The 225,534-nt window shown below is 71.5% G+C and carries 205 protein-coding genes, 3 tRNA genes, 5 pseudogenes and 1 riboswitch (2 of these 214 only partly in view); of the genes and pseudogenes, 102 read left to right on the top strand and 111 right to left on the bottom strand.

The window, feature by feature from the left end; all coding sequences use genetic code 11:
- From ctaD to ACFPZJ_RS09970, 4 genes are all read right to left on the bottom strand, one after another.
- Positions 1–1,470: the 5' portion of an aa3-type cytochrome oxidase subunit I gene (gene ctaD, locus ACFPZJ_RS09985; protein WP_381019667.1), read on the bottom strand. The gene continues 243 nt to the left of window position 1, outside the view; the window shows 1,470 of its 1,713 coding nt (coding positions 1–1,470); its start codon is at positions 1,468–1,470; the stop codon falls past the left edge of the window.
- A 421-nt stretch (positions 1,471–1,891) separates the two neighbouring features.
- Positions 1,892–2,284, bottom strand: a complete 393-nt coding sequence (locus ACFPZJ_RS09980; RefSeq protein WP_381019665.1) for a hypothetical protein — start codon at positions 2,282–2,284, stop codon at positions 1,892–1,894.
- Positions 2,281–3,030: a hypothetical protein gene (locus tag ACFPZJ_RS09975; RefSeq protein WP_381019663.1), complete on the bottom strand. Its 750-nt coding sequence runs from the start codon at positions 3,028–3,030 to the stop codon at positions 2,281–2,283. Before ACFPZJ_RS09975 ends, ACFPZJ_RS09980 begins: the two co-directional genes overlap by 4 nt.
- Positions 2,978–3,703, bottom strand: coding sequence for a YqjF family protein (locus ACFPZJ_RS09970; RefSeq protein ID WP_381019661.1), 726 nt, complete (start codon positions 3,701–3,703; stop codon positions 2,978–2,980). Before ACFPZJ_RS09970 ends, ACFPZJ_RS09975 begins: the two co-directional genes overlap by 53 nt.
- Before the next feature lie 68 nt (positions 3,704–3,771).
- On the opposite strand from ACFPZJ_RS09970, the gene ACFPZJ_RS09965 reads away from it, so the two are divergent.
- The 6 genes from ACFPZJ_RS09965 (at position 3,772) to ACFPZJ_RS09940 (ending at position 7,545) form a co-directional block, all read left to right on the top strand.
- The gene (locus tag ACFPZJ_RS09965) at positions 3,772–4,173 is read left to right on the top strand and encodes a MerR family transcriptional regulator (protein ID WP_381019659.1); all 402 of its coding nucleotides are present in this window, start codon (positions 3,772–3,774) and stop codon (positions 4,171–4,173) included.
- A gap of 283 nt (positions 4,174–4,456) precedes the next feature.
- Positions 4,457–4,660 (top strand): cold-shock protein, encoded by a 204-nt coding sequence (locus tag ACFPZJ_RS09960; protein WP_007383480.1) that lies wholly within the window; start codon positions 4,457–4,459, stop codon positions 4,658–4,660.
- 210 nt (positions 4,661–4,870) lie between these two features.
- Positions 4,871–6,328, top strand: coding sequence for a DEAD/DEAH box helicase (locus ACFPZJ_RS09955; protein WP_381019657.1), 1,458 nt, complete (start codon positions 4,871–4,873; stop codon positions 6,326–6,328).
- A gap of 138 nt (positions 6,329–6,466) precedes the next feature.
- Positions 6,467–6,802 (top strand): CBS domain-containing protein, encoded by a 336-nt coding sequence (locus ACFPZJ_RS09950; protein WP_381020166.1) that lies wholly within the window; start codon positions 6,467–6,469, stop codon positions 6,800–6,802.
- 57 nt (positions 6,803–6,859) lie between these two features.
- Positions 6,860–7,156: an SCO5918 family protein gene (locus tag ACFPZJ_RS09945; protein ID WP_381019655.1), complete on the top strand. Its 297-nt coding sequence runs from the start codon at positions 6,860–6,862 to the stop codon at positions 7,154–7,156.
- Positions 7,157–7,167: 11 nt separating this feature from the next.
- Positions 7,168–7,545, top strand: coding sequence for a hypothetical protein (locus ACFPZJ_RS09940; RefSeq protein ID WP_381019653.1), 378 nt, complete (start codon positions 7,168–7,170; stop codon positions 7,543–7,545).
- Here the strand turns inward: ACFPZJ_RS09940 and ACFPZJ_RS09935 are convergent.
- The 3 genes from ACFPZJ_RS09935 to ACFPZJ_RS09925 all read right to left on the bottom strand — a co-directional run bounded on the left by ACFPZJ_RS09935 (position 7,502) and on the right by ACFPZJ_RS09925 (position 10,301).
- Positions 7,502–7,858, bottom strand: a complete 357-nt coding sequence (locus ACFPZJ_RS09935; protein ID WP_381019651.1) for a hypothetical protein — start codon at positions 7,856–7,858, stop codon at positions 7,502–7,504. The genes ACFPZJ_RS09940 and ACFPZJ_RS09935 overlap by 44 nt on opposite strands.
- An 83-nt stretch (positions 7,859–7,941) precedes the next feature.
- Positions 7,942–8,964: a hemolysin family protein gene (locus ACFPZJ_RS09930; RefSeq protein WP_381019649.1), complete on the bottom strand. Its 1,023-nt coding sequence runs from the start codon at positions 8,962–8,964 to the stop codon at positions 7,942–7,944.
- Positions 8,961–10,301 (bottom strand): hemolysin family protein, encoded by a 1,341-nt coding sequence (locus ACFPZJ_RS09925; protein ID WP_381019647.1) that lies wholly within the window; start codon positions 10,299–10,301, stop codon positions 8,961–8,963. Before ACFPZJ_RS09925 ends, ACFPZJ_RS09930 begins: the two co-directional genes overlap by 4 nt.
- 280 nt (positions 10,302–10,581) lie before the next feature.
- On the opposite strand from ACFPZJ_RS09925, the gene ACFPZJ_RS09920 reads away from it, so the two are divergent.
- Both ACFPZJ_RS09920 and ACFPZJ_RS09915 read left to right on the top strand, forming a co-directional pair.
- Positions 10,582–11,451 (top strand): sporulation protein, encoded by an 870-nt coding sequence (locus ACFPZJ_RS09920; protein WP_381019645.1) that lies wholly within the window; start codon positions 10,582–10,584, stop codon positions 11,449–11,451.
- A gap of 94 nt (positions 11,452–11,545) precedes the next feature.
- Positions 11,546–12,058, top strand: coding sequence for a DUF4396 domain-containing protein (locus ACFPZJ_RS09915; protein ID WP_381020164.1), 513 nt, complete (start codon positions 11,546–11,548; stop codon positions 12,056–12,058).
- Between the two features lie 120 nt (positions 12,059–12,178).
- On the opposite strand, the gene ACFPZJ_RS09910 is transcribed toward ACFPZJ_RS09915, so the two are convergent.
- On the bottom strand, positions 12,179–12,760 hold the full coding sequence (locus tag ACFPZJ_RS09910; RefSeq protein ID WP_381019643.1) for a TetR/AcrR family transcriptional regulator: 582 nt from the start codon (positions 12,758–12,760) through the stop codon (positions 12,179–12,181).
- Positions 12,761–12,879: 119 nt separating this feature from the next.
- On the opposite strand from ACFPZJ_RS09910, the gene ACFPZJ_RS09905 reads away from it, so the two are divergent.
- The 3 genes from ACFPZJ_RS09905 to ACFPZJ_RS09895 all read left to right on the top strand — a co-directional run bounded on the left by ACFPZJ_RS09905 (position 12,880) and on the right by ACFPZJ_RS09895 (position 16,344).
- On the top strand, positions 12,880–13,506 hold the full coding sequence (locus tag ACFPZJ_RS09905) for a DUF2218 domain-containing protein (protein ID WP_381019641.1): 627 nt from the start codon (positions 12,880–12,882) through the stop codon (positions 13,504–13,506).
- A gap of 162 nt (positions 13,507–13,668) precedes the next feature.
- Positions 13,669–15,165: an FG-GAP and VCBS repeat-containing protein gene (locus tag ACFPZJ_RS09900; RefSeq protein ID WP_381019639.1), complete on the top strand. Its 1,497-nt coding sequence runs from the start codon at positions 13,669–13,671 to the stop codon at positions 15,163–15,165.
- Between the two features lie 264 nt (positions 15,166–15,429).
- Positions 15,430–16,344, top strand: coding sequence for an SCO2400 family protein (locus tag ACFPZJ_RS09895; protein WP_381019638.1), 915 nt, complete (start codon positions 15,430–15,432; stop codon positions 16,342–16,344).
- A 45-nt stretch (positions 16,345–16,389) separates the two neighbouring features.
- On the opposite strand, the gene ACFPZJ_RS09890 is transcribed toward ACFPZJ_RS09895, so the two are convergent.
- The 3 genes from ACFPZJ_RS09890 to ACFPZJ_RS09880 all read right to left on the bottom strand — a co-directional run bounded on the left by ACFPZJ_RS09890 (position 16,390) and on the right by ACFPZJ_RS09880 (position 20,010).
- Complete coding sequence (locus ACFPZJ_RS09890) at positions 16,390–16,998, bottom strand: hypothetical protein (RefSeq protein ID WP_381019637.1); 609 nt, start codon at positions 16,996–16,998, stop codon at positions 16,390–16,392.
- A gap of 18 nt (positions 16,999–17,016) precedes the next feature.
- On the bottom strand, positions 17,017–18,015 hold the full coding sequence (locus tag ACFPZJ_RS09885) for an inorganic phosphate transporter (protein ID WP_381019635.1): 999 nt from the start codon (positions 18,013–18,015) through the stop codon (positions 17,017–17,019).
- A 333-nt stretch (positions 18,016–18,348) separates the two neighbouring features.
- Positions 18,349–20,010, bottom strand: a complete 1,662-nt coding sequence (locus ACFPZJ_RS09880) for an FAD-dependent oxidoreductase (protein WP_381019634.1) — start codon at positions 20,008–20,010, stop codon at positions 18,349–18,351.
- A 251-nt stretch (positions 20,011–20,261) separates the two neighbouring features.
- Here ACFPZJ_RS09880 and ACFPZJ_RS09875 point away from each other — a divergent pair, with 251 nt between their 5' ends.
- Genes ACFPZJ_RS09875 through ACFPZJ_RS09845 form a run of 7 tightly spaced genes read left to right on the top strand, consistent with a single transcriptional unit; the run spans position 20,262 to position 25,549 of the window.
- Positions 20,262–21,413, top strand: coding sequence for a SchA/CurD-like domain-containing protein (locus tag ACFPZJ_RS09875; RefSeq protein WP_381019632.1), 1,152 nt, complete (start codon positions 20,262–20,264; stop codon positions 21,411–21,413).
- A gap of 39 nt (positions 21,414–21,452) precedes the next feature.
- On the top strand, positions 21,453–21,878 hold the full coding sequence (locus ACFPZJ_RS09870; protein ID WP_381019630.1) for a cupin domain-containing protein: 426 nt from the start codon (positions 21,453–21,455) through the stop codon (positions 21,876–21,878).
- On the top strand, positions 21,875–23,143 hold the full coding sequence (locus ACFPZJ_RS09865) for a beta-ketoacyl-[acyl-carrier-protein] synthase family protein (RefSeq protein WP_381019628.1): 1,269 nt from the start codon (positions 21,875–21,877) through the stop codon (positions 23,141–23,143). The genes ACFPZJ_RS09870 and ACFPZJ_RS09865 overlap by 4 nt, the downstream gene beginning before the upstream one ends.
- Positions 23,140–24,384: a beta-ketoacyl synthase N-terminal-like domain-containing protein gene (locus ACFPZJ_RS09860; protein ID WP_381019626.1), complete on the top strand. Its 1,245-nt coding sequence runs from the start codon at positions 23,140–23,142 to the stop codon at positions 24,382–24,384. Before ACFPZJ_RS09865 ends, ACFPZJ_RS09860 begins: the two co-directional genes overlap by 4 nt.
- Positions 24,385–24,442: 58 nt before the next feature.
- Positions 24,443–24,712 carry an acyl carrier protein gene (locus ACFPZJ_RS09855; RefSeq protein ID WP_381020162.1) on the top strand — a complete coding sequence of 90 codons (270 nt, stop codon included), beginning with the start codon at positions 24,443–24,445 and terminating at the stop codon, positions 24,710–24,712.
- 5 nt (positions 24,713–24,717) lie between these two features.
- Positions 24,718–25,197 (top strand): SRPBCC family protein, encoded by a 480-nt coding sequence (locus ACFPZJ_RS09850; RefSeq protein ID WP_381019624.1) that lies wholly within the window; start codon positions 24,718–24,720, stop codon positions 25,195–25,197.
- Positions 25,198–25,216: 19 nt separating this feature from the next.
- Positions 25,217–25,549, top strand: a complete 333-nt coding sequence (locus tag ACFPZJ_RS09845; RefSeq protein ID WP_381019622.1) for a TcmI family type II polyketide cyclase — start codon at positions 25,217–25,219, stop codon at positions 25,547–25,549.
- A 152-nt stretch (positions 25,550–25,701) separates the two neighbouring features.
- Here the strand turns inward: ACFPZJ_RS09845 and ACFPZJ_RS09840 are convergent, their stop codons facing one another.
- Both ACFPZJ_RS09840 and ACFPZJ_RS09835 read right to left on the bottom strand, forming a co-directional pair.
- On the bottom strand, positions 25,702–26,004 hold the full coding sequence (locus ACFPZJ_RS09840) for a hypothetical protein (RefSeq protein ID WP_381019620.1): 303 nt from the start codon (positions 26,002–26,004) through the stop codon (positions 25,702–25,704).
- Positions 26,001–26,525 carry a TRM11 family SAM-dependent methyltransferase gene (locus tag ACFPZJ_RS09835; protein WP_381019618.1) on the bottom strand — a complete coding sequence of 175 codons (525 nt, stop codon included), beginning with the start codon at positions 26,523–26,525 and terminating at the stop codon, positions 26,001–26,003. Before ACFPZJ_RS09835 ends, ACFPZJ_RS09840 begins: the two co-directional genes overlap by 4 nt.
- Before the next feature lie 17 nt (positions 26,526–26,542).
- Between ACFPZJ_RS09835 and ACFPZJ_RS09830 the strand changes: the two are divergent.
- A pseudogene (locus ACFPZJ_RS09830) lies at positions 26,543–26,971 on the top strand (serine hydrolase); the annotation flags it as partial.
- Between the two features lie 138 nt (positions 26,972–27,109).
- On the opposite strand, the gene ACFPZJ_RS09825 reads toward ACFPZJ_RS09830, so the two are convergent.
- The 3 genes from ACFPZJ_RS09825 to ACFPZJ_RS09815 all read right to left on the bottom strand — a co-directional run bounded on the left by ACFPZJ_RS09825 (position 27,110) and on the right by ACFPZJ_RS09815 (position 31,128).
- Positions 27,110–28,963, bottom strand: coding sequence for a hypothetical protein (locus ACFPZJ_RS09825; RefSeq protein ID WP_381019617.1), 1,854 nt, complete (start codon positions 28,961–28,963; stop codon positions 27,110–27,112).
- Positions 28,964–29,673: 710 nt separating this feature from the next.
- On the bottom strand, positions 29,674–30,087 hold the full coding sequence (locus ACFPZJ_RS09820; RefSeq protein ID WP_381019615.1) for a DUF5994 family protein: 414 nt from the start codon (positions 30,085–30,087) through the stop codon (positions 29,674–29,676).
- Between the two features lie 189 nt (positions 30,088–30,276).
- Entirely contained in the window at positions 30,277–31,128 is an 852-nt protein-coding gene (locus tag ACFPZJ_RS09815) for a hypothetical protein (protein ID WP_381019614.1), read from the bottom strand.
- Positions 31,129–31,244: 116 nt separating this feature from the next.
- On the opposite strand from ACFPZJ_RS09815, the gene ACFPZJ_RS09810 reads away from it, so the two are divergent.
- Both ACFPZJ_RS09810 and ACFPZJ_RS09805 read left to right on the top strand, forming a co-directional pair.
- A complete protein-coding gene (locus ACFPZJ_RS09810; protein WP_381019612.1) occupies positions 31,245–31,616 on the top strand; it encodes a DUF6479 family protein in 372 nt (123 codons plus the stop codon).
- Positions 31,617–31,669: 53 nt separating this feature from the next.
- Positions 31,670–32,146, top strand: a complete 477-nt coding sequence (locus ACFPZJ_RS09805) for an FxLYD domain-containing protein (RefSeq protein ID WP_381019610.1) — start codon at positions 31,670–31,672, stop codon at positions 32,144–32,146.
- A 350-nt stretch (positions 32,147–32,496) separates the two neighbouring features.
- On the opposite strand, the gene grpE is transcribed toward ACFPZJ_RS09805, so the two are convergent.
- Together grpE and ACFPZJ_RS09795 are read right to left on the bottom strand one after the other, a co-directional pair.
- Positions 32,497–32,976 (bottom strand): nucleotide exchange factor GrpE, encoded by a 480-nt coding sequence (gene grpE, locus ACFPZJ_RS09800; protein WP_381019609.1) that lies wholly within the window; start codon positions 32,974–32,976, stop codon positions 32,497–32,499.
- Between the two features lie 73 nt (positions 32,977–33,049).
- Positions 33,050–33,430, bottom strand: a complete 381-nt coding sequence (locus ACFPZJ_RS09795; RefSeq protein ID WP_381019607.1) for a J domain-containing protein — start codon at positions 33,428–33,430, stop codon at positions 33,050–33,052.
- A gap of 179 nt (positions 33,431–33,609) precedes the next feature.
- Here ACFPZJ_RS09795 and ACFPZJ_RS09790 point away from each other — a divergent pair, with 179 nt between their 5' ends.
- Positions 33,610–33,969 carry a hypothetical protein gene (locus ACFPZJ_RS09790; RefSeq protein ID WP_381019605.1) on the top strand — a complete coding sequence of 120 codons (360 nt, stop codon included), beginning with the start codon at positions 33,610–33,612 and terminating at the stop codon, positions 33,967–33,969.
- A 62-nt stretch (positions 33,970–34,031) separates the two neighbouring features.
- Here ACFPZJ_RS09790 and ACFPZJ_RS09785 read toward each other — a convergent pair whose 3' ends face one another.
- The gene (locus ACFPZJ_RS09785; RefSeq protein WP_381019604.1) at positions 34,032–35,720 is read right to left on the bottom strand and encodes a glycoside hydrolase family 13 protein; all 1,689 of its coding nucleotides are present in this window, start codon (positions 35,718–35,720) and stop codon (positions 34,032–34,034) included.
- Between the two features lie 303 nt (positions 35,721–36,023).
- Between ACFPZJ_RS09785 and ACFPZJ_RS09780 the strand changes: the two genes are divergently transcribed.
- The 3 genes from ACFPZJ_RS09780 to ACFPZJ_RS09770 all read left to right on the top strand — a co-directional run bounded on the left by ACFPZJ_RS09780 (position 36,024) and on the right by ACFPZJ_RS09770 (position 39,452).
- Positions 36,024–36,974, top strand: coding sequence for an LAETG motif-containing sortase-dependent surface protein (locus ACFPZJ_RS09780; protein WP_381019603.1), 951 nt, complete (start codon positions 36,024–36,026; stop codon positions 36,972–36,974).
- 144 nt (positions 36,975–37,118) lie between these two features.
- Positions 37,119–38,426: a threonine--tRNA ligase gene (gene thrS / locus ACFPZJ_RS09775; protein WP_381020160.1), complete on the top strand. Its 1,308-nt coding sequence runs from the start codon at positions 37,119–37,121 to the stop codon at positions 38,424–38,426.
- A gap of 39 nt (positions 38,427–38,465) precedes the next feature.
- On the top strand, positions 38,466–39,452 hold the full coding sequence (locus ACFPZJ_RS09770; protein WP_381019601.1) for a nucleoside hydrolase: 987 nt from the start codon (positions 38,466–38,468) through the stop codon (positions 39,450–39,452).
- A gap of 7 nt (positions 39,453–39,459) precedes the next feature.
- Here the strand turns inward: ACFPZJ_RS09770 and ACFPZJ_RS09765 are convergent, their stop codons facing one another.
- Together ACFPZJ_RS09765 and nicT are read right to left on the bottom strand one after the other, a co-directional pair.
- Positions 39,460–39,879 (bottom strand): VOC family protein, encoded by a 420-nt coding sequence (locus ACFPZJ_RS09765; protein ID WP_381019599.1) that lies wholly within the window; start codon positions 39,877–39,879, stop codon positions 39,460–39,462.
- A 77-nt stretch (positions 39,880–39,956) separates the two neighbouring features.
- Positions 39,957–41,045, bottom strand: coding sequence for a Nickel transporter NicT (gene nicT, locus ACFPZJ_RS09760; protein ID WP_381019597.1), 1,089 nt, complete (start codon positions 41,043–41,045; stop codon positions 39,957–39,959).
- A gap of 28 nt (positions 41,046–41,073) precedes the next feature.
- Positions 41,074–41,272: riboswitch (cobalamin riboswitch) on the bottom strand.
- A 172-nt stretch (positions 41,273–41,444) separates the two neighbouring features.
- Between nicT and ACFPZJ_RS09755 the strand changes: the two genes are divergently transcribed.
- Positions 41,445–42,224, top strand: coding sequence for a hypothetical protein (locus tag ACFPZJ_RS09755; protein WP_381019595.1), 780 nt, complete (start codon positions 41,445–41,447; stop codon positions 42,222–42,224).
- Positions 42,225–42,234: 10 nt separating this feature from the next.
- Here the strand turns inward: ACFPZJ_RS09755 and ACFPZJ_RS09750 are convergent, their stop codons facing one another.
- The 5 genes from ACFPZJ_RS09750 to ACFPZJ_RS09730 form a co-directional block, all read right to left on the bottom strand.
- A complete protein-coding gene (locus tag ACFPZJ_RS09750; protein WP_381019593.1) occupies positions 42,235–42,510 on the bottom strand; it encodes a hypothetical protein in 276 nt (91 codons plus the stop codon).
- 66 nt (positions 42,511–42,576) lie between these two features.
- A complete protein-coding gene (locus tag ACFPZJ_RS09745) occupies positions 42,577–43,284 on the bottom strand; it encodes a GAF and ANTAR domain-containing protein (RefSeq protein WP_381020158.1) in 708 nt (235 codons plus the stop codon).
- A gap of 373 nt (positions 43,285–43,657) precedes the next feature.
- Entirely contained in the window at positions 43,658–44,401 is a 744-nt protein-coding gene (locus ACFPZJ_RS09740) for a TIGR03943 family putative permease subunit (protein ID WP_381019591.1), read from the bottom strand.
- Positions 44,398–45,402, bottom strand: coding sequence for a permease (locus ACFPZJ_RS09735; protein WP_381020156.1), 1,005 nt, complete (start codon positions 45,400–45,402; stop codon positions 44,398–44,400). Before ACFPZJ_RS09735 ends, ACFPZJ_RS09740 begins: the two co-directional genes overlap by 4 nt.
- Positions 45,403–45,494: 92 nt before the next feature.
- The gene (locus ACFPZJ_RS09730) at positions 45,495–46,838 is read right to left on the bottom strand and encodes a helix-turn-helix domain-containing protein (protein WP_381019589.1); all 1,344 of its coding nucleotides are present in this window, start codon (positions 46,836–46,838) and stop codon (positions 45,495–45,497) included.
- Positions 46,839–46,937: 99 nt separating this feature from the next.
- Between ACFPZJ_RS09730 and ACFPZJ_RS09725 the strand changes: the two genes are divergently transcribed.
- Positions 46,938–47,090, top strand: a complete 153-nt coding sequence (locus ACFPZJ_RS09725; protein WP_381019587.1) for a hypothetical protein — start codon at positions 46,938–46,940, stop codon at positions 47,088–47,090.
- 173 nt (positions 47,091–47,263) lie between these two features.
- Here ACFPZJ_RS09725 and ACFPZJ_RS09720 read toward each other — a convergent pair whose 3' ends face one another.
- The 5 genes from ACFPZJ_RS09720 to ACFPZJ_RS09700 all read right to left on the bottom strand — a co-directional run bounded on the left by ACFPZJ_RS09720 (position 47,264) and on the right by ACFPZJ_RS09700 (position 54,522).
- Positions 47,264–48,721, bottom strand: a complete 1,458-nt coding sequence (locus ACFPZJ_RS09720; RefSeq protein ID WP_381019585.1) for an extracellular solute-binding protein — start codon at positions 48,719–48,721, stop codon at positions 47,264–47,266.
- Positions 48,721–51,624 (bottom strand): substrate-binding domain-containing protein, encoded by a 2,904-nt coding sequence (locus ACFPZJ_RS09715; RefSeq protein WP_381019584.1) that lies wholly within the window; start codon positions 51,622–51,624, stop codon positions 48,721–48,723. The genes ACFPZJ_RS09720 and ACFPZJ_RS09715 overlap by 1 nt, the downstream gene beginning before the upstream one ends.
- A gap of 4 nt (positions 51,625–51,628) precedes the next feature.
- A complete protein-coding gene (locus tag ACFPZJ_RS09710; RefSeq protein ID WP_381019582.1) occupies positions 51,629–52,063 on the bottom strand; it encodes a hypothetical protein in 435 nt (144 codons plus the stop codon).
- Positions 52,064–52,139: 76 nt separating this feature from the next.
- The gene (locus ACFPZJ_RS09705) at positions 52,140–53,207 is read right to left on the bottom strand and encodes a hypothetical protein (RefSeq protein WP_381019580.1); all 1,068 of its coding nucleotides are present in this window, start codon (positions 53,205–53,207) and stop codon (positions 52,140–52,142) included.
- Positions 53,208–53,271: 64 nt separating this feature from the next.
- Complete coding sequence (locus ACFPZJ_RS09700) at positions 53,272–54,522, bottom strand: PP2C family protein-serine/threonine phosphatase (protein WP_381019579.1); 1,251 nt, start codon at positions 54,520–54,522, stop codon at positions 53,272–53,274.
- A gap of 125 nt (positions 54,523–54,647) precedes the next feature.
- Between ACFPZJ_RS09700 and ACFPZJ_RS09695 the strand changes: the two genes are divergently transcribed.
- A complete protein-coding gene (locus ACFPZJ_RS09695) occupies positions 54,648–55,088 on the top strand; it encodes a hypothetical protein (RefSeq protein ID WP_381019577.1) in 441 nt (146 codons plus the stop codon).
- A 70-nt stretch (positions 55,089–55,158) separates the two neighbouring features.
- Entirely contained in the window at positions 55,159–56,079 is a 921-nt protein-coding gene (locus ACFPZJ_RS09690; protein WP_381019575.1) for a hypothetical protein, read from the top strand.
- Here ACFPZJ_RS09690 and ACFPZJ_RS09685 read toward each other — a convergent pair.
- On the bottom strand, positions 55,985–57,346 hold the full coding sequence (locus ACFPZJ_RS09685; protein WP_381019574.1) for an aminotransferase-like domain-containing protein: 1,362 nt from the start codon (positions 57,344–57,346) through the stop codon (positions 55,985–55,987). The genes ACFPZJ_RS09690 and ACFPZJ_RS09685 overlap by 95 nt on opposite strands.
- 120 nt (positions 57,347–57,466) lie before the next feature.
- On the opposite strand from ACFPZJ_RS09685, the gene ACFPZJ_RS09680 reads away from it, so the two are divergent.
- Together ACFPZJ_RS09680 and ACFPZJ_RS09675 are read left to right on the top strand one after the other, a co-directional pair.
- Positions 57,467–58,276 carry an alpha/beta fold hydrolase gene (locus ACFPZJ_RS09680; protein ID WP_381019572.1) on the top strand — a complete coding sequence of 270 codons (810 nt, stop codon included), beginning with the start codon at positions 57,467–57,469 and terminating at the stop codon, positions 58,274–58,276.
- Positions 58,277–58,349: 73 nt separating this feature from the next.
- Complete coding sequence (locus ACFPZJ_RS09675) at positions 58,350–59,348, top strand: endonuclease/exonuclease/phosphatase family protein (protein WP_381019570.1); 999 nt, start codon at positions 58,350–58,352, stop codon at positions 59,346–59,348.
- A gap of 220 nt (positions 59,349–59,568) precedes the next feature.
- Here ACFPZJ_RS09675 and ACFPZJ_RS09670 read toward each other — a convergent pair whose 3' ends face one another.
- A complete protein-coding gene (locus ACFPZJ_RS09670; RefSeq protein WP_381019568.1) occupies positions 59,569–61,668 on the bottom strand; it encodes a PhoX family protein in 2,100 nt (699 codons plus the stop codon).
- A gap of 278 nt (positions 61,669–61,946) precedes the next feature.
- Here ACFPZJ_RS09670 and ACFPZJ_RS09665 point away from each other — a divergent pair, with 278 nt between their 5' ends.
- The 3 genes from ACFPZJ_RS09665 (at position 61,947) to ACFPZJ_RS09655 (ending at position 66,059) form a co-directional block, all read left to right on the top strand.
- Positions 61,947–63,857, top strand: coding sequence for a VWA domain-containing protein (locus ACFPZJ_RS09665; RefSeq protein WP_417801329.1), 1,911 nt, complete (start codon positions 61,947–61,949; stop codon positions 63,855–63,857).
- Positions 63,858–63,955: 98 nt separating this feature from the next.
- The gene (gene metG / locus ACFPZJ_RS09660) at positions 63,956–65,572 is read left to right on the top strand and encodes a methionine--tRNA ligase (RefSeq protein WP_381019565.1); all 1,617 of its coding nucleotides are present in this window, start codon (positions 63,956–63,958) and stop codon (positions 65,570–65,572) included.
- Between the two features lie 121 nt (positions 65,573–65,693).
- On the top strand, positions 65,694–66,059 hold the full coding sequence (locus tag ACFPZJ_RS09655) for a PH domain-containing protein (protein WP_381019563.1): 366 nt from the start codon (positions 65,694–65,696) through the stop codon (positions 66,057–66,059).
- A 66-nt stretch (positions 66,060–66,125) separates the two neighbouring features.
- Here the strand turns inward: ACFPZJ_RS09655 and aspS are convergent, their stop codons facing one another.
- On the bottom strand, positions 66,126–67,889 hold the full coding sequence (gene aspS, locus ACFPZJ_RS09650) for an aspartate--tRNA ligase (protein WP_381019561.1): 1,764 nt from the start codon (positions 67,887–67,889) through the stop codon (positions 66,126–66,128).
- Positions 67,890–68,044: 155 nt separating this feature from the next.
- Between aspS and ACFPZJ_RS09645 the strand changes: the two genes are divergently transcribed.
- The gene (locus ACFPZJ_RS09645) at positions 68,045–70,171 is read left to right on the top strand and encodes an ATP-binding SpoIIE family protein phosphatase (RefSeq protein ID WP_381019559.1); all 2,127 of its coding nucleotides are present in this window, start codon (positions 68,045–68,047) and stop codon (positions 70,169–70,171) included.
- A gap of 80 nt (positions 70,172–70,251) precedes the next feature.
- On the opposite strand, the gene ACFPZJ_RS09640 is transcribed toward ACFPZJ_RS09645, so the two are convergent.
- On the bottom strand, positions 70,252–71,232 hold the full coding sequence (locus ACFPZJ_RS09640) for a pirin family protein (protein WP_381019557.1): 981 nt from the start codon (positions 71,230–71,232) through the stop codon (positions 70,252–70,254).
- Between the two features lie 140 nt (positions 71,233–71,372).
- Positions 71,373–71,840: an SseB family protein gene (locus ACFPZJ_RS09635; protein ID WP_365674867.1), complete on the bottom strand. Its 468-nt coding sequence runs from the start codon at positions 71,838–71,840 to the stop codon at positions 71,373–71,375.
- 108 nt (positions 71,841–71,948) lie between these two features.
- Between ACFPZJ_RS09635 and ACFPZJ_RS09630 the strand changes: the two genes are divergently transcribed.
- The 4 genes from ACFPZJ_RS09630 to ACFPZJ_RS09615 all read left to right on the top strand — a co-directional run bounded on the left by ACFPZJ_RS09630 (position 71,949) and on the right by ACFPZJ_RS09615 (position 76,457).
- On the top strand, positions 71,949–72,761 hold the full coding sequence (locus ACFPZJ_RS09630; protein WP_381019555.1) for an intradiol ring-cleavage dioxygenase: 813 nt from the start codon (positions 71,949–71,951) through the stop codon (positions 72,759–72,761).
- Between the two features lie 129 nt (positions 72,762–72,890).
- Entirely contained in the window at positions 72,891–74,717 is a 1,827-nt protein-coding gene (locus tag ACFPZJ_RS09625) for an acyl-CoA dehydrogenase (RefSeq protein WP_381020154.1), read from the top strand.
- A gap of 76 nt (positions 74,718–74,793) precedes the next feature.
- On the top strand, positions 74,794–76,116 hold the full coding sequence (locus tag ACFPZJ_RS09620) for a M18 family aminopeptidase (protein WP_381019553.1): 1,323 nt from the start codon (positions 74,794–74,796) through the stop codon (positions 76,114–76,116).
- Between the two features lie 92 nt (positions 76,117–76,208).
- Positions 76,209–76,457 carry a DUF6458 family protein gene (locus ACFPZJ_RS09615; protein WP_381019551.1) on the top strand — a complete coding sequence of 83 codons (249 nt, stop codon included), beginning with the start codon at positions 76,209–76,211 and terminating at the stop codon, positions 76,455–76,457.
- A gap of 10 nt (positions 76,458–76,467) precedes the next feature.
- Here the strand turns inward: ACFPZJ_RS09615 and ACFPZJ_RS09610 are convergent, their stop codons facing one another.
- Both ACFPZJ_RS09610 and ACFPZJ_RS09605 read right to left on the bottom strand, forming a co-directional pair.
- Complete coding sequence (locus tag ACFPZJ_RS09610) at positions 76,468–78,315, bottom strand: NHL domain-containing thioredoxin family protein (RefSeq protein WP_381019549.1); 1,848 nt, start codon at positions 78,313–78,315, stop codon at positions 76,468–76,470.
- A gap of 30 nt (positions 78,316–78,345) precedes the next feature.
- A complete protein-coding gene (locus tag ACFPZJ_RS09605) occupies positions 78,346–78,738 on the bottom strand; it encodes a cupin domain-containing protein (protein WP_381019547.1) in 393 nt (130 codons plus the stop codon).
- 53 nt (positions 78,739–78,791) lie between these two features.
- On the opposite strand from ACFPZJ_RS09605, the gene ACFPZJ_RS09600 reads away from it, so the two are divergent.
- Positions 78,792–79,796: a GlxA family transcriptional regulator gene (locus ACFPZJ_RS09600; protein WP_381019545.1), complete on the top strand. Its 1,005-nt coding sequence runs from the start codon at positions 78,792–78,794 to the stop codon at positions 79,794–79,796.
- Positions 79,793–80,284: an LURP-one-related/scramblase family protein gene (locus ACFPZJ_RS09595; protein WP_381019543.1), complete on the top strand. Its 492-nt coding sequence runs from the start codon at positions 79,793–79,795 to the stop codon at positions 80,282–80,284. The genes ACFPZJ_RS09600 and ACFPZJ_RS09595 overlap by 4 nt, the downstream gene beginning before the upstream one ends.
- 192 nt (positions 80,285–80,476) lie before the next feature.
- On the opposite strand, the gene ACFPZJ_RS09590 is transcribed toward ACFPZJ_RS09595, so the two are convergent.
- Positions 80,477–81,274 carry a carbon-nitrogen family hydrolase gene (locus tag ACFPZJ_RS09590; RefSeq protein WP_381019541.1) on the bottom strand — a complete coding sequence of 266 codons (798 nt, stop codon included), beginning with the start codon at positions 81,272–81,274 and terminating at the stop codon, positions 80,477–80,479.
- A gap of 193 nt (positions 81,275–81,467) precedes the next feature.
- Between ACFPZJ_RS09590 and ACFPZJ_RS09585 the strand changes: the two genes are divergently transcribed.
- Positions 81,468–82,292, top strand: a complete 825-nt coding sequence (locus ACFPZJ_RS09585) for a maleylpyruvate isomerase family mycothiol-dependent enzyme (RefSeq protein WP_381019539.1) — start codon at positions 81,468–81,470, stop codon at positions 82,290–82,292.
- A 108-nt stretch (positions 82,293–82,400) separates the two neighbouring features.
- Here the strand turns inward: ACFPZJ_RS09585 and ACFPZJ_RS09580 are convergent, their stop codons facing one another.
- Entirely contained in the window at positions 82,401–83,711 is a 1,311-nt protein-coding gene (locus tag ACFPZJ_RS09580) for an MFS transporter (protein ID WP_381019537.1), read from the bottom strand.
- On the bottom strand, positions 83,708–84,358 hold the full coding sequence (locus ACFPZJ_RS09575) for a GntR family transcriptional regulator (RefSeq protein WP_381019535.1): 651 nt from the start codon (positions 84,356–84,358) through the stop codon (positions 83,708–83,710). Before ACFPZJ_RS09575 ends, ACFPZJ_RS09580 begins: the two co-directional genes overlap by 4 nt.
- A gap of 195 nt (positions 84,359–84,553) precedes the next feature.
- Between ACFPZJ_RS09575 and ACFPZJ_RS09570 the strand changes: the two genes are divergently transcribed.
- Both ACFPZJ_RS09570 and ACFPZJ_RS09565 read left to right on the top strand, forming a co-directional pair.
- Complete coding sequence (locus ACFPZJ_RS09570) at positions 84,554–85,459, top strand: D-alanyl-D-alanine carboxypeptidase family protein (RefSeq protein ID WP_381019533.1); 906 nt, start codon at positions 84,554–84,556, stop codon at positions 85,457–85,459.
- 176 nt (positions 85,460–85,635) lie between these two features.
- Positions 85,636–86,574: a D-alanyl-D-alanine carboxypeptidase family protein gene (locus ACFPZJ_RS09565; RefSeq protein ID WP_381019531.1), complete on the top strand. Its 939-nt coding sequence runs from the start codon at positions 85,636–85,638 to the stop codon at positions 86,572–86,574.
- A 64-nt stretch (positions 86,575–86,638) separates the two neighbouring features.
- On the opposite strand, the gene ACFPZJ_RS09560 is transcribed toward ACFPZJ_RS09565, so the two are convergent.
- Genes ACFPZJ_RS09560 through pdhA (ACFPZJ_RS09550) form a run of 3 tightly spaced genes read right to left on the bottom strand, consistent with a single transcriptional unit; the run spans position 86,639 to position 90,308 of the window.
- On the bottom strand, positions 86,639–88,093 hold the full coding sequence (locus ACFPZJ_RS09560) for a dihydrolipoamide acetyltransferase family protein (protein ID WP_381019529.1): 1,455 nt from the start codon (positions 88,091–88,093) through the stop codon (positions 86,639–86,641).
- Between the two features lie 11 nt (positions 88,094–88,104).
- On the bottom strand, positions 88,105–89,100 hold the full coding sequence (locus ACFPZJ_RS09555) for an alpha-ketoacid dehydrogenase subunit beta (protein ID WP_381019527.1): 996 nt from the start codon (positions 89,098–89,100) through the stop codon (positions 88,105–88,107).
- A gap of 2 nt (positions 89,101–89,102) precedes the next feature.
- A complete protein-coding gene (pdhA, locus tag ACFPZJ_RS09550; protein ID WP_381019525.1) occupies positions 89,103–90,308 on the bottom strand; it encodes a pyruvate dehydrogenase (acetyl-transferring) E1 component subunit alpha in 1,206 nt (401 codons plus the stop codon).
- A gap of 662 nt (positions 90,309–90,970) precedes the next feature.
- Between pdhA (ACFPZJ_RS09550) and ACFPZJ_RS09545 the strand changes: the two are divergent.
- Positions 90,971–91,288, top strand: a pseudogene (locus ACFPZJ_RS09545) (aminoglycoside phosphotransferase); the annotation flags it as partial.
- A 114-nt stretch (positions 91,289–91,402) separates the two neighbouring features.
- Here ACFPZJ_RS09545 and ACFPZJ_RS09540 read toward each other — a convergent pair.
- Positions 91,403–93,019: a protein kinase domain-containing protein gene (locus ACFPZJ_RS09540; protein ID WP_381019523.1), complete on the bottom strand. Its 1,617-nt coding sequence runs from the start codon at positions 93,017–93,019 to the stop codon at positions 91,403–91,405.
- Positions 93,020–93,350: 331 nt separating this feature from the next.
- On the opposite strand from ACFPZJ_RS09540, the gene ACFPZJ_RS09535 reads away from it, so the two are divergent.
- Positions 93,351–95,003: a protein kinase domain-containing protein gene (locus tag ACFPZJ_RS09535; protein ID WP_381019521.1), complete on the top strand. Its 1,653-nt coding sequence runs from the start codon at positions 93,351–93,353 to the stop codon at positions 95,001–95,003.
- Positions 95,004–95,061: 58 nt separating this feature from the next.
- Here the strand turns inward: ACFPZJ_RS09535 and ACFPZJ_RS09530 are convergent, their stop codons facing one another.
- Both ACFPZJ_RS09530 and ACFPZJ_RS09525 read right to left on the bottom strand, forming a co-directional pair.
- Positions 95,062–95,604 carry a bacterial proteasome activator family protein gene (locus ACFPZJ_RS09530; protein WP_381019519.1) on the bottom strand — a complete coding sequence of 181 codons (543 nt, stop codon included), beginning with the start codon at positions 95,602–95,604 and terminating at the stop codon, positions 95,062–95,064.
- 86 nt (positions 95,605–95,690) lie between these two features.
- On the bottom strand, positions 95,691–96,263 hold the full coding sequence (locus tag ACFPZJ_RS09525) for a PadR family transcriptional regulator (RefSeq protein WP_381019517.1): 573 nt from the start codon (positions 96,261–96,263) through the stop codon (positions 95,691–95,693).
- A gap of 72 nt (positions 96,264–96,335) precedes the next feature.
- Between ACFPZJ_RS09525 and ACFPZJ_RS09520 the strand changes: the two genes are divergently transcribed.
- Complete coding sequence (locus tag ACFPZJ_RS09520; RefSeq protein WP_381019515.1) at positions 96,336–96,980, top strand: hypothetical protein; 645 nt, start codon at positions 96,336–96,338, stop codon at positions 96,978–96,980.
- Between the two features lie 81 nt (positions 96,981–97,061).
- Here the strand turns inward: ACFPZJ_RS09520 and ACFPZJ_RS09515 are convergent, their stop codons facing one another.
- Complete coding sequence (locus ACFPZJ_RS09515) at positions 97,062–98,066, bottom strand: NAD(P)H-quinone oxidoreductase (protein WP_381019514.1); 1,005 nt, start codon at positions 98,064–98,066, stop codon at positions 97,062–97,064.
- Positions 98,067–98,240: 174 nt separating this feature from the next.
- Here ACFPZJ_RS09515 and ACFPZJ_RS09510 point away from each other — a divergent pair, with 174 nt between their 5' ends.
- Positions 98,241–99,266 carry an ATP-binding cassette domain-containing protein gene (locus ACFPZJ_RS09510; protein ID WP_381019513.1) on the top strand — a complete coding sequence of 342 codons (1,026 nt, stop codon included), beginning with the start codon at positions 98,241–98,243 and terminating at the stop codon, positions 99,264–99,266.
- The gene (locus tag ACFPZJ_RS09505; RefSeq protein ID WP_381019511.1) at positions 99,263–100,111 is read left to right on the top strand and encodes an ABC transporter permease; all 849 of its coding nucleotides are present in this window, start codon (positions 99,263–99,265) and stop codon (positions 100,109–100,111) included. The genes ACFPZJ_RS09510 and ACFPZJ_RS09505 overlap by 4 nt, the downstream gene beginning before the upstream one ends.
- A 361-nt stretch (positions 100,112–100,472) precedes the next feature.
- Here the strand turns inward: ACFPZJ_RS09505 and ACFPZJ_RS09500 are convergent, their stop codons facing one another.
- Genes ACFPZJ_RS09500 through pdhA (ACFPZJ_RS09475) form a run of 6 tightly spaced genes read right to left on the bottom strand, consistent with a single transcriptional unit; the run spans position 100,473 to position 107,719 of the window.
- The gene (locus ACFPZJ_RS09500) at positions 100,473–101,570 is read right to left on the bottom strand and encodes a potassium channel family protein (protein WP_381019510.1); all 1,098 of its coding nucleotides are present in this window, start codon (positions 101,568–101,570) and stop codon (positions 100,473–100,475) included.
- Complete coding sequence (locus ACFPZJ_RS09495) at positions 101,567–102,964, bottom strand: molybdopterin molybdotransferase MoeA (protein WP_381019508.1); 1,398 nt, start codon at positions 102,962–102,964, stop codon at positions 101,567–101,569. The genes ACFPZJ_RS09500 and ACFPZJ_RS09495 overlap by 4 nt, the downstream gene beginning before the upstream one ends.
- Positions 102,961–104,040: an NTP transferase domain-containing protein gene (locus ACFPZJ_RS09490; protein ID WP_381019506.1), complete on the bottom strand. Its 1,080-nt coding sequence runs from the start codon at positions 104,038–104,040 to the stop codon at positions 102,961–102,963. Before ACFPZJ_RS09490 ends, ACFPZJ_RS09495 begins: the two co-directional genes overlap by 4 nt.
- A gap of 54 nt (positions 104,041–104,094) precedes the next feature.
- Positions 104,095–105,576 carry a dihydrolipoamide acetyltransferase family protein gene (locus ACFPZJ_RS09485; RefSeq protein ID WP_381019504.1) on the bottom strand — a complete coding sequence of 494 codons (1,482 nt, stop codon included), beginning with the start codon at positions 105,574–105,576 and terminating at the stop codon, positions 104,095–104,097.
- The gene (locus ACFPZJ_RS09480) at positions 105,576–106,580 is read right to left on the bottom strand and encodes an alpha-ketoacid dehydrogenase subunit beta (RefSeq protein ID WP_381019502.1); all 1,005 of its coding nucleotides are present in this window, start codon (positions 106,578–106,580) and stop codon (positions 105,576–105,578) included. Before ACFPZJ_RS09480 ends, ACFPZJ_RS09485 begins: the two co-directional genes overlap by 1 nt.
- Complete coding sequence (gene pdhA / locus ACFPZJ_RS09475) at positions 106,577–107,719, bottom strand: pyruvate dehydrogenase (acetyl-transferring) E1 component subunit alpha (RefSeq protein ID WP_381019500.1); 1,143 nt, start codon at positions 107,717–107,719, stop codon at positions 106,577–106,579. Before pdhA (ACFPZJ_RS09475) ends, ACFPZJ_RS09480 begins: the two co-directional genes overlap by 4 nt.
- Before the next feature lie 190 nt (positions 107,720–107,909).
- On the opposite strand from pdhA (ACFPZJ_RS09475), the gene ACFPZJ_RS09470 reads away from it, so the two are divergent.
- Positions 107,910–108,395 (top strand): Lrp/AsnC family transcriptional regulator, encoded by a 486-nt coding sequence (locus ACFPZJ_RS09470; RefSeq protein WP_381020152.1) that lies wholly within the window; start codon positions 107,910–107,912, stop codon positions 108,393–108,395.
- A 12-nt stretch (positions 108,396–108,407) separates the two neighbouring features.
- On the opposite strand, the gene ACFPZJ_RS09465 is transcribed toward ACFPZJ_RS09470, so the two are convergent.
- Positions 108,408–108,998, bottom strand: a complete 591-nt coding sequence (locus ACFPZJ_RS09465; protein WP_381019498.1) for a TetR/AcrR family transcriptional regulator — start codon at positions 108,996–108,998, stop codon at positions 108,408–108,410.
- Positions 108,995–110,521 (bottom strand): 3-hydroxyacyl-CoA dehydrogenase, encoded by a 1,527-nt coding sequence (locus ACFPZJ_RS09460; protein ID WP_381019497.1) that lies wholly within the window; start codon positions 110,519–110,521, stop codon positions 108,995–108,997. The genes ACFPZJ_RS09465 and ACFPZJ_RS09460 overlap by 4 nt, the downstream gene beginning before the upstream one ends.
- A 160-nt stretch (positions 110,522–110,681) precedes the next feature.
- Between ACFPZJ_RS09460 and paaN the strand changes: the two genes are divergently transcribed.
- Positions 110,682–112,373 (top strand): phenylacetic acid degradation protein PaaN, encoded by a 1,692-nt coding sequence (paaN, locus tag ACFPZJ_RS09455; protein ID WP_381019495.1) that lies wholly within the window; start codon positions 110,682–110,684, stop codon positions 112,371–112,373.
- A 7-nt stretch (positions 112,374–112,380) separates the two neighbouring features.
- Here paaN and ACFPZJ_RS09450 read toward each other — a convergent pair whose 3' ends face one another.
- From ACFPZJ_RS09450 to ACFPZJ_RS09440, 3 genes are read right to left on the bottom strand one after another with little or no spacing between them, the layout of a single operon-like run.
- Positions 112,381–113,130, bottom strand: a complete 750-nt coding sequence (locus tag ACFPZJ_RS09450) for a TrmH family RNA methyltransferase (protein WP_381019493.1) — start codon at positions 113,128–113,130, stop codon at positions 112,381–112,383.
- Entirely contained in the window at positions 113,127–114,338 is a 1,212-nt protein-coding gene (locus ACFPZJ_RS09445) for an HTTM domain-containing protein (RefSeq protein ID WP_381019491.1), read from the bottom strand. The genes ACFPZJ_RS09450 and ACFPZJ_RS09445 overlap by 4 nt, the downstream gene beginning before the upstream one ends.
- Before the next feature lie 31 nt (positions 114,339–114,369).
- Positions 114,370–115,173 (bottom strand): DUF5819 family protein, encoded by an 804-nt coding sequence (locus ACFPZJ_RS09440; protein WP_381019489.1) that lies wholly within the window; start codon positions 115,171–115,173, stop codon positions 114,370–114,372.
- A gap of 388 nt (positions 115,174–115,561) precedes the next feature.
- Between ACFPZJ_RS09440 and paaA the strand changes: the two genes are divergently transcribed.
- The 6 genes from paaA (at position 115,562) to ACFPZJ_RS09410 (ending at position 120,530) form a co-directional block, all read left to right on the top strand.
- The gene (gene paaA, locus ACFPZJ_RS09435; RefSeq protein ID WP_381019487.1) at positions 115,562–116,608 is read left to right on the top strand and encodes a 1,2-phenylacetyl-CoA epoxidase subunit PaaA; all 1,047 of its coding nucleotides are present in this window, start codon (positions 115,562–115,564) and stop codon (positions 116,606–116,608) included.
- Positions 116,605–116,892: a 1,2-phenylacetyl-CoA epoxidase subunit PaaB gene (paaB, locus tag ACFPZJ_RS09430; RefSeq protein ID WP_344015335.1), complete on the top strand. Its 288-nt coding sequence runs from the start codon at positions 116,605–116,607 to the stop codon at positions 116,890–116,892. The genes paaA and paaB overlap by 4 nt, the downstream gene beginning before the upstream one ends.
- A complete protein-coding gene (paaC, locus tag ACFPZJ_RS09425; protein ID WP_381019485.1) occupies positions 116,889–117,623 on the top strand; it encodes a 1,2-phenylacetyl-CoA epoxidase subunit PaaC in 735 nt (244 codons plus the stop codon). The genes paaB and paaC overlap by 4 nt, the downstream gene beginning before the upstream one ends.
- Entirely contained in the window at positions 117,617–118,174 is a 558-nt protein-coding gene (paaD, locus tag ACFPZJ_RS09420) for a 1,2-phenylacetyl-CoA epoxidase subunit PaaD (RefSeq protein ID WP_381019483.1), read from the top strand. The genes paaC and paaD overlap by 7 nt, the downstream gene beginning before the upstream one ends.
- Positions 118,174–119,232 (top strand): 1,2-phenylacetyl-CoA epoxidase subunit PaaE, encoded by a 1,059-nt coding sequence (gene paaE, locus ACFPZJ_RS09415; protein ID WP_381019481.1) that lies wholly within the window; start codon positions 118,174–118,176, stop codon positions 119,230–119,232. The genes paaD and paaE overlap by 1 nt, the downstream gene beginning before the upstream one ends.
- Before the next feature lie 164 nt (positions 119,233–119,396).
- Positions 119,397–120,530, top strand: a complete 1,134-nt coding sequence (locus ACFPZJ_RS09410) for an acyl-CoA dehydrogenase family protein (RefSeq protein ID WP_381020150.1) — start codon at positions 119,397–119,399, stop codon at positions 120,528–120,530.
- Between the two features lie 133 nt (positions 120,531–120,663).
- On the opposite strand, the gene ACFPZJ_RS09405 is transcribed toward ACFPZJ_RS09410, so the two are convergent.
- The 4 genes from ACFPZJ_RS09405 to ACFPZJ_RS09390 form a co-directional block, all read right to left on the bottom strand.
- Positions 120,664–120,993: a rhodanese-like domain-containing protein gene (locus tag ACFPZJ_RS09405; protein WP_381020148.1), complete on the bottom strand. Its 330-nt coding sequence runs from the start codon at positions 120,991–120,993 to the stop codon at positions 120,664–120,666.
- 28 nt (positions 120,994–121,021) lie between these two features.
- Positions 121,022–121,816: a hypothetical protein gene (locus ACFPZJ_RS09400; RefSeq protein ID WP_381019479.1), complete on the bottom strand. Its 795-nt coding sequence runs from the start codon at positions 121,814–121,816 to the stop codon at positions 121,022–121,024.
- A 255-nt stretch (positions 121,817–122,071) separates the two neighbouring features.
- Positions 122,072–123,523 carry a DUF2252 domain-containing protein gene (locus ACFPZJ_RS09395; protein ID WP_381020146.1) on the bottom strand — a complete coding sequence of 484 codons (1,452 nt, stop codon included), beginning with the start codon at positions 123,521–123,523 and terminating at the stop codon, positions 122,072–122,074.
- Between the two features lie 418 nt (positions 123,524–123,941).
- Positions 123,942–124,589, bottom strand: a complete 648-nt coding sequence (locus tag ACFPZJ_RS09390) for a ScbR family autoregulator-binding transcription factor (RefSeq protein ID WP_381019478.1) — start codon at positions 124,587–124,589, stop codon at positions 123,942–123,944.
- Between the two features lie 193 nt (positions 124,590–124,782).
- On the opposite strand from ACFPZJ_RS09390, the gene ACFPZJ_RS09385 reads away from it, so the two are divergent.
- Positions 124,783–125,970 carry a ScbA/BarX family gamma-butyrolactone biosynthesis protein gene (locus ACFPZJ_RS09385; protein WP_381019476.1) on the top strand — a complete coding sequence of 396 codons (1,188 nt, stop codon included), beginning with the start codon at positions 124,783–124,785 and terminating at the stop codon, positions 125,968–125,970.
- Positions 125,967–126,902: an NAD-dependent epimerase/dehydratase family protein gene (locus ACFPZJ_RS09380; RefSeq protein WP_381019473.1), complete on the top strand. Its 936-nt coding sequence runs from the start codon at positions 125,967–125,969 to the stop codon at positions 126,900–126,902. The genes ACFPZJ_RS09385 and ACFPZJ_RS09380 overlap by 4 nt, the downstream gene beginning before the upstream one ends.
- An 89-nt stretch (positions 126,903–126,991) precedes the next feature.
- On the opposite strand, the pseudogene ACFPZJ_RS09375 reads toward ACFPZJ_RS09380, so the two are convergent.
- Positions 126,992–127,441: pseudogene (locus ACFPZJ_RS09375) on the bottom strand (response regulator transcription factor); the annotation flags it as partial.
- Here ACFPZJ_RS09375 and ACFPZJ_RS09370 point away from each other — a divergent pair.
- The 3 genes and pseudogenes from ACFPZJ_RS09370 to ACFPZJ_RS09360 all read left to right on the top strand — a co-directional run bounded on the left by ACFPZJ_RS09370 (position 127,326) and on the right by ACFPZJ_RS09360 (position 128,880).
- A pseudogene (locus tag ACFPZJ_RS09370) lies at positions 127,326–128,042 on the top strand (ABC transporter ATP-binding protein). The pseudogenes ACFPZJ_RS09375 and ACFPZJ_RS09370 overlap by 116 nt on opposite strands.
- Positions 128,039–128,561: pseudogene (locus ACFPZJ_RS09365) on the top strand (ABC transporter permease); the annotation flags it as partial. The pseudogenes ACFPZJ_RS09370 and ACFPZJ_RS09365, both read left to right, overlap by 4 nt.
- Before the next feature lies 1 nt (position 128,562).
- Entirely contained in the window at positions 128,563–128,880 is a 318-nt protein-coding gene (locus tag ACFPZJ_RS09360) for an FtsX-like permease family protein (protein ID WP_381019472.1), read from the top strand.
- A 143-nt stretch (positions 128,881–129,023) separates the two neighbouring features.
- Here ACFPZJ_RS09360 and ACFPZJ_RS09355 read toward each other — a convergent pair.
- A tRNA-Leu gene (locus ACFPZJ_RS09355) sits at positions 129,024–129,107 on the bottom strand.
- Between the two features lie 427 nt (positions 129,108–129,534).
- On the opposite strand from ACFPZJ_RS09355, the gene ACFPZJ_RS09350 reads away from it, so the two are divergent.
- From ACFPZJ_RS09350 to pknB, 6 genes are all read left to right on the top strand, one after another.
- Entirely contained in the window at positions 129,535–130,383 is an 849-nt protein-coding gene (locus ACFPZJ_RS09350) for an FhaA domain-containing protein (protein WP_381019470.1), read from the top strand.
- A gap of 10 nt (positions 130,384–130,393) precedes the next feature.
- Positions 130,394–130,903: an FHA domain-containing protein FhaB/FipA gene (locus ACFPZJ_RS09345; protein ID WP_381019468.1), complete on the top strand. Its 510-nt coding sequence runs from the start codon at positions 130,394–130,396 to the stop codon at positions 130,901–130,903.
- A 141-nt stretch (positions 130,904–131,044) separates the two neighbouring features.
- On the top strand, positions 131,045–132,601 hold the full coding sequence (locus tag ACFPZJ_RS09340) for a Stp1/IreP family PP2C-type Ser/Thr phosphatase (RefSeq protein ID WP_381020144.1): 1,557 nt from the start codon (positions 131,045–131,047) through the stop codon (positions 132,599–132,601).
- Between the two features lie 27 nt (positions 132,602–132,628).
- Entirely contained in the window at positions 132,629–134,065 is a 1,437-nt protein-coding gene (locus ACFPZJ_RS09335; RefSeq protein ID WP_381019466.1) for an FtsW/RodA/SpoVE family cell cycle protein, read from the top strand.
- On the top strand, positions 134,062–135,537 hold the full coding sequence (locus tag ACFPZJ_RS09330; RefSeq protein ID WP_381019464.1) for a peptidoglycan D,D-transpeptidase FtsI family protein: 1,476 nt from the start codon (positions 134,062–134,064) through the stop codon (positions 135,535–135,537). The genes ACFPZJ_RS09335 and ACFPZJ_RS09330 overlap by 4 nt, the downstream gene beginning before the upstream one ends.
- Positions 135,538–135,706: 169 nt before the next feature.
- Positions 135,707–137,722, top strand: coding sequence for a Stk1 family PASTA domain-containing Ser/Thr kinase (gene pknB / locus ACFPZJ_RS09325; RefSeq protein ID WP_381019462.1), 2,016 nt, complete (start codon positions 135,707–135,709; stop codon positions 137,720–137,722).
- A gap of 76 nt (positions 137,723–137,798) precedes the next feature.
- On the opposite strand, the gene ACFPZJ_RS09320 is transcribed toward pknB, so the two are convergent.
- From ACFPZJ_RS09320 to ACFPZJ_RS09295, 6 genes are read right to left on the bottom strand one after another with little or no spacing between them, the layout of a single operon-like run.
- On the bottom strand, positions 137,799–138,560 hold the full coding sequence (locus ACFPZJ_RS09320) for a class E sortase (RefSeq protein WP_381019460.1): 762 nt from the start codon (positions 138,558–138,560) through the stop codon (positions 137,799–137,801).
- A 13-nt stretch (positions 138,561–138,573) separates the two neighbouring features.
- Positions 138,574–139,704: a class E sortase gene (locus tag ACFPZJ_RS09315; RefSeq protein ID WP_381019458.1), complete on the bottom strand. Its 1,131-nt coding sequence runs from the start codon at positions 139,702–139,704 to the stop codon at positions 138,574–138,576.
- On the bottom strand, positions 139,701–140,339 hold the full coding sequence (locus ACFPZJ_RS09310) for an aminodeoxychorismate/anthranilate synthase component II (protein ID WP_381019456.1): 639 nt from the start codon (positions 140,337–140,339) through the stop codon (positions 139,701–139,703). Before ACFPZJ_RS09310 ends, ACFPZJ_RS09315 begins: the two co-directional genes overlap by 4 nt.
- Complete coding sequence (locus ACFPZJ_RS09305; protein WP_381019454.1) at positions 140,336–140,497, bottom strand: hypothetical protein; 162 nt, start codon at positions 140,495–140,497, stop codon at positions 140,336–140,338. The genes ACFPZJ_RS09310 and ACFPZJ_RS09305 overlap by 4 nt, the downstream gene beginning before the upstream one ends.
- 52 nt (positions 140,498–140,549) lie before the next feature.
- A complete protein-coding gene (locus ACFPZJ_RS09300) occupies positions 140,550–141,233 on the bottom strand; it encodes a class E sortase (RefSeq protein WP_381020142.1) in 684 nt (227 codons plus the stop codon).
- A 26-nt stretch (positions 141,234–141,259) separates the two neighbouring features.
- The gene (locus ACFPZJ_RS09295; RefSeq protein ID WP_381019452.1) at positions 141,260–142,039 is read right to left on the bottom strand and encodes a DUF881 domain-containing protein; all 780 of its coding nucleotides are present in this window, start codon (positions 142,037–142,039) and stop codon (positions 141,260–141,262) included.
- A gap of 142 nt (positions 142,040–142,181) precedes the next feature.
- Here ACFPZJ_RS09295 and crgA point away from each other — a divergent pair, with 142 nt between their 5' ends.
- Positions 142,182–142,436 carry a cell division protein CrgA gene (gene crgA / locus ACFPZJ_RS09290; protein ID WP_381019450.1) on the top strand — a complete coding sequence of 85 codons (255 nt, stop codon included), beginning with the start codon at positions 142,182–142,184 and terminating at the stop codon, positions 142,434–142,436.
- A gap of 235 nt (positions 142,437–142,671) precedes the next feature.
- Here the strand turns inward: crgA and ACFPZJ_RS09285 are convergent, their stop codons facing one another.
- Both ACFPZJ_RS09285 and ACFPZJ_RS09280 read right to left on the bottom strand, forming a co-directional pair.
- Positions 142,672–143,559: a rhomboid family intramembrane serine protease gene (locus tag ACFPZJ_RS09285; RefSeq protein ID WP_381019449.1), complete on the bottom strand. Its 888-nt coding sequence runs from the start codon at positions 143,557–143,559 to the stop codon at positions 142,672–142,674.
- 122 nt (positions 143,560–143,681) lie between these two features.
- Positions 143,682–144,215 (bottom strand): peptidylprolyl isomerase, encoded by a 534-nt coding sequence (locus ACFPZJ_RS09280; protein ID WP_381019447.1) that lies wholly within the window; start codon positions 144,213–144,215, stop codon positions 143,682–143,684.
- Positions 144,216–144,591: 376 nt separating this feature from the next.
- On the opposite strand from ACFPZJ_RS09280, the gene ACFPZJ_RS09275 reads away from it, so the two are divergent.
- Together ACFPZJ_RS09275 and ACFPZJ_RS09270 are read left to right on the top strand one after the other, a co-directional pair.
- Positions 144,592–145,293, top strand: coding sequence for a DUF5324 family protein (locus tag ACFPZJ_RS09275; protein ID WP_381019445.1), 702 nt, complete (start codon positions 144,592–144,594; stop codon positions 145,291–145,293).
- Between the two features lie 645 nt (positions 145,294–145,938).
- The gene (locus ACFPZJ_RS09270; protein ID WP_381019444.1) at positions 145,939–148,941 is read left to right on the top strand and encodes a glycine--tRNA ligase; all 3,003 of its coding nucleotides are present in this window, start codon (positions 145,939–145,941) and stop codon (positions 148,939–148,941) included.
- Positions 148,942–149,714: 773 nt separating this feature from the next.
- Here ACFPZJ_RS09270 and ACFPZJ_RS09265 read toward each other — a convergent pair.
- Positions 149,715–149,787, bottom strand: a tRNA-Ala gene (locus ACFPZJ_RS09265).
- A 179-nt stretch (positions 149,788–149,966) separates the two neighbouring features.
- Here ACFPZJ_RS09265 and ACFPZJ_RS09260 point away from each other — a divergent pair.
- Positions 149,967–150,515, top strand: a complete 549-nt coding sequence (locus ACFPZJ_RS09260; RefSeq protein ID WP_381019442.1) for a helix-turn-helix domain-containing protein — start codon at positions 149,967–149,969, stop codon at positions 150,513–150,515.
- A gap of 195 nt (positions 150,516–150,710) precedes the next feature.
- The gene (locus ACFPZJ_RS09255) at positions 150,711–152,495 is read left to right on the top strand and encodes a protein kinase domain-containing protein (protein ID WP_381019440.1); all 1,785 of its coding nucleotides are present in this window, start codon (positions 150,711–150,713) and stop codon (positions 152,493–152,495) included.
- Between the two features lie 46 nt (positions 152,496–152,541).
- Here the strand turns inward: ACFPZJ_RS09255 and ACFPZJ_RS09250 are convergent, their stop codons facing one another.
- Together ACFPZJ_RS09250 and ACFPZJ_RS09245 are read right to left on the bottom strand one after the other, a co-directional pair.
- Positions 152,542–153,789: a hypothetical protein gene (locus ACFPZJ_RS09250; RefSeq protein ID WP_381019438.1), complete on the bottom strand. Its 1,248-nt coding sequence runs from the start codon at positions 153,787–153,789 to the stop codon at positions 152,542–152,544.
- A 498-nt stretch (positions 153,790–154,287) separates the two neighbouring features.
- A complete protein-coding gene (locus tag ACFPZJ_RS09245) occupies positions 154,288–154,416 on the bottom strand; it encodes a DLW-39 family protein (protein WP_003999697.1) in 129 nt (42 codons plus the stop codon).
- A gap of 338 nt (positions 154,417–154,754) precedes the next feature.
- Between ACFPZJ_RS09245 and ACFPZJ_RS09240 the strand changes: the two genes are divergently transcribed.
- Entirely contained in the window at positions 154,755–155,135 is a 381-nt protein-coding gene (locus tag ACFPZJ_RS09240) for a DUF6344 domain-containing protein (RefSeq protein WP_381019436.1), read from the top strand.
- 317 nt (positions 155,136–155,452) lie between these two features.
- Here ACFPZJ_RS09240 and ACFPZJ_RS09235 read toward each other — a convergent pair whose 3' ends face one another.
- From ACFPZJ_RS09235 to dnaA, 10 genes are all read right to left on the bottom strand, one after another.
- Complete coding sequence (locus tag ACFPZJ_RS09235) at positions 155,453–155,806, bottom strand: VOC family protein (protein ID WP_381020140.1); 354 nt, start codon at positions 155,804–155,806, stop codon at positions 155,453–155,455.
- 104 nt (positions 155,807–155,910) lie between these two features.
- Positions 155,911–155,987, bottom strand: a tRNA-Ile gene (locus tag ACFPZJ_RS09230).
- 123 nt (positions 155,988–156,110) lie between these two features.
- Positions 156,111–156,971: a DUF3566 domain-containing protein gene (locus tag ACFPZJ_RS09225; RefSeq protein WP_381019434.1), complete on the bottom strand. Its 861-nt coding sequence runs from the start codon at positions 156,969–156,971 to the stop codon at positions 156,111–156,113.
- Between the two features lie 18 nt (positions 156,972–156,989).
- Positions 156,990–159,584 carry a DNA gyrase subunit A gene (gene gyrA / locus ACFPZJ_RS09220; protein WP_381019432.1) on the bottom strand — a complete coding sequence of 865 codons (2,595 nt, stop codon included), beginning with the start codon at positions 159,582–159,584 and terminating at the stop codon, positions 156,990–156,992.
- A 42-nt stretch (positions 159,585–159,626) separates the two neighbouring features.
- Entirely contained in the window at positions 159,627–161,696 is a 2,070-nt protein-coding gene (gene gyrB / locus ACFPZJ_RS09215) for a DNA topoisomerase (ATP-hydrolyzing) subunit B (RefSeq protein WP_381019430.1), read from the bottom strand.
- 533 nt (positions 161,697–162,229) lie between these two features.
- On the bottom strand, positions 162,230–162,856 hold the full coding sequence (locus tag ACFPZJ_RS09210; protein WP_381019428.1) for a DciA family protein: 627 nt from the start codon (positions 162,854–162,856) through the stop codon (positions 162,230–162,232).
- Positions 162,853–163,974 carry a DNA replication/repair protein RecF gene (recF, locus tag ACFPZJ_RS09205; RefSeq protein WP_381019426.1) on the bottom strand — a complete coding sequence of 374 codons (1,122 nt, stop codon included), beginning with the start codon at positions 163,972–163,974 and terminating at the stop codon, positions 162,853–162,855. The genes ACFPZJ_RS09210 and recF overlap by 4 nt, the downstream gene beginning before the upstream one ends.
- A gap of 40 nt (positions 163,975–164,014) precedes the next feature.
- Positions 164,015–164,890, bottom strand: a complete 876-nt coding sequence (gene gnd / locus ACFPZJ_RS09200) for a phosphogluconate dehydrogenase (NAD(+)-dependent, decarboxylating) (protein WP_381019424.1) — start codon at positions 164,888–164,890, stop codon at positions 164,015–164,017.
- A 158-nt stretch (positions 164,891–165,048) separates the two neighbouring features.
- A complete protein-coding gene (gene dnaN / locus ACFPZJ_RS09195) occupies positions 165,049–166,179 on the bottom strand; it encodes a DNA polymerase III subunit beta (RefSeq protein WP_381019422.1) in 1,131 nt (376 codons plus the stop codon).
- Between the two features lie 869 nt (positions 166,180–167,048).
- Positions 167,049–169,088, bottom strand: coding sequence for a chromosomal replication initiator protein DnaA (dnaA, locus tag ACFPZJ_RS09190; RefSeq protein WP_381019421.1), 2,040 nt, complete (start codon positions 169,086–169,088; stop codon positions 167,049–167,051).
- A 375-nt stretch (positions 169,089–169,463) separates the two neighbouring features.
- On the opposite strand from dnaA, the gene rpmH reads away from it, so the two are divergent.
- From rpmH to ACFPZJ_RS09145, 9 genes are all read left to right on the top strand, one after another.
- Positions 169,464–169,601, top strand: a complete 138-nt coding sequence (gene rpmH / locus ACFPZJ_RS09185; RefSeq protein ID WP_381019419.1) for a 50S ribosomal protein L34 — start codon at positions 169,464–169,466, stop codon at positions 169,599–169,601.
- 21 nt (positions 169,602–169,622) lie between these two features.
- Positions 169,623–169,994: a ribonuclease P protein component gene (gene rnpA / locus ACFPZJ_RS09180; RefSeq protein WP_381019417.1), complete on the top strand. Its 372-nt coding sequence runs from the start codon at positions 169,623–169,625 to the stop codon at positions 169,992–169,994.
- The gene (yidD, locus tag ACFPZJ_RS09175) at positions 169,991–170,365 is read left to right on the top strand and encodes a membrane protein insertion efficiency factor YidD (protein WP_381019415.1); all 375 of its coding nucleotides are present in this window, start codon (positions 169,991–169,993) and stop codon (positions 170,363–170,365) included. Before rnpA ends, yidD begins: the two co-directional genes overlap by 4 nt.
- Positions 170,366–170,368: 3 nt before the next feature.
- Complete coding sequence (yidC, locus tag ACFPZJ_RS09170) at positions 170,369–171,625, top strand: membrane protein insertase YidC (protein ID WP_381019414.1); 1,257 nt, start codon at positions 170,369–170,371, stop codon at positions 171,623–171,625.
- A 15-nt stretch (positions 171,626–171,640) separates the two neighbouring features.
- Entirely contained in the window at positions 171,641–172,153 is a 513-nt protein-coding gene (locus ACFPZJ_RS09165) for a Jag family protein (RefSeq protein WP_381019413.1), read from the top strand.
- 123 nt (positions 172,154–172,276) lie between these two features.
- Entirely contained in the window at positions 172,277–172,993 is a 717-nt protein-coding gene (rsmG, locus tag ACFPZJ_RS09160; RefSeq protein ID WP_381019411.1) for a 16S rRNA (guanine(527)-N(7))-methyltransferase RsmG, read from the top strand.
- A gap of 303 nt (positions 172,994–173,296) precedes the next feature.
- Positions 173,297–174,373: an AAA family ATPase gene (locus ACFPZJ_RS09155; protein ID WP_381020138.1), complete on the top strand. Its 1,077-nt coding sequence runs from the start codon at positions 173,297–173,299 to the stop codon at positions 174,371–174,373.
- A complete protein-coding gene (locus ACFPZJ_RS09150; RefSeq protein WP_381019409.1) occupies positions 174,370–175,470 on the top strand; it encodes a ParB/RepB/Spo0J family partition protein in 1,101 nt (366 codons plus the stop codon). Before ACFPZJ_RS09155 ends, ACFPZJ_RS09150 begins: the two co-directional genes overlap by 4 nt.
- A gap of 327 nt (positions 175,471–175,797) precedes the next feature.
- Entirely contained in the window at positions 175,798–176,415 is a 618-nt protein-coding gene (locus ACFPZJ_RS09145) for a GNAT family N-acetyltransferase (protein ID WP_381019407.1), read from the top strand.
- Positions 176,416–176,505: 90 nt separating this feature from the next.
- Here ACFPZJ_RS09145 and trxA read toward each other — a convergent pair whose 3' ends face one another.
- The 7 genes from trxA to ACFPZJ_RS09110 form a co-directional block, all read right to left on the bottom strand.
- Entirely contained in the window at positions 176,506–176,838 is a 333-nt protein-coding gene (gene trxA / locus ACFPZJ_RS09140) for a thioredoxin (RefSeq protein ID WP_381019405.1), read from the bottom strand.
- A 40-nt stretch (positions 176,839–176,878) separates the two neighbouring features.
- Positions 176,879–177,847 carry a thioredoxin-disulfide reductase gene (gene trxB / locus ACFPZJ_RS09135; RefSeq protein WP_381019404.1) on the bottom strand — a complete coding sequence of 323 codons (969 nt, stop codon included), beginning with the start codon at positions 177,845–177,847 and terminating at the stop codon, positions 176,879–176,881.
- A 184-nt stretch (positions 177,848–178,031) separates the two neighbouring features.
- Positions 178,032–179,009: an anti-sigma factor family protein gene (locus ACFPZJ_RS09130; protein WP_381019402.1), complete on the bottom strand. Its 978-nt coding sequence runs from the start codon at positions 179,007–179,009 to the stop codon at positions 178,032–178,034.
- Positions 179,006–179,731: an RNA polymerase sigma factor SigM gene (sigM, locus tag ACFPZJ_RS09125; RefSeq protein WP_381019400.1), complete on the bottom strand. Its 726-nt coding sequence runs from the start codon at positions 179,729–179,731 to the stop codon at positions 179,006–179,008. Before sigM ends, ACFPZJ_RS09130 begins: the two co-directional genes overlap by 4 nt.
- A 27-nt stretch (positions 179,732–179,758) precedes the next feature.
- Positions 179,759–181,459 carry a serine/threonine protein kinase gene (locus ACFPZJ_RS09120; RefSeq protein ID WP_381019398.1) on the bottom strand — a complete coding sequence of 567 codons (1,701 nt, stop codon included), beginning with the start codon at positions 181,457–181,459 and terminating at the stop codon, positions 179,759–179,761.
- A 139-nt stretch (positions 181,460–181,598) separates the two neighbouring features.
- Entirely contained in the window at positions 181,599–183,854 is a 2,256-nt protein-coding gene (gene murJ / locus ACFPZJ_RS09115; RefSeq protein ID WP_381019397.1) for a murein biosynthesis integral membrane protein MurJ, read from the bottom strand.
- A 44-nt stretch (positions 183,855–183,898) separates the two neighbouring features.
- Complete coding sequence (locus ACFPZJ_RS09110; RefSeq protein WP_381019395.1) at positions 183,899–186,286, bottom strand: DUF6049 family protein; 2,388 nt, start codon at positions 186,284–186,286, stop codon at positions 183,899–183,901.
- 222 nt (positions 186,287–186,508) lie between these two features.
- Here ACFPZJ_RS09110 and ACFPZJ_RS09105 point away from each other — a divergent pair, with 222 nt between their 5' ends.
- Positions 186,509–187,975, top strand: coding sequence for a CCA tRNA nucleotidyltransferase (locus ACFPZJ_RS09105; protein WP_381019393.1), 1,467 nt, complete (start codon positions 186,509–186,511; stop codon positions 187,973–187,975).
- Between the two features lie 147 nt (positions 187,976–188,122).
- Here ACFPZJ_RS09105 and ACFPZJ_RS09100 read toward each other — a convergent pair whose 3' ends face one another.
- The 4 genes from ACFPZJ_RS09100 to ACFPZJ_RS09085 form a co-directional block, all read right to left on the bottom strand.
- On the bottom strand, positions 188,123–188,620 hold the full coding sequence (locus tag ACFPZJ_RS09100) for an LppU/SCO3897 family protein (RefSeq protein WP_381019391.1): 498 nt from the start codon (positions 188,618–188,620) through the stop codon (positions 188,123–188,125).
- Between the two features lie 126 nt (positions 188,621–188,746).
- Positions 188,747–190,009 carry an MFS transporter gene (locus ACFPZJ_RS09095; RefSeq protein WP_381019389.1) on the bottom strand — a complete coding sequence of 421 codons (1,263 nt, stop codon included), beginning with the start codon at positions 190,007–190,009 and terminating at the stop codon, positions 188,747–188,749.
- Positions 190,010–190,087: 78 nt separating this feature from the next.
- Positions 190,088–191,170 (bottom strand): inositol-3-phosphate synthase, encoded by a 1,083-nt coding sequence (locus tag ACFPZJ_RS09090; protein WP_381019387.1) that lies wholly within the window; start codon positions 191,168–191,170, stop codon positions 190,088–190,090.
- A 44-nt stretch (positions 191,171–191,214) separates the two neighbouring features.
- Positions 191,215–191,886, bottom strand: coding sequence for a PadR family transcriptional regulator (locus ACFPZJ_RS09085; protein WP_381019385.1), 672 nt, complete (start codon positions 191,884–191,886; stop codon positions 191,215–191,217).
- Between the two features lie 813 nt (positions 191,887–192,699).
- On the opposite strand from ACFPZJ_RS09085, the gene ACFPZJ_RS09080 reads away from it, so the two are divergent.
- Both ACFPZJ_RS09080 and ACFPZJ_RS09075 read left to right on the top strand, forming a co-directional pair.
- Entirely contained in the window at positions 192,700–194,964 is a 2,265-nt protein-coding gene (locus ACFPZJ_RS09080; RefSeq protein ID WP_381019383.1) for a transglycosylase domain-containing protein, read from the top strand.
- Positions 194,965–195,102: 138 nt separating this feature from the next.
- Positions 195,103–196,602, top strand: a complete 1,500-nt coding sequence (locus ACFPZJ_RS09075) for a glycosyltransferase family 87 protein (RefSeq protein ID WP_381019381.1) — start codon at positions 195,103–195,105, stop codon at positions 196,600–196,602.
- A 113-nt stretch (positions 196,603–196,715) separates the two neighbouring features.
- Here ACFPZJ_RS09075 and ACFPZJ_RS09070 read toward each other — a convergent pair whose 3' ends face one another.
- The 3 genes from ACFPZJ_RS09070 to ACFPZJ_RS09060 all read right to left on the bottom strand — a co-directional run bounded on the left by ACFPZJ_RS09070 (position 196,716) and on the right by ACFPZJ_RS09060 (position 199,453).
- The gene (locus tag ACFPZJ_RS09070; protein WP_381019379.1) at positions 196,716–197,747 is read right to left on the bottom strand and encodes an alanine racemase; all 1,032 of its coding nucleotides are present in this window, start codon (positions 197,745–197,747) and stop codon (positions 196,716–196,718) included.
- 94 nt (positions 197,748–197,841) lie between these two features.
- Positions 197,842–198,963, bottom strand: coding sequence for a peptidoglycan bridge formation glycyltransferase FemX (gene femX, locus ACFPZJ_RS09065; RefSeq protein ID WP_381019377.1), 1,122 nt, complete (start codon positions 198,961–198,963; stop codon positions 197,842–197,844).
- A gap of 172 nt (positions 198,964–199,135) precedes the next feature.
- Positions 199,136–199,453, bottom strand: a complete 318-nt coding sequence (locus tag ACFPZJ_RS09060) for a hypothetical protein (protein WP_381019375.1) — start codon at positions 199,451–199,453, stop codon at positions 199,136–199,138.
- A gap of 307 nt (positions 199,454–199,760) precedes the next feature.
- Between ACFPZJ_RS09060 and rpsF the strand changes: the two genes are divergently transcribed.
- The 4 genes from rpsF to rplI all read left to right on the top strand — a co-directional run bounded on the left by rpsF (position 199,761) and on the right by rplI (position 201,491).
- Positions 199,761–200,051, top strand: coding sequence for a 30S ribosomal protein S6 (gene rpsF / locus ACFPZJ_RS09055; RefSeq protein WP_009189556.1), 291 nt, complete (start codon positions 199,761–199,763; stop codon positions 200,049–200,051).
- 73 nt (positions 200,052–200,124) lie between these two features.
- Positions 200,125–200,709 carry a single-stranded DNA-binding protein gene (locus ACFPZJ_RS09050; protein ID WP_381019374.1) on the top strand — a complete coding sequence of 195 codons (585 nt, stop codon included), beginning with the start codon at positions 200,125–200,127 and terminating at the stop codon, positions 200,707–200,709.
- An 80-nt stretch (positions 200,710–200,789) separates the two neighbouring features.
- A complete protein-coding gene (gene rpsR / locus ACFPZJ_RS09045) occupies positions 200,790–201,026 on the top strand; it encodes a 30S ribosomal protein S18 (protein WP_003949403.1) in 237 nt (78 codons plus the stop codon).
- Between the two features lie 18 nt (positions 201,027–201,044).
- Positions 201,045–201,491 (top strand): 50S ribosomal protein L9, encoded by a 447-nt coding sequence (rplI, locus tag ACFPZJ_RS09040; RefSeq protein ID WP_381019372.1) that lies wholly within the window; start codon positions 201,045–201,047, stop codon positions 201,489–201,491.
- A 134-nt stretch (positions 201,492–201,625) separates the two neighbouring features.
- Here the strand turns inward: rplI and ACFPZJ_RS09035 are convergent, their stop codons facing one another.
- Entirely contained in the window at positions 201,626–202,963 is a 1,338-nt protein-coding gene (locus tag ACFPZJ_RS09035; protein ID WP_381019370.1) for an MATE family efflux transporter, read from the bottom strand.
- A 459-nt stretch (positions 202,964–203,422) separates the two neighbouring features.
- Between ACFPZJ_RS09035 and dnaB the strand changes: the two genes are divergently transcribed.
- Positions 203,423–204,901 carry a replicative DNA helicase gene (gene dnaB, locus ACFPZJ_RS09030; protein WP_381019368.1) on the top strand — a complete coding sequence of 493 codons (1,479 nt, stop codon included), beginning with the start codon at positions 203,423–203,425 and terminating at the stop codon, positions 204,899–204,901.
- A gap of 59 nt (positions 204,902–204,960) precedes the next feature.
- The gene (locus tag ACFPZJ_RS09025; protein WP_381019366.1) at positions 204,961–206,346 is read left to right on the top strand and encodes a serine hydrolase domain-containing protein; all 1,386 of its coding nucleotides are present in this window, start codon (positions 204,961–204,963) and stop codon (positions 206,344–206,346) included.
- Between the two features lie 56 nt (positions 206,347–206,402).
- On the opposite strand, the gene ACFPZJ_RS09020 is transcribed toward ACFPZJ_RS09025, so the two are convergent.
- Entirely contained in the window at positions 206,403–206,855 is a 453-nt protein-coding gene (locus tag ACFPZJ_RS09020) for a GNAT family N-acetyltransferase (RefSeq protein ID WP_381019365.1), read from the bottom strand.
- Between the two features lie 38 nt (positions 206,856–206,893).
- Complete coding sequence (locus tag ACFPZJ_RS09015; protein WP_381019363.1) at positions 206,894–207,358, bottom strand: MarR family winged helix-turn-helix transcriptional regulator; 465 nt, start codon at positions 207,356–207,358, stop codon at positions 206,894–206,896.
- A 143-nt stretch (positions 207,359–207,501) separates the two neighbouring features.
- On the opposite strand from ACFPZJ_RS09015, the gene ACFPZJ_RS09010 reads away from it, so the two are divergent.
- Complete coding sequence (locus ACFPZJ_RS09010) at positions 207,502–208,710, top strand: MFS transporter (protein WP_381019362.1); 1,209 nt, start codon at positions 207,502–207,504, stop codon at positions 208,708–208,710.
- 108 nt (positions 208,711–208,818) lie between these two features.
- A complete protein-coding gene (locus tag ACFPZJ_RS09005; protein ID WP_381019360.1) occupies positions 208,819–209,235 on the top strand; it encodes a GlcG/HbpS family heme-binding protein in 417 nt (138 codons plus the stop codon).
- 90 nt (positions 209,236–209,325) lie between these two features.
- Here ACFPZJ_RS09005 and ACFPZJ_RS09000 read toward each other — a convergent pair whose 3' ends face one another.
- The gene (locus ACFPZJ_RS09000) at positions 209,326–210,192 is read right to left on the bottom strand and encodes a GNAT family N-acetyltransferase (RefSeq protein WP_381019358.1); all 867 of its coding nucleotides are present in this window, start codon (positions 210,190–210,192) and stop codon (positions 209,326–209,328) included.
- Between the two features lie 190 nt (positions 210,193–210,382).
- On the opposite strand from ACFPZJ_RS09000, the gene ACFPZJ_RS08995 reads away from it, so the two are divergent.
- Both ACFPZJ_RS08995 and ACFPZJ_RS08990 read left to right on the top strand, forming a co-directional pair.
- Positions 210,383–211,015 (top strand): HAD family hydrolase, encoded by a 633-nt coding sequence (locus ACFPZJ_RS08995; RefSeq protein ID WP_381019356.1) that lies wholly within the window; start codon positions 210,383–210,385, stop codon positions 211,013–211,015.
- A gap of 395 nt (positions 211,016–211,410) precedes the next feature.
- Positions 211,411–213,216, top strand: a complete 1,806-nt coding sequence (locus tag ACFPZJ_RS08990) for a globin domain-containing protein (protein ID WP_381019354.1) — start codon at positions 211,411–211,413, stop codon at positions 213,214–213,216.
- A gap of 9 nt (positions 213,217–213,225) precedes the next feature.
- Here ACFPZJ_RS08990 and ACFPZJ_RS08985 read toward each other — a convergent pair whose 3' ends face one another.
- From ACFPZJ_RS08985 to ACFPZJ_RS08965, 5 genes are all read right to left on the bottom strand, one after another.
- Entirely contained in the window at positions 213,226–213,708 is a 483-nt protein-coding gene (locus ACFPZJ_RS08985; RefSeq protein WP_053660775.1) for an NUDIX domain-containing protein, read from the bottom strand.
- A gap of 88 nt (positions 213,709–213,796) precedes the next feature.
- A complete protein-coding gene (locus tag ACFPZJ_RS08980; protein WP_381019352.1) occupies positions 213,797–214,702 on the bottom strand; it encodes a LysR family transcriptional regulator in 906 nt (301 codons plus the stop codon).
- 221 nt (positions 214,703–214,923) lie between these two features.
- Positions 214,924–216,156: a cystathionine gamma-lyase gene (locus ACFPZJ_RS08975; RefSeq protein WP_381019350.1), complete on the bottom strand. Its 1,233-nt coding sequence runs from the start codon at positions 216,154–216,156 to the stop codon at positions 214,924–214,926.
- Entirely contained in the window at positions 216,153–216,638 is a 486-nt protein-coding gene (locus ACFPZJ_RS08970) for a low molecular weight protein-tyrosine-phosphatase (RefSeq protein WP_381019348.1), read from the bottom strand. Before ACFPZJ_RS08970 ends, ACFPZJ_RS08975 begins: the two co-directional genes overlap by 4 nt.
- 8 nt (positions 216,639–216,646) lie before the next feature.
- Positions 216,647–217,024, bottom strand: coding sequence for a phage holin family protein (locus ACFPZJ_RS08965; protein ID WP_381019346.1), 378 nt, complete (start codon positions 217,022–217,024; stop codon positions 216,647–216,649).
- A 58-nt stretch (positions 217,025–217,082) separates the two neighbouring features.
- Here ACFPZJ_RS08965 and ACFPZJ_RS08960 point away from each other — a divergent pair, with 58 nt between their 5' ends.
- The 4 genes from ACFPZJ_RS08960 to ACFPZJ_RS08945 all read left to right on the top strand — a co-directional run bounded on the left by ACFPZJ_RS08960 (position 217,083) and on the right by ACFPZJ_RS08945 (position 219,370).
- A complete protein-coding gene (locus ACFPZJ_RS08960; RefSeq protein WP_381019345.1) occupies positions 217,083–217,400 on the top strand; it encodes a cupin domain-containing protein in 318 nt (105 codons plus the stop codon).
- Between the two features lie 192 nt (positions 217,401–217,592).
- Positions 217,593–217,805, top strand: coding sequence for a DUF5326 family protein (locus tag ACFPZJ_RS08955; protein ID WP_381019343.1), 213 nt, complete (start codon positions 217,593–217,595; stop codon positions 217,803–217,805).
- A gap of 318 nt (positions 217,806–218,123) precedes the next feature.
- On the top strand, positions 218,124–218,837 hold the full coding sequence (locus tag ACFPZJ_RS08950) for an IclR family transcriptional regulator (RefSeq protein WP_381020136.1): 714 nt from the start codon (positions 218,124–218,126) through the stop codon (positions 218,835–218,837).
- A gap of 98 nt (positions 218,838–218,935) precedes the next feature.
- Entirely contained in the window at positions 218,936–219,370 is a 435-nt protein-coding gene (locus ACFPZJ_RS08945; RefSeq protein ID WP_381019342.1) for an SsgA family sporulation/cell division regulator, read from the top strand.
- A gap of 105 nt (positions 219,371–219,475) precedes the next feature.
- Here ACFPZJ_RS08945 and ACFPZJ_RS08940 read toward each other — a convergent pair whose 3' ends face one another.
- Positions 219,476–221,338: a YibE/F family protein gene (locus tag ACFPZJ_RS08940; RefSeq protein ID WP_381019340.1), complete on the bottom strand. Its 1,863-nt coding sequence runs from the start codon at positions 221,336–221,338 to the stop codon at positions 219,476–219,478.
- A gap of 254 nt (positions 221,339–221,592) precedes the next feature.
- On the opposite strand from ACFPZJ_RS08940, the gene thiC reads away from it, so the two are divergent.
- Positions 221,593–223,389: a phosphomethylpyrimidine synthase ThiC gene (thiC, locus tag ACFPZJ_RS08935; RefSeq protein WP_381019338.1), complete on the top strand. Its 1,797-nt coding sequence runs from the start codon at positions 221,593–221,595 to the stop codon at positions 223,387–223,389.
- Between the two features lie 70 nt (positions 223,390–223,459).
- The gene (locus ACFPZJ_RS08930) at positions 223,460–224,935 is read left to right on the top strand and encodes a VWA domain-containing protein (protein WP_381019336.1); all 1,476 of its coding nucleotides are present in this window, start codon (positions 223,460–223,462) and stop codon (positions 224,933–224,935) included.
- Positions 224,936–225,239: 304 nt separating this feature from the next.
- Here ACFPZJ_RS08930 and ACFPZJ_RS08925 read toward each other — a convergent pair whose 3' ends face one another.
- On the bottom strand, positions 225,240–225,534 hold the final stretch of the coding sequence (locus ACFPZJ_RS08925) for a hypothetical protein (protein ID WP_381019334.1). The gene runs 575 nt beyond the window's last position; only the last 295 of its 870 coding nucleotides appear in the window; its start codon lies off the right edge, out of view; its stop codon occupies positions 225,240–225,242.

Raw genomic sequence — 225,534 nt, 5'->3', positions numbered from 1 at the left:
CACGTTGTAGAGGAAGGGCAGCGTGGACAGGCCGAGGAGGAACGCGCCGATGCTGGAGACGGTGTTCAGCCAGGTGAAGCCGTCCGCGGCGAGATAGTCGGCGTAACGGCGGGGCATGCCCTCGGCGCCCAGCCAGTGCTGCACCAGGAACGTGGTGTGGAAGCCGATGAACAGCGTCCAGAAGTGGATCTTCTCCAGGCGTTCGTCGAGCATCGTGCCGGTCATCTTCGGCCACCAGAAGCTGAAGCCGCCGAACATCGCGAACACGATCGTGCCGAAGAGCACGTAGTGGAAGTGGGCGACGACGAAGTACGTGTCGGTGACGTGCCAGTCCAGCGGCGGGGAGCCGAGGATGACACCGGTCAGCCCGCCGAAGAGGAACGTCACCAGGAAGCCGGTCGCCCACAGCATCGGCGGCTCGAACGACAGCGACCCCCTCCACATGGTGCCGATCCAGTTGAAGAACTTCACGCCCGTCGGCACGGCGATCAGATACGTCAGGAAGGAGAAGAACGGCAGCAGTACGGCACCGGTGGCGAACATGTGGTGCGCCCACACGGTCGCGGACAGTCCGGCGATGGCGATGGTGGCGCCGACCAGCCCGGTGTAACCGAAGATCGGCTTGCGGGCGAAGACCGGGATGATCTCGCTGATCACGCCGAAGAACGGCAGCGCGAGGATGTAGACCTCGGGGTGGCCGAAGAACCAGAACAGGTGCTGCCAGAGGATCGCCCCGCCGTTCTCGGCGTTGAACACCTGCGCGCCGAAGCGACGGTCGGCCTCCAGCACCAGCAGCGCGGCGGCCAGCACCGGGAACGCCAGCAGCACCAGCACCGAGGTGAGCAGCACGTTCCAGGTGAAGATCGGCATGCGGAAGATCGTCATGCCGGGGGCGCGCATGCAGATGATGGTGGTGATGAAGTTGACGGCGCCGAGGATGGTGCCGAACCCGGACAGCGCCAGCCCCATGATCCACAGGTCGCCGCCGACGTAACCGCTGCGGATGGGCCCGCTGAGCGGGGTGTAGGCGGTCCACCCGAAGTCGGCCGCGCCCTGCGGGGTGAGGAAGCTGCCGAGCACGATCAGGCCGCCGAAGGCGAACAGCCAGTACGACAGCATGTTCAGCCGGGGGAAGGCGACGTCCGGGGAGCCGATCTGCAACGGCATGACTGCGTTGGCGAACCCGGCGAACGTCGGCGTCGCGAAGAGCAGCAGCATGATCGTGCCGTGCATGGTGAACGCCTGGTTGTACTGCTCGTTGGAGAGCATCTGCAGGCCCGGCCGGGACAGTTCGGCGCGGATCGCCATCGCCAGCGCCCCGCCGATCAGGAAGTACACGAACGACGTGATCAGGTACAGGTGCCCGATCTTCTTGTGGTCCGTCGTGGTCAGCCAGGAGACGATCACCTGCCCCCTGCCGCGGCGCTCCGCCGCCGGTACCGGGGCAACCGGTTCGGTATGTGTCGCCATCAGGTCCCTCAATCGGCAGCGATCGGTGCGTGGCCGGCCGGCGGTGCGGGGAGGAGCAGAGCGCGACCAGCCCCGAGGAAGGTAGTCCTGATGGCCCGTGCCACCGCCTCAGCGAGGGCGTTCCTTGGTCCGGACGGCTGACTGATCCATCCGTCCGGGTGAGGAGCCGACACGGGCTCAGACACGGGACGGGGTCGGACACGGGGGCCGGTTCAGGCACGGGACGGCACCAGGTGCGGAGGCCGGTTCAGGCACGCCACGGGCTCTGGGACGGAGGCCGGTTCAGACGCGGGACGGGCTCAGGTGCGGAGGCGGCACAGCACGGGCTCATGCGCGGGGGCCGGTTCAGGCGCGGGGGCCGGACACGGGGGCCGGTTCAGACACGGGACGGGCCCAGGTGCGGAGGCGGCACGGCACGGGCTCAGGCGCGGGACGGGTCGCGCCCGTCGGCGGACGCGCGGAGCCAGGCGGCGATCCATCCGGTCTGCATCGCGGCGTCCAGGAGGTACGTCGGCCGGATCCGCCGCCGGGGCACGTAGGCCAGATCGACGGCCAGCAGGGTCAGGGCCGTGCCCAGTCCGATGCGGCGGGCCTCGGCCGGGCCCTGCGGACCCGGGGCCGCCGCGAGCTGGGCGAGACCGGCGGAGAGCAGCAGCCCGCCCGTCGTCCTCTGCAGCCAGACGTCGCGCTTGGGTCCGAAGACCCACTCGAAGCTGCGCAGATGCAGCAACGGCCACAGCCCGCCCAGGACGTTGAACAGACCCTGCCCCACCGCGACCGCGTCCGCCCGACCGGGAACTCTCTCCGTACTCATGCGCCACCCCTTCGGGTCCCGCCGGTTCCCTGAGAGCCAACCGGGTACCCGGGCGGCCCGGCGGGAAACCAGGAACAGCGGCCGCTCTGCTCCACCGTCGTGGTGACCCGTACGACGGCGGGCCGGCGGGGCACCGACCCGAACCCGAAGCGCACCGCGGGCTCGACGGGCGCCAGGGCACCGAGGTCGTGGCCCTCCAGGACCGCCGACAGGGCGCCGACCGGCCGCAGATCCCGTACGCCGTACCACTCGTGACGGCCCGCGCGGGCGCTGCCGCGGGTCCGTACGCCGGCCGGCAGCAGGCGGGCCGGCCGGTCCGTCAGCGCCGCCCACGCCGGACGGCCGGCGAGGACACCGGGCACGGCCCGCAGCAGCAGCCCCAGGGGCCCCCGCCGCCCGACGGTGAAACGCAGGGCGAGCGGCCCCGCGGTGACCGTCCAGGTGTCGTCCGCGACGCGCACGGCGACCGGCACGACCCGCACGGTGTCGAAGACGTACGTGCCGCTCACGAAGTCCGCCGTGCGGCGGGAGGGGGCCAGCAGCAGCCGTTCGCCGTCGGCCCGTTCGAGCATCACGTCGCTGAACGGCCCGAACGGCGACCGCGGCCAGTGCCCCAGCACGACGCGCGTGCCGGAGGAGGTGCCCAGGCCCGCGATCCAGCCGTCGAAGCGCAGCCGCGGGGTCCGCCGCGGGTCAGCGAGGACCCGGCCTCGGCGCACAGGGTGTGGACGCCCCGAGCCGCACATGCCGGACTCCTTCCGAGAAGTGCACCAGAGGTTCGCAGGCGGGCGCGGGAAGGCCCGCAGCGGTGGTCAGCGTCTCCTCCAGCACGTCGACGGCGGCCTGTGCCAGCGGCCACGGCTCGTGCTCCACCGGCGTCTCCCAGAGCAGACCGAGCCGGCGGGTGTACGCGCGCCAGCGCGAGGTGAGCCACACGTCCCGCTCCGCGGGGGCGATCGGGGCACCGGGGCGGACGACCAGCCGGTAGGAGGCACCGCCGCCCCACCTCGAACCGGTGTAGGACACGGCGTCCCCGTCCACGGAGACCCGCAGGGTGCCCGGGTGGTACGGGGCCCCGACGGCGCGGGCCGCCAGCATCAGCGGACAGGCCACCTCCAGGGACAGGAACCACAGCCCGTCCCGGCCGTCGCGGTGGCGGACGTAGGTGCGCAGGTTGGTCTCCGCGAAGGACGGCAGGCCGGGCACCGCGGCGGGCACGGCACCCGGCCGCACCTCGGCCATGACGAAGGGGGTCAGCCCCACCCACGCCGCTCCGTCGTACACGTCGACGGCCAGCTCCTCGGGCAGCAGCGCCTGGACCCGCTCCGGCGGGAACGGCCAGTGGACGAACGTCTGCCGCAGCCAGCCGGCCCGCAGCGCGGGAAGCCGCACCCGCTGTACCGCCCCGTACGCGACCACGTACGGCGAGTCCCCCGCCCTGACCGGCGGAAACGCACGGGTCGCCGGGAGGGGACCAAGATGGTGCCATGCCTGCTGACAACTCCGCCGCCGGCCCCCTCGACGATGACGACTACCCCGCCTACACCATGGGGCGAGCCGCCGACCTCCTCGGCATCACCCCCGCGTTCCTGCGGGCCGTCGGCGAGGCCGGGCTGGTCACCCCGCTCCGCTCGGACGGCGGCCACCGCCGGTACTCCCGCCACCAGTTGCGGCGGGCCGCCCGGGCCCGTGAGCTCGTCGACCAGGGCACTCCCATGGAGGCGGCCTGCCGCATCATCGTCCTGGAGGACCAACTGGAGGCGGCCCGCCGGGTGAACGAGGAGCTGCGCCGCGAGCGGGACGGCTCCGGCACGGGCGACGACGCGGACGACGACACGGGCGGTGGCACGCACGACGGCGCGGGCGGCGGCACGCACGACGGCTCCTGATATCTGCCACGGCCGGTGCAGACATTCCGGCCGGGCCCCGGCAGGTTTTTCCGTTCGGCGGACGAAAATACGGAAAAAGATGGGCGCCGAATCAGGGCCTGTGCTACCGTGATAACAGTTGCAGTTTTGGTTACCAGAGACTTCGAGCGCTCTTCCGACCTTCCGTCGACGGGCGCTCTTCTTGTTTTCGGAGCGTTCCGGAGATGTCCGGAGGGGTGATCATCGCGGCGACTCCGGGTCCGCAAGGTGCGGACTCCGGGCATTGCCCCAAAGGAGATTCAGTATGGCATCTGGCACCGTGAAGTGGTTCAACGCGGAAAAGGGCTTCGGCTTCATCGAGCAGGATGGCGGCGGCGCCGACGTGTTCGCCCACTACTCGAACATCGCCACGTCCGGCTTCCGTGAGCTTCAGGAAGGCCAGAAGGTTACCTTCGACGTCACGCAGGGCCAGAAGGGCCCGCAGGCCGAGAACATCGTTCCCGCCTGACGCGCCGCGTCCTACGCGACCGGGGCCCGCACACTTTGGGGTGCGGGCCCCGCTCCATTGCGCTTTTCTCGCAATCTCCCCGGCGAACCAGCCGGCCCTCCGGCCCGGCTTCCTTCTGCCTTCGCCCCGGCTCATTTCTTGCGAATCCCGGTACGCTGCTCACCGCCTGCGGGAATTCCTCGACACGTGCCGCATCGAGGAAGGTTCCGTATGAACCCAGCCCGCACGAACACCCGCTCGTCCCGCACCCGCCGACAGGAGCCGAGCCGCCGCGGCGCCCCCTCCCGTTCGGCCAGGACCGGACGGAGCACCCACCAGAGCCGCCCCGCCGCCCGCAGCCAGGAGTTCGCGCTTCCGGCCACCGTCACCCCGGCGCTGCCGGCCGTCGAGGCGTTCGCCGACCTCGACCTGCCCGAGCGCCTGCTGACCGCCCTGCGCGCCGAGGGCGTGACGGTGCCGTTCCCCATCCAGGGCGCCACGCTGCCGAACTCGCTGGCCGGCCGCGACGTGCTGGGCCGCGGACGCACCGGGTCGGGCAAGACGCTCGCCTTCGGTCTCGCCCTGCTGGCCCGTACCGCCGGACAGCGGGCCGAGCCGCGGCGGCCGCTGGCCCTCGTCCTCGTGCCCACCCGGGAACTGGCCCAGCAGGTCACCGACGCGCTCACGCCGTACGCCCGCGCGCTGCGGCTGCGGCTGACCACCGTGGTCGGCGGAGTGTCGATCGGCCGTCAGGCCAGCGCGCTGCGGAGCGGGGCCGAGGTCGTCGTCGCGACACCCGGCCGGCTCAAGGACCTCATCGACCGGGGCGACTGCGCCCTGGACAAGGTCGCCGTCACCGTCCTGGACGAGGCCGACCAGATGGCCGACATGGGCTTCATGCCGCAGGTGACCGCCCTGCTCGACCAGGTACGCCCCGACGGACAGCGGATGCTGTTCTCGGCCACCCTGGACCGCGACATCGACCGCCTCGTACGGCGCTACCTGAACGACCCCGTGGTCCACTCGGTCGACCCGTCCGCCGGGGCCGTCAGCACGATGGAGCACCACGTGCTGCACATCGACGACGCCGACAAGCAGGCCGCCACCACGGAGATCGCCGCCCGCGACGGACGCGTGATCATGTTCCTGGACACCAAGCACGCGGCGGACCGGCTGGCCAAGCGGCTGCGGGACGTCGGCGTGCGCGCCTCCGCCCTGCACGGCGGCAAGTCCCAGCCGCAGCGCACCCGGACCCTCACCCAGTTCAAGGACGGTGACGTCACGGTCCTGGTCGCCACCAACGTCGCCGCCCGCGGCATCCACGTGGAGGGCCTCGACCTCGTCGTCAACGTGGACCCGCCCGGCGACCACAAGGACTACCTGCACCGTGGCGGCCGTACCGCGCGTGCCGGCGAGTCCGGCACCGTCGTCACCCTGGTCCTGCCCCACCAGCGGCGCGCGATGGACCGCCTGATGTCCGACGCGGGCGTCACCGCGCGGACCACCCGGGTCCGCTCGGGCGAGGCCGAACTGAACCGCATCACCGGCGCCCAGGCCCCCTCCGGGGTGCCCGTCACGCTCGCCGCCCCGGTCGCCGACCGGCCCGAGCGGAGCCGGTCCTCGCGCCGCGGCCGGAGCGGGCGGTCCTCCGCCCGGACCCGACGCTCCGCCCGCAGCACCGACTCCTAGCCAGCGGCCCGGACGCGCACACGGTCGTCCGGCCCACCCGTCGAGAAGGATCCGCCCCATCGAAGAGGAGAAGCCTTGACGCCCTCACAGACACGGCACCGTCCGGCACACGGCACCGACCTGACGGCCCGTGACGCCATGGACGCCCCCGGACCGCAGGTCGACGACCACATGGCGGTCGACGTCGCGCTGTCCGTGCTCATCGGCGCCCGCGTCACCCACCTGCTCCTCAGGGACGACGACGGCCGGTGCACCGGCCTGGTCACCCGGGCCCAGCTCGACGCCCACCGCGGCGGCTCGTGGTACAGCGACCGGACAAGGCTGCGGGACATCCCGCTCGACCGGGGGCCGTTCACCGCGTCCGCCGCGGTCCTCGGCGACGCGGAGGCCGCCATGCGGACGCGGACACTGGACGTGTCCCCCGTGGTCGACGAGCACGGCTACACCCTGGGCGTCCTCGCTCTCACCCCCTGACCCTCCCGCCGAGGGCGGCCCCGCCCGGTGTTCCCCCGACAACCCTGTGAGGCATCCATGCGCTGTGTCATCGCCCGTTTCCCGTTCGACCTCCTCAAAAGCGAGGTGGAGCAGTCGATGAAGGGCATCAAGGCCGAACCCGTCACGGGAGTCTCCGTGACCATCGGCCGCCGCACCTACCCCGTCAAGCAGGTCGGTGAAGTGATCACCGGGCAGGACCGCCGGGACTTCACCGTCGGCGAGGTGCGCCGGGCGCTGACCCGGCTCGGTTTCGTCTGCCACGACGCCCCCGCGGCCGCACCGGCGAACGCATCCGCTGACCTCTTCCCCTGGGAGCCGCCCCGGCTGGGCTAGGCTCCTCGCCCATGGCGCACCCAGATGAACTGCTCGTCGACCTCGCCGCGTTGGTGGAGTCGGAGCACAGCAGTCGGATGTCCCTGACCGTGGTGGTCCCCGGCGCGGTCATCACGGGACGGCTGGCCCCCGAGGCCCTGTGGAAGGAGCGCGTGGCGGAGGTGCTGCGGGACTCCGAGCACCTCGGCCGCTTCGCCGAGGTGTTCACCACGCCCGCCGCGGCCGGCGAGCCGCCCCGGCCCGACGGCCGCCCCACGCACCTGCACTTCCATCTCGCCCGGATCCTCCAGGGCAGCTTCGGCATTCCCGACACCGGCGGCATGTACCGCGTCGCGCTGGCGGACGTCAGCGCATGGACCATCGGGGACATCGGCTACTCGGACCAGTGAGCCGGATCAGGGCGCGGGGGACCGGCCCGGAGGAGGCCGATCTGGTGGGCGATGACACGAGGAAGCCGTCGGCACCGGCGCGCAGCGCCCGGGCGACGTAGTCCTCCGTGTCGTCGTGCGCCCGCCGGCCGTCCGCGCTCCCCGGAACGCCGTGGGGCCCCCGGGGCTCACGCCGCTGGATCACGTACGGGCTCACGCCGCGCACCGAACCCGCCCGGGTCCTGGCCGCCGCCGCGCCCTCCAGGGCCACCACGGCACCGAGCGCCGCGGCGGCGCCGCTCACGAGGACGGGCGCCACGCGCCGGGCGAGCATGTGCTGCTCCTGACGACGGGGCCGCTGTGTGCCCGCCACAGGCTGCCTAGGCAGCCGCGCCCGGAGCGGCACCGGCCCGGCGGTCAGGACGCCGCCGGGGCGTGGCCGACCAGTTCGGACAGCACGTCCTCCATCGTCACGAAGCCGATCACCGTGCCGCCGCCGCCGAGGACGGCGGCGAGATGGCTGCCGTCGGCGCGCAGCGCGGTGAGGGTGTCGTCCAGCGGGGTGTCGATCCGGACCCGGGTGACGCGGTGCAGGGCCGTGCGCGGGAACGGCTTGTCGCGGTCGGTGACGCCGAGGGTGTCCTTGATGTGCAGATAGCCGAGGAGCGCGCCCTCGGGGCCGGTGACGGGGAAGCGGGAGTAGCCCGCCTCGGCCGCCAGCCGCTCCAGCCGGGCGGGGGTGACGGTGTGGTCGGCGGTGCGCATCCGCCGCGCGGGGACGAGGATCTCGCCGACCGGTCGGGTGCCCAGCTCCAGCGCGTCGCGCAGCCGTTCGCCGTCGGCGGGCGTGAGCAGCCCGGCCTCGCTCGAGTCGACGACCATGCGGGCCAGCTGGTCGTCGGTGAACACCGACCCGACCTCGTCCTTCGGTTCCACCCGCAGCAGTTTCAGCAGGGCGTTGGCGAAGGCGTTGACGCCGAAGACGACCGGCCGCAGCGCGCGGGTGACGGCCACCAGGGGCGGGCCGAGCAGCAGGGCGCTGGGCACGGGCGCGGCGAGCGCGAGGTTCTTCGGGACCATCTCGCCGAACAGCATGTGCAGGTAGGTCGCCACGGCCAGGGCGATGACGAACGCGACGGGGTGCACCAGCCCGTCCGGGACGCGCACCGCCGCGAAGGCGGGCTCCAGCAGGTGCGCGACGGCCGGTTCGGCGACCGCGCCGAGCACCAGCGAGGAGACGGTGATGCCGAGTTGGGCGGTGGCCATCATCGCGGAGAGGTGCTCCAGGCCCCACAGCGTCATCCGCGCCCGCCGGTCGCCCTCCCGGGCCCGGGGTTCGATCTGGGCGCGGCGTACGGAGATCAGGGCGAACTCGGCGCCGACGAAGAACGCGTTGGTCAGCAGGGTGAGGGCGCCGATGGCCAGTTGCAGGGCGGTCATCGGGCGTCCTCCGGGAGGTCGGCGGGGCGGACGACGGCCGGCGGGGCCACGATCCGTATGCGGTCGGCACGGTGGTGGTCGACCTCCAGGACCTCCAGCCGCCAGCCGTCGAGGTCGACGGTGTCGCCCTTGGCGGGGATACGGGCGAGGCGGGTGGCGACCAGTCCGGCCACGGTCTCGTACGGCCCCTCGGGCGCGGTCAGTCCCGTCTCGGCCAGCCGGTCGATGCGGACGCTGCCGTCCGCCTCCCACACCGCCCGCCCGTCCCCGATGCGGGGCGCGGGCAGCAGGTCGGGTGTCTCGACGGGGTCGTGCTCGTCGCGGACCTCGCCGACGACCTCCTCGACGATGTCCTCCACGGTGGCCACACCGGCCGTGCCGCCGTACTCGTCGATGACGACGGCCATGGTGCGGCTCGCGCGCAGCCGCTCCAGCAGGCGGTCGGCGGGCAGGCTGTCGGGGACCAGCAGCGGTGCGGTGGTCAGCTCCGTGACGGGGGTCGTGGCCCGCCGGTCCGGGTGGAGGGCGAGGACGTCGCGGATGTGCACGCTGCCGACCACCTCGTCGAGGGTGTCGCGGTAGACCGGGAAGCGGGACAGGCCGGTGGCGTGGCTGAGGTTGGCCGCGTCGGCGGCCGTGGCGCGCGCTTCCAGCGCCTTGACGTCCACGCGCGGCGTCATCACGTTCTGCGCCGTCAGCTCGCCCAGGTGCAGGGTGCGGACGAACAGTTCGGCGGAGTCCGCCTCCAGGGCGCCCTCGGCGGCCGAGTGCCGGGCGAGCGCGACCAGTTCCTCGGGGGTGCGGGCGGAGGCCAGCTCCTCGGCGGGTTCCAGGCCGAAGCGGCGTACGCAACGGTTCGCGGTGCCGTTCAAGTGGCGGATGAACGGGCCGAACGCGGCGGTGAAACCGCGCTGGGGGCCCGCCACCACCCTGGCGACGGCCAGCGGCCGGGAGATCGCCCAGTTCTTCGGGACCAGTTCGCCGACGACCATCAGCACGACGGTGGACACCACCACGCCCAGCACGGTCGCCACCGACGGGGCGGCACCGCCCAGACCGGCCGCGCGCAGCGGGCCGCGCAGCAGCGCCGCGAGGGACGGCTCGGCGAGCATGCCGATCAGCAGGGAGGTGACGGTGATGCCCAGCTGGGCGCCGGACAGCTGGAGCGTCAGACGGCGTACGGCCTTCAGCGCGCCCTCGGCGCCGCGCTCGCGGGCCTCCACGGCGCGCTCCAGGTCGGCGCGTTCGACGGTGGTGAGGGAGAACTCGGCCGCGACGAACACCGCGCAGGCCAGTGTGAGGAGGAGGGCCGCCAGGAGCAGCAGGGCCTCGGTCACCGTGCCACCCCCACTCCCTCAGTCGCACAGGTCCGGTGGGGTACGGCACGGCCGGTACTGGGAGGCTCGCCCATGGCGGGACTCTCTCTCCTTCTCGTCAGGACGCGGGTGGACACGGGGCAGTCGGGGTGGACACGGGATCACCTGACTCCCCAACCACTGTAAAGGATTCGCAAAAAAGCCTCCCCGATCTTCCTCGCCGTCCCCGCCTCTATGCTTCGACCCGCTCGCAGCAGGCTCGCGGCAGAGCCGACCACGCACTGAAGGAGCGCGACCCACCATGGTGTTCACACGACTGCTCGGCTCGCTCGGCGTGGGCGGTCCCACGGTCGACACGGTTCTCGACCCGGGCCCGGTCCGGCCCGGCGGCGCGCTCACCGGACAGGTCCGCCTCAAGGGCGGCACAGCCGGCTGCGACGTGGAGCTGGTCGCGCTGGACCTGGTGGCACGGGTCGAGGCCGGGAGCGCGGAGGGCGGGGGCGAGGGCCTCGTCGCCTTCGACCGGTTCACCGTCGGCGGCGGCTTCCGGCTCGCCCAGGACGAGGGGCACGACGTGCCGTTCGGCGTGCGGCTGCCGTGGGAGACCCCGGTGACCGGGCTGCACGGCCGGGACCTCGGCGTCGTCCTGGGGGTGCGCACCGAGCTGGCGGTGTCCGGCGCGCGGGGCAAGGGCGAACCGGATCCGCTGACCGTCGGCCCGCTGCCCGCGCAGGAGGCGGTCCTCGGGGCCTTCGAGCAGCTCGGGTTCGGCTTCCGCTCGGCGGACCTTCAGCCGGACCGCATCGGCGGCACCGGCCAGCGGCTGCCCTTCCACCAGGAGATCGCGTTCAGCCCGCCGCCGGAGTACGCGCAGCAGATGAACGAGATCGAGGTGACGTTCCTGGCGCACGCCGGCGGCATGGAGGTCGTCCTGGAGGCCGACAAGCGGGGCGGCCCCCGTTCCGCCGGTCACGACGCGGTCACCCGCTTCGCCGTCTCCCACGACGGGGTCGGCCGACAGGACTGGAACGCGGTCGTCGAGGGCTGGGTCCGGCAGCTCGTCGCCCACCGGGCGGCGTACGGCGCGCACGCGGTGTACGGACACGGCGAGCACCACGGGTTCGGCGACGGCCACCGGGCGGTTCCCGGCACGGTCCCGGACGAAGTCTGAACACCGGGTGCGAAATACCCCCTGGGGGTATATGGTTCCTAGTGACCGTGGCACCCGGGAACGGGTCACCCTGACGGGAATGGGGATGAAGGTCATGGACCACAGCGCTCATCACACCGACACCACGCACCACCACGCCCCCGAGCACGGCGGCGGTCACGCCGCCCACCAAGGCGCGACCTGGGGCACCGCGGCCAAGGCGACGCTGCACTGCCTGGTCGGCTGCGCCATCGGCGAGATCCTCGGCATGGTCATCGGCACGGCGCTGCTGTGGGGCAACGTGCCGACCATGGCGCTGGCGATCAGCCTGGCGTTCCTGTTCGGCTACTCGTTCACCCTGTTCGCCGTGCGCCGGGCGGGCCTGGACCTGAAGTCGGCGATCAAGGTGGCGCTCGCCGCCGACACCGTGTCGATCGCGGTGATGGAACTCGTCGACAACCTGATCATCGCCCTCACCCCCGGCGCGATGGACGCCCACCTGACCGACGGACTGTTCTGGTCGGCCCTGCTGGGCGGCTTCGCCGTCGCCTTCGTGATCACCACGCCGGTCAACAAGTGGATGATCGGCCGCGGCAAGGGCCACGCCGTGGTGCACGCGTACCACTGAGCACGGCTCTGGCTCACCGCGCAAGGCTCCGCCCGGAGGCCCTGACGGCACAGGGCCTCCGGGCGCGTGCCTGCGAGTGGCACGGGCGAACGGCCGCCGGGCCCGCCGCGGGCAGCCGGGCTACGCCCGTCGCGCTGGACGCAGTCCGTCCACCGTGACGCGGACGAGCGTGCGCGCCGCGGCCTCCGACGGCAGGCCGCCCGCCGCGCCCAGGGCGTGCAGGCAGTACGCCGCGAGCTCCTCCGGCGCCATGTCGTCCCGCACCTCACCAGCGGCCACACCCTCGGCGAGCAGGTCGCCGAGGAACCGCAGGAGACGGCGTTCCGCGTGGGCCACGTGCGGTCCCCGGTGCAGTGCGGCGCCGCTCGCCGGGTCGTGGCCGTGGCGCCGGCGCTGGATGCCGGCGTAGGCGTCGAGGACGGCCGTCAGGCGGGTGCCGGGGCTGCCCGGCCCGTCACGGAGGGCGGCGAGTTCCTCCAGGTGCCCCGCGATCCGGCGTTCGTGCCAGGCCGCCAGGATCGACTCGACGTCGGAGAAGTACTTGTACAGCGTCGCCCGGCCGATCCCGGTCCCCTCGGCGATCCGTGACATCGTCACCCCGCGCAGTCCCTGCTCGGCCACCAGGGCCGCGGTGACCTTTAGAACCGCCTCCCGTACCGCGCGGCGGTGTTCCTCGATCGTCTCGTTCCACAGCTTGGGCACCTCCGCAGTGTACGAGGCGACACCTTCGATACAGCATGGCTTGACGCAGACACTATGTATCGATAACTCTGGCGATCGCCCGCCCCAGGGCACCCGCGCCACCGACCCGAGGACGGCCCATGCTCCTATCCGAAGCCCGTGTGGAGACCGACCGTCCCGGCCGGTACCTCGCCCAGCTGGGCAGGCACCTCAGCGCCAAGGGCCGTCACCTCGCCCACCGCGCCCACCACCCGACCGGGCCGCGTCCCGAGCAGATCCGCCTCGACTGGTCCACCACCCACGGCGTACTGACCCTCCCCTGGGGCCGGTGCACCCTGCACGCCGCACCGGACGCGCTGGTGCTGCGCGCCGAAGCCGAGGACGCACAGGGGATGCGCCGACTACAGGACCTCATGACCTCGCACCTCGAAAGGTTCGGCCGACGCGAGGGACTGCGCGTGCGGTGGCGGGACGGCGAGGCCGCACCGGACCCGGCGGCGCCCACCGCCCGGCGGACGCGGACGGCCGACACCGCCGGTACCCCCACGCCCCCGCCGTGGCGCAGGCAGCTGACCTGGGCGGGCGTCACGGCCCTGGTGCTCGTGGCCGTCGCCGTCCATCTGGGGTCGGCCGGTGCCGTGCTCTCCGGGCCGCGGTGGACGGCCTGGGCCGTCGGTGCCGTGCTGGCCGTCGCGGTCGTGAAGATCGCCGCCCTGACGTTCCTCGGCCGCCACGCACACCGCCGCGGCCGGCGCCGCACCGGGTAGCCGCACCCCGGTCCCGCGACCGGCAGGGGCGGGGACGGCCGCCCGGCCCCGCACAGGGCCGGCCCCACGATCTTTTGTCGGTTCACGTACAACCCTGGCCCCGCCTGGAGCGTCGTGTTGTCGGCCCCCCACGCCGTCCTCTCCTCCGAAACTGGAGTGATCTTGCGCGTACGCATCCTGGCCGTCGCCGTGGCCGTCGCCGCGGTGTCCGCCGGTCTGTCCCCGGCCCTCGTCCCCACGGCGAGTGCGGCCACCCCCACGTCCGACGACTTCAACGGCGACGGTGTCGCCGACCTCGTCGTGGCCACCCCCTCGGCCCCCGTCGGCAGCAGCGCCGGCGCCGGCTCGGTCACCGTCCTGTACGGCTCCGGCGACGGCGTGTCCCCCGCCCGCTCGGCCACCCTCACCCAGAACTCCTCCGGCGTCCCCGGCACCGCCGAGTACGGCGACCGGTTCGGCGGCGCCTACGCCACCGGCGACCTGGACGCCGACGGCTACACCGACCTCGTCGTCGGCTCCCCCGGCGAGCGGCCGGACTACAACAGTGGTTCCTCCGGCAGCCTCACCGTCCTGTGGGGCGGCGCGAACGGCCTGGTGAACGGGGGCATCCAGCTCGACAGCCCGCTGGCCACCAGCCCCTACGAGCAGGAGCGGGACTTCGCCAGGAAGATCGCCGTCGGCGACTTCGACGGCGACGGCACCGCGCAGCTCGCCGCGCTCAGCGAGGACAAGCTGTGGGTGTACGACGACCTGGCGGGCCGCACGGCACCCGACGGCCCGAAGTACTCCGAGTACTTCCGTTCGTTCATCGAGCCCCGCACCCTGACCGTGGGCGACTTCACCGGCTCGGGACGGACCCAGCTGGTCGTCACGGGCCCCCAGAACTGCGACGGCACCACGGACTGCCAGTACACCGGCGTCTACACCTGGGGCGCCGACCGGCTGGACAAGGTGTGGGTCGCGGACCCGGGCACCGGTGCCGCCGGCGAGAACGAGGCCCCCACGGTCGCGGCCGCCGCCGGGGACATCGACCACGACGGCTACACCGACCTGGTCACCGGCCACGTACCCGCCTCGGCGACCACCACGGGCGAGTACCCGGACGCCGCCGGCTCCGTCCACGTCCGCTACGGCAGCCCGGAGGGCCTCGGCGCCCACCGCACCGCCACACTCGACCAGAACACCTCCGGTGTGCCCGGCTCGAACGAGACCGGTGACAGCTTCGGCGCGTCCCTCGCGGTGGGCGACGTCACGGGCGACGGCCACGCGGACGTGGCGGTCGGCGTCCCCGGCGAGGCGGTCGGTGACGTGGCGCAGACCGGCGGGGTGGTCCTGCTCAAGGGCACGGCCACCGGCCTGACCGGGATTGGCGCCCAGGCGTTCTACCAGACGACCAGCGGCGTGCCCGGCGCCGCGGAGGCGCACGACTGGTTCGGCTCCGCCGTGCGGCTCGCCGACGTCACCGGCGACGGCCGCGCGGACCTGACGGCCGCGGCGAAGGGCGAGGACGTCTTCACCGGATCGACCCGCGACGGCGCCGACTGGGTGCTGCACGGCTCGGCGTCCGGACTGACGACGAGCGGCGCGCGCTCCTTCAGCGAACGGGCCTTCGGCTTCACGTATCCCGACGCCGAGTTCGGCTCCGTCCTCGGCGGCTGAACCCGGCTCACCGGGGCGCCCGTCCCGCCCGGCTCACCGGCCGGGCGGGACGGGCGAGAGCAGCAGACGGGTGCGCGACCGCGCAATGGGAAGGGACAGACGGTCGCAGGATGCCCGGACAATCTCCGCAGCAGCGTCACACATGACCCACACGGTCTTTCGAAAGCCTCGCTAGCGTGACTGGCCACTCGCTTCCCCATGCGCACACCCCTCCGGGTGTCCGGCCCGGTGGGCCGACGGCATGGCAACCCAGGAAGACCGCAGATGGACTACTGCTCCACGTGCCGCCGGCACCTGAACGGCGCTTTGGTGTGCCCCGGGTGCGGCGCCTACGCGCCGGACATCGCGCCGGACATCGCGCCGGGCTTCGTCGACGGCCACGCCGTCCCGGGCCCCGCCACCCCGACGCCACCGGAGGGCACGGCGGCGGGCACGGTGGCGAACGCCGCGCCGGCCTGGGAGGCCGCGGCCTCGCAGGCGTCGTACGGCACCGGAGCCGCCCCGCACACCGAGCCGTCCGGCGGCCCCGAGGACACGGCGGCCACCGTGGGCGCGCCGGGCGCGGCACCCGCGCCGCAGGGCCGGGCGGCGCGGCGCCGTCAGATGGCCCGTTGGAAGAAGAACCAGCGCCGGGCCGTGGTGGCGACGGCCGTCGCGCTCGTCGGAGGCGGCCTGACCGTCGCCTCGCTGGACCGTCCCACCGGGGACCGGGCGCAGGCCGCCACGGTCCCGGACACCAAGGGCATGGGCTCCGCGGAGGAACCGGCGGAGCAGTACACCCGACCGACACCGACCCGGCCCGCCCGCACCGCCACCCCCAGCCGCCCCGACCGCACCCGTACGGGCGACACCGCGCAGCGCGAGTCCGTGCCCGTCGGCACCCCCACCCCCACCACGCCGGCGAACACCCGGACGGACGCCGTCACCAGCCCGCAGCGGCCGGTGACCGAACCCCAGCAGCCGCGGACCACGCCCCCGGTCTCCGACGGCACGACCTCCGGCGGCACGACCTCCGGCAGCGGTGGCAGCGCGGACGGCGGCGACGCGGCGTCCCAGCCGACGAGCCCGCCCCCGGCGGCCGACGACGGTACGGCCCAGGAGCCGTCCCAGCCGAGCACCGCGCCCGCGACGACCACCCAGCCGGACAAGCTCTGCCTGCTCGTGGTCTGCCTCGGCTGACCGACCCCGACGGCCGATGCCCCGGGCCTCTCCGGACAGCCGGTCCTAGGGCCGGCGGACGGCCCCGCTCGGCGGCGCAACGGGGGCGGGAGCCCCGGCCGCCCTGGCACGGGCCTCGGTCACCGCGTCCCGCAGGAGCCGGGACAGCCGCCGGTCGGCGTCCGGCGCGGTGAGCAGGACGCGCAGGGCGTGTTCGAGGTGGTGATGGCCGGGGCCGTGCCACCACAGCAGGTCGGCGACGCGGGCCCGGGCCCCGGACGTACGGGCGCGGGCCAGGCGTGCGGCCCGGGCGTGGTCGGCCGCGCCGCGCCGCCGCAGCCTCCGGGAGGTGGGGCGTACCCGGCGGGCGGCGTCCACGACCGTGCCGACCAGCAGCGGGCCGTAGGCGCGGTCGGCGGGCCAGGCGTCGGCGAGGTCGGCGGCCAGCGGCCACAGGGCGTGGCGCGTGTCGTCGTCGACGGCGTCGTTGACCGCGCGGGCGAGCGCGGCGAGCACCGGGTGCGTGCCGGCCGGGCTGTCGGTGAAGCGGCCGGTGGCCAGCAGGGAGGCAGCCTCCATCAGGCAGGCGCCGTCCTCGGGGTGCAGATGGGCGAAGCGGCCGGGCGTGGGGAGGCCTTCGGGCGTCCCCGGTCGCGAGGTGGGCGGAACGGGCATGGTGGGCCTCCGGCTGGGTCACAGGCCGGTGAGGGCGTGCAGGATCAGGTAGAGGGCGGCGGCGGGCAGCCCCGCCCCGGGGAAGGTCAGGAACCACGCGGTGACGATGGAGCGGGCCACCTGCCAGCGCACGGCTGAGATGCGCCGGGTCGCGCCGGCGCCCAGGATGGCCGCGGTGATCGTCTGGGTGGTGGAGATCGGGGCCTTGACCACGAACGCGGTGGTGTAGAGGACGGCCGCGGCGGCGCTCTCGGCGGCGAAGCCGCGCGGCGGGTCGAGGTGGACGATGCGGCGGCCGAGGGTGGTGATGATGCGGCGCCCGCCGCTGTAGGTGCCGGCGGCCATCGCGGCGGCCACGGCGGCGACGACCCAGAGGGGTACGGAGAAGTCGTCCTGCCAGCCCGCCGTGACCAGCGCCAGCACGATGACGCCCATGGTCTTCTGCGCGTCCTGGAGCCCGTGGCCCAGGCCCATGGCGGCGGCGGAGACGGTCTGCGCCATGCGGAAGCCGTGGGTGGTGGGCCGGGGCGCGGCACGGCGGAACACCCACAGGATGATCGTGTGCAGGAGATAGCCGAGGGCCACGCCGACCAGCGGGGACAGCAGCATGGGCAGAACGACCTTGTCCAGGATGCCGGTCCAGTGGACGGTCGCCGACGCGGCGAGGGCGGCGCCGACCAGTCCGCCGATCAGGGCGTGCGAGGACGACGTCGGCAGTCCTTTCCACCAGGTGAAGACGTTCCAGCCGATCGCGCCGAGCAGCGCGCACATCACCAGCAGCAGACCGGACAGCTCCTCGGGCGCGCCGATGATGCCGCTGCCGACGGTCTTGGCGACCTCGGTGCCGAGGAAGGCGCCGACGAAGTTCATCACCGCCGCCATGGCCAGGGCGATGCGCGGGGTCAGGGCCCGGGTGGAGATGGAGGTGGCGATGGCGTTCGCGGCGTCGTGGAAGCCGTTGGTGAAGTCGAACACCAGCCCCACGACGATGATCAGCAGCACCAGAGTGAGCTCCATGGCCGGATCACCTTTCGCCACGCGGTCACGGCACCGGACGGCCACAGGCGCCCTCGCCCGGTCACGCCGGTTCCTCCATCCTGCCGCGAAACCCCCGCCGACCCACGCACGAACGCCTGCGACGCGCGCCCCGTCCGCCGTCCGTACGCGCACGACGCACCTAAGGGCGGCGCGCAGCCCGGGCCACCGACCCACAACCAGGGGCGCCTCGCAGCCCGGGCCACCGACCGCCGCGCGGGCGGCTGGCGGCCCGGCCATCGACCTACGACCAAGGGCGCCTCGCGGGCACCGCGCCGGGCAGCCGGTGCCCGCGCCGTCCCGGCGTCGGGGCCGTCAGCGCAGGGACAGTACCGTCGTCAGGACGTGTCGCAGGGTCGCTTCCGTTTCCTCCGGGGGGATCGGGTCCGTGGTGCGCCAGGCGACGAAACCGTCGGGGCGGACGAGGACCGCGCCGCCGGGGGGTGTGCCGTGGCGGGCCGCCCAGTTCGTGTCGTCCTCGGGGGTGAGGTCGGCGTCGGGGGACGTGCCCACCCGGTACGACACCAGCGGCACGGACAGCTCCTCGGCGAGGCGGGTGGCGGTCTCGTGCCAGGTGTTCGGGGTGTCGGCGTCGCTGAGCAGGACCGGGCAGCGTTCGTAGAGGTCGAGGGTGGAGACCCGCTCGCCCTGCCGATGGACCCACAGGTGGGGTGCCCTGCTGCCGGGCTCGCCCGTCAGGGTCAGGGACTCCGGGACGACCGGGGTGGCGGGGTCGGCCCCCAGGACGGCGCCCTGTGGGTAGCGGTAGCCGAGGGCCACGTTGAGGATGCCGTTCCGGGGGCCGCCGCCGGTGCCGGGGGGCGGGGCGAAGCCGGGGTGGCTGTGCTCGACGGAGCGGGCGGCGGCCCGGGCGCTGGTCGCCTCCGCCACCGGGCGGCGCTCGGCGTCGTAGGTGTCCAGCAGCTCCTCGCCCGCCCAGCCGCCGAGGACGGCGGCCAGCTTCCACGCCAGGTTGTGCGCGTCCTGGATGCCGGTGTTGGAGCCGAACGCCCCCGTGGGGGACATCTCGTGCGCCGAGTCCCCAGCCAGGAAGACCCGTCCGGCCCGGTACTGGCGGGCCACGCGCTGGGCGGCGTGCCAGGGCGCCCGGCCGGTGATCTCCACGTCCAGGTCCGGTACGCCGACCGCGCGGCGGATGTGGTCCGCGCACCGCTCGTCGGTGAACTCCTCCAGGGTCTCGCCCTGTTCCGGGTGCCAGGGGGCGTGGAAGACCCAGTGCTCGCGGTTGTCCACCGGCAGCAGCGCCCCGTCGGCGCCCGGGCTGGTCAGGTAGCAGACGATGAAGTGCCGGTCGCCCACCACGTCGGCCAGCGCGCGGGAGCGGAAGGTGATGCTGATGTTGTGGAACAGGTCGCCGGGGCCGCTCTGTCCGATGCCGAGCTGCTCGCGGACGGGGCTGCGGGGGCCGTCCGCCGCGACGAGGTAGTCGGCGCGGATGGTGGTGTGCTCGCCCGTCTCCCGGCTCTTGACGACGGCCGTGACCCCGGTGGCGTCGCTCTCGAACGACATCAGCTCGGTGGCGAAACGCAGATCGCCGCCGAAGTTCACGGCGTGGTCGAGCAGGACCGGCTCCAGGTCGTTCTGGCTGCACAGGCACCAGGAGCTCGGGCTGAAGCGGGCCAGTCCGCCGCCCGGGTCGATCTCCCGGAACAGCCATTCCCCCGCGTCGCCGACCAGGGTGGGCGTCTGGAGGATGCCGTGGTTGCCGGCCAGCGTGGCCGCGGCCTGCCGGATCCCCGGCTCGACGCCCGCCACCCGGTACAGCTCCATGGTGCGGACGTTGTTGCCGCGCCCGCGGGGGTGGATGGAGGTCCCCGCGTGCCGCTCCACCAGCGTGTGCGGCACGCCGAGCCGGCCCAGGAACACGGACGTCGACAGGCCGACCAGCGAACCTCCGACGACGAGGACCGGGACCCGGTGGACGGTGTCTCCGTTCTGATCGGCTCGTGTGTTCATCTCTCTCCTCCAGCACGTGGTGTCCGCCGTCCCGGCCGGTGCCGGACGGGCCGTGTCGGCCGGTTCCGGCCGGGGACATCCATGCCCCGCGAGGCCCGGGCGGGCCGCCCGGCGCCGCACACTTCACCCGCTTAACCCGTTGCGTTCGCGCGACCCCGGAGCACACCCGACGATCGTGCTCACGGGCCGACGCGCCCCGTCACCCGACGCGACGGTCGCTCTCGCCGTTCCCCGAGGAAGAGGTGTGCCGCATGACGGTCTCCCCCGCTGTGTCGACGGTCCCGCACCGCGACTGCGCAGTTCCGCTCACCGCGTTCGACGGGTCCCGGCTGCGGGTCGTGCTGATGCTGGACATCCGCGACGGCACACAGCAGGAGTTCCTGGACGCCTACGAGCGGATGCGCGACCGCGTCGCTTCCGTGCCCGGGCACATCAGCGACCAGCTGTGCCAGTCCCTGGAAAACCCCACCCAGTGGCTCATCACCAGCGAGTGGGAGAGCGCGCCGCCGTTCCTCGCCTGGGTGAACAGCGAGGAGCACCTGGAGACGGTCAAGCCCATGGAGGACTGCGTCCGTGACACCCGCTCGATGCGCTACTCCGTGCTGCGCGAGACCTTCAGCGGGCGCGCCGGGACGGAACCGGCGCCGCTCGGCGGGGCGGAGCCGGCGCCCCGGGTCGGCGGCAACGTCGTCCGGCACGCCATCACCTTCACCGTCCGCCCCGGCAGCGAGCCGGAGGTCGCGAGGATCCTCTCCGACTACGCCTCCCCCGAGGCCCGCGTGGACAACACCACACGGCTGCTGCGCACCTCCCTGTTCCTGCACGGCAACCGGGTCGTGCGGGCGGTGGAGGTGCAGGGCGACCTGCAGGCCGCGCTGCGGCACGTCGCGCGGCAGCCCGAGGTGCGTGCCGTGGAGGAGGCCATCAACCCGTACCTGGAGCAGGACCGGGACCTCACCGACCCTCAGTCGGCCCGGCTGTTCTTCACCCGCGCCGCGCTGCCCGCCGTCCACCACGTGACGGCCGGGCTCCCCACGGACGACGTACAGCGGCTGGCGCTGTTCTACCCGGCGCGCCCCGGCTCCGGCCAGGCGCTCGCCCGGCTGCTGGCCCGCCAGGACCAGGACGTCGCCGGCGCCCCGGACAGCCCGGTGGTGGCCTGCACCGTCTTCCACCGGGACGACCTCGTCGTCCGGCTCGTCGACACCGCGGGCGCCCCCGAGCAGGCACCCGCGTCCGTCCTGGCCCTGCCCGGGCCGGACGCCCTCGCCGAGGCCGGACGGCTGCTGGACACGGCCGCCCTCGGGCTCGACGGGCCCCTGACGGACGACCGGGACTTGCCGGGGCTTCTCGCGCAGGCCCGGATGCGGCCCCTCACCGACCGCCGGGCGCCTACCTCCTGACGCCCCGCACCTCATCCCCTCTATCTGGGAGTGAACGACATGGCAGAACAGCAGGCACGCATCGTCGGCTTCGACGAGATCGCGCCCAACCGACGGCGCGGCGGAGACGTCCGGGCCCTGCTCACGCCCACGACCGCCGGATCGACCAGTGGGTTCATGGGCATGGCCGTCGTACGGCCCGGGGAGCGCATCGGCGAGCACTACCACCCGTACTCCGAGGAGTTCGTGTTCGTCACCGACGGCGTCTTCGAGGTGGACCTGGACGGGGAGCCGCATCCGCTGCGCACCGGCCAGGGCCTGTTCATCCCGAAGAACGTACGGCACCGCTTCCGCAACGCCGGTGACGTCGAGGCGCGCCTCGTCTTCCACCTGGGACCGCTGGCGCCCCGGCCGGAACTCGGGCACGTCGACACCGAGGAGACCGGGGACGACCGGGACACCGCACCGGCCGGGGCGGTGTCATGACCCGGCGGGTCGCCGTCAGCGGGATAGGCGTGGTCGCCCCGGGCGGCATCGGCTCGGCACGGTTCTGGGACCTGCTGGCCGGGGGCCGTACGGCCACACGCCGGATATCGCTCTTCGACCCGGTGGGGCTGCGTTCCCAGATCGCCGCCGAGTGCGACTTCGACCCCGCGGGCCACGGACTGGACGCGGAGACCGTCGAACGATGCGACCGGTACGTGCAGTTCGCGCTGGTCGCCGCCGACGAGGCGGTCCGCGACGCGGGCCTCGACCCGTCGGCCGAGGACCCCTGGCGGATGGGCGCGGTGCTCGGCACCGCGGTCGGTGGCACCACCCGCCTGGAGCACGACTACGTCCTGGTCAGCGAGCGCGGCTCCCGCTGGGACGTCGACGACCGTCGGGCCGGCCCGCACCTGCACCGCGCCTTCACGCCCGCCACGCTCGCCTCCGCCGTGGCCGAACGGTTCGGCGCGCACGGCCCGGTGCAGACCGTCTCCACCGGCTGCACCTCCGGGCTGGACGCGGTGGGCTACGCCTACCACGCCATCGCCGAGGGCCGCGCCGACGTGTGCATCGCGGGCGCCTCGGACTCGCCGATCTCCCCGATCACCATGGCGTGCTTCGACGCCATCAAGGCGACCTCGCCGAACAACGACGACCCGGCGCACGCCTCCCGTCCCTTCGACGCCCGGCGTGACGGTTTCGTGATGGGCGAGGGCGGCGCGGTGCTGGTCCTGGAGGAGCTGGAGCACGCCCGGGCCCGCGGCGCGGACGTGTACTGCGAGATCGGCGGCTACGCCACCTTCGGCAACGCCCACCACATGACCGGGCTGACCCGGGAGGGACTGGAGATGGCGCGGGCCATCGACACCGCCCTGGAGATGGCCCGCCTGAACGGCGCGGACATCGACTACGTCAACGCACACGGCTCGGGCACCCAGCAGAACGACCGTCACGAGACGGCGGCGGTCAAGCGGTCGCTGGGCGACCACGCGTACCGGACGCCGATGAGCTCGATCAAGTCGATGGTGGGCCACTCGCTCGGCGCGATCGGCTCGATCGAGGTCGTCGCGTGCGTGCTCGCCCTGGCGCACAAGGTGGTGCCGCCGACGGCCAACTACGAGACACCGGACCCCGAGTGCGACCTGGACTACGTGCCGCGCGTGGCACGCGAGCGGGAGCTGCGCAGCGTGCTGTCGGTGGGCAGCGGCTTCGGCGGCTTCCAGTCCGCGGTCGTGCTGACCGGGCCGGAAAGGAGGCTGAGATGAGCGAGCCACGACGAGCGGTCGTCACGGGACTCGGTGTCGTCGCACCGCACGGCATCGAGGCGGAGACGTTCTGGAAGACGACCGCGAACGGCACCAGCAGTCTGGCCCCGATCGACCGGGACGGCTGCGACCACCTGCCGCTGCGGATCGCGGGCCAGGTGCGCGACTTCGACGCCTCGGACCTGATCGAGGAGACGTACCTCGTCCAGACCGACCGCTTCACGCACTTCGCGATGGCGGCCGCCCAACTCGCCCTGGACGACGCCCGGCTGGCCCGGGCCGACATCGCGTCACCGTACTCGGTGGGCGTGGTCACGGCCGCCGGGTCCGGCGGCGGCGAGTTCGGCCAGCGCGAGCTGCAGAAGCTGTGGGGGCAGGGCTCGAAGTACGTAGGCCCCTACCAGTCGATCGCCTGGTTCTACGCGGCGAGCACCGGCCAGATCTCCATCCGGGGCGGCTTCAAGGGGCCCTGCGGTGTGGTGACCGCCGACGAGGCGGGCGGCCTGGACGCCCTCGCGCACGCCGCGGCGGCCGTACGACGCGGCACGGACACCGTCGTCGTCGGCGCGACCGAGGCCCCGCTGGCGCCATACTCGATGGTCTGCCAGCTGGGCTACCCGGAGCTGAGCCGGAGCGACGACCCGGAGCGGGCCTACCGTCCCTTCACCTCCGCCGCCTGCGGGTTCGTCCCCGCCGAGGGCGGGGCGATGTTCGTCCTGGAGGCGGAGCGGGCGGCCCGCGAGCGCGGTGCCGACACCCGGGCGACGGTAGCCGGCCACGCGGCCACGTTCACCGGCGCCTCCCGCTGGGAGGAGTCCCGGGAGGGCCTCGCCCACGCGATCCGCGCGGCGCTGGCGGAGGCCGGCTGTCGCGCCGAGGACGTGGACGTGGTCTACGCCGACGCCCTCGGTGTCCCGGAGGCCGACCGGGCGGAGGCGCTGGCCCTGGCCGACGCCCTCGGCCCGCACGCCCGGCGGGTCCCCGTCACCGCGCCGAAGACGGGCATGGGACGGGCGTTCTGCGCGGCGGCGGTGCTCGACGTGGCGACGGCGGTGCTCGCCATGGAGCACGACCTGATCCCGCCGACGCCGAACGTCTTCGACGTCTGCCACGACCTGGACCTGGTGGTCGGGCGCGCCCGCCCCGCCGAGCACCGCACGGCCCTGGTCCTCAGCCGCGGCCTCATGGGCTGCAACGCGGCGCTGGTGCTGCGCAAGGGAGCGGCACCGATCCCCGAGTAGGCCGACGGCCTTCCGACCCACCGATCCGAGCACGAAGGAGCGCATGCACATGACCGACATGACCGAACGCGTGACCTACCAGGTGACCTACGAGGACCTGTCCACCCTGATGAAGCGCACCGCGGGCGTCCACGTCGACCCGCTCGACCTGGAGGCGCGGGCCGGCGAGGGCTTCGACTCCTTCGGCCTGGACTCGCTGGGCCTGCTCGGCATCGTGGCCGAACTGGAGAAGCGCCACGGCGTGGGCCTGCCGGAGCAGGTGGAGCGCTGCAAGACCCCGGAGGCGTTCCTGGCCACGGTCAACGACGCGCTGACGACGGGGGTGTGAGGGACATGGCCGGACACACCGAGAACGAGATCACCATCGCCGCACCGTTCGACCTGGTCTGGGACATGACCAACGACGTGGAGAACTGGCCGCGGCTGTTCAGCGAGTACGCCACGGCCGAGATCCTCGAACGCGACGGCGACCGCGTCACCTTCCGGCTCACCATGCACCCGGACGAGCAGGGCCGGGTGTGGAGCTGGGTCTCCGAACGCACCGCGGACCGCGCGGCCCGCACGGTCCGCGCCCACCGCGTCGAGACCGGCCCGTTCGAGTACATGAAGATCCACTGGTCGTACGACGAGACGCCCGAGGGCGTGCGGATGCGCTGGGTCCAGGACTTCGCGATGAAGCCCGACGCCCCCGTCGACGACGCCGGCATGACCGACATGATCAACCGCAACTCCCGCACCCAGCTGGCCCTCATCCGCGACCGGATCGAACAGGCGGCGGGCGAGCGGCGGACGGCCGCGGCAGTGGCCGACTGAATCCACGAAGGGCAGTCTCATGCACCACACGCTGATCGTCGCCCGGATGCAGCCCGGCGCGGCCCCGGACATCGCGAAGGTGTTCGCCGAGTCCGACCGCGGCGAACTCCCCCACCTCGTGGGGGTCACCCGCCGCCGCCTCTTCGAGTTCGGCGACGTGTACCTCCACCTCATCGAGAGCGCGGAGGACCCGTCCCCCGCCATCGCCCGGCTGACGGACCACCCGGAGTTCCGCGACGTCAGCGAACGCCTCTCCGCGTACGTGTCGGCGTACGACCCGGAGACCTGGCGGAGCCCCAAGGACGCGATGGCGCACTGCTTCTACCGCTGGGACCGGGACACGGCGCGCTGAACACCCGCCCACGGACCCCCGGGCCACGGCCCGGGGGTTCAGCGCGCGTCCGTCCCGGAACGGACGCGCGCGGACGCATCGCCTCACGGTCGACGGGGTGCGTCTGACGCAGGGCGGGCAGCTGCGACGGCGCTGCCCGGCCTCCAGAACCGCTATTCCTGGACCGGCAGGTGCGGGTGCGTGCCGAGGAAGACCAGGTAGGCGACCGCCGCCGCCGTTCCCAGCAGGGACAGCGCGGCTCCCGTCACCGCGCGCGGCCGGCTCGTACGGCCGTCCGCCGAGGAGCGGTACTCCAGCCACGCCCGCGTCAGGCCGGTCAGCCCCAGCGGCAGGGCGAGGAAGGCGACCAACGCCCACAAGGGGCAGCAGATCCAGCACGCCAGGGACGCCCCGCCGCACCAGACGGCGAGTCCGGGCCTCTCGCGCGTCTCGTCGCAGGCGGGGGCAGAACTCACGGGCCGATCAAAGCAGAGCCCGCCCGCGAGCGTGCCGCCGGGAGGGGCGCCAGCTGGACGACGTACGGCTGCGCTCCGAAGAGGCGTACGCGGCACAGGTGGACCGGGGTGAGGTCGTGGCGCAGGGCCGTGGTCAGGGCGGTCGGGTCGGGGAGGAGGAGGACGGCCGTGCCGTCGGGGGCCAGGACGCGGCGCAGCTCCCGCCACCAGCGGTCGGGGGCCGTGGCGAGCAGGCCGCCGGGGTGAACCTGGGTGCCCCACGGCGGGTTGCACAGGACGCGGTCGGCGGTGCCGTCGGGGAGAGGGAGACGGCCCGCGTCGGCCCGGTGGACGGTGAGGGGCGGGGCGGCAGCGGCGGCGGCCGCGTTGGCGCGGGCCGTCGCCACCGCCTCCCGGGACAGGTCGAACCCCTCGCAGCGGGCACCGGGGTGGGCGAGCGCCGCCTCGATCAGCAGCGTGCCGGCGCCGCAGCACGGGTCGAGGACGCGGTGACCCGGGCGGATGCCGGCGAGTGCCGCCATCGCGGCGGGTGCAGGGTGAGGACGCCGGCCCCGGCGGCGCGCGGGCGCTGGCCGACCCGCACGTCATCAGCCGGCTCAGGGCTCTCGACCCGGCCCGCACCAACCGCAGCACACCGCGGGACATGACCCGGCTGCTCGGCGCGGTCTGGCGCGACGAGGCCTGCCCACCGGAGCACGGCGCCGCCATCCGCCGCGTCCTCGGCCTGCAGGTCTGGCCGCACCGCATCGCCTCCGGTCTTCCCTTCGACGACGTGCACGTCGCGGGCAGGACCGGCAGTCTGCCGACCGTACGGAACGAGGTCGGTGTCGTGGAGTACCCCGACGGGGGCCGCTACGCCGTCGCCGTCTTCACCCGCACCGCCCACACCGCCCACACGCTTCCGGCGGCCGACGCCGTCATCGGCACGGCGGCCCGTATCGCCGTCGACGCGTTGCGCGCGCCCTGAGACCCGCTTTCCCCCGTCGACGGCGTCGGCGAGGGCATCGGCGGGTGGCGCGGGCGGCAGCGGCCGGAACGACGACTGCCCGCACCCGGTGAGCGGGTGCGGGCAGTGGCGCGTGCCTGTGGTGCGTATGACCGGCCGTCAGCCGTGCGTTCCCCGGCGCGCCTTCAGCCGGGGCCCGAAGCGGACGGCCGCCAGGCCTGCCGCCGCGAGGGCCGCGGCCACGGCCATCAGGAGGCCGGCCCCGCCCGCCCCGGTCGAGGCGAGGCTGCCGCCGAGGTCGGTCGAGGTGCCGCCGCCCGAGCCGTCACCGGTCGATCCGCCGGTGCCGGCGCTGTCCGAGGGGCTCGGCTCGGCCGAGGCGGTCGGCTCCCCGGAGGGCGTCGCGTCGTCCGGTTCCGACGCGACCTTGAGGTGGAAGGCGGCCTCGGCGTCGCCGGTGGTGGCGTAGACCTCGTACGAGCCCTCCGTGTCGCCGGCGGTCAGCCGGGGCGCCGTCGCCAGGCCCTCGTCGTCGGTCTTGACGCGGACGACGCGGTCACCGCCCTCGAAGCGGGGGCTTCCGTCGGTGAAGTCGAAGACCTCGAAGGTGACGGTGGCGCCCTGCGCCGGGGTGCCCGCGTCGGTCACCAGGACCCGCAGGTCGTCCGAGAAGTCCGCGCCCGGAGCGGCCACCTGGCCGTCGCCCTCGGCGACGGTCACCTCGTACTCCGCCTCACGCACCTCGACGGTGAAGGTCGTCGACGCGCCGCCGACGGCCGCCCGCACGGTGAACCTGCCGTCCTTCGAACCCCACACGGCCGGGGACACGGCACGTCCCCGCGCGTCGGTCGCCACGACGGCCTTCCGGTCCTCGCGGTCGCCGAAGTACACGCCGAGTCCGTCCGGGTCCTCGATCGTGTACGTCACGGACGCGTTCGCGACCGGGTCGCCGTCCTTGTCGCGGGCCTCGACCCCGAACGGGGCGACCTCGCCGAACGAGTGGACGACCTGGTCGGCGCCGGAGACCTGGGTCAGGTCGGCGATCGCGGCGGTGTCCCACTGCAGGACGATGCGGCCGGGGCCGCCGGGCGCGTTGGCGCCGCCCTCCGCCACACCGGAGTTGACCGGGTCGCCGGAGGGAGCCCAGAACGGGTCCGTCTTCTCCGGGGGCTTGGTGCCGTTGCCGACGACGAGACGGGCCTCGGTCACCCGGTCCGGGTCGGTGTAGCTGGAGCCGCCGCCCCCGCTGCCGGTGGTGCCCTTGCTGGAGACGGTGTCGGAGCCGGTGCCACCGCCGCCGCCCGCGTAGCCGGCGCCGCCGCCGCCCCCGCCGCCGTTGCTGCCGTCTCCTCCGTCGCCGCCCGCGCCGCCCGCGGAGTGGTCGGCGCCCGCGGCTCCGTTGCCGGCGCCCGCACCGCCCTTCGCGCCGGTCGCGCCCTTGCCGCCGCGGCCGGGCTCCGAGGCGTCCGAGCCGTTGACGCCGCCGGCGGCGCCCGCTTGGGCGTGCGCGGTCCAGTCGCCGCCACCGCCGCCACCGCCGCCGGCGATGACCAGCGGCTTACCGGTGCCGGTGCGGATGCCGCTGCTGTTGCCGCCGCGGTCGGCCGTGGTGGTGCCGCCCTTGCCGCCGCGCGCGTCACCGAACCGCGGCCCGCCGACGTTGATCCTCAGCTTCTCCCCGGCGGTGACACCGAGGGTGCCGGCGACGAACCCGCCCGCACCGCCGGACGCCATGGAGTTGCCCGTGCCGCCCTCGCCCCACACCCGTACGTTCAGCTCCGTCACACGGGACGGAACCTGGAAGTCCTGCGCGCCTCCCGTCGGGACGAAGAGCCGGCAGCCCTCGAACCCCTCCGTCGGCGTGCACGCCGTCCCGGCGGGCGCCGCGGGGTCCGCGGCCGTCGCGGCCGGAGCCGCCGTCAGCAGACCCCCGCCGCTCAGCGCGACGAGGGTCAGTGCGGCGGCACCCCGCCGGAATCTGCCGCGGCGCGGCATGGAAGAACCCTGATGCATCGCTCGTGACTCCCCACCCGGACAGCTCCCCCCTGGGAGCCCGTGATCATGCCCGCGCCAGCTTACCTACGCACCCGCACCCTGTTGAGTCATTTGTTCGAGAAAGAGCTCTCTGAGGCGCAGGCCCCATAGGGGAGGCGTCGCACCCCCTGACGCCCGTGCCGGTGTCCGTACGCCGCGGCGGTTCCCCGTGCGGGGAGGCCGGTCCGGGCTCCCGAGCTGCACACGTGGGGACGCGACGGCCCGGCCCGGTCTCCCTCTGGCCGCAGACTCGCACGGGGCCCGGGCGCCCGCCGCCGGGGCGGGGCCGAACGGGCGGCTCTGTGACGATGAGCGGCATGTCGACCGTCGCCCCGCCAGCGGTACCGGCCCGCGCCGCGCTGCACGCCTGCATCCTGGGCCCGGAGATGTTGCCGCGGACCCGCCGGGCCCGCGCCGCCTTCGGCACCACCGCCGAGTTCGCCGCCGGGACCCTGGACGCCGGCCGCCGGCCAGGGCCCGTACAACGGCTGACCGCCGGACCGGTGCGGGGCGCGGTGGCGTCCGACCCGGCCGGATTCCCGGGGTCGGTGTTCTTCCTGGTGTGCGTGGCCGTGGCCGGGCTGTGCGGGGCCCGCCACGGCCGGGCGCGGCACCCTCTTCGCGCAGACCGTACCGGCCCTGGCCGCCCTGGCCCTGGTGCTGCTCGCGCACTGAGGCCGGGCGGGTGTCTACGTGCCCTGGGTCACCGCCCGTTCCATGAGCCGGCCGGCCTCCGCCTCCGTCGCGCCCGGCGGCACCACCAGCAGGTCCCAGCGGCCGCGGCCGGGCGCGAGCAGGCAGAGGGCGTGGAACGCCTTCGGCGACTGGGTGCGCCGGACCCGCACCGGCTGCCCGGCGACGATCATCCGCTCCGGGCAGGCGGTCCAACCGCCCCCGTCGACCCGGACGCTGCTGATCCGCCCCCAGGCGCACGGCAGTTCGCCGAGCAAGCCGGGCAGTTCGGCGGCCAGGTCGTACGTCCACGGCCACCAGGCGCCGTCGATACGGCGGGCCGTGCGGTCGGCGTGCTGCTGTGCCGCGAGCCGCAGCCGGACCCCGGACGGGGCGGGCGGCGGGGACGCAGGCGTCGGGGCGGACGTCATCGTGGCTCCTGCGGGACGGGAACGGGGCCGAGAAGGTGGCGGAGCCGCGAGCCCGGTGCGGTGGGGGGTGTCCTGGTGCGCGGAGGGTCGTCGTGCGCCGAGGGCGAGACCGGTTCGGCCACCGGTTGCGGCATACCCGCCCCCGGGGGGCCGAACCCCGGGGGCGGGGCCGGGGCGTCCCCGCGTACGTCAGTAGCCGTAGCGGCTCTTCAGGTGGCGCCAGAAGTCACGCAGCATCCACGTGTCGAACTCGGTGATGCGGGTGGCGCTGCCCGCCTTCATCAGGAAGCAGCACTGGCCGGTCGGCGTCCAGTCGTAGAAGTCGTCGAGCCCGAAGGTGTGGCCGACCTCGTGCAGGTAGATGTGGATGTCCTCCTGGTTCAGGGCGCCGGTGAAGTACTCCTGGCCCAGGCGCTGGCCCCAGTCGCCGCCCGCGCCGCCCTGGAAGCCCTTGGTCAGCCACAGCGACTGGTCGTAGTGGCGGGCCGCGCCGCCCGGGCACCTGGAGTAGTCGCCGTCCTGGTGGAAGAAGCGGCCGCAGTCGGGCGCGCACTGCGGGGCGCCGCCGCTGTCGAGGATGCCGGTGTGGATGTCGACGGAGTCGTCGGTCCACTGGAGGGTGGAGCGGTTCTTGACCGCCCAGCCGACGACGTTGACCCGGACCGTGGGGTACGGCCAGGCGTTGTGGCCCTTGCCGTTCTCCACCAGGGCGGACATCCACTTGCCGAACTGCTTCTTCAGCGCCGCGTGGATCCGGTCGCGCAGGGCGGCGCTGACCGGGGCGTCCGACTCCCAGCGCACGCAGTAGTGGACGCTGCCCCGGTTGGCCATGATCTGGTCCCAGCCGTAGTTGCGGAAGCCGTACAGGTCCGGGTAGGTCGACTCGACGTGCCGCCACACCTCGTTCAGTGGCTGGACGAGGTGCGCGGGCGGGTTCCACTGGTCGGCGGCCTGCGCCCGGCCGGCCGACAGAGCGGGCGTGGCGGCCAGGGCCGCCAGCGCGGCGAGATGGGCGAGCAGCCGTGCGAGGTGTCTGCGCATGGTGATCTCCTCGTGGGGGGGGAACGGGCTCTCCCCCCGGAGGTCGCCACCAAAGCCGTCCAAGTTGCCCGGGCAAACCAGGCGCTTATTCGCATTCCGTCGGCGATAATCGGAACATGAGTACGGCAACGAATCTGCTGGCCGCGTCTGCCGATCACGCGTTCGCCGTGACCGTGGCCTTCATCGGCGGGCTGGTCATCGCCTGCGCGCTGATCTGGGCCGTACGCGTCGGCATGCGCGTCATGGACACGGACACGCACCACCCCTCCCCCGAGGAGCAGCCGCACCTGCCCGAGGGCGGCCCGATCCGCGAGATCCGGGAGATGCGGGAGCCGGACGAGGTGCCGGTCGTGACCGACGACAACCAACGCCTCCTGCCCCACGAGCTCCACCGGGCACAGACCAGGACGGGGAAGGACCAGCACCGGCGCCGGTGGACGCCGGGGTCCAGCGGCTCCTTCGGCAGCGGGGGCCTGGGACACGTGTGATCCGTGCGGGCCGCCCCACCGGCCGGCGCGGCGGCCCCTCTCCGGGAGGCGACATGGCCGGTCATCGCACACGCCGGGCGAGCGCCGCGGCGGCACTGGCGGCCGTGCTCGGCGTCGTGCTGGCCGGCTGCACCGACAGTCCCTCGGAGACGGCGCGCCGGGCCGAGTCGGCGGTCGAGTCGGTGGCCTCGCAGGCCTCCGAGGCGCTGGAGTCGGCGACGGCGGAGGCCGACCGCAGGCTCGACGACATCAAGGGCGGCGTCGACGCCAAGGACCAGGTGCGGCTCGGTGCGCCGACCGTCACCGACGGCCGGGCCTCGGTCGAGGTCACCGCCCGCAACACCGCCGACTCGGCGAAGTCCTTCGCGGTGCAGGTCGAGTTCACCGACCGGGACGGCAACCTGCTCGACACGGTCGTCGTCACCCTCGACGACGTGCCCCCGGGCAGGTCCGCCGAGGCCACCGCCCGCGGCACCCACGACCTGTCCGGCGACATCCGCGCGGAGCTGGGCAGGGCCCTGCGCTACTGACCGGACCCGACGCCACCCTGACGACCGGCGCGCACACCGGCCACCAAGACGTCAGCCAGCTCACTGGCCGCGCTCACGCCGTCGGTCGCCTACCCGGGCTATCTCGACGACGCCCTCCGAACCGGGGGCGACGGTCGCCCCAGCCCACAGCTCACGGTCGTCGGCCACCGCCGACGGGCCGGGCCCCACAGAGGCCGAGCACGTCCGCGACGGCTGTCGCGGACGCTGTCCCGCTAGACCCGGTCATCGTCGCGGAGCTCCCTGTGCGGACGGCTCCGATGCCCCTGGGAGCTCTTCTCGCGGGACGTTCCCGCAGGTGGCCGGCGGTGGTGGGCCGTACGGGTGCCCGTTCAGCCCGCCGCCCGGTCCCCGGCCCGCGACGGCGGGGGCCCCGTGACCTCGACCTGGGCCGGGCGCAGCAGCCGCTCTCCCAGCCGGTAGCCGGGGCGCAGGATCGCCGTGCAGACGAGCCGGTCGGCGCCCGGGGAGACATGGTGGGTCAGCGCCTCGTGACGGGTCGGGTCGAAGGGGTCCCCGACCTCCCCGAACTCCACCAGCCCCAGCGAACCGGCCTGGCCCGCCAGTGTCTCGGCGATGTCCCGCAGCCCCGGCGTGAGGGGCTCGTGCTCGCAGGCGCGGTCCACGGCGTCCAGCACCGGCAGGAGCGCGGTCAGCACGTTGACGACCGCGATCTCCCGCACGGCCAGCCGGTCGCGCCGCACCCGCTTGCGGTAGTTGTCGTACTCGGCCTTCACCCGCTGCAGGTCGGCGGTGCGCTCCTGCAACAGGCGGTGCAGTTCCTCCGTGCTCCGCTGGGGGCCGCGGTCCATGGTCAGCCTGCCCTGTCGGCCTTGCCGTCGTCGACGTTCTCGGCGCCCGAACCACCCGTCCGGATAGCGCTGTTCACGACCCGCGCTCCCACCGGACCGGACCGGCCCGCAGCGGCGGCTCGGGTGCCGGGTTTCCGAAGAGGCCGGGCAGCCGGAACGGCCAGGGGGCCGGCGGAGCGGGAGCCGGGCGCGGTGCGCGGGCCGGGCGGGGGGCGGGGGCGGCGCGCGTGCGGTCGTACGCCGCCCGCAGCCCGGGGTCGCGGAGGGTCTCGTACGCCGTGCGCAGTCTGCCGAACCGCTCGGCGGTGACGGCGTCGACACGGGCGTCGGGCCGCAGTTCCCGCACCAGGTGGCGGAAGGCGGAGGTGATCACCTCGGCGGACGCCGAGGGGTCGACCCCGAGCACCACGTAGGGGTCCTCGGCCATGTCGGCCGTGTCAGCCACGTTCGGCATCTGCGTCAGCCACCTCCCCGCCCCCTGCGACCTGCGGTTCGGACCCTTCTTGCCTCATAGCCTGAATAAAACTTGAGCGTCCTCTTGTCAAGCCTGGCGGGGCCGGCGGCGGACGGGGTGGCGCCGCCGGGGAGACCGGAGCAAGGTGGGAGAAGCAGGTCGGATGGAGGTGTGCCGCAGTGATCACCGAACTTGCCGTCGAACGAGTCGAGTTCACCTGTGGTTCGTGCTGGCACCGCTGGAGCGTCGACTACGACGTCCAGCGCTACCTGGACGGCCACGGGGACGAATGGGAGTACTTCTACCGGGACAACACCGCCGTCCCGTCCCCGTACACCCCGCAGGGGGCACCGCCCTGCGAGCACTGCGGGCGCCGCTGGGTGGGCCGCCTCGTGGCCCGGCGTCCGGTCCCGCTGCCCGGCACGGCCGGCGCCCCGCGCAGCCGTGTCCCGACGGAGGGATCGCACCGCCCCGAACGCCACACGGCTCCACTGCTGGAGGCCGGCGGCCATCCGCAGCCGACGCCCGAGACCCGGTGAGGCCCCCGGGGTCCGGTCCGGTCGGCCCCCACCGGGGGCCGACCGCCGTGCGGGGGAACCGGTCAGCGTCCGAGCCACACCGTCGTGTCCGGCCCCAGCCGCCCGTCCTCCAGCGGCGCGCTGGTCAGCAGCACCTCGCCGGCCGGGAGCGGGACCGTCGCGCCGGACAGGTTCGTCACGCACCGCCAGCCGTCGCAGCGGTCGAACTGGAGCACCCCGTCCGGGGTGTCCTCGGCCCACACCAGTTCCTCGCCGTCGAGCAGCTTGCGGCGCAGGCGCAGGGCCGTGCGGTACAGCTCCAGGGTGGAGCCCTCCACACCGTCCTGGGCCTCCACGGAGTACGCGGCGAAGTCCGGCGGCTGCGGCAGCCACGACCCGCCCGGGCCGAAGCCGTACGACGGTCCGGTGGTCGTCCACGGCAGCGGCACCCGGCAGCCGTCGCGCCCCTTGCGGACATGGCCGGTCTGCTCCCAGATCGGGTCCTGGAGGACCTCCGTGGGCAGGTCGGCGACCTCGGGCAGGCCGAGCTCCTCGCCCTGGTAGACGTACGCCGAACCGGGCAGCGCCAGCATCAGCAGGGTCGCCGCCCGGGCCCGGCGCAGCCCCGCGGCCGCGTCGACGGCCGGGGCCCGGCCACCGGACAGCAGCCAGGCGTCGAGGTCGGTGCCCGGCGGCAGCATCAGGCGGGAGGCGTGACGGATCACGTCGTGGTTGGACAGCACCCAGGTGGCCGAGGCGCCGGCCGCCCGGGCGCCGGCCAGCGAGTCGGCGATGACCTGCCGGAGCGCGTCCGCGTCCCACGGGGTCTGCAGGTACTCGAAGTTGAAGGCCTGGCCCAGCTCGTCCGGGCGGGCGTACAGCGCGCGGCGGGCGCCCGGCACCCAGGCCTCGGCGACGGCCGTGCGGGGCGGGCGGTAGGCGTCGAGGATCTTGCGCCAGTCGCGGTAGATCTCGTGCACCTCGTCCCGGTCGTAGAACGGGTGGGTGCCGGGCGGCAGATCGGTCAGCGCCTCCTCGCGGCTGAGCTCGGGCGCGCCCAGGTCGCGCAGCGGCTCGCTGAGGTCCTTCACGAGGGCGTGCGCGACATCGATGCGGAAGCCGTCGACGCCGCGGTCGGACCAGAACCGCAGCGTGGTGCGGAAGTCGGCGCGGACCTCGGGGTTCTCCCAGTTGAGGTCGGGCTGCTCGGGGGCGAACAGGTGCAGGTACCACTGCCCGTCGGGCACCCGCCGCCAGGCGCTGCCGCCGAACACGGAATGCCAGTCGGTGGGGGGCAGTTCACCGCGCTCACCGCGCCCGTCCCGGAAGACGTACCGGTCCCGGGCCGCCGAGCCGGGCCCGGCGCGCAGCGCCTCCTGGAACCACACGTGCTGGTGGGAGGTGTGGTTGGGGACGATGTCGACGATCACCTTCAGGCCGAGGCGGTGCGCCTCGGCGACCAGGGCGTCGAAGTCGTCGAGGGTGCCCAGGCGCGGGTCGACGTCCCTCGGGTCGGCGACGTCGTAGCCGCCGTCGGCGAGTTCGGACGGGTAGAAGGGGCTCAGCCACAGGGCGTCGACGCCGAGGGCGGCCAGGTGGGTCAGGCGGCGGGTGATGCCGCGCAGGTCGCCGAGTCCGTCGCCGTCGGCGTCGGCGAAGCTGCGGGGGTAGACCTGGTAGACGACGGCCTGCCGCCACCAGTCGGGGTCCCTGGAGGACAGGTCGGGCGCGGCGAGGGGCGTGGAGTCTGGCGTGGTGGTGCGGACGGTCACGCGGTCTCCTCTGCGGTCGTACGGGTGACAGCAAGAAATCTGTCCACTACGCCGGAAAAGTGAACACCCGGGCGACCCGGAGCGGATCGTTCCTTGTGTGGCGGAAGTGTGTCGAAGGCGTAACTGCCCCTGCATTCCCGCAGGTTGACAGTGTGCTGCGGCGCCGCCACCATGGGGGCTCACTGAGGCGCATATGACCAATGAGCCCAGTGTTTCTCAGACCACTCATCCCCGGGACGGCCGGCCGCCGCGCGCTGCCCTGCTGCCCTCCCCCGGGTTCCGGCACACCCAGATGGGATCCGCATGTCCATAGCGAGACGTGTCACCGCGCGACGCCTGCTGGGGACGGGCGCCGCGACGCTCGCCCTCTGCGCCGCCTCCCTCGCCTCCGCGTCGGGCGCCTTCGCCACCGGTACGCCCGGTGGCGAAGGCTGGGGCTCCGGCGGCGCCTACAAGCCCGGGACGGGCGCGGGCACGGAGACCGAGACCGACCGCTGCCAGTTCTCGCTCGACGGCGTGAACTTCTTCGACTCCGTGAAGGTCGACGACCAGAACCTCAAGCCCACCGACGACGGCAAGGTCCACATCAAGGTCCGCACGGCCGGTGACGCGACCACCTGCACGGCCTCCCTCGCCTCCTACCTCGCCCACGGCCCGACCTTCGCCACCTCCGGCGAGCAGGTGTTCGTCGACTTCGACACGGTGACGGTCAAGCCGGGCCAGACCGACTCCCTCGACATCGCCATCCCCGACAAGGGCTGCTTCGCGCAGATCGACCTGTACCGGGGCGCCGTGAAGTTCGACGGCAAGCTGGACGCGAACGACGGCTTCCAGCACGGTGAGCTGCCCAAGGGCCCGGACCGCCCGGTCATCAAGGACAAACTGATCGCGGCCTGGAACGGCGGCGCGAAGGACTGCACGGCGACTCCGCCGCCGTCGTCGCAGCCGCCCACCACCCCGCCGCCGTCGGAGCCGGCCGAGCCCTCGACCCCGGCCGAGGGGACCACCCCGCCGGCCTCCGAGCCGCCCGCCGAGCCCACCGAGCCCTCGGGCACCCCGTCGACGGACGCGCCCACCCCGTCCGCCTCCGAGTCCACCACCGCCCCCGCCCCCACGCCGAACGGCGGCGGTGACCTGGCCGAGACGGGCGCCAACAGTGCGACGGGCCCCATCGCCCTCGGCGCGGCGGCGCTGCTGGCGGGCGGCGCGGCGATCGTGGTGGTGACCCGCAGGAAGCGCGCGACGCGTTCCTGACGCCGCCCCACCGATGTGCGCGCACCACGCGCGCACCGGCCGCAAAAGCGTTCGCGGGGGAGACGCGCCCCTTGCTAGCGTCGGTCCCATGCAGCGCGCCATCCAGCCGTCCCTCACGACGACGCCGGACCCCGTCCCGGCGCGCTGACAGCTGACCGAAGTCCGAAGCCCCGGGGCGAGTGCCCCGGGGCTTCGTCGCGTGGTGCTCGTCCCGGTGACCGACGTGAGGAGACCACCGTGCACGACCACCGGCGACTCGGCCGCGAACTCGGCCTGTTCGACACCGACCCCCTGATGGGCGCCGGGCTGCCGTACTGGCTGCCCGACGGGGCCGTCGTACGGCACACCCTGGAGGAGTACGTCCGCGACGCGGAACGCGCCGCCGGCTACCGGCACGTGTACTCGCCCGTCCTCGGCAAACGCGAGCTGTACGAGCTCTCCGGCCACTGGGACCACTACGGCGACGACATGTTCCCGCCGATGGAACTGGGTGCGGAACAGGTCCTCCTGCGTCCCAGCCTGTGCCCCCACCACGCCCTCATCTACCGCTCCCGCTCCCACAGTTACCGGGAACTCCCCTACGGCATGGCCGAGTTGGGCGGCATGTACCGCGCCGAGCTGTCCGGCGTGCTCGGCGGGCTGACCCGCGTGCGGGCCATCCAGCTCAACGACGCGCACATCTTCTGCACCCTGGACCAGGCCGTCGACGAGGCCCGCGCCGCACTCGGCCTCATCGCCCGCGCGTACGACGACCTCGGCATCCGCGCCGCCCGGTACCGGCTCTCCCTCCCGGGGCGCGCGGGCAAGTACGTCGCCGACCCCGGCCTGTGGGAGCGGGCCACCGCCCTGCTCCAAGAGGTGCTCCGCGGTGTCGAGTACGACGCCGCCGAGGGCGAGGCCGCCTTCTACGGCCCCAAGATCGACGTGCAGATCGCGGACGCCGCCGGCCGCGAGTCCACCCTGTCCACCGTCCAGATCGACCTCCACCAGCCCGAACGCTTCGACCTGCACTACGTCGGCCCCGACGGCGGCAGACACCGCCCGGTCATGGTGCACCGCAGCGTCATCGGCAGCGTGGAGCGCGCGGTCGCCCACCTCGTGGAGCGGCACGGCGGCGCGTTCCCGGCGTGGCTGGCCCCGGTGCAGCTCGCCGTCCTGCCGGTCGCCGACGCCCAGGTGGAGCGGGCGCACGACGTCGTACGGCGGGCCCGGGCCCGCGGACTGCGGGCGGAGGTCGCCGGGCCCGGGGACGGCACCCTCGGCGCCCGCGTCCGCGCCGCGCGTCTCGTGCCGTACCAGGCGGTGATCGGGGAGCGGGAGGCCGGCACCGACCTGCTCGCCGTACGGCTGCGGGACGGGCGGCGGCCGGGAGCGGTGCCCGTCGCGGAGCTGCTGCGGCGGATCGGGGAGCGGGTGGCGGCCCGCGGTACCGCCCTGTGGGAAGGCGCGTAAGGTCACTTGCAGCAGCCGTACGGTGGAAGGAGCCAGGCCGTGACGACCGACGCCCGCCCCATCCCGGTGATCATCGACTGCGACACCGGGGTCGACGACGCCCTGGCCCTGCTGTTCGCCGTACGCCACCCGGGACTCGACCTGCGCGCCGTGACCTGCGTGGCGGGGAACACGGACGTGGACGGGGTGGTCCGCAACACGCTGACGGTGCTGGAGCGGGCGGGCGCGCCCGACATCCCGGTCGCCCGGGGCGCCGAGCGCCCGCTGATCGAGGCGCCGAGGTCCGCCCGGCACGTGCACGGGCACGACGGCATGGGCGACCTCGGCCTGCCCGCGCCCGCCCGCACCCCCGTCGACGTGGACGCGGTGACGCTGCTGCGCCGCGAGATCCTGGCCTCCCCCCGCCCGGTGACCCTGATCCCCACCGCGCCCCTGACCAACATCGCGCTGCTGCTGCGCACCCACCCCGGCATCACCCGCAACATCGAACGGATCGTGTTCATGGGCGGCGCGGCGGCCGTCGGCAACGCCACGCCGGTCGCGGAGTTCAACGTCTGGCACGACCCTGAGGCGGCCGCCGTCCTGCTCACCGCCGGGGTGCCGATCACGATGTACGGGCTGGACGTGTTCTCGCGGGTCGTCGTCCCGGCGGCGGACGTACGACGGCTGCGCGCGAGCGCGGAACCGGGGGCCCGGCTCGCCGGCGACCTGCTCGCCCACCGCCCGGCCCACCCGGGCAGCCGCCCCGACGACCCCGCCGAGACCGCCGGCGGCCTCGGCGACGCGGGCGCGGTGTGCGCGGTCGCCGACCCGGAGGGCCTGACCACCCACCGCCTGCCGGTGGAGGTCTCCCTGGCCCCGGGCCCGACCCGCGGCATGACGATCGTCGACCGGCGCCTGCGCCCCGGCGAGTCGGAGCTGCACGAGGGAACCCGTGAACAGGCCCTGGTGGACGTGGGGTTGGACGTGGACGTGGAGCGTTACGTGAAGCTGTACCTGTCGACGGTCGAAGGCGTGGGCGGCTAGGGCGGCCCTAGTCGGCGTCCGTGTCGTCGCCGAGCTCGCTGAACAGGGTCAGCTGGAGCGCGCCCGGGGCCTCCAGGCGGGAGTTCAGCGAGTTCCACGGGGTGCGCGTCGGCTCGGCGATCACCTCCGCTCCGGCGGCGGCCAGCTTCGCGGTGGTGCCGGCGGAGTCGTCGACCCGGAAGGCGACCCGGACGTGCCCGGCCACGCGCCGCCCGACCTCGACGTCGTCGATGAAGGCGGCGTGGTGCGGATCCGTCAGCTCCAGGGTGGCCCGGCCGGCCTCCAGGATCGTGACCCGCCCGCCGGGGGAGCTGAACGCGCCCCGCTCGGGCAGGCCCAGCACATCGCGGTAGAAGCGCAGCGCGGCGTCGTAGTCGGCCGCCGTCACCACCAGGCGGAGTTCGTGCACGGCGGGCTGCTCGGACATGTCGGCTCCCTCGTATGGATGGACACCTGTCGTCAACCCGCGGCCCTGCCGGGGGATTCCCTCGCGCCGGCCCTCCGCTAGCGGGTGTCCGCGGGCCGCACCGCCCACCGCTCCTCCACCCTCGCCAGCTTCCAGTACGCCACCGCCGCCGCCCACACCACCACGAACAGCCCGACGATGACGTAGCCGACGTTGTCCAGGTCCAGGCCCGCGATCCAGCCGGTGACGGAGTCCCGCAGCTCGAGCTTGTCGCGCAGGACGCCCACGAGTTCGATGGTGCCGATCAGGAAGGCTACGGCGATGGACAGGCCGGTGATGGTGAGGTTGTAGAAGACCTTGCGGACGGGGTTCGAGAAGGCCCACTGGTAGGCGAAGTTCATGAAGGTGCCGTCGAGGGTGTCGAACAGGCTCATGCCGGCGGCGAAGAGGAGGGGCAGGCACAGGATCGCGTACCAGGGCAGGCCCGCCGCCGCGCCGGAGCCCGCCATCACCAGCAGGGTGACCTCGGTGGCGGTGTCGAAGCCGAGACCGAAGAGGAAGCCCAGCGGGTACATCTGCCCGGGCCGGGAGATGGACCTGGTGAGACGGCCCAGGATGCGGTTCATGAACCCGCGTGCGTCCAGGTGGGCTTCCAGCTCCTTCTCGTCGTACGTCCCCGCCCGCATCGCCCGGAACACCTTCCAGATGCCCGCGAGGGCGACCAGGTTGAGGGCGGCGATGAGGTAGAGGAAGGAGCCGGAGACCGTCGTGCCCAGGACGCCGAGAACCTGATGGGTGCGGGAGTCCTCGTCCATGACGCTGCCCGCGAGCCGGGTGCCGCCCGCGATCAGCAGCGCGAGGAGGACCACGACGCTGGAGTGGCCGAGCGCGAACCAGAAGCCCACGGACACCGGGCGGCCGCCGTCGGCCATCAGCTTGCGGGTGGTGTTGTCGATGGCGGCGATGTGGTCCGCGTCGAAGGCGTGGCGCATGCCCAGTGTGTAGGCGGTGATGCCGAGACCGATGCCGAAGGCCTTGTCGCCGACCTCGAAGTGCCCGGGGACGACGAGCAGGAACAGCACGCCGAACGCGACGACGTGCAGGGCGGCGACGGCCGCCATCAGGCCCGCCGTCTTGACGGTGTCCTCCCGACGCCAGCGGAAGGAAGCAGGGGTGGGCAGGCTCATCCGGTCACGCTCCAGCACCTCGTGGATCACTTCGTGAGATGCCGTGGCCGGTCTCCTGGCTTACGGGTCGTACGTTCCCGGCCCGCCTTCCCGGCCTGACGGCCAGTGACTGTCCCGCGGGGGACGTGGGACGGGAACTCCCCGATCACAGTGGCGAGGGCCGCTCCGGACTGGGCCCCTGAGGGCACGTCACCGGCTTCCCGAACACCACGGCCCGGCCACGGTAGGCCGGGCAGGCGGCTGGTGCCTAGCCGCCCGCCGCACAGGTACGCAAGATCACATCGCCGGTCCGGTCTCACCCGGACGGCCCGCCGCGCTGGAAAGCCACCGCGCGGGGTGGTGCCGTAGGAGCACGTACCGATCTTGGGAAACGTCCGGCCCCACCTGGAGGCACCCCCGATGACCCACCCCCCGGCCGCCGCCCGCATCCTCCTCGCCACCGCGCTGTCGGCGACCGTCCTGCTGGGGGCCGCCGCCTGTTCCGTCGACGGGCGGACGGCGCCCGGGTCGGGGCGCACGGCGGCGTCCACGTCGAGTTCGGCCGGGCCCGCCGCGGAACAGTCCGCCGCCCTCACCGCAACCCAGGTCCGGGCCGCGCTGATCACGGAGGCAGACCTGGGGCAGCCGTGGGTGCCGACCCGAGGCGGCGCGACCTGGCGGGACGGGCTGCTCAAGGCGAGCACGGAGGACGCCGACTGCCAGCGCCTGCTCGACGCCCTGTACACCGAGGAGCTCTTCGGCACCCCCACCGGGCCGGGCGCGGCGTCCGCGCTCGACGACTCCGGCACCGAGGCCCAACTGCGCTACCAGGTCGCCGCGCACCGCCCTGCGGACGTGGACCGCACACTGGCCTGGCTGACGTCACTGCCCGGCAGGTGCGGCGAGTTCTCGGCCGCGACCACCCGCGGCGGCGTGGCGCACGTCCAGGTCTCCGACCTGCCGCTGCCGGAGGCCGGGGACGCCCGGCAGGCCCTGCGCGTGGTGCTGAGCGGACAGACCTCGGACGGCGCACCGGCGCACCTGACCATGGACCTGGCCGCCGTCCGCGTCGGCGAGAACGCCATCACGCTCACCCACGGCGGCTACGGCGACCTCGCGGCCGAGGTCACGCAGACGGTCGTCCAGCTCGGGACGCAGCGCCTGACGGAGATCAGGAAGCAGGGGCGGGCGGAGGTCTGAGCCGGGCCGGCTAGCCGAGACGGTCGACGGCCTCCTTCGCCTCCAGCAGTCCCGCGCCGGTCGCCTCCCGGTACGCCTTGATCGCCCGGGTCCTCCTGCCGTCCCGCACGAGCGCCGCGACCTCCTCCCGCCACGGCTCGTGCTCGCGCAGCCCCAGGTGGTCGAGGATGTGGTCGAGCTTGCGCTCGATACGGGCGGCGCGGCGGTCGGCCTGCGCGATCCGGCTCTGGAGGGTGATGAGGGCCAGGAGGACGACCAGGGCGAAGAGCAGGGTGGTGATGGCCATGACCGGCAAGCCTAGGAAGGTCACGGCCGCCGGTGCACGGCGGCACCGACGACGGGCTCCGAGACACTAGTCGCGGTCGAACCGCTTGCGGTGGGCGACCACGTCACGTGCCACGTCCAGTGCCGTGCGCCCCCGGGCGAAGGCGTCGCCGCGCAGCCGTGCGAGCGCCTCGTCGGCGCCCACCCCGAGCTGCGCCATGATCATGCCGACGGCCTGGTAGATCTCGTCGTGGTCGGCGGCCAGTCCGCTCAGCCACGGCTCGCCGCCCTGCGCCTCGTGCTCATCGCCGTGCGGCAGCGCCATCAGGGCCGTCGTCATGATCCCGGCGACGAGCCGGGCGATGTGCAGCTGCCGCTCGGTCAGCCCGCCGGGGGTGTCGCGGTAGAGGTCGAGGGTGCCGACGCACACCGCGTCGTTGCCCAGCGGCATCACGTACACCGCCCGTACCCCGGCGGCCGTCGCCTGCTGGGCGAAGACCGGCCAGCGGTGGGCGTCGTGACCCTGCGTCAGATCGCAGGCGAGCACGGGCGCACCGGTCTCCAGGGCGAGCCGGCACGGTCCGTCGCCCAGGGTGGCCTGGATCTGCGCCACGCGCGCGGCCTGCTCGCTGCTCGCGCTGAGCTGGACGGGCATGCCGTCGCTGCGCAGCGACACGCTCGCGCCGGTCACCGGCAGCAGTTCCACCGCCGCCGCGCACAGCCGCCCCGGGAGCTCTGCCGGCGTGGCCCCGTGCACGCCATCGGCGATCACGTCGGCGGCCCGCACCCCGTCCACGTCGTCGTGCGGGTCCTGGCACGGGTCGTCCGCATACCGGTCCTGGCGCGGGGTGTCCTCGTACGGGTCCTGGCACGGGTCCCGGGCCCGGTCGGTGGACCGCCGGTCCTCAGGATCGTCGTCCCTGGCGCGGCGTGGACCCCGGTCGCCGCCGGCGGCGCCACTGGGGTCGTCCCTGGGCCGCACGGTCACCCGCCTCCTTCGATCACCGCGCCCTTCACTCTCGACGGACTCCCGGAGCGGGGCCTTCGCTCGAATGCGGGGCTCGGCCGGCCGCCGTCCGTCCGTCCGGAAACGAGCCCCGACTACCCGCGCCCCGCAGGGCGAAACCCGCACGCCGCGGGCCTTCACGAGGTGTCCTCGGGGCGGCCGCTCAGCGCTTCTCGTACGGGTTGGCCGGCTGCTGCGTCCGCCGTACGTCCGTGACGTCGAGGACCGGCGGCCAGGCCGCGTCCGAGCCCTGCTCGCCGCGCGGGTGCCAGGTGCCGGTGACCGTGACCCAGGTGTCGGCGGGCGGACCGTCCGCGCCGCGGATCTCCGCCCTGGCGGTCGTGGCGTCGGCGGCGCAGCAGGAGACGAGGAGACGGGTGACGTACCAGGTGCCGTCGTCGTCGCGGGTGACGAACCCGGTCAGGCGGACCGTGCGGCCGTCCAGGGACCGCCCGCTGTCGTAGACCGCCCGGGAGGCGAACGCGCCGAGGGTCAGGTCCAGCGGGTCACCGGCCGGCAGGGCCGGGAAGGTGCCGACGCCCCGCGCGGCCCGGCGCTCCGCCTCGCGCTCGGCGCTGTAGGAGCCCAGGGCGGGCGGCGGGAACAGCAGCAGCGCCAGGGCGGGGAGGGCGAGCAGCCAGGCGGCCCGCGGGCCGTGGGGAGCGGGACGACGGGGTACGCCGCCCCGCTCCTGGCCAGGGGCCTCGCCCCGCCCGCCCCGCCCGTCCCCTCTCCTGGCCAGGGCCGTCACCGTCACGGCCAGCAGGACCAGTGCCGCCCCGGACACGATCAGGTACGGCCGCAGCCCGGGCCGCACGTAGCGCAGGTACAGGTCGCCGAAGAGCGAGATCCGCAGGATCGCCGCGCCGGTCAGCGCGAGCAGGACGGCCGGACCGTGGCGCCTCACAGCAGCCACCACCCCACCAGCACGCTGGAGGCCACCGCCACCAGCCACGTCACGGCCGAGAACCGCACGGCGAACGCCCGGCCGAAGGTGCCCGTCTGCAGGGCGACCAGCTTCAGGTCCACCATCGGCCCGACCACCATGAACGCCAGTCGCGCGGTGGGCGAGAAGCCGCCGAGCGAGGCCGCCACGAACGCGTCGGCCTCGCTGCACACGCACAGCACGACGGCCAGGACGGCGAGGAGCAGCACCGACAGCCAGGCGGACCCGGTGAACACCTCCAGCACCGACGGCGGCACGGCGATGCCGAACGTCGCCGCGGCCGCCGCGCCCACCACCAGGAAGCCGCCCGCGTGCAGGAAGTCGTGCTGGAGGCCCGCGACGAAGGCCCGCGGCCCGCTCGACGCCTGCCGGGCGGGGCGCCGCGGCGGGCGCAGCCACTCCTCCCGCCCGAACCGCGCCCACAGCCAGCCCATCACCACGGCGGCGGCGAGGGAGGCGACGAGCCGCCCGAGCACCATCCGCGGCTGCCCGGGGAAGGCGACCGAGGTCGCCACCAGCACCACCGGGTTGATGGCGGGCGCCGACAGCAGGAAGGCCAGGGCCGCCGCCGGGGCGACTCCGCGCCGCATCAGGCTCCCGGCCACGGGCACGGACGCGCACTCGCAGCCGGGCAGCACCATGCCCGCCGCGCCCGCGACCGGCACGGCGAGGGCCTGGTTGCGGGGCAGGAGCCGGGTGAGGACCCGCTCGGGCACGAACGCGCCGATCGCCGCCGACACCACCGTGCCCAGCAGCAGGAACGGCACGGCCTGCACGGTGATCGCGGTGAACACCGTCCACCAGGCCGCGACCGGCGGGCTGTACAGGTCCAGGGCGAGCACCGGTGCGAGCACGGCGGCGACGGTGACGACGGCCAGCAGCGCGGCGCAGCCGAGCACCGCGTACACGAGGGCGCGCAGCCCGAGCCGCACGCCGTCGGCCACCGTCCGCTGGTGGCGCACACGCGCCCCACCCTGGTCCTGCACATCCCCACCCCGGTCGTTCACACGTGGGGGCAGGGTATCCGCGGGCGCCGGGCGGCACCCCGGAATCCTCACAGAGGGGGCTGGGCGGGGGCGGGCCCGAGAGTGGTCGTGCCGGGGGCCGTACGGTGGCCCAGCCCGGTCCGGTAGGCGTCCAGCGCGGCCTCCACGCGGCCGGTGCGGCGCAGCAGGTCACCGAGGAGCCGGCACAGGTCGGCGAGGTCGCCCGCGGCTCCGGCCCGTTCCAGCAGGCTCAGGGCGCGCACGTAGTGCTCCTCGGCCCGTTCGGTGTCGCGGGCGTCCTCGGCGATGATGCCGAGCAGCCGGTGGGCGGCGGCGGAGTGCACGGCGCCGCGCTCGGACGACAGGTCGCCGAGCACCCCGTGCAGCAGGGCGGCCGCCTCCGCGGAGCTGCCCCTGCGGTGCAGGACGTCGGCCAGTTCGACGGCGACCTGGCTGCTGTAGAGGGTGGCGCGCTTGGCCGACAGCATCCGCAGCGCCTCGCGCAACTCGTCCTCGGCGCGCTCCAGCCGGCCGTTCTGGGCGTAGACGTAGCCGCGCATCCAGTGGCAGTTGGCGAGCTCGGTGCGCAGCTGGAGCGTGCGGTACAGCTCGGCGGCCTTGGCCAGCGAGGCGTCGGCCTCGGCGAGGCGGCCCTCGGCGAGCAGGGTACGGGCGACCGACCGGTGCATCCGGGCGACCAGCGCCGGGTCGCCCGCCCGGGGGGCGAGGGCCAGCGCGAACTCGGCGGCTTGCGCGGCACGCGCGTGCGCGCCCATGTCCATGTACGGCCCGATGGCGCTGGCGTAGAGCAGCAGCAGGGCGTCGGGGTCGTGCAGTCCGCCCCGGTTCAGTTCGTCGAGGGTGGACTCCAGCAGGTAGACGGCGTACCTGAGCTCACCGGCGAGGTAGTGCGCGACGGCCCGTCCGCGCAGCGCGGGCACCCGGACGGGCAGCGGCGCGTCGGCGAGGCAGGCCTCGGCCCTCTCGAAGTACTGCCGCCCGGCGACGAGTTCGCCGGTCTCCAGGGCGCACTCCCCGAGCCCGAGCAGGGCGGCCGCCCGCTCGTCGGCCAGCTCGTGCGTCTCCGCCTCCACCAGCAGTTCGGCGTACTGCTCGGCCGCCGCCTCGGCGTCGCCGACGGCCAGGACGCGCCGGGCCTCGGTCAGCCGCAGCCGCAGCTCGGTGGGGAGGCGGGCGGGACGACCGGTCGCCAGTTCGTCGAAGGCGACCCCGAGCCGCTCGGCGAGGTGCCGCAGGGCCTCGTCGGAGGGCCGCACCCGCCCGGCCTCCAGGGTCGAGATGTACGCCGGGGTGTACACGGGCTCCGCCAACTGCTTCTGGGTCAGCCCGCGTTCGACCCTGAGCCGTTGCACCCGGCGTCCGATGACCCCCGGGTCGTCACGCTCCCCCACTGTCAACTCCCCCTGGGCCCCTTGCCGTTCGGCTTCGACAGCCCCTAGGTTAAACCGGGAATTAAGTCTGCTTAATCCGTCGCTTGTTGCGAGGTCGCCGTGCTGGAACGCCCCCGTACCACCGAGCGTTGTGCCAGAGGCTTCGCCGCCGCCGTGATCGCCGTCGCGACCCTGCTCCTGGCCGCCAACGCGGGCCCGGCGAGAGCGACGGAGGACCAGCAGGCCCCACGGGTCGTCGCGGGCACCCGGTGACATGCGGTTCGCCTGTCTCCCGGCTGGTCCACGGGTCACGCCTCCCGGCGGACGCTCGGCTTCCCGCCTCCGGGGCGAGCGTACGGTTCCCCCACCTCCCGGCGAGCGTACGGTTCCCCTGACTCCCCGCGAACGCTCGGTGCCGATGCCTTCCGGCGGCTCTCGCGGGGTCCTCAGTCGGGCAGCGCCCCGCGCAGCGCCTCGTCCAGGCTCTTCGCGAGTTCCGCGTCGCTGGGCGGGCTGTCGGAGAACAGCGCGCCGAGCCGGGCGGTGAACGTCTGTGTGAACGCCCCGTACAGCGGGGTGCGGGGGCGGGGGACGGCGTCCTTCAGGGCCCCGTACAGGATGCGCCTGGCGTAGGCCGGGCGGCCGGCCTTGTCGCGCGGCATGCGGTCGGCACTCTCGCCGGTGGGGGAGGCCGACGGGACCGAGGCGGCCACCGTGCACCGCACCTGGTCGTCCTCGTACGCCGAGGTGCGGGTGGCCGCGAACCCCGCGTCCAGCAGGCAGCGTTCGCTCTCCCTGCCGGTGAGGAACCGGATGAGCTCGGCGGCCTTGGCCGCCCGCTGGGACGTCCCGGTCACCGCGAGGTTCTGGCCGCCGAGCACCGCCCGGCCGGGCAGCGGGACCACACCGAGCTGCCGGTCGTCGAAGGACTGGTGCAGGGTGCCGTAGGCGTACGGCCAGTGCCGCAGGAAGGCGGTGCGGCCGTCGGTGAAGTCGTCCAGGGAGGCGTCCTCATCGGAGCTCTCGGCCTCCGGCCGCAGGGTGTACGGGTCCGCGGTGCGGCGGCGCAGCTCCGCGATGCCCCGCGTGAGCTGCTCCACGGTGGCCCGGTACCGGCCCTGCTCGTCGGTCAGTTCGAGGCCCGGCACCGCCGACGCGAACGCCTCCACGGCGTTGACCGTGCGGCCCTCGTAGGCCGCGAGCTGGGTCGTCCAGCCCTTCTTGTAGCCCTCGGGCCGGTGGTCGTTGACCGTGTCGATCAGACTCTCCAGCCTCGCCCAGTCCAGTCCGGCGTCCAGTTCGGGTTCCTGGACACCCGCCTGCTCCAGATGGTCACGGCGGTAGTAGAGGAGCCCGACGTCGCTGTTGAACGGCACCGCGTACACCTGACCGTCCCAGGTGGCCGTCCTGGCGACGGACGCGATGACATCGCCGTCGATCATCGTCCGGGACAGCGGCCGGATCAGGCGTGCCGCGGCGAACTCCGGCACCCACGTCACGTCCAGGTTGACCACGTCGTACGACGCGCTGCCCGACTGCAGCGCGCCGAGCAGCTGGCTGCGCTGTTCGTCGGCGCTGCCGGGGAGTTCGACCAGCCGGGCGTGGTAACCGGTGCCCGCCCGCTTCTGCCGCTCGTTCCAGGCGTCGATCAGCTGCTGGCGGACGCCGTTCTTGCCGGTGACGTCCCGGCCGCTGGCGACGACGATGGCGCCGGGCCCGGCGTCGGAGGGCGAGGGCGCCGCGCCGGCCCCGCCACCGCCTGCCCCACCGCCCGCACCGCCGTGGTCGGCGGAACAGGCGGCCGTCAGCAGCAGGGCGAGGAGCGGGGCCGGCAGGACGGCGAGCCGTCGTCGGGACCGTACGGACAGTCGGGACAGTCGGGATAGTCGGGACAGTCGGGCCATCATTCCTCCCCCGTTCCGGTGCGGGCGACCTCGTCGTGCAGGGCCGCGCCGAGCTTCTCGCCGGCGTCGACGCAGCGGCCGCCGCTCGCCGCGGAGATCTCGGCGTCCGGCCTGCCCCGGTCGCAGCCGCCGGCGACCAGGGACACCATCGCCACCGGCACCTTCACCGAGCGGGCCATCGCCAGGACGTCGGCGAGGCCGGCGCCGGTGAGCCGGCCCGCGTCCTCGTCGTCGGTGACGTACACGATCAGCCGGGGGCGTTCGGTGCCGCGCCGCTCCATGTCGGCGAGAGCGGCGAGCAGGGCCGCGTGCGGGTCGGCCTCGGCGTCCCGGACCCGGGCGCGTTCGCCGATCGCGGCCCGGGCGTCCTTGCGGGTGTGCTGCCCGAACGGGAGCAGCGTCTCGTACGGCCGGTCGCCGAGCCCCGCCACCGCCCACACGCCGTACTCGTCCCGGCCGCCGAGCCCGCCCAGCGCCTGTCGCACCAGGTCGGGGCCGCCGCCGGGCCCCTTCCACCGGTCGGTCATCGAACCGGAGCTGTCCAGCAGGAACAGCACCCGGCCGGGACCGTTGGCCCCCTGGTAGCTCGTCAGCGCGCGCTCCATCTCGTCCCGTCCGGCGGACGTGTCGAGCGGCCGGGGATCGCCGAGCACTCCGTCGTCGGTGTCGGCGTCGGGGGCGGTGCCGGGGTCGTCCGAGTCCATCAGGTACCGGCCGCCCGTGGCCGAGCGGAAGCCGTCGCGGGCGAACACCTCACGCCCCCGCTCGCCGGTGAGCCAGGTGCGGAAGCCCGCGGCCGCCTCGTCGCGGCCGGCCCGGTCGCGGTCGGCGCCCTTCCAGCGGACGCGGACGAAGAGGGGTTCCAAGCCGGGTACGTCGCCGGGGTACTGGGCGATCCGGTCCACGCGCTTCTCGCTGTCGCAGCCGACGCCGCTCTTCATCAGGAACTCGGGCACCAGGGCGGCGGTGCGCAGGTCGACAGCGTTCTCGTCGGGCAGCGTGCAGAGCAGGTCGGCGGCGGTGGGCGAGGGCGCGCCCGGGGCGATCCGGCGCTCCGCGCGGGCGGGGTCGACAGTGTCGGGGCGGTACAGGCCGACCGTGGCGAGCAGGCCGGTGTCGGTGAACTCGGGGTCGGGGCGGCGCACTTCGGCGTCCCCGGCCCGGTCGCGCAGGTCGTCGATCATCCTGGTCAGCGGCGGCCCGGCGCGCTCGTGCAGGGGCTCGGCGACGAGGTCCTGCGGAACGGCGAGCACGATCGGCGAGTAGGCGAAGGGCTCCGTGTCCGGCTCCAGGTCCGCGACGGCGTCCGTGTCCTGGCCCTTCATGACCCGGGCGGCGTCCGCGGGGGTCGCGGGGATCCAGACGTCCGGCTGCGGACCGACGTCCCGCTGCGGGTTGTCGGCGTCGCCGGGAGGCTCCTTCCAGGCGGTGGACTGCTTGCGGAACGCGTTGACCGCGCGGGCGGTGCCCGCGCTGTAGACCGTGATGCCGCTGCGGCGGCAGCCGTCGCCGGTGGTGTTCTCCTCCGACTCCAGGTACGTATCGGCGGCGGCGCGGACGGTCCGCTCCAGGTCGGGGTCGGTCAGGACGCGCAGTTCCACGGGCGGGGCGCAGGAGACGCCGTCGTCGCGATGACCCAGGAGGTAGAGGTACACACCGACGCCCAGGGCGGCCGGTGTCAGCAGCAGTGCGGCGCAGATCGCGGCCACCCGGCCGGGACGCCCCCCGGCGCGGCGAAGGCGGGGCAGCCGGGGTCGCCGCAACCAGGCGAGCAGCGCCTTGCCCCAGCCGATGAGCAGGGCCGGGAGGACGGCCGGGGGAACGGCGGGGCGGGGGGAAGGGTCTGAGGTGGTGTTCGGGTTCGGGTTCGGGGTGGGCGTAGGGGGGCGGTTCTGGGTGGGCGTGGGGGTGGGGGTCTGGGTGGGGGTGGGGGTGGGGGTGGGGTCCGGGTCGGGCCCAGGCACCGACTCCCCGCCACCGCCCGGCGCCCCCGACCGCCCAGGCACCTCCTCCTCGCGGCCAACCGGCGGCGCCGGTAGGGGAGTGGAGGGCACCGGAGCGGGAGTCGACGGCACCGGCACGGGAGTCGGCTCGGACACCGGCCCGGACGCCTGTTCGGACACCGGCTCGGGCCCCGGCACCCCTCCCGCCGGCGGCCACCGCACCCCCCGTGCCGACAGCAGCACGTCCTCGTCGTGCGCGGTCCGCCACTGCGGCTCCCAGGGCTCGCCCCGGAACGTCCGGTAACCGCCGGCGGCCATCCGCTCCCGCATCTCGTCCGCGAGGTCGCGGAACCACAGCTCCCCGTCCTTGTCGAGGAGTTGCACGAGCTCCCCGGTGAACGGCGTCGGCGTACGCGGATCGCCCGCGTCGATGCGGTGGTTGGCCTGCACGCTCATCAGCAGCAGCACGCGCCGCCGCTCGCGCGACTGTTCCCAGATCCACGCGGCGTTGCCCGCGTTGCAGCAGTCCAGGACGATCACGATCCGCCGGGCCCGGCTGGTGCCCAGCACGGTCAGCACGTCCGTGAACCGCTCCGCGCCGGGGAACACGGCGTGCCCGCCCGCGATGACGCGCGCGTTGCGCATCTGCAGGAACAGCTCGTCGCCCGCGCTGGGGACCGCGCCGTGCCCGGCGAAGTACAACAGGAGCACGCCCTCGGCCTCGGCGGCGGCCGTGCCCAGCGCGCGGCTGAAGTCGTCCAGGGACGGCGACCGCGACAGGGTGATCTCGTGCTCGCCGAAGACCCGGCCCCGCTGGATCACCTCGCGGAGACGGTTCAGGTTGTGCTTGACGGCCGGCAGGTCGCCGGGCACGCCGTGCGGCGGCTCGGTGAGGTCGTACTCGGACACCCCGACCAGCAGCGCCCGGTTCACTCTGCCGCGCGGGTCGAAACGGCTCACCGGGTCAACCGTCCACCCGGGCGGCGGGCGGATCACCGTCCTCCGGGTCGCGGTCGGTCCGCCCCGTCTGCGGGTCCACCGGGTCGACACTGACCCCTGGCGGATCGCCGTCCTCCACCCGGGCGCGGTTGCCCCGCCACGCGTCCACGGCCCGTCTCACCAGGTCCAGCACTTCCACCAGCAGGACGGTGGTCTCCAGCACCGTGACGACGATCTCCATGTCGACGCCCATCGGCGTCCTGGTGTCGTCCCCGCCCGTCTCGTCCGACTCGTCCGTCCGGCGCCGTTCGTGGATCTGCAACTTGCTCGCGCGGACCATCTCGTCGAGCGGTTTCTCCCGCTCCAGCCACTTGTGCAGGGCCCCGACATCGCTTTCGGTGGCCGTCCCGTCCAGCCGCACGCGGATGCTCCGGGCCGCCACTCCATCCCCCTCAGCCATAACTCATCATCATGGCACCGCACTTGCGCACTGGGGAGGGTCCGGAAGCGTCCCGGCAAGCGTTTGTGCGCCGTCCTCAGGACCCGACGGACGAGCCGAGGCCGGCCAGCCGCCGCTGGACGTCGTCCAGCGCGCCCTCACGCCGACCGGGCACCGTCTCCCGCAACCGGGCCAGCGCGGGCCCGAGTTCGCGGGCCCGTGCCTGGTCGCGGATCTGCGTCCACTGGTGGTGGGCCCGGTCCACGGCCGCCTCGACGGCGGGCGCGTCCACGGCCTGCCCGGCGTTCAGCCGCGCCCCGGCCACCGCGAGCCAGGTCCGGCAGCTGCGCACCGCGTCCCCCGCGAACATCGCCAGGTCCGCCCGGACCTCCGCCCAGTGCAGCGCCTCCTGCGACCCGGCCCCGTGCGCGTGTACGGCGGCCTGTTCGTGGCGTGCCGCAAGCGCGTCGGCGTCGGCGTGCCGGCCGGCCTGGACGGCGGCCGCGATGTCGGCGTGCGGATCGCCGCTGCCGGGCCCGGGGACCGCCAGCACCAGGTCCGCGCCCGAGCTCTCGCGCGCGATCCGGCTCATGGCCTGCTGGTGCAGCTGCTCCAGGGGCGGCCGGTGCCCGCTGCGCAGGATCGTCGCGACCGCCCGCATGTACGCCGGGACGGCCACCGTTCGCCGCGACGGCGGCGGCGCGATGCGACCGTAAACGGCGTTGCCACGGCCGCAGTCCAGCGGGCGGCCGCGCAGCCACTCCCAGCTGTCCGGGTCGGCGTGCAGATCCAGCACCAGGGTCGTCGTGCCGCCGGGCCGCAGCCGCAGCTCCTCCCGGATCCAGTGCCAGGGGAAGGCCGTGTAGCGGACCGTGGACGGGGTCGTGCGGGCCATCGCCAGGTGGGGCAGGTGCTCGCGGCGGTCGAGCTGGAGCTGGCCGGTGACGTACACGGTCAGCGGGCCGGGGGTGGCCGCGGCGGCGCGCAGCCGGGTCAGCACGGCCTGCGGCTCCAGTGGGTCGGCGAGTTCGACGACGTTCGCGGTGTCCGTCCCGGACAGTACGGCGGGCGGCACGGCCGCGAGGACGGGGAGCACGGAGGCGGCGTCCACCAGGCGTCCCTTGCCCAGCGGCGAGGCCGCCACCAGCAGCACGGTTCCGGGCATGGTCCCCTCCCCCTGTCGATCACGTACGGCAGCACGGTAACCGCTGCGGCTGCAAAGGGGGGCCTCAGCCCCGCAAACGTCCCCGTTCGTGGCCTTCGCCCGCCGCCGGTGCCGCCCACGGCACGACGCGCTGGCCGAGCGGCTCTCCCGCGCGCCGGCGGACGGCGAACACGGTGGTGTCGTCGCCCAGGTGGCCGCCGCAGTGCCGAAGCGTGCCGTCCCGTACGAAGGCGACCAGGCGGGCCGGTTCCGCGAGGCGCGGGTCCTGCCGCACCGCCCGGCCCACCGCGTCGCCGAGCCGGTAGAACGCGCCGTCGGCGTCGCGCGCCTCGGTCACCCCGTCCGTGACGATCAGCAGCGTCTCGGACGGGGCGAGGGGCAGCCGGCGCACCGGCGGCGGGCCGGCGCCCAGGGCTCCGAAGCCGAGCGGGAGGCCGTCACCGGCCGGCAGCGCGCGCACACCGGACGGGCCGACGGCCAGCGGCGGCTCGTGGCCGAAGAGCACGGCGTCCACGGCGTCGGGCGCGTCGTCGGAGAAGCCGATGAGGACGGCCGTGGCGAAACGGTCGCCGTCGTCCCGTCCGAGGGCCGTGGCGTGGTCGCGGTGGCGCAGCATGCGGGTCTCCAGCCGGTCGGCGACGGTGGCCAGGTCCCGCTCGTGGTACGCGGCCTCCCGGAAGGTGCCGAGCAGCGCCGCCGCCGTCTCCACCGCGCCCAGCCCCTTGCCCTGCACGTCGCCGACCAGGACGCGGGTGCCGTGCGGGCCCGGCTGGATGTCGTAGAAGTCGCCGCCGACCCGGGCCTCGGCGTCGGCGGTGAGGTAGACGCCGGCGTGGTCCAGTCCGCCCCATGCGCTGGGCAGCGGGCGCAGCACGGTGCGGCGGACCGTGTCGGCGACGTCCCGCATGTGCAGCGCGCGGGACTCGCCGCGTCTGCGGACCACGCAGGCGAGGGTGGCGAGCAGGCCGCCGATGGCGACGAGCACGAAGTCGGCCGGACCCGACCGGTACTCGTACGGCCAGACGCTGTCCACGGTGATGTAGGTGATGACCGCCAGCGCCGCGAACACGGCCGTGGTCCACACCCCGCAGATCGCGGCGGCGATGCCGGGCACCAGCACCACCCAGGTGATCATCCGGAAGTCGCCGGTGGTGTTCAGGTCGACCGACGGGATCAGGGCGAGCAGCAGCAGCGGCGGCAGCCAGGCCACGCTGTGGCCCTTGAACCGCAGCAGCTGGTGCCGGCCCGGGGCGTCCCGGCGGACGGCCCCGGGGTACCGGTCGCGCAGGCCGTGGCCCCCTTTGCCGTGGCTCACGGCCCCAGCGAAACACGGGGCCGCGCGTGCCGCATCCGGTCCCGGACGCGTCCCCCGCGCCGACTTGCCCGCGGCCCGGCGCCGGTGTGCGCTGGTAGCGGGGGCGGAGAGAGAGGAGTGCTCTCATGGCTCACGCGGCACCCGCGCCCGGCGGGATGAGCAGGCAGCGCCGTACGCCCGACGTCTTCAGCGCCCGGGTCCACACGGCCGCCAAGTGGGCGGTGCCCGTCGTCCTGGGGCTCGTGTACGGCTACTGGGCCGCGGCCAACCGGCGCGACGGCGGGCCGATCACCGGCTGGAACGTGCTGTTCGGCTTCGTGACGGCGTTCGCCTTCATGGTGCTCTACGTCGTCGTGCGGGCGGTGGCCTCACGGCTGAGGCGCGAACCGCACGCGCTGCTGTGGGGCGCGTTCGCCGGCTGCGCGATCGGCTTCCTGTACGTCCAGGGCGGCGCGACCCGGCTGGCGTCCACGGTGCTCGGCCTGGTGGTCGCGGCGGCCTTCTTCGTCATGCTGTTCTACCGCTACTACACGCGTGAGGACGCCGAGGGCCACCGCGTCGCCTGACGGAAACCGCGTACACCCGTTCGCAGCACCGCGGGTCGCGCGTGCGGTCCCCCGGGCCTTGGCTGGGAGGGTGCCCGCACGTCTCCGCAACGCCGTGTCAGCCGCCCTGCTCGCGCTGGCGTGCCTGTGCCTGCCGTTCGGCGCGCTCGCGGCCTGGGCGGCGTACGGGCTGGCGGACACCGGCCGGTACGTCACCGCGATGGCGCCGCTGTCCGCCGACCCCGCCGTGCGCGAGGCGGTGGTGGCGGAGGTCGGGGCCGGGATCCTGCGCGAGGCCGGCGACCGGTCCGGCCACGGGGCCGACGCCGGGCGGCTGCGGCCCTTCGTGTTCGACGCGGTCCGCTCGTTCACCCGTACCGAGGCGTTCCGCACCGCGTGGGACGCGACGAACCGCACCGTCCACGACGCCGTACTGCGCGCCCTGCGCGACGAACGGCCCGGCGCCCGTCCGGTCACCGTCGACCTGGCGCCCGTCGCCGCCCGGGTCACACACCGACTCGCCCGCGACCACCCGCCGTTGGCGTACGTCCCCGTCGAGCACACCGAGGTCCGGGTGCTCCCGGCGCGGGAGGTGGCCGGTCTCCGGAAGGGATACCACGTGCTGGACACCGCCGCGTTCTGGCTGCCGCTCGCCACCGTCGTCCTCGCCGTCGCCGGGATCGCCGTCGCGGCCTGCCGCCGCCGCGCGGTCACGGCCACCGGCCTCGGCACCGCCCTCGGCGGCGCGCTGCTCGTCCTCGCCATCGCGATCGGCCGCCGGCTCACCCTCGCCGGTCTCCCCGACGAGGTGCACCCCTCAGCCGTGGGCGCGGTCTACGACGCCCTCACGGCGACGCTGCGCACCGCCTCCTGGCTCCTGTGCGCGCTGGGCCTCACGGTCGCCTGCACGGCCTGGCTCACCACCCGCTACGGCCCTCCCGCGCGACACCGACGAGCACGCGCAGAGCCCACCGCAGATCCCCCTCCGAAACCGACCCGAGCCCAAGCCTGACCGCACCCGGCGTCCGACCGGGATCAACCGCGAAGGCCCGCCCGGGCGTGACCGCGACACCGTGCGCGGCGGCCGCCGCGGTGAAGGTGTCCGCGCGCCACGGCGCGGGCAGCTCCCACCAGGCGAAGCAGGCGCGCGGATCGGACCGTACGGCCAGCCCCGCGAGTTCCTCGGTGACGATCCGCTGCCGTCGCGCCGCGTCCGCCCGCTTGGCCTCGACGAGACGCGCCACCGTGCCGTCCCCGATCCACCGCACCGCCGCCTCCAGCGCGAAGCGCCCCGCACTCCAGCCTCCGGACCGCACGACGGCGGCCACGGCCTCGACCCGGTGCGGCGGTACGGCCAGGAACCCGACGGTGAGCCCGGGCGCGACCCGCTTGGACAGGCCGTCGACGACATGGGTGAGGGCGGGCGCGTGGGCGGCGAAGGGTCCTTCCTGGCCGGTCGCCGGACCGGCCAGGAAGGACCAGACGCGGTCCTCGACGACGGGGATGCCCAAGTCGTCCACGAGGTCGGCGAGCTGGGCGAGCCGGGCGCCGCTCGTCGTCAGGGACGTCGGATTGTGCAATGTCGGCTGCACGTACAGCGCGGACAGGGGCGCCGAGCGGTGCGCGGCGGCGACGGACCCGGGCCGCAGGCCGTCCTCGTCGACGGCGAGCGGGACCAGCGCGATCCCCAGCCGCGCGGCGATCTCCTTGACCAGCGGATACGTCAGCGGCTCCACGCCGACCCGCCCGCCGGGCCGCACCAGGGAGGCGAGTGCGGCGGCGACGGCCTGGCGGGCGTTGCCCGCGAAGAGCAGCCCGTCCGGGTCGGGGCGCCAGCCGGGAGCGGCCAGCAGCCCGGCCGCGGCCTCACGGGCGGGCGCGGTGCCGGTGGCGGGCGCCGGTCGCAGCGCCTCGGCCAGGACGTCGGGCCGGAGCAACTGCCCGAGGACCGGGGCGAGAAGCTCCGGCTGGCCCGGCGCGGACGGGTAGGTGAGCTCCAGATCGACCCGCGGCTCGGCCGCCCCCGCCACCGCACCCGGCTCGGCGAGCGCCCGCCCGGCGGGCCCGGGCGGGGTGGCCCGTACGAACGTGCCGCGGCCGACCTCGCCGACGACCAGCCCGCGCCGCACGAGTTCGCCGTACACCCGCCCCGCCGTGGACGCGGCGATACCGCGGCGGCGTGCGAACAACCGCTGCGGCGGCAGCCGTTGACCCGGCCGGAGCCGCCCGGCCGTGATGTCGTCCGCGATCCGGTCGGCGATGCGCCGGTAGTCGTCCACGCCCGTCCCCCGTGCCTGTCGTGTCTGTCCTGTCTGCCTGTCCGCTGCCTGCCGTCCGGATTGCACCGAGGGCAAAGATCTTATTGCACCGAGGAGTTGGGCGGATCTAGGGTCGTGGTCATGGCACCCTTCCTCGCATACGAGGACAAAGGCCCCGATCCCTCAGGGTCGCCCCTCGTCCCCCTGTCCCCCGCCGTCCCCCTCGTCCTGGTGCACGGCCACCCCTTCGACCGCACCATGTGGGCCCCCCAACGGGACGCCTTCTCGGCGGCCCGCCGTGTCATCGCCCCCGACCTGCGCGGCTACGGCGCCTCCCCGACCACACCCGCCGTCACGGACTTCTCCGACTTCGCCCAGGACATCGCGGCACTGCTGGACGACCTGGAGGTGGAGACCTTCGTACTCGCCGGCCTGTCCATGGGCGGCCAGATCGCGATGGACTGCTACCGGCAGTTCCCCGACCGCGTCCGCGGCCTGGTCCTCGCCGACACCTTCCCGGCGCCGGAGACCCCGCAGGGCGTCACGGCCCGCAACGCCGTGGCGGACCGCCTGCTGCGCGAGGGCATGCGCGGCTACGCCGACGAGGTCCTGGAGAAGATGGTCTCCCCGTCCGCGGACGCGCGCGTCAAGGCCCACGTCCACCGCATGATGACGGCGACCTCCCCCGAGGGCGCGGCGGCGGCCCTGCGCGCCCGCGCCGGCCGCCCCGACTACCGCACCCTGCTGACCCGCGTCACGGTCCCGGCCCTGGTCGTCGTCGGCAGCGACGACACCTACACCCCCGTCTCCGACGCCGAGGCCATGCACGCCGCCCTGCCCGACTCCACCCTGCACGTCGTCCACGGCGCGGCCCACATGCCGAACCTGGAGAAGCCGCAGGAGTTCAACACGGCGCTGGAGACGTTCCTGGCCCGCGCGGACCGGGCCTAGCAACCATCTGCGCGTACTCTCCGTCTTCCGAGGGAGGATCCGGGCATCCCGCCCGCGAGCGGAAGGCCGGGACGTGGACACTGCGGCTGCCGAACGGACACACACCGACGACCTGCCGGAACGCCGGTCCGGGCACCGGTTCGGCGCCGGTTGCGCCGGGCTGCTGTTCGCCGCGGTGAGCGTGGTGGTCGGCTTCCGCGTCGCCGACAGCGACGGCGCCACGCCGGTACCCCAGTTGCTCGCCTTCCTGCCCTGGCTGCTCCTGCCGACCGGCGCCGGACTGCTGCTCACCCTGCTCGCCCGCTGGTGGGCCGGAACGGTGTGGGGCGTCGCCCTCCTCGGCCTGCTGGCCTGGTTCCTGGACCCGCACGGCACGACCGGCGACCCCGCCGGACGCCCCGTCGCCGAACTGCGCGTCCTCACCTCGAACGTCGAGTTCGGCCAGGCCACCGACGCCCTGGTCGCCGCCGTCCGCCGGGAACGGCCCGACCTCGTGTTCGTGCAGGAGTGCGAGTACAGCTGCGACGCGGCGCTGACGCGCGACCTGGCGGCCACCTACCCGCACCGGAGCGCCGTGACGGGCGGCGGCTCCGAGGGCTCCGTCCTCCTCAGCCGCTTCCCGCTGCGGCCCACCGCCGGTGTCCCCGGCACCATGGGCATGCCCGGCGCCGTCGCCGACGTCCGCGGACACGCCGTACGCCTGCAACTCGCGCACCCGATGCCGCCGCTGCCCCGCGGGACCGGCCTGTGGCGCGACGAACTGGACGCGCTGCGCGACTTCGCGGCGGCCGACCGCACGACGCCGACCGTCCTGGCCGGCGACTTCAACGCCTCCCAGGACCACGCGGCCTTCCGCCGCATCCTCGACACCGGGCTGACCGACGCCGCCCGCCTGACGGGTGCGGACCGGACCCCGACCTGGCCGGCCCGGACCGTCCCGGTCTTCGGCACCCAGATCGACCACGTCCTGGTCTCGGACGACTTCTCCGCCCACCGGGCCCGCTTCCTCGACCTGCCGGACACGGACCACCGGGCGGTGGTCGTCGACCTCACCCTCCACCAGGGCAACTGAGACGGGGGGCGCCCACCGGACCGCACCCACCGGACGGCATCCACCGGACCGCGTCAATCGGCCCCCGCGTGCACCGGTGCCCGCGCGCACCGGGCACGAGCCCGTCGGGCACGAGCCCGTCGGGCACGAGCCCGTCGGACCGGACCGACCGGGCACGCGTCATCGGACCGGGCCCGCCGGAGCGCGCCGGGGGACGTCCCCGCCCGCACGTCACCGCCCGTCACACACCGATGTCGCGGCCGTCCGCACGCCACACGGACACCACCGCCGGCCGCACCAGCTTCCCCGGCCCGTCCGGCCAGGTGCTCGCCGGCTTCTCCACCGACGCGCCGTCGACCTCACCCGGGTGCTGCACCGCCACGAGCACCCGACGGTCCTGGATGATCGGCCCGCAGGTCTCCGCACCGTTCGGCACGGTCAGGAACTGCTTCAGCTCACCGCGCCGCGCACCCCGCGTGGCCACACCGAACAGGCCGTCGTGGGAGCCGAGCTGGGCGCCGTCGGTGGAGATCCACAGGTTGCCGTACGGGTCGAAGGCCACGTTGTCCGGGCAGGAGATCGGGCTGACCCTGTCCTTCGGGAAGCCCGCGAAGTAGGTGGCCGGGTCGTTCGGATCACCGGCGACCAGGAACAGCGACCAGGCGAACCTCGTGCTCTCCGGCCGGTTCCAGCGCTCGGTCAGCTCCAGCACGTGCCCGTGCTTGTTGGCGTTGCGCGGGTTGGCCTCGTCCGCCTTGGCGTTGGTGCCGACACCGCGGTTGGAGTTGTTGGTCAGGGCGACGTACACCTTGCCGGTGACCGGCGAGGGCTCGATGTCCTCGGGCCGGTCCATCTTCGTCGCGCCCACCTTGTCGCCGGCGAGCCGCGTGAAGACGAACACCTCCTCGGCCGTCATGCCATCCACGTGCGAGACCGCCCCGTCCGCCGTGGCGGTGGCCAGCGGTATCCACTCACCGCTGCCGTCGAACTCGCCGTCGGCCGGCAGCTTGCCCGACCCGTCGATCTCGATCGCCGGGGAGTCACCGGTGAGCTTGGCGACGTACAGCGTGCCCTCGTCGAGCAGGGTCATGTTGTACTCGCGGACCGCGCGGGAACTGCCCTTCTTCATCCGCTTGCTGCCGACGAACTTGTAGAAGTAGTCGAACCGCTCGTCGTCACCGGAGTACACGACCGGACGGCCGTCGCGCGTGAGCCGCACGGTCGCCGCCTCGTGCTTGAACCGCCCGAGCGCGGTGTGCTTGCGCGGCGTGGACGTCGGGTCGTACGGGTCGAACTCCACGACGTACCCGAACCGGTGCGCCTCATTGGGCTCCTGGGCGAGGTCGAACCGCTTGTCGAACCGCTCCCACTTGCGCTCGGTGGCCCCGGTCCCGATGCCGTACCGCTTGTCCGTCGCCCGGCTGCCGTTGGCGAAGTACTGGTTGAAGTTCTCCTCGCCGTGCAGGGTCGTGCCCCACGGCGTCGTCCCGCCGGAGCAGTTGTTGAGGGTGCCGAACACCTTCGTGCCGGACGGGTCGGCGGAGGTCTTCACGAGCTCCGACCCGGCGGCCGGGCCGGTCAGCCGGAACTCGGTGGTGGCGGTGACCCGCCGGTTGAGGTGGTGCCGCGGCACGGCGGTGAGCTTCCCGGTCCCGCGGTCCTCCTCCACTACTACGGCGGAGAGCCCGTGCGCCGCCCACGCGATCTCGACCTGCTCCCGGGTCGGGTCGGCGGAGTCGTACCCGCGGAACATGAGCACCTCGTCGGTGTACTCGTGGTTCGCGACGAGCAGCTGCCGGCCGCGCTCACCCGGCAGCGGCAGCAGGGCCAGGAAGTCGCAGTTGTACCCGAACTGCCCGGCCTGCGCCTTGGCGGACTGCCGCTCCGGGTCGAAGGCGGGCGCACCGCGCAGGATGGGCTCGCCCCAGCGGATCACGACGTTCTGCCGGTACCCGTCCGGCACGACGACGGCGTCGGTGGTGTTGGGCGCGACGGGGCTGAAGCGCAGCCCGCGCGCACCGCCGCCCGACCCGCTCTGCGTCCCGGCCGATGTTCCGGCCGCCGTTCCGTCCGCCGCCGGGCTCGCGGCGCCGGCCCGCGGGGCGTTCGCCACGCCCGCGGCCCCCGCACCGGCCGCGGCGACGGTCACGACGGCCGCGGCCCGCATCACCGACCGGCGGCTGAGGGCTCCGGCGATCACGTCGCCGACGTACTCGTTGGAGCTGGTGTTGGGCACCTCGTGGAAGCAGGCGTCACCACACCGGAAACGACAGGTCATGGCGGACCGACCGCCGGGATGCGAACCGGACGGCGTTCCGATCAACGGCAGGAGCTTGCGCACTTTGTTCTCTCCTCGGGTGCCCTTGGTGTCAGCGTGACCGTAGGGGCACATATGCGCGAGAGCCGGGCGCCCGAATGAACAGAGGGTGAACCCGCGGCAACCGTCGTGCAGTTGCCCCCGCCTTGATGTACGAGCGGCACGCAGACCGAATGGATCCCTTGACAGGAACGGCCCCGACCCCCAACCCTGCCGAAGATCGCAGACACGGGCCGCTAACCTTACGTGTCCGTCCTGGCCAGGGATTGACGGGCTTCAACCTCACGCGAAGGGTTGCGCACATGGGCATTCTCACTCTCCTGCGGAACGCGTTCGGCCGGTCACGCAAAGCGAGGGCCGCCGCCGAGCCGGAGGGTGCGGCGCAGGAAACGGCGACTTCGCGGGAGGCGGCTGCTGCCGACGCGACGGCCTCGCGGGGGACCGTTCCCGCGCGCGAGACCGTGCCGCCGGCCTCCCGCGAGGCGGCGTCCGCTGAGGAGCCCAAGCGGCTTCCGTCCCCGGCCGGTGAGCCGGAGCCCGCGTCGGCGACCCACATCCCCGAACCGCGCGAGGAACACGATCTCGTCGCCGCGGCCTTCGACAACGTGACGGTCCCGAGGCCGACCCGCCCCGAACAACGAGAGCACCCTGCGGAGGACGAGCGGAGGGTGGCGGAGCCGACGGCGGATGAGTCCGCAGCGGCTGAGCCGGTGGTGTCTGAGTCGGCGGCTGAGCCGACCGTGGCTGAGCCGGTCGGGACGCCTGCGGTGGAGGAACCGGCAGCGGCTGAGTCCGCAGCGGCTGAGCCGACGGTGGAGGAGTCGGCCGTGGCTGAGCCGGTCGCCGAGCCGGCGGTGGAGGAACCGGCAGCGGCCGAGCCGACGGTGGCTGAGGAGTCGGTGACGGAGCGGGAGGCGGAGCCCGAGCCGGTGGCCGAGAACGAGCCGCCGGTCGCCGAGGAGCAGCCCACGGTGGCTGAGCGGAAGACCGACGAAGCGCCGGTCGCCGAGGAGAAGGCTGCGACCGCCGAGGAGCAGCCCGCGGCAGCCGACGAGCCGAAGACCGAGGCCGAGCCGGTCGAACCGGTCGCCGACGAGGATCCTGCCACCGCCGAGGAGCCGAAGGCCGAGGCCGAGCCGGTGACGCAGGCGGTCCCGGAGGCCGAGCCCGAGCCCGAGGCCGAGCCGGTGACGCAGGCGGTCCCGGAGGCCGAGCCCGAGGCCGAGGCCGAGGCGCCCCAGCCGCAGGAGCCGGTCGCCGAGGACACCTCCGAGGGGACCGAGAAGCCCGAACCGCAGGCGGAGGAGACCCCCGAGCCCCAGCCCGAGCCCGAGGCGGAACCGGCCGAGACCGCGACCCCCGACCCCAAGCCCGAGCCGATCGCAGCGGCGGCCGCGCCCGAGCCGGAGGCAGCCCCCGAACCCGCAGCCGCCGACGGCGAGCCCGCCCCGCAGGGGCCCCCCGCAGCCGACGACGAAAGCCGCACAGGTGGTGCGGGTGGGGACACCTCCACGGCCGACGGCGAAGCCGAGGCCGAGAAGCCCGGCGCCCCCGCCACCCCCGCCACCCACCTCCGCTCCCACGCCCCCGGACTCACCACCGCCTACAAGGCCGCCGGCACTGCCCTCGAGAAGCACGACCTCACCGGCGCCCGCGCCAAGGTGCACCTCGTCCTGGACCGCTCCGCGTCCATGCGCCCGTACTACAAGGACGGCTCCGCCCAGGCCCTCGCCGAGCAGTCCCTCGCCCTGGCCGCCCACCTCGACCCCGAGGCCACGGTCCACGTCGTCTTCTTCTCCACCGAACTCGACGGCACCACCGACCTCACCCTCACCGACCACGAGAACAAGATCGACACCGTGCACGCCGAGCTCGGCCGCATGGGCCGTACGAGCTACCACGTGGCGGTCGAGGAAGTGATCGCGCACCACACCAGGACCACCGACCCGGGCACGCCCGCCCTGGTGATCTTCCAGACGGACGGCGCCCCCGACGCCAAGACCCCCGCCACCCAGGCCCTGACCGAGGCGGCGAAGAACCACCCCTCCGTCTTCTTCTCCTTCGTCGCCTTCGGCGACCCGGAGAACAAGGCCTTCGACTACCTCCGCAAGCTCAAGACCCCGAACACGGCGCACTTCCTGGCCGGCGAAACCCCGCGCGAGCTGACGGACAAGGAGTTCTACGAGGCCGTACTGGCCGGCTGGCGCCCGTGAGCACACGACGCGGCACGTGACAGCCCGGGGGGTGGACAGCGGTCCACCCCCCGAAACGCATGTGAGTCGATCTTCACGGGGCCAGTAGGATTTCGACCATGGCGGCCACTGGATCCGAGAAGCAGGGTGGAAAGGCGTTCTACGTCTCCACCCCCATCTATTACGTCAACGACGCTCCTCACCTGGGCCACGCCTACACGACCGTCGCAGGGGACGTGCTCACGCGCTGGCACCGTCAGCGCGGCGAGAAGGTGTGGTACCTCACCGGCACGGACGAGCACGGTCAGAAGATCATGCGCACCGCCGACGCCAACGGGGTGACCCCGCAGGAGTGGTGCGACAAGCTCGTGGAGGAGGCCTGGAAGCCCCTCTGGGAACACCTCGACATCGCGAACGACGACTTCATCCGCACCACGCAGAAGCGGCACACCGACCGTGTGCAGGAGTTCGTCCAGGATCTCTACGACAAGGGAGAGATCTACAAGGGCGGCTACGAGGGCCCGTACTGCGTGGGCTGCGAGGAGTACAAGCTCCCCGGTGAGCTGCTCGACGGCGAGGGCGAGTACGCGGGGCAGAAGCTGTGCCCGGTGCACAAGAAGCCGGTGGAGATCCTCAAGGAGGAGAACTACTTCTTCAAGCTGAGCGAGTACGCCGACAAGCTGCTCGCCCACTACGAGGCCCACCCGGAGTTCATCCAGCCCGAGTCCGCGCGCAACGAGGTCGTGAACTTCGTACGCCAGGGCCTGCAGGACCTCTCCATCTCCCGCTCCACCTTCGACTGGGGCATCCCGATCCCCTGGGACGACAAGCACGTCATCTACGTGTGGGTCGACGCGCTGCTGAACTACGCGACGGCGGTCGGCTACAACGAGAACCCGGAGAAGTTCGAGTCGACGTTCCCGGCGAACGTGCATCTGGTCGGCAAGGACATCCTCCGCTTCCACGCGATCATCTGGCCGGCGATGCTGATGGCGCAGGGCCTGCCGCTGCCGGGGAAGATCGCGGCCAACGGCTGGCTGATGGTCGGCGGCGAGAAGATGAGCAAGTCCAACCTGACGGGCATCAAGCCGCAGGACCTGACCTCGCACTTCGGCGTGGACGCGTACCGCTGGTACTTCCTGCGCGCGATCGCCTTCGGCCAGGACGGCTCCTTCTCCTGGGAGGACTTCTCCGCCCGCTACACCAGCGAGCTGGCGAACGACTACGGCAACCTCGCCTCCCGCGTGGCGGCGATGGTCGGCAAGTACTTCGGCGGTGAGCTGCCGGCCTCGACGGCCGACGGCGAGGCCGAGAAGGCCATCCACGACGGCCTCGCGAAGGCGGTCGCGGAGGCGGACCGGAAGATCGGCGAGGAGCTGGACTTCCAGGGCGGCATCCTGGCGGTCTTCGACTTCGTCAAGCAGGTCAACGGCTACATCACCGAGCAGGAGCCCTGGAAGGTCGCCAAGGACACGTCCGAGGAGGGCAAGGCCCGCCTCGCGACGATCCTCTACACGGCGGCGGAGTCCCTGCGCGCCGTGGCCGTCCTCCTCAACCCGGTCATGCCGGAGACCTCCCAGAAGCTCTGGGACTCCCTGGGCGCGGAGGCCTCCCTCGGCGCCCTCGCGGACCAGCGGGTCCAGGAGACCGGCGACTGGGGCAGGCTGCCCGCCGGTTCCACGGTCACCAAGGGCGCGGTGCTCTTCCCGCGTCTCGAGGAGAAGCCGACCGCGTAACGCGCTCGCTACAGCGAGGGGCCCGGGAGAGCGAGAGTCTTCTCCCGGGCCCCTCGCTTTGCGAAGATCACGTGCAGGGCGGCCGTCCGGCCGCCGGCACTCACGTGGGGGGATCCACACCATGGCACTGTTCGGCAACGCGCACAGCATCGACCCGGGCCAGGCGGCGCAGGACTACGCGCGCCTCCTCGGCCACGGCGAGCAGGTGCACGCCGCCTACCTGCTGATCCGCGACACCATCCTGTTCACCGACCGCCGTCTGATCCTGGTCGACAAGCAGGGCATCACCGGCAAGAAGGTGGAGTACCACTCGGTCCCGTACCGCAGCATCACCCACTTCTCCGTGGAGACCGCCGGCACCTTCGACCTGGACGCCGAACTGAAGATCTGGATCTCCGGCACCCCCACCCCCATCGAGAAGACCTTTACCAAGGGCGTCGACATCTACGAGGTCCAGGCGATCCTGACCCAGTTCGTGGCTCGCTGACGCCGAGTCCTGGGTACGACAGCGGCCCGGAACCGGGTTCGGTTCCGGGCCGTTCGTGCCGGTGGACTACTTCGGCTGCGGCTTCCGCACCGACAGGTGCAGTTCCTTCAGGCGGGACTCGTCCAGCACGGTCGGCGCACCCATCATCAGGTCCTGGGCGTTGCCGTTGAGCGGGAAGGCGATCGTCTCGCGGATGTTGGGCTCGTCGGCGAGGAGCATGACGATGCGGTCGACACCCGGTGCGATACCGCCGTGCGGCGGGGCGCCGAAGCGGAACGCGCGCAGCATGCCGGCGAACTCGCGCTCGGTGGTCTCCCGGTCGTACCCGGCGATCTCGAAGGCCTTGAGCATGACCTCCGGCTCGTGGTTCCGGATCGCGCCGGAGGACAGCTCGACGCCGTTGCAGACGATGTCGTACTGCCAGGCCAGGATGTCCAGCGGGTCCTGGGTCTCCAGGGCCTCCAGGCCGCCCTGCGGCATGGAGAACGGGTTGTGCGAGAAGTCGATCCGGCCGGTCTCCTCGTCCTTCTCGTACATCGGGAAGTCGACGATCCAGCAGAACCGGAAGACGCCCTCCTCGAAGTGGCCGGCACGCTTGGCGGCCTCGACGCGGACCGCGCCCATGATCTTGGAGACCTCGTCGAACTCGCCGGCGCCGAAGAACACCGCGTGGCCGGGGGCCAGCGACAGGCGCTTGGTCAGCTCGGCGATGTTCTCCTCGGTGAGGAACTTCGCGATCGGGCCGGACAGCGAGCCGTCCTCGCCGACCCGCACCCAGGCCAGGCCCTTGGCCCCCTGGGAGACGGCGTAGTCGCCGAGCTGGTCGAAGAACTTGCGGGGCTGCGCGGACACGTCCGGCACCGGCAGGGCCCGTACGTGCTTGCCCGCGAACGCCTTGAACTCCGAGCCCTCGAAGATGTCGGTGATGTCGACGAGTTCCAGCTTGGCGCGCAGGTCCGGCTTGTCGGAGCCGTACTTCAGCATCGCCTCGCGGAACGGGATCCGCGGGAACGGCGAGGTGACGTGACGGCCGCCGCCGAACTCCTCGAACAGCTCCGTCATCAGCTTCTCGATCGGCTGGAAGACGTCCTCCTGCTCGACGAAGCTCATCTCGACGTCGAGCTGGTAGAACTCGCCCGGCGAGCGGTCGGCGCGGGCGTCCTCGTCGCGGAAGCAGGGCGCGATCTGGAAGTAGCGGTCGAAGCCGGAGATCATCAGCAGCTGCTTGAACTGCTGCGGGGCCTGCGGCAGGGCGTAGAACTTGCCCGGGTGCAGACGGGAGGGGACCACGAAGTCACGGGCGCCCTCGGGGGAGGTCGCGGTGAGGATCGGGGTCGCGAGCTCGTTGAAGCCCATCGCCGACATCTTCTGCCGGATCGTCGAGATGACCTGCGTACGCAGCATGATGTTGCGGTGCATGCGCTCGCGGCGCAGGTCGAGGAAGCGGTACTCCAGGCGCCGCTCCTCGTTGACCCCGTCCTCGGCGTTGATCGTGAAGGGGAGGGGGGCCGCGGTGCCGAGCACCTCCACCTCGCCGACCTCGATCTCGATCTCGCCGGTCGGCAGGTCCGGGTTCACGTTCTCCGCGCCACGCGAGACGACCTGGCCGTCGACCCGTACGACGGTCTCCTTGGAGAGCTTGTCGAGGGCCTCGTACGCCTCGGTGCCCGGACGGGCGACGAGCTGCGTGATGCCGTAGTGGTCGCGCAGATCGATGAAGAGGATGCCGCCCAGGTCGCGCCGATTGTGCAGCCAGCCACTCAGCCGGACGTCGGTGCCGACGTCAGAGGCGCGGAGCTCGCCGCAGGTGTGGGACCTGTACCGATGCATCGTCGTTCATCCAGTCTTCGCGGATCGGGGTCTGTGTTTCACGTGAAACAGGTCCCAGCGTACCGGGCACCCAAAGATCGCCTCTCCCCCATAACGATCGTGCACGCTTCCGCTTTCGGTGGCAGCGTTCGAGCGCCTCTTCTTAAAGTAGGGCAATGCGCACTGGTGAGCCCCTGCCCGCCGTGGGGGACGTCCTCGCCGCTCTCGCGACCGGCCTGTGGCACTGGAACACCGCCTCCGGGCTGGTCACGGTCGACGCCGAGGCCGCACGGCTGCTGGGGCTGCCCGCCGAGCAGGTCAGCCTCACGGAGGCCCAGGTGCGGGCCCGGCTGCACCCGGTCGACTGGAACGAGATCACCGGGGTGGTGCAGCTCGCCGCCGCCGAGGGCACGCTCGCCGAGGTGCGGGTCCGCGTCATGGACGAGCGGGGCCGGGTGGTCCGCGTCGTCCGCAGCCGCTCCAAGCCCTCCTTCGACCGTGTCCGCAAGGCGTACGAGCTCATCGGCACCCTCCAGGAAGTCACCGAACCGGCGCCCGGCACCCCCGCCGGGCGCAGCGCCGTCACCGGCGACTGGCGGCGTTCACGGGAGGCGTTCCTGCTGGACGCGGGCCGGGCGCTGGCCGAGGCACGGTCGACGGAGGAGGTGCTGCGGGTCACGGCCAACCTGTCGATGCCGGGATTCACACCGGACGGGCTCGCGGTGTTCGGCGTGCAGGGCGACCGGCTCACGGTCATCGGCCACCACGGGCACGAGCCCGGCGACGAGGGCCCGTTCTCCCACATGGCGCTGGCCACGGACTATCCGGCCGCCGAGGTGGTGCGCACGGGCCGGGCGGTCTACCTCTCCTCCCCCGAGCAGTACAAGGACCGCTACCCGCTGACCTGGCCGCTCGCCGAGCGCTTCGGACGCCGCTCCTGGGCGTTCCTGCCGCTGGTCGTGGCCGGCCGCACCATGGGCGCCTGGATGGCGGCCTTCGCCTATCCGGTGGCGTTCACGCCGGACGAGCGCTCGGTGCTGACGACGGTGGCGCGGATGCTGGCGCAGGCCCTGTCCCGGGCGGGCGCGGCCGAGAGCGAGCGCGAGCTGACCGACGGGCTGCAGCGCACGATGCTGCCGCAGCTGGGCCCGCAGCGGATACCCGGCATGAGCGTGGCCGCCCGCTACGTGCCCACCGGCGGCGGTCTCCAGGTCGGCGGCGACTGGTACGACGTGATCCCGCTGCCCAGTGGGCGCTTCGCGCTGGTCATCGGCGACGTCCAGGGCCATGACGTCAGGGCGGCCGGGCTGATGGGCCAGCTGCGGATCGCGCTGCGTGCGTATGCCTCCGAGGGCCACCGGCCCGACGCCGTCCTCTCCCGCGCCTCCCGCTTCCTGCACGGCATCAACGAGGCGGACCCGGCCGAGCTGCGCTTCGCGACCTGTCTGTACGTCGAGGTCGACCCCGCCGCCGGCGTCCTGGAGGTGGCCCGCGCCGGGCACCCCGACCCGGTGATCCGTATGGCGGACGGGACGGTGCTGACCCGGCCGACGGCGGGCGGGCTTCCCCTGGGCATCGATCCGGACGCGGACTACCCCACCACACGGATCGTCCTGGAGCCTGGCGAGACCATGCTGCTCTGCACCGACGGCCTGATCGAGACGGGCGGGCACGACCTGGAGACCGGCTGGCAGCGGCTGCGGAGCATCCTGGAGGAACACAAGGGCGAGCTGGAGGAACTCGCCGACGCCCTGGTGCAGGCCGTGCACGGGCCGACCTCCCACCACACCACCGGGCCGCTGGCCGACCGGCGCGAGGACGACATCGCGGTGCTGCTGCTGTGCCGGGAGGGCGAGGGCTGCGGCTGCGGCGGCGCCCTGTCCGTACGGCCTGCCGTACGCCGCACCATGCTGACGGTCGCGCAGGCCGAGCCGGAGCGGGTCGCGGTGGCCCGGCAGCAGCTGCGCGAGCTGCTGCACGACTGGGCCTCGCCCGACCAGGTGGACTCGGCGGTGCTGCTGCTGTCCGAGACGCTCACCAACGTCCTCGTGCACACCGACACCGACGCCCTGCTGACCGCACAGGTCGCGGGCGAGCCGGGCGAGCGGCGGATGAGGGTCGAGGTCACCGACGCCAGCGACGACCTGCCGCACAAGCGCAGACCGGGGGAGCTGGCCTCCTCCGGACGCGGCCTGATACTGATCGAACTGCTCGCCCACGCCTGGGGAGTCGACCCGCGCGGCGAGGGAAAGACCACCTGGTTCGAGTTCCACGAGTCCCTCGACGGATCGGGCGGCCTCTGATCACAGCCGCGCGAGAGCGACGGCGGAGAGCCCCGTCCGCGCCGCGGACGGGGCTCTCCCCTGGAGCGTGTCAGGCCGTGTCAGGCCTGTTCGGGCCCGCCCTCGGACATCCCGTGCACCGCCGGGATCGTCCCCAGCCGGCCCTTCTGGAAGTCCTCGAAGGCCTGCATCAGCTCCTCCTTCGTGTTCATCACGAAGGGGCCGTAGTGGGCCATCGGCTCACGGATCGGCCGCCCACCGAGGAGGACGACCTCCAGGTCCGGGGTGTGGGAGTCCTGCCTCTCGTCCGCGCGGACGGTCAGCGAGGACCCGGCGCCGAAGACGGCGGTCTGGCCCTGGTGGACCGGGCGGCGCTCGGTGCCGACCGCGCCGCGGCCTGCCAGGACGTACGCCAGGCCGTTGAAGTCCTCGCGCCACGGCAGGGTGATCTCCGCGCCCGGCGCCAGCGTCGCGTGGATCATCGTGATCGGCGTGTGCGTGATGCCGGGACCCTGGTGGCCGTCCAGCTCACCGGCGATGACGCGCAGCAGCGCGCCGCCGTCGGGGGAGGTGAGCAGCTGGACGGAGCCGCCGCGGATGTCCTGGTACCTCGGGGGCATCATCTTGTCCTTGGCCGGGAGGTTCACCCACAGCTGCAGACCGTGGAAGAGGCCACCGGACATGACGAGGTGCTCCGGCGGGGCCTCGATGTGCAGCAGGCCCGCGCCCGCGGTCATCCACTGGGTGTCGCCGTTGGTGATGGTGCCGCCACCGCCGTTGGAGTCCTGGTGGTCGAAGATCCCGTCGATGATGTACGTGACGGTCTCGAAGCCGCGGTGCGGATGCCAGGGGGTGCCCTTGGGCTCGCCCGGCGCGTACTCCACCTCGCCCATCTGGTCCATCATGATGAACGGGTCGAGGTAGCGGTAGTTGATCCCCGCGAACGCCCGGCGCACCGGGAAGCCCTCGCCCTCGAAACCGCTCGGCGCGGTCGTGACGGCGAGCACGGGACGCGCCACGGCGTCGGCGGGAGCGGTCACCCGGGGCAGCGTCAACGGGTTCTCGACGGTCACTGCAGGCATGTCGGTACCTCCTCGGTCTACGCCCAATTTAGTTGAGCGTTGAACTTTCTGCCACCCCCAACAGAGAAAGCCCGGAGGGCATTCCCTCCGGGCTCGGTATGGATGTCGGCGCCGGTCAGCCGCCCGCGCGACCAGGACGTCTAGCCGTACATGCGGCGCATGGCGAACTCGACCATCTGCTCCACGGCCTTCGCGTCGAACACGATCCGGTGCTCGCCCTCCATGTCCAGGACGAAGCCGTAGCCGGTCGGCAGCAGGTCGATCACCTCCGCGCCGGTGATGACGAAGTACTTCGACTCCTTGCCCGCGTACCGGCGCAGCTCCTTCAGCGAGGTGAACATCGGGATCACCGGCTGCTGGGTGTTGTGCAGGGCGAGGAAGCCGGGGTTGTCGCCGCGCGGGCAGTAGACCTTCGAGGTCGCGAAGACCTGCTGGAAGTCCTCCGCGGACATCTGCCCCGTGGTGAAGGCCCGGACCGCGTCCGCGAGCGACGGCGGGGACGGCTCGGGGTACAGCGGCGCCTGCTGCTGTCCGTACCCGCCGGGCATCTGCTGCTGCGGCGGGACGTAGCCCTGCTGGGCACCGACGTTCTGGTCGTAGCCGTACATGAGCGCAAGCGTACCGAGCGCGGCGCTCCGCCAGACGGGTCATGGCACACGGGGAATTCACAGACAGCACCCTGGTGCCCCACAGGACACGCTCCTAGCGTCTGCCCCATGACCACACAGCGCGACGACGCACCCCACGAACACGACCGCGGGCTCTCCTACGACCTGCCCGTCCTCGCCCGCCGCCGGATGATCCGGCTGCTCGCGGGCGCGAGCCTGGTGCCGCTGGTCGGCTGCGCCTCCGAGGACGAGAAATCCGCTGCCTCTTCCGCCCCTTCCTCCTCCGCGGAGTGCGCGCAGATCCCGGAGGAGACCGCCGGCCCGTACCCGGGCGACGGCTCCAACGGCGTCAACGTCCTGAAGGAGAGCGGTGTCGTCCGCAGCGACATCACGAAGAGCTTCGGCGACTCCGCCGGCGGCACCGCCGAGGGCGTGCCGCTGACGATCACGCTCACGGTCGTGGACGCCGCCTCGGGCTGCGGCACCCCCAGGCAGGGCGCGGCCGTCTACCTCTGGCACTGCGACCGGGAGGGCAGGTACTCCCTGTACTCCGAGGGCGTCACCGACGAGAACTACCTGCGGGGCGTGCAGGAGACCGACGACCAGGGGCAGGTGACCTTCAAGAGCATCTTCCCGGCCTGCTATCAGGGCCGCTGGCCGCACATCCACTTCGAGGTCTACGGCAGCCTGGCCGACGCGACCGCCGCCACGTCGATCACCAACACCTCCCAGCTCGCCCTGCCGAAGGACGTGTGCGACACGGTGTACGCCACCGACGGCTACAGCCAGAGCGTGACGCATCTCGGCCAGTTGTCCCTGGAGTCGGACAACATCTTCAGCGACGGCCACGACCAGCAGCTCGCGACGGTCAAGGGCAGTGTCGAGCAGGGCTACACGGCGACGCTGACGGTGCCGGTGTGACCCATCACAGATGACCGGATCGGGGTTGCTTCTTATTACCGACGGGTAGCATCATCGTAGCTACTTGTTGGTACGTGAACTAGGTGCGAGGAGTCAGTGCCTCGCCGATCCCTCTACGGAGCCGTCGCCATGGGGCACTACAAGTCGAATCTCCGCGACATCGAGTTCAACCTCTTCGAAGTACTCGGGCGGGACAAGCTGTACGGCACCGGCCCGTTCGAGGAGATGGACGTCGAGACCGCGAAGAGCATCCTGGAGGAGCTCACGCGCCTCGCGGAGAACGAGCTGGCCGCGTCCTTCGCGGACGCCGACCGCAATCCGCCCGTCTTCGACCCCGAGACCCACACCGCCCCGGTCCCCGAGTCCTTCAAGAAGAGCTACCAGGCCTTCATGGACTCCGAGTACTGGCGCCTCGGCCTGCCCGAGGCCATCGGCGGTACGACGGCTCCTCCGTCGCTGATCTGGTCGTACGCGGAGCTGATCCTGGGCGCGAACCCGGCCGTGTGGATGTACTCCTCCGGCCCGGCCTTCGCCGGGATCCTCTACGACGAGGGCAACGAGGTCCAGAAGAAGATCGCGCAGATCGCCGTCGAGAAGCAGTGGGGCTCGACCATGGTCCTCACCGAGCCGGACGCCGGCTCGGACGTGGGCGCTGGCCGCACCAAGGCCGTCCAGCAGGAGGACGGCTCCTGGCACATCGAGGGCGTCAAGCGCTTCATCACCTCCGGTGAGCACGACATGTCGGAGAACATCCTCCACTACGTGCTCGCGCGTCCCGAGGGCGCCGGCCCCGGCACCAAGGGCCTGTCCCTCTTCCTCGTCCCGAAGTACCTCTTCGACTTCGAGACCGGCGAGCTGGGCGAGCGCAACGGCGTCTACGCCACGAACGTCGAGCACAAGATGGGCCTGAAGGCCTCCAACACCTGCGAGATGACCTTCGGGGACCAGCACCCCGCCAAGGGCTGGCTGATCGGCGACAAGCACGACGGCATCCGCCAGATGTTCCGCATCATCGAGTTCGCCCGCATGATGGTCGGCACGAAGGCGATCTCCACGCTGTCCACGGGCTACCTCAACGCGCTGGAGTACGCCAAGGAGCGCGTCCAGGGCCCGGACCTGGCGAACTTCATGGACAAGACCGCGCCCAAGGTCACCATCACCCACCACCCCGACGTGCGCCGCTCGCTGATGACGCAGAAGGCGTACGCGGAGGGCATGCGCGCCCTGGTCCTCTACACCGCCTCCGTCCAGGACGCGATCGCGGTCAAGGAGGCGGCCGGCGAGGACGCCTCCACCGAGCACGCGCTCAACGACCTGCTCCTGCCCATCGTCAAGGGCTACGGCTCCGAGAAGGGCTACGAGCAGCTCGCCCAGTCGCTGCAGACCTTCGGCGGCTCCGGCTTCCTGCAGGAATACCCGATCGAGCAGTACATTCGCGACTCCAAGATCGACACCCTGTACGAGGGCACCACCGCCATCCAGGGCCAGGACTTCTTCTTCCGGAAGATCGTCCGCAACCAGGGCGCGGCCCTCAACTCGCTCGCCGAGGACATCAAGAAGTTCCTGGCGCTGGGCACCGGCGGCGACGAGCTGGCCGGCGCCCGGGAACACCTGGCCAAGGCCGCCGTGGAGCTGGAGGCCATCGTCGGCCTGATGCTCACCGACCTCGCCGCCACCGAACAGGACGTCAAGAACATCTACAAGGTGGGCCTGAACACCACCCGCCTGCTCATGGCCTCCGGTGACGTCATCGTCGGCTACCTGCTGCTCAAGGGCGCCGCGGTCGCCGCCGAGAAGCTTCAGACGGCCTCCGCCAAGGACAGGGCCTTCTACACCGGCAAGATCGCGGCGGCGAAGTTCTTCGCGGCCAACGTCCTGCCGCGCGTCACCCTGGCCCGCAAGGTGGCCGAGGGCGTCGACCTGGACCTGATGGAGCTGGACGAGGCCGCGTTCTAGTCACCCGTCACGTCCTTCGACGAGGACCCGCTCCCGGCAAGGGGAGCGGGTCCTCGTCCGTCGTTAAGGTGAACCCATGACCACAGGCATCCGCTTCGACCGCGGCCACACCGACGACCTCATGACCTTCCTGGCGGCCAGCCCCACGCCCTACCACGCCGTGGCGAACGCGGCGGAGCGGCTGGAGAAGGCCGGCTTCCGGCAGGTCGCGGAGACGGACGCCTGGACCGAGACACCGGCGGACGGCGCCGCGAGGCCGAGCGGCGGCAGGTACGTGCTGCGCGGCGGCGCCATCGTGGCCTGGTACGTCCCCGAGGGCGCCACGCCGCACACGCCGTTCCGGATCGTCGGCGCCCACACCGACTCCCCCAACCTGCGCGTCAAGCCACGGCCCGACAGCGGCGCGCACGGCTGGCGGCAGGTCGCCGTGGAGATCTACGGCGGGCCGCTGCTCAACTCCTGGCTCGACCGCGACCTGGGCCTCGCGGGCCGTCTGACCCTGCGCGACGGCTCCACGCGCCTGGTCAACGTCGACCGCCCGCTGCTGCGGGTCCCGCAGCTGGCGATCCACCTCGACCGCTCCGTGACGGCGGACGGCCTCAAACTGGACAAGCAGCGGCACATGCAGCCGGTCTGGGGTCTGGGCGGCGACGTGCGCGACGGCGACCTCATCGCCTTCCTGGAGGAGACGGCCGGGATCCCGGCGGGCCAGGTCACCGGCTGGGACCTGATGACGCACTCCGTGGAGCCGCCGGCCTACCTGGGCCGCGACAGCGAACTGGTGGCCGGTCCGCGCATGGACAACCTGCTGTCCGTGCACGCCGGTACGGCGGCGCTGGCGGCGGTGGCCGCGTCCGGCGCGGAGCTGCCGTACATCCCCGTCCTCGCCGCCTTCGACCACGAGGAGAACGGCTCCCAGTCGGACACGGGCGCGGACGGGCCGCTGCTCGGCACCGTGCTGGAACGTTCGGTGTTCGCGCGCGGCGGGTCGTACGAGGACCGGGCCAGGGCCTTCGCCGGTACGGTCTGCCTCTCCTCGGACACCGGCCACGCCGTCCACCCCAACTACGCGGAGCGGCACGACCCCACGCACCACCCGCGCGTCAACGGCGGCCCCATCCTCAAGGTCAACGTCAACAACCGCTACGCCACGGACGGTTCGGGCCGGGCCGTGTTCGCCGCCGCCTGCGAGAAGGCGGGCGTGCCCTTCCAGTCCTTCGTCTCCAACAACTCCATGCCGTGCGGCACCACGATCGGCCCCATCACCGCCGCCCGGCACGGCATCACGACCGTCGACATCGGCGTGGCGATCCTGTCGATGCACAGCGCCCGCGAACTGTGCGGCGCCGACGACCCGTTCCTGCTGGCCGGAGCACTCAGGGCGTTTCTGGAGGGCTAGTCGGACGCCCTGTCAAGTCCCGGCGAGGCATGGGCGTCGCCCGTCCGGGTACCCGGCGGTGACCGGAACGACCGGACAGGGAGGCGACACTCATGGGCCTCGGCGGATGCATCATCCTCATCGCCGTGGGAGCCATCCTCACATTCGCGACCGACTGGGAGATGCAGGGGGTCAATCTCGACCTCGTCGGCGTCATCCTCATGATCGTGGGTCTGATCGGCGTCACGACGTTCAGCAGCATCGCCCGGCGCCGGCGTGTGGTGGTGCCGCCCACGACCCCGGTCGTCGAGGACGACCGGGCGCACCACCGGCACGGCTACAGCGACGGATACGGCGTCTGACGGCCCCCGCTCACGCGTCCAGGCCGGCCAGGACCAGGGGCAGGCGGTCCGTCCCCTCAGCAGTGAGGCGGACGGGCACGCCCCAGTCCTGCTGGTGGACGTGGCAGGCGGGATAGTCGTTGGACGGGTCGTCGTCACAGGAGGCCGCCATCGCGGAGACGTGCAGCACACCCTCCGTCACGGCGGGGTTGAGCTCCAAGGCGCGGGACAGGTCTTGTCCCGCGCCTTCTCCGTTCAGCAGCAGCTCGGGCGGGGTGGAGGAGACCAGGAGGCGGGTCGAGGGCCCGTACCGCGTGTCGAGTTTCTGGCCCGCCGGGGCCTGGAAGATCACGTCCAGGCGGAGCCGGCCGGGAGCGACCTCCGTGGCGGCCCGCTGCGTGCGGTGGGCCACGGCGGCGACCTTGACGGTCTCCTCCGGCAGGCGCAGGCGGGTCAGCCGGTGCCGGGCCGATTCCACGACCACGATGTCGTCGCCGTGCAGGACGGCGTCGCTGGGCTCCCGCAGGTCGGTGGCCAGGGTGGTCACCTCGCCGGTCGCCGGGTCGTAGCGGCGCAGGGCGTGGTTGTAGGTGTCGGCGACCGCGACCGACCCGTCGGGCAGGGCCGTCACCCCCAACGGGTGCTGGAACAGGGCCTGTTCGGCGGCGCCGTCGCGGTGGCCGAAGTCGAACAGGCCGGTGCCGACGGCGGTGTGCACGGAGCCGTCGGGATCGACCCAGCGCAGCGCGGAGGTCTCCGAGTCGGCGAGCCAGAGGCGGTCGGGGGTCGCGGCGAGCCCGGAGGGCTGGGCGAACCAGGCCTCGGCGCCGGGTCCGTCGACGAGCCCCTCGTTGGTGGTGCCGGCGGCGACGGCCACGGTGCCTCCCTCCGAGCCGAGTGCCTGGTCGCTGCCCCCAGCCGGGTCGTACACCCACAACTGGTGGACGCCGGCCATGGCGATCCAGACCTTGCCCTGCCACCAGGCGACGTCCCACGGGGAGGAGAGGTCCACCTCACGTGCCGGGCCGGAGGTGGGGCGGCCCTGCATCCACTGATGGCCCGTGCCGGCCAGGGTGGTGACCTCGCCGGTGGCCGGGTCCCACCGCCGCAGGGCGTGGTTGACGGTGTCGGCGACGACGACCGACCCGTCCTCCAGGAAGGCGAGCCCCTGCGGCTCGTTGAAGGCGGCGGCGTCGCAGGAGCCGTCGGCGAACCCGCGCACGCCGGCGCCGATCCGCCGCACCACCGTCTCCCCGTCCGCCGCCAGCTCCACCAACTGGTGCCGGGTGGTGTCGCTGACGAGGAGGTTCCCGGACGGGAGCACGAGTGCCTTCCCCGGGAAGCGCAGCACCGTCGGCTCCGGCTCCGGCGCCACGTACGGCCCGTCACCGCGCCGCAGCGTGCCCTTGGCCTCGTGCTCGGCCTCCAGCTCCGTCACCAGCCGCTCGATGGCGTGCACATGCCCCTCACCGGCGTGCTGTGCGACGACGTACCCCTCGGGATCGATGACGACGAGCGTCGGCCAGGCCCGCACCGCGTACTGCTTCCAGGTGGCGAGCTCCGGGTCGTCCAGCACCGGATGCTCGACCCCGTAGCGCTCCACGGCGTCCACGACCGCCTGGTGCTCGGCCTCGTGCACGAACTTCGGCGAATGCACGCCGATGACGACGACCGTGTCCCGGTGCTTCTCCTCCAGCGCACGCAGCTCGTCCAGGACGTGCAGGCAGTTCACACAACAAAACGTCCAGAAGTCCAGGACGACGATGCGTCCCCGCAGGTCGGCGAGGGAGTACTGCTGTCCGCCCGTGTTCAGCCAGCCGCCCTTGCCGGTGAGCTCGGGGGCGCGGACGCGGACGCGGCGGGGTGCGGAGTGGTTCATGCGTCCCAGGGTGTCACCCGGCACTGACAGTCATGCCAGCGCGTGCCCCGTCGACGCGTCCACGTGGTCGGGGACCTCGTCGTGGCGGTCGCCGACCGTGAGGGTGCCGGTCGGTTCGAAGACGAGGATGGCGGTCGGGACCGGGGCGTACGGCTTGTGCGCGATGCCGCGCGGGACCGTGAAGACGCTGCCCTTGGGGAGGACGACCGTGCGCTCGCCGGACGCCTCGCGCAGGCCGATGTGGAGTTCGCCGTCGAGGACGAGGAAGAACTCGTCGGTGTGGTCGTGCGCGTGCCACAGGTGCTCGCCCTCGACCTTGGCGACGCGGACGTCGTAGTCGTTGACGGCGGCGACGATGCGAGGGCTCCACCGGTCGCTGAAGGAGGCGAGGGCGGCGCTCAGGGAGACGGGTTCACTGGTCATGCCCGTCATCCTCGGTGGCGGCCCGGCAGCGGCGCGAGTGCTAGAAATCGCATATGCCGCAAGGATCCTCTCAGCCGTCCCCGCCGCACCGGGTCGCCGTGATCGTCGACGAGGGCACGAACCCCTTCGAGGTGGGCGCCGCCACCGAGCTGTTCGGCCTGCCGCGCCCCGAGCTGGGGCTGCCCGGACCGCTGTACGAGGTGACGCTGTGCACGCCCACGCCCGAGGTGCGGATGAACCACGGCTTCTTCACGCTGACGGGCGTGCCCGGGCTCGACGCGGTGGACGACGCCGACACCCTGGTGGTGCCCGGCCGGCCGGACAACGTCGTCCCGCGCGGGGCCGCCGTCCTGGACGCGATCCGCCGCACGCACGCGCGTGGCGCCCGCGTCATGAGCCTGTGCACCGGCAGTTTCGCGCTGGCCGAGGCGGGGTTGCTGGACGGGCGGCGGGCCACCACCCACTGGATGTGGGCGGACGCCTTCCGTGACCTGCACCCCCGGGTCCTGCTGGAGCCCGACGTGCTGTTCGTCGACGACGGCGACATCCTGACCGCCGCGGGCAGCGCCGCCGCGCTCGACCTGGGGCTGCACGTCGTACGACGGGACCACGGCGCGGAGATCGCCAACGCCGTGTCCCGACGGCTGGTGTTCGCCGCGCACCGGGACGGCGGGCAGCGGCAGTTCGTGGAGCGGCCGGTGCCGGAGGCGCGGGACGAGTCCCTGGGCCCTCTGCTGGCGTGGGCCCAGGAGCGGCTGGGAGAGCCGCTGACGGTGGCGGACCTGGCGGCCCGTGCGGCGGTCTCCGCGGCCACGCTGCACCGCCGTTTCCGCGCCCAGCTCGGCACCACGCCGCTGGCCTGGCTCACCGCCGAGCGGGTGGCTCTGGCCTGCCGGCTCATCGAGCGCGGCGAGGACCGCCTGGACGTGGTCGCGGCCCGCAGCGGCCTGGGCACGGCGGCGAACCTCCGGGCCCGCCTGCGCCGCGAGACGGGACTCAGCCCGTCGGCCTACCGGCGGCGTTTCGGACCGGCCCCGGGGGAAGCGCTGATGTCATGAGATTCCTCGTGTACGACCGGCTCCTCGGCATCGGCGACGACTACTGGATCGAGGACGACCGCGGCAACCGGGTGTTCCTCGTCGACGGCAAGGCCCTGCGCGTGCGGGACACCTGGGAGCTGAAGGACACCCAGGGGCGGGTCCTCGTCGACATCCACCAGAAGATGTTCGCCCTGCGGGACACGATGGTGATCCAGCGGGCCGGTGAGCCCCTGGCGACCATCCGGCGCAGACGGCTGTCGCTGCTGCGCAACCACTACCGCGTGTCCCTGGCCGACGGCACGGAGCTGGACGTCAGCGGCAAGATCCTCGACAGGGAGTTCGCCATCGAGTACGACGGCGAACTCCTCGCCGTGATCTCCCGCCGCTGGATCACCCTGCGCGACACGTACGGCATCGATGTGGTCCGCGACGACGCCGACCCGGCGCTGCTGGTCGCGCTGGCGGTGTGCGTGATCCATCTGGCGGAGAAGGAGCGGGAGGACTAGGCCCGCCGCCTGGGCCGGGCTCGGGGCCGCCCGCTACGGGAGCGCGAGGGGGATCGGATCCAGGGTGCCGTCGTCGGGCGTTGGGACGCCCCTGCCGGCGCCGAGGAGCCTCCAGGCCCAGGACGCGGTCCCTCAGTGCCGCGACGCCACTACCGGCGCCCGAGGGGGCCGTCGTCGGGCACCCCGACGCCGCTACCGGCGCCGAGGGGCCTCCAGGCCCAGGACGCGGTCCTTGAGCGCCGGGAACTGTTCCCGCGTCGCCGTCACCTTCGCGGGGTCGAACTCCACCGTGAGGACCTCCTCGCCGGGGCCGGCCTGGGCCAGCACCTCGCCCCACGGGTCGACCACGATCGAGTGACCGGCCTGCGGAACTCCGGCGTGCGTCCCGGCCGTTCCACACGCGAGCACGAACGCCTGGTTCTCCACCGCCCGCGCCTGAGCCAGCAGCGTCCAGTGCGCCCGGCGGCGCTCCGGCCAGCCCGCCGGGACGACCAGGGTCTCGGCGCCGGCGTCGACGAGACCGCGGAAGAGTTCGGGGAAGCGGAGGTCGTAACAGGTCGCCAGGCCCAGGGTCGTCGACGGCAGACGCACCGTCACCAGCTCCGTGCCCGCGCCCATCAGCACGGCCTCGCCCTTGTCGAAGCCGAAGCGGTGGATCTTGCGGTAGACGGCGGCCGGCTCACCGGAGGGAGAGAAGAGGAGCGAGGTGTTGTACAAAGGCCCGTCCGGATCGCGCTCGGGGATCGAGCCGGCGTGCAGCCAGACACCCGCGTCGCTCGCTGCCTTCGCCATCACCTCGTACGTCGGCCCCTCCAGCGGCTCGGCCTCACGCCCGAAGTCCTCGTACGCGAACGCGCCGGTGGTCCACAGTTCGGGCAGGACGACGAGGTCGGCCCCGGCCTGTTCCCGTACCAGGGAGGCCACCCGGCGCCGGCGCGATTCGACCGATTCGCCCGCGTCCACGGCGATCTGGAGCAAAGAAGCGCGCACACTACCACCGTCCTGGCATTCGAGCCGTCCACAAGGGCTCCCCCACGGGCCTACGATCGTCACACGAAAGCACTGCCGGGGTGCCTCACAGCAGCGTAACTTAGCGTTCCGAGACACCCGCCGACAGCAGCCACCTCCCACTGGCAACGCCGCCACAACCGCCCGTGTACCAACCGCCGAGGGGTCCCGTTCCGTGAGTCTGCATCCCACCCTCCAGCCCTACGCCGACGCCTGGACTCACTCCATCGAGGCGATATCCGAGCTGGTCCAGCCGCTCGCGGAGGCAGACTGGAACCGGCGCACGCCGTGCCCGGGCTGGTCGGTGCGCGACATCGTCTCCCACGTCATCGGCCTGGACTCTGAGATGCTGGGCGACCCGCGCCCCATCCACACGCTCCCGCGCGACCTGTTCCACGTCACCAACGACCACCAGCGCTACATGGAGATGCAGGTCGACGTCCGCCGCCACCACACGGCGCCGGAGATGACCGCCGAGCTGGAGTACATGATCATCCGCCGCAACCGCCAGCTGCGGAGCGAGTCGCGCGACCCCGGCAAGAAGGTGCGCGGCCCGCTCGGCACCGAGCTGACGCTGGAGGAGTCCATGCGCCGGCACGCGTTCGACGTGTGGGTGCACGAGCAGGACCTGCGCACGGCCCTGGGGCGCCCCGGCAACCTCGACTCCCCGGGCGCGCACGTCGCCCGTGACGTGCTGCTCGCCGAACTGCCCCGCGTGGTGGCCGAGCTCGCCGACGCCCCCCGCAGCTCGGCGGTCGTCTTCGACGTGCACGGCCCTGTCGAGTTCCTGCGCACGGTCCGCGTCGACATCCAGGGCCGCGGCACCGTCGAAACGGCCCCCGCGCTCGGCCCGGCCGCCACCCTCACCCTCGACTGGGAGACGTACGTCCGCCTGGCCTGCGGCCGGGTGACCCCGGAGACGGTGACGGACCGGGTGAAGACGGAGGGGGACCCGGACCTGGCGGCGGCGATCCTGAGGAACTTCGCCGTGACGCCCTGACGAGGCGTGTGCCGACCGACCCGGCCCGTCCGGCGACTGAGGACGAGGGCGTTCCGGGCGAGGCGGCGGGGGGCCTGCGGGTGGCAGCCCAGACCCGGCGCCGGGTACCTACGCGGGAACGTGCACCGTCTCCACCCGGCTGGCGACAAGCCGCTCCCGCTCCCGCCGGGCCGCCCGCCTCCGCAACCGCAGGATCTGGCTCACCCCCAGCGCCTGGAGCACGAACACGCTGGAGAACGCCACCCGGTAGTCGTCCCCGGTGGCGTCCAGCAGCACGCCGACCGCGAACAGGGTCGTCATCGAGGCCACGAACCCGCCCATGTTCGTGATGCCGGAGGCCGTGCCCTGGCGCTCGGGCGGGTTCGCCGGGCGGGCGAAGTCGAAGCCGAGCATCGAGGCGGGGCCGCAGGCGCCCAGCACAGCGCACAGCACCAGCAGCAGCCACATCGGCGCACGGTCGGCGGGGTAGAAGAGCGTGGCCGCCCACAGCAGCGCGGTCGTGCCCACCGTGCCCAGCGCCAACGGCAGCCGCGCCCCGTGGTGGCGGGCGACGATCTGGCCGTACACCAGGCCGATGACCATGTTGGACAGGACGACGAGGGTGAGGAGTTCGCCCGCCACGGCCCGCGACAGCCCCTGCGCCTCGACCAGGAAGGGCAGCCCCCACAGCAGCAGGAACACCATCGCCGGGAACTGGGTGGTGAAGTGCACCCACAGACCCAGTCGGGTGCCTGGCTCCCGCCAGGCCGCGGCGATCTGGCGGCGCACGTACGCGGCGCCCTGGTGCGCCACGGGCTCCGGCTCGTGGCCCTCGGGGTGGTCCTTCAGGAACAGCAGCACCAGCACGAGCACCACGACACCGGCGAGCGCGCTGCCCGCGAACGCCGCCGTCCACCCGATGCCGTGCAGCAGCCGGGCCAGGACGAGCGTGGAGACGAGGTTGCCGGCCATGCCGGCCAACCCCGCGAGCTGCGCGACGAGCGGCCCGCGCCGGGCCGGGAACCACCGGCCGCCCAGCCGCAGCACGCTGATGAACGTCATCGCGTCACCGCACCCGAGCAGCGCCCGCGAGGCGAGCGCCATGCCGTACGACGGCGAGAACGCGAACCCGAGCTGCCCGGCCGTGAACAGCACGACCCCGATGCCCAGCACCTTCTTGGTGCCGAGCCGGTCCACCAGCAGGCCGACGGGTATCTGCATGCCTGCGTAGACCAGCAGCTGGAGGATCGAGAAGGTGGACAGCGCGGAGGCGTTCACGTGGAAGCGGTCGGCGGCGTCGAGGCCGGCCACCCCCAGCGACGTACGGAAGATGACGGCGACGAAGTAGACCGAGACGCCGATGCCCCAGACGGCGAGCGCGCGCCGGCCGCCTGGGGGGTCCCCCGGCAGGGCCGCCGCCCGCGCGGACGAGGAACTCATCGGACCTCCCCCCGGGCCAGGTGGGAGAACCAGCTGACGTGCCGGTGGACGACCGCGACGGCCGCCTCCGCGTCACCGGAGCGCAGCGCCCGCAGGATCTCCTCGTGCTCCGCCAGGGTCTTGGCGATCCGGTCGGGGTGGGAGTGCATGACGGCGACGCCCATGCGCAGCTGCCGGTCGCGCAGCTGGTCGTAGAGGCGGGAGAGGATCTCGTTGCCGCCGCTGCGGACGATCTCGGCGTGGAAGCAGCGGTCCGTGACGGCCGCCGCCGCCAGATCGCCGGCCGCGGCCTGCTCCTTCTGCCGGGCCAGCAACTCCTCCAGGCGCTCCACGAGTCCGGGGGGCGCGGGTACGGCCTTGCGCGCCGCGTGCTCCTCGACGAGCAACCGGGTCTCCACCACGTCCGCGATCTCCTGGGCGGAGACGGGCAGGACCAGGGCGCCCTTCTTCGGGTACAGCTTGATGAGTCCCTCGACCTCCAGCCGGAGCAGCGCCTCGCGCACCGGTGTGCGTGAGACCCCGACGGCCTCGGCCAGTTCGCCCTCGGTGAGCAGGGTCCCGCCCTCGTAGCGGCGGTCCAGGACGCCCTGCTTGACGTGGGTGTAGACGCGGTCGGCGGCGGGCGGTTGCTTCACGGCGAGGGTCATGCCGACAGCATAGATACAACAGGGACGCGTAGTTGCATGCGTCCATCATGCGGACCTGCCGCACCCCGCCCCAGCGACGGCACAACCTTCTGTGCTACTTACATGTCACACATGTGCGGCCCTGCTCGCCTTCACACCGTTCGACCTCAACACGGCCGCACATCAGGGGAATTCGACACAATCGGGGTATCTCTCTTGAAAACCGGCATCCAGGGCATCCGTATCCGCAGAGCCGTCGGCGTCGCCGTGACCACCGGCGCCATGCTCGCGACCGGAGCCCTCTACTCGGCGCCCGCGCAGGCCGCCACCGCGCCCACGATCGCCGCCAAGGGCGGCTACGTGATGAACAACGCGAACGGCAAGACGCTGTACACCAAGGCCGCGGACACCAAGCGCTCCACCGGCTCCACCACCAAGATCATGACGGCGCTGGTGGTGCTGAAGCAGTCGAACCTGAACCTGGACGCGAAGTACACCGTCCCGAAGGCGGTGAGCGACTACATCGTCGACAAGGGCTACCCCTCGTCGGCCGGGCTGATCGTCGGCGACAAGGTCACCGTCCGCCAGCTGCTGCACGGCCTGATGCTGCCGTCCGGCTGCGACGCCGCGTTCGCGCTGGCCGACAAGTTCGGCACGGGCTCGACGCGGTCGGCCCGCCAGAAGTCGTTCATCGGCAAGATGAACACCACCGCCAAGAGCCTCGGCCTGAAGAACACGCACTTCGACTCGTTCGACGGCCTGAGCAACGGCGCCAACTACTCCACGCCCCGCGACCTGACGAAGCTCGCCAGCAGCGCGATGAAGAACTCCACGTTCCGCGGCGTCGTCAAGACCAAGCAGTACACGGCCAAGACGATCACCAGGTCCGGCGGGACCCGGACGATGCCCACGTGGAAGAACACCAACCCGCTGCTCGGCACCTACACCGGCGCGATCGGCGTGAAGACCGGCTCGGGTCCGCAGTCCAAGTACTGCCTCGTCTTCGCCGCCACCCGGGGCGGCAAGACCGTCATCGGCACCGTGCTGGCCTCCACCAACGAGACCACACGCGCCACGGACGCGAAGAAGCTGTTGAACCACGGCTTCGCCCAGCTGGGCTGACATCCCGGACGCAGACCCGGTGCACAGGGCCGGCCGCCCGACCGCGGCCGGCCCTTTTCCCATGACGTCCCGCCCGCCGTACAACCCTCCGCGCTGCTCGTGAGTCTCCTGAGAGCCTCCCCCCGGTCATTCCGCAGGTGCCTCGGAAGGCATCTCGCACACTCGGAGCGTTCATAGTGATAACCGGCATCAAGGGCGTACGGATCCGCAGAGCAGCAGCCGTGGTCGTCACCACCGGCGCGCTGGTCGCGGGCGGCGCCCTGTCGACGCCCGCTCAGGCCGCGACCGCACCCTCGGTCAGCGCCAAGGGCGCGTTCATGCTCAACAGCGCGTCGGGCTCCACGCTCTACAGCAAGTACGCCGACACCAAGCGGCCCATGGCCAGCACCACCAAGATCATGACGGCCCGCGTGGTGCTGAGCATCCCCGACGTGAACCTCGACCGTAAGGTCACCATCAAGCAGGCCTACCGGGACTACGTCGCCGCCAAGGGCGCGAGCACCGCGGACCTGAGGACCGGCGACAAGGTCACCGTCCGCCAGCTGCTGCACGCGCTGATGCTGCCGTCCGGCTGCGACGCCGCGATGGCCCTCGCGGACACCTTCGGCACCGGGACGACGATCTCCGCGCGCACCAAGTCCTTCATCAGCAAGATGAACGCCAAGGCCGAGGCCCTCGGCCTGACCAACACGCACTTCGACTCGTTCGACGGCAACTCGACGCAGAACACCAACTACACGACGCCGCGCGACCTGGCCAAGCTCACCCGCAGCGCGATGAAGTGGTCCACGTTCGCCGGCATCGTCAAGAAGCAGAAGACCGTCCAGTACGCGACGACCAGCACGGGCGGCACCCGCACCTACACCTGGTACAACACCAACAAGCTGCTGGGCTCCTACAGCGGCGCGATCGGTGTGAAGACGGGCACCAACACCCCGTCCGGCCCCTGCCTCGTCTTCGCCGGGACCCGGGACGGCAAGACGGTCATCGGTGTCCTGCTGAACGACCAGTACCGCTACACGGACGCCGCCAAGCTGATGGACTACGCCTTCGGCAGCAGCTCGGCGAGCACGATGCAGCTGCGCACGCTCCCCTCGGGCGCCCAGCAGGACTGATTAGGCCCACGTACGCGAGGAGGGGCCCACCGCTCGCCGGCGGTGGGCCCCTCCTCGTGTCGGCTCACGCCCAGGTGATCAGGCGCTTCGGCTGCTCCAGGATCGCCGCGACGTCCGCCAGCACCTTCGAGCCCAGTTCCCCGTCCACCAGGCGGTGATCGAAGCTCAGCGCCAGGGTGGTGACCTGGCGCGGCTTCACCTTGCCCTTGTGGACCCACGGCTGGGGCTTGATCCGGCCGACCGCGAGGATCGCGGACTCGCCGGGGTTGAGGATCGGCGTGCCGGTGTCGACGCCGAAGACGCCGACGTTGGTGATCGTCACCGTGCCGCCCTGCATCGCGGCCGGGGAGGTCTTGCCCTCCCGGGCCGTGGACACCAGTTCGCCGAGGGACGCGGCGAGTTGGGGCAGCGTCTGGGTGTGCGCGTCCTTGATGTTCGGCACGATCAGGCCGCGCGGGGTCGCCGCCGCGATGCCCAGGTTCACGTAGTGCTTGACCACGATCTCCTGGTTGGCCTCGTCCCAGGACGCGTTGATGTCCGGGTTGCGCCGGATGGCCACCAGCAGCGCCTTCGCGATGAGCAGCAGCGGGTTCACGCGCAGGCCCGCGAACTCCTTGTCCTGCTTCAGCTCCTCGACCAGCTTCATCGTGCGCGTCACGTCGACCGTCACGAACTCCGTGACGTGCGGCGCCGTGAACGCCGAGCCCACCATCGCCGCCGCGGTCGCCTTGCGGACGCCCTTGACGGGGACCCGGGTCTCACGGGCGGTGTCGTACGACACCGCCGCCGGGGTCGACGGGGCAGCAGCCGGGGCGGGAGCGGCCGGGGCCTGCGCCTCGCGCTCGGGGGCCTGCGGCGGGGCCACCGCCGCGTGGACGTCCTCGCGGGTGATGATGCCGTCCGGGCCGGTCGGGGTGACCGTCGCCAGGTCGACGCCGAGGTCCTTGGCCAGCTTGCGCACCGGGGGCTTGGCCAGCGGGCGCTGCTGGACGGCGGCGGGGGCCGTGGCAGGACCGGCGGCGGGCGTCACGGTCTGGCCAGTCGCGACGGGGGCCGTGCCATGGCCGTTGAGCTCCGTCTGGATCGCCGCCGAGGCCTCTGCGACCGGGGCCTGCGGGCCCTTGCGCGGGCGGCGGCGGGTCGCGGTCGTGGCCACGCCGTACCCCACCAGGACCGGCTGGCGGGTCGCGCCCTCGGCCTTGGGCTGCTCCTGCTCCGGCTCGGCGGGGGCCTGCGCCGGGGCCTCGGCGGGTGCCCCGCCCGACACGTCGACCGCGATGATCGGCGTGCCCACGTCCACCGTGGTGCCCTCCGGGAAGTGCAGCTCGCGCACCACCCCGTCGTAGGGGATGGGCAGCTCGACCGCGGCCTTGGCCGTCTCGACCTCGCACACCACCTGGCCGTCGGTGACCGTGTCGCCGGGCTGGACGTACCACTTGAGGATCTCGGCCTCGGTGAGTCCCTCGCCCACGTCGGGCATCTTGAACTCGCGCACGGACGCTTGCGTCATCGTCGTCACGCTCCCCCTCCTCAGTACGCCAGCGAGCGGTCGACGGCATCCAGCACCCGGTCCAGGTCCGGAAGGTAGGACTCCTCCAGACGGGCCGGCGGGTACGGGGCGTGATAGCCGCCGACCCGCAGCACCGGGGCCTCCAGGTGGTAGAAGCAGCGCTCCGTGATGCGCGCGGCGATCTCCGCGCCGGAGCCGAAGAACACCGGTGCCTCGTGGACGACGACCAGGCGGCGGGTCTTCTCCACCGACGCCTGGACCGAGTCGAAGTCGATCGGCGAGATCGACCGCAGGTCCAGGACCTCGAGGGACCTGCCCTCCTCGGCGGCGGCGTCCGCCACCTCCTGGCAGAGCTTCACCATCGGGCCGTAGGCCGCCAGGGTCAGATCGGTGCCCTCACGGACGACGGCGGCCTTGTGCAGCGGGCCCGGGATCGCCTCCGTGTTGACCTCGGCCTTGTCCCAGTAGCGGCGCTTGGGCTCGAAGAAGATCACCGGGTCGTCGCTCTGGATGGCCTGCTGCATCATCCAGTACGCGTCCGACGCGTTGGAGGGGCTCACGATCTTCAGTCCGGCCACGTGCGCGAAGAGCGACTCGGGCGACTCCGAGTGGTGCTCGACCGCGCCGATGCCGCCGCCGTAGGGGATGCGCACCACGACCGGCATCTTGACCTTGCCCAGCGCGCGGGCGTGCATCTTCGCCAGCTGCGTGACGATCTGGTCGTACGCCGGGAAGACGAAGCCGTCGAACTGGATCTCCACGACGGGGCGGTAGCCGCGCAGGGCCAGGCCGATCGCCGTGCCGACGATGCCCGACTCGGCGAGCGGGGTGTCGATGACACGGCTCTCGCCGAAGTCCTTCTGCAGGCCGTCCGTCACACGGAACACGCCGCCGAGCTTGCCGACGTCCTCGCCCATGACGACGACCTTGGGGTCGGACTCCAGGGCGCGGCGCAGCGACTCGTTGATCGCCTTGGCCAGAGCCATGCTCTTGGCCGTCACAGCCTCCACTGCCATGGTCAGACCCCCTCTGCGTCGGCGAACGATGCCTGGTAGGCGGCGAACTGGGCGCGCTCCTCGTCGACGAGGGCGTGGCCGTCCGCGTACACGTTCTCGAAGATGGCGAAGTGGTCCGGGTCGGGCATGGCACGCACCGCTTCGCGCACTCGCCTGCCCAACGCCTCGGACTCGGCCTCGAGTTCCTCGAAGAATCCCTCGTCCGCGTGGTGTGAGGCCTCCAGATAGCGGCGCAGGCGCAGGATCGGGTCCTTCGCCTCCCAGGCGGCCCGCTCGTCGTCGTGGCGGTAGCGGGTGGGGTCGTCGGAGGTGGTGTGGGCGCCCATGCGGTACGTGAACGCCTCCACGAGCGTCGGGCCCTCGCCGCCGCGGGCCCGCTCCAGGGCCCACCGGGTGACCGCGAGGCAGGCGAGGACGTCGTTGCCGTCCACGCGCACGCCCGGGAAGCCGAAGCCCTGCGCGCGCTGGTAGAGCGGGACACGGGACTGCTTCTCGGTCGGCTCGGAGATGGCCCACTGGTTGTTCTGGCAGAAGAACACGACCGGGGCGTTGTAGACCGCGGAGAAGGTGAAGGCCTCCGCGACGTCGCCCTGGCTGGAGGCGCCGTCGCCGAAGTAGGCGATGACGGCCGAGTCCGCGCCGTCCTTGGCCACGCCCATCGCGTAGCCGGTGGCGTGCAGCGTCTGGGAGCCGATGACGATCGTGTAGAGGTGGAAGTTGTTGCCGTTGGGGTCCCAGCCGCCGTTGTTCACGCCTCGGAACATGCCGAGCAGGTTGGTCGGGTCCACCCCGCGGCACCAGGCGACGCCGTGCTCGCGGTAGGTCGGGAAGACGTAGTCGTCGTCGCGCAGGGCCCGGCCGGAGCCGATCTGGGCGGCCTCCTGGCCGAGCAGCGAGGCCCACAGGCCCAGCTCGCCCTGGCGTTGCAGGGAGGTCGCCTCGGCGTCGAAGCGACGGGTGAGCACCATGTCGCGGTACAGGCCGCGCAGGTCTTCGGGAGTGATGCCGGAGACGTACTGGTCGTACTCCGCGTTCTTGACGCGCTTGCCCTCGGGCGTCAGCAGCTGGACGAGGGCGGGCTCGGCGCTCTGGCCGGCGCCGGTGTCCTTCTTGGCTGTCGTGCGGGTGGTGCGCTTGGTGCCGGTGGTGCCGGCCTTGCTTCCGGCGCTGCGTCGCGGTGTGCGCGCGGCAGTGCTCTCCACGGTCACGTGTGCTCCTCCGTCGGTCCGGCCCCCGGGGTTGCCGGTAGGCCAGTGCGGCTCACCTGATCCGACCACCGGGCACGGGGTGGGTGCCACTCGGCCGGGAACAGGCGTGACAGGTGCCCCGGCGAGCGCCCTGCAACAAAGCACGTTACCCAGTGCTCCACATATCTGTGAAACCCCGTCTGACCTGGGATTTTGCTTGGATTTCCAAGTAAATCGGGTAGGTCTGGAAGGTGCGCTGGTCACAGCCTTGCAGGAGGCCGGAGCAACGGCACGTTATCCCGGCCACCCCGGGCACGGGAAGAGTTTCGTGGCCCCCCATACGGCCCTGTGCGCCGACGGACGCGGCCGGGCACCTTCCCGCCACCCCCGCCGGACAGCGGTGCGTCCGCCGCGTGTCGCGCCTGCGTGTACCACCCGCGCACTTCACACGCCCCCGCAGGCGCCCTGGCGCGCCGGTACGCAGCCGGGTCCGCCGTGATGTGAGCCCGTCGGCCAGGGCCCTGCTCACCGCGGCCACGTGCCGGCGGGCGCTTTCGCCCGGCGCGGCGGTCGCGCTGTCGATGCGGTGCCTGAGGAAGTAACGGCCGCGGGCCGTGCACAGCCGCACGGCCGCGGGCGTCGGCGGTCACGCCTAGGCCCCGCACCCGTGGTCGACGGACCCCGCGATCGTCGACGGGGACCGGCTCGGTGTACGACCGCGCCCGAAGGGGGCCGTCCGGGGCGCCGCGATCTTCTTCGAACGGGGCCGCGGGCCCGCTCGACCTGCCGTGGGCGCGGCGTGCGCGCGCGTACCGCCGGGCGGCCTCGCCAGGCCCTCGCAGCTCGCCGCGGCCGTGCACCGCGTGCGGTGGGAGGCCTCAACGACTTCGCGTCGGCACCGCGAACGCGGCGACCGTCGCGCGGACCCGCGGCTCGCGGCGGCGCCGGCGGTGTGCTGGCCCCGCGCGTACGACACGGTCTGCGACGCGTTCGTGGCGTGAGGCCGCCGGGCCGGTGACGGGCGGTCACGCGCACGCGCGCGTGGGGCCGTGGTCGGCCGCACGCGCGCGTGGAGGTCGGTCAGCGGTGCCCGCCCGGCTCTGCGCGGTGCCCGCTCAGTTGTCCTGGCCGCCGCCCTCGGTACCGCCGTCGAGCGTGCCGCCGTTGACCGTACCGCCGTTGTCGGTGCCGCCGTTGGTCGCGCCGCCGCTCGTCGGATCCGTGGGCTGGCCCGTGGGCTCGCCGGTCGGCTGGCCCGTCGGCTCCGTCTGGGTCGGCTGGTCCGTCGGCTGGTCCGTCGGCTCGTCGCTCACGCTCGGCGACGGCGTGTACGACGGCGTGTACGACGGCGTCCAGTCCGAGCCGCCGGAGCCCACGCCGGTGCCGGTGTCCGTGGAGGTGTCGGTCGGGCCGTCCGTCTGCTCGTCGGTCGGCGACTCGCTCGGCGACTTGTCCTCGGCGGTCTGCGAGGTGGTCGGCGACTGCGTGGTGCCGGGGCCCTTGTCCCCGTTGCCCTTGCCCTGCAGCGCCAGCGCCACGCCCGCCGCTATGGCGATCACCGCGAGCACCGCGAGGATCCACAGCTTGCCGCGGCCGCTGCCCCTGTTGCCGTGCCCCTCGAAGCCGCCGTCGTCGCCGCTGCCGTATCCGGCGGGCAGGATCGGCTGCGGGATCTGCGTGGTGCCGGAGGCGTCACCGCCCGGGTGCGGCAGCACGGCCGTGCCGGCGAGGCCCGCCGCGGGGGTGTGCCGGCCCTCGTGCACGTCCACCGGGCCGGTGTTCCAGGTGCCGGTGTGGCCACCCTGGTCGTACAGCATCTGCAGCGCGTACTGGACCAGGCCGCGCATCTCCTCGGCGGTCTGGAAACGGTCGTCGGGCTCCTTGGCGAGGGAGCGCATGACGAGACCGTCGAGCTCCGGCGGGCAGGCGTCCGAGGCCTCCGACGGGGGCGTGGGGATGTCCTGGACGTGCTGGTAGACCACCGACAGCGGGGTCTCGCCGGTGAACGGGGGCCGCAGCGCGAGGAGTTCGTACAGCAGGCAGCCGGTCGCGTACAGGTCGGAGCGGTGGTCGACGGCCTTGCCGAGGGCCTGCTCCGGGGAGAGGTACTGCGGGGTGCCCATGACCATGCCGGTCTGCGTCATCGTCGTCGACGCCCCGTGCAGGGCGCGGGCGATGCCGAAGTCCATCACCTTCACGGCGCCGTTGTTGGTGATGATGACGTTGGCCGGTTTGATGTCGCGGTGCACGATGCCGTGCTGGTGCGAGTAGGCCAGCGCCTCCAGGACACCCGAGACGATGATCAGCGCCTGCTCCGGGCCGGGGGCCTCGGCATTCATCAGCAGGTCGCGGATGGTGCGGCCCTCGACCAGCTCCATGACGATGTACGGCACGGACTGGCCGCCCACGACGTCCTCGCCGGAGTCGTACACGGCGACGATGGCGTGGTGGTTGAGGCCGGCGACCGACTGCGCCTCACGGGTGAAGCGGGCCTTGGAGACCGGGTCCTCGGCGAGGTCGGCGCGCAGCAGCTTGACGGCGACGGTACGTCCGAGGCGCACGTCCTCCGCGGCGAACACCTCGGCCATGCCGCCCCGGCCGAGTCTGCGGGTCAGCCGGTACCGGCCGTCCCCGACCAGCCCGCCGTTGCCCCAGGACTCCGGCGCGTCCGACATGCCGCCGCCAGTCGCCTCGGGGTCGGACGGGCCCTGAGCGCGCTGCTGCTGTGCCATCAGTCCTCGCCGTCGTTTCTGCCCGCGGTGCGCGCGGTGTTGTTACGGTCTCCGTCGGCCACGCTACAGCCTCAGCGCAAGCCTCCGGTCCGCAACGGGTGCCACGACCGGCACGAGACGGACCGGCCATGAAACCCCGTGCACGCGTTGTCGTGCAAATTCTGTGTACCGGCCGTACGTCCGCTGTAACGCTTCCGCGACGCTTCTTTCGCGTACGGTCACGGAACGGGCACCGAGCTTGACGTGTCCGTGCCCTGGGGCAGACTTGGCCGGAAAAGCTCTGGGATCAAGGGTAATTGTCGGCGCCGGCAGGCCACGGGGGACGCGAGAGATGAGCCAGGACGGCGCACAAGGCCAGTACACGGGGCGGACGCTCGCCGGTGGGCGGTACCAACTGCGCGCCCTGCTCGGCCAGGGCGGCATGGCCTCGGTGCACCTCGCCTACGACTCCGTGCTCGACCGACAGGTGGCGATCAAGACACTTCACACCGACCTCGGCCGGGAACAGGCCTTCCGTGAGCGGTTCCGCCGCGAGGCCCAGGCCGTGGCGAAGCTCACGCACACCAATATCGTCTCCGTCTTCGACACCGGCGAGGACGCGCTGTCCGACAGCGGCGCCGCCGCGGGCGACGGGATGCCCACTCCGTACATCGTCATGGAGTACATCGAGGGCCGCCCGCTGGGCTCGGTGCTCGACGAGGACGTACGGCAGCACGGCGCCATGCCCGCCGACAAGGCGCTGAAGATCACCGCCGACGTGCTGGCGGCGCTGGAGATCAGTCACGAGATGGGCCTGGTCCACCGCGACATCAAGCCGGGCAACGTGATGATGACCAAGCGCGGTGTGGTCAAGGTGATGGACTTCGGCATCGCGCGCGCCATGCAGTCCGGTGTGACGTCGATGACGCAGACCGGCATGGTCGTCGGCACCCCGCAGTACCTCTCGCCCGAACAGGCGCTGGGCCGGGGCGTGGACGCGCGCAGCGACCTGTACTCGGTCGGCGTCATGCTGTTCCAGCTGGTGACCGGGCGGCTGCCGTTCGACGCCGACTCGCCGCTGGCCATCGCGTACGCGCACGTGCAGGAGGAGCCGCCGGTTCCGTCCTCCGTCAACCGGTCGCTGCCGCCGGCCGTGGACGCGCTGATCGCCCGGGCGCTGAAGAAGAACCCGAACGAGCGCTTCCCCAGCGCCGAGGCGATGCGCGGCGAGTGCCTGCGCGTGGCGGCCTCCTTCCGGCCGGCCCCGCCGAGCATCGTGCCCGGCGCGCAGCCGCCGAGCGGCCAGGGCATCGGCTCCGCCGTGTTCCCGCCGGTCGACCGGGCCGCCGCGGCGCCCACCGGCAACGTCCAGACGCCGTACCAGCCGACGCCGCCGCCGAACCCGTACGGCACGCCCGCGCCCTTCCCGGCGTACGGCTATCCGCAGCACGGCGGCTACCAGACGCCCGCGCCGGCCGGGTACCCCCCGCAGCCGGGCCCGTCGACGCCGCCGCCGTACAACATGACGCCCCGGCCGGTGCCCGGCGGATCCGGCGGCAGGAGCAACTGGCCGGTGATCATCGGCTCGATCATGGTGTCCCTGGTGGTGGTCGGCGGGCTGATCGCGGCGCTGGCGCTGAGCGGCGGCGACAGCGAGGACCCGGCGCAGGGCGGCGGCGCCGGTGCGTCCGCCTCGGCGTCCGAGAAACCCGGTTACCGCGGGCCGGACACCACGAAGACGATCGAGACCGAGAAGTGCACGGAGCCCCGGGAGTCGTACGACGACTCCGGGAACATCCAGGTCCCGGACTTCAGGTTCAAGTACATCGAGTCGGTCAAGGCGTGCTTCCGGGCCGCGGGCTGGACGATGAAGGTCGTGCCCGTCGACGAGAACACCTACGGCGACGGCGCCGTCATGGACCAGTCCCCGGCCGCCGGCACGGACGTCGACCCGGAGGACATGCCGGAGATCCAACTGAGGGTCTCCACGGGCAACCCGGCCTGACACCGGTCGGCGCGAGGGCCCGGCGGCTCCGGCCGCCGGGCCCTGCGCGTGTCGCCGCCTACAGGTACGGGCCGCCCGAACGGCCACCCGTGTGCTGCTCGTCGTGACCGTCGTGGCCGACACCCGGCGGCAGGGCGCGGCGCATCTGCTCCAACTGGGCGCGCGCCGCCATCTGCTGGGCGAACAGGGTGGTCTGGATGCCGTGGAAGAGGCCCTCCAGCCAGCCGACCAACTGGGCCTGGGCGATCCGCAGTTCGGCGTCGCTCGGGGTCGCCTCGTCCGTGAAGGGAAGGGAGAGCCGCTCCAGTTCCTCGACCAGCTCCGGCGCCAGGCCGTCCTCCAGCTCCTTCACCGAGCTGGCGTGGATCTCCTTGAGCCGGACCCGGCTGGCCTCGTCCAGGGGAGCCGCGCGCACCTCCTCCAGCAGCTGCTTGATCATGCTGCCGATCCGCATGACCTTGGCGGGCTGCTCCACCTGTTCCGTGACCGGGGTCTCGCGGGAGTCGTCGTCCGCGTTGCCGCCGCCGAGCGCCATGCCGTCCTGGCCCACGACCAGGATCTGGGGGTTCTCCGACGACCGTTCGTTCCTCGGCATCTCCATGCCGCCATTCTCTCGCACCCGTACGCCTCTCCTCAGTGGTGCCCCCGGGGGAGGCTGATCCACCGTGTACGACGAGGACGCGTCTGTCAGGGTTCCTGGTCGTCTGCCGGGTGTCCCGGCTCACGGTCACGGGTCAGGCGCAGCAGCCGTGCCTCGCAGTGGTCCAGCCAGCGGGCCTCGGCCTCGGCGTGGAAGACCAGCTGCTCCAGGACGAGCAGCCGGGCCATCTCCGCCGGGTGCTCCGGCGCCCGGGCCAGGGCCTCGGCCCGCCGCCGCACGTGGTCGTGCAGGGCCTGCGTGACATGCCGCCGCTGCGCCTCCAGCACCTCCCGTACGTCGATGTCGTCCGCGCCGACCGCCAGGACCAGCTTGATCGCCAGCTCGTCGCGGGGCGGGTCGGCCCGCCGCACGGGCCGCGCGTACCAGGACCGCAGTTCCGCGCGGCCGGCCTCGGTGAGGGCGTACAGCGCCCGGCCCGCCTGGTCCGCGCCGTCCTGGACGACCAGGCCGTCCCGTTCCAGGCGGCCGAGGGTCGTGTAGACCTGCCCGACGTTCAGCGGCCAGGTCCCGCCGGTGCGGGCCTCGAACTCGGTGCGCAGCCGCGAGCCGTAGCGGGGTCCGCCCGCCAGCAGTGCCAGCAGCCCGTGACGTATCGACATAAACGGATTGTGCAGCGGTTCGACCTGTCGGCCGAATCCGGAATGCCGGAATGGCGGCCGAATGTGAGTCTGGTGGCGTCCATCCAACCGATCTTGCCCCTCGGCCCGGCCGGCCGGGCCGGGCACCGGGAGGGGGTCACCAGCGTGACTCCATGGCTGCGCATGCTGCGAGCGACGGCACTGGTCAGCGTCGTCCTGGGGGTGGGTGTGCTCGCAGGGGGGATGTTCGGGAGCGGCGTGGTGGCGTACGGCGTCGAAGGTCCGCCCGACGCCGCCGCGCCGATCGCTCCCCCGTCCGCTTCCGCCTCCCTCTCCGTCGCCGCCGAGCCGTCCCGGGCGGGCAGCCGGCCGGGTGAGGGGCGGGAGCGCCCGGGGCGGCGGGCGGAGGCCGAGGACGAGCCGGGCCGCCTGCGGGACGAACGGCACAGGGAAGGGGACAGGGACAGAGACAGGGACAGGGACAGGGGCGGGTACCGGTACAGGGACGACGACGGCCGTGAGGTGCCGGAGGGGGACGCGGACGCCGGTGAGGAGGCCGCCGTGTCCCGGGCGCCGGGGGAGACCGACCCGGCGCCCTCCGGATCGGCCTCCGGCCAGCAGGTCGCCGAAGGCACGGTCCAGCCCGTACTGCGGATCCTGCCGCTGGGCAGCGGGCTGGTCCTCATCGGACTCGGCCTGGGCCTCGCCTTCGTGGCGCTGCGGCTGCGCCGGACCTAGCCCGGTCATGCGGATCAGGTCGCGGGGAAGCGACCGTGTCTCGTCGGCGCCGGTGAGCGGGGCCCGGCGCGTGCGGCTGCCCTAGGGGGTGTCGTCCGGCTCCCGGTGCGGCGCGATGAGCAGCACCTTGCCCACGTGGCCGCTCTCCTCGACGACCCGGTGGGCCTCGGCCGCCTCCGGCATCGGGATCTCGCGGTCCACCACGGGGCGTACGTGACCGCCGTCGACCAGCGGCCAGACGTGTTCCCGTACGGCCGCGACGATCGCCGCCTTCTCCTCCAGAGGACGGGCCCGCAGTGAGGTCGCGCTGATGGCGGCGCGCTTGCTGAGCAGGACGCCGATGTTCAGCTCGCCCTTGACGCCGCCCTGCATGCCGATGATCGCGAGCCGGCCGTTGACGGCGAGGGCGCGGACGTTGCGGTCCAGGTACTTGGCGCCCATGTTGTCGAGGATGACGTCGGCGCCCGCGCTGTCCGTGGCCTTCTTCACCTCCTCGACGAAGTCCTGCTCGCGGTAGTTGACCAGGATGTCCGCGCCCAGTTCGGCGCACCGGTCCAGCTTCTCGGCGCTGCCCGCCGTGACGGCGACCCTGGCGCCGACGGCCTGGGCGAGCTGGATGGCCATCGTGCCGATGCCGCTGGCACCGCCGTGCACGAGCAGAGTCTCGCCGGGACGCAGGTGGGAGATCATGAAGACGTTGGACCAGACCGTGCAGGCCACCTCGGGCAGTGCCGCGGCCTGCACGAGGCCGACGCCCCGGGGGACGGGCAGCAGCTGCCCGGCCGGGACGACGACCTTCTCGGCGTAGCCGCCGCCCGACAGCAGCGCGCACACCTCGTCGCCGACGGACCAGCCGGACGCCCCGGGGCCGAGTGCCGCGACCCGCCCCGAGCACTCCAGGCCGGGGTACGGGGACGCGCCGGGCGGCGGATCGTAGAAGCCCTGCCGCTGCAGGATGTCGGCCCGGTTGACGGCGCCGGCCACCACCTCGACCAGGACCTCGCCCTCGCCGGGCACCGGATCGGGGACCTCGTCCCAGACCAGCGCCTCGGGCCCACCAGGTTCGGAAATCGTGATCGCATGCATGGAGGGGACGCTACTCCCCGGCACTCCGCGGTGGCCCCCGGGCCTCGGTCCCCGGTCCGAGACCTCTCGGCCCTTGGACCGGTACACCCGGAATTCCTCGTGCGGGAGCGATGAGTTTGCGCGACCGTGAAGGTCTCACCATGCGTAGCCCAAGCGCGCGGAAGGACCCGAAGCATGAGCACGCAGACGTCCGGCCTGGCGATCGAGACCGCGGGCCTGGTGAAGACGTTCGGCGAGACCCGGGCCGTCGACGGAGTGGACCTCGCCGTGCCGGCCGGTACGGTCTACGGAGTCCTCGGTCCGAACGGCGCCGGCAAGACGACCACCGTGAAGATGCTCGCCACGCTGCTGCGACCGGACGGCGGTGAGGCCCATGTCTTCGGGCACGACGTCGTACGCGAGGCCGACGCGGTGCGCGGCCGGGTGAGCCTCACCGGGCAGTACGCGTCGGTGGACGAGGACCTCACCGGCACCGAGAACCTGGTCCTGCTGGCCCGGCTCCTCGGGCACCACAAGAAGGCGGCCCGGGAGCGTGCCGCGCAGCTGCTGCGGGCCTTCGGGCTCGCGGAGGCCGCCGGGAAGCAGGTCAAGCACTACTCGGGCGGCATGCGGCGCCGTATCGACATCGCCGCGTCGATCCTCAACACACCTGACCTGCTGTTCCTGGACGAGCCGACGACCGGACTCGATCCGCGCAGCCGCAACCAGGTGTGGGACATCGTGCGGGCCGTGGTCGCGCAGGGCACGACCGTGCTGCTGACCACGCAGTACCTGGACGAGGCCGACCAGCTGGCGTCCCGGATCGCGGTGATCGACCGCGGCAAGGTGATCGCCGAGGGCACCAAGGGCGAGCTGAAGGCGTCCGTGGGCGCCGGTTCCGTCCATCTGCGGCTGCGGGACGCGGACCAGCGGCCCCTCGCTGCGGAGCTGCTGCACCGGGCGCTCGGCGCGGATGTGCAGCCGGAGCCCGACCCGGTGGCCCTGACCGCCCGCCTCGGTACGGCGGCGAGCCAGGACACCGCGGCCGAGCAGGCCGCCCGCGCGCTGAGGGAACTGGCCGGCGCCGGCATCACGGTCGACAACTTCTCGCTGGGCCAGCCGAGCCTGGACGAGGTGTTCCTGGCCCTCACCGGACACGACACGCACGACTCCCAGGACGGCCAGGACGGCCAGGACACGAAGGACGAGGTGACGGCATGAGCACCGCGACGCCCACGGAGAGCAGGGAACTCGCCCCGGTCAGCACCGAGTCGCTCGCCGAGCTGCTGGTCGCCAAGGAGCGGCCGCCGCGTCCCAGCGCCTGGTCGGCCTCGCTGACCTTCGGCTGGCGGGCCGTTCTGAAGATCAAGCACGTGCCGGAGCAGCTCTTCGACGTCACGGCGTTCCCGATCATGATGGTGCTGATGTACACGTACCTGTTCGGGGGCGCGCTGGCCGGGTCGCCGTCGGAGTACATCCAGTTCCTGCTGCCGGGCATCCTGGTGATGTCGGTCGTGATGATCACGATGTACACCGGTGTCTCGGTCAACACCGACATCGAGAAGGGCGTCTTCGACCGGTTCCGCAGCCTGCCGATCTGGCGGCCGTCGACCATGGTCGGCTATCTGCTCGGCGACGCCCTGCGCTACACCATCGCCTCGGTCGTGATGCTGACCGTCGGCCTGATCCTCGGCTACCGGCCGGACGGCGGGGTCGGCGGCGTTCTCGCCGGGATCGCGCTGCTGGTCGTCTTCTCGTTCGCGTTCTCGTGGATCTGGACGATGTTCGGGCTCCTGCTGCGCACCGAGAAGTCGGTGATGGGCGTCAGCATGATGGTGATCTTCCCGCTCACCTTCCTGTCCAACGTCTTCGTCGACCCGCGGACCATGCCGGGCTGGCTGCAGGCGTTCGTGAACAACAGCCCCATCACCCACCTGTCCTCGGCGGTGCGCGCACTGATGGCGGGTGACTGGCCGGCGGACGAGATCGCCTGGTCACTGGGCTGGGCCGGTCTGTTCGTGGCGGTCTTCGGGCCGGTCACGATGCGGCTGTACAACCGCAAGTAGTCCGGGTTCCGGGCCTCTCGCGGGGCCCGGTCCGGGCCGGGGAATGGTCGACCGCCACGACGGCGGGGCCGTCGGTCACGGCGGTGCGGCCGTCGGTCAGGGCAGTGAAGCCGAGTCAGCCACGCTCCACGGCCGTACGGCCTGGACGGCCACGGCCCACGGCCGGCGAGGCAGGTCACCCACGGCCCGCACCCCCACCGATACGGCCCGGTCAGTAACGGCCCACGGCCGTACGGCCTGAACAACCACGGCCCACGGCCGTACAGCCAAGGTCAGCCACGGCGGTGAGACCCGGTCACCCACGGCCCGCACCCCCACCGATACGGCCCGGGCGGCCACCGTCCAGGCCGATGTGGCCCGGTCAGTCGCGCGGCAGCGGGCGCAGGTCGGGCGTCACCTGGGTGCCCGGCGTCGCCCGCACGATGGTGATCAGCCGGTCCGTCAGCTCCAGCTTTCCGACGGCCGGGTCGTCGTAGCCGAGCACCCGGTGCCCGCGCAGAACGCTGATCACCAGGTCGTCGACGTCGCGTGGCGCCTTGCCCACCTCGGCCTTTATGACGGGCCGTTCGACGATGTCGAGCCCGCTGCCCTGCTGGATCAGGTCCTCCATCACCATGCCGGCCGCCGGGCTGAGCACGGACAGACCGAGCAGCCGGCCGGCCGCGCTGGCGCTGGTGATGACCGCGTCGGCGCCGGACTGCTTCAGCAGCGGCGCGTTCTCCTCCTCACGCACCGCGGCCACGATCTTCGCCCCGCGATTGAGCTGCCGTGCCGTCAGCGTCACCAGGACGGCCGTGTCGTCCCGCTGGGTTGCGATGATGATCTGCCGCGCCCGGTGCACCTCGGCCCGCCTGAGGACATCGCTGCGGGTCGCGTCCCCGACGATGCCCGTGTAGCCCTCGGCGGCCGCCGCGTCGATCACCTTGGAGCTGGGATCGACCACGACGACCTGTTCCTTCTTCAGCCCCGTCGCACACACGGTCCGGATTGCCGACCGTCCCTTCGTGCCGAAGCCGATGACGACGGTGTGATCGCGCAACGTGGACCTCCAGCGGTTCAGCCGCCATTCCTCACGGGTGCGCTCCGTGAGGGCCTCGAGTGTGGTGCCGACCAGGATGATCAGGAACAGCACGCGCAGGGGCGTGATGACGAAGATGTTGACCAGCCGCGCGGTGTCGCTGGCCGGGGTGATGTCGCCGTACCCGGTGGTGGAGAGGGTGACGGTCGCGTAGTAGAAGGCGTCGAGAAGGCCGACGCCGTCACCGTTGTTGTCCTTGTAGCCATCGTGGTCGGCATAGACGATGACCGCCGTGAAGACGAGCACCACCAGGGCCATGGACAGCCGTTTGGCGACCTGGCGGAACGGGTGCTCCACGATCTTCCTCGGGAGCGTCACCCGGTGAGATACGAGATGTTCGTCCGGCTGGCGGGCGATCGTGTCCTGGCCCGGAAGTTTCACGTGAAACACACCCCGATTCCCCCGGACGCCCAGGGCAGGTCGAGCAGTTCCGTCTCCTGCCCCGGCTGCGCTCCACCCGGCGGTACGACGGCGAGTGCGTCGGCCGCCGCGATGCCGCGCAACATGGCCGGTCCGTTGTAGTGCAGTGGCACGGCCCGGTCGCCGCGCAGGACGACGGGCACGAGCCGGGTGTCGTACGGGTGCCCATGCACGGGGTCCGTCAGCGGCAGCGTGTACGGCTCCGGTGCGGGCCGTGCGGCGAGGATCCTCAGCAGGGGCTCGGCCAGCGTGAACAGGCCGGAGACAGCGGCCAGGGGGTTGCCGGGCAGGCCGACCAGGTGCTGGTTCCCCTGGGTGCGCGCCAGCAGCATCGGGTGGCCGGGGCGGACCTTGACGCCGTCCACCAGCAGTTCGGCGCCGATGCGCAGCAGGGTGGGATGGACGTGGTCGACGGGGCCCGCGGCGGTGCCGCCGGTGGTGATGATGACGTCGGCGTCGGATGCCGTGATCGCCTGGTGCAGCGCCTCGGCGTCGTCGCCGACCCGGCGGACGGCGGTGACCTCGGCACCGAGTGCCCGCAGCCAGGACGGCAGCATCGGGCCCAGCGCGTCCCGGATCAGGCCGTCGTGCGGACGCCCCTCGGTGAGCAGTTCGTCGCCGAGCACCAGGACGTCGACGCGGGGGCGCGGAACGGCGGTGAGGGTGTCGTACCCGGCGGCTGCGGCGAGGCCGAGCACGGCCGGGGTGACGACGGTGCCGGCGGGCAGCAACTGGTCGCCGCTGCGGCACTCCTGGCCCCGGGGGCGGATGTCCTGGCCGGGCACCACCTCTCTGGTGGCGTGCAGATGGCCCTTGTCGTCGGCGCGGCCGTGCTCGGTGCGCAGGACAGCGGTGGTGTCCGGGGGGATGCGGGCACCGGTGGCGATACGGACGGCCTCACCGTCGGTGAGCGGCTCCGGCTCGGCGTGTCCGGCCAGGACGCCCTCGTCCCGTACCGCCCAGGGGCCGGGGCCGGCGACCGCCCAGCCGTCCATCGCGGAGGTGTCGAAGGAGGGCAGGTCCGTCAGCGCGGTGAGGGGCTCGGCCAGCGTGTGTCCGAGGGCCGCGTCGAGGGGAGCGGAGACGGGCGTGCGGGCGGCGGCCCGGCGGACGGCGCGGGCGGCGCGTTCGGCGGTGGCCCGGGCCTCGGGCCAAGGTGTGGCCCGGTGACGGGCGTCGGCGGAGGCGCCGGGGCCCGCGGGTTTCGGGGAGGGGACGGCGGCGCGGTCGCCCGAGGTGGGGCCGGTGGGGCCGTTGGCTTCCTTCACGAGGGCGAGCGCCTCCTCGACGTCGAGGTCGTCCGTGTCCTCGGGGGTCTCGACGTTGTCGCCGGGGCGGGTGGAGCGGGTGGTCATCCGGCATCCGGGCGGGTGTCGGGGGTGGCGTCGGGGGCGACGTCGGGCCTGGTGCCGGCGGGTTCCGCCGTGCCGGGGGCCTTACCGGCCGCCTCCGTCGCACCGGGGGTGGTACCGGAGGCTTCCGTCCCACCGGGGGCCGCGCCTCCCGGCGCGACGTCGGAGGGTGCGGCGCCTACGGCGTCCTCCTCCGCCCAGCGCACGGCCAGCGCCGCGGCCCTGCGGGCGGCCTCGGCCACGGCCTCCGGGCCGCCGCCGGCCCGTGCGGCGGCGTAGCCGACGAGGAACGTGGTCAGCGGCGCGGCGGGCCGGGCCACACCGTGGGCGGCGTCGCGGGCGAGATCGAGCAGGACGCCGGTGTCGACCTCCAGGTCGATGCCCAGCTCGTCCTTGACTGCGGAAATCCATTCGTCCAACACGTGCCCATGCTCCCTGATACGTGACCTGGCGGAGGCGATGTCGTCCCAGGTGTCGCAGTCGAAGGACGCGACGGGGTCGGAGATGCGGATGAGGTTCAGCTGCGCGGTCAGGCGCCGGAGGGGGAGACCGGTGACGCCGCCGTGCTCGGCGCCGATACCGGCGAGGACCTCCTGCACGCGCCGCGCGCGGTAGGCCGCCACGAGCGGCTGGTCGCGGCCGTCGGGGTCGGTGAGCAGCGCCCCGTCGGCGCCGCCGGCGCGCAGGGCCGTCAGCAGCCGCTCGACGGTCTTGTCGTTCAGGAAGGGCAGGTCGGCCGAGAGCACCACGGTGTGCTCCGCCGTGGTGTGCGGCAGGCCGGCGGCGAGGGCGGCGAGCGGGCCGCCGCCGGGCGGGTCCTCGCGCACCCAGGTCACGGGCCGAGCCGTCGGCCGTGGGTCGGCGACGACGATCGTGGTCCGGGCGCCGGCACAGGCGGCGAGCACCCGGTCGAGCAGCGCGCGCCCGCCCACCCGCACAGCGGGCTTGTCGGCACCGCCGAGCCGCCGCGCGGCACCACCGGCGAGCACGACGGCGTCGTACACGACGGGGCCGCCGCCCGGCGTCCGGCCGGTGTCGGTGTCGGTGCCGGGGGCACCCGTCGACTCGTACGAGGTCACCCCCCGAGTATGCGTGTCCCCGGGATCACAGGGAACGCGGGGGAGTCGCGTCGATCACAAGGTCCGCAGCAGCACCGCCGGCTGTTCCACGCAGTCCGCCACATAGCGCAGGAATCCGCCCGCCACACCGCCGTCACAGACGCGGTGGTCGAAGGTGAGCGAGAGCTGGACGACCTGCCGCACCGCGAGCTCCCCCTCGTGCACCCACGGCTTGGGCACGATGCGGCCGACGCCGAGCATGGCCGCCTCGGGGTGGTTGATGATCGGAGTGGAGCCGTCGACGCCGAACACGCCGTAGTTGTTCAGCGTGAAGGTCCCGCCGGTGAGGTCCGCGGGGGTCAGCGTCCCGGCCCGGGCCGCCTCGGTCAGCCGGGCGAACTCCGCGGTCAGCGACTCGGCGTCCCGCGTGTGCGCGTCCCGTACGACAGGCACGACGAGTCCGCGCTCGGTCTGCGCGGCGAAGCCGAGGTGGACGTGGTCGAACCGGACGACCTCCCTCGCCTCGGTGTCGACGCTGGAGTTGAGCTCGGGGAATCGGGCCAGGGCCGCGGTGCAGATGCGGGCCAGCAGGGCGATGAGGGAGATCTTCGGACCGCCGGCGGCGTTCATCGCGGCGCGGGTCCGCATCAGCTCGGTCGCGTCGGCGTCCACCCAGCAGGTCGCGTCGGGTATCTCGCGGCGGCTGCGGGAGAGCTTGTCGGCGACGGCGCCGCGGACGCCCTTGAGCGGCGTACGGGCGCCCTGGAGCGGCGTACGGACGCCTCCGGCGAGCGTGGGGGCGGGTGCCTGGGACGCGGTGGCCGGAACCGGTGCCACGCGGGTGTGCGGCTCGGCGGCCGACTGGGCGGCCGGACGGCCCCGCGCGGCGGCGGCCCGCAGCGCGTACTCCACGTCCGCCCGCAGGATCAGCCCGTCGGGGCCGGAGCCGGTCAGCTCGCGCAGGTCGATGCCGTTCTCCCGGGCGAGCCTGCGCACCAGGGGGGAGATCACCGGGACGGGGGCGTCCGTCGTCTCCGGGGCGAGGACCCGGCCGTTGGTCGCCTTGGCCGCCGGAGCCTTGCCCGTTGCCGTGGGGGAGGCTTCCGCCCGTCCGTTCACCGGCCCGGCTGCCGGGGAAACGGCCGAATGCGTCGGTGCGGGCCGTACCCGCCTGCGGCGCGCCGGGGCCTGCGAGGTGCCGTACCCGACGAGGACGTTGCCCGAGCCCTCGGCCTTCGGCACCTCGGTGGGCGACTCCTGGGCCTGTGCGGACCGGGCGGCCGGGCCCTGGGCGGCACCGCCGGCGGCCGGCTCCCCCACCGCCACCGTCAACAGCGGCGCGCCCACGGGCAGTTCCGCGCCCTCCTCGCCGAAGCGGGCCGTGACCACGCCGCCGTAGGGGCAGGGCACCTCCACCATCGCCTTGGCCGTCTCGACCTCGACGACGGGCTGGTCGACGGCGACGACGTCGCCGACCTGCACCAGCCAGCGCACGATCTCCGCCTCGGTGAGTCCCTCACCGAGGTCGGGGAGCTTGAACTCCAGCACTTGTGCCATCAGCTCTCGGCCTCCCACTGCAGTCGCCCCACGGCGTCCAGGATCCGGTCCACACCGGGCAGGTGGTGGCGCTCCAGCATCGGCGGCGGATACGGGATGTCGAACCCGGCCACACGCAGCACCGGCGCCTCCAGGTAGTGGAAGCAGCGCTCCGTGACCCGGGCCGCGATCTCCCCGCCCGGGCCCCCGAAGGAGCCCGACTCGTGGACGACGACCGCGCGTCCCGTCCGCCGCACCGAGGCGCACACCGTCTCGTCGTCGAACGGCACCAGGGAGCGCAGATCGACGACTTCGAGGTCCCAGCCCTCGGCCCGGGCCGCCTCGGCCGCCTCCATGCAGACGGGTACGGACGGCCCGTACGTGATCAGCGTGGCGCTCCGGCCCGAGCGCCGCACCACCGCGCGGCCTATCGGTTCAACGGGCGTCGGCTCCTCGGGGTTCCAGGAGTCCTTCGACCAGTACAGCCGCTTGGGCTCCAGGAAGACGACCGGGTCGTCGGAGGCGATGGCCGCGCGCAGCAGCCCGTAGGCGTCGGCGACCGTGGCGGGCGTGACGACATGGAGCCCCGGAGTCGCCATGTAGTACGCCTCGGAGGAGTCGCTGTGGTGCTCGACGCCGCCGATGCCGCCGCCGTAGGGCACGCGGATCGTGATCGGCAGGGGCATCGTCCCGCGCGTGCGGTTGCGCATCCGGGACACATGCGAGATCAGCTGCTCGAACGCCGGGTAGGCGAACGCGTCGAACTGCATCTCCACCACCGGCCTGAGGCCGTACATCGCCATGCCGACGGCCGTGCCGAGGATGCCCGCCTCGGCGAGCGGCGTGTCCGTGCAGCGGTCCTCGCCGAACTCCTTCGCGAGCCCGTCGGTGACCCGGAAAACGCCGCCGAGGGTGCCGACGTCCTCGCCCATGACGTGGACGGTCGGGTCGGCGGCCATGGCGTCGCGCAGCGCGCGCGTGAGGGCCTGCGCCATGGTGGCCGGCTTGACGGCGACGGTGGTCATCGGTGCGCCCCTTCCGACTCGGCCTCGGCCTCCAGCTCGGCCCGCAACTGGTCCCGCTGCTCGCGCAGTTGGGAGGTGGGCTCGGCGTAGACGTGGGCGAAGAGGTCCATGGGGTCGAGCGCCGGGTCCTGGTTCATGCGCTCGCGCAGGGCCGCGGCCATGGTCTCGGCGTCCTGGCGGGCCGCCTCGATGCCGGCCTCGTCGAGCCACCCGCGCTCGGTCAGCTCGTGCTCCAGCAGCTGGATCGGGTCGTGCTGCCGCCAGGTCTCGACCTCGGCGTCGCCGCGGTAGCGGGTCGCGTCGTCGGCGTTGGTGTGGGCGTCGACGCGGTAGGTGATCGCCTCGACGAGGGTGGGACCGCCGCCCGCGCGCGCGTGCCGTACGGCGTCGCTGAGCACCTCGTGCACGGCGGCGGCGTCGTTGCCGTCGACCAGGCGGCCGGGCATGCCGTAGCCGACGGCCTTGTGGGCCAGCGACGGGGCCGCGGTCTGCTTGGCGAGCGGGACGGAGATCGCGAAGCCGTTGTTCTGGACGAGGAAGACGACCGGTGCCTGCCAGACGGCGGCGAAGTTCAGCGCCTCGTGGAAGTCGCCCTCGCTGGAGCCGCCGTCGCCGACCATGGCGAGCGCGACCACGTCGTCGCCCTTCAGGCGCGCGGCGTGCGCGAGCCCGACGGCGTGCGGCAGCTGGGTGGCGAGCGGGGTGCACAGAGGCGCCACACGGTGTTCGTAGGGGTCGTAGCCGGTGTGCCAGTCGCCGCGCAGCAGGGTGAGCGCCTCGACGGGGTCCACTCCGCGGGCGACGACCGCCAGCGTGTCGCGGTAGCTGGGGAAGAGCCAGTCCTGCTCCTTCAGCACCAGCGCGGCGGCGACCTCGCAGGCCTCCTGCCCGGTGCTGGAGGGGTACACGGCGAGCCGGCCCTGCTTGGTGAGGGCGGTGGCCTGGGCGTTGTACCGACGGCCGCGCACCAACTGCGCGTACAGCGTGCGCAGCAGCTCCGGGTCGGTCTTCGCCGCCGCCTCGGTGCCGAGGACGCGGTACGGCTCCGGGTCGGGCAGCAGCGGCGCGGGGTCGGTACGGGGCTGCCAGGCGGGCGGCGGCGTGGGCCGATAAGCGCCACGCTGCTCGATGACCGTCATGACGGCACCTCCTCGTGGGAGCGGCTTCGAGAGGCGCGGCGTCTGTGACGCGCCTCACCTACCGATTGTTCGGTCGTCGGCACATTTTGGCTACGGGTGACCCCAGGCTGTGGACAAACGGTTCTCCACAGCCTGAGATGGACGCAGTACGTCCATGCCAGGGAGGCGGGGGCAGGTGGCATCTGAACAAATGGCCGACGGCTCGCAGGACAGCGCCGCTCCGGCGCCCCCGCGTCCCCTGGACGCCGTAGACCAGGACATCCTGCGCATGCTCCAGGCGGACGGCCGCGCCTCGATCCGTTCGGTCGCCGAACGGGTGCACGTCTCCCGCGCGAACGCCTACGCGCGCATCAACCGGCTCGTCGAGGACGGGGTCATCCGGGGCTTCGGCGCCCGGGTCGACCACGAGCGGGCGGGCCAGGGCACGTCCGCGTACATCACCCTGAAGATCGTCCAGAACTCCTGGCGCACGGTGCGCGAGCAGCTCCGGCAGCTGCCCGGCGCCTCCCACATCGCCCTGGTCGGCGGGGACTTCGACGTGCTGCTGCTGGTGCACACGCCCGACAACCGCGCGCTGCGCGAGCTGGTGCTCACCCGGCTCCAGGCCATCCCCGAGGTGCTCAGCACGCGCACGCTCCTGGTGTTCGAGGAGGAGGACCTGGAACCGCAGGGGTGAGCCCGTCAGCCCTCAGGCGTCCTTGCGCAGTCCTCCGAACGCCAGCCGCACCACCGCGTCGGCCACCTCGCGCTCGCCCACGCCGCGGACGTCGGGCCGGTACCACTCCACGATGGAGTTGATCATCCCGAAGACCAGCCGGGTCACCAGCCGCGACTCTATGTCGCCGCGCACGTCCCCCTCGGCCGCCGCCGCCTTCAGCAGCTCGGCCACCCGGTGGTCGAACTCGCGGCGCCGCTCCAGCGCCCACCGCTCGGTGTCCGTGTTGCCGCGCACGCGCAGCAGCAGCGTCACGTAGGGCAGTTCGGCGATGAGCACCTCGACCATGCGCCGTACGACGTGCTCCAGGCGCTCGGCGGCGGGCCCCACGCGCGCGTGCTCCTCGTCGAGGATGCCGAAGAGGCCGTCCAGCGCGCGGCTCACGGCGCGGCGCAGCAGCTCCTCCTTGCCGGCGACGTGGTGGTAAATCGACGACTTGGAGATGCCGGCCGCCTTGGAGAGGTGCTCCATGGAGGTGCCGTCGTAGCCGCGTTCGTTGAACACCTGGACGGCGACGGACAGCAGCGTCTCCGGGGTGTACGTGTCGCGCTTGGCCGTGGTCATGAGGCGGTGCCCTCCCGCTTGTCGGAGGCGTGCGCGTGGCGGTACAGCGCGAGGGACGGCGCGTAGCGGCCGGAGGGGTCGCGCAGGTGGAGGTCGTCGAGGAGCGCGTAGGCCCAGTCCCGGCCGAGCCTGCGGCTCCACTCGAAGGGTCCCAGGGGGTAGTTGACGCCGAGCCGCATCGCGGTGTCGACGTCCTCCTCGGTGGCCACGCCCTTGGCGACGGCGTCGTGCGCCAGGTCGACGATCCGCGCGACCGTACGGGCGACGATCATGCCGGGCACGTCGCCGATGACGCTGACCTTCTTGCCGAGCGCCTGGAAGAGGCCGGTGGCCTCGGCCAGAGTCAGCGGGGAGGTGTCCTGGGAGGCGGACAGGGCGATGCGGGTGGCCCTGCGGTAGTCGAGGGCGAGGTCGAAGTAGACGACGTCCCGGAACTCCACCGACGTCTGGCCGTCGGCGAGGACCAGCTGGCCGCCGCTCGGCAGCACCAGGCGGGTGCCGTTGTCCTCGTCCTCCTCGCGGACCTGGATGCCCGCCTCGCGGATCAGCGGCAGCAGGTCCGAGGCCGGGCCCAGGTCGCCCTCGGCGACGACGTACGCGGGCGGCCGCTCCCGCTCCGCGGTGTGCGGTTCGGGGCGCTCGACGGCCCCGGTCTCATCGCGATACTCATACCAGCCCTGCCCGGTCTTGCGGCCGAGGCGGCCCGACTCGACCAGGCGCCGCTGGGCGAGGGACGGGGCGAAGCGCACGTCCTGGAAGAAGGACTGCCACACCGAGTGCGTGACGGACTCGTTGACGTCCTGCCCGATGAGGTCGGTGAGTTCGAAGGCGCCCATCTTGAACCCGCCGGACTCGCGCAGCACGGCGTCGATGGTGGCCGGGTCGGCGCCCTGGGACTCGTAGACCGCGAAGGCCTCGGCGTAGAAGGGCCGGGCGATGCGGTTGACGATGAAGCCGGGGGTGTCGGCGCAGGCGACGGGGGTCTTGCCCCAGGCGCGGGCGGTCTCGTACGCGCGCGTGGCCGACGTGACGTCGGTGGCGAACCCGGAGACGACCTCGACGAGCGGCATCAGCGGCGCGGGGTTGAAGAAGTGCAGCCCGACGAGGCGGCCGGGCGCGCGCAGGGCGCCGCCGACGGCGGTGACGGACAGGGACGAGGTGTTGGTGGCGAGCAGGCAGTCGCCGGCGACGATGTCCTCCAGCTCGCGGAACAGCTCCTGCTTCACCTCCAGCCGCTCCAGGACCGCCTCGACGACCAGGGCGCAGTCCGCGAGCTCGGCCAGGCTCTCGGCGGGCTTCAGCCGGGCCCGTGCGGCGTCCCGGTCGGCGCCGGCGAGCCGCTCCTTCTCTACGAGCCGGTCGAGACGGGCGCCGATCGCGTCGGCCGCTTCCCGTGCCCGACCGGGGACGGCGTCGTAGAGCCGGACGGGATGGCCCGCGACCAGCGCGACCTGGGCGATGCCCTGGCCCATGGTGCCGGTGCCGACGACGGCCACGGGGCTGCTGAGGTCGAGTGCTGTCATGGGCGCGATCCTCCCGCACGGGGTTTTCCACAGATGCGGCGGACCCCCTTGAACCGACCGATCGTTCGGTTACTCTAACTCTGACCGCCCGTTTCTGCCCATGATTCTGCCCAGGTCATGAACTCGACGAAGAGTTCTTCAGACGAGGAGTTGGTCCCGCATGGCCGCCGAACTCACCGCGCACGACCTCATCGCCAAGCACCGGCCCACTCTCGACCAGGCGCTGGAAGCGATCCGCACGCGCGCGTACTGGTCCCCGCACCCCGAGCACCCCAAGGCCTACGGTGAGAACGGCAGCCTGGACGCCGCGGCGGGCAAGGCCGCCTTCGACGCCCTGCTCGGCACCCGCCTCGACCTCGGCCAGCCCGGCACGGACGACTGGGTGGGCGGCGAGGTCTCCCCGTACGGCATCGAACTGGGCGTGACCTACCCCCACGCGGACATCGACGTACTGCTGCCGGCGATGAAGGCCGGGCAGCGCGCGTGGCGGGACGCGGGCGCGGAGCTGCGCGCGGTGGTCTGCCTGGAGATCCTCAAGCGGATCAGCGACCGGACGCACGAGTTCGCGCACGCGGTCATGCACACCTCCGGCCAGGCGTTCATGATGGCGTTCCAGGCGGGCGGCCCGCACGCCCAGGACCGCGGCCTGGAGGCGGTGGCGTACGCGTACGTGGAGCAGGTCCGCACACCCGACGCGGCGGAGTGGACCAAGCCTCAGGGCAAGCGCGACCCGCTGGCGCTGACCAAGCAGTTCACGCCCGTGCCGCGCGGGATCGGCCTGGTGATCGGCTGCAACACCTTCCCGACGTGGAACGGCTACCCGGGCCTGTTCGCCTCCCTGGCCACCGGCAACGCGGTCCTGGTCAAGCCGCACCCGCGCGCGGTGCTGCCGCTCGCGCTCACGGTGCGGGTCGCGCGCGAGGTGCTCGCCGAGGCCGGCTTCGACCCGAACCTGGTCGCCCTGGCCGCCGAGCGGCCCGGCGAGGGCATCGCCAAGACGCTCGCCGTCCGCCCGGAGATCAGGATCATCGACTACACGGGCTCCACCTCCTTCGGCGACTGGCTGGAGGCCAACGCCCGCCAGGCCGAGGTCTACACCGAGAAGGCCGGCGTCAACACGGTGGTCGTGCACTCGACCGGCGACTACCAGGGCATGCTGTCCAACCTGGCGTTCTCCCTGTCGCTGTACAGCGGCCAGATGTGCACCACCCCGCAGAACCTGCTGATTCCCCGCGAGGGCATCACCACGGACCAGGGCCCCAAGTCGTACGACGAGGTGGTCGCCGACCTCGCCAAGGCGATGGACGGTCTCCTCGGCGACGACGCGCGCGCGAACGCCCTGCTCGGTGCCATCGTCAACCCGGACGTCAAGGCCCGCCTGGAGGCCGCCGCCGGTCTGGGCGAGGTCGCCCTGGCCTCACGCGAGATCGGCAACCCGGACTTCCCGGGCGCGGTGGTGCGCACACCGGTGATCGTCAAGCTGGACGGCGCCAAGCCGGACGCCGAGGCGGCCTACATGAGCGAGTGCTTCGGACCGGTCTCCTTCGCCGTCGCGGTCGACTCGGCGTCGGACGCGGTGGAGCTGCTGCGGCGTACGATCCGCGAGAAGGGCGCCATGACGGTCGGCGCCTACACCACCGACGCGGAGGTCGAGCAGGCGGTCCAGGAGGTGTGCCTGGAGGAGGCCGCCCAGCTGTCGCTCAACCTCACCGGCGGGGTGTACGTCAACCAGACGGCCGCCTTCTCCGACTTCCACGGCTCGGGCGGCAACCCGGCCGCCAACGCGGCCCTGTGCGACGGCGCGTTCGTGGCCAACCGCTTCCGCGTGGTCGAGGTGCGCCGGGAGGCGTAGCAGCCGCTCAGGCCGGTGTGCCCCCGGTGGCGCTCCAGTGGTACAGCGTCATGGCCACACTGGTGGCGAGGTTGTAGCTGGAGACCTGGGGGCGCATCGGCAGCGCCACCAGATGGTCGGCACGCGCGCGGAGCGCGCCGGACAGACCGCTGCGTTCCGAACCGAAGGCCAGCAGCGCGTCGTCCGGCAGCTTCAGCCCGCGGATGTCCTCGCCGTCCGGGTCGAGCGCGAACAGCGGCCCGGGCGGCAGCTCGGCCACGGCCAGCCGCTCCACGGCGGTCGCGAAGTGCAGCCCCGCCCCACCGCGCACCACGGTGGGGTGCCAGGGGTCGAGCGTGCCGGTGGTGACCACACCGGTCGCCCCGAAACCGGCGGCCAGCCGGATCACGGCCCCCGCGTTACCCAGGTTGCGCGGGTTGTCGAGGACCACGACAGGCGCCCTGCGCCCGGTGTGCGCCAGCCGCGCGAGGTTCTCCGCGCGGGAGGGACGTACGGCCAGCGCGGCCACGGCGGTGGGATGCGGGCGCGGCACGAGGGCCGCGTACGTCGCCTCCGGGACCTCCGTCAGCAGCGCGTCCAGGGCGTCCCGTACGTCCGGGGCCAGGTCGTCGGCGAGCGCGAGCGCGGCGGACCGGTCGGTGGTGACCGCCACCGGGACCTCGGCGCCGAAACGCAGGGCGTGCTTGAGGGCGTGGAAGCCGTCGAGCAGGACGCTGCCGTCGGCGAGACGGTGCCAGGAGGTCACGGGGTCGGTCATGCCGTGAAGCCTACGTGCGTGTGCTCGGGGCTCTCCTTTGCGCGCTGCCCGGGCACCGTCGTACGGCCGCCGCGCCGTACCAGCCGCCCACGCGCGTGTGCCGCCCACCCTCCCAGCCGGCGCAGGAAGGACGTCGGCAGGAAGACCGCGTCCGCCGCGATCATGGCCAGGGAGAAGAACGGCAGGCCGAGAACGACGGCGATCACCGCGTGCTCGGTCATCATCGCGGCCAGCAGGACGTTCTTGACCCGCCGGTTGAACAGGGTGAACGGGAAGGCGACCTGCACGAGGACCGTCCCGTACGTCACGAGCATCACCATCGTGCCGCTGGCGGAGAGCAGGTCGGCGAGGGAGGGCCAGGGCGAGAAGTACTCCAGGTGCAGCGGGTAGTAGACCGCGGTGCCGTCCTGCCAGCGGGAGCCCTGGATCTTGTACCAGCCGGCCGTGGCGTAGATCAGACACGCCTCCGCCATGATCACGAGCAGCGTGCCGTTGTGGACGATGTTGGCGACGACATCGAGCAGGATGCGCGGCTGGTCGGACCGCGCACGGTGCCCCACCAGCCACCACAGGGCCTGCGCCGACCAGACGCCCCACAGGATCGCGGGTATGAGCCAGTCCCCGTCGAAGCGGCCCGCCAGGGTGGCCGCGACCAGCACGAACCCGAACACGCCCCACAGCGCGGGGCCGACCCGGTCCGGGAACCGCTCCCCACGCGCGCGTGCGGCCCGTTCGCGCCGCGCCCGCCGTGCGTCCAGCGACCACACCTGGCCGCAGCGCGTGAACACCAGGTAGATCGACATCAGGTGCAGGACGTTGTCGCCGCCGTCCCCCATGAAGATGCTGCGGTTCTGCAGCGACAGCACACCGACCATGAACAGCACCGACATCGTGCGGGTGCGCCAGCCCAGCGCGAGCAGGGCACTGGCCAGGACGGCGAAGGCGTAGACCGCCTCGAACCACAGCGCGCCGTTCGACCACATCAGCGCGGTGAAGGCGCCGTTGCCGCGGATCAGCTGCTCGGCCAGGTCCCAGCTCCACGGGCCGTCGGGGCCGTACAGCTCATGGCGGTGGGGAAACTCGCGCAGCAGGAACAGCAGCCAGGTCGCGGCGATGCCGACGCGGACCACGGCGCTCTGGTACGGACCGAGCGCGGACTCGGTGACGCGCGCGATACCGCGGGACAGGCACAGGGCGAAGCGGTTCACCGCACGACTCCCTCGATCGGGGCGAAGCCTCTCACCGCACGCCTCCCTCGGCCTGCGGCACCGGCCACCACGGCAGCTCGCGGTACACCGGTGTCGTCTGGGCCTCTTCGCGGCTCCACTCGGGCGGGGGCACGTTGGTGGTACGGGAGCGGAACTGGACGCGTTCGACGAGACCGCCGCGCCCGGCCGCGTCCTCCCGGTCGAGGCGCAGCACCCCTATCCGGCGCAGATAGGACTCCGCCAGCGCGCCGCGCAGCCCGATCGGCCGGTTGTCGCTGCCGTGGGTGGCGACGAAGAAGTCCCAGGCCCGGCGCAGCTCGTTCTGCTGGGTGTGGCTGGGCAGCAAGTTGCCGTCGATGGCCCGCCCGTCCTGGGCGGACAGGTCGTACCAGCCGGTGGTGCGGGTTGCGCCGTCCGCGGTGCGGACCTCGGCCCGGACCTGAACGGAGATGTTCTGCTGCAACGGGTTCGGCGCGAAGAGCTTCCAGTTCTGCTCGAACTCGGGGTAGATCCACTCGTCGATCGCCGTGCCGTGCTCCTTGCTGAGCGTGTTCGCCGGCGCGACGTGCAGGAACGTCATCGCCAGGTGCGCGCAGACACCGACCGCGACGACCGCGAGCGCGACCGCGGCGATGATCCGGTAGCGGAGGGCCAGGGCGGCGACGCCGGTCCGGGGGTCGGCGGGTGGGGTGGGGAAAGCCGGTGGGTTGGGGACGGGGGTGTACGGGCCGGTCGGGCACTCGTCGGTGGGGCCGGTCGGGCTCTCCGGCTCGGTGGGGCCGTGCGGCTCGACCGGCCCGTGCCGGGCGTCCGAGCCGTTGTCGTACGCGTCCATTCCGCCCCGTTCCCGATCCCGCCCGTTGTCCCCATCCGGTCCGATTCCCGGTCCGGTCCGTCGTTCCGTACGCCCGGCCGCAGGGCGTCGTTCCCTCGCGCACCTCCCGTGCGCGAAGTCCGCGCGACCGGCACCGGAACGGTACTCATACGCGCCCACCAGGCACAGCCCTCGTCCACCGGTCGGCCCGTGGCCATGGCCACACCCCGGCAGCGACCGTACGGCCCCGTGGGGGCGTGGGCGCTGCGGCTGCCGTCGTCCACAGGGGACCCCCGCAGGTTATCCACAGCGGTTGACACCTTACGGCCGCCGTCTCACCATGGAATCGCACGAACCGAACGATCGGTCGGGAGCGTGCTCCGAACGGAGCCCAGGTCGAGGGGGACTCATGGCGACAGCAGCCGCGCACGACACGGCCGGCAGCCAGGCGTACGGCGCGGAGGGCGCCGTCGGCGACACCGCCGCGTACGAGCGCGCCTTCGACGCGGCCGTGGCCGCAGACGAGCGCATCGAGCCGCGCGACTGGATGCCGGACGCCTACCGGGCGACCCTGGTCCGGCAGATCGCCCAGCACGCCCACTCCGAGATCATCGGCATGCAGCCGGAGGCCAACTGGATCACACGCGCGCCCTCGCTGCGCCGCAAGGCCATCCTCATGGCCAAGGTCCAGGACGAGGCCGGGCACGGCCTGTACCTGTACAGCGCCGCCGAGACCCTCGGCACCAGCCGCGAGGAACTCCTCGACAAGCTGCACGCGGGCCGCCAGAAGTACTCCTCGATCTTCAACTACCCGACGCTGACCTGGGCCGACGTCGGAGCCATCGGCTGGCTGGTGGACGGCGCCGCGATCACCAACCAGGTCCCCCTGTGCCGCTGCTCCTACGGGCCGTACGCGCGCGCGATGATCCGTATCTGCAAGGAGGAGTCCTTCCACCAGCGCCAGGGTTACGAGCTGCTGCTGGCGCTCAGTCGCGGCACACCGGAGCAGCACGCGATGGCGCAGGACGCGGTGAATCGCTGGTGGTGGCCGTCGCTGATGATGTTCGGTCCGCCCGACGACGCCTCGCAGCACTCCGCGCAGTCGATGGCCTGGAAGATCAAGCGGCACTCCAACGACGAACTGCGCCAGCGCTTCGTCGACATCTGCGTCCCGCAGGCCGAGTCCCTCGGCCTGACCCTCCCGGACCCCGAGCTGAAGTGGAACGAGGAGCGGGGGCACTACGACTTCGGCCCGATCGACTGGACGGAGTTCTGGGAGGTCCTCAAGGGCAACGGGCCGTGCAACGAGCAGCGGCTCACCCAGCGCCGGCAGGCCCACGAGGAGGGCGCCTGGGTCAGGGAGGCGGCCGCGGCCTACGCCGCCAAGCACACCGCCGGGCGCACCGAGGAGAACACCGGCAAACCCGCCGGCGAGCGCGAGGAGGCGCGGGCATGACCACCACCGACTGGCCCCTGTGGGAGGTCTTCGTGCGCTCGCGCCGCGGCCTGTCCCACACCCACGCCGGCAGCCTGCACGCGCCGGACGCGGAACTCGCCCTGCGCAACGCGCGCGACCTGTACACCCGGCGCGGCGAGGGTGTCTCCATCTGGGTCGTGCCGTCGTCCGCGATCACGGCCTCCTCGCCCGACGAGAAGGACCCGTTCTTCGAGCCGTCCGCCGACAAGCCCTACCGGCACCCCACGTTCTACGAGATCCCGGAGGGGGTGCAGCACCTGTGACGACGACCCCGGAGACGACGTCCGTCCCCGCCGTGGCGGCCCTCTCGCTCGGCGACGACGCCCTGGTGCTCTCCCACCGCCTGGGCGAATGGGCGGGCCACGCGCCCGTACTGGAGGAGGAGGTCGCCCTCGCCAACATCGCCCTGGACCTGCTGGGCCAGGCCCGGGTGCTGCTGTCGATGGTGGGCGACGAGGACGAGCTGGCGTACCTGCGTGAGGAACGCGAGTTCCGCAACCTGCAGTTGGTGGAGCAGCCCAACGGCGACTTCGCCCACACCATCGCCCGCCAGCTGTTCTTCTCCACGTACCAGCACCTGCTGTACACGGAACTGGCCGCCACGGACGGCCCGTTCGCCCCGCTGGCGGCGAAGGCCGTCAAGGAGGTCGCCTACCACCGCGACCACGCCGAGCAGTGGACCCTGCGCCTCGGCGACGGCACGGACGTCAGCCACGAGCGGATGCGGCGGGCCGTGGAGGCCCTGTGGCGCTACACCGGCGAGATGTTCCAGCCGGTGGAAGGACTGGACGTCGACTGGGCAGGCTTGGAGTCCCTCTGGCTGGAACAGGTCGGCGAGGTACTGCGCCGGGCCACCCTGACGGTGCCGGAAGGGCCGCGGTCGGGAGCCTGGTCGGCCGGGGCGGGCCGGCAGGGCCTGCACACCGAGCCCTTCGGGCGCATGCTCGCCGAGATGCAGCACCTGCGCCGCAGCCACCCGGGGGCGACATGGTGACGGTCACCCCGCTGGAGGCGGAACTGCTGGAGCTCGCCGGGTCGGTGCCTGACCCCGAGCTTCCGGTGCTCACCCTGCGCGAACTGGGCGTCCTGCGCGCGGTGCATGTACGCGGCGCGGACGCGGTCGAGGTCGAGCTGACCCCGACGTACACCGGCTGCCCGGCTGTCGAGGCGATGTCCCTGGACATAGAGCGGGTGCTGCGCGAGCACGGCATGCGGGAGGTCAGCGTCCGCACGGTGCTCACACCCGCCTGGTCGACGGACGACATCACCCAGGAAGGGCGCCGCAAGCTGCGGGAGTTCGGCATCGCTCCGCCGCGCGTACGGCAGCCGGGCGGCGGCGGGCCGGTCACCGTCGCGCTGGGACCGACGCGCACCCTCGACGCCGACGAGGGCGGTACCGTCGGCGGCCTGGCGGACCCCGTCCGCTGCCCGCACTGCGGCTCCGCCGACACCGAGCTGCTCAGCCGGTTCTCCTCCACCGCGTGCAAGGCGCTGCGCCGGTGCCTGGCCTGCCGCGAACCGTTCGACCACTTCAAGGAGTTGTGATGGCGCGCTTCCACCGGCTCCGGGTGGCCGCGGTCGACCGGCTCACCGACGACTCCGTGGCGCTCACTCTCACCGTGCCCCCCGAACTGCGCGAGGAGTACCGGCACGCCCCGGGCCAGCACCTCGCCCTGCGGCGCACCGCCGACGGGCAGGAGATACGGCGCACCTACTCCATCTGCTCCCCGGCACCGGACGGCGAGGGACCGAGCACCCTGCGGGTCGGCGTGCGGCTCGTGGAGGGCGGGGCCTTCTCGACGTACGCGCTCAAGGAGATCGGCATCGGGGACGAGCTGGAGGTGATGACCCCGGCCGGCCGGTTCACGCTGCACCCCGCACCCGGCCTGTACGCCGCGATCGTCGGCGGCAGCGGCATCACGCCCGTGCTGTCGATCGTCTCGACGCTGCTGGCGCGCGAGCCGCGGGCCCGGTTCTGCCTGGTACGCAGCGACCGGACGACCGCCTCGACGATGTTCCTGGAGGAGGTCGCCGACCTGAAGGACCGCTACCCGGACCGTCTCCAGCTGGTGACGGTTCTCTCCCGCGAGGAGCAGCAGGCCGGGCTGCCGTCCGGGCGGCTCGACCAGGAGCGGCTGACGGGACTGCTTCCGGCGCTGGTCCCGGTGGAGCGGGTCGACGGCTGGTTCCTGTGCGGACCGTACGGGCTGGTGCAGCAGGCGGAACGGGCGCTGCGCGGGCTGGGCGTGGCTCGGACCCGCATCCACGAGGAGATCTTCCACGTGGACGCCGGCACCGCCCTCGCCCCACGAGCACCCGCCCCGTCGCACAGCACGGTCACCGCCCGGCTCGACGGACGCGGTGGGACCTGGCCGGTGCAGGACGGCGAGTCGCTGCTGGAGACGGTGCTGCGCAACCGGCCCGACGCGCCCTACGCCTGCAAGGGCGGGGTGTGCGGGACGTGCCGGGCCTTCCTGGTCTCGGGCGAGGTGCGGATGGACCGCAACTTCGCCCTGGAGCAGGAGGAGACGGAGGCAGGGTACGTCCTGGCGTGCCAGTCGCATCCGGTGACGGAACGGGTGGAGCTGGACTTCGACCGCTGAGCACCGGGCGTGGCCGGAGGTGACGGTTCGACGGCGACGGCCGCCGGGCCCTCGAACCGCCGGGCCGCCGGGGTGTGCCCCGACCGTTCCGTTCTCCTGGAACGTGTTCTATGTTGACGCTCCGTCAGATGGCCGATCCGCCGGAGCGCCGGGAGGACAGGACCGTGGACTTCACCTTCAGCGACGAGCAGCAGGCGGCGGCCGAGGCGGCGCGGGGAGTGTTCGCCCGGGTCGCGCCGGACGCCGTGCCCAGTCCAGCGCTGATGGCGGGTGCCGTCGCCGACGGCCATGACCGCGCCCTGTGGGCCAGGCTCGCCGACGCGGACCTGCTGAGCCTGCTGCTGGACGCCGAGTACGGCGGTGCGGGGCTGGACGCCATCGCGCTGTGCCTGGTGCTGCGCGAATCGTCGAAGGTGCTCGCCCGGGTGCCGCTGCTGGAGAACAGCGCCGCCGCGGCAGCCGTGCAGGCCTACGGGAGCCAGGAGGTGAAGTCGGCGCTGCTCGCCCGCGCGGGCCGCGGTGAGGTCGTGCTGACCGTCGCCGCGCACGGCCGTACCGGCCACGATCCGGCCGAGCTGGCGGTGACCGCGCGGCAGGACAGTGCCGGGTGGGTGCTGGACGGGGTACAGACGGCGGTGCCGTGGGTGTACGACGCGGACTTCACGCTCGTACCCGCACGGACGGCGGCCGACCGGACCGTTCTCGCCCTGGTGCCGCGTGAGGGGGACGGGGTCGTGCGGGCCGAGCAGGTCTCCACCAGCGGTGAGCGGCTCGGGGAGCTGCGGCTGGAGTCAGTGCTGATCGCCGAGCGGGACGTGATCGACACGGAGGGGGCGTGGGAGTGGGTGCGTGATCTGATGGCCACGGGGACGTGCGCGCTGGCGCTCGGGCTCGGGGAGCGCGTACTGCGGATGACCGCCGAGTACACGGGCAAGCGGGAGCAGTTCGGGTATCCGCTCGCCACGTTCCAGGCTGTCGCGATGCAGGCCGCCGACCGGTACATCGACCTGCGCGCGATGGAGGCCACGCTGTGGCAGGCCGCCTGGCGGATCGGCTCGGGAGCACCGGGTGCGCTGCCCGCCTCGGGGGACGTAGGCGTCGCGAAGATCTGGGCGGCGGAGGGCGTACGGCGGGTCGTGCAGACCGCTCAGCATCTGCACGGCGGGTTCGGCGCCGACGTGGACTATCCGCTGCACCGGTACCACGCCTGGGCCAAGCACCTGGAACTGTCCCTCGGCCCGGCGGCGGCACACGAGGAGGCCCTGGGCGACCTCCTGGCGGCGCATCCACTGGGCTGACCGCCCCGCTCGCCGGTGCGGCCGATCCGCCCGGTCGGACCGCTCCCACCGACCCCGCACGCCGGCGGCCGCGCCGCCCCTGCCGCAAGCCCTGCCGACGGACAGACCGTCGAGGGAAGAACGCGACGGTGACCTAGATCACGTGACCCGGCTGTCCCTCGTCGGTCACGACGGGACGGCCCACGGCCTCCCACACCTGCATGCCGCCGTCGACGTTCACCGCGTCGATGCCCTGCTGGACCAGGTACATCGTGACCTGCGCCGACCGTCCGCCAGAGCGGCAGATCACGTGGACGCGGCCGTCCTGCGGGGCCGCCTCGGTCAGCTCGCCGTAGCGGGCGACGAACTCACTGATGGGGATGTGCAGCGCGCCTTCGGCGTGACCGGCCTTCCACTCGTCGTCCTCGCGGACGTCCAGCAGGAAGTCGTCGTCCTTGAGGTCCGCGACCTGGACCGTGGGCACACCAGCTCCGAAGTTCATACCTCCGACGCTACCCGAGCAGCGCCGCCAGCTCGGTCTCGCGCTCGGTGATCTGCGTCAGCAGCTGCTGGGCGATGTCGTCCAGGAGTCCGTCCGGGTCGTCCGGGGCGAGCCGGAGCATCGCGCCGATGGCACTCTCCTCCAGGTCCTTCGCGACCAGCGTGAGCAGCTCCTTGCGCTGGGCGAGCCATTCGAGGCGGGCGTACAGCTCCTCGCCGTGGCTCGGGCGCTGCTTCAGCTCGGGTCCGGCGGCCCACTCCTCGGCCAGTTCGCTCAGCTCGGTCTCGTCGCCGCGGGCGTACGCGGCGTTGACGCGGGTGATGAACTCCTCACGCCGCTTGCGTTCCCCCTCCTCCTGCGCGAGATCCGGGTGGGCCTTGCGGGCCAGGTCGCGGTAGAGCTTGCGCGCCTCCTCGCTGGGGCGGACCCGCTGCGGGGGACGGACCGGCTGATCCGTGAGCATCGCCGCGGCCTCCGGGAACAGGCCCTCACCGCCCATCCAGCCGTGCAGCAGCTCTTCGACGCCGGGGATCGGCGTCAGGCGGGCCCGCAGCTCGTGAGCCTTGCGGACGTCCTCCGGGTCGCCGGTGCGGGCGGCCCGGGCCTCGGCGATCCGCGCGTCCAGCTCCTCGATCCGGGCGTACATCGGGCCGAGCTTCTGCTCGTGGAGCCGCGAGAAGTTCTCGATCTCGACGCGGAAGGTCTCCACCGCGATCTCGTACTCGATCAACGCCTGCTCGGCGGCCCGTACGGCCTGTTCCAGCCGCTCCTCGGGGCGGGACTGCTCAGCTTCCGGGGTCGTCACCCGACCAGCGTAGGCCACGGCGGCGCCGCGCTCGGCCCTCGCTGGGGGCAGGGGCTTCTGCGCGGGGGATCAGTCCGTACGCACACCGACGCGCACACCCGCTGGCCGCCACGCCCGTGCGTGCTCAGCCCCGCACACCCGCACCCTGCCACGCCCGGTGCTCAGCCCTACGCATCCGCACCCTGCCAGCCCATCCGCACTCAGCCCTGGGCATCCGCACCCTGTCACGCCCGTCCGCACGCCGCCGCGCGACGATCACACTCCCAGCTCGGCAGCGATCCTCCCCGCCCGTACCGCGGCCAGCAGCTCCGCGTGGTCCGCCTCCGTGCGGTCCGCGTAGGCGACGGCGAAGTCGGCGATCGCCTCGTCCAGTTCCTCGTTCTTGCCGCAGTAGCCGGAGATGAGTCGGGGATCGGCACTGTGGGAGTGGGCCCGGGCCAGTAGGGCGCCCGTCATACGGGCGTAGTCGTCTATCTGGTCGGCGGCCAGCGCCGCGGGATCGACGCTGCCCTTGCGGTTGCGGAACTGGCGGACCTGGTAGGGACGGCCGTCGACCGTCGTCCAGCCCAGCAGGATGTCGCTGACGACCTGCATGCGCTTCTGGCCGAGCACGACCCGCTGTCCTTCGTGGTCCGCCGGCGGCGCCTCGAAACCGGCGGTCACCAGGTGCGGTACGAGTGCGGAGGCGCGTGCCTCCTTCACCTGGAGCACCAGCGGCTCGCCCCGGTGGTCCAGGAGGAGCACCACGTACGACCGGGCGCCGACGCTGCCCGTACCGACGACGCGGAACGCCACGTCGTGCACGGCGTACCGGGCCAGCAGCGGCAGGCGGTCCTCCGGCAGCGTGGCCAGGTACTGCTCCAGGGACGCCGCCACCGCCGCGGCCTCCGTGTCGGGGACGCTCCGCAGCACCGGCGGGGCGTCGACGAAGCGCCGCCCGCCGTCCTGCGTCGGCTCGGTCGACCGGGCCGCGAAGCGGCCGCTGGTGTTGTGCCGCGCCTTCTCCGAGACCCGCTCCAGGGTGCCGAGCAGGTCGTGGGCGTCGGTGTGGGAGACGAGCTCCTCGTCCGCGATGGCGTTCCACGCGTCGAGGACGGGCAGTTTGGACAGCAGCCGCACGGTGCGGCGGTACGCGCCGACCGCGTCGTACGCCGCCCGGCGGCAGGTGTCCTCGTCGGCGCCGGCCTCCCGGCCCGCGAGGACGAGGGAGGCCGCGAGGCGCTTGAGGTCCCACTCCCAGGGGCCGTGCACGGTCTCGTCGAAGTCGTTCAGGTCGATGACCAGGCGGCCTCGCGCGTCTCCGTACAGGCCGAAGTTGGCCGCGTGGGCGTCGCCGCAGATCTGGGCGCGGATCCGGGTCGTCGGAGTGCGGGCCAGGTCGTACGCCATGAGGCCCGCCGCGCCGCGCAGGAAGGCGAACGGGGTGGCCGCCATCCGGCCGACGCGTATCGGGGTGAGCTCGGGCAGCCGCCCCTGGTTGGACTCCTCGACCGCGCTCACCGCGTCGGGGCGGGCACCGTCCAGGTCGAGCGTGGCGTGCGCATGGCGCGGGACCCGCTTGCGCAGTGCCTTGCCCTCGTCCTTGGGCGATCCCTCGGCGGGCCACTCGGCGAATCCCGCCACCCGCGGCAACCGACGCGCCGCCGTCCGCGCACCTCCCGCCACCACCCGCCCGTCGGCCGCCCCGGCTTCCGAGCCGCCCGGCATCACCCGCCCGTCGGCCGCCCCGGCTTCCGTGCCGCCCGGCACAGCCCGCTCCCCGCCCGCTCCGGCGTCCGTCGCCCCAGCACCCACCTCGGTCACCGCGACCGCCTCCCCCGCTCACACGCAGTACCGCGCGAGAAAACGCGCACGAACATCAACTCGTGCCGACCGTACAACCGCCGACCGCGAACGCGTCAGCCCCTGTGGACAACTCCCGAAGTGTGGAAACCCGAAACCCGAAAGCCGAAACCCGGGCCCGCAGATCCAGGCCCACCTCCCTGCCCCAGGAACCCACTCGCCCGGTCCCTTCGCCCCACCCCAGGACAGGCACCCACCCGGCCGAGCCCCCACCTCGCCCCAGGGCAGGCACCCGCCCGCCCCGTGCCCCACCCCACCCCAGGACGGAACCCGCCCGCCCCGGTCACCCCGCCACGGCCTCCAACCGGCTCTCCGCCAGAATCCGCCCCGCCCGCTCCGCCGAGATGTCGAGCCGGGCCAGCACCGCGGGCACGGCGATCCCGGGCAGCAGATGGTCGAACAGCACGACCACCCGGCGCTCCAGGTCCTCCCGCTGACAGCGCAGCTGGGACAGCAGCTGCACCCCCGAGAAGCTCGCCACCAGCAACTCCGCCGTCTCCGTCTCCTCGACGTGCGGCAGCAGCTCCCCCCGCGCCTTGGCCTCGGCCAGCGTCCGCGCGGTCTGGTCGATCCACATGCGGAACGCGGGAGTGCGGTCCAGGCCCAACGCCCCCTGGTCCAGGGCGAGTCCGACGCTGGCCCGCACCAGCGGCTCCTCGCGCAGCCGCCGGGCCAGGACCAGGCCGGAGTCGACCAGTTCCTGGAGCTTGCTGGCCTGCGGGGGCAGGGAGATCGCCAGCTGTTCCTCGAAAACGCCGAGGGCGAGCTCCTCCTTGGAGCCGAAGTGGAAGTACAGCGCGCCCTTGGTCACACCCGCCCGTTGCAGGATCTCCCCGATGGTCGCCGAGGTGTAACCACGTTCGTCGAAGACGGCCGCCGCCGCCTCCAGGATGGTCCGCCGGGTGCGGATCGCGCGCTCCTGTCGCGCCATCGGGTTCCTCCTGATCCCCGTAGATCTTCGCCAGATCTCCGTGAAGTCGCCATGACGTACGGGCGCGTGGGGTCATCTCCCAGCGATGTGGCCATCCGGTGCGGCCTTCGTCGGGCCTTTGAAAAAAACCGACCTGTCCGTATCTTAGTCCCACGCCGAACGGAACCAGGCTGTCGATCCCGGAGGGTTCCTCATGCCGCAGACAGGTCCCTTAAGCGCGCCCACGGAGGATCAGACCGGACTCCGGGGCGGTCCGGCAAGCGCGGCCGGTGAGGCGGTCGACGACACGGTGATCGCCAACGAGGACATGGTGATCGTCCGCCAGAACACCGACAACGCCGGTGACACCAACGGGATTCCACACGCCGCCCTCGGCATCTCCCGCGACAGCACGGCCTTCCCCGGTGGGAACGACCGGCTCTCCCGCGACGCCCCCAAGACTCCCCCCACCTCCACGGCAATTCCCCGCGACGACACCGCCACGGCCATCTCCCGGGTAACCAAAGAACTCGCCCACCGCACACGCGAATCCGACGTCTTCCCGACCCACTGGCGCCGGCTCTCCGACACCCGGTTCCTCGTCACGGCGTACTGGCCCGCCGTCCACGCCTTCTTCCGTCCGGTCGACGACCGCCACCAGGACCCGATGGTCGTCGGCGAAACGTTGCGGCAGACCTCGATGGCGCTCGCACACGCCGAGTTCGGTGTCCCGGCCGACACGCACTTCGTGATGTGGGACATGGACGTGACCGTCGACCCGGCCGCGCTGCTGCTCGCGGACGCCGCCGAGCCGGTCGCCGTCCACGTCGTCTGCTCGGAGATCCGCCGCCGGGGGCGCGGCCTGAGCAGCATGCGGACGACGATGCAGTTCCGCCGCGCCGGCCGGCTCGTCGCCCGCGGCACCGGCAGCACCGGCTGCACCTCGCCGGCGGCCTACCGCCGGCTGCGGGCACGGCAGTTGGCCGCCGTCGGGACACCGGTGCCGCTGCCTCCGGGCATACCGCCCGAGCTGGTCGGCCGCGACCGGGCCGAGGACGTCGTACTCGCACCGGACGACCGGCCCGGCGTCTGGCGGCTGCGCGTCGACACCGGCCACCCCGTCCTGTTCCCCCGCCCCAACGACCACGTACCAGGCATGGTCCTGTTCGAGGCGGCCCGGCAGGCCGCGACCGCCGCGTCCGGCGGCGCCCCCTTCCTGCCCGGGCGGATGTCCGTCTCGTTCAGCCGGTACACCGAACTGGACACCCCGTGCCTGCTGGAGACCGAGGTGCTCGACAAGGAGGAGGTGACCGTGCGGGTGTCGGGTGTGCAGAACGGCGAGTCCGCCTTCACCGCCACGCTCTCCGCCGCCCCCGACGCCCCGGCCCGGTCCGCGCCATGACGGTGAACCTCCTGCTCACGGGCGCGACCGGCTTCGTCGGCAGCCGGGTCGCGGACGCCGCCCGCCGCCAGGACGGCGTACGCCTGCGGTCGCTCTCCCGCCGCACGCCTCCGCCGGGCACCGGCGCCGAGGCAGACCACGTCCACGGCAACCTCGCCGATCCGCGCTCGCTGTACGGCAGTTGCGCGGGAGCGGACGTCCTCGTCCACTGCGCGTCGAGCATCGGCGGTGGCCCCGAGACCGCCGTAGCCGTCAACGACCGGGGCACCCGCGCCCTGGTCGACGAGGCGGTACGGCACGGGGTGCGCCGCATCGTCTACGTCAGCACGGCCGCCGTGTACGGCCGGGGCCCCTTCCACGGCGTACGGCCCGGCGAGGTGCCGCTCGCCCCCGCGTCGGCCACCAGCCGCACCCGCGCCGCGGCCGAGCGGCATGTGCTCGACGCGGGCGGCCTGGTGCTGCGGCCGCACCTCGTGTACGGGGAGGGCGACCGCTGGGTCGTCCCGGGCCTGGTGGGGCTGATGCGGGAGCTGTCCGCGACCGTGACGGGGTGCGAGGCGCTGCACTCGATGATCGACGTGGCGACCCTCGGCCGTGCCGTGGTGGCGGCGGCCCTGTCCCCCACGCCCGCCTCCGGGGTGCACCACGTCAACCACCCGGAGCCCGTGTCGTGTTCGGAGCTGCTCGCGGCCGTGTGCGGGCAGGTGGCGGCCCCCGGCGGCGGGGCGGCGGTGGACGTCACCACCGCCCGGGAGCGGGCGGCCGGGTCGCCGTCGGCGCGGCACCACCTCGCCATGCTCACGGTCGACCACTGGTTCGCGGACGACACCTTCTGGAAGGACCTGGACTGCGACCCGGGTGAGGGTTTCGCCACCGCCTTCTCGCGCGCGGCGCCCTGGTACCGGTCGTTCCTGCGGTCCGGTGAGGGCTAGCGCCTGCCGTCCGGATCCCGCCACGAACCGCTCAGCCGGTCGGAACCGGTCCGCCGCGAAACCGCTCAGTCGGTTTGGCTTCCCCCGCCTCACGATCGCAGATAGGCCAGCACCGCCAGCACCCTGCGATGGGTCTCCTCCGCCGGAGGCAGGTCCAGCTTGGTGAGGATGCTGCCGATGTGTTTGCCCACGGCCGCCTCGGACACCACGAGCCGGCGGGCGATCGCGCTGTCGGACCTGCCCTCCGCGACCAGCGCCAGCACCTCCCGCTCACGCGGCGTGAGCCGCTCCAGCGGGTCGCGGCGGCGGCGCAGCAACTGCCGTACGACCTCCGCATCGACGACAGTGCCGCCGGCCGCCACCTCGCACAGCGCCTCGACGAACTCCTCGACCTGGCCGACGCGGTCCTTCAGCAGGTAGCCGATGCCGGTCCCGTCACCGGAGTCGAGCAGGTCGGAGGCGTACGTCCGCTGCACGTCGCTCGACGAGGTCACCGTGTCCTTCCCCCGGGCAAGCTTCACCGCCGTGATGGGCCCCTCCGGCTCCGGCAAGTCGACCCTGCTGCAGTGCGCCGCCGCCCTGGACCGGCCCACCTCCGGGTCGGTCACCCTGGGCGGCACCGAGCTGACCGGGCTGAGTGAGCGGCGGCTGACCCTGCTGCGGCGCGAGCGGGTCGGCCTCGTCTTCCAGGCGTTCAACTGCTGCCGTCGCTGACGGCCGAGCAGAACGTGGCGCTGCCGCTGCGCCTGGCCGGCAAGCGGGTGCCCGGCGCCGGGTGCGCGAGGCGCTGCGGCGGGTCGGACTCGGCGACCGGGCCCGGCACCGGCCGACCGAGCTGTCCGGTGGCCAGCAGCAGCGCGTGGCCCTGGCCCGCGCCCTGATCACCCGCCCCGAGGTGCTGTTCGGTGACGAACCGACCGGCGCGCTCGACTCGCGGACCGGCCGCGAGGTGCTGGAACTGCTGCGCGGCCTGGTCGACGCCGAGGGACAGACGGTGGTCATGGTCACGCACGACCCGGTGGCCTCCGCCTGGGCCGACCGTGTGGTCTTCCTCGCCGACGGGCGGCTGAACGGCGAGCGGCCGGCGCGGGCGCCGACGCCATCGCCGCCCGTATGACCCGGCTGGAGGCCGTGCCGTGATGAGCGCCGCCCTGGGCACCCTGCGCACCCGCTGGGTCACCTTCGCGGGCAGTTTCGTCGCGCTGTCGCTGGGTGTGGCACTGCTCACCGTGACGGGCCTGACGCTGGCCTCCTCGCTGGACGCGCCCGACCGCCGCCCCGAACGGTTCGCGGCCGCGCCGGTCGTCGTCCGGGGGACGGACACCCTCAGGGTCCCGACCCCGGCCGGCGAGGGTGGCCAGACTCGGCCACCCGCGCTCCGTCCCCGCCACGACCCTCGCGCGGCTGCGGCGGCTGGGCACGGTCGTGGAGGACCGCTCGTTCCCGGTACGGGCCGTGGCGGACCCGCGGACCTGGTGGGCACCCCTGGTCCACCGCCGCGTTCGCCGCGTTCGCCCCGTACGCCCTGGACGCGGGGCGCGCGCCCCGCGCGTCCGGCGCGGCGAGGTCGCCGTCACCGGCCACTGTGCGCGGCCCGGCGACCGTCTGCGCACCGACCGGGGGACCGTACGGGTCGTCGGCACCCTGGCCCCGCGCGGTCATGGCGGCCCCCGACCGGGTGCGGGAGCTGGGATCGCTGCGGCTGGCCGGGGCCACGCGGTCGCAGGTGCTGCGGCTGGTGGGCGCCGAGGCGCTGACGGTGGTCGCCGTGGGAACGGCACTCGGGCTCCTGGTCGCCGGGCTCAACCTGGCGGGCATGTGGACCGCGTTGGGTCTGCTGTCGGTACGCACCACGATCGCCGTGCCGTGGACGGCCCTCGTCACGGCCGCGACCGCATGCGCGGTGCTCGCCGTCACCGCGCCCGCCGCACTGGCCCTGCGCCGGCGCGCGGCGGCAGGGGCGGGCGCACGGGAGTGATGCCCCGGTCCCTCCAGCGCGTGACGCTGCTCTCACTCGGGAGCTCATCGGGCCCTCCGGCTCCTGAGAGATGTCTCACATGCCGAAGGACCGCAAACAGCGGAACGGGCGGCATCTTGTCGATGCCGCCCGTTCCGACGGTGTGCGCGAGGGGGGAGTTGAACCCCCACGCCCTTGCGGGCACTGGAACCTGAATCCAGCGCGTCTGCCTATTCCGCCACCCGCGCATTGGGTGTGTCTCCGGCGCTTTCCCTTGGGTTCGGCGCCTTCCGACACCCAGAACATTAGCACGCTGTCCGGGGTGGATTCACATCCGTTTCCCCCGCCGCCCACCGGCCGAGCTCCCCCACGTCCGCACACGTATCAACATGTGCCACGCGACGTATCAACCTCGTACCGGTACCCCTCGTCCCGCCCCGAGCCGGTCGGGGTCCACAGTCCGGTGCGGGACACTGGTTTGCGGCCGCCTCTACGATCCTGGGCAGAAGGAAGCGCGGGAGTGCTTCCACAAGGAGTTCGAAGGGGAGCGCCGGGGGAACCACCCGATTGACCGGCGCGTGGATACGATCAGTAAGCAGTACCAGCGGTACCAGGTAAGCAGTAGGCAGCACGCAGGGCAGTACGGCAGGACGTCAGCGACGGAGGAGGTGCCCCATGGGAGTCCTGAAGAAGTTCGAGCAGCGTCTCGAAGGTCTGGTCAACGGCACCTTCGCCAAGGTGTTCAAGTCCGAGGTGCAGCCCGTGGAGATCGCGGGAGCGCTCCAGCGGGAGTGCGACAACAACGCCACGATCTGGAACCGCGACCGGACGGTCGTCCCCAACGACTTCATCGTGGAGCTGAGCACGCCCGACTACGAGCGGCTCAGCCCGTACTCCGGCCAGCTCGGCGACGAGCTCGCCGGCATGGTGCGCGACTACGCCAAGCAGCAGCGCTACACCTTCATGGGCCCCATCAAGGTGCACCTGGAGAAGGCGGATGACCTCGACACCGGCCTGTACCGGGTGCGCAGCCGTACGCTCGCCTCCTCCAGCAGCCAGCAGGGTGCCGCCGCGGCCCCCGCCGCCCCGCCGGCCGGACGTCCCGGCGGCTACGGCTACCCGCCGGCCGCCCCCGCGGGCGCCCCGCCCATGCCGGCCGCTCCGCCGCCCGGCGGCCGTCCCGGCGGGTACGGATACCCGCAGCCCGCCGCCGGACCGCGCCCCGGCGCCGCGCCCGCCGGCCGTACCCGCTACTGGATCGAGATCAACGGCACCCGCCATCAGATCTCCCGCGCGACCCTGGTGCTGGGCCGCAGCACCGACGCAGACGTGCGGATCGACGACCCCGGCGTCTCCCGCCGGCACTGCGAGATCCGGACCGGAACGCCCTCGACGATCCAGGATCTCGGATCCACCAACGGCATCGTGGTGGACGGGCAGCACACCACCCGCGCTACGCTCCGCGACGGCTCGCGGATCGTCGTGGGCAGCACCACCGTTATCTATAGGCAAGCCGAAGGGTGAAGCGGGGGCAATGTCAGAGCTGACCCTCACGGTCATGCGGCTGGGGTTCCTGGCCGTACTGTGGCTGTTCGTGATCGTGGCCGTGCAGGTCATCCGGAGCGACCTGTTCGGTACGCGCGTCACCCAGCGCGGATCGCGACGCGAGGCAGGCCGGGCCCAGCAGGCGGCCCGCCAGACGCCCCCGCCGCAACGCCAGCAGTCCTCGGGCGGACGCCAGCGCCGCAACGCGCCCACCAAGCTCGTCGTGACCGAGGGCACGCTCACCGGCACCACCGTCGCGCTGCAGGGCCAGACCATCACCCTGGGACGGGCGCACGACTCGACGATCGTGCTGGACGACGACTACGCCTCCAGCCGCCATGCCAGGATCTACCCGGACCGCGACGGCCAGTGGATCGTCGAGGACCTGGGCTCCACCAACGGCACCTACCTGGACCGGACCCGGCTGACGACCCCCACACCGATTCCGCTGGGCGCGCCGATCCGCATCGGCAAGACCGTCATCGAGCTGCGGAAGTAGTGCTACACCAATGAATGAGCGCGAGCGGAGCGAGCACGCAGCGGCGGTCCGGACCCAGGGCCCCGGCGCGCTCCCGACCGGAGGGTGGGCAGTGTGGCTCGACACGACCGGCTGTACCCGGAGCCGACGGGCGAGGTGCGCATGAGTCTGTCACTGCGCTTCGCCGCCGGATCGCACAAGGGCATGATCCGGGAAGGCAACGAGGACTCCGGTTACGCCGGTCCGCGCCTGCTCGCCATCGCCGACGGCATGGGCGGCCAGGCGGCCGGCGAGGTCGCCTCCTCCGAAGTGATCTCCACCATCGTCGCCCTCGACGACGACGTGCCCGGCTCCGACATCCTCACCTCGCTCGGCACGGCCGTGCAGCAGGCCAACGACCAGCTGCGCCAGATGGTCGAGGAGGACCCCAGCCTGGAGGGCATGGGGACCACCCTCACCGCCCTGCTGTGGACCGGGCAGCGGCTCGGCCTCGTCCATGTCGGCGACTCCCGCGCCTACCTGCTGCGCGACGGCGTGCTGACGCAGATCACCCAGGACCACACCTGGGTGCAGCGGCTGGTCGACGAGGGCCGCATCACCGAGGAGGAGGCCAACACGCACCCGCAGCGGTCGCTGCTGATGCGGGCCCTCGGCAGCGGCGACCACGTCGAGCCCGACCTGTCCATCCGCGAGGTCCGCGCCGGCGACCGCTACCTGATCTGCTCCGACGGGCTGTCCGGGGTCGTCTCCCACCAGACGCTGGAGGACACCCTCGCCGGCTACCAGGGCCCCCAGGAGACCGTCCAGAACCTCATCGAGCTGGCGCTGCGCGGCGGCGGACCGGACAACATCACCGTCATCGTCGCCGACGTCCTCGACCTCGACACCGGCGACACCCTGGCCGGGCAGCTGTCCGACACCCCGGTCGTGGTCGGCGCCGTCGCCGAGAACCAGCACCAGTTGCACGACAACGGCATCATGCAGACCCCGGCCGGCCGCGCCTCCGGCCTCGGCCGCCGGCACCAACAGGGCGGTGGGGGCGGCGAGTTCGGTCCGCCCGGCAGCGGCGACACCACCGGCTTCATCCCGACGGACGGATTCGGCTACGGCGACGACGACTTCGTCAAGCCGCGGAAGAGCCGCAGGTGGCTGAAGAGATCCGCCTACGGCCTGCTCGCCCTCGCCGTCATCGGCGGCGGCCTGTACGGCGGCTGGCGCTGGACGCAGACGCAGTACTACGTCGGCGCCAAGGACGAGCACGTCGCGCTGTACCGCGGCATCAGCCAGGACCTGGCCTGGGTGTCGCTCTCGAAGGTGGCCAAGGACCACCCCGAGATCGAACTCAAGTACCTGCCGCCCTACCAGCAGAAGCTCGTCGAGGCGACCATCGCCGAGGGCGACCTGAAGAACGCCCAGAAGAAGATCCAGGAACTGTCGGTGCAGGCCTCCGCGTGCAAGAAGCAGGCGCAGCGGCGCGCAGCCGAGAGCGACAAGAACGCCGGGACGGGCCAGGGCGAGGCCGGGGGCACCACGGGAACCACTCCCGCCTCGTTCACGTCCAAGGCCACGCCGACCCCGAACCCGTCGGGCTCCCCGTCCGGTTCGGCGACGGCGCCGGACAAGTCCCCGTCCCCGTCCACGACCGCACCCACTCCCAGCCCCGGCCCTACTCTCTCGGAGGAAGAGCAGAAGGTCGTCTCGCTGTGCGGTAAGCAGTAGGCAAGCCGTGAGAGGCCCCGTCACACGATGAGCAGTACTACCAACTCGCCGACGCACCACACGTCCACGATCGGCGCGATCGGCGCACCGAGCCGACGCAACACCGAGCTCGCACTGCTGGTGTTCGCCGTCGTCATCCCGGTGTTCGCCTACGCCAACGTCGGGCTGGCCATCAGCGACCAGGTGCCCTCCGGCCTGCTGAGCTACGGTTTGGGCCTCGGCCTGCTGGCCGGTGTGGGCCATCTCGTGATGCGCAAGTTCGCGCCGTACGCGGACCCGCTGCTGCTGCCGCTGGCCGCGCTGCTCAACGGGCTCGGGCTCGTCGTCATCTGGCGGCTGGACCAGTCGGAACGGCTGCAGCAACTGGCGAAGATCCAGTACGGAGCCTTCACCCCCTCCGCGCCCAGGCAGCTGCTGTACTCCGCCGTAGGTGTCGCCCTGTTCGTGGTGGTCCTGATCTTCCTCAAGGACCACCGCATCCTCCAGCGGTACACCTACGTCTCGATGGTCGCCGCCCTGGTCCTGTTGCTGTTGCCGCTCGTGCCGGGGCTCGGTGCCGACGTCTTCGGCGCCAAGATCTGGATCAGCGTCGCCGGTTTCTCCATCCAGCCCGGAGAGTTCGCGAAGATCATCATCGCGATCTTCTTCTCGGGCTACCTCATGGTGAAACGGGACGCCCTTGCGCTCGCCAGCCGCCGTTTCATGGGCCTGTACCTGCCCCGTGGCCGTGACCTCGGCCCGATCATCACCATCTGGGCCGTCAGTCTGCTCATCCTCATCTTCGAGAACGACCTCGGTACGTCGCTGCTCTTCTTCGGCATGTTCGTGATCATGCTGTACGTCGCCACCGAGCGGACCAGCTGGATCGTGATCGGTCTGCTGATGTCCGCCGCAGGTGCCGTGGGTGTGGCCACCTTCGCCAGCCACGTCCAGGCCCGAGTCGACGCATGGCTCGACCCGTTCGGCTGCTACAAGACCTCAGGCGCCTGCGAACAGATCGGCCAGTCGATCATGTCGTTCGGTTCCGGTGGTGTGATGGGCGCCGGTCTCGGCCAGGGCAACTCCGACCTCATCGGCTTCGCCGCCAACTCCGACTTCATCTTCTCCACCTTCGGCGAGGAGCTGGGCCTGGCCGGTGTCATGGCGATCCTGCTGCTCTACGCACTGATCATCGAGCGCGGCATCCGCACCTCGCTGGCTGCCCGTGACCCGTTCGGCAAGTTGTTCGCGATCGGCCTGTCCGGTGCCTTTGCCCTCCAGGTCTTCGTGGTGGCCGGCGGTGTCATGGGGCTCATCCCGCTGACCGGTATGACGATGCCGTTCCTGGCGGCCGGCGGTTCCTCCGTCATCGCCAACTGGGCCCTCGTCGGCATCCTGCTGCGCATCAGCGACACCGCCCGCCGCCCCGCCCCGACTCCTGCCACCGACCCCGACGCCGAGATGACCCAGGTGGTCCGCCCGTGAACAAGCCCCTGCGCAGGATCGCGATCTTCTGTGGCCTCCTTGTCCTCGCCCTGCTCATCCGGGACAACTGGCTCCAGTACGTCAAGGCGGACGCGCTGCAGAAGAACCCGAACAACCGCCGGATCGCGATCGAACGCTATGCCCTGCCCCGCGGCGACATCATCGTCGACGGAAAGCCGATCACCGGCTCCAAGGAGACGTCGGGCAGCGACTTCAAGTTCAAGCGGACCTACAAGAACGGCCCCATGTGGGCGCCGGTCACCGGGTACGCCTCGCAGGCGTTCGGGGCGACCCAGTTGGAGAGCATCGAGGACGGCATCCTCACCGGCAACGACGACCGGCTCTTCTTCCGCAACACCATGAACATGTTCACGGGCAAGAAGAGGCAGGGCGGCAATGTCGTCACCACCCTCGACGCCGACGCCCAGAAGGCCGCGTACGACGGTCTGAAGGCCCAGGGCGGCAAGGGTGCCGTCGTCGCCCTCGAGCCGTCCACGGGCAAGATCCTGGCCCTTGCCTCCTACCCGTCGTACGACCCGTCGTCGTTCGCCGGCAACTCCACGTCGACCGACACCAAGGCCTGGCAGAAGCTCCAGAAGGACAAGAACCCCGCCGACCCGATGCTCAACCGCGCGCTGCGCGAGACCTACCCGCCGGGCTCCACCTTCAAGGTGGTCACCGCGGCCGCCGCCCTGGAGCACGGCCTGTACTCGTCCGCGGACGAGAAGACCGACTCGCCGCTGCCGTGGACCATGCCGGACACCAGGACCGAGCTGAAGAACGAGGGCAACCTGCCCTGCAAGGACGCCACCCTGCGCGAGGCGCTGCGGGTGTCCTGCAACACGGTCTTCGGCAAGGTCGGCTCCGACCTCGGCAAGGACAAGATGCTGGAGACGGCGAAGAAGTTCGGCTTCAACGAGGAGCAGTTCACGCCGGTGCGCTCCAGCGCCTCGCTCTTCCCCGAGGAGATGGACCGCCCGCAGACCGCGCTGAGCTCCATCGGCCAGTTCGAGACCGCCGCGACGCCGCTGCAGATGGCCATGGTCGCCTCGGCCGTCGCCAACGACGGCAAGCTGATGAAGCCGTACATGGTCGACGAGCTCCAGTCCCCCGGCCTCGACCCCATTGAGAAGACCGAGCCGGAGGAGCTGAGCCAGCCGCTGACGCCGGAGCACGCGCAGATCCTGCAGTCGATGATGGAGACGGTCGTCAAGGACGGCACGGGTAGGAACGCGCAGATCCCCGGCGTCACGGTGGGCGGCAAGACCGGTACCGCCCAGCACGGTGTCGACAACAGCGAGAACCCGTACGCCTGGTTCATCTCCTACGCCAAGACCGACGACAGCTCGCCGGTCGCCGTGGCCGTCGTGATCGAGGACGAGAACGCCAACCGCGACGACATCTCCGGCGGTGGTCTCGCGGCGCCGATCGCGAAGAGCGTGATGGAGGCGGTCGTCAAGAGCAAGCAGTGACCCCGCTCACGTCTGCTTCACATCGGTGCACGTTGCGATACCGGTCCTGTATCGGGTGACGGGCTTGGCCAGGTCACACAAAGCGAGCCGGGTACGGTAGGCCCGGACGGCAGCCTCCGACCGTACAAGCGTGCCGGTCGGGACCGACGGAGAGGGCTGGTAGGTAGCTATGGAAGAGCCGCGTCGCCTCGGCGGCCGGTACGAGCTGGGCCAGGTGCTCGGCCGCGGTGGCATGGCAGAGGTGTATCTCGCCCATGACACCCGCCTCGGCCGCACCGTGGCGGTGAAGACGCTGCGCGCGGACCTCGCGCGCGACCCGTCCTTCCAGGCCCGGTTCCGCCGGGAGGCCCAGTCGGCCGCCTCGCTCAACCATCCCGCGATCGTCGCGGTCTACGACACGGGCGAGGACTACATCGACGGGGTCTCGATCCCGTACATCGTCATGGAGTACGTCGACGGCTCCACCCTCCGTGAGCTTCTTCACAGCGGTCGCAAGCTGCTGCCGGAGCGGGCCATGGAGATGACCATCGGCATCCTCCAGGGTCTGGAGTACGCCCACCGCAACGGCATCGTCCACCGCGACATCAAGCCGGCCAACGTCATGCTGACGCGCAACGGCCAGGTCAAGGTGATGGACTTCGGCATCGCCCGCGCCATGGGCGACTCCGGCATGACGATGACGCAGACCGCGGCGGTCATCGGCACGGCCCAGTACCTCTCGCCGGAGCAGGCGAAGGGCGAACAGGTCGACGCCCGTTCCGACCTGTACTCGACCGGCTGCCTGCTGTACGAGCTGCTGACGGTCCGGCCGCCCTTCGTCGGCGACTCACCGGTGGCGGTCGCGTACCAGCACGTCCGGGAGGAGCCGCAGGCGCCGAGCGTCTTCGACCCGGAGATCACGCCCGAGATGGACGCGATCGTGCTGAAGGCACTGGTCAAGGACCCGGACTACCGGTACCAGTCCGCCGACGAGATGCGCGCCGACATCGAGGCGTGCCTCGACGGCCAGCCCGTCGCGGCCACGGCCGCCATGGGCTCGGTCGGCTACGGCGGTTACCCCGACGACCAGCCGACGACGGCCCTGCGCGCGGACTCCGGCGCGGGCGCGACGTCGATGCTGCCGCCCATGAACCCCGATGACGGCGGTTACGGCTACGACGACCGCCCCGACCGGCGCCGCCAGCAGCGCAAGTCGCGCACCTCGACGATCCTGCTGGTCGTGGCGGGAATCCTGGTGCTCATCGGCGCGATCCTGATCGGGCGGTGGGCGTTCAGCGGCAGCGGCGGCGCGGACAACAACACCGTCCCGACGCCGTCCTTCGTGGGCGAGACCGAGGCCAAGGCCCGCAACCTCGCCAAGAACGCCGACCTGAACGTGCAGGTGGAGAAGAAGCCCTGCGAGGACCAGAGCAAGGGCAAGGTCTGCGACCAGGATCCGGAGCCCGGCACGGACGTCAACAAGGGCGACACCATCAACCTGGTGGTGTCCACCGGGGCGCCGAAGGTGGCGGTCCCGAACGTGATCGGGCAGAGCGTCGACGACGCCAAGTCCAAGCTGGAGGGCGACGACTACCAGTTCTCGGTCGAGACGGAGACCCGCGAGTCCTCCGAGGACCCGGGCACCGTCCTGGAGCAGAACCCGACCTCCGGCAAGGAGGTCGAGAAGGGCTCCACGGTCACCCTGGTCATCGCCAAGGCCGAGGCGAAGTCCACCGTCCCGGACGTCATCGGCAAGTCCTGTGACGAGGCCAAGGCCCAGATGTCGGCCAACGACCTGGTCGGCCAGTGCACCGAGCAGGACACCGACGACCCCAACCAGGTCGGCAAGGTCATCTCGACCACCCCGCAGGCCAACCAGCAGGTCGACAAGAACTCGACGGTGCAGATCGTCATCGGCAAGGCCAAGCAGCAGAAGGCGCAGGTGCCGGAGGTCCGTCTGCGTCCGCTGGCCCAGGCCAGGCAGATCCTGCAGCAGCAGGGATTCACCAACATCCAGGTCTCCGGCCCCACGGACGACAACGCGGTGGTGACCCAGCAGGACCCGCAGCCGGGTACCGAGGTCGACAACCCGGGCGGTCAGACGATCACGCTGACGACGGCCGGCGGCAACGGCGGCGGCAACAACGGCGGCGGCAACAACGGCGGCATCTTCGGAGGTCTCACCGGCCGCAGCGAGGACGACTGACCGGCCTGACAGCTCCTGGTACGCCAGAGCCCCGGCTCCCCTCAGGGGGCCGGGGCTCTGCCGTGAGGTCAGGGTGTCAGCGCAGTTCCTTCGGCGGCGTCCTCTCCTCGTCCACCTTCTCCACCCGCTCCAGTTCGCCCCACACGATGTAGCGGTACCGGCTCGTGTACACCGGCGTGCACGTGGTGAGCGTGATGTAGTGGCCGGCCTTCTTCCTGCCGGACTCCTTCGGGACCTGGGAGAGCACCTGGACGTTGTACTTCGAGGTTTCGGGAAGGATGCCGTAGACCTTGTAGACGTACCACTCGTCCTTCGTCTCGAAGACGATCGGGTCGCCCTTCCTGATCTTGTCGATGTTGTGGAACTTGGCGCCGTGGCCGTCCCGGTGCGCGGCCAGCGAGAAGTTCCCCTTCTTGCCCGACGTCGGCAGGGTCGCCTTGACGGGGTCGGTGTAGTAGCCGGCGACGCCGTCGTTGAGGACCTTCATCGAGGTGCCCTTCTCGACGAGGATCTCGTCCTTGCTCATCGCGGGCACGTGCAGGAAGCCGATGCCGTCCTTGCTGTCGAAGGTGACGGGGCCGCCGCCGTCGGACTCGTGGGTCCAGTGGTCACGGACCTTGTCGGCCTGCTGGTCCGCCGCGCGGTCCGCGACGACGTTCGTCCACCACAGCGAGTAGACGACGAACAGGCCGAGGACCAGGCCCCCGGTGATGAGGAGTTCCCCGAAGAAGCTGACGGCCGTCGCGATCCGGCCCATTCTGCGGCGGCGCGCCGCGGGCGGCCGTGACCCGGGCGCGTCGGTGTGCTCTGTGTGGTCCGTGTCGGTGGTCGCTGCCACGTTTCATCTGCCCTTAACTGACGAGCGCATCCGGCTTGCCCTTGCTGCGCGGCCGTTCCTCGACCATCTTGCCCCAGACGATCAACCGGTACTTGCTGGTGAACTCCGGCGTGCACGTCGTGAGTGTGATGTAGCGGCCGGGAGCGGTGAAGCCCGAGCCCTTCGGGATCGGTTCGAGGACGCTCACGTTGCTCGGCGACGTCACCGGCAGCATCGACGCCATCTTGTAGACGAAGTACTTGTCCTGCGTCTCGACGACGATCGGGTCGCCCGGCTGGAGCCGGTTGATGTACCGGAACGGCTCACCGTGCGTGTTGCGGTGGCCCGCGAGCCCGAAGTTGCCCGTCCGGGCGTCCGGCATCGCCGTCTTCAGCGCGCCGTCGGCGTAGTGGCCGACCATGCCCCGGTCGAGGACCTTCGTGTTGCTGGTGCCCTCGGCGATCGGCACGACCACGTCCAGCTTCGGGATGTGCAGGATGGCGAAGCCCTGCCCCGGCTCGAAGACGCCCGGGTTCCGTCTGCCGCTCGCCCAGTCGTCCTGGAGGCTGCTGGTCTCCTTGTCGGCCTGCGCGTGCGCCCGGACGTTGGTCCACCACAGCTGGTAACTGACGAACAGCAGCATCAGCACGCCGGTGGTGATGAACACCTCGCCGATCGCGCGGCTGGCGACGACGGCCGGGCCCGGCCTGCGTGCCCGGGCCTGCCGACGCGCCTCCACGCGCGACAGCGGCCGCTGCGGCTCCTCCTGCCGCGCCTCCGGTGCCTCCCGCGCCGACGACCCTGCGGTGCCGCCACGCCGCCCGTGACGCCGTTTGGCGGCCTTCCTGCGGGCCGCCCGGCCACCGGGGGCGGGCCCGCCGTGCGCGGCGGAGCCGGCCGACAGCGACGGCGGCGGATCCGGTATCCGCAGCGCCACCGTCTCCTCGTCGACGGGGCCGCCCGGGGCGACCGGGGGCTCGTACGCCGTGTCGTACGGCGTCTCAGGGGGCGTCTGCACCGGCTGCCGGCCGTACGACTGCCCGGGGGCCGCCTCGTACGTGCCGCTGCCCGTCGTCCCCCAGTCCTCGAACGCGCCCTGCGCCCCGTACGGCTCCTGCTGCCCGTACGAGGTGCCGGACTCGCGCTCGGGGCGCAGCGCCGTCACGCCGTGGCCCTGCCCACCACCGGGGCGAGGCCCGCCGACCGCGCCACGGCACCCTGGTCGCCACATTCCACCAGCCAGTTGGCCAGCATCCGGTGGCCGTGCTCGGTCAGCACCGACTCGGGGTGGAACTGCACGCCCTCGACGGGCAGTTCACGGTGCCTGAGGCCCATGATGATGCCGTCGTGCGTCCGGGCCGTGACCTCCAGCTCGGCCGGTACGGTCGCCGGCTCGGCGGCCAGGGAGTGGTAGCGGGTCGCGGTGAAGGGGGAGGGCAGGCCCGCGAAGACGCCCTTGCCCTCGTGCTCGACCAGCGAGGTCTTGCCGTGCAGCAGTTCCGGCGCCCGGTCCACGACACCGCCGTACGCCACCTGCATCGACTGCATGCCGAGGCACACGCCGAAGACGGGGACGCCGGTCGTGGCGCAGTGGCGGACCATGTCGACGCAGACGCCGGCCTCCTCGGGGGTGCCCGGTCCCGGGGACAGCAGCACGCCGTCGAAACCGTCCTGGGCGTGCGCGGTCGACACCTCGTCGTTGCGCAGCACCTCGCAGTCGGCGCCCAGCTGGTACAGGTACTGGACCAGGTTGAAGACGAAGCTGTCGTAGTTGTCGACGACGAGAATGCGCGCGCTCACTGGTTGTCCACCGTCACATCGTTGAAGGGCAGCAGCGGCTCGGCCCAGGGGAAGACGTACTGGAAGAGGATGTAGACCACGGCGAGGATCAGCACGAGTGAGATGAGCGCCTTCACCCATCCGTTCCCCGGCAGATGCCGCCAGATCCAGCTGTACATGCCGTCCCTTCCGTCGTACCACGGCACCCGACTCACGCCGTACGTCACCAGACTAACGGCGTAACGCCTTCGGTTTCCCGGCCTCCACGGGCTGGGTCGAGTCCAGATGCGCCCAGACGATCAGCCGGTGACTGTGCCCCCATTCCGGTTCGCATGTGGTCAGCGTCAGATAGCGGCCCGGGCGCGTATACCCCGACTTACGTGGCACAGGGTCGATCACCTCGATGTCCGAGGGCACGGTTTTGTACGGGCCTTGGTCGATCCGATACGTGAACCACGTCGTGCCGTCGGTCAGGACCACCGCGTCTCCCCGCCTGAGCCGGGGAAAGTCCTTGAAGGGGTCGCCGTGGGTACGCCGGTGGCCGGCCACCGCGAAGTTGCCCTTCTGCCCGAGCTGCGCGGTGTCGGCGTAGTGGCCGAGCCCCTTCTTCAGGGTGGCGGTGGAGGTGCCTTCCAGGACGGGCTTGTTCCACGTGAAACCAAGACGCGGAATGTGCATGATCGCGAAAGGTCTGCCGCGTGCGTAGGGCGCGGGCTGCGGCGGACTCGCGGGGGCGGCTGCTCCTGGGGGCCGTGCACTCTGCTCCGCCCATCGCCGGTGGAGCTGGTCGATCTGGTCGTCCATGACGTCGTCGGCCCGCACACCGGTCCAGAACAGCACGTGGACGACGAAGAGCACGATCACCGTCCCGGCGGTGACGCACAGTTCGCTGACGGTCCTGACGATCACGCGCAGCGACACGGCGCCCCCCCCGGCGGCAGCTACTCCACAGGCTTCGCGTAGTGCAGGTCCACTGTGCCCGAGTAGCCGGGCAGAGTCACCGTTCCGTCGTCCTCGACCTGCCAGCCGAGCCCGTAGACATTGACGTACACCATGTAGTTCTGGATCGCCGGCGAGGCCGCGAGCGCCTTCTTCAGCTTCTCCGGCTCGCCCACCGCCGTGATCTTGTACGGCGGTGAATAGACGCGGCCCTGCAGGATCAGCGTGTTGCCCACGCAGCGCACCGCGCTGGTGGAGATCAGCCGCTGGTCCATGACCTTGATGCCCTTCGCGCCGCCCTGCCACAGGGCGTTCACCACGGCCTGGAGGTCCTGCTGGTGGATGACGAGGTAGTCGGGCTGCGGCTCCGGGTAGCCCGGGAGCTTGGCGGTGGCGTCGGGCGGGGCGTCGTTGAGCGTGACCGTGATCGCCTCGCCCGTCAGCTTCTGTGTGCCCGCGCGCTTCTCCAGGGCCGCGAGCTTGTCGTCCTCCGCCTTGGTGCTGCCGTCGTCCCGCTCGGCGAGCGTCTCGATGTCCTCGCGCAGCGCCGCGTTGGACTCCTCCAGCTCGCCGTTCTCCTGGCTGCGCTCGTGGATGAGGTCGGACAGCTTCAGCAGGGAGCTGTCCGTACGGATGTCGGTGCCCTTGGCCGTGTTGAAGCTGGTGAGGAAAAGGAGGCCCGCGAGAGCGAAGACACCTGCGGTGAGCAAGCGCACGGGGCGGAAACGGCGTGGGCGGGCAGGGGTGGAACCCGTCCCGGGGGAGTCGGCAGAATTGCTCAACGTACCCTTATCTCCTTCGGCGCCGCGGAAGCACTACGCTAACGGACGCCCGGGGGAGCACTAAGAGTCCCCTTGTACGCTGCCCCGAGCCCGACCCCAGTTCCCTGCGCGGCCACGCAGCGCATCGACAGGAGAGACCCTCGTGCCGAAGTCACGTATCCGCAAGAAGGCCGACTACACGCCGCCCCCGGCGAAGCAGGCAACCGCGCTGAAGCTGACCAGCCGCAGCTGGGTCGCGCCCGTCATGCTGGCCCTGTTCCTCATCGGCCTGGCATGGATCGTCGTGTTCTACGTCACCGACGGCTCGCTGCCCATCGACGCCCTGGGCAACTGGAACATCGTGGTGGGCTTCGGCTTCATCGCCGCCGGATTCGGTGTCTCGACGCAGTGGAAGTAGCTCTGCCCAGGGCTGTTCGCTGAGTTATCCACAGCCGTTTTCCACATGGGGAAAAGAAACGACGATCTGTGGATAACCTGTCGGACGTTGACGCCGGTATGACTGAACGACCGGCATCCGAAAGCATGTTCGCCCCCTGCGCTGACCTGCGGAAACGCGGTCCGGCGACAGGGGGCACAGCTGTTCCCGCACGGTATGCACAAGATCCGCCACACGCTGTGGACAACAGTGGCGCTCAGGTGAGCTGCGCCGTCCTCAACAGGGTCATGAGGACGACCGCTGCCAGGACCAGCGCGCAGACGCCGTACTGGATCAGCGCCCTCCGCTCGCGCGGGGCGTGGACCATGGCATAGCCGATGACGACGCCGGCGACGAGGCCGCCGATGTGGGCCTGCCACGCGATGCTGCTCCACCCGAAGGTGATGATCAGGTTGATCACCAGCAGGGCGATGATCGGCCGTAGGTCGTAGTTGCGGCGGCGCATCAGAACACCGGTCGCGCCGAACAGGCCGAAGATGGCACCGGAGGCGCCGAGCGATGCGGTGCCGGGCGCGGCCAGGAGATAGGTCAGCGCACTGCCAGCCAGTCCCGAGACGAAGTAGAGCGCCAGGTAGCGGGCCCGGCCGAGCGCCTCTTCCAGGGGACCGCCGAGCCACCAGAGGCTGAGCATGTTGAAGGCGATGTGCCAGATGGCCTCGTGCGTGAACATCGCGGTGACCAGGCGGTACCACTCGCCCTCGGCGACGCCCAGGGTGGGGCCGAACGGCCCCGGCGGCCACGCGCCGACCAGGACGAGGTGGTTAAGGAGCGACGGCCAGGCCTGCACGGCGACGAACACCGCGAGGTTGATCCCGAGCAGGATCTTGGTGACCAGATGGGGGTCGGCCGCGATGGTGCCGCCGGCGAGGGTGCGGGGCCGCGACGCGCCGGGCGCGTGTCCGGTGCCGGAGCCGCCGCGCACACAGCTGGGGCACTGGAAGCCGACGGAGGCGTTGACCATGCACTCGGGGCAGATCGGGCGCTCGCAGCGGGTGCAGCGGATGCCCGTCTCGCGGTCCGGGTGGCGGTAGCAGACGGGGACGCTGTGGGCGTCCTGCGGGCTGCCCGCAGCCTGGTCGTCCATGAGATCCCCTAAGTCGTGGTCGAGGGCGCCGGGAGAACGCACCGCCCCGCCCATCCTTACGGATGAGCGGGGCGTTTGGTTCCCTCTGGGGGCTTTCGCGCGCGGCCCTGGCGGGTCGTCGCTCAGCCCTCGCGGGTCTCGATCTCGACCGACTCGATGACCACGTCGTTGAGCGGGCGGTCGGTGCGCGGGTTGGTCTGGGCGCTCGCGATGGTGTCCACGACCTTCTGGCTGGCCGCGTCGGTGACCTCGCCGAAGATGGTGTGCTTGCGGTTCAGCCAGGCCGTCGGGGAGACGGTGATGAAGAACTGCGAGCCGTTGGTGCCCGGGCCGGCGTTGGCCATCGCCAGCAGGTAGGGCTTGTCGAAGCGCAGGTCCGGGTGGAACTCGTCCTCGAACTGGTAGCCGGGACCGCCGGTGCCGTTGCCCAGCGGGTCACCGCCCTGGATCATGAAGCCGCTGATCACCCGGTGGAAGACCGTGCCGTCGTAGAGCTTGTCCGTGGACTTCTGACCGGTCGCCGGGTTGGTCCACTCCCGCTCGCCCTTGGCGAGCTCGACGAAGTTCTTGACCGTGATCGGCGCGTGGTTCGGGAAGAGCCGGACCTCGATGTCGCCGTGGTTGGTCTTCAGGGTGGCGTAGAGCTGCTCAGCCACGATCTGCCTTCCGTTGTCTTTCCGTGACCCCCTGATCCTCGCACGGACCGGCCCCCGCGTCGCCCGACGTCCTTCATCGGCGCTCGTGGGAGGGACCGACGGTTGCAGAAAAACCGGTCGAGTGGCCCCGGGACGGGAGCGCGGAGCGACGATCCGTGGCATTGTCGACGACAAGCTCCCGTTGCCCCGTATTCATCCGCTCTTGTACGTGATCCGCTCTCGATCGGCTTGTGATCGGCGTTTGGCCGGAGATCGCCCGGAGTCACCTTTCGTGACCCGGATGCCCGCCCACACATGCCTGACAGCGTCCCGGCAGGCATGATCCGTAAAAGGGTGGAAAGTCGAAATACCGTACGCCACCGAGGAGGAGGAACCCGTGACCCGCATCGACAGCGTGCGCGCCGCGACTGGTTCGGCGAAGGACAGCGTGCTGCACGCCGCGGAAGTGGTGGCGCCCTACGCCGACACGGCCAAGGACAGGGCCGCGCACTACGCACACGAGGCACGCGTACGGCTAGCGCCCAAGGTGACGCAGGCCGCCGGGCAGGCTCGCGTCCAGTACGGCGCCCATGTGCAGCCGTATCTGGAACAGGCCCGTTCGCATGTGCCGCCGAAGGTCGACCAGGCCGCCCAGGAGGCCGCCGTCCGCGCCCGTAAGGCCGCGCGGCAGGCGGCGGAGTACTCCCGGCCGATGATCGAGCAGGCCGTGACCGCGGCCGGGCCCATGAAGGACGAGGCCGCCGCCCGCAGTGCCGCCGTGCTGGCCGCACTGCGCGGCCAGGTGTCGCCGAAGGAGATCCAGAAGCTGATCCGCAAGCACGAGCGGCGAGCGAGGGCCGGACGGGCCGCGAGGACGCTGGTGATGGTGGGCGTCATCGCGGGGGGCGCCTTCGCCGCCTGGAAGTGGTGGGACAAGCAGGCCAACCCGGACTGGCTGGTGGAGCCGCCCGCGGCGACCGAGGTTCCCGAGTCGGGCCGGCTGGCGTCCGTGGACGGCAGCGGCCAGTCGAGTCTCGACCCCGAGGTCCAGGCGAAGGAGGCCGAGGAGGAGGCCGCCAAGCGCGACGAGCGTCCCTGACGCCCGAAGGCCGCGTTCACGCCCCGGCGCCCGTACGACATCACGGCGGGGCGGGAGACTTGAGGTCTCCCGCCCCGCCGTGATGTTTCACGTGAAACGCTCCTGGCCCGCGGGCGGCCGGATCGCACGTATGGACAGGCCGGCGACCGACGACCTCACGCCGTTGCTCGATCCCCTCAAGGCGCTCGCCAACCCCGTGCGGCTCCATGCTCCAGTGGCTGCGGAACCCCGCGGACCACTTCCCCGTCGACCCGGCCGTCACCGATCCGCGTGCCGTGGGCGTCTGCGTCAGCCACATCCAGGCCAAGACCGGCCTGGCCCAGTCCGCCGTCTCCGCCTACAGGGCCACACTGGAACGCGCGGGCCTGGTGCGCTCCACCCGCGTCGGCCAAGTGGACCCACTACCGCCGCGACGAGGAACGCATCAGCCGGCTGCTCGGCGACCTGGCACGGGGCGTCGGTGCGCTCGACGCCTAGCGCCCCTGGCCTTCTTCCCCCTTCAAAGAGCCCCAGGTCAGGGGTGGTTGACCGTGTGACATCATGACCACCCCTCAGGGGCCTCGGTCCTCGCGGCGGCGTCCGGTCGGCGCCCGGACACGCGACCACCTTGCCGAACCGATCCGGGAAACAGGCGATTCGATCACCATGAAGAGCGGCCAGACGGCGTTGACCATGCAGGACGCCATCCTCACCCTGCAGAAGTACTGGAGCGACAACGGCTGCATGATCACGCAGCCGTTGAACACCGAGGTGGGCGCCGGTACCGCCAACCCGTCCACGGCCCTGCGGGTGATCGGCCCCGAGCCCTGGAGCGTCGCCTACGTGGAACCGAGCGTCCGGCCGGACGACTCGCGCTACGGCGAGAACCCCAACCGGCTCCAGACCCACACCCAGTTCCAGGTGATCCTCAAGCCCGACCCGGGCAACCCGCAGGAGCTGTACCTGGGCAGTCTGCGGGCCCTCGGCGTGGACCTGCGGGCGCACGACGTGCGGTTCGTGGAGGACAACTGGGCCTCCCCCGCGCTCGGCGCCTGGGGTTTGGGATGGGAGGTCTGGCTGGACGGCATGGAGATCACCCAGTTCACCTACTTCCAACAGGTCGGCGGCGTCACGCTCTCCCCGGTGTCGGTGGAGATCACCTACGGCCTCGAACGCATCCTGATGAACCTCCAGGGCGTGTCCCACTTCAAGGACATCGTCTACGCGCCGGGCATCACCTACGGCGAGGTCTTCGGGCAGAACGAGTACGAGATGAGCCGCTACTACCTCGACGACGCCGACGTCGACACCAACCACCGGCTCTTCGAGTCGTACGCGGCCGAGGCACGGCGCCTGCTGGACCTGGAGCTGCCGGTACCGGCCTACCTGTACGTGCTCAAGTGCAGCCACACCTTCAACGTGCTCGACGCGCGCGGCGCGATCAGTACCACGGAGCGCGCCAAGGCGTTCTCCCTGATGCGCGGCCTCACCCACGAGTCGGCCCAGTTGTGGGCGCGGCGCCGCGCGGCCCAGGAGCACCCGCTGGGCGTGGCGGCCGCGCCGGCACCGGCCGTGCGCGCCCCTCTGCCCACGGTGCCGGGTCCCGAGACGCTGCTGTTCGAGATCGGCGTGGAGGAGCTGCCGTACGCCGAGGTCCGCGCCACCGCCGACGCGGTGCGCGAGGCGATCACGGCCAAGCTGGCCGCCACCCGGCTGGGGCACGGGGCGATCACCGCCATGGCCACGCCGCGCCGGGTCGTGGTCACGGTCGAGAACGTGCAGCCGCGTGAACCGGACACCGCCAGGACCGTGCGGGGTCCCAAGGTGGCCGCCGCCTATCGCGACGGCGCCCCCACGCCCGCGTTGCTGGGCTTCGCCCGCGCTCAGGGCGTCGACCCGGCGGACGTGCGGGTCCTCGACGTCGGCGGGGTTGAGTACGTCGCGGTGACCCGTGACGAACCCGGCCGCACGGCCGTCGAGGTGCTCAGCGACCTGCTGGCCGAGGTCGTGTCCGGGATGCGCTCCGCCCGCAACATGCGGTGGAACGACCCGGCGCTGTCGTTCTCCCGTCCGGTCCGCTGGCTGCTCGCCCTGCTCGGCCGTACCCCCCTGCCCGTCGCCGTCTCCGCGCTCGCCTCGGGCGACACCACGCGCGTGCACCGCACCGCACCGGACCCGGTCGTCCAGGTGATGTCGGCCGAGGGCTACGCCCACGTCCTGCGCGCGCACGGGATCCTGCTGGACCGGGAGGCCCGGCACGCCGCCGTGGTGCGCGGCGCCGAGGCGACGGCGGCGGAGGTCGGCGGGCACATCGACGTGGCCGGCGAGGCCGGGCTGATCGACGAGATCACCGACATCGTGGAGTACCCGCACCCGGTGCGGGGCTCCTTCGACGAGCGCTACCTCGAACTGCCCGCGAGCGTGCTGACGACCGTGATGCGCAAGCACCAGCGCTATCTGCCGGTGCTGGACGGCGCCGGCCGTCTGCTGCCGCACTTCGTCACCTTCGCCAACGGCCTGTGCGACGACGACGTGGTGCGCTCGGGCAACGAGGCGGTGCTGCGGGCCCGTTACGAGGACGCCGCCTTCTTCTGGCGGGCCGATCTGAAGGTCTCCCCCGAGGAGTTCCGCCGCCGCCTGGACAAGCTGACGTTCGAGGACCGGCTCGGGACGGTCGCCGACCGCGCCGACCGTATCGCCGCCCTCGCCCTGGACCTGGCCCAACGCGCCGGGCTCGCCGAGGAGCCGGTGGCCACCGTGCGCCGCGCCGGCCGACTGGCCAAGTTCGATCTGGCGTCGCAGATGGTGATCGAGTTCTCCGGCCTGGCCGGGGTGATGGCCGAGGAGTACGCGCGCCGCGCCGGTGAGCCGGCCGAGGTCGCCATTGCCCTGGCCGAGATGGAGCTGCCACGTTCGGCCGGCGGTGCGCTGCCCACCGGTGAGGCGGGCGCCGTGCTTTCGCTCGCCGACCGGTTCGACCTGGTGACGGGCATGTTCGTGATCGGTGCCGTGCCGACGGGCAGCTCCGATCCGTACGGGGTGCGCCGGGCCGCCATCGGTCTGCTCAACGTCCTGCGGAGCGTCCCCGCGATGGCCGGGGTGCGGGTCGGGGACGGGTTGCGCGCGGCGGCCGAACGCTATGCCGCGCAGGGGGTCGAGGTGCCCGACGAGCGGCTCACGGAGGCCGCCGAGCTGATCACCCGCCGCTACGAGCAACAGCTCATGGACGCGGGACACGAGCACCGCCTCGTCCAGGCCGTTCTGGTGTGGGCGGACCGTCCCGCCCACGGCGACCGCACCCTGGCCACGCTGGAGCGGCACGTCGGCACCGAGGAGTTCGACGGGCTGACGACCGCGCTGCAGCGGGTCGTGCGCATCCTCCCCGAGGACACGCCGCGGGGCGACGCGGTGGACCGGTCGGCGCTGACGGCGCCCGCCGAGCTCCGTCTCGCCGAGTGCGCCAAGGACGCCCACCGGGCCCTGCACGGCCGCGAGGACGACCTCGCCGCGCTGATCGAGGTCTGCGCCCCGCTCGTCGCCGCGATCCACACCTTCTTCGACGAGGTCCTGGTGATGGACCCCGACCCCACGGTCCGCGCGGCCCGCCTGGCCCTGCTGGACGACGTGGCCCGGCTGGCCCGCACCACCCTGGACTGGAGCGCACTGTGAGGCGGGCCTGACAGGTGCCGTGAGGCGGCTCGGCACCTCGCCGTCGCCGTGGCGGAGCGCCGGGCCGAGGCCGGCCCGGCACAGGACCTGCACGAGTACGGGCCCATGACGTCAGGGCGGTGGTCGTGCCCGCCGGGACGGCGCGGGTGCCGGCGAAGAAGGACCCTCGGCAGGCGCACCGGCGGGGGAGAGGCGCCAGCGTGCCGTGGAGCCGACCGGGCATCGGGAATGCGCCGCCGATAGCGGTGCGTGGAGGAGAAGAACACGGTTCTGCCTCGCCCGGCGCGCACGCCGCGAGCTCACCGCCCGCGTCGGCGCCGAAGTCCCGTGCCGACTGGGTCAGTTGGTCCGGCGGTCAAGGCAGAAGCGCCCGTCACCCGGGCACCCCTGATCGCCACTGCGCGTGACCGGTCGGCAGGGCCCGCAGGACTTCGCGATGTGGAAGGCGACCATCGAAGGTGACTGTCGTGCGGTGACGGACACCACCGTCCGCACGGTGCCCGACCGGCGCGCGACGGCGGTCCGGTACGGCTCGTCATGGGGAAAGCCCCGTGGGCCAGGCTGAACGGCGCCCGAACCACGCTGGACAGCCCCCGAACGACGGTCGCCGGCCTCCGCAGCCGCGGCGGCCGACCGGTGCACGCCTAGTCACCGCCCGGCCGACGCCACCCTTTGAACCGTCCCGGCCAGTGGAACCTCCGGCTGGTCGCGGCTCCCCCACGAAAAACGCCCCCCGATCCCGCGCTCTCGCAGGTCGGAAGGCATTGATCGAGTGGAGCCTAGGGGAGTCGAACCCCTGACATCTGCCATGCAAAGACAGCGCTCTACCAACTGAGCTAAGGCCCCGGATGGGGAACGTCCGCCAGGAAGAACACATCCCGGCGCGTGCCGGAGACCAGAGTACCGGGTCACCCCCGGGATTCCACAAAAAATGGGGGGTCCCCGTCGCCGACCACGCTCCGTAAGATGCTCGGCGTGGTTCGCTACAGCGAACCACCGTATTGGGGAAGCGATGGGGAGACGCAATGGACGCCGCACAGCAGGAAGCCACCGCAAGAGCGCGGGAACTGCAGCGGAACTGGTACGGGGAGCCGTTGGGGGCGCTCTTCCGTAGGCTCATCGACGATCTTGGTCTCAACCAGGCTCGTCTCGCGGGGGTACTGGGACTGTCGGCACCGATGCTGTCGCAGCTGATGAGCGGCCAGCGGGCGAAGATCGGCAACCCGGCCGTGGTCCAGCGGGTGCAGCTGCTGCAGGACCTCGCCGCCCAGGTCGCGGACGGCAGTGTGAGCGCCGCCGAGGCCACCGAGCGCATGGAGGAGATCAAGAAGTCACAGGGGGGCTCGGTGCTCAGCAACACCACGCAGACGACGAGCAGTTCGGGAGCGCCCACGGTCAAGCGGGTGGTCCGTGAGATCCAGTCGCTGCTGCGCTCGGTGGCGGCCGCGGGCGACATCATCGAGGCCGCGGACACCCTCGCCCCGACCCATCCGGAACTGGCGGAGTTCCTCCGGGTGTACGGTGCCGGCCGTACCTCTGACGCGGTCGCGCACTACCAGTCCCACCAGAGCTGATCCCACCGCCCGGCCGCCGAAGGGGGTTCGGCAGCCGGGCGCCGAGTGAGGCGAGGGGACGGCGCCACCGCACCGAGGGCGGGCACCGGGGGGTGTGCACCGCCGGCGGGGACGGATCGGCGCACGGGGGAGTCGTCTCGCTCGTCGAGGGGGAAGCAAGGGGGGAGACCGCAGGGGGAGGAGCGACGCACGACCATGGGTGAGGTCTTCGCCGGCAGGTACGAACTGGTCGACCCGATCGGACGCGGAGGGGTCGGCGCCGTGTGGCGCGCCTGGGACCACCGCCGGCGCCGCTACGTGGCCGCCAAGGTCCTGCTGCAGAGCGACGCCCACTCCCTGCTCCGCTTCGTCCGCGAACAGGCCCTGCGGATCGACCACCCCCATGTGCTCGCTCCCACCAGCTGGGCCGCCGACGACGACAAGGTCCTGTTCACCATGGACCTGGTCGCCGGGGGCTCGCTGGTCCACCTGGTCGGAGATTACGGTCCCCTGCCGCCCGCCTTCGTCTGCACGCTGCTCGACCAGCTTCTGGCGGGGCTGGCCGCGGTGCACGCCGAAGGGGTCGTGCACCGTGACGTCAAACCCGCCAACGTGCTGCTGGAGGCCACCGGTACGGGTCGGCCGAGACTTCGGCTGTCCGACTTCGGCATCGCCATGCGGCTGGGCGAGCCCCGCCTGACGGAGACCAACCTCGTGGTGGGGACGCCGGGTTACCTCGCGCCCGAGCAACTGATGGGCTCGGAACCGGACTTCCCCGCCGACCTGTTCGCTGTGGGACTGGTCGCGCTGTACCTGCTGGAGGGTGCCAAGCCGGACAGCAAGGCACTCGTGCAGTACTTCGCCGAACTCGGCACACCCGGCGCGCCCAAGGGCATACCCGAACCGCTGTGGCAGGTCGTGGCCACGCTGCTGCAACCGGACCCGCAGGCGCGGTTCCGTACGGCCACCGGGGCACGGAAGGCCCTCGCCGCTGCCGCGGAACTCCTCCCGGAGCCGGGACCCGACGACGAGCTGATCGAGATCTTCGACCAACTCGGCCCACTGCCCTCGGGCTTCGGCCCCGACGGCCCGCTGAAACGGGCGTCGGGCTTGGCTCCGAGGGGCGAGCAGGGCGTTCCCTCTCTGCCCGGCCAGGGTGACCCACGGTCCCGGTCGGGCACCAACACCCCCGGCTCCCGGCCAGGCCCCCACTCCAGCGCCGGCTCGGCGTCCCCCCAGTCCGGGTCGGTGGGCGGGGCCGACCCCGAGACTGGGACTGGGGCAGGGGCAGGGTCGGTAACCGGCAGCGGCTCGGCGCACCCAGGGGCCGGCGCGGGCTCCCCCTCGACGGACTCCCATTCAGGCGTCGTACCGCCGCCCGATCCGCGACGGAACACGCACGGGGCCACGGGCGCCGACAGGAGCGCGGCCACGGACACGGGCACGGGCACGGATCGGGCCGCGTCGGCGACGCCGTCCGCCGCGGTGCAACCGCCCGCCATGTCCGACACGGGCAGTTTCCACCTGCCGCCTCCCCAGACCACGGTCACCTCCACCCCTCAGCCGGCCCCGCAGCCACGCAGACCCCAATCACACCAGCCACATGACGTACATGACGTACATGAGGCCCACGAGGCCCAGGGCCAGGCACGGGCGCAGCCCCACCCAACGGCGCAGCAGCAGCCCGCGTACGTCTCCCCCTACGACCCCACTCACCCGCTGCCCTCCCCACGGCCACAGGGGTCGCACATGCCACCGGCCCCACCGGCGTACCCCGCGCAGGCCCTGACCCCGGCGCCGCAGCAGCGCGCCGACGCCTCTACTGCTTCGTACACCGCCGAGGTCCCGCAGGTTCCAGCTTCTTCGCAGGCAATGCCCCGACACCGCACGAACCGGCGCCGCCGCCGTCGCACCGGCCCTCCGGCCAAGGTGGCGATCCCGATACTCCTCCTGGCGCTCGCCTGCTACGCCGTGGGTTTCTGGGCACTGAGCCGCATCTGAGACGACGCGGTCGGACAGACGTCGGCGTCGGCCGCACAGCATCGCCCTACGAGGAGACCCGGCCCTTCCTCCGAGCGGCCACCGTCCACACCCCGAGGCCCGCCAGCAGGACGCTCCCGGTGCCGATTCCGCCCACCGCGACCGCCTTCATCGCGGTGTCGTCGCCTGCGGACGCCCCTTCGGCCGCCACCGCCCGGCCCCCTTCCGTGACCTGGAAGACGTCCTGCGGAACGGACTCCCCCGCGTACTCGGGCCCGGCTTCCCCCGCACCGCTCACCCGCACCCGCAGCGTCAGCGCGACCGGCGCGTCCCCGAAGCTGTCGGCCACCTTCTCCGCCAGGTGGGCGACGAGGTAGTAGGACCCGGCGAACCGCATCGCGCTGACCCGGCCGACGGCGGTGTAACGGTTGGCGTAGTCGACCGGCGGCAGGGGCGCGAGGCTGTCCGACTTCTGGCGGCCGTTGTAGAAGACGCCCATGTCCTCGACGAGGCCGCGCGCGGGGTTGTGCAGTGCCAGGTCGAGGGCGTGGGGGGCATAGCCTCGTCCGGTGGAGTCGGAACTGCCCAGTTCGGCCGTGACGGAAAGCTGCTGGCCCCAGTCGACCGGCACCTTGTAGAAGAGCGTCTGGCCGGGCCGGATGTCGTCCCGCCAGACGCCCTGCCCGAGGGACACCGCGCGCGAGAATCCCGCACCGCCCGGGCGGCGCACCGCCTCCCCCGCGAGGTGCTGGGGCGAGGCGGAGTTCCACTCCTTGGGCCCGCTCGTCGCGCCGGCCTCGCGCAGACCGGGCTCCGACACGACGGCGAGCTCCACCTCCCAGGCGTCCGCCGACGCACCCTGACCGCCCCGACCGGCACGCTCGACGGACACGTAGTACGTCCCTGCCTCCCGGCAGACGGCCCTGGAAGGGGAGATCTCGCGGGCGGCCCACGCCGTGATCGGATGCGGGCTGCCGGGCGCGCCGAAACTCGCGATGTCGAGGGAACAGGAACGGCCGTCGGCGTTCTCCACGGAGACCCTGATGCCATCCAGGGCGGAGACCGTGGCGCCGGGGGCGGGAACGGCGGTGGCGGAGACGTACGCGTTGGACGTGCTGTCGAGTTCGAGACGGTAGAAGACCTCGCCACTGCCGGGAAGAGAGCTGCGGTAGGCCGCGCCGGGCTTCAGCTCCACCGCCTCCGCGGTGACGTCCGCGCCTTCGATCCGCTCGGCGCCCTCGGCGAAGGCGTACTGCTCCGCTGTTCCGGCGAGCCCTGCCGCTCCCGCCGTCCCGGCCGTTTCCGGCACCGTCACTCGGGCTGCTGACGCCCTTCCGGCCGCTGCTGCATCCGCCCTTGCCGGGAGGGCGTGTGCCGCACCTGCCGGAAGGGCGTGTACCGCAGCTGCTCCCGCCCCTGCCCGGACGGCGTGTACCGCAGCTGCTCCACCCGTCCCTGCCCGGACGGCGTGCGCCGATACGGCGTCCGTCGGCACGGCGTGCACCGGCAGGGCCGCCGCCGAACCCAGCACCAGCGCCACCACCCCAAGGCGCACCAACCGCGGCGGGCGACCTCGCCACGCCGCCGGGCGCTCCCACGCCGTACACCGCCATCCCCGCACGCGCCACTCCTCGTCGGCCGACCGGACCGTGGAACCGTGGCCCATCCTCCCCCGCCGGGCATGCCGCCATCCGTGTCATCCCCGCAATCCGTGGGACCGGCCGAGGCGGCGCGGAGCCCGGTGAGAGGCCCTACACGCACGAAACCCCGACCGCAAGGCGGCCGGGGTCTGCTCAGAATCGGATCTTGGTACTCACGAACCCGTGGGCACGGAGTCAGTCGCCTCCGTCCACAGATCCTGCTCGGCGCGATCCGCCTGGATCTGGCGGTACACGAGGAGCCCGCCGATGGCGGCCAGTGCGACCAGGAGAAGCTTCTTCACCGCGCGACCTCGTCTTTCCTTGACGTAGGGGACCTCTGGCGCCCGACTATACACACCGATCGATATCGATCGGTGACCTGCGTCGGTGGCCAACTCCCGCCCCGGATACCGCGATAGAAGCGGAAGAAACCGATCCGATCGGAGGGTGATCACACCCTGACCGAGGGTGACTTTTGTCCGCCTTCCTCCTGGATCTCCGCCTTTTCCGGCCTCTTGCGTCCATCCGGGTGGTGTTCATCTGAACATCGCCGCGCCACGGGCGTCGGTCCACCACTTCGCGGCCCACATACACATCATGAGGAAAGTACGCAAATCGCCCAACCCGAAAGTGAGGGGCCATGGCCCGCACCAAGGTCATGAAGCTGTGGACCGCAGTCGTCACCGCCTTCCTCGCGCTGTGCACGGCGCTCGGACTCATCACCACGACGGCCGCCGCGGCGACGCCGCAGACCGGGACGACGCGCAACAGCGAGACCAGCGCTCCGCGGCTGACGACGCCGGCGACGTCCCCCTGGTCCTGGTCCCGCGCCAGGGCCCTGCCCCCCACCATGAAGCAGCGCATCCACGCCGAGGCCCACGGCAAGTCCCCCAGCTGCCGGCACCGTCCGCTCGCGGACACGGCCCTGGACCCGGCCCTGGACCCGACCGCCCCGGCCGCCGCCGACCGCCCCGACGGGGCCGAGTCTCCGACGGACCCCTCCACGCGCCTGCAGCGGTAGCCCTCCGGCGCCCCGGGCGCTGACCGTCCGGCCCTGACCCGCTCCTTCAGCTTCCCCGTAGTTCCGGCGAACTTGCGTACAGCACCACGCACGACCCTGAAGGCCCGGCAGCTTCGATGAGCCACCGGGCCTTCGCCCTGTCACGACTCACCCGCACCACGACGCGGAGCCCCAGCAGCCCGTACGCCCCGACCCTGGCAGCGGGAAACCGAAGAGCGGGCGCTTCCCCCCGGGGAAAACGCCCGCTCTCTCGGGTCTTCTTCTGTGGGGCTCACAGGGTCTGCACCCTGTGGCCTCGTCCTTGTCAGGCCGGTCCTTCACTGCTTCCGTTGGCCAAGGACGCAGAACTCGTTGCCTTCGGGGTCTGCCATGACGACCCATGACTGGTCACCCTGGCCGATGTCGACACGCTTCGCGCCAAGAGCCTCCAGACGAGCCACCTCGGCGGCCTGGTCATCGGGCCTGAAGTCGAGATGCAGGCGGCTCTTGGCCTTCTTGCTCTCATCGATCCGGACGAAGTCCAACCCCGGCAGGCGATCCGGCTCCGGGCGGATCTCGAACTCATCATCCGAGGAGTAGACCACCACCCACCCAAGAGCCTCGGCCCACCACTGCCCCAAGGCAACCGGATCCACCGAGTGCACGATCACTTGTTCCCATTCCAAGGTCATCCGCCGAGTGTAGGCCTGCCGGTGCTTCGCAAGCAGGCGCTTTAAGCGCTTGAGGGAGGTCACGCCAAAAACCCCCAACCATGATCGGTTGGGGGTCTTCGTGCTGGTGGGGCTAACAGGATTTGAACCTGTGGCCTCATCCTTATCAGGGATGCGCTCTAACCAACTGAGCTATAGCCCCGCCGCGCTCTGCGGTGGTGTCCCGCGCGCTGACTCCTGAAGATTAGCGCACCAGGTGGGCAGTCCCAAAATCGGATGTCGGGGGACCGTCACCGAGGCCGGAGCCCCGAGCGGGACACCCCCGTCACTCATCCTCCGCCAACGTCAGCTCGACCCCGCCCACGAAGCCCGCCGACAGGTTGTAGATGAACGCTCCGAGCGTGGCGAGGGCCGTCGCCAGGACGACGTCGATGACCGCGATGATCGTGGTGAAGAGCAGAACGTTCGGGAGGGACAGGAACGACTGCAGGTCGAAGCCGTTCGACTCGTTGGAGCCGGTCGCCTCGGAGATCGTGCCGCCGACCGTGGAGAAGACGCCCATCGCGTCCATGACCATCCACAGCACCGCCGCCGCCACGATCGTGCAGATGCCCAGCGCGATGGAGAGCAGGAAGCTGACCTTCATCACCGACCACGGGTCGGCCTTCGCCACGCGCAGGCGGGCCTTGCGGACCCGGGGCGTGGTGCGGGCGCCGGTTCGCGGGCGGCGTACGGCGGCGGGGCCGCCCTGCGCCGGGTAGGCCTGCGGCGGGTGGTACGGCCCCGCCGGCTGCTGCGGCTGCCGTTCGCCCGGCAGCGGCGAGGCAGGGGGCACGGCGGCCTCCTGCTGGGGCGCCGGCTGCGGCTGGGCGCCCGGAGCGGCCGGGCCCGCTCCAGCGGTGGGCGGCTGGGTCCGCGGGCCTCGGGTGTCCGTCACACTTCCCCCTCGGGATCCGTCCTGGGATCCGTACGTCTCAGAAGAGGGCGAGTCCTTCGTGGGCGACTTGATCGCCTTCAGCTGGGTGGTCTGCGGGTCCGTCACCTGCGGGTCCGTCACCTGCGCGCCAGTCGCGCGTGCTTCCGGCGCCCCCGAGTCCGCCGCCCGCGCGGCGGAGCCACGGCCGCCGCCGTTCGTCTCCGTACCCGTCGAGGTACCGGTCGATCCGGCGCCCGTGGCTCCGCTCACGCTGACTCACTCCTCGTGCTACTCGGCCGAGGGCGCCTCACCCTCGTCCGTGCCGGTGGTCGCGGCACCCTCGGCGGTCTCGTCGACGACCACGTCGCCGTCGACCTCCTCCGCCTCGCGTCCCGCCTCGGCGTTGCGTGCGATGCCGACCACGGCATCGCGCTTGCCCAGATTGATCAGTTGGACGCCCATGGTGTCACGGCCCGTCTCCCTGATCTCGTTGACTCGCGTACGAATCACACCGCCTGACAGTGTGATGGCGAGGATCTCGTCGGTCTCCTCGACCACCAGCGCACCGACGAGCGAACCGCGGTCCTCGACGATCTTGGCGGCCTTGATGCCGAGGCCGCCGCGTCCCTGGACGCGGTACTCGTCGACGGCGGTCCGCTTCGCGTACCCACCGTCGGTGGCAGTGAACACGAACGTACCGGGTCGAACAACATTCATCGAGAGCAGCTCGTCGCCCTCGCGGAAACTCATGCCCTTGACACCCGAGGTCGCGCGGCCCATGGGGCGCAGGGTTTCGTCGGATGCGGTGAACCTGATCGACTGTGCCTTCTTGCTGATCAGCAGCAGATCGTCATCGGCCGAGACGAGTTCGGCGCCGATCAGTTCGTCGTCGGAACCGTCCTCCCGCTCGCGCAGGTTGATGGCGATCACACCGCCGGAGCGCGGCGAATCGTAATCCTTCAGAGGCGTCTTCTTGACCAATCCCGCCTTGGTGGCCAGGACCAGGTAGGGCGCCGCCTCGTAGTCGCGGATCGCGAGGATCTCGGCGATGGCCTCGTCCGGCTGGAAGGCGAGCAGGTTCGCCACGTGCTGCCCGCGCGCGTCGCGGCCGGCGTCCGGCAGCTCGTACGCCTTCACGCGGTACACACGGCCCTTGTTGGTGAAGAACAGCAGCCAGTGGTGGGTCGTGGACACGAAGAAGTGGTCGACGATGTCGTCTTCCTTGAGCTTCGTGCCGCGGACGCCCTTGCCGCCGCGCTTCTGGGCCCGGTAGTCGTCGGTCTTGGTGCGCTTGATGTAGCCGCCGCGCGTGACCGTGACGACGATGTCCTCCTCGGCGATCAGGTCCTCCATGGACATGTCGCCGTCGTAGGGCACCAGCATCGTCTTGCGGTCGTCGCCGTACTTCTCGACGATCGCGGCGAGCTCCTCGCTGACGATGCCCCGCTGACGGACGGGGGAGGCCAGGATCTCGTTGTACTCGTCGATCTTCGCCTGGAGTTCGTCGTGCTCCTGGACGATCTTCTGGCGCTCCAGGGCGGCCAGGCGGCGCAGCTGCATCTCGAGGATGGCGTTGGCCTGGATCTCGTCGATCTCCAGCAGGCTCATCAGGCCACCCCGGGCGATCTCGACGGTGTCGCTGCGCCGGATCAGGGCGATGACCTCGTCGATGGCGTCCAGTGCCTTCAGCAGACCGCGCAGGATGTGCGCCCGCTCCTCGGCCTTGCGCAGCCGGAAGCGGGTACGGCGGACGATGACCTCGATCTGGTGGTTCACCCAGTGGCGGATGAAGGCGTCCAGCGACAGCGTGCGCGGCACGCCGTCCACCAGCGCCAGCATGTTGGCGCCGAAGTTCGTCTGCAGGTCGGTGTGCTTGTAGAGGTTGTTCAGGACGACCTTGGCGACCGCGTCGCGCTTGAGCACGATGACCAGGCGCTGGCCCGTACGGGACGACGTCTCGTCACGGACGTCCGCGATGCCGCCGATCTTGCCGTCCTTCACCAGGTCGGCGATCTTCTGCGCGAGGTTGTCCGGGTTGACCTGGTACGGCAGCTCCGTGACCACCAGGCACTGGCGGTTCTGGATCTCCTCGACCTCGACGACGGCGCGCATGGTGATGGAGCCGCGGCCGGTGCGGTACGCCTCCTCGATGCCCTTACGGCCGACCACGAGGGCGCCGGTCGGGAAGTCGGGGCCCTTGATGCGCTCCATGAGCGCGTCCAGCAGCTCCTCGTGCGAGACGTCCGGGTTCTCCAGGTACCACTGGGCGCCGGACGCGACCTCGCGCAGGTTGTGCGGCGGGATGTTGGTCGCCATACCGACCGCGATACCGGCCGAGCCATTGATCAGCAGGTTCGGGAAGCGGGCCGGCAGGACGGTCGGCTCCTGGGAGCGGCCGTCGTAGTTGTCCGTGAAGTCGACGGTCTCCTCGTCGATGTCACGGACCATCTCCATCGACAGCGGCGCCATCTTGCACTCGGTGTAGCGCATGGCCGCCGCCGGGTCGTTGCCCGGAGAGCCGAAGTTGCCGTTGGAGTCCACCAGCGGCATCCGCATCGACCACGGCTGGGCGAGGCGCACCAGGGCGTCGTAGATGGAGGAGTCGCCGTGGGGGTGGTAGTTACCCATGACGTCGCCGACCACGCGCGCGCACTTGTAGAAGCCGCGCTCGGGGCGGTAGCCGCCGTCGTACATGGCGTACAGCACGCGGCGGTGGACGGGCTTGAGACCGTCCCGGACGTCGGGCAGCGCGCGGGACACGATGACGGACATCGCGTAGTCCAGGTACGAGCGCTGCATCTCCGTCTCGAGCCCGACGGGCTCGACACGCATCGCGAGTTCGCCGCCCTCTTCCGGGGTGACGGGGGTGTTCTCGTCGGCCATTGCTGGTGAAGATCCTTCCTGGTGCGGTCAGCTGAGACCGACTCAGATGTCGAGGAAGCGGACGTCCTTGGCGTTGCGCTGGATGAACGCGCGGCGGGCCTCGACGTCCTCGCCCATGAGGACCGAGAACAGGTCGTCGGCCTGGGCGGCGTCGTCGAGGGTGACCTGGCCGAGGACGCGGTGCTCCTGGTCCATGGTGGTCACGCGCAGCTCCTCGGCGTTCATCTCGCCGAGACCCTTGAAGCGCTGGATGGAGTCCTCGCGGATGCGCTTGCCGCGCTGGCGGCCCATCTCGATCAGCGCGTCGCGCTCACGGTCCGAGTAGGCGTACTCCACGTCGTCCCGACCCCACTTGATCTTGTACAGCGGGGGACGGGACAGGTACACGTGCCCGGCCTCGACCAGCGGCCGCATGAAGCGGAACAGGAAGGTCAGCAGCAGGGTGCTGATGTGCTGGCCGTCGACGTCGGCGTCCGCCATCAGGATGATCTTGTGGTAGCGGAGCTTCTCGATATCGAAGTCCTCGTGGACTCCGGTGCCGAAGGCGGAGATCAGGGCCTGGATCTCCTGGTTCTGGAGGATCTTGTCGATCCGCGCCTTCTCGACGTTGAGGATCTTGCCTCGGATCGGGAGGATCGCCTGGTACTGCGGGTTGCGGCCGGACTTGGCCGAGCCGCCGGCGGAGTCACCCTCGACGATGAAGATCTCGCACTTGGCCGGGTCGTTGGACTGGCAGTCGGCCAGCTTGCCCGGCAGCGACGCGGTCTCCAGCAGGCCCTTACGACGTGTCAGGTCCCGCGCCTTGCGGGCCGCCACCCGCGCGGTGGCCGCCTGGATGCCCTTGCGGACGATGTCCGCGGCCTCGACCGGGTTGCGGTCCAGCCAGTCGTTGAGGTGCTCGTAGACGGCCTTCTGCACGAAGGTCTTGGCCTCCGTGTTGCCCAGCTTGGTCTTGGTCTGGCCCTCGAACTGCGGCTCGCTCAGCTTGACCGAGATGATCGCGGTCAGACCCTCGCGGATGTCGTCACCCGTGAGGTTGTCGTCCTTCTCGCGCAGCAGCTTCTTGTCGCGCGCGTACTTGTTGATGAGCGACGTCAGCGCGGCCCGGAAGCCCTCTTCGTGGGTACCGCCCTCGTGCGTGTGGATGATGTTGGCGAAGGAGTAGACGCCCTCGCTGTAGCCGCTGTTCCACTGCATCGCGACCTCGAGGGACAGGCTCTTGTCCTTGTCCTCGGCCTCCAGGTCGATCACGGTGGGGTGCACCACGTCTCCCTTTCGGGAGTTGAGGTACTTCACGAAGTCGACGATGCCGCCCTCGTAGTGATACGTGACGGACTTGACCTTCTGCTCCTCGGCCAGCTCGTCCGCGCCCGCCTCGTCGGCGCCCGCCGTGGCCTTCGCCGACTCGCGCTCGTCGGTGAGCTTGATGGTCAGGCCCTTGTTGAGGAACGCCATCTCCTGGAAACGCCGCGAGAGCGTCTCGAAGGAGTACTCCGTGGTCTCGAAGATGTCGCCGTCGGCCCAGAAGGTGACCGAGGTGCCGGTCTCCTCCGTCGCCTCGTGCTTGGCGAGCGGAGCCGTCGGCACGCCCATCTTGTAGTCCTGCGTCCAGCGGTGGCCGTCGGTCTTCACCTCGACGGAGACCTTGCTGGAGAGCGCGTTCACGACCGAGACGCCCACGCCGTGCAGACCACCGGAGACCGCGTAGCCGCCGCCACCGAACTTGCCGCCCGCGTGGAGCACGGTCAGCACGACCTCGACGGCGGGCTTGCCCTCGGACGGGACGATGCCCACCGGGATGCCACGGCCGTTGTCGACGACGCGGACACCGCCGTCGGCGAGGATCGTCACCTCGATCGTGTCCGCGTGCCCGGCCAGGGCCTCGTCGACGGAGTTGTCGACCACCTCGTACACGAGGTGGTGCAGGCCGCGCTCACCGGTTGAGCCGATGTACATACCGGGTCGCTTGCGGACCGCGTCCAGACCCTCGAGGACGGTGATGGCACTGGCGTCGTACGAGGCGGTGACCTCGCCGTTCGACGAGATCACCGCGCCGTCGGCGCCGGCGTCGGTGGACGGGATGTTCTCGTTGGGGTTGCCGGAATCGGCCACGAAGCGCCCTTTCTGGCACAGCACGAGCCGGGCTCGTCGGCGGGTTGCCGGAGCGGCTGCGGCATGTTGCGTTGGTAAGCCTTGATCAGCGTTGCTCAGCTTTTCCCGGACGGTCCCCACGATTGGGGCGGGATTGCCTTCCAGTCTACCGGTAGCACTGACACTGATGGGGGTTTGCCGGTACCTGAGTCCGCATGTGCCGCCCTGAACCGTGCTCGGCCGACTCCCGATATGTGGATGGGGGCTCCAAGAGGCTCACGGAGGCACTCAGCGCTTCCAGCCGTCAACCCTTGGCTACTTAGGAGTCAGCTCCCGATTCGCAACCGTGTGCGGTGCTACGACAAGGCGGGCGCCGACGGTCCGGAAGCACCGTCGGCGCCCACTGATGTGAAGTCAGTCACGTGCTGTCCACAGCTGTGGATACGGTCAGGACCGGCCCGCGTGGCGACGGGTCCGCACCGCCCCGCCCGGCAGGAACGCGCGTCCCGGGCGATCCACGGCGCTCAGGTCACCCGTGTCTCAGCGGCGCCGCGTCAGCCGTAGGTGTCGCCGGGCCCCGTGCTGCCCGGAGCACGCAGCGGGCCGTAACGGCGGGCGGGGCCGCCGGGACCGTTGACCTTGATCATTCTCACCGTGCCGTGGCCGAGGTCCTCGTTGAGCCGGGCCACCAGGGTCGGCGCCAGCAGGCGCAGGTTCGTCGCCCACACCGTGGAGTCACAGCGCACGCTCAGCACACGCTCGTCCTCGTCGTACCTCTCCGGCACACAGTGCTTGGCCACGTCCTCGCCGACGATCTCCGGCCAGCGGCCCATCACGCCGCCCACCGCGGCCGGGGCCTCCCAGCCGCGCTCGGTGAGGAGCCGGTTGATGGCGGCACCGAGCGCCATGGGATCGCGGCGGTCGGCACGCGCTCCGGAGCGCAGGCCGCCTCCGCGCCGCGCCTGCTTCTTCTGCTGCGCCGCGTCCCCACGCGCGCGTGCCGCCTCCTTCGCCGCGCGCAGCGCGACGCGCGCGAGGTCGACGCCGGAGGGCTCGGGGACGTTCTTCGCGGTACCGGGCGCGCTCTGCCGTGAGGCGCTCCCAGGCGGGTTCCCCGGCGTGCTCCCCGGAAAGCGCCCGGGTGCGTCTCCGGTGGTGTTCCGGGGTGTGTCGCCGCTCATACGCGCTCCACCGTCCCCTCGGACACCGCGAACCGCGCCCCCGACAGCACATGCGGTACGTCGTCGTCGACCGCGGCCGTCACCAGCACCTGCTCGCCGGGCGCGACCAGCTCGGCCAGGCGTTCGCGGCGCCGGGTGTCGAGCTCGGCGAAGACGTCGTCGAGGACCAGCACCGGCTCGTTGCCCTCGGCACGCAGCAGGTCGTACGAGGCCAGGCGCAGCGCCAGCGCGTAGGACCAGGACTCGCCGTGGGAGGCGTACCCCTTGGCGGGCAGCTGGCCGAGCTTGAGGAGAAGGTCGTCCCGGTGCGGTCCGACGAGCGTGACGCCCCGCTCGATCTCCTGTTTGCGGACGTCGGCGAGCGCCGCCGTCAGCTGTTCGAAGAGGTCCTCGCGCGTGTGTGCCTCGCCGGGCGCGGACGGCTTGTATTCCAGGGCGACCGGGCCGCCGCCGGGCGCCAGTTGCTCGTACGCCTTGTCGGCCAGCGGCTGGATCGCCGCGATCAGGTCCAGACGCTGGGCGAGCAGTTCGGCGCCCGCGCGCGCGAGGTGCTGGTCCCACACGTCCAGGGTGGACAGGTCCATGGTGCGGCCGCCGTGCCGACGGGCCAGCGCGGCCGACTTCAGCAGGGTGTTGCGCTGCTTGAGCACCCGCTCGTAGTCGGAGCGGACGCCGGCCATGCGCGGGGAGCGGGCGGTGATCAGCTCGTCCAGGAAGCGCCGCCGCTCGCCGGGGTCGCCCTTGACCAGGGCGAGATCCTCGGGAGCGAAGAGCACGGTGCGTACGATCCCCAGCACGTCACGCGGCCTGACCTGCGAGGAGCGATTGATGCGGGCGCGGTTGGCGCGGCCCGGGTTGAGTTCCAGCTCGACCAGCTGCTGCCGGTCGCCCTGGCGGACCTGCGCCCGGATGATCGCGCGGTCGGCGCCCATGCGGACCAGGGGGGCGTCGGAGGAGACGCGGTGGCTGCCGAGGGTGGCGAGGTAGCCGACCGCCTCGACGAGGTTCGTCTTGCCCTGCCCGTTGGGGCCGACGAAGGCCGTCACCCCCGGGTCGAGCGGGACCTCGACCCGGGGATACGAGCGGAAGTCGGCCAGCGACAGATGCGTGACGTGCATGGTCGTTCGCCGGCCTCCACCTATGTCCTTCGGGTCCTGCTTACTTCTTCTCGACCGCGTGACCGCCGAACTGGTTGCGCAGCGCGGCGATCATCTTCATCTGCGGCGAGTCCTCCTGGCGGGAGGCGAACCGCGCGAACAGCGACGCGGTGATCGCCGGCAGCGGCACCGCGTGGTCGATCGCGGCCTCCACAGTCCAGCGTCCCTCACCGGAGTCCTGTGCATAACCCCGGAGCTGCTCCAGGTGCTCGTCCTCGTCGAGGGCGTTCACCGCGAGGTCCAGCAGCCAGGAGCGGATGACCGTGCCCTCCTGCCAGGAGCGGAAGACCTCGCGCACGTTCTCCACGGAGTCGACCTTCTCCAGCAGCTCCCAACCCTCGGCGTAGGCCTGCATCATCGCGTACTCGATGCCGTTGTGGACCATCTTCGCGAAGTGCCCGGCGCCCACCTTGCCGGCGTGCACCGAGCCGTACGGGCCCTCCGGCTTGAGCGCGTCGAAGACCGGCTGCACCTTGGCGACGTTCTCCTTGTCACCGCCGTACATCAGCGCGTAGCCGTTCTCCAGGCCCCACACGCCGCCGGAGACACCGCAGTCGACGAAGCCGATGCCCTTGGCGGCCAGCTCCTCGGCGTGCCGCTCGTCGTCGGTCCAGCGCGAGTTGCCGCCGTCCACCACGACGTCACCGGGCTCCAGCAGCTCGGCCAGCTCGTCGATCGTGGTCTGGGTGGGCTCGCCGGCCGGGACCATCACCCAGACCACGCGCGGGCCGCTGAGCTTGCCCACAAGCTCTTGAAGGCTGTGGACATCGGCGAGGTCCGGGTTGCGGTCGTATCCGATGACGGTGTGGCCCGCGCGGCGGATCCGCTCGCGCATGTTGCCGCCCATCTTGCCGAGGCCGACGAGACCGAGCTCCATCAGTTGTGTTCCTTAGGTCGCTGTGTGGCGTGCGGGCACCTTCGTACCCGTGTCCGAGCCTAAACCCGGACGCTCGTGCACAGCTGTGGGCATACGCGCTCAGACGTACGCCCTCACCTGCGGATTCGTCCTCAGCCTGGGGACAACCCCGGCGGCGCTCAGCCGCTGAGCCGCACCGGCATGATCAGGTACTTGTAGGCCTCGTCCGCCTCGGCGTCCACCGCGGGCTTGCCGCTGAGCAGCGCAGGCTTCGTGGACGTCGTGAAGGACAGCTGGGCCACCGGGGAGTCGATGGCGCTCAGGCCGTCCAGCAGGAACGTCGGGTTGAAGGCGATCGAGATGTCGTCGCCGTCCAGCTGGGCGTCGACCCTTTCCACAGCCTGTGCGTCGTCGCTGGAGCCGGCCTCCAGGATCAGCACGCCCTGCTCGAAGCTGAGCCGCACCGGGGTGTTCCGCTCGGCGACCAGGGACACACGCTTGACGGCCTCCACGAAGGGGGCGGTCTCGATGACGGCGATCGAGTTGAACTCCGTCGGGAACAGCGTGCGGTACTTCGGGAGGTCGCCCTCCAGCAGCCGCGTGGTCGTACGGCGGCCCGCGCCCTCGAAACCGATCAGGCCCTCGCCCGCGCCCGAGCCGGACAGCGCCAGCGTCACGCTGTCCCCGGCCCCGAGCGACTTGGCGGTGTCCAGGAGCGTCTTGGCGGGCACCAGGGCGACCGCGGAGGCCTCCGGGTTCTCCGGCTTCCACAGGAACTCACGGACCGCGAAGCGGTAGCGGTCGGTGGAGGCCAGCGTGACCGTGTCGCCCTCGATCTCGATGCGCACACCGGTGAGGACGGGAAGCGTGTCGTCACGGCCGGCGGCGATGGCCACCTGCTGCACGGCGGAGGAGAAGACCTCGCCGGGGACCGTGCCCGTCGCGTTCGGCATCTGCGGCAGCGCCGGGTACTCCTCCACAGGCAGGGTGTGGAGTGTGAACCGCGAGGAGCCGCACACCACCGTCGCCCGTACACCGTCTGTGGAAATCTCCACCGGCCGGTTGGGGAGCGCCCGGGAGATGTCCGCGAGCAGGCGGCCGGAGACCAGGACCGTGCCCTCCTCCTCGACCTCCGCCTCCACGGAGACGCGCGCGGAGACCTCGTAGTCGAAGCTGGACAGGCTCAGCTGGCCGTCCTCGGCCTTCAGCAGCAGGCCGGCGAGGACAGGCGCCGGCGGACGGGCCGGGAGGCTGCGCGCCGCCCAGGCCACTGCCTCCGCGAGTACGTCGCGTTCCACCCGGATCTTCACCGTAAGCCGCCTCCTGCTGTTGCCGGCGTTCTCGCCCTGCTTCGCCTTCGTCGTCTGACTCGGTGTCGCCGGTCCCTGTGAAGGGAAGGACACCGGGGACCAGTCTGACGCACCGCACTGACAGTAGGTGCTTCTCGGGGTCAAGTCGCGCCGAGGGGCAGCCGGGCCCGAGAGGGCGAGTTGTGCACAGGGCCCACTTCGAAACGAATTCCGCGCTCTCTCTAGTCGGACGTAGTAGTAGGGCCTGTGGATACCGTGGATAACCACGTTTGCCCAGCTCAGCGCGGTAATTTTGTCCACGGGGCCTGTGGGCGGCGGCCGTGGACAACCAGGGGCCGCTGTGGAGAACGAAAAGTTCTGCACACTCCGTGCACAGGCAGGGGCGAGTTCTCCCCAGCGCCGTCCCCAGCTTTACCCACCTTTCCCACAGGCCAACCCGGCACCTTGGTGTGACGCCTTTCACTCGCGATGGTGATGAGGCGCGTCGCGTTGCCGAACAGTGGACAGGCATGTGGAGAAGCTGGGGATCACTGGGGACAACTGGCCTTCGCCTGTGGGTTGGCGGTGGACAACTCCGTGCACAGGCTGTGGACCCACTCGCTGTCCACAGCCTGTGGAGATCGTTCGTCCACGAATCCACACGCTGCTGACCTGGCCTGATCATTCCTCAACAGCCACCGCTGTGGACAGTGTTGGGACAACTTCCCGGTCCCCAGGATGTGGACGGGAAAAAGTCGCCGAATCTGTGGAGGGTGGCCGTAACCCGGCAACTATTCGAACAGCGGGTGGCCCGCGCGTGCGCCACCGCATGACGAAAGGCGCCCCCGGATCTCCTCCGGGGGCGCCCTCAGGACCGTCTGCGGGGGCTGTCAGCCGTTCTTGATGCGGTTGGTCAGCTCGGTGACCTGGTTGTAGATGGAGCGCCGCTCGGCCATCAGGTTGCGGATCTTGCGGTCGGCGTGCATGACCGTCGTGTGGTCGCGGCCGCCGAACAGCGCGCCGATCTTCGGCAGCGACAGGTCCGTCAGCTCACGGCACAGGTACATGGCGATCTGCCGGGCGGTCACCAGCGCGCGCCCGCGCGAGGTGCCGCACAGGTCCTCGACGGTCAGCCCGAAGTAGTCCGCCGTGGCGCCCATGATGGCCGTGGAGGTGATCTCGGGCGCCGAGTCCTCGCCGCCGGGGATCAGGTCCTTCAGGACGATCTCCGTCAGCCCCAGGTCCACCGGCTGCCGGTTGAGCGAGGCGAACGCCGTCACCCGGATCAGCGCCCCCTCCAGCTCGCGGATGTTGCGCGAGATCCGCGAGGCGATGAACTCCAGCACCTCCGGCGGGGCGTTGAGCTGCTCCTGCACCGCCTTCTTGCGCAGGATCGCGATGCGCGTCTCCAGCTCGGGCGGCTGGACGTCGGTGATCAGGCCCCACTCGAAACGGTTCCTCAACCGGTCCTCCAGCGTGACCAGCTGCTTGGGCGGCCGGTCGCTGGACAGCACGATCTGCTTGTTGGCGTTGTGGAGGGTGTTGAAGGTGTGGAAGAACTCCTCCTGCGTCGACTCCTTGTCCGCCAGGAACTGGATGTCGTCCACGAGCAGGATGTCCATCTCGCGGTAGCGCTTGCGGAAACTGTCGCCCTTGCCGTCGCGGATGGAGTTGATGAACTCGTTGGTGAATTCCTCCGAGCTCACGTACCGCACGCGTGTGCCCGGGTAGAGGCTGCGCGCGTAGTGCCCGATCGCGTGCAGCAGGTGCGTCTTGCCGAGCCCGGACTCCCCGTAGATGAAGAGCGGGTTGTACGCCTTCGCGGGCGCCTCGGCGACGGCCACCGCGGCCGCGTGCGCGAAGCGGTTCGACGCGCCGATCACGAACGTGTCGAAGAGGTACTTCGGGTTCAGCCGCGCGGTCGGCTCACCGGGACCGGTCGCCGGCGCGGGCTGCGCGGCCAGCGGACCGGGCGCGCCGGTGGTCGGCAGATTCGGCCCGACCGGGCCGCCGCGGTGCACATGCCCGGAGCCGGCCGGCGGATCCGGCAGCTCCCGGCGCACCGGGTCGCGCTGGTCGTAGTCGGGGCGTGACGTCTCGTAGTCGGAGCGCGCCTGGTCGTAGGAGGGGCGCTCCATGGCCTGCGGGCGGTAGTCCTGCGAGCCGTACGCGTCCTTGGAGCCGTAGGAGTCCTGGGATCCGTACGAGTCCTGGGATCCGTACGAGTCCTGGGACGGCGAGCCGTACGCGTCCTGGGAAGGAGATCCGTACGCGTCCTGCGCACCGTACCCGTCCTTGGATCCGTAGGCGTCCTGCTGCGGCGAGGCGTACGGATCGCGCTCCGGGAAGCCGAGCCGCTGCTGCTGCCACCCGTACTCGTCCTGCGGCGGCCGCGGCCAGGAGCCCGGCTCGGGGCGCTGGTACTCCGAGGGGTAGGCGGGACGGGCGGTCGGGATCTGGTCCGCGCGGGAGCCGGGCATCGGATCGCCCGGGTGCTGGTCGGCGCGGTGGCGGCCGTATCCGTCGTAACCGTCGCGGCCCTGGTCGTAGCCGTCCCTGTCATAGCCGTCCCTGCCCTGGCCCGCGGACGGGAGCTCGGGCTCCTCGTAGCGCGGCTGGGGGCGGGCGGGGGCCGGTGGGGCCGAGGGCTCGCCGGCGGAGTCGTCGACGGTGATCGCGATGCGGATCGGGCGCCCGCACTCGCGGCTCAGCGTCTCGCTGACGACTGGGGCGAGGCGGCCCTCGAGCACACCCTTCGCGAACTCGTTCGGCACGGCGAGCAGCGCGGTGTCGGCGACCAGCGCGAGCGGCTGGCAGCGCCGGATCCAGTGCTCGTCCTTCGCTTCCACCCCCTGGCCACGACCCTCGCCCAGGAGCTGCTCCAGTACTCGTGGCCACACTGCGGCAAGATCGGCAGGTACGTCAGCCACAGGGCACGCTCTCTCACGGGTCCCACGAACGTGTGGTTCTGGGACGGGTCGGGATGTAAATCGGGTGGGGCAGGGATAAGGGAACGAATCGGAGTCCAGTCACGGTAGTCAGGGCGGCCGGTGCGGTTCAAGTTGTTGTCCCCAGGCTGTGGACAAGTGTCTCCCTGGCACCTCCGGTTTGACCGGATGGCGTAGCCCCACGTACCGTAACCAGGTCGAGTTGTCGATGGCTGCTGCCGCCTGCCTCCGATGGGCACAGATCGCGTCAGGTGATCGGTAAGCGGTGCACTCGGGCGTAACTGCGAGCTACTCGTGGGCGCACGGTGACAGCCAGGACGGCACCCCGCAACCACCGATTCTTTCTGGAGCCCCCGAGTGAGCAAGCGCACCTTCCAGCCGAACAACCGTCGTCGCGCGAAGACCCACGGCTTCCGGCTGCGTATGCGTACCCGTGCCGGCCGCGCGATTCTCGCGTCCCGCCGTAGCAAGGGTCGCGTTCGTCTGTCCGCCTGATCCCGGTCAGGTCATGACGTCGTGCTGCCCACCGAGAACCGGCTGAGGCGGCGCGAGGACTTCGCGACCGCGGTACGACGAGGTCGCAGGGCCGGCCGCCCGAACCTCGTCGTCCATCTTCGTAGCGGTGCCACGGACCCGCATGCGCCTGGGGAGAGCGCTCCCCCGACGCGTGCGGGTTTCGTCGTGAGCAAGGCCGTGGGCGGCGCGGTGGTGCGCAACAAGGTGAAGCGCAGACTGCGTCATCTCATGCGCGAACGAGTCGACCTGTTTCCCCCCGGTAGCCTGGTAGTCGTACGAGCGCTGCCCGGAGCGGGTGACGCCGACCATGCACAGCTGGCCCGAGACCTGGATGCCGCTCTGCAGCGGCTGCTGGGAGGGGGCGCGCGATGAAGTACCCGCTGCTGGCTCTGATCAAGCTGTACCAGTGGACGATCAGTCCGCTGCTCGGGCCGGTGTGCAAGTACTACCCGTCGTGCTCCCACTACGGCTACACGGCCATCGACCGGCACGGTGCGCTCAAGGGCACGGCACTCACGGCCTGGCGCATCCTCCGGTGCAATCCGTGGTCGCCGGGCGGTGTGGACCATGTACCCGCGCGCAAGCGTCCGCGGTGGCACGAAATGCTGCGTGACGCCTGGCGTGCACGCAAGGGCGGGCCCTCCGCCGGCGAACCGGCCACCGAGGGACAGACTTCTCCCACGAGTCCGTCGAGTCCTTCGAGCCCGGCCGCAGAGACCTCGTCCCATGCCCAAGGAGCATGATTAGTGGACACGATTGCCAGCCTCTTCAGCTTCATCACAACACCCGTCTCCTGGGTCATCGTCCAGTTCCACAAGGTGTACGGCGCCCTCTTCGGCGCTGACACCGGGTGGGCCTGGGGCCTGTCCATCGTGTCCCTGGTGATCCTGATCCGTATCTGCCTGATCCCGCTCTTCGTGAAGCAGATCAAGGCGACCCGGGCCATGCAGACGCTCCAGCCCGAGATGAAGAAGATCCAGGAGCGCTACAAGAACGACAAGCAGCGTCAGTCCGAAGAGATGATGAAGCTGTACAAGGAGACGGGCACCAACCCGCTCTCCTCGTGCCTTCCCATCCTGGCGCAGTCCCCGTTCTTCTTCGCCCTGTATCACGTGCTCAACAGCATCGCGTCCAACGACACCATCGGCGTGATCAACGAGCGCCTGCTGGCGAGCGCCCAGAAGGCCCACATCTTCGGTGCTCCGCTGGCCGCGAAGTTCACGGACAGCTCTTCCAAGGTCGAGGCGCTGCAGGCGTCCCTGACCGATGTACGGGTCGTCACCGCGATCATGATCGTGCTGATGTCGCTGTCGCAGTTCTACACGCAGCGCCAGCTCATGACGAAGAACGTCGACACCACCGTGAAGACGCCGTTCATGCAGCAGCAGAAGATGCTGATGTACGTCTTCCCCGTCATCTTCGCGGTCTTCGGCATCAACTTCCCGGTCGGTGTCCTCGTCTACTGGCTGACCACCAACGTGTGGACCATGGGTCAGCAGATGTACGTCATCCACAACAACCCGACCCCGGGTTCCAAGGCCCAGGCCGCCTACCTGGACCGCCTGTACAAGCACGTCGCGCAACGTGGCAAGGTCAGCCGGCGCCGGGACAAGGTCATCGTCAAGGCCATCGTCGCCAAGGGCCGCGACCGTAACGAGTACGAGCGCAAGTTCATCAACGGTCTGAACAAGGCGGGCCTGGCCGCCCAGTCCGACGGCACGGTGATCAAGAGCGAGACCGCGGTCGCCACCCAGACCGAGGACGGTACGCCGACCACCACCGCCGCCGTCCCCAAGCGCCAGCAGCCCAAGCGGCAGAGCAAGTCCCAGCGCCAGTCCGGCAAGCCCGCCGGGGGCTCCACCACGTCGCTGAGCAAGTCCGACGAGCCCGAGGACGCCAAGCCCGCCGCCTCTGCCAAGAAGCCCGGCTCCGGTACCCGCAGCAAGGCCCAGTCCGGCCAGCGCAAGGGTCCGCAGCGGCCCAAGTCCCCGTCGAAGAAGTAAGAAGGAGTCCATCCCGTGACGGAAGGCACCACCTCCGCCGCTGCCGAGGGTGCAGACACCCTGACCCGCCTGGAGCAGGAGGGCGAGATCGCGGCGGACTACCTGGAGGGTCTGCTCGACATCGCCGACCTCGACGGCGACATCGACATGGACGTCGAGGCCGACCGCGCCTCCGTCTCGATCATCAGCGACACGGGCAGCCGCGACCTGCAGAAGCTGGTCGGCCGTGACGGTGAGGTGCTGGAGGCCCTCCAGGAACTCACGCGCCTCGCTGTGCACCGGGAGACCGGAGACCGCAGCCGCCTGATGCTGGACATCGCCGGGTACCGCGCCCGCAAGCGCTCCGAGCTGTCCGAGCTGGGTGCCAAGGCCGCCGCTGAGGTCAAGAGCAGCGGTGAGCCGATGCGGCTGAAGCCGATGACGCCGTTCGAGCGCAAGGTCGTGCACGACGCGGTCAAGGCAGCGGGACTTCGGAGCGAGTCCGAGGGCGAGGAGCCGCAGCGCTTCGTCGTCGTGCTTCCCGCCTGATCGGCCCGTACGTTCCTCCGGCCCCGTCTGTTGCGCAGACGGGGCCGAACTTTGTCAGCCTGATAGTTCTGGTGGTTCTGATGTCGGCGCCCGGTGCGCTGATGTACGGAAGGACGGTCCCCCGTGACGGAGGCAGCGGAGCTTCCCCCTGCGCCCGAGCAGGCACGCGAGGTGTTCGGCGATCGGTTCGCCGACGCGGTCCGCTATGCCGAGCTGCTCGCCGAGGCAGGTGTGCAGCGTGGTCTGATCGGTCCGCGAGAGGTGCCCCGGCTGTGGGAGCGGCACCTGCTGAACTGCGCGGTGCTCTCCGAGGTGGTGCCCGAGGGTGTGACGGTGTGCGATGTCGGCTCCGGCGCCGGCTTGCCCGGCATTCCGCTGGCGCTGGTACGGGAGGACCTGAAGATCACGCTGCTGGAACCCCTCCTGCGACGCACGACCTTCTTGACCGAGGTCGTGGAACTGCTGGGCCTGGACCATGTGACGGTCGTACGCGGTCGGGCCGAGGAGGTCATGGGGAAGATCCCGCCGGTGCACGTGGTGACCGCGCGGGCCGTGGCTCCGCTCGATCGACTCGCCGCCTGGGGCATTCCGCTGCTGCGGCCCTACGGAGAGATGCTTGCGCTGAAGGGCGACACGGCAGAGGAAGAGCTCAAGGCCGCTGCCACGGCGCTGAGCAAGCTGGGCGCCGTCGAGACGTCGATCCTGCATGTCGGGGAGGGGATCGTCGATCCGATGTCCACGGTGGTCCGGGTGGAGGTCGGGGAGAGCCCCGGCGGTGTGCGCTTTGCCGCCAAGCGGGCCAAGGCAGCTCGTACGGGCCGGACCCGTCGGCGGCGTTGACGCGACCGTTGCGCGTCATGGAGGCAGCCGTTGGCTGATCTGCCCTGCGGACCAGCCGTACTCCACACAAGCTGCCAAACCTACGCATCTCGGAGTGTCGCGCGGGCGCGGCTGGAACCGCTAGGCATCGTGTTTCACGTGAAACGTCGCTCTCTGCTGCACGGCATCATCAGTCGTGGCCGCGCTGCGGCCGAACCCCGTGACCGTAAGCCCCTCGGATCACTCGATGAGGGACCTGAGTTGTCCACAGAGGTGGATTTCTCCACAGAACACCAGGCCTCACTGGTTCACGACCCCGAAGACGTGCGAGGCTCTGTTCATTGCGAGCCTGAAGTCGAGGAGAGTGAATCCTTGCGGTCCGACGCCAACATCGCGGGACCGATGACCGATCCGGTCCCCGGTCCCCGTACCGAGTCGTTGGGGGCGGATGTTTCACGTGAAACACCGCCTCCGATGGACGACACCCCCATCGGTCGTGCTGCCCAACTGGCGGTGGAGGCTCTAGGCCGCGCCGGTGAGGGCCTGCCACGGCCCGAGCAGACCCGTGTCATCGTGGTCGCCAATCAGAAGGGCGGCGTCGGGAAGACAACGACGACTGTCAACCTTGCCGCATCTCTGGCCCTGCACGGCGCCCGCGTCCTGGTCGTCGACCTCGACCCGCAGGGTAATGCGTCCACGGCTCTAGGCATCGACCATCACGCCGAAGTCCCGTCCATCTACGACGTGTTGGTCGAAAGCAAGCCGCTGGCGGAAGTCGTCCAGCCGGTCCCCGATGTCGAGGGTCTCTTCTGCGCGCCCGCCACGATCGATCTCGCCGGTGCGGAGATCGAGCTGGTGTCCCTGGTGGCGCGGGAGAGCCGGCTGCAGCGCGCGATCCAGGCGTACGAGCAGCCGCTGGACTACATCCTCATCGACTGCCCGCCCTCGCTTGGCCTGTTGACGGTCAACGCGCTGGTCGCGGGCCAGGAAGTCCTGATCCCGATCCAGTGCGAGTACTACGCGCTGGAAGGGCTGGGCCAGTTGCTCCGCAACGTCGACCTGGTGCGGGGGCACCTCAACCCCGCTTTGCATGTGTCGACCATTCTGCTCACCATGTACGACGGCCGGACGCGACTCGCGTCCCAGGTCGCGGAAGAGGTGCGCAACCACTTTGGCGACGAGGTGCTGCGGACGAGCATTCCTCGCTCCGTCCGTATCTCCGAGGCGCCGAGCTATGGGCAGACGGTACTGACCTACGATCCAGGATCGAGCGGTGCCCTCTCCTATCTTGAGGCAGCACGCGAGATCGCGCTGAAGGGTGTCGGCGTCAGCTACGACGCGACGCAAGCCCACATCGGCGCACAACAGAACGACCCGAGCATGGTGGAGGGGATTCAGTGAGTGAGCGACGAAGGGGGCTGGGCCGTGGTCTCGGTGCACTGATCCCTGCTGCCCCAACGGAGAAGTCAGTGGCGCAGGCCGCGGTAGGGGGGCCGGCTTCCACGTCCCCCGCAGCGGTCCCGGTGCTGCCGAACGACCGCGGTGTCGCCGCGGCGAAGGTGGCCACGCTGCCGTCTGTTTCACGTGAAACAGAGGAGCCGTCGGCGAGCGGTGCTACGGCCGTGCCCGCGCCTCCCATCGGGGCTCACTTCGCGGAGATCCCCCTCGACGCGATCAAGCCGAATCCCCGGCAGCCGCGTGAGGTCTTCGACGAGGACGCACTGGCCGAGCTCGTCACCTCCATCAAGGAGGTCGGTCTCCTACAGCCCGTTGTCGTGCGCCAGCTGAGTGCCGGGCGCTACGAGCTCATCATGGGTGAGCGTCGCTGGCGGGCCTGCCGTGAGGCGGGCTTGGAGGCGATCCCGGCGATCGTGCGGGCCACCGAGGACGAGAAGCTCCTCCTGGACGCGCTTCTGGAGAACCTGCACCGAGCTCAGCTGAACCCCTTGGAAGAGGCAGCTGCCTACGACCAGCTGCTCAGGGACTTCAACTGCACGCACGACCAGCTGGCGGACCGCATCGGCCGGTCCCGTCCGCAGGTGTCCAACACGCTGCGTCTGCTCAAGCTCTCGCCGGCGGTGCAGCGCCGAGTGGCCGCAGGGGTGCTCTCCGCCGGGCATGCCCGGGCACTGCTGTCCGTCGAGGACTCGGAGGAGCAGGACCGGCTGGCGCACCGGATCGTGGCCGAGGGCCTCTCCGTGCGGGCGGTCGAGGAGATCGTGACCTTGATGGGGTCTCGGCCTCAGAAGACGCAGCGTCCCAAGGGGCCGCGGGCAGGCGGACGTGTCTCTCCGGCGTTGACTGATCTCGCCACGCGGCTCTCGGACCGGTTCGAAACCCGGGTGAAGGTCGACCTGGGTCAGAAGAAGGGCAAGATCACCGTCGAGTTCGCGTCCATGGAAGACCTGGAGCGGATCCTCGGCACCCTTGCCCCCGGTGAGGGGCCCGTCCTGCAGAAGAGCCTCTCGGAGGACGACTCCGAGGACACCGAGTCCTGAGCCTTCTGCACGCGGCAAGCATGTCACCGGGCAGGTGACGGGGCGGGTCGTGTCCGGTGTGTACCGGAACACGGCTCGCCTTTTGCTTTCTGGCGGTATCGATGGAATCGCATCGTGGATACGATGCGTTCGGGTATGGCGCATCCACCCGGCAGTACCTCGGAGAGGGAGGCAGGGGCCCATGCGGACGATGAGCCGCACCGGACTGGTGAGCGCGTGTTTGGGGCTGGGCGCGGTCGGTGGATTCATCGGCAGCCTGCTCAGGGAACGCAGCGCTCTGACAGCGGCCCGCGATGCGGCGGGCGAAGGAAGCGAGGAACAGCCTTCATGGGGCGTCGGCTCGTACCGCTCACGCTGGACAACCTTCAGGACCTTCCCAAGCGCTGCCGCTCGTGCGTCTTCTGGGAGTTGGACCCAGTCAGCGGCGAGGCAGCGGTAAAGGCGGGCACGCCCGCTCTGGAGAAGGAAGCCTGGATTTCGGCTGTCCTGCTGGACTGGGGATCCTGCGGGCGGGTCGTCTATGTGGACGACGTGCCGGTGGGCTTCGTGCTTTACGCTCCTCCCGCCTACGTCCCCCGCTCCACGGCGTTTCCCACGAGTCCCGTCTCACCCGATGCGGTGCAACTGATGACCTCGTTCATCATGCCGGGGTATCAAGGCCAGGGACTGGGCCGCGTGATGGTCCAGACCGTCGCCAAGGATCTGCTGCGGCGAGGCTTCAAGGCGATCGAGGCCTTCGGGGACGCGCGCTGGAAGGAGCCCGCTTGTCTCCTGCCCGCCGACCATCTTCTGGCCGTCGGGTTCAAGACGGTGCGGCAGCACCCCACCCATCCCCGGCTGAGGCTGGAGCTGAGGACGACGCTGTCCTGGAAGGAAGACGTCGAGATGGCGCTGGACCGGTTGCTGGGAGCCGTGCAGAAGGAGCCGGCGCTGCGGCCCCTCTGAGAAGTGCTGCCATGCGAATGGGCCAGCCCGGAGGGGCTGGCCCATTCGTGTTTCACGTGAAACATGCGCCGTCAGTGGACGGCCCGCCGGTCAGTCGGCGATGAACTCCTCAAGGTCGCGAACGATCGCGGCCTTCGGCTTCGCACCGACGATGGTCTTGGCGACCTCGCCACGCTGGTAGACGTTCAGGGTCGGGATGGACATGACGCCGTACTTGGCGGCCGTACCCGGGTTCTCGTCGATGTTCAGCTTGACGACCTCGATCTTGTCGCCGTACTCGGCGGCGATCGCCTCGAGGGACGGGGCGATCTGGCGGCACGGACCGCACCAGGCGGCCCAGAAGTCCACCAGGACGGGCTTGTCGCTCTTGAGGACGTCCTGCTCGAAGGAGTCGTCGGTCACGTTCTTCAGGGTGCCGGCCACGGCGGGCTCCTTAACTGGTTGTGCGTGGGGCGGATGGGGGTCAGACAGAGGTCTTCTCGGGCTCGGCCTTCTCCTCGTCCGCGAGGGCGGCGAGGAAGCGCTCGGCGTCGAGAGCGGCGGCACAGCCGGTGCCGGCCGCGGTGATCGCCTGGCGGTACGTGTGGTCGACCACGTCACCGGCACCGAAGACACCCGTCACGTTCGTGCGCGTCGAGGGCGCGTCGACCTTCAGATACCCCTCTTCGTCCAGGTCGAGCTGGCCCTTGAAGAGCTCGGTGCGCGGGTCGTGTCCGATGGCGATGAAGAGGCCGGTGACCGCCAGGTCCGAGAGCTCGCCGGTCTTGACGTTGCGCAGCTTCAGCCCGGAGAGCTTCTGGTCACCCTGAATCTCGGCGACCTCGCTGTCCCACACGAACGAGATCTTCGGGTCGGCGAAGGCGCGCTCCTGCATCGCCTTGGAGGCGCGCAGCGTGTCACGGCGGTGGACGATGGTCACGGACTTGGCGAAGCGCGACAGGAAGGTGGCCTCCTCCATCGCGGTGTCACCGCCACCGATCACGGCGATGTCCTGATCCTTGAAGAAGAAGCCGTCACAGGTCGCGCACCAGGAGACACCACGGCCGGACAGGGCGTCCTCGTTCGGCAGGCCGAGCTTGCGGTGCTGCGAGCCGGTGGTGACGATGACGGCCTTGGCCTTGTGGACCGTTCCGGAGGTGTCCGTGACGGTCTTGATCTCACCGGCCAGGTCGACGGCGACGACGTCGTCCGGAACGAGCTCGGCGCCGAAGCGCTCCGACTGGGCGCGCATGTTGTCCATGAGCTCGGGGCCCATGATGCCGTCCTGGAAGCCGGGGAAGTTCTCCACCTCGGTGGTGTTCATCAGCGCGCCACCGGCGGTGACGGCGCCTTCGAACACCAGTGGCTTCAGCGACGCGCGCGCGGTGTAGAGCGCCGCCGTGTAGCCGGCGGGCCCGGAGCCGATGATGATCACGTTACGAACGTCGCTCACGGCTTGATTCCTCGTCTCTGGTCTGCATCGTTCGACCGGTGGGAGCTTCTCTCAGAACTCTCACCCCACCCAACGGATCCTAAGGGGCGCGCATTCCCGCTGTGTCCGGGCACACGGAGAGACGACACCGTGCCGGATCCACGCGGCTCCGTACGAGCTACCGCGCAGGGCTGACGACGACGCCTCAGCGCTCCGACCGCGCGTAGGAGTGCTCCAGGAGAACCTTGCCCTTGGCGGTGGACGACGCGTGGTCGACGCATGTCGTCTCGACGATGTAGGCGGTCACGCGGGTGGGGTCGGAGGCGTCGGGCAGCACCACGAGCATGGCCTTCGTCCCCTTGTACCTGCCGTTCTCGGCGGCGAGCGCCGCTTCGCTGCGGCCGATGCCTTCGCGGACACACTCCGGAACCGCTGGCACCTTCAAGATCCTGGGCCCACCGCTGTTGGGAACGGTCTGGCCGCCGAAGGTATGGGGGGTACGCGCATCGCCCCCCGCGCTCTGGTTCTGGGCGAGGAGATCAGTGACCTGCTTCTCCAGCTTCCCTTCGGAGAAGGTGTCGGCCGGGGCGGATTGGCGCTCCCGTTCCGCGTTACTGGACGGCTTGCCGCCATCGACCGACGCGACCAGCACAGAGCCGAGCCCCAGGGCGGCCGCGGTGAACACAGCACCCAGGACGGCGATCCTGCGACGCCCCGTCCGACTGCGGCTCTTCCGGCCCGGACCGGTGGTGGACGAACGGGGGCGTCCGGCGGGACGGTCCGTCGGCGCCGATGTTTCACGTGAAACATGAGCGCTGTCGGCCTCGCCGGAGCGCTGTGTCCCGCCCTCGTCGGCGGGCAGTGCCTCGCCTTCGTCAGCCCGCGATGCGCCGACCGCCTCCGGGGCGTCCACGGACTCGGGCGCGGTCGCCTGAAGCAGGGCCTCAGCGGCAAGAGCGGCGTCGATACGGCCTGCGACGTCGGCGGGCATGCGCGGCGGGCCCGGCAGCGTGCCGAGCAGGCCACGGATTTCCTCCAGGGTCGCGTAGACGTCCGCACACAGCTCGCACTCGTCCAGATGCTGCCGAACGTCCGCGGTGCGCGCCGGGGGAAGGATGCCCTCGGCGAGGTCGGAGATCTCCGTGACGTCCGGATGCCCGGCCATGTCTGTCGTCGACGTCACGCTCGTCCACCTCCGCCCTTCACTGCAGCTGAGTCGCTCGGTCCTGCGTCCGACGGACCGGCTCTGGTCGGCCCCGCTGCGGGTGGGACGGATGTCCCCTGCGTCCGGTTCCGCTCCCCGCCCGGCTTCTTTCTCTCATTGCTGCCCTCCGGCCGCAGATGGGTCAGCAACGGCAGGAGTCTTGCTCTGCCGCGGGCGCACCGGCTCTTCACGGTGCCCGTCGGTACGTCGAGGATGCGGGCGGCTTCGGCGACCGGGTAGCCCTGCATGTCCACGAGCACGAGGGCGGCGCGTTGGTCGGCGGGCAGGGTTTCCAGAGCTTCGAGGAGCTGACGGTGGAGGTCTTTGCGCTCGGCCGGCGCCGAAGCCGACTCATGTGGCTCCAGAAGCTGCTCCAAGCGCTCGGTGTCGTCCACCGCCGCGGTCTTTCGGGAGGCAGCCTTGCGGGCCCGGTCCAGGCAGGCGTTCACCGTGATGCGGTGCAGCCACGTGGTGACGGCCGCTTGGCCGCGGAAGGTGTGGGCGGCACGGTAGGCGGACACGAGGGCGTCCTGAACGGCGTCAGCGGCCTCCTCGCGGTCCCCCAGCGTCCGCAGGGCCACGGCCCAGAGCCGGTCGCGGTGACGCCGTACGAGTTCGCCGAAGGCATCGGGATCGCCTTCGACGTGGCGGGCGAGCAGGTCCTGATCGCTCACCCCGTCGTATCCGGTGCCGTCTGCCATCGGCCCCCTTCCTCGAGGCAGATGCCGTCAGCTGGTCACCTTGATGTCCGCCACTCGGCCGCGCCACTTGCCGTCGTCCGGCTGGAGCGGCAGCTTCGTCAGCCACACCAGGACGTACCGGGTCTTCAGCGTCTTGCCGGGCTTGAGTTCCACCGTCGCACCCGATCCCTCGGCGACCTTGGTGTAGCTCTCGAAGGACGTGGGCTCGGAGGCGGCGTCCGCGCTCGCGCTGCGGAGTTCGACCGACGTGTCCCCCACGAAGGTGACGGTCACCTTGCCGACCTGCTGGACCTTGCCGAGGTCGAGGATGACGCCGACCCCCGACTTCAGTCGGCCGAAGTCCGCGCTCAGGTAGTAGTCCGTCTGCCAGTACGTGGCCGTGCTGTCGTCGTAGACCTTCCCTATGTCGGACGGCTTTTCGGATCCGTCGGCGGCGAAGGGGTCGAAGTCCCGAGCGCTGCTGATGGCGATCGGCTTTCCGGACACCGGCTTCTTGGGGCTCTTGTCGTTGCCGTCCGTCGTCTGCGTCCGGTCAGTGTTGTCGGCCTTGCCGCCCTGGTCCATGAGGGCGTCCGCCAGCTGCCAGCTGCCGAGGCCCAGAGCCGCGATCAGCAGGGCGGACACCGCCCACTTCAGGGCCTTGCCGGTGCGGCTCTGCAGCGGGGACGGCGGGGCCGAAACCGGCTGGGTGACCCCGGGGTGCGGCGCCTGGCGGCCGTACGTGCCCTGCTGGTAGGTCGTGCGCTGGTACTCGGGCGGCGCGGTGAACGCCGGCTCCGGCGGGCGGATGCGGGGCATCTCGCCGATCGCCTTCACCAGCTCCTCCGGCGTGGTGCAGGGGGACTCGTGGCGGGAGGCGGTGGCGCCGTCGTTGGCCAGCGCGCGCATGGCGAGCTCGGACAGGCCCCGGTGGACCCCGGCCCGTACCTGGTCGGGAGGGATCAGGCCGACGTCCTTGGGCAGGCCGGACAGGCCGTAGGCGTCGCTCTCGTACGGCCAGCGCTGTGTGAGCGCCGCGTACAGCAGGGCGCCGATGGCCTCCGTGTCGGTGCGCTGCGGGGTGTCGGACTTGATGCCGCGCAGGGCGGCGTTGACGGCGAGGCCACGGATGCGCCACTGGCCGGTCGAGGTGCGCAGGACGGCGTTGGGGTTCAGACGCAGATGGGCCAGGCCCTCGCGGTGGGCGGCGGCCATGGCGGCGGAGACCTGGCTGACCAGCTGGTAGGCGTCGTACACCTCCAGCGGTCCGGAGGCGAGGAGCGTGGTCAGTTCGGTGGCGTCGGGAAGCCACTCGTGGACGACGTAGACGAGGTCGTTCTCCTCGACGGCGTCCAGGACCTGGACGAAACGGGGATCACCGAGCAGGGCGGAGGAGCGGGCCGCGGCCAGGACCGAGCGCGCCCTGGTGTGGTCCGCGGGCAGGACGTGGACGCCGACGGCGCGACGCAGTTTCTCGTCGACGGCCCGCCAGCTGCTGAAGCCGTCCAGACGGGTGACGCACTCCTCGAGGCGGTAGCGTCTGGCGAGCTTGTGTCCGCTGTGCAGTTCGGGAGGCGAGGCCTTTTCGGAACCGTCGGGCCGGGTGGTCTCCTGTACCTCGTCGCTGTCCGTGTCCCGCTCCCGGTTGTTGGCCACCCCGTCGGCCGTGGACTGGTCCGCCTTCGCGGTCAGCGACGTCTCGCCGCTGTTGTCTGCCACGTCGACGGCAGCCGTGCTCCGTTCCGCCACCGTCGTTCCTGCCTCCCCATTCGTTGCGCGCCGTCTGACACCCGTGCGCGCCGTCCGACGCCGAAACCAATTGTGCCCACAGTCCGCCGCTATGCACGACACGCGGTGGCTGACGATGGTTGTGCGCCTCCCCCCTGCCTCAGCGTCCCAGGCGTCCGCGGACCATACCGACCAGCGAGTTGAGCTCCTCGATGCGCATGCGGCGGGCGGCGACGAAGAAGGTGCCGAGCAGCACGGCACCGCCCGCCAGCAGCGCGGCGAACGAGCCCGGAACGCCCTGGCCGAGCGTGTGACCGATGCCGTAGCAGGCCGCGCCGCTGAGCAGGGCGGCCGGTACCGACGCGATGCACAGCCGGGCGTACGTCCGCAGCACGCGGGCGCCGTCCAGGTCCCCGTCCAGCCGCTTGCGCAGCCGGCGCCAGGCGACACCGACCCCGATCGCGTAGGCCAGCCCGTACGAGGCGGCCATACCGACCACGGCCCAACGGGCAGGGATGACGAAATAGCAGACCGCCGAGGCGCCCGCGTTGACCGCCGCCACGATGACCGTGTTGTAAAAGGGGGTGCGCGTGTCCTCGTAGGCGTAGAAGGCCCGCAGGACGACGTACTGCACCGAGTACGGGATCAGGCCGAGGCCGAAGGCCATCAGCATGTACCCCATGTTGGTGGCCTCGCTGGTGCCCGAGGAGCCGAAGATCAGCGTGCACATCGGGATGCCGAGCGAGACGAAGCCGAAGGCGATCGGCACGATCGCGACGGCCGTGGTGCGCAGCCCCTGGGAGATGTCGTCGCGGACCGCGCCCCCGTCGCCCTCGGCCGCCGAGCGTGACAGGCGCGGCAGCAGGGCGGCCATGAGAGAGACCGTGATGATGGCCTGCGGCAGCCCCCAGATCAGCTGGGCGTTGGCGTAGGCGGCGAAGCCGGTGCCGTCGACGGGCGAGGCCTTGCCCGCCGCGGTGGACAGCTGGGTCACGACGACCGCGCCGGCCTGGTTGGCGAGGACGAACAGGACGGTCCACTTGGCGAGCGTGACCGCCTTGCCGAGGCCCTGGCCCTTCCAGTCGAAGCGCGGGCGCAGCCGGAAGCCGGTCTCCCGCAGATACGGGATCATCGCCAGGGCCTGGACGACGAGGCCGAGCAGGACGCCGACGCCGAGCAGGCGCTGGCCCTCCGGCGGAATGGTGGTGACCTTCATCCCGGAGTCGGCGGCGGTGCCGTAGACCCAGATGAACATGCCCAGCGTCACGATGATGACGATGTTGTTCAGGACCGGGGTCCACATCATCGCGCCGAACTTGCCGCGCGCGTTGAGGATCTGCCCCATCACCACATGGACGCCCATGAAGAAGATGGAGGGCAGGAAGTACTGCACGAAGGTGATGCCGACCTCGTTGGCGGCCGGGTCGCTGGCGACGGGGTCGGACAGCAGGCGGATGAGGATCGGTGCGCCGAAGATAGAGAGGGCGGTGAGCGCGCCGAGTGCCACCATGACCAGGGTCAGCAGGCGGTTGGCGTAGGCCTCGCCGCCATCCTCGTCCTCCTTCATGGCCCGCACGAGCTGCGGCACGAAGACGGAGTTGAGGCCACCGCCGACGGTCAGGATGTAGATCATCGTGGGCAGCTGGTAGGCCACCTGGAAGGTGTCGCCGAGAAGACCGACGCCCAGCGCCGAGACGATCAGTGCCGAGCGGATGAAACCGGTCAGGCGGGACACCATCGTGCCCGCCGCCATCACGGCGCTCGACTTCAGCAGGCCCGCGGCGCGGCCGGTCTTCTTCGGGGCGGGCGCGGGCTCCGGCGCGGGCGCCTCGGCAGCGGGTGACGGTGCCGTCGCCGCGTACTGGCCCGGCACCGGCGACGGTGCGGGCACCGAGGCGGGCTGCTGCTGGTACGCCGGGCGGTCGCCGGCCGGCTGCTGGTCGGGGAATCCGCTGTGCTGCTGGTCCCGGAAGAGGTGGGCGAAGGCGTCCGGCTCGTGGCGCTGCTCTCCGGCCTGGCTGACCAGGTCGTCGACGCCGACGTACTGGGTCGTCCGGGGATCGTCGCCGTAGGGCAGGTACTGCGTCGGGCCCTCCGGTTCGGGCGCCGGGGTCTGGGCCCACACGCGCGGGTCGGGGGCGTACGGAGACTGCGGCGGCTGGGCGTACAGCGGCTGCTGCGGCTCGTAGGTGCCGGGTGGCGGCGGCGGGTGCGCGGCGCGGTCGTAGAGCGCCTCGGCGACCGGGTCCTGCGCGGCGAGGTCCTGCTCCCGGTAGGGGTCCTCGGCGTAGGCGTCCTGGAGGTACATGTCCGCGGGCGGCTGCGGCGGCACCTGGCCGTGCTCGGGCGGCGGCCCCTCGGGGGAGCCCGAGTCGGGCACGGCCCGGCCGCGGTCACCGTCGTACGGCGCGTTCATGGTTACCCCACCTCATCGTCCCGAGCCCACCGGCCACGACATTGTCAACGGTCCACTCTCTCACCCGTGCCGGACGGGTCGGCGCTTTCCGCTGCGGTGTCCGGTGCCGGGTCACCCGGCTGCTCCGGGTCGTCTGCCCGTGAGCCGGTTCCGGACTCCGTCGTGAGACGTGCTCCAGAGCCTTCCGGGTCCTGCGAGCCGTCGGCGTTCTCCTCCGCCTCGACGGCGCCGTCCTCCTCGGCCACGCGGGCGGCCGCCCGCTTGCGCTGCGTGTACATCCGGAAGCCGGCGAGGACGAGCAGCAGGACGCCGCCGCCGATGACCAGCATCACCGTGGCGGTGATCTCGGTGACCCTCACGTCGAAGGTGACTTCGTCGCCGTACTTACGGCCGTCCTCCGTGTACAGCTGGGCGACCACCGTCGCCCGGCCGTTGGCGTTGGCGGACGTGGTGAACTTCACCGACTGGCTGTGGCCACCGGAGACCGTGACGCGCTGCTCCTCGTAGTCGGCGCCGCCGATCTTGAGGCGTGTGGGGTTGGTCGAGCTGAGCCGCAGCACCAGGTGATCGACGCCCTGCACCAGGTTGTTCTGGACGGTCACCGGGATGGTGGCGCTGCGGCCGGAGAGCTTGGTCTCCGACTTCTCGATGAGCTTGACGCTGTCGGCGAGCCCGTCGAGATACGACTCGACGCCGTCGCGGTAGCCGGTCGCCGCGGCGGCCCGGCCCCGCCACGACGTGGACATCTCGCGGTTCATGGCGCGCCCGAACGGTGTCACCACCCGGGACTCGTCGCTCAGGATCACCTTGAAGTTGTCGAGCTTGCCCTGCGTCTTCGCGATCTGGTCGAACGCCGGCCTCTTCAGTTCCTGGCCACGAAGAGAGGCGGGGTAGGAGGAGGCCGACGGCACCTTGGTGGTGGCGCCCGGGTCCGGCTTGGCCTTGGCGGCCGCCGAGAGTTCCTGGGACTCAGACCAGGTGCCGTCCTGGAGGGCCGTCAGCGCCTCGGCCATCGCTTCGGCCTGGCTCACCGACGGCATGCGCTGCGGGGCGACGACGACGCTGCGCTGCTTGTCGGTCTGGAGGCCGAGCGTCAGGCTCTGCGCCAGGAACCGCTGCACCGCGAGCGTGGACGCGGAGGCCCTCGTCAGATCGCCCTGGAACGCCGTCGACAGCCGGGCGTCCGCGACGACCGCGGTGGTGCCGCCGCCGATGGGCCGGGCCGCGGAGGGCGTGTACGGCAGTCCGCCGGTCTCCTGGAGGCTGTCGCTGCGGGCGATCACCTTGTCGGCGCCCGCCGAGGTGGCGACCTTCACGATCGACGGGTCGATCGCGCCGTTCACGGGCCAGGCGAAGTCCGTGTTCGGCTTCACGTGGAGGACGGTGTCCACTGTCTTGGCGGCGGCGTCGGTGGCTTCCTTGAAGTGGCTCAGCGAGCCGGTGACGCTCGTGCCGTTGTGGGCGAGGGAGGCCAGGTCAGGGTCGGAGAAGGGGAGGGCGACCACTTCCTCGCCCGCCACGGCCCGCTGCAACTCGGCGAGCCACCGCATCGCGACCTTCTGGTCCTGGCCGGCCGTGGTGTCGTTCCCGGTCCGGACCCGGTAGCTCTTCGTCATGGCGTCGACCGACGCCAGCAGGTCCGGGTCGATCACCCAGGTGATGTCCAGGTCCTTGCCCAGCGAGACCATCTGGTCGAGGCGGCCGCCCGGGGAGATCTCCTTGGCCAGGTCGTCGTTGAGGAAGACCGGCGTCTGCTGCTCGTTCGAACCCGTCTCGGCCGTCATGTGGACGGAGGAGACAAGGGGCCACAGGAAGGTCGTCTTGGTCTTCGTGTCGGCTGTCTCGGGCTGCCAGGGCAGGAACGTCCGCTGGACGCCGAGGGTCTGCTCCCAGGGCTGCGCGGAGGTCTGTCCGGACAGCGCGACCGCGAGCTGGTAGACGCCGTTCTGACCGAGGTCGAGTTCGTCGGCCGGGACGGAGATGCTGAAGGGTTCGGCGACGCCCGGAGAGAGCTTGGGGAACTTCTCGGCGTACTTGCCGGCGATCTCCGAACCGGTGGCGCCCTGGAGGTCGTCGCTGTCCTTGGCGATCGTGTCGATGGCCGAGCGGGTGCTCAGCCGAGGGCCCACCCGCAGGCCGACGTGGGCGTCGGTGACCGTCTGCTTGCCGTTGTTGGTCACCGTGCCGGACACGGTCACGGTGTCCCCCTCGGTGGGGGCACTGGGGGTGAGCGAGTCGACGGCGACGGCCACCGGCCCCGATGCCGAGGAGGCCTGTGCGGCGTCCTGCCCGGCGGCGTCAGCGGCAGGGGCCGACGGCATCTGGAGAAGCCCGGCCAGCAGCGGCGCTCCGGCGAGCAGGGCTCCTGTGCGCCGTAGCCACCGGCGGGCAGGTGAGGCACTCGTCCCCTGGAAGTCTGCCGCCTCGGCCACGCGCTCGCCCGTCCCTCGTCGTCGTCAGTGGTCGTCGGAATGTGCGTCCAGGCATGGTAACGATGCGCGCTGAGGGGAAGTGCCGCGGACCGGTCCACAAGATCGGGTGCGGGCGGCCCGCTGTCCCGTATGTGCACGTATCGAGAGCGGAGTCGTGGGCTGCTGCTGTGCACGTTTTATGGAGGCGCGTGTGGTCGCCCGGGCCACGTACCCTCTTCTGTTGTGCCGAACGCCAACGAAGTGACTCCCAGTGCCCTGAGCCAGGTGCAGCACCGCGCGGTGAGTGAACTGCTGCGGGTCGCTCCTGTCGCCGACGACCTCGCCCGCCGCTTCCGGGAGGCCGGGTTCTCCCTCGCCCTGGTCGGCGGCTCGGTCAGGGACGCACTGCTCGGCCGGCTCGGCAACGACCTGGACTTCACGACCGACGCCCGTCCCGAGGACGTGCTGCAGATCATGCGCCCGTGGGCGGACGCCGTCTGGGACGTCGGGATCGCCTTCGGCACCGTCGGTGCCCAGAAGGAGGCCCGCGTCGGCGACGCCGACCGACGCTTCCAGATCGAGGTGACCACCTACCGGTCGGAGGCCTACGACCGCACCTCCCGTAAGCCGGAGGTCTCGTACGGCGACTCCATCGAGGAGGATCTCGTCCGCCGTGACTTCACCGTGAACGCGATGGCCGTCGCCCTTCCGGAGAAGGAGTTCATCGATCCCCACGGCGGGCTCGGCGACCTCACTGCGCGCGTTCTGCGCACGCCCGGCACTCCCGAGGAATCCTTCTCCGACGATCCGCTGCGGATGATGCGGGCCGCGCGCTTCGCGGCGCAGCTGGACTTCGAGGTGGCTCCCGAGGTTGTCGCGGCCATGAAGGAGATGGCCGGGCGGATCGAGATCGTCTCCGCCGAGCGGGTGCGGGACGAGCTGAACAAGCTGATCCTCTCCGCGTACCCGCGCAAGGGCCTGACGCTGCTCGTCGACACCGGGCTCGCCGATCACGCGCTGCCCGAGCTGCCGGCTCTGCGGCTGGAGAGCGACGAGCACCACCGGCACAAGGACGTCTACGAGCACAGCCTGATCGTCCTGGAGCAGGCGATAGCGCTGGAGGACGACGGCCCCGACCTGACCCTCCGTCTCGCCGCCCTGCTGCACGACATCGGCAAGCCCCGCACGCGTCGCTTCGAGAAGGACGGCCGGGTTTCCTTCCACCACCACGAGGTGGTCGGGGCGAAGATGACCAAGAAGCGCATGACGGCGCTCAAGTACTCCAACGAACTGGTGAAGGACGTCTCACGTCTGGTCGAACTCCACCTGCGTTTCCACGGCTACGGCACGGGCGAGTGGACGGACTCCGCGGTCCGCCGGTACGTCCGGGACGCGGGACCCCTTCTCGACCGCCTCCACAAGCTGACCCGCTCGGACTGCACCACGCGCAACAAGCGCAAGGCGGCCGCGCTGTCGCGTGCGTACGACGGTCTGGAGGAGCGGATCGCGCAACTCCAGGAGCAGGAGGAGCTGGACTCCATCCGCCCGGACCTCGACGGGAACCAGATCATGGAGATACTCGGCATCAAGCCCGGACCGGCCGTCGGTCGCGCGTACAAGCACATGCTGGAGCTGCGCCTGGAGCACGGCCCGATGGGGCACGACGCAGCGGTGGCGGCTCTGAAGGAGTGGTGGGCCGACCAGGCCTGAGCCCGTGGAATGGGGGTCCTGTTTCACGTGAAACAGGACCCCCATTCCAGCCTTCCCGACGCGGACTCGCTCCGAGGGGAGTGTGCGGGGGGATGTTTCACGTGAAACATTTCCCCTCGCCGTCGCGCAGGGGGATCGCTGTGGGGATTACTTGTTGTCTCCCAGGCAGAGCGTGAAGGAGTCACCGGTCTCCTGCCATGTCAGCGTCGCCGTCGTGCCGGTGACGCTCTGGCACGTGAGCTGGGGCACCGCCGAGCCGTCCGCCTTCTTGAGCACCGTGTGCGTGGCCTTGGTGTCGCCGCAGTCGACCTGGACCACCTCCGGGTCGTCCGACGTTCCCTTGTTGTAGAGGCAGTCGCCGACAGCCAGCTTCTTGGCGTCCTCGGCGTTGCGGTTGAGATACCAGCCACCCGCGACGACGAGCAGGGCCAGGATGGTGCCTGCTATGCGCAGATACTGCTTGAGGCCGCGCTTGGGTTGCTGCGGCGGCACCGGCGCGTATGGAGCGGCGCCCTGCTGCGGGAAGCCGGGCTGGCCGGCGGGCTGCTGGGGGTAGCCGCCCTGCGGCGGGTACGGAGCCTGGGGCTGGCCGGCGGGCTGCTGACCCTGCGCGAACGGGTTGCCCTGGGGCGGTGGAGTGGTCACTTGGGGGTCCCCCTGAAGAAAGCATGGGTGAGCGACGTCAAGACGTCGCGTATAAGACCGACGTAAGTTATCGCCCCCCCTGACAATCCTGGGGTCAGCAGTGACTCTGTGGCACTGATGTGACACTCACTGGCGTCCAAACCGGGCCATAGTCGCAGCAACCGCTGCGTAGATGACGGCGATCGTGACCACCAGCGGCACCGATCGGCCGTCCGGCGGCAGCATCAGGGCGGCCACCGCGGCGGCGCCGACGAAGGCGACATTGAACAGGACGTCGTAGACGGAGAAGATCCGGCCCCTGAAGCCGTCCTCGACGAAGGACTGGATGATGGTGTCCGTGGCGATCTTCGCGCCCTGCGTGGTGAGCCCCAGGACGAACGCGGCGATCAGCAGGGGGACGGTGGCGAACGGCAGGCCGAGTGCGGGCTCCAGGACGGCGGCGGCCGCGGCGCACGCGACGATCCACCGGCCGGGACCCAGCCATCCGGCGGCCCAGGGGGTCACCACGGCAGCGGCGAAGAAGCCGGCGCCCGAGATGCCCAACGCCAGCCCCAGCAGGGCGAGTCCCTCGTCCGCGCTGGACGTCAGGGTGTACCGGCAGAGCATGAGCAGCATGACGAGCAGGCCGCCGTAGCAGAACCGCATCAGCGACATCGCCACCAGCGCCCAGGCGGCGGCGCGGCGGCGCGGCGCGGCGAGGTGCCGTACGCCTGCCACCAGGTCGCGAGCGGTGCCGGCCACCGCCGTCGCCACACGCGGCTGCACCAACTCCCGATCGGGTCCCAGCAGTTCCCGGGCGATGGCCAGCGATGCCAGCCCCGCGCACAGGTAGAGGGCGGCTCCCACGAGGACGACCGCGGCGTCCGAGTCGGCGGCCACCAGGCGCACGACGAAGGCGAGACCGCCGCCCGCCGTCGCGGCGAGTGTTCCGGCGGTCGGGGACAGGGAGTTGGCGATGACCAGACGCTCGGTGTCGACGACGCGCGGCAGCGCGGCGGACAGCCCCGAGAGGACGAAACGGTTGACGGCCGTGACGCACAGGGCGGAGGTGTAGAAGAGCCAGTCAGGAGCGTGGCCCAGGATCAGCAGTGCCGTCGCCGAGGCCAGCAGGGCGCGCAGCAGACTGCCGTACAGCAGGACCTGGCGGCGGCGCCAGCGGTCCAGCAGAACACCGGCGAAGGGGCCGACAAGGGAGTACGGGAGCAGCAGGACGGCCATCGCCGAGGCGATCGCGGCAGCCGAGGTCTGCTTCTCCGGGGAGAAGACCACGTAGGCGGCGAGCGCGACCTGGTAAACGCCGTCGGCGCCCTGGGAGAGCAGGCGTACGGCGAGGAGGCGTCTGAAGCCCTGGAAACGCAGCAGGACACGCAGGTCACGGACGACGGCCATGGGGCACAGCCTCACACATGGCGAGGGTCCCCGGGGCGTACGACCCGGGGACCTCAACAGCCCACTACAGCAGGTGCCTTAACGCTCGACCTCGCCCTTGATGAACTTCTCGACGTTCTCGCGGGCCTCGTCGTCGAAGTACTGGACCGGCGGGGACTTCATGAAGTACGAGGACGCGGAGAGGACGGGGCCGCCGATGCCGCGGTCCTTGGCGATCTTCGCGGCGCGCAGGGCGTCGATGATGACGCCGGCGGAGTTCGGGGAGTCCCAGACCTCGAGCTTGTACTCCAGGTTCAGCGGGACGTCACCGAAGGCACGGCCCTCGAGACGGACGTACGCCCACTTGCGGTCGTCGAGCCAGGCGACGTAGTCGGACGGGCCGATGTGGACGTTCTTCTCGCCGAGCTCCCGGTCGGGGATCTGGGAGGTTACGGCCTGCGTCTTGGAGATCTTCTTCGACTCCAGGCGGTCACGCTCGAGCATGTTCTTGAAGTCCATGTTGCCGCCGACGTTCAGCTGCATGGTGCGGTCCAGGACGACGCCCCGGTCCTCGAACAGCTTGGCCATGACGCGGTGCGTGATGGTGGCGCCGACCTGCGACTTGATGTCGTCACCGACGATCGGGACGCCCGCCTCGGTGAACTTGTCCGCCCACTCCTTGGTGCCGGCGATGAAGACCGGCAGGGCGTTGACGAAGGCGACCTTGGCGTCGATGGCGCACTGGGCGTAGAACTTCGCCGCGTCCTCGGAGCCGACCGGCAGGTAGCAGACGAGCACGTCGACCTGCTGGTCCTTGAGGACCTGGACGACGTCGACCGGCTCCTCGGCGGACTCCTCGATGGTCTCGCGGTAGTACTTACCGAGGCCGTCGAGGGTGTGGCCGCGCTGGACCGTCACACCGGTGGTGGGGACGTCGCAGATCTTGATGGTGTTGTTCTCCGAGGCGCCGATGGCGTCCGCGAGGTCGAGACCGACCTTCTTGGCGTCCACGTCGAAGGCGGCGACGAACTCGATGTCGCGGACGTGGTAGTCGCCGAACTGGACGTGCATCAGGCCCGGCACCTTGGACGCCGGGTCGGCGTCCTTGTAGTACTCGACTCCCTGCACCAGCGATGCGGCGCAGTTGCCCACGCCGACGATGGCTACGCGAACCGAACCCATTCCGGTTGCTCCCTGTGTGTACGAGTGAGGCCCTGAAGGAGACCTCACGTGGCGGTGTCGTCGGGCGTATCCGGCCGGGGCTCGTCCCCGGGCCGGGGCAGGCCGCCCGACGCTCCAGATGTGTCCTGCGAGGCGGGTCTGCCGGAGGCGGAACCCTTGAGGTCCCGCCCGGCCCGCTCGCTCTCGATGAGCTCGTTCAGCCAGCGCACCTCGCGCTCCACGGACTCCATCCCGTGGCGCTGGAGCTCCAGCGTGTAGTCGTCGAGGCGCTCCCGGGTCCGGGCCAGGGAGGCGCGCATCTTCTCCAAGCGCTCCTCCAGCCGGCTGCGGCGGCCCTCCAGCACGCGCATGCGCACGTCGCGGGACGTCTGCCCGAAGAAGGCGAAGCGCGCGGCGAAGGTCTCGTCCTCGTACGCGTCGGGGCCCGTCTGCGACAGCAGCTGTTCGAAGTGCTCCTTACCCTCCGCCGTCAACCGGTAGACGATCTTGGCGCGGCGGCCGGTGAGGGGGGCGGCCTCGGCGTCGTTGCCCGGCTCCTCGATCAACCAGCCGTTGGCGACCAGCGTCTTGAGGCAGGGGTAGAGCGTCCCGTAGCTGAAGGCACGGAAGACGCCCAGTGACGTGTTGAGTCGCTTGCGCAGCTCGTAGCCGTGCATCGGAGATTCGCGGAGCAGGCCGAGTACGGCGAACTCGAGGATCCCGGAACGCCGGCTCATCGTCGCCTCCTCTCTGCCGCGGTCGTGCCGTGACGGGCCTGGGCAGCCACTGTCCCGACCCGAGGTGTCGGACTGATGTGTCGAGCTGATGTGTCGAGCTGATGTATCGACTCGATACATCACGACGATAGAACGGCCTTCCGGATGCGACAAGAGGAAGGGTGGTGAACGGGGTCACATCACCAATTCATCGCAAGCAAGTTGCCTGATTTGGGGTGAAGTTCTGGACACGGCAGGTTTTGGCGGTGCGTAGTCTGTGCGCCATGCACACCACCGGGAACCGAGTGACGCCTGTGGGCGTCATCGTCTTCGGTGCAGTACGGGCCAATGCGGGACGGGTGAATGGGGAACCGACCGCATCCGTACTTCGGGGGGACCGGAAACCAGCCGCCGTTTCCAGGCGCGCAAGGGTGCGCCTGCCCGAGGAGTAGTCGTTCGATGAGCGAGCACCGTCGCAAACCGCCGCAGCCGCAGGGAGGCGGACGTGCCGCGGCCCGACGCGGCCAGTCCGGCTCGTCCTCCGGCCGCCGCGCGGCACCGCGAGGCGCCACCGGGTCTCCGTCCGGGTCCTATGGGTCGGGCTCCCACGATCCGGGAGGCGAGGACCGCCCGTACGGCGGCCGCGCCGAGGCCCGGCGTGCCGCACAGAGAAGCGGAGGTGGCCGCCGTAGAGCGGCCGATCCCGGACGCGGCGGCCGGCGAGCCGCTCCGGGCGGCCCGAGCGGTCCCGGCCGGGGCAGAGGGCGGGCCGTTCCCGCCAAGAAGCGGATCATCGATTACCCGCGGGCCGACAAGTACGGCTGGCGACGCTGGATGCCGTCCTGGAAGCTCGTCTCCGGCCTGTGCATCGGCTTCTTCGGCAGCCTGGTGGCCGTCGCGGGCATCGGGTACGCCATGGTGGGCGTCCCCAACGAGGAGAACGCTGCGGCGCTGTCGCAGAACAACGTCTACTACTGGGAAGACGGCAGCCAGATGGTTGCCACCGGTAGCGGTCAGAACCGGCAGAACGTCACGATCGACCGGATCCCCAAGGCCATGCAGTACGCGGTGATCTCGGCCGAGAACAAGACCTTCTACAAGGACTCGGGCGTCGACCCCATGGGCATCGCCCGGGCGCTGGTCAACATGGCACGGGGTGGTGACACGCAGGGTGGTTCGACGATCACCCAGCAGTTCGTCAAGAACACCTACCTGAGCCAGGAGCAGACGATCTCCCGGAAGTTCAAGGAGATGTTCATCTCCATCAAGGTGGGGACGAAGCTCAGCAAGGACGAGATCCTCCAGGGATACCTGAACACGTCCTACTACGGCCGCGGCGCCTACGGCATCCAGGCCGCCGCCCAGACCTACTACGGCAAGAACGCGGACGAGCTCAACGCCAGCCAGTGCGCCTTCCTCGCCACTCTGCTCAAGGGGCCGACGTACTACGACCCCGCCGGCAACGAGAGCCTCGACCCCTCGGCGACCAAGGAGGCCAACACCAAGCGTGCCCAGGTGCGCTGGAGCTGGATCCTCGAGCAGATGCACAAGGACGAGCGTCTGTCGGACGCCAAGTACCAGGAGGCGATCGCGAAGTTCCCCATGCCGCAGGGCCGCAAGGCCACCAAGGGCATGACCGGCCAGATCAGCTACCTGGTCGACACGGCCAAGAAGTACGTCCTGAACCACTCGAACATCTCCGAGGCACAGTTCGACCAGGGCGGCTACCAGATCTACACGACCTTCGAGAAGGACAAGGTCGAGGCGCTGGCCAAGGCCGTGAAGAAGGTCGAGGACGAGAAGCTCGACCCGGAGAAGCGCGAGAAGGACAAGCACGTCCAGTTCGGCGCGGCGTCGGTGCGGCCCAAGGACGGCGCCATCGTCGCGCTCTACGGCGGCGCGGGGTACGAGAAGGGCCACTTCAACAACAACGCCGACACCTCGGGTGTCCCCGTCGGTTCGACATGGAAGCCGTTCGTCCTGGCCGCAGCCATGGAGTACGGCACCTACAGGAAGAGTGGTGTCGGCGTCTCACCGCTCAGCAAGTACAACGGCAACGACGACCTGAAGGTCAGGAAGCCGGACGGCAGCTACTACCTGCGCAAAGACAACTCGGTCTTCCGGCAGCAGAACGAGAGCGACTACCCGTGGGGCTACATCACCCTGCGCAAGGCGATGGAGCAGTCCGTCAACACGCCGTTCGTGCAGTTGGGTGTGGATGTCGGGATGTCGAACGTGCGGGAGGTCGCCAAGCGCTCCGGCATCCTGGACCAGAGCATGGACCAGGAGCTCAACCCGTCCTTCGCCCTCGGTGTCTCGACGCCCAGCGCCATCCGCATGGCCGACGCCTACGCCACGTTCGCGGCGTCCGGCAAGCAGGCAGACCCGTACTCCGTGACCGCCGTGAAGTTCGCGGGCAAGGAGGTTCCCGGGTTCACCAAGCCGCGGGTCAAGCAGGCCATGCCCGAGATCGTGGCGAACAACGTCACGGACGTCCTCCAGAACGTGATCAAGAACGGTACGGGTAAGAACGCGCTGGCCCTGGGGCGTACGGCGGCCGGCAAGACCGGTACCACCGACGAGAACAAGTCGGCGTGGTTCGTCGGCTACACCCAGCAGCTGTCGACCTCGGTCGCGATGTTCCGTGAGGACCCCAAGAGCGCCAAGCTGCTCTCCATGAACGGCACGGCGGGTGAGGAGTCCATCCACGGTGGTGACACCCCCACCCAGGTGTGGACCGAGTACATGAAGGCCGCGCTGAAGGGAGAGCCGGACCCCGGCTTCCCGCAGGCCGAAAAGATCGGTGTGATTCAGGACGCGGTGGGTGCTCCGTCGCCGACCCCGACCGTTACCGAGACGCCGACCCAGACTCCGTCCGAGACGCCCAGTGAGACGCCCAGTGAGTCGCCTGTGACGCCGACGGCGCCCACGCCGAGCGAGACCTGCTTCGGCTTCGGGTGCAACGTCGACGGCGGCGCGGAGAACGGTGGTACGGACGGAGGGGTGACAGCCTCTCCGGAGCCCACGGACACCGGTGACACCGGGAACACCAGAGGCAGTGGCAACAGTGGAGGCCTCTTCGGAGGCCCAGCCGGTTAGCCGTGCTATTGCCAGGCATGGGTGTTTCACGTGAAACATGGCGTTGTTTCACGTGAAACGCAGCCCGAGGGCCGCCGCACTCACTCGAGTGTGGCGGCCCTCGGCGTCTTCATGGGTGCGTACGGCAGGATGTGCGGCATGCCCAGTGCAGAATCGACGCAAGCGAGCGCCCATGAGCCGGACCAGGTGCGGCCGACCCATGAGGACGAGGTCGCCGCAGCTGGCAGTGAGCTGATCGGCGGCCCTCTCGGACGGCGCGCCCTGCTCGGGGCGTCCTGGTGGAGCCCTGTGCGGGTGATCGCGCTGGTGGCGATCGGCATGTTCGCCCTCGGGCTGGTGCAGAAGGCGCCCTGCTACAACGGCGCCTGGTTCTTCGGCGCCGGCTCGCAGTACACGCACGCCTGCTACTCGGACATCCCGCACCTCTACCAGGGGCGCGGCTTCGCCGACGGGCTCGTGCCGTACTTCGACAGGCTCCCCGGAGATATGCAGTACCTCGAGTATCCGGTCCTGACCGGCGTGTTCATGGAGGTCGCCTCTTGGCTCACGCCGGGCAAGGGCAGCATCCAGGACCAGGAGCAGTGGTACTGGATGGTCAACGCCGGGATGCTCATGGTGTGCGCGGCCGTCATCGCCGTCTGCGTGACCCGCACGCACGCCCGGCGCCCCTGGGACGCGCTGCTGGTCGCTCTGGCGCCTGCCTTCGCGCTGACCGCGACCATCAACTGGGACCTGCTGGCGGTCGCCCTGACGGCCGCAGCGATGCTGATGTGGTCGCGGGGCCGTTCCCTCGCCTTCGGCGTCCTGCTGGGGCTCGCCACGGCCGCCAAGCTCTATCCCGTCCTGCTGCTCGGCCCGCTGTTCGTCCTGTGCTGGCGTGCGGGCCGGTGGCGGGAGTACGGGGCGGCCCTGGGCGGCGCGGTCGTCGCCTGGCTCGTGGTCAATGGACCGGTGATGCTCTTCGCCTTCACGGGCTGGTCGAAGTTTTACACGTTCAGCCAGGAGCGCGGCGTCGACTTCGGTTCGTTCTGGCTGATCATGGCACAGAACACGACGGACCCCCTGAGCACCGACACCGTCAACACGCTCGCCACGCTGCTGATGCTGCTGTGCTGTGCGGGCATCGCGGCCCTCACCCTGACCGCACCGCGCCGTCCCCGCTTCGCCCAGCTCGCCTTCCTGATCGTCGCGGCCTTCATCGTCACCAACAAGGTCTACTCGCCGCAGTACGTCCTGTGGCTCGTGCCCCTGGCCGCGCTGGCCCGGCCCAAGTGGCGGGACTTCCTGATCTGGCAGGCCTGCGAGGTGGCGTACTTCCTGGGCATCTGGATGTACCTGGCGTACACGACCAGCGGAGACGCCCACAAGGGGCTGCCCACCGACGGTTACCACTGGGCCATCGGGCTGCACCTGCTGGGGACGCTGTACCTGTGTGCCGTGGTCGTGCGCGACATCCTCATGCCGGAGCGGGACCCGGTGCGTCTGTCGGGTGACGACGATCCCTCGGGCGGGGTGCTGGACGCCGCTCCGGACGTCTTCGTGCTCGGCCCCGCAGCCCATCCCCCGCGGCATGCCGCGCATGGCGACGGGTCCGAGGTCGAGTGGGGCAGGACAGGCGCCACGGGCGGCTCGGTCTGAACGACGGGCGGTTCACGCTGAGCGAACGACCGCCGGACCGCCTGGGGAAAGAGCATGCGACAAGGCCGTACACGGAGCCTCCGTGTACGGCCTTGTTGCTGTTCCCGCGTCGCTCAGCGGTCCACGAGCCGGTCGAACTGTGTGGTGGTGTGCCGCAGGTGGGCGACCAGTTCCTCGCCGACCTTGGGCTCCGGCGCGTCCGCCGGTACGAAGAGGATCGAGACCTGCATGTGCGGCGGCTCGGCGAACCAGCGCTGCTTGCCGCCCCAGACGAACGGAGAAAGGTTCCGGTTGACCGTGGCGAGGCCGGCGCGGGCGACGCCCTTGGCGCGCGGCATGACGCCGTGCATCGCCTTGGGAGCCTCCAGGCCCACCCCGTGCGACGTACCGCCCGCCACGACCACCAGGAAGCCGTCGGAGGCCGCCTTCTGCTGCCGGTAGCCGAAGCGGTCGCCCTTGGCGACGCGCGTGACGTCCAGCACCGCGCCGCGGTACTCGGTGGCCTCGTGGTCGCCCAGCCACAGCCGCGTGCCGATGCGGGCACGGAACCGGGTCTGCGGGAACTGCTGCTGCAGCCGGGCGAGTTCGTCGGCCTTGAGATGGCTGACGAACATGGTGTGCAGCGGCAGCCGAGCCGCGCGCAGCCGGTCCATCCAGCCGATGACCTCCTCGACGGCGTCGGAGCCGTCGGTGCGGTCCAGCGGCAGGTGGATGGCGAAGCCCTCCAAGCGGACGTTCTCTATGGCGGCGTGCAACTGGGGCAGGTCCTGCTCGCTGATGCCGTGCCGCTTCATCGAGGACATCACCTCGATGACCACACGGGCGCCCACGAGGCCGTACACGCCGTCGACCGACGACACCGACCGCACGACCCGGTCGGGCAGCGGCACGGGCTCCTCGCCCCGCCGGTACGGCGTCAGGACCAGGAGGTCACCGCTGAAGAAGTCCTTGATCCGGGCGGCCTCGTAGGTGGTGCCGACCGCGAGGACGTCCGCGCCCAGCCGTGTGGCCTCCTCGGCCAGCCGCTCGTGCCCGAAGCCGTAGCCGTTGCCCTTGCAGACCGGCACGAGCCCGGGGAACTGCTCCTGCACGTGCTTGTGGTGCGCCCGCCAGCGCGCGGTGTCGACGTAGAGCGTGAGCGCCATGGCCGGACCTGGAACCTTTCTCGTGGCTGCGGTGTATCAGAGGTATGGGAGCGATTGAAGCAGTTCGGGAGCTACCGGAGTGCCGGCCGCGAGGTCAGCGGCGCGACATGTAGATGTCGAGCGCCTTGTGGAGCAGCTTGTTCAGCGGGAAGTCCCACTCGCCGAGGTACTCGGCCGCCTGGCCGCCCGTGCCCACTTTGAACTGGATCAGCCCGAAGAGGTGGTCGGTCTCGTCCAGCGAGTCGGAGATGCCCCGCAGGTCGTAGACGGTGGCGCCGAGCGCGTAGGCGTCGCGCAGCATCCGCCACTGCATCGCGTTCGAGGGCCGGACCTCACGGCCGATGTTGTCGGAGGCGCCGTAGGAGTACCAGACGTGCCCACCGACAATCAGCATCGTCGCCGCCGACAGGTTCACGCCGTTGTGCCGGGCGAAGTACAGCCGCATCCGGTTCGGGTCCTCGGTGTTGAGAGCCGTCCACATGCGCTGGAAATACGACAGCGGACGCGGCCGGAAATGGTCGCGCACCGCCGTGATCTCGTACAGCCGCTGCCACTCGGCCAGGTCCTCGTAACCGCCCTGGACGACCTCGACGCCGGCCTTCTCGGCCTTCTTGATGTTGCGGCGCCACAGCTGGTTGAAGTTCTTGTGCACCTCTTCCAGGGAGCGGTTCGCCAGCGGCACCTGGTAGACGTAGCGGGGCTGGACGTCGCCGAAACCGGCGCCGCCGTCCTCGCCCTGCTGCCAGCCCATGCGGCGCAGCTTGTCGGCGACCTCGAAGGCGCGGGGCTCGATGAAGTCGGCCTCCAGGTCGCGCAGACGCTTCACGTCCGGGTCCTGGATGCCCTTCTTGATGGTCGAGGCCTCCCAGCGCCGGATGATCACCGGCGGGCCCATCTTCACGGAGAAGGCGCCCTGCTGCTTCAGGTGCGCCAGCATCGGCTCGATCCACTCCTGGAGATTTGGCGCGAACCAGTTGATGACCGGGCCCTCGGGCAGATAGGCGAGGTAGCGCTTGATCTTGGGCAGCTGCCGGTAGAGCACGAGACCCGCACCGACCAGCTCGCCGGTCCGGTCGTCGAACCAGCCGAGGTTCTCCGAGCGCCACTCCGCCTTCACATCCGCCCATGCCGGGACCTGCATGTGGCTCGCCGACGGCAGGCTCTGGATGTAGGCCAGATGCTGCTCGCGACTGATGGTCCTCAGGGTCAGGCTCATTCGGGGCGCTCCTCGGGCTGGTGTGTCCCCATGGGTACAGGGGCTCCGGCTCTAGCGCCGAAGCCTACTGCGCCTTCTGCGCGCCCCGGTTGGGCGTACGGAACCTTCGCCCCGGCCGGTGGGCGGTCGGGGCGCTGGGCGGTGTTCGATTTGCGGGACGGTGTCCGTGGCGTCAGTCGAGGAGCCCACCGAAGAGGCCGCCGTGCGCCATGCCGAGGAAGAAGCCGACTCCCGCGGCGCCGAGGCCGAGGATCAGGAAGAAGCGTTCGCGGGTCGTCACCGAGACCCACTGGCCGTACGCGCCGGTGAGGATGCCCAGCAGGCCGGTCCAGGAGCTCAGCAGGTGCAGGTCGTCGTCGATGAGGGCCGTGACGAACGACATGATGCCCAGTACCAGAGTCACCGCGAGCAGAGTGTCCTGGAGGGGGTGGGGCTTGCCGTCCGTGGCGAAGAGGCCTCCGGCGGTGTTGGGTCGCATTGCCTGTGCCATGGGGCACCTCCTGCGAAAGGGCGGCGCATCGTAGCGCCATACACACCCGATGCGTACAGATTGGCGGCCCTCGCGGCCGGATTTCAACCGGAAGCCGCTGTGCGGGTACTCTGTACCGTCTGCACCGGTGTCTGCCCAGTCAGCGCCAGGAACATGTCTGGATCCCTCCCGGCGACCTGGGGAAACCACCGCCCGACCTCGATTGTCAGTGGCGGCTGTTTTACTGACGGACACTGTTGCGTACGCATCACAACCCTCCTGCCACGGAACGACCGTGGCCGCTGAGTCCAAAGGAGGTGGGTTCCACATGCGTCACTACGAGGTGATGGTCATCCTCGACCCCGATCTCGAGGAGCGCTCTGTCTCCCCGCTGATCGAGAACTTCCTTTCTGTCGTCCGTGACGGTGGCGGAAAGGTCGAGAAGGTCGACACCTGGGGCCGTCGTCGTCTCGCGTACGAGATCAAGAAGAAGCCCGAGGGCATCTACTCGGTCATCGACCTGCAGGCCGAGCCTGCGGTCGTCAAGGAGCTCGACCGCCAGATGAACCTGAACGAGTCGGTCCTCCGGACCAAGGTCCTCCGCCCCGAGACCCACTGAGCTCTCCCGCTCAGCTGATCTCGGGTTCGAGTAGCACAAGCAGCCAGCAGCAAACCCGCCGAGAGGTTCCCCCATGGCAGGCGAGACCGTCATCACGGTCATCGGCAATCTTGTCGACGACCCCGAGCTGCGCTTCACCCCTTCCGGTGCGGCGGTCGCGAAGTTCCGTGTCGCGTCCACTCCCCGCACCTTCGACCGCCAGACGAACGAGTGGAAGGACGGCGAGAGCCTGTTCCTGACCTGCTCGGTCTGGCGTCAGGCGGCGGAGAACGTCGCCGAGTCGCTCCAGCGAGGCATGCGCGTCATCGTGCAGGGCCGGCTGAAGCAGCGGTCCTACGAAGACCGTGAGGGTGTCAAGCGCACGGTCTACGAGCTGGACGTCGAGGAAGTCGGTCCCAGCCTGCGCAACGCCACGGCCAAGGTCACCAAGACCTCCGGTCGCGGTGGACAGGGCGGTTACGGCGGCGGTGGCGGCCAGGGTGGCGGCGGCTGGGGCGGCGGCCCCGGTGGCGGCCAGCAGGGCGGCGCCGCTCCGGCCGACGACCCGTGGGCGACCGGCGCTCCCGCCGGTGGCGGCCAGGGCGGCGGCCAGGGTGGCGGCGGCTGGGGCGGAGGCTCCGGCGGCGGTGGCGGCTACTCGGACGAGCCCCCCTTCTAGGCCTTCGGGCCAGGGCCTGCGGGCCCGGCCGGGTCGAGGGCGGGTCGTACCCAAACTTCTTGATCACACAGGAGAAACACATGGCGAAGCCGCCTGTGCGCAAGCCGAAGAAGAAGGTTTGCGCATTCTGCAAGGACAAGGTCACGTACGTGGACTACAAGGACACGAACATGCTGCGGAAGTTCATTTCCGACCGCGGCAAGATCCGTGCCCGCCGCGTGACCGGCAACTGCACGCAGCATCAGCGTGACGTCGCCACGGCCGTCAAGAACAGCCGTGAGATGGCGCTGCTGCCCTACACCTCCACCGCGCGTTAAGGGAAGGGTGACCGACTCATGAAGATCATCCTCACCCACGAGGTCACTGGCCTCGGTGCCGCGGGCGACGTCGTCGACGTCAAGGACGGTTACGCTCGCAACTACCTGATCCCGCGGAAGTTCGCGATCCGCTGGACCAAGGGCGGCGAGAAGGACGTCGAGCAGATCCGTCGTGCTCGCAAGATCCACGAGATCCAGACCATCGAGCAGGCCAACCAGGTGAAGGCTCAGCTCGAGGGCGTCAAGGTCCGCCTGGCGGTCCGCGCCGGCGATGCCGGTCGTCTCTTCGGTTCCGTCACCCCGGCTGACATCGCCTCGGCGATCAAGGCCGCTGGTGGCCCCGAGGTCGACAAGCGCCGCATCGAGGTCGCCGCGCCGATCAAGACGCTGGGCGCTCACGAGACGTCCGTGCGTCTGCACCCCGAGGTTGCCGCCAAGGTCAACATCGAGGTCGTCGCTGCCTGAGCGTGCGTGCGCTGAAGCAGTGAGGGGCCGCACCCTTCCGGGGTGCGGCCCCTTCGCTTGTTTCACGTGAAACACCGCGTTCTTCGATGTTTCACGTGAAACGGTCCTCATCGGATCGGTAGTCGCAGAGGATGTCAGCGCGTCGCTCCGGTCACCAGCCAGCGGCCCGAACGGGTGCGGAGCCACAGGGTCAGCATCCGAACGGTCATCATCAGCGTCATGGCGGCCCACAGCGCGGTGAGCCCGCCACCGACCGTCGGCACGAGCAGGGCGACCGGGGTGAACACCGCCAGGGTGAGCAGCATGGCCCACGCCAGATAGGGTCCGTCGCCCGCGCCCATCAGGACTCCGTCCAGGACGAAAACGATGCCGGAGATCGGCTGCGCTACCGCCACGATCACCAGAGCGGGCAGGGCGATGTCCTTGACCGCCGAGTCGCTGGTGAACAGGGGCAGGTACGCCGGTCGAGTGAGGACGACCAGTAGGCCAAGAACGACCCCCGCCGCGATGCCCCACTCGACCATCCGGCGGCACACGGCACGGGCGCCCTGGACATCACCCGCGCCGAGATAGCGCCCGATGATGGCCTGTCCCGCGATGGCGATGGCGTCCAGGGCGAAGGCGAGCAGGCTCCACAGTGACAGGATGATTTGGTGCGCCGCGATGTCGGCGTCTCCCAGGCGGGCTGCTACGGCAGTCGCGATCATCAGGATCGCCCGCAGCGAGAGGGTGCGGACCAGCAGAGGGACACCTGCTTGTGCGGAAGCCCTGATCCCTGCGGCGTCCGGACGCAGTGAGGCGCCGTGCCTGCGGGCCCCGCGCAGGACCACGACGAGGTAGGCCGCGGCCATGCCGCACTGGGCGATGACGGTGCCCCAGGCGGAGCCCGCGATGCCGAGGCCGGCACCGTAGACCAGTCCGACGTTGAGGGCGGCGTTGGCGAGGAAACCGGCGATGGCCACGTAGAGCGGCGTCCTGGTGTCCTGCAGTCCTCGCAGGACACCGGTCGCGGCGAGGACGACCAGCATGGCCGGTATGCCGAGTGAGGAGATCCGCAGATAGGTGGTCGCGTACGGGGCTGCTGTGTCCGAGGCGCCGAAGAGATCCACCAGGGCGGGTGCCATGGGCAGGACGACGGCGATGACAGCGGCGCCGAGCAGCAGCGCGAGCCAGATGCCGTCCATGCCCTGGCGGATGGCGGCCCGCAGGTCACCCGCGCCGACCCGTCGGGCCACCGCGGCCGTGGTGGCGTAGGCGAGGAAGACGAAGACGCTGACCGCCGTCATCAGAAGGGCCGAGGCGACGCCGAGTCCGGCGAGCTGTGCCGTGCCGAGATGGCCGACGATCGCACTGTCGGCCAGGACGAACAGGGGCTCGGCGACAAGGGCGCCGAAGGCCGGAACGGCCAGCGCGACGATCTCGCGGTCGTGCTGTCGCCGGGTGGCTCGGGGGCGCGCGGGGGCCTGTGTCATGTGCACCAATCTAATCGTCCACAGGTAAGAGATGCAAAGCATTTGCGCCCCTTACTGGGTGCCCTGAGGTGTGCACTCCTGTGCGCGGTTCGGAGCGATCTTGGCCCTCCTGGGGAAGTTTTTCTTCTGCACAGCCCGTGGACGGCAAAGCCGCAGGTCAGCGCCTATCTTCAGGGAGGAGTGCGGGCTTGTTCACAAGCCTGTCCACCGGGTCGTGCACAGGTTTCGCCGAGTTCTCCACAGCATTGGGGCCGTCGTCCACATGGCCTGTGGATAACCAGATTGGCTGAAGGTGCCGAGGGGCCTACGGTGGTCCGGCGCCTGCTCCGTCCGCCGGAACACGAATCGACACAAAACCGGCGTGCCGTAACCGGAGTTGGGACTCTCAGTTGTCAGTGCCGTGCCGTAGAAATGAGGGGCACGGTTAGGTCCGCTCGGCGGACGGGAGGAGGTGGCTCGGTGAGCATTTCCGAGCCCTTGGACGACCCGTGGGCCGACAGCGGTCCCAGTGATCGTCTGCCCGCCTCCCGCCGCCGTGGTGACGGCGTCCGGAACCGTGACGAGCAGCACGAACGGGGCCGGGACAACGGGGTGTGGGACGGCGGGGGCTCGTCGTTCGAGCGCGTACCGCCGCAGGACCTCGAGGCCGAGCAGTCCGTCCTCGGCGGCATGCTGCTGTCCAAGGACGCCATCGCGGACGTCGTCGAGACCCTCAAGGGCCACGACTTCTACAAGCCGGCCCACGAGACGATCTACCAGGCCATCCTCGACGTCTACGCGAAGGGCGAGCCGGCCGACCCCATCACGATCGCAGCCGAGCTCACCAAGCGCGGTGAGATCAACAAGGTCGGCGGGGCCGCGTATCTGCACACCCTTGTCCAGACCGTGCCGACGGCGGCCAACGCCGCGTACTACGCGGAGATCGTCCACGAGCGCGCCGTCCTGCGCCGCCTGGTCGAGGCCGGTACGCGGATCACGCAGATGGGATACGCGGCCGACGACGACGTGGACGAGATCGTCAACCGCGCCCAGGCCGAGATCTACGCGGTCACCGAACAGCGCACGAGCGAGGATTACCTGCCGCTCGGCGACATCATGGAGGGCGCGCTCGACGAGATCGAGGCGATCGGCTCACGCAGCGGTGAGATGACCGGTGTGCCCACGGGCTTCACGGACTTCGACTCGCTCACCAACGGCCTGCACCCGGGCCAGATGATCGTCATCGCCGCGCGTCCCGCGATGGGCAAGTCGACGCTCGCGCTCGACTTCGCGCGGGCGGCGTCGATCAAGCACAACCTGCCGAGCGTCATCTTCTCCCTTGAAATGGGACGCAACGAGATCGCGATGCGTCTGCTCTCCGCCGAGGCCCGGGTCGCCCTGCACCACATGCGGTCCGGCACGATGACGGACGAGGACTGGACCCGCCTGGCCCGCCGGATGCCCGACGTCTCGGCTGCCCCGCTCTACATCGACGACTCCCCGAACCTGTCGATGATGGAGATCCGCGCCAAGTGCCGCCGTCTGAAGCAGCGCAACGACCTGAAGCTGGTGGTCATCGACTACCTCCAGCTGATGCAGTCCGGCGGATCCAAACGCGCCGAGAGCCGCCAGCAGGAGGTCTCGGACATGTCCCGTAACCTCAAGCTGCTCGCCAAGGAGCTGGAGATCCCGGTCATCGCGCTCTCGCAGCTCAACCGTGGTCCCGAGCAGCGCACCGACAAAAAGCCGATGGTCTCCGACCTGCGTGAGTCGGGCTCCATCGAGCAGGACGCCGACATGGTCATCCTGCTGCACCGTGAGGACGCCTACGAGAAGGAGTCGCCGCGCGCGGGCGAGGCCGACCTGATCGTGGCCAAGCACCGAAACGGCCCGACGGCGACCATCACGGTCGCCTTCCAGGGGCATTACTCGCGGTTCGTGGACATGGCACAGACCTGATCGGCGTCCCCCCTCCAAATCCCCTCGACGCGGGGGGCCGGGACAGGTGGACTGAGCCCATGACGACATCTCACGAGGGGTTGCTTGCCGGCACCCGCCGCGCGTTGCTGCACCGGATTGCCGTCGCCCAGGCCGAAGGGCGCGCGCCGTCGCTCGTCGCGGCCGTCGTACGGGACGGAAAGCCCGTGTGGACGGGGGCGCGGACGTGTGTCGAGGGACACGGGCCGGACGAGAACGTGCAGTACCGGATCGGTTCGATCACCAAGACGTTCACCGCCGTCCTCGTGCTTCGGCTGCGCGACGAGGGACTGTTCGATCTCGCGGACCCATTGGAGAAACATCTGCCGGGCACCGGCGTGGGGGAGGCGACCATCGCCGAACTGCTCGCGCACACGGCAGGGCTGGCGGCCGAGACGCCCGGGCCGTGGTGGGAGCGCAGCCCCGGATCACTGCGGCCCGGACTGACCGACATCCTGGGGGAGCAACCGCTGCTGCACCCGGCCGGGCGGCGGTTCCACTACTCCAACCCGGGATACGCGTTGCTCGGTGCGCTCATCGAGAAGCTGCGCGGTGCTCCCTGGGAGGAGGTTCTTCGGCGTGAACTGCTCGAACCCCTGGGCCTGGATCGGACAAGCGCGCGGCCACAGGCGCCGCACGCGGGCGGCTGGGCAGTACATCCGTGGGCCGATGTGATGCTGCCCGAGCCCGCCGAGGACCTCGGGAGGATGGCGCCGGCAGGACAACTGTGGTCCACAGCCGGTGACTTGGCGCGATTCGCGGCCTTCCTTGCCCGAGGCGACGAGCGGGTGCTGAGCAAGGAGTCGCTGCTGGAGATGAGGACGCCAGCAGCTCCCGTCGAGGTCGCGGACGTGGCGAGCGGTTACGCGTACTGCCTGGGCCTGGAGATCCGCCACCACTGCGGACACACCCTCGTCGGCCACACGGGATCGCTGCCGGGATTCCTCGCGTGTCTCACGATGAGCGTCGACGACGATGTGGCGGCAGTCGTGCTGGCCAACTGCACCTCAGGGCCGCTGCCGTTCGCCGTCGCAGCCGATCTCGTACGCATCGTCGCCGAGGCAGAGCCGCGCATTCCCAGTTCCTGGCAGCCGCTGTCCGACGTCGACCCGGCGGTGCTGGAGTTGGCGGGGCAGTGGTACTGGGGAACGTACGCCTTCGCTCTGCGCCTGACGGCTGACGGGCTCGTCTCCCTGGAGCCGCTGTCCGGCAATGGCCGCCGGTCGCGGTTCCACCCGAACGGCGACGGCACGTGGACGGGGCTGGGAGGCTACTACGCCGGAGAGACCCTCAAGGCCGTACGGCGGCCCGACGGGTCCGTGAGCCATCTGGACCTCGGATCGTTCGTGTTCACCCGTCAGCCGTACGACGAAGAGGCTCCTGTGCCCGGCGGGGTCGATCCCGAGGGGTGGCGCGGGATCGGGTAGGCAGCGGGAACGTGCGAGGGCCTGTGTTTCACGTGAAACACAGGCCCTCGGGTCTGTCACAGCGGGAGCTTGAAACCTACGTGTGAGGCCGTGAAACCGAGCCGTTCGTAGAAGCGGTGGGCATCGATGCGAGTGGCGTCCGAGGTCAGCTGGACCAGTCGGCATCCCTGGCGCCGGGATTCGTCGATCGCCCACTGGATGAGTTGCGCTCCCAGGCCGCTGCCGCGTTCATCGGCGTGGATGCGGACGGCTTCGATGATCGATCGAGTGGCACCGCGCCGGGACAGGCCGGGAACGATCGTGAGCTGGAGCGTGCCGACGACACGGCCCACGCGCACCGCGACGACCAGGTGCTGGTTGGAGTCGGCGCTGAGCCGCTCAAGGGCGGTCAGGTACGGAGCGAGGTCATCCGGGGACTCTCGCTGGGCGCCCAGCGGGTCATCGGCGAGCATGCCGACGATGGCGGGGACGTCGTCGGCGACCGCGGCGCGTATCTCAAGATCTCCCATGGCCGCACCCTACGTGCGGACGGCCGCCGGGGACGGGCCTACGCGGGCACCGGTGCCTTCAGCGTCTCCACGACCCGGACCAGCGGGGCCAGCTCCGGGTTCTTGGCGGCCTCGTCCAGGGCTTCGCGCAGGGCGGTGTCGTTGGTGGGCCGCGCCTCCTCCAAAAGCTTCAGGCCCGATTCGGTGACGTTCGTGTAGATGCCGCGACGGTCGGTGGGGCACAGGTAGCGCTCGAGAAGCCCGCGGTCCTCCAGGCGCGTGACCAGGCGCGTGGTAGCGCTCTGGCTGAGGACGACCGCGTCGGCGACCTGCTTCATCTGCAGATGGCCCCCCTCGCCCTCGTGCTGTCGGCTGAGCACGTCGAGCAGGGAGTACTCGCGCACGCTCAGGTCGTGCTTCGACTGCAGGGCGCGCTCGATGTGGGCCTCGATCCTTCCGTGCAGCAGGGAGAGGGCGCACCAGCCCTGGGCGAGGGCGGTGAGCGCGGGGTCGGTCGCTGTCATGGGCGTTTCCTCCGTCCCGGGGCGGCTGACACCAGGATAGAGCAGCGTCGCAATAGTCTTCGTTTGCATATATCCCGCGTCTGCAACTATTGTGGGCGCACGCAAAGCGCTCCTGCAATCTTTTGGGAAGGTGTACCCCCCTCATGCCTCTCGCGCTCCTGGCCCTCGCGATCGGGGCCTTCGGAATCGGAACGACCGAGTTCGTGATCATGGGCTTGCTGCCCGAGGTCGCGGGCGACTTCGGGGTCTCCATCCCCACGGCCGGCTACCTCGTGACCGGCTACGCGCTCGGCGTCGTGTTCGGCGCCCCGTTGATGACCGTGCTGGGCACCAAGGTCTCCCGCAAGCGGATGCTGATGCTGCTGATGGGCCTGTTCATCGTCGGCAACCTGCTCTCCGCCCTCGCTCCCGCCTTCGCCGTCATGCTGATCGGCCGGGTGGTCGCCTCGCTCGCACACGGTGCCTTCTTCGGCATCGGATCGGTGGTCGCGGCCGACCTGGTCGCTCCCGACAAGAAGGCCGGAGCCATCGCGATGATGTTCACCGGTCTGACCGTCGCCAACGTGGTCGGCGTCCCGCTGGGCACACTCGTCGGCCAGTCCGTCGGCTGGCGCGTCACCTTCGGTGTCGTCACCGCGCTCGGTGTCATCGGCCTGTTCGGCATCGCCAGGCTCGTCCCGGACGTCCCCAAGCCGGAGGGGGTGCGTCTACGGCACGAACTGGCCGCCTTCAAGAACGCCCAGGTCCTGCTCGCCATGGCGATGACCGTCCTGGGCTTCGGCGGAGTCTTCGCCGCCATCACCTACATCGCGCCGATGATGACCCACGTCGCCGGCTTCGCCGACGGCTCCGTCACCTGGCTGCTGGTCCTCTTCGGCCTCGGCATGGTCGGCGGCAACCTCGTCGGCGGCCGCTTCGCCGACCGCGCACTGATGCCCATGCTGTACGTCTCCCTGGGCGCGCTGGCCGTCGTCCTCGCGCTCTTCACGCTGACCGCGCACCACAAGCTCCTCGCGGCCGTCACGATCGCGCTGATCGGTGCACTGGGCTTCGCCACCGTGCCGCCGCTGCAGAAGCGCGTCCTCGACCAGGCGCACGGCGCCCCCACGCTGGCCTCCGCCGTGAACATCGGTGCCTTCAACCTCGGCAACGCGCTCGCCGCGTGGCTCGGCGGCCTCGTGATCGCGGCGGGTCTCGGCTACACCGCCCCCAACTGGGTCGGGGCCGTCCTCGCCGGGGCCGCTCTGCTTCTGGCCTTCCTCTCGGCCGCCCTCGAGCGGCGCGACAACGCCCCCAGCACGGCCGTCGCGAACTCTGCGCCCGCGGAGCCGCAGGCCGTCGTCCGCCACTGAACAGCGAGCCGGACGGACGCGGGGCCAGGCCGTCCCCGCGTCCCCCGGCTCGGCCCCCTGTCACAACCAGCCGGCACCGCCTGGCACCAGTCCTAGGAGAACCACCTCATGACCACCACCGTCACTCCGCTGACCACCCAGGACGCCGAGGTCCTGTTGACCGCCGCGCGCCGTGCCGCCGACGCCGCGGGGGTGACGGTCAGCGTCACCGTCCTCGACGCCGGCGGTCATCTGCTGGCCTTTCGGCGTGACGACCGCGCCGTGCTGATCTCCGGCGAGACCAGCACCCGCAAGGCGTACACCGCCCTCCAGCTCGACGCGCCCACCGCCGACCTCGTCGATGCCGTGCAGTCCGGAGGCCTCTTCCACACCCTGCCCACCGCGCTCGACCGGCCCCTGCTGTTCATCGCCGGTGGTGTGCCGGTGCACCGTGACGGCCGGCTGATCGGGGCGATCGGCGTCGGTGGCGGCGCACCGGAGCAGGACCACGCCTTCGCCATGACGGCCGTAAAGGCCCTTGCCTGACGACGCCCTTCACCTCGTCACGGCGCTCCACGCAGCGCGAACGCCGGTTCCCGACCGTTTCGGGAGCCGGCGTCGCCGAATCGGTGAGAGTCAGCCCGCCGCGACCGTGACCGGCGCGAAACGCCGTCGCCAGTCACCCGGCAGCTTTGTGATGCCGTACGTCATCACGGCATTGAAGGCGATGGATGCCAGGCTGCGCTCCTTGGCCCACTCCAGCAGTTCTTCGTGCCGCACGTCGATGTCCGTGCGCAGGGGACGGTCCGTGTGGGCGGCGAGCGAGGCGATGAGCGCCTGCGCCGTCGACGTGTCGCGTGCGACGAGCGGACCCACGACCTGGGTGTCCATGTTGGGCCAGGCAGCGGCGTATCCGATCAGCCGCCCGTGCTCCTCGGCGACGCGCAGCTGGTCGGCGAAGGCGGGCAGCCGGGTGATCACGTGTGTGCGGTCGGCGCCGAACACCTCCTCATCGAGCTGGAGGATCGCGGCGAGGTCCTCGGCCGTCGCAGCACGCGTGGACACCTGGGGCTGCGGCCCCACGGGTGTGAAGCGCCCGCGCAGCATCTCCGCCCGGCCGGTGACCTTGAAGCCGAGCTCTTCGTAGAGGGGACGGCCGTAGGGCGTCGCGTGCAGAGTCAGCGGCGTGGTGCCCATCGCCGCAACGACGTGACGCATCAGCCGGCGTCCCACGCCCTGGCGGGCATGGCGTTCGGCGACCAGGACCATGCCGATGGCCGCGAGGTCGGGGTGTTCCTGCGGTCCGTACTCGGTGACGACGCAGGCGCTGACGAGGCCGCCGTCGGGGTCGTCGATGCCGTAGCCCTTGCCCGCGGTGAGAAGGAGTCCCCACTTGTGCTCCTCTCGTGGCCACCCCCGGTCTTCGGACAAGTCGGCGCAGGCGGTGAGATCACGGAGCGTCAGACGGCGGATTGGCAAAGCGGCATGGGAAGGAGTCGGCACGCAGGCAGGCTGTCCGACCGAGGCGCTCGGCGTCCACCGCTTTCCGCAGAGAGACGCGAGCTTTTGGCCAGTCGTGGACTACGGCCATCACATGGACAGGCGACGGCGTTTCACGTGAAACACGTAAGAACAGCGGATGTCCCCTCGTCCCTCGGAGAGGAGAACAGCGCCTGCCGCTAGCCTCGGGCGCATGGCGAGACTTCATCTCTTCGATCTCGACGGCACGTTGCTGCATGGCACCTCCGCGCCTGTGGAGATATCTCGGCAACTCGGGCTCGAAGCCGAGACGATCGCACTTGATCAGGCGATCTCGTCGCGACTGATAGGTCCGCCGGAGTATGCGGATCAGGTATACGCACTCTGGGCAGATCTCACCGAGGCGCATGTGGCCGCGGCCTTCGAAGCGGCCCCCTGGCTGGCCCGTATTCGTGATGTCTGGGCGGAGCTGCGAAGGCGAGGCGACTACTGCGCCGTCGTGTCGCTGTCCCCGGCCTTCTTCGTGGAGCGACTCCTCGACTGGGGTGCGCACGCCGCGTACGGCTCCCGGTTTCCGGCTCTGCCGTTCAGGGAGCCCGTGGATCCGGCCGGAGTTCTCAACGCGGCGGCCAAGGTCCGGATCGCTGACCGGCTGTGCAGGGAGTTCGGTGTGACCCGTGCCGACTGCGTCGCCTATGGTGACTCGCTCTCGGACATGGACCTGTTCGCTGCGGTTCCGATCTCCGTCGCGGTCAATGGGAGTCCCCATCTGTCGGGCCTCGCGACCCACTCGTACACGGGGAAGGATCTGTGGGAAGCCTATGAATTGGTGTGCGGCGCCCGGTAATTGGCGGAACCGACGGTTCGCACCGCTCCCTCATTCGTGACGGGGGCAGGGGGGACTTGTGTGCGTGGCGGCGGCCGGTATCGTCGACTCCGGTTCGCGTTCGGGATGAGGTGCACACATCCGATGCGAGCCGACAGCAGGGCAATGGAGCCTAACGGGATGGAGAGATCGAACGCCCACATTTCCGGTTATGCGGCCGAGGCGCCCCTGGGGGTGGGAGGCTGGGCGAGAGTACTGCGGCCAATGTCACACTCTCGCCTTACTTGTCCGTACGGAGTCGGAATGCGGGTTGAATGTGGCCGCAATGGCCGCGACACCGGACGGAGAGAGCCGACCGTCCGCAGGGGGAAAGGCAGGCACCTTCCGACCCAGGAAGTGCGCAGACCGACCGAAAGATGTTCGAGGCGAGGCACACCATGGACGCTCCGACCACCACGTCGGCCGACAACGGCACTTCCGACGGCGGGGGCGGCTGGTTCACGCCGCGCAAGCAGCCGACGCCGACATCGGGTGGTGAGTCCAGCACCTCCGAGGGGCGCCGTCTCGCCACGATACGACCGGTGGGCAGGCCCGCGGCCCACCAGGACTCGCCGACGGACGGCACCGCACGCAGGTCGCCGTCGACCGAGGGTGACCGTGCCGCCGCGACCAGCGAAGCAGGGCGTCCCGCCGCGACCGTCGACCGCCCTTCCTCGACGACCGGAGGCGTGTCGCCTGCTCCAGCAGCTGCGGTCGGCGCCGCACGGCCCCGACCCGGCGCGGACAACGCCTCCCCGGACAGGGTTTCTCCGGACACCGAAGCCCGCGGTGCCGGGGACGATGAGCCGACTCCGGACCGTGGGGCCCTCGCCGCGATAGCGGCGCCCGCCTCCGCGGTCGCACGCCAAGCCGCTCCAGCCGCGCCATCGGGACTCGCCCCGGCCGCACCGCCTCCTGCGCCGTCGACGAACGCTCACGCCCCAGCGTCAGAGATTCCCGTCGGCTCGCCGTTCGCCTCCCCCTCGGTCCCTCCCGCCGGCCCCCGCGTTCCCTTCCAGCGTCCGGCGCCCCCCCTCGCCCCGGCCTCGACACCGGCCGAGGCAGGCGCCTCCCCGGACGCCGTCCTCATCCGCCGGGCCATGGCCGAGATCACGCCCGTGGCCGACAAGGTCACCTCGTACTTCTACGCCCTGCTCTTCGTCCGCCACCCCGACCTGCGGTCACTGTTCCCCGCGGCGATGGACACCCAGCGGGACCGACTGCTCAAGGCGCTGCTCACGGCGGCCGAGCACATCGACAACCAAGAGGTTCTCGTCGAGTACCTGGAGAACCTCGGCCGCGGCCACCGGAAGTACGGCACCCGGGCCGAGCACTATCCGGCCGTCGGCGAGTGCCTCATCGGCGCCCTCAGCAAGTACGCCTCCCACCTGTGGGACGCCGACATGGAGGCGGCCTGGGTCCGGACGTACACCACGATCTCGCAGATCATGATCGACGCTGCGGCCGCGGACGAACTGCGGGCCCCGGCCTGGTGGCACGCCGAGGTCGTCACGCACGACCTGAGAACCCCGGACATCGCCGTCATCACCGTCCGCCCCGACCAGCCCTACCCGTTCCTCGCCGGGCAGTACACGAGCCTGGAGACGCCCTGGTGGCCGCGGATATGGCGGCACTACTCCTTCGCCTCGGCACCCCGGTCCGACGGACTGCTGTCGTTCCACGTGAAGGCCGTCCCGGCCGGCTGGGTCTCCAACGCGCTGGTGCACCGGGCACGACCCGGTGACGTCCTGCGGCTGGGCCCGCCCGCCGGTTCGATGACCGTGGACCACACCACCGACAGCGGACTGCTCTGCCTGGGAGGCGGCACCGGCATCGCCCCCATCAAGGCACTCGTCGAAGACGTCGCCGAACACGGGCAGCGCCGTCCCGTCGAGGTCTTCTACGGCGCGCGCACCGACCAGGATCTGTACGACATCGACACCATGCTCCGGCTGCAGCAGAGTCACCCCTGGCTGTCGGTCCGCGCGATCATCGACGAGCAGGCGCACCAGCAGCTCCCGGACGCGGTACGGGCGTACGGCCCGTGGAACGAGTACGACGCCTATCTCTCGGGTCCGCCCGGAATGATCCGCAACGGTGTGCACGCACTCAGGAACGCCGGCATCCCCGCGGCGCGCATACGCCACGACTCGGTGGAGGAGCTCGTCGCAGCCGGTGACTGACCGGCGGCGTCAGCCCAGGTCGGGGGCGTGCATGGCGCGGACGCCCTCGATATTGCCGTCCAGGTAGTGCCGCAGCGACAGCGGTACGAGATGCACGGACGCGATGCCCACCCGGGTGAACGGCACACGCACGATCTCGTACTCGCCGGCGGGCTCGTCCACCTCGGGGCCGTGCCGCAGGGACGGGTCCATGGACTCCAGGCGGCAGACGAAGAAGTGCTGCACCTTCACACCGGTCGCGCCACCGTCCTCGCCGATGTGCTCCACGGTGTCGACGAAGCAGGGCACCACGTCGGTGATCTTCGCGCCGAGCTCCTCGTACACCTCGCGGTGCAGGGCGTCGACAACGGTCGGGTCGCCCGGCTCGACTCCACCACCGGGGGTGACCCAGTAGGGATCCACACCGGGTTTGGTGCGCTTGATCAGGATCAGGTCGTCACCGTCCAGCAGAACGGCACGGGCGGTGCGCTTGACCACGGGTCGGACGGTCATGGGTGAAATGTGGCCCGGCTGGTTCCACGTGAAACATCGCGAAAAGTCACCGGCCGAGCCCCGAGAGTGAGGCGTGCGCATCAGCCCTTCAGCACCAGTCGGCCGCCGCGCGCTGCAGCCACTCGTGGGCCCGAGCGATGTGCGGCATCGCCAGGGTGCCGGTGCGGACGACCAGGAAGTATGTCCGCAGCGGCGGTACCGCCGGCTCGTGCAGGGCGACGACCTCACCCCGTTCTAGCGCGTCCGCGCACAGATAGCGGGGGAGCACCGCCAGTCCCGCACCCGCGACCGTGCAGGCGAGCACCGCGCGCAGGTCGGGGACGACGACGGTGCCCGGGCCGGCCGGACGGGAGTCGAAGACGGACGCCCAGTAGCGGGAGACGAAGGGCAGCGACTCGTGCACCTCCACCACGGGGGCGTGCTCCAGGACGGGGGCGCCGTTGGGGCCGAGTTTCCCGGTACCGATCTGCTCGGCCCAGTGCGGGGCGGCGACCAGGACGTGCTCCTCGTCGCACAGGGCGGTCGCCGTGAGCAGCGCGCCGCGCGGCCGGGCCGTGCTGATGGCCAGGTCGTGGTGCCCGGCGGCCAGCCCCTCCAGCGTCTCCTCGGCGTTCCCGAAGGAGGCACGCAGGGCGAACTGCTGCCCGTCCTCGCCGGTCAGCTCTGTCAGTGCGGGCAGCGCCCGCTCGGCGGTGAACTCTGGAGGCCCGGCGAGATGCAGCGTCCGTAAGGAGGAGTCGTCGTCGAGGCCGGTCTCGGCTATCTCCACCAGAGCGTCGAGATGCGGCGCGGCCTTGTGGGCGAGCTCGTCCCCGATCGTCGTCGGGGTCACGCCGCGGGCCTGGCGCAAGAACAGGGGGCGGCCCAGTTGCCGCTCCAACGTACGGATCTGGGAGGTGACGGCCGGCTGGGAGAGGCCGAGCAACGCGGCGGCGCGAGTGAAGGAGCCGGCCCGGTGCACGGTCACGAAGGTGCGCAGCAAGGCCAGATCCACAGCACACCCTCCCCTCGCCGCAGCCCCGCTCCCGACCCCCTGGGACGGGCTCAACTATAAATAAGTCGATAGGTCTCTGTCGCTACCGTGATTGGACACTGACAGAGAGTCAACTAGCCTTGTTCGCACGGTTCTTCGCGCGCGGGACCGAGGGCGGTCCGAGCCACGAGGGGGGAGGCTCGGACCGCCGCTGGACGGGCCGGATCACGGTAGGCGCCGACTCAGCCCGCCGATTCGTCGAGTGCGCGCAGCACATCAGCCACCAGGTCCTCGGGATCCTCGGCACCGACCGAGAAGCGGACGAAGCCCTCCGGTACCGCGTCCCCGCCCCAGCGTCCGCGCCGCTCGGCCGTGGACCGCACTCCGCCGAAGCTCGTCGCGTCGTCGACGAGCCGCAGGCACTCCAGAAAACGGTCGGCACGCGCGCGCGTGGGCAGCGTGAAGGACACCACGCACCCATAGCGCCGCATCTGCTGAGAGGCGATCTTGTGGGAGGGGTCGCCGGACAGCCCCGGATAGCGCAGCCCGGTCACCTCGGGCCGCTCGCGCAGCGCCTCCGCGAGCGCCAGCGCGTTGGCGCACTGCCGGTCCACACGCAGCTGGAGCGTGGCGATCGAGCGGTGGGCGAGCCAGGCCTCCATGGGCCCGGGGATCGCGCCCACGATCTTGCGCCAGCGGCGTACGGCGGCCATGGCGTCGGCGTCGCGGCCGGTGACGTATCCCAGGAGGATGTCGCCGTGCCCGGTGAGCTGCTTGGTGCCGCTGGCCACCGAGAAGTCGGCGCCGAGGTCCAGCGGGCGCTGGCCGAGCGGGGTGGCGAGCGTGTTGTCGACGGCGACCAGCGCCCCACGCGCGTGTGCCGCCTCGGCGAGCCGCCGGACGTCGCACACGTCGAGCCCGGGGTTCGACGGGGTCTCGATCCACAGCAGCTTCGCGCCGTCGAGCACGTCGAGCTGGGCGTCACCGCCGGTCGGCGCGGTACGCACCTCGATGCCGTACGTCTCCAGCTGCGCGCGCACCAGAGGCAGGGCCTGGTAGCCGTCACTGGGCAGGACGACCGTGTCCCCGGCGCGCAGCTGGGAGAAGAGCACCGAGGAGATCGCGGCCATGCCGGAGGCGAACACCAGCGTCTCGACGCCGTCCTGCCCGGGCGCCTCCAGCTCGCCGATGGCGCGCTCCAGCAGGGTCCAGGTGGGGTTCTCGTCGCGGCCGTAGGTGTACGGACCGGTGGGGTCGCCCGGCAGATGGAAGTGGGCGGCGAACACGGGGCCCGGCAGGGTCGGCTCGTGCTTGACCGGCTCGGGCAGCCCGGCCCGCACCACGCGCGTGCCGTCACCGACACCACTCGCGTGGCCGGTGGGACGCGGCGCGGCGCCGCCCGCGTGCTCACCGGCATCGCTCCTCGTGGCATCGCCCGCGTGCTCACCGGTGCCGCTCGTCGTGGCATCGCTCATGCGGCTCGTCCTTCCACTTCCTCGCGTACCGCGGCGAGCAGGCCGGCACTGGCTCGCTCCACCATCTCCAGGCACTCGTCGAAGCCGTCCCTGGCCCCGTAATACGGGTCCGGTACGTCGAGGTCGTCACCGGCGGCGGGATCGTACGACCGCAGCAGCCGCACCTTGGCCGCGTCCTGCTCCGTGGGGCGGCGCAGGGCCCTGAGGTGGCCGGCGTCGAGCGCGACGACGAGGTCGAGGCGGGAGAACCAGGACGGCTGGAACTGCCGGGCCGTGTGGTCGAGGGCGTAGCCGTTGTCCTCCAGGACGGCGGCCGCGCGGGGGTCGGCGCCCTCGCCCTCGTGCCAGCCGCCCGTGCCGGCGCTGTCGACCTCGACCAGGTCGGCGAGCCCGGCCTCCTCCACACGCGCGCGGAAGACGGACTCGGCCATCGGGGACCGGCAGATGTTGCCGGTGCAGACGAAGCAGACGCGGTAGGTCATGGCGCTCCTCAGTCCCTGTCGGGCAGGACGACGTTCAGCGCCCAGGACACGACCGAGATGATCAGGCCGCCCACGACGGCCGTCCAGAAGCCCTCCACGTGGAAGCTCAGATCCAGCTTGTCGGCCAGCCACGAGGTGAGCAGCAGCATCAGCGCGTTCACGATCAGGGTGAACAGGCCGAGCGTCAGGATGAGCAGCGGGAGGCTCAGCAGCTTCACGATCGGCTTGACCAGGAAGTTCACCAGGCCGAAGATCAGCGCGACGGCGATCAGGGTGCCGACCTTCTTGCCCGTGCTGTCACCGGTCAGGGTGATCTTGTCGAGCAGCCAGACCGCGACCGCCAGGGCGCCCGCGTTGGCGATCGTCTTGACTAGGAAATTCATCATGTGTCTGATCGTGGCAGACGGGATCGGACCTGAGCAGTGAGGCAGGGGCTACGAGGCGATGAAGGCATTCCGGCTGGACGAACTGGAGGCGGAGCGCGCCGCCAACGAGGGGGCGTACCTCCAGTTCCTGCGGGAGCGGAACATGTCGGTCGGCCTCTACGCCCTGAACGCGGGTGAGCACGACCCCCAGAAGCCGCACAACCAGGACGAGGTGTACTTCGTCGTCAGCGGCCGGGCCTCGATCACCGTGGGCCTGGAGACGACGCAGGTGGCGCGGGGCAGCGTGGTGTACGTCCCCGCGGGTGTCGCCCACAAGTTCCATCACATCAGCGAGGACCTGAGGGTCCTGGTGGTGTTCTCTCCCCCGGAGAGCTGAGCCGCCGCCTCCGGGTTCCCTAGGGGATCGGTCAGGGGAGGACAAGGGGCGTGAGGGCCCCGCTCGGCGGGGTCCCGGTCCTAGCATCGGGTGCAGGACATCTGGAGACTCGGATCTTCCGAGATCTTCCGAGTCCCGGACCAGTCGACAAGACCCGGCACTCAGGCGGGCGGAGAGGTAAGGACGAGGGCGATGCGAGAGATCTTCACGGCACTGCCGTGGTGGGTGAAGTGGGTCGCGGTGCCGGTCATCGCCCTCGTCGTGTTCGGGGGGCTGATAGCCAGCGTGGTCGGCTTCGTCATCGGGCTGCTCTTCAAGGTGCTGGTCTTCGTCGCCCTGGTCGGTGGACTCATCTACGTCGTACGGAAGTTCACCTCGAGCTCGTCGTCGCGCAGCGACTGGTGAGACCCATGGGAAACCGGTGGGGGTAACAGGAATCACCGGTTCCCTCGGGGGAGGGAAGATGCCCGGAGAGGCCGTCTGCGTGCGGTGGCCGACGGTTAGAGTCCGGAACCCGGCGCGGGGGACACCCCGCGAGCGGCGCACACCCACCCCCGTGTTTCCCCGCACGGGCCGCCCCTCGTGCTTCGGGAGTGACCCTTGGCCACGGCTGACACCGCAACCACCCATCCGCCCTCCGTCCCCCTTCAGCCCCACTCGCCGGCTTCCCTGGAGCCACAGCCACCACCCCCCGGCACCCTCATCGGATCCGTGCAGCGCGCGATGCGCCTGCTGGAGACCGTCGCCCGGCACGAGTACGGGGCCCCCGCCAAACAGCTGGCCCGCGAGACCGGGCTGGCGCTCCCCACGACGTACCACCTGCTGCGCACCCTCGTGCACGAGGGCTATCTGCGCCGCGACAAGGGCTTGTTCTTCCTCGGTGCGGCAGCCGAGCTCCTGAGCAGCAGCGGAGCACGGCAGAAACGTCGCAGCACGGTCGCCGAGGTACTGGGGCACTGGCGCGACGCGATCGGCGTACCCGTGTACTACGCGGTGTACCGCGAGGGTGAAATCGATGTCGTCTGCGTTGCCGACTCGCCGGGCGCTCCGGCGGTCGAGGAGTGGGCCGACTTCCGGGAGACCGGGCATGCGCACGCCATCGGTCAGTGCCTGCTCTCCCAGCTCGACGAGGAGGCCCGCCGCGACCATCTCGAGCGCTATCCGGTGCAGCCCCTCACGCCCTACACGGTCCGTGACAACCACAGCCTGCTGCGGCGTCTGGACCGCTTGTCGCGGACGGAGCCGGTCACCGAGCGCCAGGAATACGCCCTCGGAACGGTGTGCGCGGCGATCCCCATCACCGTCGGCACCACGGCCGCGGCGATGGCCATTTCGCTGCCCGCCCATCAGGCCGACCGGCTGCTGCCCGCGGCGGAACGACTGCAGAACGAGATGGGGCGGCTGCTGGGGTCGCTCGCGCTCTCTATCAGTATCTGAAAACTCACTCCTTGTGATCTGCTGTGTACGTTCAGCAAGATTCCAGCAAGTTGTCAGGGGTCGGTCCCGGCCAGTCCACGGCGAATGACGGGGTAGCGATGCGCGAGTCCGTACAGGCAGAGGTCATGATGAGCTTTCTCGTGTCCGAGGAGCTCTCCTTCCGCATTCCGGTGGAACTGCGCTACGAGACCTGTGATCCGTATGCGGTGCGGCTGACCTTCCACCTGCCCGGTGACGCCCCGGTGACCTGGGCCTTCGGCCGGGAGTTGCTGATCGACGGGGTGGGCCGGCCCTGCGGCGAGGGCGACGTGCGGGTCTCACCCGTCGAACCCGACGATCTCACCGAGGTGCTGATCCGGCTTCAGGTCGGCGGCGACCAGGCGCTGTTCCGCTCGTCGACGGCACCGCTCGTGGCCTTCCTGGACCGCACCGACAAGCTGGTGCCGCTCGGTCAGGAGGGATCGCTGGCCGACTTCGACGCCCATCTCGACGAGGCCCTGGACCGCATCCTGGCCGAGCAGGGCGCCGGGTGAAGCGTTACGGCAACCGGGTGGTGCTGCCGTAACGCTTCACCGGGCGTCGTCCCGGAGTACAGGAACGCTTCTGCGTGTGTGCGGCCTGTCTCGGCCGCCCAGGCCTCAGTGCTTGCGCCGGCGGCCCCGTCCGCCTCGTCCGGCGGTCTGACGGGCGTCCGACGCCGACACCCCCTGGGGCTGTCCCGGGCGGTCGGCCGAGACCACCAGCGCCGCCAGGGCCGTCGTCACGGGAACAGAGGCGACCAGTCCGATCGAACCGACCAGCGTGCGCACGATCTCCTCCGCGACCAGCTCGCTGTTGGCGACCGTGCCCACGCTGCTCTGGGCGATGGAGAACAGCAGCAGCAACGGCAGCGCGGCGCCCGCGTAGGCCAGGACGAGCGTGTTGACGACGGACGCGATGTGGTCACGACCGATGCGGATGCCGGCGCGGTACAGGCCGCGCCAGCCCATCGACGGGTTGGCCTCGTGCAGCTCCCAGACCGCCGACGTCTGTGTGACCGTCACGTCGTCCAGCACACCGAGCGAGCCGATGATGACGCCGGCGAGCAGCAGACCGCTCATGTCGATCTCGGGGTACAGCCCGTGGATGAGACCGGTGTTGTCGTCCGTGTTGCCGGTGAGCGCGGCCCAGCCGATGAACAGCGAGCCGAGGACACCGATCAGCAGCAGCGAGATCAGGGTGCCGAGCACGGCCACGGACGTACGGGCCGACAGTCCGTGGCACAGGTACAGCGCGATCAGCATGATGGCGCTCGACCCCACGACCGCCACGACCAGCGGGTTCGAGCCCTGCAGGATCGCGGGCAGCATGAAGAAGTTCAGCAGCAGGAAGCTGATGGCCAGCGCCACCAGCGCCATGACACCCCGCAGCCGCCCGACGGCCACGACGGCGAGCGCGAAGATGCCGGCGAGCAGCGCCATGGGGAACCGGCGGTTGACGTCGGCGACCGAGTACTGCAGGTCCCGCGGCGCGGAGGGCTCGTAGGCGACCACGACCTCCTGGCCCTGGTGCAGTTGCCGGGACTGGTCCGGCTGGACGAGCTCCGTGAACGTACGGCCCTTGTCCTTGCCGGTGTCGACCCGGATCGTCGCCCTCTTGCAGGTGCCGTTCTCCTGTTGCACCGCCGAGGAACCCTCGGCGGTGGAGGTGTCGCCGGTCGGGGGGACGCCCGAGGCCCCGGCCTCCTTGCAGCTCACCTCGACCACCTTGGTGACCGTGGCGTGCTGCGTCTGCCGGTCGAAGCCGACCCCGGTGCGCTCGTGCGGCGGGGCGCCGCCCGGCCACAGCACGGCGAGGCCGACCAGCACCGCCGCGGCGAACGGGATGAGGACAGCGGCGATGACCTTGCGCAGGTGCTGGGAGACGGGTGCGGCCGGGCCGTGGACGTGACTGTGCGAGTGGCCGTGCCCGCCGCCTGGTGGGGGGCCGGGGTCGTGACCGTGCCCACCGCCGGAGCCGGAGCCGGAGCCGGAGCCGGGGCCGTGGCCGCTGCCGGATCCCGACCCCGGCCCGTAGCCGCCGCCGGACCCGGAGCCGGGGCCGTAGCCGCCGCCCGAGTGGTGGCCGCCGCCTGCGTTGCGACCGCCGCCTGTGTCCGGACCGTCGTCGGCATGATGGCCGTTCGCGTTCGCGTTCCCGGTTCCCCGGCCCGGGTCGCCGAAGTCCCGGGAGTCGAAGCGGGACCCCTGCGTGTGGTCCCCAGAGTTGAAGCCGGAGCCGTGATCTCCTGCGGAACCGAAGTCGGATCCGCGGCCCCCACCAGGGCCGAAGCCCGAGCCGCGACCCTGGACGATGCCGAAGGCGGAGGACCTGTCGCCGAAAGCACGGCCGTCGCCACGACCACTGTCATGGCCACTGCCCCGGCCGTCTCTCTGGCCGCCCCCAGGCCCGCCGCCGTTTCCGGCGCCGGACCCATGAGGTGGATCGGGCGGTGGGTACGGGGGATGCTGCTTCGTGGTCACCGACCGATCATCGCAAGAACAAGGGGGGCCCTCTGTTCACCGCGCCAGAATTGACGCTAGCGTGGAGGCACCTTTTGTACACGCGGGAGCTCGGAGCACCGGGCTGAGAGGGCGCTGACCTTCGTCCCAGCGATGTTTCACATGAAACATCGCCGGAGCCGAGTGATGTTTCACACGAAACCTCGGCAGACGGAAACCGCTGCGTCGACCGCCGAACCTGTTACCGGGTAATGCCGGCGTAGGGAGTAGGTCTCATGACCAACAAGGACGCACGCACGCCTGCCTCCACGCAGAACCCGACGGAGACGTCGGTGAACGGAGAGGCCGGGAAGTCCATCGGCTGGCACAAGGCGTACATCGAGGGCTCACGCCCCGACCTGCGCGTGCCGGTCCGTCAGGTGCACCTCACCAACGGACAGTCGGTCACGCTGTACGACACCTCGGGCCCGTACACCGATCCGCTCGTCGACACGGATGTCCGCAGGGGCCTGCCGCCGCTGCGGGAGAACTGGATCGTCGCCCGCGGCGACACCGAGGAGTACGCGGGCCGTCCCGTCCGTCCGGAGGACGACGGGATCAAGCACACCTCGCCGCGCGGTGGACTGCGCAACCTGGACGCGGTCTTCCCCGGACGGCCGCGACAGCCGCGCCGGGGCCGCGACGGCAAGGCCGTCACGCAGCTCGCGTACGCCCGCCGCGGTGAGATCACACCCGAGATGGAGTACGTGGCCATCCGGGAGAACGTGTCGCCCGAGGTGGTCCGCGAGGAGATCGCGGCTGGCCGTGCCGTACTGCCCGCCAACGTCAACCACCCGGAGATCGAGCCGATGATCATCGGCAAGCGCTTCCTGGTGAAGGTCAACGCCAACATCGGCAACTCGGCGGTGACGTCCTCCATCGAGGAGGAGGTCGAGAAGATGACCTGGGCGACCCGCTGGGGCGCCGACACGGTCATGGACCTGTCCACCGGCCGCAACATCCACACCACCCGCGAGTGGGTGCTGCGCAACTCCCCCGTCCCCATCGGCACGGTGCCGCTCTACCAGGCCCTGGAGAAGGTCGACGGCAGGGCCGAGGAGCTGACCTGGGAGATCTACAAGGACACGGTCATCGAACAGGCCGAGCAGGGCGTGGACTACATGACGGTCCACGCGGGCGTGCGCCTGGCGTACGTGCCGCTCACCGCCAACCGCAAGACCGGCATCGTCTCGCGCGGCGGCTCCATCATGGCCGCGTGGTGCCTGGCGCACCACAAGGAGTCGTTCCTGTACGAGAACTTCGAGGAGCTCTGCGAGATCCTCGCCGCCTACGACGTCACGTACTCCCTTGGCGACGGCCTGCGTCCCGGCTCCATCGCCGACGCCAACGACGAGGCGCAGTTCGCGGAGTTGAGGACCCTCGGGGAACTCAACCGGATCGCGAAGCGTTTCAACGTTCAGACCATGATCGAGGGCCCGGGCCACGTCCCGATGCACAAGATCAAGGAGAACATCGACCTTCAGCAGGAGATCTGCGATGAAGCTCCGTTCTATACGCTCGGCCCGCTGACCACGGACGTCGCGCCGGCGTACGACCACATCACCTCCGGCATCGGTGCCGCGATGATCGCCTGGTGGGGCACGGCCATGCTGTGTTACGTCACGCCCAAGGAGCACCTGGGCCTGCCGAACCGTGACGACGTCAAGACCGGCGTCATCACCTACAAGATCGCCGCCCACGCAGCCGACCTCGCCAAGGGCCACCCGGGTGCCCAGGAATGGGACGACGCGCTGTCCGACGCCCGCTTCGAGTTCCGGTGGGAGGACCAGTTCAACCTCGCCCTCGACCCGGACACGGCACGGGAGTTCCATGACGAGACCCTGCCCGCCGAGCCCGCCAAGACGGCCCACTTCTGCTCGATGTGCGGTCCGAAGTTCTGCAGCATGAAGATCTCGCAGGACATCCGCCGTGAGCACGGCGGCAGCCGGACGGAGATCGAGGAGGGCATGGCCCAGAAGTCGAAGGAGTTCGCGGCCGCGGGCAACCGCGTCTACCTGCCGATCGCGGACTGAGGCCGGCGAGGGGGCGGCCCGTCCGGCCTGCCCCCTCCCACCACGGGTCGTGGCTCGGCAGACTGAGGCCATGACAGCGATGCCCCTGAGCAAGGGCGCCAACGTGCCCGTCGATTCGTCCACCGTGCGCGTCGAGCTCACCTGGTCCGCCGCACCCGGTGTGCCCGAGGTCGACGCCTCGGCCCTGCTGCTCACCGCGGCGGGACGCGTGCGCGACGACGGCGACTTCGTCTTCTACAACCAGCCGCGCCACACGTCGGGTGCCGTACGGCACGTGGGCAAGCGGAGCGCCGCCGGCGCCACGACCGACACGGTCGAGGTGGACCTCGGTGCCCTGGAACCGGCCGTCGAGCGCATCGTGCTGTCCGCCTCGGCCGACGGCGGGACGTTCGGTCAGGTGCCCGGCCTGACGCTGCGGCTGCTCGACGCGGGAGCGGGGACGGAGCTCGCCCGGTTCGACATGGCGGCCGAGACGGAGACCGCGATGATCGGCGGCGAGCTGTACCTGCGGCAGGGCAGGTGGAAGTTCCGGGCGGTGGGGCAGGGATACGCCTCCGGGCTCGCGGGGCTGGCCACGGACTTCGGCATCACCGTGGACGATGCTCCCCCGGCCGGGCCCGCGGCGACGCCGACGGCTACGGCCCTGACAGCACCGCCGACGCCATCGGGTGGCCCGACCGCCCCCACCCCGGCACCGACTCTCGCGCCGATCACCCCGCCGACCGTACCCCCGGCCGCACCGCCCACCCCACCGGCCGCGCAAGCCACTCCGCCCGCCGGCCCGCGTCTGACGAAGGGCGAGGAACGGCTGCCGGTGGACATGCGCAAGCGGCTCTCCCTGCGCAAGGAGCAGGTGGCGGTCAGCCTCCGGAAACACGGAGCGGTCGGGGTGACGGCCCGCGTCGTCCTGGTCCTCGACGCCTCGGGCTCGATGTCCTTCCTCTACTCCAAGGGCATCGTGGCCGACGTCGTGGAGCGGATGGCCGCGGTCGCCGCACAGCTGGACGACGACGGCGAGATGCAGGCCTGGACGTTCGCCTCGAACGCGGCCCGGCTGCCCGATCTGCGGCTGGGCGAGCTCCCTGAGTGGCTCCAGCTCCACGTGCGCGTGGGACAGATCGGCCTCTTCCGCCGCGGCAGGCCGAAGGGACTGCTGGACGGCCAGGTCGACATGCGCACGGTCGGCATCCAGAACGAGGAACAGAAGGTGATCGCCCAGGTCCGTGACTTCGTCCGGGAGAACCCGGCGGCCGCGCCCACCCTGGTGCTGTTCTTCTCCGACGGAGGGGTCTACCGCAACGCCGAGATCGAGCGGCAGCTCCGCGAGGCGGTGGACGAGCCGATCTTCTGGCAGTTCGTGGGGCTCGGGCGATCCAACTACGGCGTGCTGGAGCGGTTCGACACGCTGCCCGGCCGCCGCGTCGACAACGTCGGCTTCTTCGCCGTGGACGACATCAGCGCCGTCCCCGACCAGGAGCTGTACGACCGTCTGCTGTCGGAGTTCCCGAGCTGGATCACCGCCGCCGGCCGAGCGGGCATCATCTGATCGGGCCCCGTGCCCCAGGACATGGCCCCGTGCCCCGAAGGCTTGTGCCCCATGACTGGTCCCTCGCTCATGTGACCTGGCCCGTCGTGCCGTGGCCCGGTCTCTCGTGCCCGTGGCGCGGCGTCTCGTGCCCGTGGCCCGGTGCCTCGTACCTGTGACCCGGTCCTCGTACCCGTGGCCCGGTGCCGCTTTCCCGGCCACGGCCGGAGCACCCGGCTTGCGCTCCGCGAGGCTCACAGCCTCTCGCACGGCCCCCGCCACGCGGCAAGGAGCGCAAGCCGACGGTTCCGGATGGTGCCGACGGCTACTCCGGCTGGTGTTCCGGCCCCCCGAAGTCCGGGCTGGTGTAGTCCGGGCTGCTGAAGCTCGGCCGCGGACCGCCCGTGGAACCGTCGCCCGGGCTGGTGAAACCCGGTCGGTCGTATCCCAGGTGCGGGATGCGGTTGGTCGGCGCGGGCGGTGCCGTAGGGTGCAGTGCGGCGGTCGTCCCCGGGGCCGCCAGGGCCTCCCGCAGGAACGGCAGGATGCCGCGCTCCAGCAGGGCATCCCGCCAGGCCTCCCTTGCCCGGACCACTTCCCCGCCCAGTTCGCCGTACGGA

Origin of the sequence: Streptomyces bullii, from assembly GCF_042657145.1 — a bacterium.
GTDB lineage: Bacteria > Actinomycetota > Actinomycetes > Streptomycetales > Streptomycetaceae > Streptomyces > Streptomyces bullii.
This window is presented reverse-complemented; position numbering and strand designations above follow the sequence as displayed.

Excerpts from the sequence above, each read along its gene's own strand:
- ACFPZJ_RS09980 (WP_381019665.1), bottom strand. The coding sequence starts at position 2,284 with ATGAGTACGGAGAGAGTTCCCGGTCGGGCGGACGCGGTCGCGGTGGGG.
- ACFPZJ_RS09975 (WP_381019663.1), bottom strand. The coding sequence starts at position 3,030 with ATGTGCGGCTCGGGGCGTCCACACCCTGTGCGCCGAGGCCGGGTCCTC.
- ACFPZJ_RS09965 (WP_381019659.1), top strand. The coding sequence starts at position 3,772 with ATGCCTGCTGACAACTCCGCCGCCGGCCCCCTCGACGATGACGACTAC.
- ACFPZJ_RS09960 (WP_007383480.1), top strand. The coding sequence starts at position 4,457 with ATGGCATCTGGCACCGTGAAGTGGTTCAACGCGGAAAAGGGCTTCGGC.
- ACFPZJ_RS09955 (WP_381019657.1), top strand. The coding sequence starts at position 4,871 with ATGAACCCAGCCCGCACGAACACCCGCTCGTCCCGCACCCGCCGACAG.
- ACFPZJ_RS09950 (WP_381020166.1), top strand. The coding sequence starts at position 6,467 with ATGGACGCCCCCGGACCGCAGGTCGACGACCACATGGCGGTCGACGTC.
- ACFPZJ_RS09945 (WP_381019655.1), top strand. The coding sequence starts at position 6,860 with ATGCGCTGTGTCATCGCCCGTTTCCCGTTCGACCTCCTCAAAAGCGAG.
- ACFPZJ_RS09940 (WP_381019653.1), top strand. The coding sequence starts at position 7,168 with ATGGCGCACCCAGATGAACTGCTCGTCGACCTCGCCGCGTTGGTGGAG.
- ACFPZJ_RS09935 (WP_381019651.1), bottom strand. The coding sequence starts at position 7,858 with ATGCTCGCCCGGCGCGTGGCGCCCGTCCTCGTGAGCGGCGCCGCCGCG.
- ACFPZJ_RS09930 (WP_381019649.1), bottom strand. The coding sequence starts at position 8,964 with ATGACCGCCCTGCAACTGGCCATCGGCGCCCTCACCCTGCTGACCAAC.
- ACFPZJ_RS09920 (WP_381019645.1), top strand. The coding sequence starts at position 10,582 with ATGGTGTTCACACGACTGCTCGGCTCGCTCGGCGTGGGCGGTCCCACG.
- ACFPZJ_RS09915 (WP_381020164.1), top strand. The coding sequence starts at position 11,546 with ATGGACCACAGCGCTCATCACACCGACACCACGCACCACCACGCCCCC.
- ACFPZJ_RS09905 (WP_381019641.1), top strand. The coding sequence starts at position 12,880 with ATGCTCCTATCCGAAGCCCGTGTGGAGACCGACCGTCCCGGCCGGTAC.
- ACFPZJ_RS09895 (WP_381019638.1), top strand. The coding sequence starts at position 15,430 with ATGGACTACTGCTCCACGTGCCGCCGGCACCTGAACGGCGCTTTGGTG.
- ACFPZJ_RS09890 (WP_381019637.1), bottom strand. The coding sequence starts at position 16,998 with ATGCCCGTTCCGCCCACCTCGCGACCGGGGACGCCCGAAGGCCTCCCC.
- ACFPZJ_RS09885 (WP_381019635.1), bottom strand. The coding sequence starts at position 18,015 with ATGGAGCTCACTCTGGTGCTGCTGATCATCGTCGTGGGGCTGGTGTTC.
- ACFPZJ_RS09880 (WP_381019634.1), bottom strand. The coding sequence starts at position 20,010 with ATGAACACACGAGCCGATCAGAACGGAGACACCGTCCACCGGGTCCCG.
- ACFPZJ_RS09875 (WP_381019632.1), top strand. The coding sequence starts at position 20,262 with ATGACGGTCTCCCCCGCTGTGTCGACGGTCCCGCACCGCGACTGCGCA.
- ACFPZJ_RS09870 (WP_381019630.1), top strand. The coding sequence starts at position 21,453 with ATGGCAGAACAGCAGGCACGCATCGTCGGCTTCGACGAGATCGCGCCC.
- ACFPZJ_RS09865 (WP_381019628.1), top strand. The coding sequence starts at position 21,875 with ATGACCCGGCGGGTCGCCGTCAGCGGGATAGGCGTGGTCGCCCCGGGC.
- ACFPZJ_RS09860 (WP_381019626.1), top strand. The coding sequence starts at position 23,140 with ATGAGCGAGCCACGACGAGCGGTCGTCACGGGACTCGGTGTCGTCGCA.
- ACFPZJ_RS09855 (WP_381020162.1), top strand. The coding sequence starts at position 24,443 with ATGACCGAACGCGTGACCTACCAGGTGACCTACGAGGACCTGTCCACC.
- ACFPZJ_RS09850 (WP_381019624.1), top strand. The coding sequence starts at position 24,718 with ATGGCCGGACACACCGAGAACGAGATCACCATCGCCGCACCGTTCGAC.
- ACFPZJ_RS09845 (WP_381019622.1), top strand. The coding sequence starts at position 25,217 with ATGCACCACACGCTGATCGTCGCCCGGATGCAGCCCGGCGCGGCCCCG.
- ACFPZJ_RS09835 (WP_381019618.1), bottom strand. The coding sequence starts at position 26,525 with ATGGCGGCACTCGCCGGCATCCGCCCGGGTCACCGCGTCCTCGACCCG.
- ACFPZJ_RS09825 (WP_381019617.1), bottom strand. The coding sequence starts at position 28,963 with ATGCATCAGGGTTCTTCCATGCCGCGCCGCGGCAGATTCCGGCGGGGT.
- ACFPZJ_RS09820 (WP_381019615.1), bottom strand. The coding sequence starts at position 30,087 with ATGACGTCCGCCCCGACGCCTGCGTCCCCGCCGCCCGCCCCGTCCGGG.
- ACFPZJ_RS09815 (WP_381019614.1), bottom strand. The coding sequence starts at position 31,128 with ATGCGCAGACACCTCGCACGGCTGCTCGCCCATCTCGCCGCGCTGGCG.
- ACFPZJ_RS09810 (WP_381019612.1), top strand. The coding sequence starts at position 31,245 with ATGAGTACGGCAACGAATCTGCTGGCCGCGTCTGCCGATCACGCGTTC.
- ACFPZJ_RS09805 (WP_381019610.1), top strand. The coding sequence starts at position 31,670 with ATGGCCGGTCATCGCACACGCCGGGCGAGCGCCGCGGCGGCACTGGCG.
- grpE (WP_381019609.1), bottom strand. The coding sequence starts at position 32,976 with ATGGACCGCGGCCCCCAGCGGAGCACGGAGGAACTGCACCGCCTGTTG.
- ACFPZJ_RS09795 (WP_381019607.1), bottom strand. The coding sequence starts at position 33,430 with ATGCCGAACGTGGCTGACACGGCCGACATGGCCGAGGACCCCTACGTG.
- ACFPZJ_RS09780 (WP_381019603.1), top strand. The coding sequence starts at position 36,024 with ATGTCCATAGCGAGACGTGTCACCGCGCGACGCCTGCTGGGGACGGGC.
- ACFPZJ_RS09765 (WP_381019599.1), bottom strand. The coding sequence starts at position 39,879 with ATGTCCGAGCAGCCCGCCGTGCACGAACTCCGCCTGGTGGTGACGGCG.
- nicT (WP_381019597.1), bottom strand. The coding sequence starts at position 41,045 with ATGAGCCTGCCCACCCCTGCTTCCTTCCGCTGGCGTCGGGAGGACACC.
- ACFPZJ_RS09755 (WP_381019595.1), top strand. The coding sequence starts at position 41,445 with ATGACCCACCCCCCGGCCGCCGCCCGCATCCTCCTCGCCACCGCGCTG.
- ACFPZJ_RS09750 (WP_381019593.1), bottom strand. The coding sequence starts at position 42,510 with ATGGCCATCACCACCCTGCTCTTCGCCCTGGTCGTCCTCCTGGCCCTC.
- ACFPZJ_RS09720 (WP_381019585.1), bottom strand. The coding sequence starts at position 48,721 with ATGGCCCGACTGTCCCGACTATCCCGACTGTCCCGACTGTCCGTACGG.
- ACFPZJ_RS09710 (WP_381019582.1), bottom strand. The coding sequence starts at position 52,063 with ATGGCTGAGGGGGATGGAGTGGCGGCCCGGAGCATCCGCGTGCGGCTG.
- ACFPZJ_RS09705 (WP_381019580.1), bottom strand. The coding sequence starts at position 53,207 with ATGCCCGGAACCGTGCTGCTGGTGGCGGCCTCGCCGCTGGGCAAGGGA.
- ACFPZJ_RS09695 (WP_381019577.1), top strand. The coding sequence starts at position 54,648 with ATGGCTCACGCGGCACCCGCGCCCGGCGGGATGAGCAGGCAGCGCCGT.
- ACFPZJ_RS09680 (WP_381019572.1), top strand. The coding sequence starts at position 57,467 with ATGGCACCCTTCCTCGCATACGAGGACAAAGGCCCCGATCCCTCAGGG.
- ACFPZJ_RS09665 (WP_417801329.1), top strand. The coding sequence starts at position 61,947 with ATGGGCATTCTCACTCTCCTGCGGAACGCGTTCGGCCGGTCACGCAAA.
- metG (WP_381019565.1), top strand. The coding sequence starts at position 63,956 with ATGGCGGCCACTGGATCCGAGAAGCAGGGTGGAAAGGCGTTCTACGTC.
- ACFPZJ_RS09655 (WP_381019563.1), top strand. The coding sequence starts at position 65,694 with ATGGCACTGTTCGGCAACGCGCACAGCATCGACCCGGGCCAGGCGGCG.
- aspS (WP_381019561.1), bottom strand. The coding sequence starts at position 67,889 with ATGCATCGGTACAGGTCCCACACCTGCGGCGAGCTCCGCGCCTCTGAC.
- ACFPZJ_RS09645 (WP_381019559.1), top strand. The coding sequence starts at position 68,045 with ATGCGCACTGGTGAGCCCCTGCCCGCCGTGGGGGACGTCCTCGCCGCT.
- ACFPZJ_RS09640 (WP_381019557.1), bottom strand. The coding sequence starts at position 71,232 with ATGCCTGCAGTGACCGTCGAGAACCCGTTGACGCTGCCCCGGGTGACC.
- ACFPZJ_RS09635 (WP_365674867.1), bottom strand. The coding sequence starts at position 71,840 with ATGTACGGCTACGACCAGAACGTCGGTGCCCAGCAGGGCTACGTCCCG.
- ACFPZJ_RS09630 (WP_381019555.1), top strand. The coding sequence starts at position 71,949 with ATGACCACACAGCGCGACGACGCACCCCACGAACACGACCGCGGGCTC.
- ACFPZJ_RS09625 (WP_381020154.1), top strand. The coding sequence starts at position 72,891 with ATGGGGCACTACAAGTCGAATCTCCGCGACATCGAGTTCAACCTCTTC.
- ACFPZJ_RS09620 (WP_381019553.1), top strand. The coding sequence starts at position 74,794 with ATGACCACAGGCATCCGCTTCGACCGCGGCCACACCGACGACCTCATG.
- ACFPZJ_RS09615 (WP_381019551.1), top strand. The coding sequence starts at position 76,209 with ATGGGCCTCGGCGGATGCATCATCCTCATCGCCGTGGGAGCCATCCTC.
- ACFPZJ_RS09610 (WP_381019549.1), bottom strand. The coding sequence starts at position 78,315 with ATGAACCACTCCGCACCCCGCCGCGTCCGCGTCCGCGCCCCCGAGCTC.
- ACFPZJ_RS09605 (WP_381019547.1), bottom strand. The coding sequence starts at position 78,738 with ATGACCAGTGAACCCGTCTCCCTGAGCGCCGCCCTCGCCTCCTTCAGC.
- ACFPZJ_RS09600 (WP_381019545.1), top strand. The coding sequence starts at position 78,792 with ATGCCGCAAGGATCCTCTCAGCCGTCCCCGCCGCACCGGGTCGCCGTG.
- ACFPZJ_RS09595 (WP_381019543.1), top strand. The coding sequence starts at position 79,793 with ATGAGATTCCTCGTGTACGACCGGCTCCTCGGCATCGGCGACGACTAC.
- ACFPZJ_RS09580 (WP_381019537.1), bottom strand. The coding sequence starts at position 83,711 with ATGAGTTCCTCGTCCGCGCGGGCGGCGGCCCTGCCGGGGGACCCCCCA.
- ACFPZJ_RS09575 (WP_381019535.1), bottom strand. The coding sequence starts at position 84,358 with ATGACCCTCGCCGTGAAGCAACCGCCCGCCGCCGACCGCGTCTACACC.
- ACFPZJ_RS09555 (WP_381019527.1), bottom strand. The coding sequence starts at position 89,100 with ATGGCAGTGGAGGCTGTGACGGCCAAGAGCATGGCTCTGGCCAAGGCG.
- ACFPZJ_RS09540 (WP_381019523.1), bottom strand. The coding sequence starts at position 93,019 with ATGGCACAGCAGCAGCGCGCTCAGGGCCCGTCCGACCCCGAGGCGACT.
- ACFPZJ_RS09535 (WP_381019521.1), top strand. The coding sequence starts at position 93,351 with ATGAGCCAGGACGGCGCACAAGGCCAGTACACGGGGCGGACGCTCGCC.
- ACFPZJ_RS09530 (WP_381019519.1), bottom strand. The coding sequence starts at position 95,604 with ATGGAGATGCCGAGGAACGAACGGTCGTCGGAGAACCCCCAGATCCTG.
- ACFPZJ_RS09525 (WP_381019517.1), bottom strand. The coding sequence starts at position 96,263 with ATGTCGATACGTCACGGGCTGCTGGCACTGCTGGCGGGCGGACCCCGC.
- ACFPZJ_RS09515 (WP_381019514.1), bottom strand. The coding sequence starts at position 98,066 with ATGCATGCGATCACGATTTCCGAACCTGGTGGGCCCGAGGCGCTGGTC.
- ACFPZJ_RS09510 (WP_381019513.1), top strand. The coding sequence starts at position 98,241 with ATGAGCACGCAGACGTCCGGCCTGGCGATCGAGACCGCGGGCCTGGTG.
- ACFPZJ_RS09505 (WP_381019511.1), top strand. The coding sequence starts at position 99,263 with ATGAGCACCGCGACGCCCACGGAGAGCAGGGAACTCGCCCCGGTCAGC.
- ACFPZJ_RS09495 (WP_381019508.1), bottom strand. The coding sequence starts at position 102,964 with ATGACCACCCGCTCCACCCGCCCCGGCGACAACGTCGAGACCCCCGAG.
- ACFPZJ_RS09485 (WP_381019504.1), bottom strand. The coding sequence starts at position 105,576 with ATGGCACAAGTGCTGGAGTTCAAGCTCCCCGACCTCGGTGAGGGACTC.
- ACFPZJ_RS09480 (WP_381019502.1), bottom strand. The coding sequence starts at position 106,580 with ATGACCACCGTCGCCGTCAAGCCGGCCACCATGGCGCAGGCCCTCACG.
- pdhA (WP_381019500.1), bottom strand. The coding sequence starts at position 107,719 with ATGACGGTCATCGAGCAGCGTGGCGCTTATCGGCCCACGCCGCCGCCC.
- ACFPZJ_RS09470 (WP_381020152.1), top strand. The coding sequence starts at position 107,910 with ATGGCCGACGGCTCGCAGGACAGCGCCGCTCCGGCGCCCCCGCGTCCC.
- ACFPZJ_RS09465 (WP_381019498.1), bottom strand. The coding sequence starts at position 108,998 with ATGACCACGGCCAAGCGCGACACGTACACCCCGGAGACGCTGCTGTCC.
- ACFPZJ_RS09460 (WP_381019497.1), bottom strand. The coding sequence starts at position 110,521 with ATGACAGCACTCGACCTCAGCAGCCCCGTGGCCGTCGTCGGCACCGGC.
- paaN (WP_381019495.1), top strand. The coding sequence starts at position 110,682 with ATGGCCGCCGAACTCACCGCGCACGACCTCATCGCCAAGCACCGGCCC.
- ACFPZJ_RS09450 (WP_381019493.1), bottom strand. The coding sequence starts at position 113,130 with ATGACCGACCCCGTGACCTCCTGGCACCGTCTCGCCGACGGCAGCGTC.
- ACFPZJ_RS09440 (WP_381019489.1), bottom strand. The coding sequence starts at position 115,173 with ATGGACGCGTACGACAACGGCTCGGACGCCCGGCACGGGCCGGTCGAG.
- paaA (WP_381019487.1), top strand. The coding sequence starts at position 115,562 with ATGGCGACAGCAGCCGCGCACGACACGGCCGGCAGCCAGGCGTACGGC.
- paaB (WP_344015335.1), top strand. The coding sequence starts at position 116,605 with ATGACCACCACCGACTGGCCCCTGTGGGAGGTCTTCGTGCGCTCGCGC.
- paaD (WP_381019483.1), top strand. The coding sequence starts at position 117,617 with ATGGTGACGGTCACCCCGCTGGAGGCGGAACTGCTGGAGCTCGCCGGG.
- paaE (WP_381019481.1), top strand. The coding sequence starts at position 118,174 with ATGGCGCGCTTCCACCGGCTCCGGGTGGCCGCGGTCGACCGGCTCACC.
- ACFPZJ_RS09395 (WP_381020146.1), bottom strand. The coding sequence starts at position 123,523 with ATGCCGGGCGGCTCGGAAGCCGGGGCGGCCGACGGGCGGGTGGTGGCG.
- ACFPZJ_RS09390 (WP_381019478.1), bottom strand. The coding sequence starts at position 124,589 with ATGGCGCGACAGGAGCGCGCGATCCGCACCCGGCGGACCATCCTGGAG.
- ACFPZJ_RS09385 (WP_381019476.1), top strand. The coding sequence starts at position 124,783 with ATGCCGCAGACAGGTCCCTTAAGCGCGCCCACGGAGGATCAGACCGGA.
- ACFPZJ_RS09380 (WP_381019473.1), top strand. The coding sequence starts at position 125,967 with ATGACGGTGAACCTCCTGCTCACGGGCGCGACCGGCTTCGTCGGCAGC.
- ACFPZJ_RS09360 (WP_381019472.1), top strand. The coding sequence starts at position 128,563 with ATGGCGGCCCCCGACCGGGTGCGGGAGCTGGGATCGCTGCGGCTGGCC.
- ACFPZJ_RS09350 (WP_381019470.1), top strand. The coding sequence starts at position 129,535 with ATGGGAGTCCTGAAGAAGTTCGAGCAGCGTCTCGAAGGTCTGGTCAAC.
- ACFPZJ_RS09345 (WP_381019468.1), top strand. The coding sequence starts at position 130,394 with ATGTCAGAGCTGACCCTCACGGTCATGCGGCTGGGGTTCCTGGCCGTA.
- ACFPZJ_RS09340 (WP_381020144.1), top strand. The coding sequence starts at position 131,045 with ATGAGTCTGTCACTGCGCTTCGCCGCCGGATCGCACAAGGGCATGATC.
- ACFPZJ_RS09335 (WP_381019466.1), top strand. The coding sequence starts at position 132,629 with ATGAGCAGTACTACCAACTCGCCGACGCACCACACGTCCACGATCGGC.
- pknB (WP_381019462.1), top strand. The coding sequence starts at position 135,707 with ATGGAAGAGCCGCGTCGCCTCGGCGGCCGGTACGAGCTGGGCCAGGTG.
- ACFPZJ_RS09305 (WP_381019454.1), bottom strand. The coding sequence starts at position 140,497 with ATGTACAGCTGGATCTGGCGGCATCTGCCGGGGAACGGATGGGTGAAG.
- ACFPZJ_RS09285 (WP_381019449.1), bottom strand. The coding sequence starts at position 143,559 with ATGGACGACCAGGCTGCGGGCAGCCCGCAGGACGCCCACAGCGTCCCC.
- ACFPZJ_RS09270 (WP_381019444.1), top strand. The coding sequence starts at position 145,939 with ATGAAGAGCGGCCAGACGGCGTTGACCATGCAGGACGCCATCCTCACC.
- ACFPZJ_RS09260 (WP_381019442.1), top strand. The coding sequence starts at position 149,967 with ATGGACGCCGCACAGCAGGAAGCCACCGCAAGAGCGCGGGAACTGCAG.
- ACFPZJ_RS09255 (WP_381019440.1), top strand. The coding sequence starts at position 150,711 with ATGGGTGAGGTCTTCGCCGGCAGGTACGAACTGGTCGACCCGATCGGA.
- ACFPZJ_RS09240 (WP_381019436.1), top strand. The coding sequence starts at position 154,755 with ATGGCCCGCACCAAGGTCATGAAGCTGTGGACCGCAGTCGTCACCGCC.
- ACFPZJ_RS09235 (WP_381020140.1), bottom strand. The coding sequence starts at position 155,806 with ATGACCTTGGAATGGGAACAAGTGATCGTGCACTCGGTGGATCCGGTT.
- gyrA (WP_381019432.1), bottom strand. The coding sequence starts at position 159,584 with ATGGCCGACGAGAACACCCCCGTCACCCCGGAAGAGGGCGGCGAACTC.
- ACFPZJ_RS09210 (WP_381019428.1), bottom strand. The coding sequence starts at position 162,856 with ATGAGCGGCGACACACCCCGGAACACCACCGGAGACGCACCCGGGCGC.
- recF (WP_381019426.1), bottom strand. The coding sequence starts at position 163,974 with ATGCACGTCACGCATCTGTCGCTGGCCGACTTCCGCTCGTATCCCCGG.
- gnd (WP_381019424.1), bottom strand. The coding sequence starts at position 164,890 with ATGGAGCTCGGTCTCGTCGGCCTCGGCAAGATGGGCGGCAACATGCGC.
- yidD (WP_381019415.1), top strand. The coding sequence starts at position 169,991 with ATGAAGTACCCGCTGCTGGCTCTGATCAAGCTGTACCAGTGGACGATC.
- ACFPZJ_RS09145 (WP_381019407.1), top strand. The coding sequence starts at position 175,798 with ATGGGGCGTCGGCTCGTACCGCTCACGCTGGACAACCTTCAGGACCTT.
- sigM (WP_381019400.1), bottom strand. The coding sequence starts at position 179,731 with ATGGCAGACGGCACCGGATACGACGGGGTGAGCGATCAGGACCTGCTC.
- murJ (WP_381019397.1), bottom strand. The coding sequence starts at position 183,854 with ATGAACGCGCCGTACGACGGTGACCGCGGCCGGGCCGTGCCCGACTCG.
- ACFPZJ_RS09095 (WP_381019389.1), bottom strand. The coding sequence starts at position 190,009 with ATGGCCGTCGTCCGTGACCTGCGTGTCCTGCTGCGTTTCCAGGGCTTC.
- ACFPZJ_RS09090 (WP_381019387.1), bottom strand. The coding sequence starts at position 191,170 with ATGGGTTCGGTTCGCGTAGCCATCGTCGGCGTGGGCAACTGCGCCGCA.
- ACFPZJ_RS09085 (WP_381019385.1), bottom strand. The coding sequence starts at position 191,886 with ATGAGCCGGCGTTCCGGGATCCTCGAGTTCGCCGTACTCGGCCTGCTC.
- ACFPZJ_RS09080 (WP_381019383.1), top strand. The coding sequence starts at position 192,700 with ATGCCGTCCTGGAAGCTCGTCTCCGGCCTGTGCATCGGCTTCTTCGGC.
- ACFPZJ_RS09075 (WP_381019381.1), top strand. The coding sequence starts at position 195,103 with ATGCCCAGTGCAGAATCGACGCAAGCGAGCGCCCATGAGCCGGACCAG.
- ACFPZJ_RS09070 (WP_381019379.1), bottom strand. The coding sequence starts at position 197,747 with ATGGCGCTCACGCTCTACGTCGACACCGCGCGCTGGCGGGCGCACCAC.
- femX (WP_381019377.1), bottom strand. The coding sequence starts at position 198,963 with ATGAGCCTGACCCTGAGGACCATCAGTCGCGAGCAGCATCTGGCCTAC.
- ACFPZJ_RS09060 (WP_381019375.1), bottom strand. The coding sequence starts at position 199,453 with ATGGCACAGGCAATGCGACCCAACACCGCCGGAGGCCTCTTCGCCACG.
- rpsF (WP_009189556.1), top strand. The coding sequence starts at position 199,761 with ATGCGTCACTACGAGGTGATGGTCATCCTCGACCCCGATCTCGAGGAG.
- ACFPZJ_RS09050 (WP_381019374.1), top strand. The coding sequence starts at position 200,125 with ATGGCAGGCGAGACCGTCATCACGGTCATCGGCAATCTTGTCGACGAC.
- rpsR (WP_003949403.1), top strand. The coding sequence starts at position 200,790 with ATGGCGAAGCCGCCTGTGCGCAAGCCGAAGAAGAAGGTTTGCGCATTC.
- rplI (WP_381019372.1), top strand. The coding sequence starts at position 201,045 with ATGAAGATCATCCTCACCCACGAGGTCACTGGCCTCGGTGCCGCGGGC.
- ACFPZJ_RS09035 (WP_381019370.1), bottom strand. The coding sequence starts at position 202,963 with ATGACACAGGCCCCCGCGCGCCCCCGAGCCACCCGGCGACAGCACGAC.
- ACFPZJ_RS09025 (WP_381019366.1), top strand. The coding sequence starts at position 204,961 with ATGACGACATCTCACGAGGGGTTGCTTGCCGGCACCCGCCGCGCGTTG.
- ACFPZJ_RS09020 (WP_381019365.1), bottom strand. The coding sequence starts at position 206,855 with ATGGGAGATCTTGAGATACGCGCCGCGGTCGCCGACGACGTCCCCGCC.
- ACFPZJ_RS09015 (WP_381019363.1), bottom strand. The coding sequence starts at position 207,358 with ATGACAGCGACCGACCCCGCGCTCACCGCCCTCGCCCAGGGCTGGTGC.
- ACFPZJ_RS09010 (WP_381019362.1), top strand. The coding sequence starts at position 207,502 with ATGCCTCTCGCGCTCCTGGCCCTCGCGATCGGGGCCTTCGGAATCGGA.
- ACFPZJ_RS09005 (WP_381019360.1), top strand. The coding sequence starts at position 208,819 with ATGACCACCACCGTCACTCCGCTGACCACCCAGGACGCCGAGGTCCTG.
- ACFPZJ_RS08995 (WP_381019356.1), top strand. The coding sequence starts at position 210,383 with ATGGCGAGACTTCATCTCTTCGATCTCGACGGCACGTTGCTGCATGGC.
- ACFPZJ_RS08990 (WP_381019354.1), top strand. The coding sequence starts at position 211,411 with ATGTTCGAGGCGAGGCACACCATGGACGCTCCGACCACCACGTCGGCC.
- ACFPZJ_RS08985 (WP_053660775.1), bottom strand. The coding sequence starts at position 213,708 with ATGACCGTCCGACCCGTGGTCAAGCGCACCGCCCGTGCCGTTCTGCTG.
- ACFPZJ_RS08975 (WP_381019350.1), bottom strand. The coding sequence starts at position 216,156 with ATGAGCGATGCCACGACGAGCGGCACCGGTGAGCACGCGGGCGATGCC.
- ACFPZJ_RS08970 (WP_381019348.1), bottom strand. The coding sequence starts at position 216,638 with ATGACCTACCGCGTCTGCTTCGTCTGCACCGGCAACATCTGCCGGTCC.
- ACFPZJ_RS08965 (WP_381019346.1), bottom strand. The coding sequence starts at position 217,024 with ATGATGAATTTCCTAGTCAAGACGATCGCCAACGCGGGCGCCCTGGCG.
- ACFPZJ_RS08960 (WP_381019345.1), top strand. The coding sequence starts at position 217,083 with ATGAAGGCATTCCGGCTGGACGAACTGGAGGCGGAGCGCGCCGCCAAC.
- ACFPZJ_RS08955 (WP_381019343.1), top strand. The coding sequence starts at position 217,593 with ATGCGAGAGATCTTCACGGCACTGCCGTGGTGGGTGAAGTGGGTCGCG.
- ACFPZJ_RS08950 (WP_381020136.1), top strand. The coding sequence starts at position 218,124 with ATGCGCCTGCTGGAGACCGTCGCCCGGCACGAGTACGGGGCCCCCGCC.
- ACFPZJ_RS08945 (WP_381019342.1), top strand. The coding sequence starts at position 218,936 with ATGCGCGAGTCCGTACAGGCAGAGGTCATGATGAGCTTTCTCGTGTCC.
- thiC (WP_381019338.1), top strand. The coding sequence starts at position 221,593 with ATGACCAACAAGGACGCACGCACGCCTGCCTCCACGCAGAACCCGACG.
- ACFPZJ_RS08930 (WP_381019336.1), top strand. The coding sequence starts at position 223,460 with ATGACAGCGATGCCCCTGAGCAAGGGCGCCAACGTGCCCGTCGATTCG.